We start from the raw sequence: 230686 nt of genomic DNA on the forward strand, positions 1-230686 counted from the left end.
ATTCAATATTAAAGGACGAAAATTATTTACAGCCTTATTTTTAGATAGATTAAGCGGACTATGGGCACTATGCCTAATCATTGCAGCGCTGGTTACCTATATGCCACAGCTAGGGATTCCAAACTATCTGACCATCATATTATTTATTATAGGGAGCGTTCTCTATTACTTTATCGTAACCAAGTTCTTTAAGGAATACAAGGCAACATTTCTAAGCGCACATTTAAAGGCTATTGGTGTACAATCAATGCAGGTTCTCGCAGCAATTCTCATTCTTTATGCCTTAGGTTTTAGCGGCAAGTTCTCTCCGTACCTATTTTTATTCCTTGCATCTTCTTTGGTTTCAATCATTCCGTTTTCTGTTGGGGGATTGGGCATGCGTGAACTTGTGATTATGTGGGGAGCTGGCATATTCCAGGTAGACTCTCACAATGCGGTTTTGATCACCTTATTATTTTATATTATTTCCGCTTTCGTTGCTCTTTCGGGAATTTATTTTATCTTTCATCCGCAGGCAATTGGAGAGGACAAATTACCTTCCGCAGAAGAAGTTGAACAAAGTCAAAAACTAGAAGAATAAACATGGCAAATATTATTATTACAGGCGCAAGCAGTGGTGTTGGATTTGAAGCGGTACTGGATTTGACCTCTAAAAAGGACAATAAAGTAATTGCATTGGCTAGATCAGCGGACAAACTGAGAAAACTCCATGAAATTGCCGGTCAGCTCAATTATGATGGTGGCACTTTATATCCGGCCCAATTTGATATTGTTTACGATGACTATGCTACTCTTGTTCCATTCATCCAATCAAAATTTGATAAGGTTGATATCTTGATTAACAATGCTGGAGCACTCATCAATAAGCCATTTATGGAAACTGATGGAAAGGATTTTGCTGAAATGCTACAAACCAATCTGATGGGACACGTCAATATGATACAACACATTGTTCCCATGATGCAATCAGGCTCACATATTGTCAATATTAGCAGTATGGGCGGATTTCAGGGATCCATGAAGTTTCCCGGACTTTCGGCATATTCAACCAGCAAAGCTGCATTAGCAGTGCTTACAGAATGCTTAGCGGAGGAATTTAAGGAAAAAGGAATCAAAGTGAACTGTCTAGCCTTAGGATCTGCACAGACTGAAATGTTCGAAGCTGCTTTTCCAGGCGTTGAAGCGGGTACTTTAGCCTTTGAAATGGGACGCTATATTGCAGATTTCGCTCAAAATGGGCATCACTATTTCAATGGGAAAATACTTCCTGTCGCCAATACAACACCCTAATTGGAATAGCGCACTTCAAAGAGATATCCCTTGTTCTAATACACTCAGGTTGATCTAATATAGTCAGGACCATTTAATGTACTATTAAATGGTCCCGATTTTTTTAAACCTATTTGATCCGGAAAAAATATTAAAATTCGCGGCCTTTAGTTGATTAAATCACTTTGTCTTCAGTTTAAGCCATTTCGTAAGGTCATCCATCAATTGTTCATTAAAGCTCTCTGAGTTTTCAAAATATTCTTCAATTTTTCCTGTTTGCGCATTTTGAAAAAGGTGATTCAAATTAGGATAATCCTCAATGATGACGTCGGTGGTGTTTAAATGCAGGTGTTGCAGACAATAGATGTTTTCATTCGCCGGGACTTGAACATCCTTTCCGCCGAAGGAAGCGAAAATCGGTACTTTCACCTGCTTCAGATAATAAGCTGGATCGATGCGAAGAAACGTTCTAAACCAGGGGCTCATCATTGGACTAAGTTTAATCTTCATATCAGGAGTCAGTGGATTCCCGTTATTTTGCTGAATAAGTTCTTTTTCCAACGATTCCGCCAACGCCTTTGGTGGCTCGTCTTCCAATAGAATATTATACAATTTTCGATTATTTGCTTTATTGGTCTGCAATGCAGCTTCAGATAATCCGCCCGCTTTTCCTAAAGCATAGCTTTGTAAAATCAGCAAAGAATCTCCTTTGATCACAGGCCCAGACAGGAGTGCAATATAGCTTACTTTACTATTCTCGGATGCCACGATTTCGGCAATTAGCGCTCCCTCACTATGGCCAATCATCCCGATTTTATCCACATCAACTACAGCTTTTTTGCTTAGAAAATCAACTGCAGCGTTAGCATCAGAAGCGAAGTCAATCGTTGTCGCTAAATTAACTTCTCCTTTGGAGCCACCTACTCCCCTGTCATCGTAACGTAATACGGCAAAACCGTTTTTCGTAAGATGATCAGCAAGCACCTTAAATGGCCTGTGACCAAACACCTCAGAATCTCTATTTTGTTGACCACTACCATTGACTAATACCACCGCAGGAAATGGCCCTCCATTTTTAGGATAAGTCAGAGAGCCCGTCAGAAATGCATTGCCTGCACTATTTCTAAACGAAACTTCCTCTTCCATATAGCTATAAGGGGGGAAAACATCCTGCTTACGAGAAAGCCCACTCTGTTCGTTCTCGCTTCGTACCAAAATCATAGCAGATTCAAAAGGACCTTGTTTCATCACTCCTTTCATCACATCTTTATCCCGGTCTAAAAAGCCAGCATACAGAAGACCTATATTCCTAACGTCCATCCAAATGGAATCGTGCTCTATACGTATTTGAGTGATTGCAAATTTCTGCGCTGTTTGCATCGGACTCTCAAAGGTTCCATTCCACTTCCCTGTGCTATCTTTTTGAATGTTGAACACCAGCAGCAACTTCTGCCCCGAAACCTCAACCTCGCCCTTCCATGAGCCATCAAATGTCTGCGCGTGGGTACATGAAAAATGAAAACAAATGATAAATAGATATAAAAATTTTCTCATTGTCGTTTTTTACTAGAAATTAAACTGTATGCATAAATCCAATATAAAATATAATGCCACAAATACTATACTGATTTCAATCTTCTTATTATTAACGGCTACATTCATACCCTTAACCAATAAATAGAATTGGTAGAATAGCAATAACAAACTGATTATTCCAAACAGACCAAATAAAAATAGCTCAGTTTTATCAACTCCGGCCAATGTATGATCGCCGTTTTGCACTGCTTTTAATACTTGATCCCTGAATTTATCCTGGTTTAACAATTTCCCTAAAAATAAGGCAAGATAGAGCGGAAATGGTATAATCAAAACGACATTCATGACATCAATGATTCTGGTCTTTCTGTTTAATAACATCCCTGCACCGTAAAGAAGTGTAAAAGGAGCCAAAACCATACAGGCATGAACGCCCAAGACAGCCCATATGGAAACCCCTATATCTGGTTGATAGAAATGCATAAATCCATTAAACTGCTGGCCCGATAAATAAATAATATAGCTTGATAACAAAAATCCGATAACACCAGCAAAGAATAGTTTCCACTCCGGCAATTCCGCAAATGGATTCTGAAAAATCTGTTTAACTTTCATTTTTTAAGAATTGAGATAAGCGCAGCTGTTCGATTTCTACTGGATTTTGGGTTCCAATAAGTAATATCTTACCAGTTTCCAAGGTAAGTTGTAAGCCCATATTACCACGAGCTGAAAAAGCCAGCCCTTTCTGCCCTCTCCGAAAACCCCATCCACCAAACTCACCAATCGGGTTATATTTTCGTACTTCAACAGCACGAATATCTGTCCAACGTGCTCTTTTACGATAGAAATTAAATGGAAAAAAATAGACTTCAATTCCATCTTCACGAATAGTAGTTCTTAATCGTAGAACGCCAAACAATCCCCATAATACCACATTGATCCAAAACCCCGGTAATTGAAATAATGGAGCAAAATTCAACCGCAAGAGCTCATGCCAGTGCGCAGAAAAACTGGCCACGCTGACAGATAAAAGGATCAGACAGAGCCACCAGCTAAAAAAAGATTGGCTTTCGGTATAAAGCGTATTATTTTTCATCTTGATATAATTCTTTGTTTATCAATCATTCGATTGCCCAGACTGCTAAATACTTCTATTTCTGCCATTATTGTTTGTATGATCAAGCGATTTCAATTTGCGAATCAGATCATCGAGAATATTACGGACCGTCGGATAGGATTTGCCCATCTGATTTGCCATTTCTTTTAAACTCCCTGAGTGCATCAAAAAATTCAAAACAAATTCTTGCTCCTCTACAGTAAGCTGCATCAACACAGGTAAAGAAAACTTACCTACAACTTCGGTTTCACAGGAGTCACACACCAATTTAGCGACTTTTAACTTCGCTTCACAACAAGGGCAATCAACCGGTATTTTTTTCATTAAATAATAACATCATTAACATTATTAAAGATAATATTAATAATGTTAAAACAAAAGATTATAAAATCAATATTTTTCAAAAATCATTGCTTAATGATATATTTGTATCATTAAATAACGTTTATGAAGAAGTTTTTAGGCTATTTCCTATCTATTATATTTTGGTTTTGTTTTGGTTTATCCCTAATTATTTTCCACCCCATACAGTGGTTATGTTTAAAGCTGGGTGGATACAATGCACATAAAAAGAGTGTAGATATATTAAATGCCTGCCTCGTTGCCTGCTATTACACGCTATTTAATCGGGTGACATTTATCGACAATAAAAATATTCCAACAGGACAACCCATTGTCTTTGTAGCAAATCATCAAAGTACTTTTGATATTCCTCCAATGATCTATTTCTTGCGTAGATTTCATGGGAAATTTATTTCTAAAATAGAACTTGCCAGTGGCATACCTAGCATCTCCTTCAACTTAAAACATGGTGGTGCCGCAAATATAGATCGCAATGATCCCAAACAATCTATTGCTGAAATATTGAAACTTGCCAATAATATGAAAACCAAAAACTGGTCCGCGTTTATTTTTCCAGAGGGAACAAGATCGAAAACCGGAAAAATGAAGGCCTTTCATGTTGGTGGAATTGCCACTTTACTAAAGAAAAATCCGAATGCACTCGTTGTTCCTATTGCCATTAGAGGGTCATATGAAATGGTACAATATGGCATGTATCCATTAACCCCATTTCTTCATATGACCTGGGAAGTGCTAGATCCTTTGGATACGGAGGGTAAGAATATTGAGGAGATCGTTAAATTAGCTGAGGAAGCAATAAAACTAAAGGTCGAAAAATAGGAATAAGCTACTTGACCTGCCTTCCTTTCCAGTCGTACTTCCCTACATTGCCCAATATGCCTATATAAGCCAGATAAAGGATATGAGCCAAGCTCAATAAAGGAAGATACCATAAGAGTTCCTTTCTGCTTGCGAACCTTGTCAAAGGTTCAATAAAAATAAATTCGACGACCATCTTTAATAGCAATGCAAAAAGTACAACCCAAGCAACGAATTTTACACCGAAAAGAGCAAGAACCGAAGCTACCAAAATCAATAAATTAAAGAACCAAATGGAAATCCCTAATGCGATGACACCTTTATTTTTATATTTGGTACTTTTTGAAGCCCAGCGTCTGCGCTGACTAATGAATGACTTCAAATCCGGTTTGGCATCCGTATAAACAACAGCATCTTTTGATTTACAAAACGTTATTCGCTCGGGATATTGTTCTGCTACCTTATGTAAAAAAAGTTCATCATCACCGGATGCAAGCTCGTCGATCCCTTTAAATCCGCCCATTTGTTTAAAAATATCCTTTCGATAGGCCAAATTAGCGCCATTACAGGTCGTTGGTTTTTTGTTACCAATACCTGCAGCGCCCAGACCTATCAAATACAAAAATTCCAGGGTCTGCAGTCGTTCAAAAAAACTCTTTTCTTCTGAATACACCACTGGAGAAGATTGTAGATAAGCACCTTCTTTCTCAAATGTGCTGATAACCGTTGCTAACCAGTTCGACCCCATGCGGCAATCTGCATCAGTGGTAATAATAATTTCACCTTGACAGCATTCTATCGCCCTTGAAATTGCTAGTTTCTTATACGAATTCAAACGCCCGTTTTCATTCAATTGAATAAGCTTAACACCTTTCTCTTCATATTCTTTCACAATCAAAGACGTATTGTCGTCTGAATGGTCATCGATAATAATGAGCTCCAGGAGCTCATTAGGATAATTCTGCCCGAGTATGGATTCAATGGTGCGTCTAATATTTAACTCCTCATTCCGCGCAGCAATAATCACAGATACGGTCATTGTTGGCCTAATAGAACGGTTAGGTTCTGAAATCAAGGACCAGCCTCTGCGCATCCATAAAACTAGAATTGCATATACGCAGGCAAAAATGATCAATAAATAGTTAAGAATTTGTATCACCGAAAAAATTAATCTTAAAAACAAAAATAGAACCAAATATAGCTGGAAGAATCAAATTAACGAACCAAATACAGGAAACAATAGCCATTACAGCAATCTCTTGTGTGGTAATATAGCTATATAGATTGCTAGCAACAAAACTTCTCACACTGAAATCAAAAATATCCAATGTAGGTAGCGCTGCCTGAACAAAAAACAGAATAAAAATCATCAGAATCATGGATAAAAGTGGTAGCTCAGGCAAAGTTAGCTTCATCAAGATGATATACTGCGAAGTAAAAATAACAAATCGCGCCAAAGAATTTAAAAGAACAATACTGAGCTCACGCATTGAATAGTGCTCCAATACTTCAAAGAAGGGCTTAATTCGCGTCAAAAACTTAATTTTCCCGACCAATAAATCGATCCATTTTACATTGAAATATAAGATGACAAATCCTCCAGCATAGATAATAGCAAGTAGCCATACCCCAAATTGTACTGTTAAAGGAGTAGAAAGAAATTTACAGATAAACCAAGCGATACTTAGTGACCCCGCAACGCTTGTGAGCACCAATTGCGCAAATAATCCAACGCCCATCGCTACGGCTCCCTTTGCTCGATGTTGGGGCTGTAGAAAAAGTACCCGCCCGCCATATTCGCCAATCCTATTAGGTGTAAAAATAGCCCAGGTAAGCCCGCAGAAAACGGATTGGAAAGCCTTCCAAAATGAAATATGCTCCAGTTTAGATGCAAGATACCGCCATTTCACAACTTCAAGCAACCAATTGATAAGCATTAAAACCACAATTAAAATAAGGGTCCAAACAACCGAATGCTGCTCCAAACCAGCAATTAGGGTTTTGAATTTCTCAATATTGCTTCTATCGGATACCTTCACAACGATATACCAGGTCGCTAGGGCGAAAACCAGTATCTTCAATAAAAGACTGATGTATTTTTTTTGTCTTCCAGTCAACTTTCGATAATTAGAGAGCAATGTTACTAAATTTTAGCCAAATGATTAAGTTTTGTCGAATGCAATCCGCGAATAAAACGCAAAATTTGTAATATTGTATATGCAGAAGGAAAAGGCGAAAGAAAGAATAATTTTAGGAATCGACCCCGGTACCGTTGTACTGGGATATGGCATCATCAAAGAAGTCGGCAATAACATATCCTTGATCTCAATGGGGGTCATCAAAATGGGACATTTAGACGATCATGCTCTAAAACTACAACGTATTTTCAAAAAAACTTCGGCTTTAATGCAGGAATATAATCCCGACTGTGTAGCCCTTGAATCACCATTTTATGGCAAAAACATACAGGTCATGCTCAAACTAGGGCGAGCTCAAGGTGTTGCTATGGCGGCGGCGCTGGCGCAAGATATTCCGATCTTTGAATATTCTCCAAGAAAGATAAAACAATCCGTTACAGGAAATGGAAATGCGACAAAGGAGCAGGTTTCCGCTATGCTAAAAAATCTATTAAAATTTGAGGAAACACCACAATTTTTAGATGCCACCGACGGATTGGCAATTGCTGTCTGCCACTCGTTTCAGAAAAATGCAGTATCAGGCAACAGTAAGTCGTACACGGGATGGTCCGCCTTTATCAAAGATAACAAGGATCGAATCAAGTAATTACATTTGCACCTGACGAATCACATTCTTCACATTCAATTCCACAATATCCGTCATCGTTTTACACTTGAGGTAGGAGTTGTTCTGATAAAATTCAGCATAGCCCTCACGTAACTGTTTGATATTCTCCTGGGTCGAGAGCACCTGCGTTTGCGAGGCATCCCTCAGATCAGCGATCCGATGTCTTTCGCTTCGAACTCTATGCACAATAGAGGAACGCTCCTCTTGTTGGTATTGCAGTACTGTTTTTTCATTGAGATGTTCCATCGCCAGTTTGACATAGGGAAGATTCTCCTTAAAAAATTGCGGCATATATACCTTCGGATTTCCTTCATAAAACTGCTGGTCAAAATCTATTGCCCGAATTCGAAACTGGAAATCATCAAAATCTGGTGTAATCTGCATCACGAAATTGTATGCCCGCATATCCCCCAACAACGTAATAATACATCGCTCATTAAACTTGACAAATTCTTTGGAAATCCGGGTCAGATTATAATCAGGCGAGAACATACGTGTTTTCGAAAAAGTGTCTCCCGGAATTCCAACAATATGTTCCTCAACCAAGGTATCATGGTCTACCATATAATTCACCTGATTGGGCGACAATATTTCTTCCAACTCCAGTCCATATATTCTTGATGCATCGGCCTGCTTGATGTAAAAATAATCATACACATCATTTAAACGGTTCACGATACGAATACGAAAGGGTTTCGTATTGCCAAAGCCGCAGTACTCGACACGATCAATATATTTATGCTGGACGATTCGCGTATTACCTGATGCTTTCAGTTTAGCATAAATCACCTTCAACCCGTCATATAATTGGTCAATGAGATATTGTGGATACAGTGGAGTCTCCCAAAAAGTATCGTTGCCAAATTTATCCATAACAGGTACTGTCTCCGTAAAATTCAGTAGATCCTTATATCCTATAGGCAATTTTTCATCTCGCTGATACAGCTTAAGGTATTTATGAAGTCCTTCCCCTACTTCAAAAATCGGCTTCTTTTTCGAAATCTTTACATCTTGAACTTCTTCCATCGCTATTCCGTATTTGATTTTTCGTTTATTCAAACATCACACGGTTGGCTACATTTTTAACCTAACAACCGCTAAATACGAACTGATTAGATTGTTAATAGGCCAACTGCATTTCCTACTTCTTAAAAAGGCAATACTAAATTAATTTATCATAATCCTGATATCAAACATGAAAACAATCACTTAACCTATAATAAGATCACCATGAAACAATTATAATCACTTTCAATCAAAAACATATAACATTATCAATATGAATAAGTATTTTTTATTAAATTTACATCTATAAACCGAAAATTCTTAGTAATTTTGAAATAAATTTAATTATTTTAGCTATTGGTCAGATCTTGATGCAACGACCAATTAATGAACACAAAAACCATTGTTAATGGAAAATCAATATGCAAACTATGATCTAGACAATTTGGATATCCAAATCTTGTCTATTCTAATGAACGATGCCTCTATTCCTTATACAGAAATAGCAAAAAAGCTAATTGTATCAGGTGGTACAATTCACGTTAGAATGAAGAAGATGGAAGAACTAGGTATCATTAGAGGGTCAAATCTAATTATCAATCCTCAAAAAGTCGGATTTGATATCACGGCCTTTTTGGGTATCTATCTTGAAAAAGGTTCACAATATGCAGATGCGGTAGATAAATTGAAAGAAATCAAAGAAGTGGTCGAATTACACTATTGTACTGGCCAATACAGTATTTTTGCAAAAATCATCTGTAGAGATACAGTTCACCTGAGAAAAGTATTGAATGAAGATATTCAATCCGTACCAGGGATTCAACGTACCGAGACGATCATCTCTCTCGAGGAGAGTATCAAACGTCAAATCAGCTTAGTCTAGTATAAAAAAAGCTTCCATAAAAATGGAAGCTTTTTTTATACTATCTTTTCTAACATTGCGATATAGAGATCGATCCCTGCTCTAATTTCATCGATATAGATAAACTCATCTGCCATATGCGACCGCGCGCTATCGCCAGGTCCCAGCTTCAGAGAAGGGACAGGAATAAGAGCCTGATCGCTCATCGTCGGTGAACCATATACTTTACGTCCCAGTAGAATGCCTGCTTTGACAATTGGATGCGTTTCAGGAATAGAAGAAGACTTCAGGCGCGTCGATCTCGCTGTGACCTCTGATTTGACATGAGACTTGATAATATCCAACGTCTCTTCATTCGAATAAGCATCTGTGGTTCTGACATCGACAACAAAGTTACAAGTAGCCGGTACCACATTGTGCTGTGATCCCGCCTGAATCACGGTTACCGACATCTTAATTGGGCCTAAAGTTGAAGAAGTCCTTTCAAATGTATAATTTTGAAACCATTCAATATCCCTAATCGCTTTGTAGATAGCATTATCGCCCTCATTACGTGCGGCATGTCCAGCAGTTCCTAAAGCGGTACAATCCAACACCATCAGCCCCTTTTCTGCAATTGCCAAATCCAATAAGGTAGGTTCACCCACAATTGCAAAATCAATTGGACCGATATCATCCAAAACAGATTCTACACCGTTCTTACCTGAGATCTCTTCTTCAGCACTGGCGACCAGACAGAAGTTATACTTCAACTCCGTCTGCTGGTAAAAATACAAAAATGTAGCTATCAATGATACCAAACAGCCCCCAGCATCATTGCTTCCCAATCCGAACAATTTACCTTCCTCTACAGTTGCTGCCAAAGGATCTCTCGTATAACCCGTATTTGGTTTAACTGTATCGTGATGCGAATTAAGCAATATCGTAGGTTTAGTGATATCATAATGGGCGTTATACACCCAGACATTATTGCCTTTCCGATGTGTTTTTATATCACGCTCCTGAAAGAAGCGATCAATTAAATCTGCCGTGAACTCTTCCTCTTTACTTAAAGACGACAGTCCAATTAATTGTTTTAAAAGGGCCAGCGCATCTTCAAATAGACGCTGTTTATCCTTCATGGTATAGTCCTCCTGCTTTATCCGCAGACAGTTTAATTCCCTTTATAAAAGCAGAACTAAAACCGTTATGTTCCATTTCGTTCAATCCCGCTATTGTACATCCCTTGGGTGACGTCACCTTATCAATCTCTCCTTCTGGATGAGCATTGGTATGCAATAGCAAATCAGCAGCGCCTTTTGCAGTTTGAACTGCCATTTTTAATGCATCATGCGCATGAAATCCGATTTCAACTCCACCTTGTGAAGCCGCGCGAATAGCACGCAGGAAGAACGCAATACCGCAGGCACACAATGCCGTTGCCGATGTCATCAGGTCTTCATTAATGACAACCACTGAACCAACAGTTTCAAACATCTTCTCAACCTCCTTCAAACTATCGTCCGAAGCATTGTCGCTGGCGATACACGTCATTGATTGAGCTATTGCTATTGCTGTGTTGGGCATTGCCCGTATAACTGTGGCATCTGCACCCAACTCTGCTTTCAAATCAGCACAAGAGACTCCTGACACAATAGAGACAAAAATCTGATTTGTCTTGTCAATGACTGGAGCGACTTCCACCAATACCTTTTTTAGTTGTTGAGGTAGTATTGCGAAAACAACAATATCAGCCCCCTTTACAGCGAGCCTATTATCATTACTTACTGAGAAGCCCTGGCTCGCTTCTTCGGCCAGTGCATTCAAATTTCTCCTCGTCAATGTAATATCGGCAGCATTGGCAAATTCACTTTTTACAAGTCCTTTTGCCAAAGAAAGACCGATATTACCGCTTCCGATAATGGTGACCTTTTTCATAGCGATCGTTGGGTTTAGGTTAGATTTTTATTTTAATGTCAAGCAAGTGCCAAATTGTCCTTGTTGAAACAAATGCAAATTATTAGCATTTCCAATATAGACCTCTTGAACACCTTTATTTATAGCATTGAATGCATTTTGCAACTTAGGAATCATCCCGTCATTCACCACGCCGGATTCCTTAAGATGTTCAAACTCTTCTGACTTAATCGTTGGGATTACTGAATTCTCATCTGTTACATCGCGTAAAACGCCGTTCTTCTCAAAACAATAAACCAGAGAAGTTTCATATAATGAAGCCAAAGACACCGCCAATGAAGAAGCTATAGTATCCGCGTTGGTATTGAGCAATTGTCCAAGGCCATTGTGTGTAATAGCTGAAAACACAGGAACAAACCCTGCTTCCAAAAACTTCTTGATGGCCAGGGTATTTACAGAGTCATGCAACAAATCACCTACAAAGCCATAATCGATATCTTTTACAGGACGCTTTATCGCTTTTATGACATCCCCATCAGCTCCGGTTAATCCGACGGCATCGCATTTCAAATTTTGCAACTTAGCAACGATTGTCTTGTTTGTCAATCCGGCGTATACCATTGTTACAATGCGTAACATTTCCTCATTTGTCACACGACGCCCTTCTATCATTTGGGCTTCAATTCCAAGTTCACTAGCCAGGCGAGTCGCTATTTTACCACCGCCATGTACAAGAATCTTTTTCCCTGACAATGCAGAGAACTTTTCCAAAAAAGAATCCAATTGGCGTTCATCATCAATAATATTCCCGCCAATTTTAATTATATTTAATACACTATTAGCCATTACGCAACTTTTCCCAATAAAAATAGTTTTTCAATAATCTATAGGATTGGACTATGCCAAATCCTCTAACATACGTTTCAAAACAACCTGAGCAGCCCATACACGGTTGCTAGCCTCTTTAATCACGAGTGAATTTGGTCCATCTAAAATCTCAGAAGACAATTCAAGATCTCTTCTTACTGGCAAACAATGCATTACTTTGGCATCATTCGTCAAATTGAGCTTCTTGTTATCCATCATCCAATCTTCATCAACACCATATACCTCGCCATATTCTTGATAAGAAGACCAGTTTTTCACATAGACAAAATCAGCATTCTTTAAACTTTCTTCAAGATTATTAGATATGGTTGCTCCAGCGGTAAATTCTTCACTTAACTCATAGCCCATAGGTTGAGCTATCGTAAAATCGACCAATCCCTCTTCTTGTGCTTTGCACATCCATTCTGCGAAAGAATTAGGTACCGCTTGAGGTAATGCCTTAACATGCGGAGCCCAAGCCAATACCACTTTCGGCTTTTCAGTCTTCTTGTACTCAGTGATGGTAATCATATCTGTCAAACTCTGCAGTGGATGGCGTGTTGCACTCTCTAAGGAAACAACTGGAACACCACAGTACTTAATGAATTTGTTAAACAGGTCTTCACTATAATCCTCTTCACGATCTTTCAATTTTGGAAAGGAACGAAGTCCCAAAATATCACAATACTCACCCATAACAGCAGCGGCCTCGCGAATATGTTCAACAGTTGTCCCGTTCATCACAACACCATCCTGTGTTTCAAGCGCCCAACCATCTTTATCCATATTCATGACCATCACATTCATGCCCAAATTCATTGCCGCTTTTTGTGTGCTCAGACGCGTACGCAAACTCGGATTCAAAAATACAAGTCCCAACGTTTTATGTTGACCAAGGTCCTGATTGTCATATGGTGCCGCTTTCAAAGCTAACGCTTCTTGAACAACGTCCGCTACACTAGACACATCCTTAACAGAGAAAAACTTTTTCATCTATATTTATTTATTCGAGTGCATTTTCAACGAGCAATCAATAGGCCCGTCACACTCAGTATATATTCTAACTACTACAGCGCAATCAAATTTAAATGAGCCAATGTGTGGCTATTGGATAATTTGATCGACAGCTTTAAGGTTCTATGCAACCGTTACTGCTTTGATATGTGCTTTCAATGCCGATAAAAACTGATCAGCATGATCTTTCGTAATATTCAAAGCAGGCAACAAGCGAATCACAAAAGGCTTAGCCTCCCCTGTAAAGATACGGTTCTTTACCAAGAGATCTTTCTTCACATGGGCCAAAGATTCAGGTAGTTCTATACCGATCATTAATCCTCGGCCTCTCACTTCGACAATTTCCTCGATTTGCTTAAGCTCATCAATAAGATATTGTCCGACTTGAGCCGCATTCTCCATCAGTTTATCTTGTTGGATAATCTCCAATACAGCCAGTGCGGCAGCACATGCGAGATGATTGCCACCAAATGTCGTCCCCAAACTCCCGTAAGTCGCTTTAAATTTGGGCGATATACTGATTGCACCGATTGGAAAACCATTGCCCATACCTTTTGCCATCGTGTAAATATCGGCTTCGACGCCCGAATAGTCCTGTGCATAGAATAAGCCTGTTCTTCCATATCCACATTGCACTTCGTCTGCAATAAACACGGCATTATATTGATCGCAAAGAGAGCGAATCAACTGAAGAAACGATACTGACGCTTCTCTGATTCCACCTACGCCCTGGATACTTTCTACGATAACAGATGAAATTTCATTACCATATGATGCGAAAGCTTCAGTCAAAGCCGCTTCATCATTAAAAGGAAGAAAAACAATATTGTCCGTCTCGTTTACAGGAGCCACGATACTCGGGTTATCTGTTGCCGCTACGGCCAATGAGGTTCTTCCATGAAACGCTTTTGAAAACGCTATGACTTTTTTTCGCTTATTGTAAAAAGATGCCAGCTTCAATGCGTTTTCATTTGCTTCCGCGCCAGAATTGCAAAGAAATAAATCATAATCAACCTTTCCCGAAACTTCCCCTAACAATCGGGCAAGTTCACGCTGAATTGGAATCTCGACAGAGTTGGAATAGAACCCAATACGGTTCAATTGTTCTGTGATGCGTTGTACATAATGTGGGTGCGTGTGTCCGATCGATATCACAGCATGGCCACCATACAAGTCCAAGTAAGCATTTCCTTCGGCATCCCACACCGTTGATCCATTAGCCTTTACTATGTTAATGGGATTAATGGGATAAACATCAAATGGTTTCATCTTAATGAATTATAGATTGATAAACGAAATAGCTTGTATTAGAAAAAGCTATCAGATTTTAGCATTACAAATATATCAGTTATAACGGTAGGAATGGTCATAAAATAAAAAAAGTCCCCTTAAAAAGAGGACTTTTTCTATGATAACGGGAACAATATTATTCTCCGTCAACTTTTTCTTCACCTTCTACTTCAGCTTTTACTTCCGAAGGAGCGTCAGTTTCAGCCGGAGCAGCAGCTTTTTTAGCACCGCCACGACGACGAGTCGCTTTTTTCTCAGCTGCAGCAGCTTTTTTACCGTAGATTTCGTTGTAATCAACTAGCTCGATGAAAGCCATTTCTGCGTTATCACCTAAACGGTTTTCCATTTTGATGATACGAGTGTAACCACCTGGACGGTTAGCTACTTTTTCAGAAATTTCGCGGAACAAGATAGAAACTGCGTCTTTATCTTTCAAATAAGCGAATACTGTACGACGAGAGTGTGTTGTGTCGTTTTTAGATTTAGTAATCAAAGGCTCAACGTATGTACGCAATGCTTTAGCTTTAGCCAAAGTTGTAGTAATACGTTTGTGTAGGATTAATGATGTTGCCATGTTAGCCAACATTGCTTTTCTATGGCTATCCGTACGGCCTAAGTGATTTACTTTTTTTCCGTGTCTCATTTTGATTTTATTATACTATATATACCGTTCTTGTTTTACCTAAATTGTTAAACTTTTCAAAGGCAATATGCCCATCTTCTTCAGCAATCGATTTCAAGAGGAATTACATATAGTGGTCGCTTAATAAATTATTATTCTTCGTCTAATTTATATTTTGCTAAGTTCATTCCGAATGATAAACCTTTCGATTTAACCAATTCTTGGATTTCACTTAACGATTTTTTACCGAAGTTTCTGAATTTCAACATATCAGCTACGTCATAAGTTACTAACTCAGCCAATGTGCGAATATCCGCAGCTTTCAAACAGTTCAATGCACGAACTGAAAGATCAAGATCTACTAATTCTGTTTTCAAGATCTTACGCATATGTAAGATTTCTTCATCAACAACTTTAGTTTCTTCTTTCGTTTGAGACTCAAGAAGCATATTCTCATCAGAGAATAAAATAAAGTGTTGAATTAAGATCTTAGCAGCTTCTTTCAAAGCTTCTTCGGGGTGAATTGAGCCATCAGTAGAGATATCCAACAACAATTTCTCGTAGTCAGTCTTTTGCTCTACACGGTAATTCTCAATGGTATATTTAACATTCTTGATCGGAGTAAAGATCGAATCGATTGCGATAACACCTACTGGCGCATCAACAACTTTATTCTCATCAGCATTTACGTATCCACGACCTTTGGCAATACTCAATTCCAATTCAATTGTCACTGAATTATCCATGTTACAGATTACCATGTCTGGGTTTAAGACCGTAAAGTTATTAGAGAACTTTGTGATATCACCAGCTAAGAATTGTTCTTGACCATTGATTACTACAAATACCTTTTCGTTGTCGCCAATCTCACCTGTTTTTTTGAAACGAACTTGTTTCAAGTTCAAGATAATTTCAGTTACGTCTTCAACAACACCTTTGATCGTTGAAAATTCGTGCGAAACGCCAGAAAACCTTATCGACGTAATTGCATATCCTTCTAAAGAGGACAATAGAATACGGCGCAAAGCATTACCAATGGTTACACCAAAACCAGGCTCCAATGGACGAAATTCAAACGTACCATCAAAATCCGTAGATTTTTGCATGATAACTTTATCCGGTCTTTGAAATGCTAAAATTGCCATTTATTTTCTTTTAATGTTTTATTTGTAATAATAATTGTAATACAATAGAAGATGCATACCCCAAAAATTGGACTATGCATTCTTCTATTTTATTTATTATTTAGAGTATAACTCAACGATTAAGTTCTCTTTGATGTTTTCAGGAATGTCAGCTCTTTCTGGATAGCTTAAGAAAGTACCTGTCAATTCTTTCGCATTCCACTCTAACCAAGAAAATTTGTTTACAGTACGACCTGCAACTGAATTTGTGATGGCTTCAAGTGTTTGAGAACGTTCACGAACTGCTACAACGTCACCTGGACGCAAGCTATATGATGGAATGTTAACAACTTCGCCGTTAACAGTAACGTGTTTATGGGATACCAACTGACGAGCAGCGGCACGAGAAGTAGCGATACCTAAACGGTAAACTACGTTATCCAAGCGAGCTTCTAACAATTTTAAGAAGATCTCACCTGTAATACCTTGTTTAGAGGCAGCTTTAACAAATAAGTTTGCAAACTGGCGCTCCAATACACCATAAGTGTATTTTGCTTTTTGTTTTTCTAACAACTGAATAGCATATTCAGATTGCTTACCTCTGCGTTTAGAAGCTCCATGTTGTCCAGGAGGGTAGTTTTTCTTTTCTAACGCTTTATCTGGGCCGAAGATCGGCTCTCTAAATTTACGGGCAATTTTGGACTTAGGTCCTGTATATCTAGCCATTTTCTTTTACAATTAAAGTATCTATCAGCCTATTGCCGATGAATCTTATCTTTAAATTAATTAAACTCTTCTGCGTTTTGGAGGACGACAACCGTTGTGAGGAAGTGGAGTGATATCTTTGATAGTAGTCACATCGATTCCTACTGTTTGCAATGTTCTGATTGCTGATTCACGACCAGCACCAGGTCCTTTAACAAACACTTCAACTTTACGTAAACCCAAGTCGTGAGCAACTTTTCCACAGTCTTGTGCAGCTTGACCAGCAGCATATGGAGTGTTCTTTTTAGAACCACGGAAACCCATTTTACCAGCACTAGACCAAGAAATAGTTTGACCTTGATTATTTGTCAAAGTTACAATGATATTGTTAAACGTTGCGTTAATGTGAGCCTGACCTACAGGTTCGATAACAACGATACGCTTTTTTGCAGCTTTTTTAGTTTTAGCCATTTCTTATTTATTATTTAGTAGCTTTTTTCTTGTTTGCAACTGTCTTACGTTTACCTTTACGAGTACGTGAGTTGTTTTTAGTACGTTGACCACGAACTGGTAAGTGTTTACGGTGACGCAATCCACGGTAACAACCGATATCCATTAAACGTTTGATGTTTAATTGAATTTCTGAACGCAATGCACCTTCAACTTTCAATTCGTCGTTAATGATGGTACGAATTGCTGCCAATTGGTCATCATTCCACTCTTGTACCTTCACATCTTCGCTGATACCAGCTTTTTCCAAGATATATTCAGCTCTTGTACGACCGATACCAAAAATATAGGTAAGGCCGATCACACCTCTTTTGTTTTTAGGTAAATCAATACCTGCTATCCTTGCCATATAATATTAAGCTATTATTTTTTAATGAATTAACCCTGACGTTGTTTAAACTTTGGGTTCTTTTTGTTGATTACAAAAACTTTACCTTTACGACGGATGATCTTACAGTCCGCGCTACGTTTTTTTATTGATGCTCTTACTTTCATGATATTTATTTTTTCAAAAGCTTGCACTAATACAAGGACTTACGGCTATTTATAGCGATAAGTAATCCTTCCTTTAGTCAAATCATACGGAGACATTTCCAATTTAACTTTATCACCAGGTAAAATTTTGATATAGTGCATACGCATTTTACCAGAAATATGGGCAATGATTTCATGTCCATTTTCCAACTCTACCCTAAACATAGCATTAGAAAGTGCCTCTCTAATTATACCGTCTTGTTCTATTGAGGCTTGTTTAGCCATATATTCTCGATTAAATTTAATTTAAAAGCCTGCGAACAGGAGTGCAAAGATAAATAAAAATAATTGAAAACCAATTACTTTTTGTTCAAAACTTTCTCTACATGTTCGAATGTCAGCAACACATCTGGTTCTCCTTTTCGGATTGCAACCATCTGTTCGAAGTGCGCCGATAATTTCCCATCCACTGTACTTACTGTCCAACCATCATCCCAAAAACGAACACCCGCACGCCCCGCATTGATCATCGGTTCGATACAAATAACCAAACCTTCTTCCAATTTAGGACCAGCACCTCGTTTCCCATAATTAGGAACCTCAGGTTTCTCATGTAAATGATAACCAACTCCGTGTCCAACCAGCTCGCGAACAATTCCGAATCCGAATTTGCTCACATACTCCTGAACAGCTGAAGAAATATCCCCAACACGTTTACCAGCCACCGCCTGTTCAACACCTTTGTACAATGATTCCTTTGTTACATCCAATAACAACTGTGCTTCTTCAGATATTTCACCTACACCAAAAGTATATGCTGAATCACTGATAAAGCCGTTCAGATTGACACCACCATCGACCGAAACAAGATCTCCATCTTTAATTTCATAATCACTTGGAAAGCCGTGTACAATTTGATCGTTGACAGATATACACAAAGAATATGGAAATCCCTGATAATTTAAGAACGCAGGCGTCCCGCCGTTATCATGAATATACTCATAAGCTAATTTATCAAGAGATATAGTCTTTACCCCAGGTTTAATCACTTTTGCGATTTCACCAAGCAATTGCGAAAGCACATCTGCTGACTTCCGCAATTGCTCTATATCTTCTGCTGACTTATAAAATACTTTAGACATCTAAAGAAATTAAATTGCCGAATGATCCATTCCCTCAACAGACGCGGCCGAACGACCTTTAATGCGACCTGTTTTCATTAATCCATCGTAATGACGCATCAATAAATGAGATTCGATCTGTTGCAAAGTATCCAACACCACACCTACTAAAATCAATAATGACGTACCACCGTAGAAGTGCGCAAATTGATTATTAATACCAAACAAACTTGCAATAGCAGGTAGAATAGCAATGATCGCTAAGAAAATTGCACCTGGAAATGTAATATTTGATATTACGCGGTCTATAAAATTACTAGTTTCCAATCCCGGTTTAATACCCGGTACAAAACCTCCGTTCTTCTTCATGTCGTCCGACATCTGTTGTGGGTTCACCATGATCGCTGTATAGAAAAACGTAAATGCGATAATTAACACCGCAAATGTCACGTTGTATGCTACAGAAGTATAGTTACTCAACGAAGTCAAAAATTCCGACTGAAGATTTGGGAAGAACTGTCCTAAACTCATTGGCACAAACATGATTGCCTGCGCAAAAATGATAGGCATTACACCTGCAGCATTTACCTTTAAAGGTATATACTGACGTACTCCACCGACTTGCTTGTTTCCAACGATTTTCTTCGCGTATTGTACAGGGATCTTACGAACACCTTGTACGATCAAGATCGTAAAGATCACAACAAAGAACAAAGCTACAAATTCAAGCAACAATGGAATTGGACCACCACCACCTTTCGCCATTCTAGAAACCCATTCCGCAGTGATACCACTTGGCAATTGAGCGATAATACCAGTCATGATGATCAAAGAAATACCATTACCGATACCTTTATCAGTAATTTTTTCCCCTAACCACATCACAAATAAAGTACCGCCTGTCAAAACTATTGCAGTTAGAATAGTGAATAATGGGTCAGCTATTGTCTTAGCACTTGGCTCGATTTGAGTACGTACATAAGCAAAAGCCTGAAGCAAAGTAATCCCTAAAGTTAAATAGCGAGTAATTTGATTCATTTTTTGACGACCACTTTCCCCTTCCTTCTGCATCTTTTGGAAGTAAGGAACCGCGATGCCCAGCAATTGAACAACAATGGATGCCGAGATATATGGCATTACCCCTAAAGCAAAGATAGCCGAACGAGAGAAAGATCCCCCCGCAAACATATCCAATAAGCCCAATAAACCCTCTTTTTGACCAGAAGCCAAAGCATGAGGATTTACACCTGGTAATACCACGTGACATCCAATACGGTAAATCAAAAGAAAAAGTAAGGTATTTAGAATACGCGTACGTAAATCATCGATTTTCCAAATATTGGTTAAGGTTGTGATTAGTTTCTTCATTTATTAAATTTTAACGATAGAACCGCCTGCAGCTTCAATAGCTTTTTGAGCAGAAGCAGTAAACGCGTGCGCTGTTACTTCAACTTTAGCTTTCAATTCACCGCGACCCAAGATTTTAACTTTGTCATTTTTAGACACTAAACCATGAGCTTTCAATGCGTCGAAATCTACAGCTGTTAAATTGTATTTCTCGATCAACGCTTGTAAAGTATCTAGGTTTACACCATTGTACTCAACACGGTTGATGTTTTTGAAACCAAATTTAGGCACACGACGTTGCAAAGGCATTTGACCACCTTCGAAACCGATTTTCGTAGAGTGACCTGAACGAGAACCAGCACCTTTGTGACCACGCGTTGAAGTACCACCACGACCAGAACCAGTACCACGGCCAATACGTTTGCTACTTTTTACTGCACCTTTTGCAGGTTTTAAATTACTTAAGTTCATTTTTAAACTAAATTGTGCTAGCCCTTCGCTCTCACTAAACAGGTACTAGCGATTAAAAAATAATTATTATTAATAACAAGTAATGGAAGAAGCCCAAAGACCTCTTCCATATGCTAATATTAAATAGTTTCGATAGCTACTAAATGGTTTACTTTACGTACCATTCCAATAATTGATGGAGTAGCTTCAACTTCTACTGAGTGGTTGATTCTTTTCAAACCCAATGCCTCAATAGTTTTCTTTTGGCGCTCGCTTCTGTCGATAACGCTCTTTATCTGGGTGATTTTGATTTTTGCCATGATAATTAACCGTTAAATACTTTATTCAAATCGACACCGCGGTGTTGTGCTACTGTATACGCATCACGCATTTCTGCTAAAGCAGTTACAGTTGCTTTTACCACGTTGTGTGGGTTAGAAGAACCTAATGATTTAGCCAATACATCTTTGATACCAGCAGACTCCAATACTGCACGCATTGCACCACCTGCTAAAACTCCTGTACCACCTACAGCTGGTTTAATCAAAACTGAACCACCAGAATATTTACCATATTGCGCGTGAGGAACAGTACCTTTGATAATAGGAACTTTTACCAAATTTTTCTTTGCGTCATCGATACCTTTCGTGATTGCTTCAGTTACCTCTTTAGCTTTGCCTAAACCGTAACCTACGATACCGTTTTCATCACCTACTACAACAATTGCAGAGAAGCTGAAAGTACGACCACCTTTAGTAACTTTAGCTACACGTTGGATACTTACTAAGCGATCTTTTAATTCAATTTCGCTTGATTTTACTCTTTTTATATTGCTTAATGCCATTTCTTTCTATGATTAAAAGTCTAAACCGCCTTCGCGAGCACCTTCAGCCAAAGATTTGATACGGCCATGGTATAAGTACCCATTACGGTCAAAAACTACTTTATTAATACCTGCTGCTACTGCTTTTTCAGCCACCAATTTACCTACAGCTTTAGATTGATCAACCTTGTTACCAGATGCAACAAACTCTTTTGACAAGCTAGATGCAGCAACTAATGTTTTACCTGCATTGTCATCAATGATTTGCGCATAGATACCTTTGTTACTTCTAAAAACCGATAAACGTGGACGTTCAGACGTTCCAGCAAGGTTTTTTCTGATTCCTTTTTTGATTCTCTCTCTACGAGATGCTTTTTGTCCTGCCATGATTATTATTTTTTAGCTGATTTACCTGCTTTTCTTCTCAATACTTCACCTGCAAACTTAACACCTTTTCCTTTGTAAGGTTCTGGTTTACGGAAGCCACGGATTTTAGCCGCTATCTGACCGATTAATTGTTTGTCAGCACACTCTAAAGTGATTGTAGGGTTTTTACCTTTGTCAGCAGTAGTTGATACTTTAACCTCGTTTGGCAATACAAAAACAATCTGGTGAGAGAAACCTAAAGTTAACTCTAATACATTACCAGTACTTGAAGCACGGTAACCTACACCGACTAACTCTTGCGTAGTTTTGTAACCTTCAGTCACACCGTGAACCATGTTAGCCAACAGGGAACGATATAGACCGTGTAATGCTTTGTGTTTCTTTTGATCAGTTGGACGTGTTACAACGATATTGCCTTCTTCTTGAGCAATCGTGATGTCACGGTCAACTTGTTGTGTTAATTCGCCTTTAGGACCTTTTACTGAAACTAAGTTTTTGTCCGAAATAGTAACAGTTACCCCAGCAGGGATAGCGATAGGCGCTTTTCCAATTCTTGACATTTCTTTGTGCTTTTACCTAGATTAATAAACGTAACATAAAACTTCACCACCAACATTTTGAAGTCTAGCTTCTTTATCTGTCATTACACCTTTAGATGTTGACAAGATAGCAATACCTAAACCATTCAAAACACGAGGCATAGTATCAACGCTTGCATACTTTCTTAAACCAGGTTTACTCACACGTGTCAACGTACGAATAGCCGGAATTTTGCTAATTGGGTTATATTTCAATGCGATTTTGATCGTACCCTGTACGCCATTCTCATCGAATTTGTAATTAGCAATGTAACCTTTATCAAAAAGAACTTTAGTAATCTCTTTTTTTAGGTTCGATGCAGGAATTTCAACAACCCTGTGGTTGGCCTTGATGGCATTCCTTACTCGTGTAAGGTAATCCGCAATTGGATCTGTAGTCATTATATATGAAAATTTGTGACAGCGGTTTCCCTCCCAACCGTTGGTATGGGACCTTCTATCTGTTAAACAATTTTAAAATGCAAAAACCCCGGCAATCCTCAGTTGAATTGCCCGGGCAAAATTAAGTATTTTTTTTTAATTACCAAGAAGCTTTTTTCACCCCTGGGATTTTGCCATCTAAAGCCATCTCGCGGAATGTTACACGAGAGATACCGAATTGACGCATATATCCTTTAGGACGGCCAGTCAATTTACAACGATTGTGTAAACGTACTGGAGAAGCATTTTTAGGCAATTTATCTAATGCAACGTAATCGCCAGCAGCTTTTAATTCTGCACGTTTTGCCGCATATTTAGCTACCAATTTAGCGCGTTTTACTTCGCGTGCTTTTAATCCTTCTTTAGCCATTGTTATTAGTATTTTGATTTTTAAATGGTAAACCGAATTGTTTCAACAATTCTAAAGCCTCAACATCATTTTGAGCAGAAGTCACGAAAGTGATATCCATACCTTGGATCTTGTTGATTTTGTCAATGTTGATCTCAGGGAAAATGATTTGCTCAGTGATACCTAAGTTATAGTTACCACGTCCGTCAAAGCCTTTATCGTTGATACCGCGGAAGTCACGAATACGTGGAAGCGATACTGCTACCAAACGGTCCAAGAATTCAAACATATTGTTGTCACGTAAAGTAACACGTGCCCCTACAGGCATACCTTTACGTAATTTAAAGTTTGAAATATCTTTTTTCGATTTTGTAGCAACGGCTTGTTGACCTGTGATTAAAGTCAACTCAGCAATAGCGTTATCGATTAATTTTTTGTCAGCTGTTGCAGCTCCTACACCTTGTGAAACAACAATTTTCTCCAGTTTAGGAACCTGCATAATACTTTTATACTGAAATTTTTCTTGAAGTGCTTTACGGATTTCCTCCGCATATTTCACTTTTAATCTTGGTACGTAAGTCATTATTTAATTTCCTCCCCTGATTTTTTAGCGTAACGAACTAATTTACCATCTGCATTTAACTTACGACCTACACGTGTAGTTGCACCTGTTTTAGGATCGATAACAGCTAAATTAGAGATGTTAATACCAGCTTCTTTCTCAATGATACCACCATTAGGATTAGCTGCACTTGGTTTAGTGTGTTTTTTCACGATGTTAGCGCCCTCAACGATAGCTCTATTTTTATCCACTAAAACAGTTAATACTTTTCCTTGAACACCTTTAGAGTTACCAGCGATAACTTTCACTAAATCACCTTTTTTAATTTTGATTTTGTGCGTAGTTGTTTTTGTTTTCTGTGCCATAATTATAAAACCTCCGGTGCTAATGATACAATTTTCATGAACTGTTTCTCACGCAACTCTCTGGCAACAGGGCCAAAGATACGTGTACCACGTGGTTCATCATTATTATTTAATAATACAGCGGCGTTATCATCGAAACGGATGTATGAACCATCTTTACGACGGATTTCCTTTTTCGTTCTAACCACTACTGCTTTAGAAACGGAACCTTTTTTCACGTTTCCTGAAGGCATAGCGCTTTTCACCGATACAACAATCTTATCTCCGATTGATGCATAACGCTTGCGCGTACCGCCCAATACACGGATTACTAAAACTTGTTTAGCACCGCTATTGTCAGCTACATTAAGTCTTGATTCTTGTTGTACCATGTTATTTAGCTCTTTCTATAATTTCTACTAATCTCCAGTTTTTTGTTTTACTCAGCGGACGAGTTTCCATAATTAATACCGTATCGCCGATACCGCAGGTATTAGTTTCGTCATGAGCTTTAAATTTAGTAGTTTTTTTAACGAACTTACCATAGATCGGGTGTTTCACTTTACGTTCCACCGTTACCACAATAGATTTGTCCATCTTGTTGCTAACTACTAAGCCGATTCTTGTTTTTCTTAAATTTCTTTCCATTTCGACTTTAAATTTTACGCCTCAGAGGCTGTTTCATTTTTAGCTGCAGCTTTGCGTGCACTGATCTCTGTACTGATACGAGCGATAGTTTTGCGTGCTGCTTTGATCACGTTAGGGTTCTCAATAGCTGAAACAGCATGTGCAAATTTCAATTTTGTAAGGGCTGTTTTCTCTTCTACAAGACGAGCTTTTAAGTCCTCATTAGATAATTCTAAAATTTCTGAATTTTTCATGTTTTTTCAGTTGTTATTTGGGTTATCATCGCTTTATATATAGCGTTAGGGGTAACGGCCCTAACGCTTAAATGATGACATTACCAAGATTTTTATGCTTCAACGTAGTCTCTACGAATCACAAACTTAGTTTGAACCGGAAGTTTTTGAGCTGCAAGGCGTAAAGCTTCTTTGGCAATTTCCAAAGGCACACCTTCTGCTTCAAATAACATACGGCCTGGGCGTACTACTGCTACCCAGTATTCTGGAGCACCCTTACCTTTACCCATACGTACCTCTGCAGGTTTTTTCGTAACAGGTTTGTCAGGGAAAATACGAATCCAAACTTGACCTTCACGTTTCATATAACGTGTAACCGCAATACGAGCTGCCTCGATTTGACGACTAGTGATCCATGCTTGCTCCATTGTTTTGATACCGAAAGAACCGAAAGCTAACTCCGCTCCACGAGAAGCGTTACCTTTCATGCGGCCTTTCTGCATCTTTCTGAACTTCGTTCTTTTTGGCTGTAACATGTTCGTATACTTTTTAAATCTGCTTTTTCAGCAGGTTTTTGTTGTAATCTAAATAACTATTAATCTTTTTTCGGACCACGGTTGCTTCCACCACGGTTGTTTCCACCACGGTTGTTTCCACCACGGTTGTTTCCACCGCGACCACCTTTGTTGTTACGGTTGTCACGACGTTCGCCACCACCTTCGTGGTTGCCACGTGATTTTACACCAGATGCTTGACCAATGTTTGGAGATAAGTCACGTTTACCGTAAACCTCACCTTTACAGATCCAAACTTTGATACCAATTTTACCGTATGTAGTCAATGCTTCAGCTAAAGCGTAGTCGATATCAGCACGCAATGTGTGTAAAGGAGTTCTTCCTTCTTTGTATTGTTCAGTACGCGCCATTTCAGCACCACCTAAACGACCAGAACACATGATTTTGATACCTTCTGCACCCATACGCATGGTAGAAGCGATTGAAGTTTTCATTGCACGACGGAATGAAATACGTGCCTCTAATTGTTTAGCGACACCTTCAGCTACTAACTTAGCATCTAACTCAGGGCGTTTGATCTCGAAAATGTTGATTTGAACATCCTTTTTAGTCAGTTTTTTCAACTCTTCTTTGATCTTGTCAACTTCTTGACCACCTTTACCGATAACGATACCTGGACGAGCAGTGTGAATTGTAACAGTGATACGTTTTAAAGTTCTTTCGATAACAACTTTAGCTACACCACCTTTTGCAATACGAACAGAAAGATATTTTCTGATTTTTTCGTCTTCAACTAATTTATCGGAATAGTTTTTACCTCCGAACCAGTTAGAATCCCAACCTTTGATGATTCCTAATCTGCTACCTATTGGATTTGCTTTTTGTCCCATTTCTCAATAAATTAGTTTTGTTCAACGTTTAATTTGCTATCAACTACCAACGTAACGTGATTTGAACGTTTACGAACTCTGTATCCGCGACCTTGAGGAGCCGGACGCAATCTTTTCAATTGACGACCACCACCTACTGATACTTCTTTTACAATTAGTTCGCTTTCTTCCACTGATTTACCTTCGTTTTTGGCTTCCCAGTTTTTGATTGCAGATAATAATAATTTTTCTACACGAGCAGCAGCTTCTTTACTTGAGTGTTTCAAAATGTATAATGCATTTTCAACACGTTGACCGCGAATTAAGTCTACCACCAAACGCATCTTACGAGGCGAAGTCGGGCAGTTCAATAATTTGGCATCCGAAGCTCCTCCTTGTTGAGCTTTCTCTTGCTCTTTACGTTGTCTAATTAAGACAGACTTTTTAAGTTTTTTTGTTGCTTCCATTACCTATTATTTTTTCTTTTCTGCGTGGCCTCTGAATGTACGCGTAGGCGCGAATTCACCAAGCTTGTGACCTACCATATTCTCTGTTACATAAACAGGGATAAATTTATTCCCGTTGTGCACTGCGAAGGTATGGCCAACAAAATCAGGTGAAATCATTGATCTACGAGACCATGTTTTGATAACTGACTTTTTGTTAGTTTCATTCATAGAAAGAACTTTTCTTTCTAAGTTGTGATCGATATAAGGACCTTTTTTAATTGAACGAGCCATTATTTTTTCCTTCTCTCAATGATGTAACGATTCGATGTTTTCTTCTTGTAACGTGTTTTGAAGCCTTTAGCTAATACACCTGTACGTGAGCGTGGGTGACCTCCTGAAGTACGGCCTTCACCACCACCCATAGGGTGATCTACTGGGTTCATCGCAACACCACGAACTCTTGGACGACGACCTAACCAACGTTTGCGACCTGCTTTACCTAACACTTGGTTAGATCTTTCATGGTTCGATACTGAACCAATTGTAGCAACACAAGTCAATAAGATCATACGTGTTTCGCTCGAAGGCAATTTGATGATGGCATATTTACCATCACGAGCAGACAATTGAGCATAAGTACCAGCCGAACGAGCAATTGAACCACCTTGACCAGGATTTAATTCAATGTTGTGGATGATAGAACCCAATGGAATGTTTGCTAATGGTAATGTATTACCAACTTCTGGGGCAACTTTATCACCTGCGATTACAGTTTGACCAACTACTAAACCAGCTGGAGCAAGGATGTAACGTTTTTCACCATCAGCGTAATGCAACAAGGCAATACGAGCAGTACGATTTGGATCGTACTCGATAGTAGCTACTTTTGCAGGGATATCTTTTTTATCGCGTTTGAAATCAATTAATCGGTATACTTTTTTATGTCCCCCACCGAGATAACGCATAGTCATTTTACCGGAGTTATTACGACCGCCTGATTTCTTGTTGATTTTTACTACTAACGATTTTTCAGGAACGTTTGTAGTAACATCAGAGTAGTCAGCGCCTACTCTAAAACGAGTACCAGGGGTTACCGGTTTGAATCTTTTAACTGCCATTTTGTATTATATAGTACTGTAAAAGTCAATAGTTTCGCCGTCTTTAATCGTAATGACAGCCTTTTTATACTTAGGAGCTCTACCAGATACGAAACCTGCTTTTGTGTAACGGCTTTTTGCTTTACCAGCTACTACTGCAGTGTTTACAGCAAGAACTGTAACACCAAACATAGCCTCAACAGCTGCTTTAATCTGGATTTTGTTTGCTCTGTGATCTACTTTGAAAGCGTAACGGTTTAATTTTTCCGTTAACAAAGAAGCTTTCTCAGTCAAGATAGGTTTTTTAATAATTTCCATATTACTTAGCTAATGCTTCCTCCAAAGTTTTAACAGAATCTGTAGTCAACAATAATTTTGTTGCGTTCAATACATCATATGTATTTAAATCAGCTGCAACAATAACTTTTGCTTTTTTCAAGTTTCTGCTTGATTTATAAACAATCTCATCGTAAGCTGGTAATACCAACAATGTTTTCTCATCAGCTACGTTCAACGCATTTATTAAAGCAACATAGTTTTTAGTTTTGATAGCATCGAATTTTACTTCATCCAATACCACAATGTTATTATCTTTTGCTTTGTAAGATAACGCTGATTTACGTGCTACTTGTTTCAATTTTTTGTTCAATTTGAACGAGTAGTCACGAGGTTGAGGACCGAATACACGACCACCACCATTAAACAATGGAGATTTGATAGAACCCGCACGAGCACCACCAGTACCTTTTTGTTTGTGTAATTTACGAGTAGAACCCGCGATTTCGTTACGTTGTTTAGATTTGTGAGTTCCTTGGCGTTGGTTCGCTAAGTATTGTTTCACATCCAAATAGATCGCATGATCGTTAGGCTCTAACCCAAATACCGACTCAGGAAGTTGCACCTTGGCACCTGTTTCTTTACCTGATAAATTTAAAACTTTAACTTCCATCTCTACTATTTGTCTACGATTACATAAGAACCTTTAGCTCCTGGAATGGAACCACTAACAACGATAAGGTTTTGCTCAGCGTAAACTTTCAACACCTGTAAGTTTTGAACTTTAACTCTGTCACCACCTGTACGACCAGCCATGCGCGTACCTTTGAATACGCGTGAAGGCCATGATGAAGCACCTAATGAACCTGGAGCACGTAATCTGTTGTGCTGACCGTGAGTCGCACCACCTACACCACCAAATCCATGACGTTTCATTACACCTTGGAAACCTTTACCTTTTGAAGTACCAACTACATCTACGAATTCGCCTTCCTCGAAAAGTGTAACGTCAACTACGTCACCAAGTTGTTTTGCATCTGGGAAAGTTTTAAACTCTACCAACTTACGCTTAGGCGTTGTGTTTGCTTTCGCAAAGTGCCCTTTCAAAGGAGCTGTCGTGTTTTTCTCCTTAGCTTCGTCGAAACCAAGTTGAATTGCCGAGTAGCCATCCTTTTCTTCCGTACGTATCTGCGTAACCACGCACGGCCCGGCCTGAATCACTGTACAAGGAATATTTTTCCCATCAGCGTTAAACAGGCTCGTCATTCCTACTTTTTTTCCAATAATACCTGACATGTTGTAAATTAATTAATTAAAAGTCCTTCGAAGCAGTAGGGCTTCGCTCAAGACATACTATTCCCATTAAGGGACTGCAAAGTTACAAACATTTTTATAACTGTCAAATAATTAGTGAATTATTTTTTTTTATTTTCTACTTCTTTTAAAACCACTCCCCTATTTTTACGATTTGTCCTTTCAAGATTCCTTACATCGAATAATGCCCCAAAAAAAATAAAATTAGCACCCAAATCCATACTGCCATACAGCTGTCATAAGTTGCGCTAATTTTGAACTATCGTACAACGCAGAAGGCGATGTATTGCTTACTATAAAAACTTTAAAATACGAGAATCATGAAAACAGAAATCATTTCCAAAAACGAGCTACTTCAGCATTGGTTAGGCCACAGAAACCTGACAAGACAGACTATTGAAAAATTTCCAGAAGAAGGATTGTTCAATTACAAAGTAGAAGGCATGCGCACTTTTGCAGATATGATTAAGGAGCTATTAGGTATTGCTGCGCCAGGTCTCCAAGAAATTGTCACCAACAAGAGCGGCGAACTCAATGAGAATCTCAGTTATTCGACCAAAGCACAATTGCTTCAGGCCTGGGATGAAGCTACTCCTCAGATCAGTGAATTGTTCAATCAAATTCCAGAAGAACGCTTTGCCGAAGAATTCAACCTATTCGGCCAGTACAAATCGCCAGTCATTCACAGCATCCTTTATTTTATCGATAATGAAATCCACCACCGTGGCCAAGGATTTGTTTATCTAAGATTACTTGGTATAGAACCTCCATTTTTTTGGGAAAGAGGGTAGTTAGTCACCTCCTCAAAAACTCATACTCGCACCGATTATCCATTGCGCCGATCTTGAGTCCGTGTTATTCCCACGATTTGAGCATCCTTCGATTTCTATTCGCCCCTCTTTCTGGTCTGATTCGTGCCCTATCGCACATAAATGCGGGGTGAGAAAGAAGTACAACCGTGGTGACTCCGAGTTTAACTCGGAGTCACCACGGACTAATGTCAGACTCACCACGGATACAAGCTGACTCTGACACGAAGCAGGCTCGAACAGATACCGAAGGCATATCGAATCTCTGCATCCGCAGTTGCTCAAAAAACTACTGTAAATTAGGTTATGAATAGTATCTTTTAGATTTGTTCCAAAGCCGATGAAAGCAGACGCTTTACGACCTCTTTTAACGATTCGGGTTCAATAATTGTTCCTTTATCAGCAAACATCAGATACCAGCGCGCAAAGCCGTTCTCCATATTAATGCATTCGAAATGCATCTCTACATAATTATCGGTGACAGTTTCCTTTTGGAAACCAAAATAGTGACGATCCCATTCCATATAGCGGGCCATATCCTTATCTACTTGCACAACGACTTTTGTCGTGGGAACGTCATGACGTTTATTCAGAAAGAAAGATAACTCGGGATGCTCTTTTCCAAAATCTTCGGCAAGTATTCTAATATTGTTTATTCTGTCCAAACGGAATTGCCTGTAATCTTGTCGTAATCTACAAAAAGCGAGGACATACCAAAACTTGCTCTCCACAAAAATACCCACAGCTTCGATTTCACGCCTTTCTGGAGTTTTATCCGAAGGTTTGGAATAATAGATTTCCACACATTTTTTAGCAGCGATGCTTTCGATCAGTATATTGGTGCCATGGGTTAGCTTCTCATTGAATTGATGACGCCCACCGCGCACCAGAAAGTTATCCCCAACTAAGGCTACCTGTTCTTTTTCGTTACCCCGTAATATGGCTTTCATTTTTAGCAATGCTGTTGTAAAATGATGCGCAAGATTCCGATCTGTATACTTTTCCACCAGTTTCTCCGCTGCCACAAAACTCAATGCCTCCTCTCGGGTAAATTGCAGAGGTGGCATTTTATATCCCTCCACCAAAGAATAACCGCTTCCCGCTTCACCGTAAATCGGAATCCCTGCTTGCATCAGGGATCTGATATCACGATAAATCGTACGCGGACTTACTTCATAGCGTTCTGCCAAAGCAGCAGCAGTGACCACAGGTTTAGCCTGTAGATGCATATAAATAGCAAGTATGCGGTCGAATCTCTTTTGAATATCGGTCATTGGGATAAAAGTACAACAAAAAATACACCGATTTAAGCTTTAAAGTGCAAAGTTAGCGCTCAAACATAATGATAATTCGCTATTCGAAAACTACAATTACAACTATCATATTCTAAATTCATATCCATAGTCCAATCTTAATTTAACCAGGTATTTTTTTCCGATCGTGTAACTTCCAGTAACCATGAGCTCTTCTTAAGGTTCCAACTAGCTTCTGTTTAAATTTGGGTGTACCTGAGAAGTCTAATTTCTCTAAAAAGCTAATAAAAATTGTATTCTGTACCTTCTTATCAACCAAAGGCAAATTTTCGTTAAGAAAAGCTACCACAGCATCAAATAGATCTGAGTTGTCATCATCTATAGCTTTCTGAATATACCGTTTAAGACTTCCCATTTTTAAAGTAATAGAAAAACTATAATCTTCATCCAGAATTTCTTCTTCTAAATTTGGAAATATCCTAATCAAATCGGCGATAAATAAATCTTTATTTTTCATAGCACAATATCAAAACATATTATTCATATCTCTTCTAGCTCTATTTAAGTTGAATAATCTCAAAAATGGCAAAGCTTTAAATTATAAAGCCTTGCCACTAATCTTATCTTTGCACATAACATCTTTCTAAGCCAGCTTATGGATTCCGTCGAAAACAACTATATAACCCCACAATAGATGGAATTCGAGAAGTCTCCCTCCAGTGTATCCCACACACCAACGTAAACATGGAGATCACCTGTTTTTCTGCTTATCTCCTCAAATTGCAACGAGCAGGTGCCCTGATTGACATTGGCAATAGAGGTTCTTAGATGCGACTCGGCATCTAAGCTTATCAATCCCAGATTGATTTTATATATGCTACTTTTATACTGATCATCTACAGTCCAGCTAAGATCAATCCGATCGCCATCCAATCTTACTTGACAGTTGGCTAATGGGGTAAGCGGACCCGAAAACAGCAATAGCTTTTCAAGGTTAACAAAAGGCTTATTCTCTTCATCTAATTCAAGAGTTTCTTTAAAAATGTGGCGCTGTGCCAATTGGAAAGCACCTACACGACTTCCCTTTTTCGCTAGAGACTGATAGCCAAACTCAAGAATTCTTTTATTCCATGCGGCAAACTTACCTGCAATTTTCTGTTTTTCTCTATTTAATAGCTCGGCCTCGCTAGGCGGAGACGTTCGTTTTCTTTTACCGCCGCGTATGATATTTTGGCCATTCAATAGGTAAGCATTCACCGAACCAAATTTCCCAACAATAGGGCCGTTCGGACCATTTTGTAAAATTGCCATAAAGTTTCTCTCCTTTTGTTTATAATTAATTGGTATATAAATTATTACCAAGATAACACCAAATTCCCTATTAAAAGAGGAGTAACACTATTTTTACTAGGGGTTAGCAGGGGGTTAACAGGGGTAATACCCCTATTAACCCCCTGCTAACCCCCTGTTATACCCCTATAAAAGCCCTGTTAATATAGAAATTGATATAAGCTAGATATTGTTATGTGCACTAGACGAAAGAGCCTGTATTTGACAGAGAATAGGATCAAATACGACATGAAGAAACATGTCGTAAGATAGAGCGGGTTCAATCCTATAAAACAAAAAAAGTGAAGTACCTTACATACTTCACTTTTCCACATCGTGTTAATAACTTTGTTGAAAACTCAAAAAAATAGCTCTTATTGCTTGATTACCTTTTCTCCAAGGGGCAACCGGTCATATCGCACCAATGTTTCTACATAGAAGAAATGGACATAGGTCAAGCACACACTATAATTACAAAAAACACCTTTTCATTTAGATAAATTGACTAAAGATATTCAATCAACAGCGAAGATGTCTTATCGTTAAAGTTTAAGATTGACAAATCAATGGTATGTCCAGTTAATAGCGCAGAATCTCCTGTAAAATCTCCATTTTCATAGAGTGTAACCTTAAAACCTTTTGGAATACTAATACTGCTCAGTTGGTCGTTCGTAACACCCAGTCCTTGCAAATCAGTAAGACTGTAACTTCCAATGCCAAGCTGTTTATACCAGCCACGGAAAGGAGTATCACCATACAATGTCACATTGGTCATAGGCGAAGTACTTAAAGATGGCCCATAAGAGTTAATATAGTAACGCAAATCAGTATATCTGTTGAAACTAGGATTTAACTTTTTCAGGAAACCGAACATCTCGCCCTTCATAATGGATGCCATCTGGACAAAAGCATAGCTGGATCCTGCCGCATTAAACGGTTTATTATAATCAGCTCTAGTTTTGTCAGGAGCCCATTCGGTGTTGACAAATTCAAGATGAATATTATTGTCAGGATCCAAGACATAAGGGGCCATAAAAGAGACCGCATCCCTAATAGATCCACCCAAGACTGGCGTATCATTGGGATTAATTCTTAAATTAACCCATTTTGTAGCACGGTGATTTACCAAACTATCAAGCATATGCCGGCCTCGTTTGATATAAAAAGTGCGACCAATCTGTCCGATAAACTCTAGATCATACACATGATAGGCAAAGGCATCCCTGCCAAGAAAATCTACGCTAGCCCCATCCGCACGATAATTTTTATTATGATGAGTACTAAAATCTGACGTCGCTTGGTTGATAAGCGCTCCATCATTCAGTATATAAGCGATATCAATCATCAACAGATTACGGATAGTTTCCCAATTATTGGTTCTGACCGATTGAGTTTTGTAAAAGTTATATCTTGTCCGTAACCAATTGTCGATCGTCATCCTGCTGTTAGCATCAATTTTTGCACGAATAAGTGAATATCCTGTAAGAAATGGAAGATATATACTTTCATCGGGAGTTTGGCTTGTTGCTGTGTTAACGGCGGCCCAAGAAAGAAGAAATTCCTTCGCCTTATCAACATATTGCCCTGCATTTGCCTGCTCCTGAAACAAAAAATATTGTAGCGCCAACGAATACACCTTAGCTGCATCAGTCTGCACTTTATTCTTGCCATCGGGATCTGAAATTTTTGCAACCGGAACAGGAACTGTATTCAATGCATCATTTGCTTTAACAGTAACTTGATTGTTTATTAGCGTTTGGGCGGCGGATAATGTTGCTAGATCAAGCTGAATGGAGTCAAAGGTTACTTTATCCATGACTAGGTTGCTATAAAAGTTTGGTCCCGATGCTGTATAATCAATTTTCAATTTTGGTCGAAGTCCCACATCCTGCGCTTCTTTAGACTGAAAGTCGGAATAAAATGAAGTAGAACCGGAGGTTTTTCGCTGTGCGACAATCTTAATAGACAATTTTCTGTCCGAATCCAAAGCTTCTTGAATCACTGAGGAGGGAATATCGAGATAGACAATTCCATTTGTAACTTTTAGTTTTCCATTGACTTCTCCAAGCTTTGTCCCTGTCGCTGGCGCATTATTCCAATTGATCGTTTTCTCACCCCAATCTTTTTCAAGCGTTGTGTAGTACAGCCACTTGGCATTTGCTGTATCCGCAGCACTGGAAACCCCACCAGCCAATTCAACACGTGCTGACTGTACACTAGCAACATTGCTGGGCAATGCGGTCAGATCAAAACGCAGATAGATATCCCTTCGATAACCTGGAGCATCATCTTTGGCAATCAGCCAACTATTATCACCATAATTGGTACTGGCGTTAGTCCCATCCTGAACATACGCATCTGCGACGGGCAAAAGGCTGACCTCATTTGCGGAATCAAAAGTAGCTGCTTTTTTTTGCAGCTGAGCAATAGAGCTTTCGGGCTTCAGCATATCCTTATGACAGGCCATCATTGCCGAAAGTGTGCTCATCAGTGCGACTGCAATGAATCTGAGTTTACTGTTTGTTGTTCTCATTCTTTGTTAGATTTATGATATTGGTAGTTTATAATTGGAACAATATGCCTCTAATACATCCGGGAGATGTAGATCATATTGTTTATGGAGTTGCTACTAATGGAACAGCCCTGAACAAGAGATCCTCCCAATGAAAATTTCTCTTGGCTATTTACCTCTTTTTAGCTCGCTCTGAAATGGATAGTTCTTTCCACGGCTACGTCCTTTAAAAACGATAAGAACTGAACCATCTTTCCATATCAAAGGAGCAGGATTTGATATATGTTTATGGTTCATGATCTATTGTGACCTAATAAAAAATTCGCTCTAAAAATTGTAGTATTCAATAGAATTATTATCATGTCTTTGAAACAATAAATCAAACATTGTTTCAAAGACTAGGCACTTATGATAGTTTCTATGGCTTGATTACCTTTTCTCCTTGGAGCAACCGATCATACCGAACCAATGCCTCCACATAATAGTAATCAGCATAGGTTAAAGGAACATCAACCTCTGTTTTATGTGGAATCGAACCAACACTATGTTTTAAAATATAGCCACCGGCTTCTTTATAATCTGCTTTGTAGGGTTTAGATGATAAAGACCGCAACATCTGCTCAGCCTTTGAGATATACAGCTGGCTTTCACCACCTGTTGTGTATTGCGCCAGTTCCAGCAAAGCCGAAGCGGTCACCGAAGCGGTCGACACATCACGAAGATCTTTCTGGCTATAATATTTACTATCCGGAGTAAGCTTGTTCTGGTCCATATCCCAATAAGGTATCAGATCTTTTGGAAGATTGGGATGATTCAGATAAAACTGTGCAATATGTCGAGCTTGCTCCAAATATTTCTTGTCGCCGGTCTCGCGGTACATCATCGTATAACCATACAGTCCCCAAGACTGTCCCCTAGCCCATGCAGACTCATCAAAAGCACCTTGAGCAGTCTTTCTCGAAATAATGCTTCCATCCTTTGGATTGTAATCCACGACATGGTAGGAACTGTAATCTTTTCGGTAGTGATTGACCATCGTTGTATTGGCATGTTGCACCGCAATATCACGATAACGCTTATCACCTGTCATTTTGGAAACTTCCGTCAGAAACTCCAGGTTCATCATGTTGTCAATAATCACTGGGTAAGTCCAAGGCTGGCCATCCCAGTTTTTGCCCCCATCCCATGAACGGATAGTTTTGGGTGCTTCGTGGAAACGGGTCGCCAATGAGGCTGCTCCGGTACTTAAAATTTCCTTATAAGCAGCCGAATCTCCCGTCAAGCGTAATGCATTACCAAAGCTGCAGTACAACATAAAACCCAAATCATGTGTTCCCTTGTTGTTCTTTTCCTTCTCGAGTTCCTTCAACTTACTTTTGGCTTCCGTTAATAGCTTCTCATCTTTGGTATATTCATAGAGATAGAGCACTGTACCGGGATAAAATCCAGAACACCACCAGCTTGAACCCCAATTCACATATTTACCATCTTTATAGGTTGTAGGCATATCCGATTCATCGATCGATGCTGCGAGGTAGGCGATCTGCTTGTGTGCATTTTCTAAATTGGTACGGACAAATTCTTTGTCAAGCCCCAATTTCACTGTCCCTAAGTTTCGCTGACTGGAACAGGAAATTCCCTGCATTCCTAGTCCGATCATTAAAGCCCCCGTAATATAGTGTTGTATCTTCATTTTATCCAGTCCTTAATCTTTGCTTTTTTATTCTTTTTTCGTTTAATAACTTACATAATAGTCCTTGGGAAATTGCTCAGCATTCCAGCATTTTTGGGAAGTCCAGGGTTGTGGAGCACAGGTCCAGAACTCATCATCTGCCGGTAACCCCAATGGCAAGAATGACAGAGAGGCCACATACATCGAGCCTGCGTTTGTATAGTAATCTGCGAGATTGGATTGTTTATCACCCACTACGCCCATACGCAGCCATCCTGAGGGTGCAAAGGTTTTGTCAATATAAATATGGCGGAGTATCGTGGTCAATGCGGCTCTGACCTGACCCTTCGAAATATCTTCGGGCAGCTTATTTTCTAGAGCAACAGTCGCTAGAGGCTGGAATGCGGCATTTTTATAAGTTGAGGAGCGTCCAACAACGACATAATGCCCTTCCGGAGAGATCATGCGTTCCAGGTGATGCACATAACGCTGCATTCGTTTATAGGCTCGCTCATACATTTCCTTGTATTTTCCTCCCGCTGAAATGTTATGACGCAGTGACTCCACCTGCATACAATGGATTACATAACCATTGTAGTGGTCAAAACTAAAATGGGCACCATCACTATACCAGCCATCCCCCACATACCATTCCTGATCAAATTTATTGACCGCATAATCGATCTTTTCCCGTGCACATTCCTCTCCTATGCTGTAAAGAAATGTTTCTGTCATTGCCGCAAAAAGCAGCCAATTGCTCTCATTCGGTTTAATTTTGCGCAATAGTTTAAACTCTTCGACGACTCTTTCCTTAGTGGCCTGGTCCAAAGGCTGCCATAAAGCTTTTGGGGCTCTCAGAAAAGCCAGTGCAAGATGCGCTGCATCCACAAGGGTCTGAGATGAAGGTCCTCGCCAAGTAAAATAATCCGAAGATTTTGGATCTACACCATATTGTATACCCAATAATGCTTGGTCACGTAATTTTTTACGCAATTTACCTTCCTCCGTTGCGTCATCCGCTAATTCCAGCCAAGGTGCCATTCCAGCCAACAAACGCCCAAAGGCTTCCAGGTATCCAACGCCGGGATCCCTACTATCAAAAGTCGGGCTCACCTCCATCGGCATATTTTTACGCCATTGTTCCTTACTGATATTGCTCAATATGGGAGCTGCCATCTTGTGTAAGATAGATACCCAATAGGCACGATCGTTCTCGCGGTAATTATTTCTTTCCGACGCGGTAACATTGGCTTTCGCTTCACCAGCAAAAGATGTCGCCAGGGCTCCCATCCCGGCACCGCCCAATAGTTTTAATAAGAGTCTTCTTTTCATTGACATTGGTTTATAACGAACACAATCGAAGTGTTACACAAAACATTAAAAATCTTTATTTTAACTAAAAAAACAAACAAAAAGAAATCAATCGCTCGAGCAAACGATTGCATGAGCGATTGATAACAACTTCTTTACAGGAGACAGAAAAATCTTCTCCTATTTCTTAATCGTCCCAGCCACTATTTTGTGTCAAGGCTGTGTTTCGTTCCCGTTCCACTTGTGGAATTGGCCATGTATAGAGCTGATCACCTCTCCAGTCATACGGAGAAACGACTCCTCCCCATGCTTGCTTAATGCCGTTTCCTGTGTAAAAGGATGTTTCTTTCAATGTATTCCAACGCAACTCATCAAAATAGATAACACCTTCACACATCAACTCACGACGGCGTTCTTCACGAATTTCTTTCCGAAGATCCTGCTCACCAATTCCTAACGATAACTCTCCAACTCCTGCACGCTTTCTGACCTCATTTACCTTAAGCACAGCTTCGCCTGGTTTTTTCGACTCATTCAATGCCTCCGCCCATAACAAAAGGATATCCGCATAACGCATGACGATATAATCATATGCGCCAGCTTCTCTGTTTGGGATACCTGGATTAGCACCTTCGTAAACAAACTTACGTGGGTAGTAGTAAAAATCAGTGACGATATGCGTCCTCAAATCAAACACGCCACCAAACTCCTGTCTATATGGCCATCTAGAAGTAAAGGTTTGATCTGTTGCACCATTGGCTCCCACAAATGTAGAATATGGTAGAATGACATTGCTAGCTAATCTAGGATCACGATCTTCATAGGCTTTCTTCAGGCGTTCTTCATTACCGGTAGGCAAATACAAAGACATATCAAGCTTGTTTGTCGTCCGTTTTTCTATATTCGATATTTCAGTAGCAGTCAAATTATTCCGAAGGAAAAACACCTCCCTTTGGCCCGGTGCCATCTGATTATAGCCTGGCAAGTAATCGTCCCAATTAAACTTAGATCCATCTTTGCGTTGATAGCGGTCTGCCGCATCAGGGTGTACTAAATAAGTATTCCAATTGGATCCAAATGCTGAGCGCGACCCAAATCTGAACTGATAATCCGAACCGTATCCTGCCAATGCGATATTCTGAATACTAAATATAATCTCCGGACTTTGTTCATTATCTCCTTTAAATAGAGATGCATAATCGCTAAATAAACTGTGTCCCAAGCTTTTGACTTGTTCGAAATCAGCGATTGCTTTTGCCCACTCTTTTGTATACATATAAGCCTTGCCACGGAGCGCATAAGCGGCAGATTTTGTCACCCTACCAAAGTTTGCATTTCCTTTATCATAGCGATTTGGTAACTGAGCTTCGTTGATACAATCCGTGAGATCTTTAATGATAAAGCTCCAAACTTCCTGTTCAGTATTCCTTGGTTTATCAACTTTGTCCCATTCGATTGGATCGGTATAAATAGGCACTCCTTTATACAACTGATTCAATCGATAATAGTAATAGGCGCGTAAGAATTTTACTTCTGCAGTTAATTTAGCCTTTTTCTCTGCTCCCACTGGTGACACATTGGCTATCCCATAGATCGCATTATTGCTCCGATGAACACCTTCATATAAATTTTGCCAAGTGGATGAAAAAATCCCCGATGAACTTGTTGCCGTTGCATTCATCAAGGTGAATTATCCCGGCCATGGAGAGTAACATAGGAATCATATACATAAAGCATCTGACCGAGGCGCAAACCTTGATATACACCATTTACACCTTGGTCCGTAAGGTTTTCAGTTAGCCACATATTATTGGTCAATACCTGTGTTTTAGGTACTGTATCCAATAAATCCTTCTGACAAGCAGAAAACAATGTTGCTGAACCGAGAGTCACGCTAAGCAATATTTTTTTACTCCACAAATTATATTTTTTTATATTATTTTTCATAATCTTTCTCTTTTTAGAATCCAATATTCAAACCAAAAGCAAACTGTTTCATTGTTGGATATTCTGCTCCTGCACCAACTTCTGGATCTAACCCCGGAAAATCAGTAAACATCAATAGGTTCTCTCCAGAGAAAAATACCCTTAAACTACGTACTTTAACTTTTTCAGTTAGTTTCTTATCAAACGTATAACCTATTTGCAAATTTCTAAGCTTTAAAAAATTTGCATTATACAACCAATAATCGCTTGCCTGATTATTGATATTTTCTGCAGAAGTTCCGTATTTCAATCTAGGGAAATATCCATTTTGATTGGTACGTGGATCATTTGGTGCCGCCGGGTTATAGAAATAATGGTCATCTGCAATACGAGTGGTTACCTGGTTACCAAGGATCAACACATTGTTATTATAACCAGCATCTGTCCAATAATACTGTCCTCCAGCCTCTCCTGCCCAAATCATAGACATATCAAGACCTTTATAAGAGAATCCGAGATTAAATCCATAGATATATTTAGGACTTGTCGACGTTCCGGTAAAGTACTGGTCGGCATTATTTCCATAAATACCATCTCCGTTCAGATCGGCATAGATCAAGTCTCCATAATACATCCGTGCATTCGAACCATAGCTATCCGCAATGGCTTGGGATGAGGTTACAAAAGAATAACCAGCAGCTTTCATCGCTTTTGCCCACTCGTAATCCTGATCCGTACGGATCATCCCTGTAGTAGGTCCACCGTTAACATTGACGGATCCGTCGGAATTAAAATAACTACCATTTCCTCTATATACTTGACGTAAATAGAATTCATCCAACTGGTATCCCTCAAGTCTTCGGTTTACACCACCTGTAGATACATCACCTAAATTAGTCTGCCATACCATTTTTCCCGTTCCGTCATCAACCATACCTTGAACCAGCTTACCCTCGTATTCCATAACTTTATTTTTATTATACGAGAAATTACCACCAATGTTATAACTGAAATCCCCGATCTTATCCCGCCAGTTCAGGTTAAGCTCAATTCCTTTATTACGCATAGCGGCCTGGTTATAAAAGGGAGCACTAGCAGTACCCGCAGTAATTGGCATCTGCGCTGTACGAATAATATTTGAAGTTTTACGATCGTATAAACTTAGTTCCACGGATGCGCGTCGGTTTAATGTTGCAAATTCCAATCCAAGCTCCTTATTTTCGGAATCTTCCCATTGCAACAAGTTATTGCCAAAACGTGACAATCTAAGACCATTAGCCTGCGCGCCGTTGAAAGAATAACCTACCTGGCCATACACACCATGCCATCCATATACGTTCAGATCGTCTCCGCCATCATTCCCTAATTTACCCCACGATCCACGAATTTTAATATCTTGCAAATAAGGATCTACCGCCTTCATAAATGATTCCTTAGACAATATATATCCTAACGAAACAGAAGGGAAAGTACCATATTTCTTGCCAAGACCAAATTTTGATGAACCATCTCGGCGTAAACTAAATTCGGCTAAATATTTCCCATCATAATCGTAGCTAAAGCGACCGAAAAAAGAACGCATGGAGTTATCAGATTCTGCGCCGGAGATGCTATTCATCTCGGTTCCTGTACCGATATTAGTAATGGTAGCATCTATCAATCCTTTTGTAGAAGCACTAAATCCAGAATCGTTGTAATAAAATTCATTATGACCAACTAATGCACCAATCGTATGTTTACCAATCGTCGTGTTATAACGCAATACGTTATCAAAAGATTTTCTGTAAATTTTATTATAGGACTGTCCAGTCGTCGAGGTCGCAAGGTTAACAGGAGTCGACGTAATCGTCATGGTTGAAAAGTCATACCGTGGTGACGGATCAGACCAGGTTTTCACTTCATCAAATCGGCTCTGGTAATTAAATTTCGTTTCAAATGTCAAACCCTTCCAAAGTTTAACATTTGCAAATAAGGTTGCGTTGAGCCGTGTACGTTCATTACTTCCTTTATTATCGTAAAGGTAGGTCAATAAATTGTTCAGCTGAGATGATTCTCCGGAGCTGAGCACAGCGCTTCCAAACTTACTGTCATACATTGGGTAAATACCTGGTGTAGTTTGCCGCAAAAAATTATACAGATTGGCATCTGAAGCCATAGAACGTTCTTCTTTAACAACAAATGTCTGTGTACCCACGGTCAGGAAGTTGGTAACATCTGTCTCCAGATTCACCCGCCCTTCATAGCGTTTCATCCCTGTATTGTGCATAATGCCAGGGTTATCCTGTATTCTTCTAGATAGATTGTAGCGGATATTTTCACTCCCCCCCAAAACACTGACATTATGACTTTTTAACCAGGCATTCTCATAAATCCAATCGCCCCAGTTTGTATTGGGATATGCGACATAATTTGGTATGCCCTGAGCAGTCAAACCATTTGGATCAGCATTTGCCGCCGTCCAGGTATCAATAGCACTTTGCGTATATGGGCCTTTCTCGCCGATATTTTCTGCGGCCTCTTGAAACAAGCTCATATGTCTCAAATAATCGCTTACAAATTCAGGCTTTGCGCTTGGCGTTGTTCTCGAAAACAAACCTGAATATTTTATTTGCGGCGCTTGTCCGCCTTTTCCTTTCTTTGTTGTAATGACAATAACTCCATTCGCGGCCCGCGCACCATAGATAGCTGCCGAAGACGCGTCTTTTAATACTGATATTGTTTCAATATCTTCCGGATTTACTGCATCCATTACCCCCTGAATACCGTCAATAATGACAAGAGCATCATTATTGTTCATGGTACCTGTACCGCGTACGCGAATGGTTGCTCCATCACTACCAGGCTTACCATTACCGACTTTGACTTGGACACCGGCTGCAAGCCCCGAAAGTGCCGAAGATACGTTCGTTACCGCTCTACTTTCAAGCTTCTTGCCATCAATCGTCGCAACCGACCCTAACAATTTCGCCTTCTTCTGTTGTCCGTACCCCACGACTACAACTTCATCAATGGCAGCACTTGTACCATCCATAGTTACATTGACGACATTACGTCCATTGACAACAACTTCCTGATTTTGATAACCGATATAGGAAACGACAATTGTTGCATTGGAGCCAACTGACAATGAATAGGTACCGTTTGCATTTGTAGAAGTAGAAACACTTCCACCCTTTTCTCGAATCGTTACACCCGATAAAGGTGCTCCTTGACAGTCTGTAATCCGCCCCGTAATTGAAATTTTCTGTTGTGCCATACTCGCACCCACAGTAAACATCATCATAGCAGACAGTCCAACTTTGTAAAACTTTGCCATACTTTAGGAAATTAGTTTTATAATAAAAATTGGTTGTTTAATAGGTCAAAGATGAGTCTATAAGCAAATTAAGAGGGGTGAAATTCATAAATATTTGGGGGTAAAATCTTAAATTTGACACAAATACCCCATAACCATGAGCATACTACCTATTTTATCGAGACATTTTTTACTGCTGATATCCATCATTTCCATTGGTCATGCCCAGAATCTGAAATTTGAGACACTGAGCCAGGAGAACGTATTGGATAAACAGGCGGTATTAACAATTGCTCAAGATAAACAAGGTAAACTGTGGTTCGGTGGCGGAGCCAACCTTTTTGTCTATGACTCCCAAAATATCACCAATATCCTCGTACAGGATACGGTATTTAAAAAGGTAGATTACATTAACAAGATTGCCATCAACGCAAATAATGCCCTTTTTATTGCTACAGCAACGCAGTTATTTATTTTCGACATCGACAAACGTAAAGCCGTATTTAAACAGGGAAAACCTTTTCAGGAAAAAATTGCTGTTACCGACATTCAGTTTCTTTCAGACCAGATATTTTTGTGCACTGACAAAGGACTCTATCAGGCTGTCCCGACAGCTGGCACCTACAATCTCAAGAAAATTCTTGACCGTCCGCGGGTGCAATCCATTATTCAAACTAGCCCCAACAACTATATAATAGCCAGTTACAATGGCATAGAATCTTTTTCATTGCAAAATAATCAGGTCCTCCATATCCAGAATCTGATACTGCCTGCGCTCCCTTTAAAAGAACGTATTTTCTGTGCCCTATATCTCCATAAAAACATCCTGTGGGTTGGCACAAAATTGCATGGAATATTCCAATATAACTTCGCTGATAAAAAATGGAATAACTTAACAGAAACAAATAGCAATCTGCTCAGCAATAACATCCGGAAAATTGTCCCAACTAAACAGGGAGACCTGCTGATCGGTACATTAAAAGGACTCTCCATCTTTAATGGGGCACCACATTTCTTAAACTATAAACATAATACCTCCGTCAAAAACTCATTGAGTCAAAATTCAATCTATGATATTTTTATTGATCGACAACAGATCACCTGGATAGGAACTTATTTCGGCGGAATCAATGCCATCTACCCCGAACTGATCCCCATACAGCATTACTCAACACGTTCGCGTCCTGGTCTCAGCCTCAATAGTGATATCACCGGTAGCTTCGCCGAATCAGACAATGCCTATTGGATAGGAACGGAGGAAGAGGGAATCAACAAAATTGACAAAAGAACAGAAACGACCTCTCCTTTGTCAAAATTGACCCGGTCAAACCTGATCAAGGATCTATATGTTAGAGATAACAAAATTTATGCGGCACAGTATGGCGGGGGCTACTCCATTATCGATGCACAATCTGGAAACACACAACACTTTTACCTGGAAAAAGATGTCTTGAATCTCAAAAACAATATTTATAGCATTTACGTCGATCCCGTACATCGCATTTACCTCGGAACCAATAAAGGGCTTTACATCGTCGATCCTGGAAAACCTGCAGCGTATAACGCTGCATTAAAAACAGGTACAATTGATGATATCCAAGCGGACAATAAACAGCAGACTTATTTTCTCAGAGGAGGTACACTTTTTCGCAAAAAACCGAATGAATCAAACATAAACCCAATAAAACAGCTGGATACATTAACGCTAGGTGGGTTTTATGTTCATCCGAACGGGGACATCTGGCTGACATCCAAAGAATACTTATATCATTTTGATCAGCATGATCAATTAACCAAGGTCTCTCGCTTTCCGAACAATTCGCTAGGCTGGCCCATCTTTGTGAACAATCAGGTATGGCTTACCAGTAAAAATGGATTAATATGCTATAATCCCAAAACAAAACATAGCTACCTCCTGAGTCAATATGACGGTTTACCGGTCAAAAATCTACTTGGAGCCAAAGTCTTTGCCAGCAAAACAGGAACACTATTCGTCACAACACTCAATGGTGTAGTTGCCATGGATACCCGAACAATAACTTTCAATCAGACTATCCCCGAGGTACTTTTCCGAAATATCTTTCTCGAAGAGACACCCTTGAACTACGGACGGCTTCAGAAAACGACCGATCACAACAGCTATCAGCTCAAACTCCGACATGATGAAAACTTTGTTACGATTAATTTCTCAGGTTCTAATTTCATCAAACCACAAAAGAATAGATACCGATATAAGCTTGATGGCTTTGACAAGGATTGGGTTGAAACAAGTACTCCGTCAATACGATATACCAATATTCCAGTCGGAATGCATACTTTGACCATATTCGCCAGTAACAACGATGGCATTTGGAGCAGTATACCCCTACGGATCAATATCGATATTAAACCTCCCTTTTGGAGAACCTGGTGGGCCTATCTGTTGTATGCCGGCTTGTTTACCTTGGGTGTACATTTTGTCATCAAGTTTGTTGTCGAACGTGAGATGTTGATCAATTCAGAACGGGAACAGGAAAAGAAAATAAAATTCTTTACACAGATATCGCACGAAATTCGCACACCGTTGACTTTGATTACAGCTCCATTAGACGAAATTATTTCCGAAACGGCCAATCTGACTTCTACACAAAACAAAGTAAAACGGATAAAAAAGAATGCCAGTAAGCTCCTTGGTGTTATCAACGAGCTGCTGGACTTTAAAAAATTCGATGACAAACACTTTGTACTGAAGAAAACCGACATCTCTTTTAGAGAATACATAGAAGACACGTTCTACCTACTGAATGACCTTGCCAAAACAAAACATCTCAACTATTATATACGTCAGTTGGACGCAGTAGGATTACAATCCATTGATACCCTGCAGTTTGATAAAGTGATGTTTAATCTACTATCCAATGCCATCAAATATACACCCGAATATGGTACGGTTTACCTTGAGCTGATCGAAAGCGATGACTCATTTTCCATAAACATAGTTGATAATGGCATTGGTATTGCCACAGGCAATCAGTTCAAAATATTTGAAGAATACTATCGTGAAGAACAAGCTAATGATGCAATCGGCACAGGCATTGGATTGGCACTTACCAAACAAATTGTGCAGCAACACAACGGAGACATTCGTTGTTTTTCGAAGGAGGATGAAAAAGGAAAATGGACAATATTTACCATAAACCTACCGAAACAAGCTGGCGAGAAAATAGAGCCGCAAGCGGTAGATATCCTTGCAAAAGAAACAGAAGACATTAGCATACACAGACTAGGCACATTCGACACTTCCTTGCAACAAACGATTTTAATTGTAGAAGACAATAAAGAATTGTTAGCAACAGTTGTCAATCTATTTCAGGATACCTACACAGTCATTACAGCAGGTAATGGTGAAGAGGCTCTTCCCAAGGCATTGGAATATATCCCTGATCTGATTATTTCGGATCTAATGATGCCTTATATGGATGGTGCTTAACTCTGCCGAGCTATTAAAACAAATATGGCGACAAGCCATATTCCGTTCATTTTGTTGACTGCCGTAACAGACACCCATTCACAAACCTTAGCCCTGGAACACGGTGCAAATATCTATTTAACAAAACCCTTCGACAATAAACAGCTATTCCTTTCTGCTCAAAATCTCCTGGCTATCAGCCAGAAAAAGAGTAGAGAATTTCAGGTCAAAACAGCTTCATTCGACAATGAGCTTGATGCACAATTCATCTTATCCCTAAATGAATTGATCGAAGCTAATATCCAGTCAGCTGGCTTTGATGTTAATTATATATCGCGTACAATGGGAATGAGCGCACCAATTCTCTATCGCAAGTTGAAGGCCATATCCAATTTGTCACTCAACAATTATGTCAAAACGTATAGGTTAAACAAAGCGAGAGAATTACTGACATCGACCATGAATATCAGTGAAGTGGCTTATACCGTGGGCTTTTCCGACAGAAAATACTTCAGCAAGGAATTTAAAAAACAGTTTGGATACAATCCATCGGAACAGACCGCGACGTCTAACCAAAGTAGCTAAACCCTGCTATATCGAATTGTGGTCTCTATAAAATCCAATAAACTCCGTAAGAGCCAATAAAAAGACAGAGGTGGCGTAGCCACCTCTGTCTTTTAGCTTTAACTGCGCTTTTAATCAAGTTCGAATCTTACTTAAAACAAATCATTTTTTAAACGATCTGATCCCACTAAAATAAGCTTTTAGCTGTTGACAGCCTTATTTAGCAATCTCTTTGATCATTGGTTCGCCCGCCAATAAGCGTTGATATCGGACCAGGGCCTCCACATAATAGTAATCGGCATAGGTCAAAGGCACATCGATTTCCGAATTCAACGGTAGCGCTCCAACGCTATGTTGTAATATATAACCTCCATTTTGACCATAAGGTGCCATATAAGGTGCTTTCGACAGATTTTTAAGAATAGTTTCTGCTTTTTCAAAATAATTCAAAGCTTCGCTCCCTTTTGTATATTGTGAGAGTTCTAACAAAGCAGATGCATATAATGCCGCCGCAGACACATCCCGCAGATCCTTATTCGGATACATTTTATCTGACTGTGCAATTTTGTCTTTATCAAAATCCCAGTAAGGAACCAAATCAGCAGGCAAATTCGGATTGCTTAAGATATACTTTGCGATTTGCTGGGCCTGCTTCAAAAATTCTTTCTTCTTTGTCTCGCGATACATCATGGTATAACCATACAGCGCCCATCCCTGCCCTCTTGACCACGCCGATTCATCAAATGCGCCCTGATGGGTCTTTTTACCAATGGCCTTGCCTGTGTTTTTATCATAATCGATCACATGGTATGAACTATAATCTTTTCTAAAGTGATTTTTCAAAGTTGTTTCAGCATGAGATACCGCAATATCATAGAATTTTTTATCTCCAGTCATTTTAGACACCTGTGTCAAAAACTCCAGATTCATCATATTATCGATTATAACCGGATACTGCCATGATCCGTGATCCCAAGAACGGATCGTTTTGGTAATGGGACTATAGCGAGATGCTAAGGAATTCGCACCGGTGCTGAGTACTGGTCCATACTTTTGCGTATCGCCCGTGAGACGAAGTGCATTTCCGAAACTACAGAATAACATAAACCCTAAATCATGTGTGCCCTTGTTGTTCTTTTCTTTTTCTAGATAGGTCAATTTCTCGGTTGCTTTCTTTAATAACCCTTCATCTTTGGTGCCTTCATATAAATACAACAATGTCCCTGGATAAAACCCCGAACACCACCAGCTCGACGAAGAAAATACCTCTTTGCCATTTTCGAAAGTTTTTGGAAACTTCTCTGTCGGAGTTTCGTTCACCAGGACTTTTATTTGCTTCGCTGCAGCATCTAGCTGCTGCTGAATAAACGCTTTGGATAGATTCGGTTTTGCCGTTTGCGCCTGAACGACAGTCGAAGTACCCAAAATGGCCAATAATAACACGGAAAGTTGTTTTAATTTCATTATTTTCTATTCTTTTATTTTTATTTGGTCAGCGCATTAGCGCTTTAATTCTATACCTAAATAATCCGCTCTTTTTCTTTATTTCAATTGATCGAGGAATATTAAGCAATTGGCTCAAGGAGCTTGAATATTCAGTTTCAACGTAATTTCTTTAACTTACTTTTATCAATGTACATTAATCAAAGCGATTGCTCCCTTATCAAGCTTCAGATCAATTGTTCCATCTCTCCTTATATCAAACGTACCTTTTCCCTGTATCTTTACCTCTGGTATTCCGATATCGGATTTTAAACGTAGACGACCTCCATATTGACTTTTGATCCGGATGTTGGCCGTTTTTCCATTTTTCCGCTCTGCTGATACGAGATTTCCACCATCTGTCAAAAAATTGGTAAAGGAAACATCCTTCCATTTATGAGGAATAGCAGGAAACACGCGTAATACACCATTCCAATACTGCATACACAATTCTTGAATACTGGCCATCGCTGCCAGTGGGGTTTCTATCACCGGACCGCTTTCAGCATATAGTGTATTGGCTTTAATATATTTCTGCAATAGCACATCCAGCGAAGCCAAAGCCGAGTCTCCTCTTCCCATCATGGCATACATAGAGGCAGCCCCCGTAAATGAATAGCCCTGCAACCATTGCTTTTTGCTCTGCCAATGTGCAATAGAGCGCTCAATAAGAGCTTGATTATTTACCTGATCCCAGTTTATATCGTAAAAAGGATAAATCATCATTAGATGCGAATAGTGACGATGCGATTCGTCATAGGGTAGATCTTTTGCGATCATAAAGCCATCGACATCTTGTGGATAATCAATCAAGTTGGCCAATACGTCTTTCCAGACAGCATGAAGTTTATCCTTGCCGCCTCTTTCTTGATCCAGCTCAATAAGCGTCTTGAGCCCCCATTTGAAAATAGAAAGATCATAATTTGTATCATAAGCATACCCTTTTGAATATTCTGGTGAATAGGTTTTCACACCGATATGGTATTTTCCTGCTTGATTCTTTTCCAATAAGTGCAAATGATAATTTATCGCTTCCTTCAGTAGCGGAAATAAGCGATCATATACTTCCTGCGACAGGGTCGCTCGATAATATTGATAATAACTATGCAACAGCCATACGAGATTACCTAGCTCCTTTTCACCATCGGAAGCCGCATCCAATGAAAATTTTTTTGCCAGAAGAACAGGACTCCATAAGCTTGGCCCCGAGGAGCGACCTACAGCCAAACTGTTATAGCGATAAGGCTCGGGAACATTTTGTCTTAAATTATCTTTATTCCGATCAATCATCTGGATCAACGAGTTTGCAATACCGAGCTGGTTCGCTTTGAAAACAGGGGAATAAGCAAGTTGCATATTAAGATTAAGCCAGTACGCTGGCCACGGAGTTGGACTTGTCCAGGGCCCCTGTAAATCCATAGCGGGTTTATCTGACCTTGTTGCACTGGCAAGCTTATACAGTTGCATATCATAAAACTGCTGGTAAACCGTATCTGGCAGCTCCAGTGTAGATGCTGTAAAATAGTCTGTCCACCACTTGCGATGGGACGCCAGTCCCTTCGTTAACTTTTGTTCTTTAAAATTCTGAACATAATTGATCGCCTTTTTGACATAAGCGGTTCCCTGCTGGTTATAATCTACGGTAATTAAATAGGTATCCACTTCTTTGCCGGATCTGCCACAATAAGCCGTCACATACCCTCCCCCGGCTAGAAGAGGCTGATCAAAATATTTTATTTCGCCTTGGGTGCCAAAACTTCCTTTTGGATTTGTCGGATAGTTTTTCGGTTTTTGCGTATAGCTGAATCCCATCCTTGGGCTGATGGCTTCGTCGGGTTTCCATGTAAGATGGTAATTCCCGTTAAAATCTTTTTTAAATACCTCTAGCAAAATAATGTTGTCATTTGATAAGGTGGTCGTCCGAATTCTCACCATCCCTTGGTCTGTGCCGACTTTCACCTCAGCATAGGCATCTTTTAAATGAATTTCTCCTTGTGCCTGCACAATCGGGCGTTCAAATTCTATTTCAAAATGACCTAACGACATACGCGCCTGATCAAACAATTTATCGGCCGAATTCGCTCGATGATCATAAATATCAGTTCTTCCAATATCCACACGCATCGAATTCTTACCGGCTAAGTAAGTCATCGTTCCCAGGAGACCATTTCCAGTAAACACACCTTCATAAATGGTATACCCCAGTGCGGGAATTCTAAATTGTGCTGCCCCCAAAAATGGCTGGCATAGGATGCAAACGAATAAAAACAGTATTCTTAGATTCATCATTAGGATTTAATGCTATCAGAGCGACCATAAAGATGCTGGATTATTCTCCTGAAATCAAGCCTCTTTTACGAAAACGATTGAGGAAAACCTAGATTCAAGCTCTTCTCTGTCCATCACATCGAATAGCTACCTCTCTGAAATGTAACAATTTAGTAGATAAAACAACACAGCATAGGCAATAATGAGGTAGCTATATATGAAAGAAATGAATTCAACAGTATTCTTTTGTTATTTTTTAACAAAACACAAATAAACAATACGTAAAATTTTAGTTATCAGTTTACATTTATCAGTTTTTTATCTATTTTTAAGATTAAATATCCAATGCCGTTATTTTTAACAGCCTAATAGTGGATCAATTATAAAACAACTAATCCAACCAAAATGAAAGAACAGAATTCATCAAGGCGTGATTTCATAAAAAAATCCGTGGTCGGTGCTGCGGCATTTTCTATTGTACCACGCTTTGTACTCGGAGGACAGGGCTATCTTGCTCCGAGCGACCATCTAACCAAAGGTGTAATTGGTGTCGGCAATATGGGCCGTGGGCACTTTGGCTACGCCGGAACTAAAACAGTAGCCATTTGTGATGTGGACAAAACCCATCTAGCGGCAGCACAAGCAGACTTAGGCGGTGGTGTGAAGGAATACTATGACTTTAGGGAGTTGATTAAATCTCCGGAAGTAGATATTGTGCATATTGCTACTCCGCCACATTGGCATGGACTAATGTCCATTGAAGCGGCAAAAGCAGGAAAAGATATCTGGTGTGAAAAACCAATGACACGTACTATCGGTGAGGGTAAAAAAGTGAAAGAAGCCATTGCACAACATGGCAATATCTTCCGTTTAAATACCTGGTTTCGTTTCAAGGATGATTTTTATGGAATGAATGTTCCAGTAAGCAAAATCAAAAAATTAGTTGATACTGGCATGTTAGGTTGGCCTTTGAAAGTTACAATAAGCAAACATACCGGCTTTGACTGGAAGTTCTATTGGGTAGGAAAGGAAAATTTACCAGAGGAGAAAGTACCGGCTGAACTTGACTACGATTTTTGGTTAGGTCCGGCGCCATTTAAGCCTTACAATAAACACCGCGTGCATACCACTTTTAGAGGATATTGGGATTATGATGGTGGCGGTCTAGGAGATATGGGGCAACATTATATGGATCCTGTTCAATACTTCTTAGGTAAAGACAACGAAAGTCCGATTACCGTCGACGTTGATGCTCCGCAGCAACATCCGGATGCCGTGGGCACATGGAGACGAATTACATTTACCTATGCCGATGGTTGTCAGATCATTTTAGACGGTGAAGCAAAAGATGAAAAGGCAGCCTATATTGAAGGTCCAAAAGGTAAATTATATCGAGGATTCCAATCAGATATACCAGATTTGGAAAGAAAACTTGCACAGTACCCTGAACCTGCACCACAGATTACTGACTTCTTGGAATCCGTTCGCACAAGAGAAAAGTTTGCACTGAATGAGATCAATGGACACCGTTCTTGTACCTTGGTCAATATGGGATTAGCAGCATTGCGACTGAACAGATCACTAAAATATGACTCCCAAAATGAGCTATTTATTAATGACGACGCCGCAAATAGATTAATTCACCAACCAATGAGAGGCCCTTGGTCTATTTAAAAAGATATCCCAATGAAAAGAATATTCAATTCGCTGACCGTATTGCTTCTTATATCTAGTGCAACCTACGCTCAGCAACCACAAAATAGAACGACTGCAACTAAAATAGCAGACGTATTGGCACAACAGCCGGCTGAAGAAAAAGAAAAGTTTTTACTTGCCATGCATGAGCTGGGAGGTTTTTCTTCTGATGACGTCGTTACGTTCCTCAAAGGACTTAAAGCACCAGGTAGCAACAATGCTCCGATAGAATTTGCGGCAAACAGCTATTCGTTCTATGTAAATCAGCCTGGTAAAGAACAACAAAAAAGAGTTTTCGTTGAAGGATTGGCAAAATCCATAGCGCAATTGAGTGAACCAACAAATCAGGTCTTTGCCCTACGCCTGTTACGTCAATGCGCCGATAATACAGCTATACCAGCTGTCGCTAATTGTTTGACAAACGATTATCTCGCCGATGCAGCAGCGAGAACCCTAGTATCTATTCGTACCCCTGAATCGACAGCAGCCTTAGAAAAAGCTTTAGCAGCATCCACAACAGAGAAAACTGCCATTGCCCTGGTTACAGCACTCGGAGATCTAAAAGATAAAAATGCTGAAAGTGCCATTTTAGGATTAACGCAAAAATATAATTCGGATGGTTTCCAACGAACAGCATTGATCGCGCTGAGCAAAATCGGGGGCACAGCTTCTGAATCGCTATTCCAGGAAAAACTAAATGCCGCCGGCTATAGCTATGACAAATTGGATGCAGTAGGACTTGGTATCGACTATGCTCAAGCATTGATCGACAATAAACACGACCAAGATGCGGTTAAGTTCCTAAACAAGTTTTTCCAGGAATCACAAAAAGCAAAATCGATCAACGGCCAAATTGCATCGCTTAAATTATTGACAACCATCGACCCAGCGAAACAACAAAAGAATTTGTTAGCAGCTGTTAAGAGCGATAATGGTGCTTACCGTAACATTGCATTACAATTACTCGGAAAATATGGAAAAGGCGCCGACGCAAAAAGCTTGCTTGCTAAAGCAAGCAAGGGTACTCCTGAAGTGCAAGAAAGTGTATTGAACTACTTAGCCCACAATGGTTCGGCAAGCAGCTTAAAACTAATCCAGGCATTAGTAAATAAAACACAGTCTCCCGTAACTAAATTAGCTGGATTAAGTGCACTAAATACACTATCTCAGGGTAAAGAAACCAATACCTTAATCCAGGCGCTCAACGCTGATCAACAATTTAACAATTCGGTAAAAGCATTGATCCTTTCATCGAAAGATGCAAATGTCGTTACTGATGTCAACAATGCACTTGCCACTGTAGACGACGACAAAAAGATTCAATTGCTGGATATTTTAAGTAAACGTTCCAACAATGCATCATCCAAAGCTGTACTAGCCATAAAGAGTGCAAACCCTGCTGTCGAAGAAGCGATCAACAAAGCACTCCCAAATGTCGCTCAGGAATCGGACTTAGAAGAACTATTCGGTAGGTTAAACAATACAACAGACAATAAATCTGCCGTGCTATTGCAACGTGCCATTGTCAATGTGGTTCAGTCAAGCACAAATTCAAAGGGATTAACAGAACAACTAGCAGCTAATATAGCGAAGTCTGCAGCGCCTAATACCGCTAAGTATTTCCCTATTTTTGCTGGGCTTGGTGACGCCCAGTCATTGAAAGCTGTAAATGCATACCTTAACAACAATAATACAGGTCTACGGTCCGCAGCAATTGAGTCTTTGGCTAGCTGGTCTACCTCCAACGCACTGCCAGAATTGGTATCGCTGTCCCGAACAGAAAAAGACGATAATCTTTTCAATACGGTATACAGAGGATTAATTAAATCAATTTCTTCTTCTTCGAATACGCCTGAACAGAAAACTTTGTTATTAAGAGATGCATTCAACGTTGCCAAAACCACAGATCAGAAAAAAGCAGCATTATCTGCGTTACAACCTACAGGAACATACCAGTCTTTAGTTTTTGCCGCTGATTTAATGAGCGACGCGCAACTTGGCGGAACTGCGGCCAATGTAGCGATGAACATTGCAATGGACAACAAGTTCTATGGCAAAAAGGTTAGAGAGGTTCTTGAACAGGTAATCGGTAAATTGTCGGGTAGTGAAAGTGGATACCTTAAGGAAGCTGTTGTTCGCTATCTCGCTGAAATGCCGATCAAAGAAGGTTATGTTTCGATGTTCAATGGTAAAGACCTAAGTGGCTGGAAAGGTTTGGTAGCAGATCCGATCAAACGCAGTAAAATGAACGAGAAAACTTTAGCAGCAGAACAAGCTAAAGCCGACGATATCATGCGCAAAGGTTGGACAGCATCCAATGGTGAAATTGCCTTCAGTGGTAAAGGCGATAATCTGGCGACCGTAAAGAAATATGGCGATTTTGAAATGCTGGTAGACTGGAAATTGGAAAACTATGGCGGTATAGAAGGTGATGCCGGTATCTACTTGAGAGGTACTCCCCAAGTACAAATTTGGGATATTGCGAATACAAGAGTCGGCGCCCAAGTTGGCTCTGGCGGATTATATAACAACCAGAAAAATGAAAGCAAACCGTTGAAGGTTGCCGACAATGCTACTGGCGAATGGAATACATTTAAAATCAAAATGGTAGACGATAAAGTCACAGTTTGGTTAAATGGACAGTTAGTAACCGATAATATTCCTCTTGAAAACTATTGGGATAGAAACCAATCAATTTTCCCTACCGAACAAATTGAGTTACAAGCGCATGGTTCAGTTGTTTATTATAGAGATCTTTTTATCAAGGAATTCCCAAGAAAACAAATCTTTAAATTGAGCGATCAAGAGAAAAAAGAAGGTTTTGAAGTACTTTTTGATGGAACAAACCTCGACAAGTGGACAGAAAACCAAGCTTATGTTGTCAACGATGAAGGTTATATCTGGGTGTATCCAAATGCAAAATTTGGTGGAAACCTTTACACAAAAGAAGAATATGCAGACTTCATTTATCGCTTCGACTTCAAATTAACGCCTGGTGCCAACAATGGTGTGGGAATACGCGCTCCTCTGGAGGGAGATGCCGCATATGAGGCCATGGAAATCCAGGTACTTGATGATGGTGCAGATGTTTATAAAGACTTAAAGCAATACCAATATCACGGTTCAATTTATGGAGTTGTTCCTGCCAAAAAAGGTCATTTAAAACCCGTAGGTGAATGGAACTCCGAGGAAATCGTGGTGAAAGGAAATCGCATCAAAGTTACACTGAATGGCGCGGTTATCGTGGATGCGGATATCGCCGAGGCAAGCAAAAATGGAACCCTGGATGGCAAACAACATCCTGGGCTTAAACGAACCTCTGGTCATATCGGGTTTCTAGGACACGGTACCGAAGTATTCTTTAAAGATATTCGAGTAAAAAAACTCAAATAGTCTAAACTTATACGTAGAGAGGGGATAAGGAATCTTATCCCCTTTTTGCTAATTAGCCCACTTGCTTGTCAAGTGAGAAAAATAACCAAATGATTCCAAAACTTTTGCTAAATTAAAGCCCTGAGGATTCTATTTCAAAATTTGACGTTTTATGACTAAAGCCGTAAACTTACTGATTAACAAAAAATTGGAGAGTAAACCTGAAAAGAAAAATCTGTTCAACAAAATCTCCATTATAAAATTAATAGCCGAATTAGGATCTGTATCGGTAAATGACATTGTAAAAAACCTCTATTTAAGCCTGCCTACGGTAAATAGCCTTATTGCAGAATTGCTGGAAGATGATTTTATCCGTCAATTTGACAAAGGAGAATCTATTGGTGGACGTAAACCCAATTTATATAAGCTATGTGATGGATTGTTTCAGGTGCTATCGATTGAACTCCAACGTTTCTCCATCACACTGAGCATAATGGACAACAACCAGAACATTATTGCTGAAACTGTTGAGCTGGATAATGAATTATCTCGAAATGGAGAAAATCTAGCCGCTATCACACAAATCGTTGATCAATATCTTATCGATAAATCAGTTGATACTGAGAACCTAACAGGGATTATTATTGGCATGCCAGGACTAATCAATGCTGAAGAAGGTACTAACGAGACTTTTTTACATGACGACAATCAATCCATAACAAACTATTTTGAGCGCATATATAAAAAACCGGTCTTCATTCTGAATGACGTCAAAGGCGCAGCTTATGCTGAATTGAAATTTGGATTGGCAAAAAACACAAAAAACAGTTTAATTATCCTAATGGATTGGGGGATAGGTTTAGGAATCGTGTCCAATGGCGAAGTCTACCTAGGCCGTGATGGCTACTCCGGCGAAGTAGGACATATGCCCTTTATCGACAACGGCGAACTTTGCTATTGTGGGAAAAGAGGCTGTTTGGAAACCGTAGCTTCCGGGATTGCTTTGGTCAACAATGCTAAACAGGAAATCCAAAAAGGAGAGCTGACTAAATTAAATGAATTACAACCCGATGAATTACAACATTTAACACCGACACATATTATTGAAGCGGCAAACAAGGGTGATCAATTTGCAATAAATCAGATTTCAAAACTAGGAACAAACCTAGGAAAAGCATTTGCATCTTTAATACAGCTACTCAATCCCGAATTGATCGTGTTGGGTGGAAAAATTGCAAAAGCAAATGAATTGATCACGATTCCGATACAACAAGCCATAAATTCCTATACCATGGCCATTTTGAAGGAACATTGTGACATAAAAGTGTCAAGTCTAAATCTCGACAGCAATACCGTGGGTCTGACAAATTATTTTATCACGAAGTACCTATCGGTTGAATTGCTTCATAAATCCAAAATCTAAAACTGCCCTGTACTCAACAAGACAAGAGTACAGGCTCTTTCTGTCTTAATACCGTGCTCCATAGCGAGCTGTTCCAATTCTGCATTCTCCGCACCAGGATTAAATATTATTCGTTTTGGCTTCGTCGCTAATATATAATCGTAATATTCTTTCTGATTAGGCTCACTAAGATACATTGTCACAGTATCAATATCTGTATGGATATCACCTTTCTTTTCAATAGGAACTCCGGCGGCTTCCCCTCCACTCAAGCCAATATTAACGATAGCATGCCCATGTTTATGCAACATATTTGCAGCTTTATTCGAATAACGTGAAGGATTGGCACTAGCACCTAAAATCAATGTTTTTTTCATCCCTTTTTATATCTTTTGTGTTTACCTGTTGCATGCATACTCAGGGCATGTAGATTATCTTCTTTGCCTTCTCGTTACAATAGGATAAAGAAGATAATCTAAATTCTCAAAGTAGCATCGCTCAAAAATTACTCATCGATGATAAAATCACCATGGTTGCTATACGCATTTTTACGCAATACTGGCATTCCCATGATTTTATAAAGCTCGTCCAATTTGACCAAGCTTCCATTTGTCATATTAGAAAGTAAAACAATAACTATGTTTCTCTTTAAATCTCTTACATAAATATGTCTAAAACCGTGCCACCAACCTGTATGGTATACGATATGATCATTACCATGCTCAAACGTACGCCAACCATAACCATAGCTAAAAATTCCCTTTTTGGCATCCGGATATCCTCGGTATGCCGAATCCAATGTTGACTGCTTTAACAATCGTCCATCTCTCAAAGCAAGATCAAAACGATAAAGGTCACGCACCGTACTATAAATTCCTTTGTCACCAAGCGGTCCATCCTGAAAATTTTGCACGACCGATCTTCGCCATACCTTGTCATGTCCAATAACGTTAGTCGGAATTTTATCATACACTGCCTTAGAAAGTGCAGCTGTATTTGTCATTCCTGCAACATTAAATACGCTGTCTTTCATATACGTAGCGTAATCTTGCTTTGATATCTTTTCAATAATGGCCCCTAAGACCATAAAGTTGGAGTTATTGTAAAAGAAACGCCCTCCTGGCGCACCATAGCGATTGGGTTTAAATTCAGTCAGCATTTTCATCACATCCTGATTCGTCATTCCTTTCTTACGATCAGGCCAATGTTCCTCGGAAAAATAAACATAATTAGGTAATCCCGAACGGTGTGTCAATAACATTTTTATGGTAATACCAGGATAAGGAAAATCCGGATAGAAGTCATTGATCGTTTGATCGAGACGTAACTTTCCTGCCTCTACTAACTTTAAAATTCCGACAGCTGTAAGCGGTTTAGAAACGGAAGCGAGTTCAAATTTGTCATCAATTTTTAGACTATCCCGTTTTAAGTAATTGGCCCAGCCGAATGTATTCTGATATAAGATTTTACCATCTTTCGCAACAAGAACATTCCCATTGAATGCAGCTTTTGAATGAAGATTCTTCATAAAAGCATCGATCTTCTGATCTGCATTATTTGGATTATAGACGAGCCTTGTGCTATCCACTTTTGCCTGCGCTATCGCTGCTTCCTTCTGTTTTTTCTCTTTTGAACTACAAGCCACTGTAGATACAAACAAAAGAGCGACCATTCCCTTTAAAAAAAATAATTTCACTATACTAAGTCTCCCGGATTTTTGTGTTTTCTGTATTGTATATCAATAAATACCCCCTATTTCCTGTGTCCTAAATAATATCAAATTATTGAAGCTCGTAATAGAAGGACCAGCATACTGATAATAATGCTAAAATGAAGATTTTAGTATAAAAAAACTAATTTTTCCCTACAATAATTGTTATTCATCGTATATGTTACCTTTTTTACGCACAGCGTCTCTTTCACTATAGCGTTGAACAACCTGTGCTTCCTTCAACCAAACGGATAACGATAGAAATTATCGGTAAAAAAAGCTTTCCTGTGGAATGAGCTTAATCAATTAAGGCCATAAAAAAAGCCACTTTATTACTAAAGTGGCTTTTAATTCCTCTATTAAAGGATTATGCTAATAATCTTACTGGATTTTCAACCAAAGATTTCAATGTTTGCAAAAATGCAGCTCCAGTTGCACCATCAACCACACGGTGATCACAACCCAAAGTCACTTTCATTACATTACCAGGAACTACAGCTCCGTTTTTAACTACAGGAACTGCTTGAATAGCACCAACAGAAAGAATAGCTCCATCTGGCGAGTTGATAATGGATGTAAATTCATCAATTCCAAACATACCTAAGTTGGAAACTGTAAATGTAGATCCTTCCCAATCCGCAGGCTGTAATTTTTTAGCTTTCGCCTTTTGGGCGAAGTCTTTCACCTCTGCAGAGATATGTGACAATGATTTACCATCTGCAAAACGCACAACAGGAACTAATAAACCATCTTCAACAGCCATTGCAACACCAATGTTGGTATGCTCATTGAAACGGATTTTATCGCCTTGCCATGAAGAGTTTACAGCAGGATGTTTTTTCAAAGCAACAGCAACAGCTTTTACAACGATATCATTGAAAGAAACTTTTACTGGAGCAACCTCATTGATCTGCGCACGAGCAGCCATTGCATTGTCCATGTCAATTGATACAGTCAAATAGAAGTGTGGAGCTGTAAACAATGACTCTGCTAGACGACGCGCAATAGTTTTACGCATTTGGTTAACTGGTTTTTCAGTATAGCGCTCTTCACCAACAAATGTAGGCAAAGTGATTGCTTTTGCTTCTGTTGCAGGAGCAGCTGCAGCTTTTGTCTCCGCAGGTTGTGCAGAAACAGGAACAAACGATTCAACATCTTTCTTCACAATACGGCCACCATCTGCAGAACCTTTGATATCACTTAAATTGATACCTTTTTCTTGTGCAATTTTACGTGCTAAAGGAGAAGCTTTCACACGAGAATCATCACTTGAAGACGATGCTACCGGTGCAGCAGTTACAGCAGCAGCTGAATCAGCTTTAGGAGCTTCAGCAGTTTCCGCCTTTGCAGGTGCAGATTTTTGATTTAACAAAGGTGTGATATCAGTTCCAGCAGGACCAACAATCGCGATGATGTCGTTTACCTTTGCAGCTTGTCCAGCTTCGAGACCAACATATAACAAGGTGCCATCAGCATAAGCTGTAACCTCCATAGTCGCTTTATCAGTTTCTACATCAGCAATAGCATCGTCAGATTTTATCGTATCACCAACTTTGAAGTTCCATTGCGCAATGACCCCCTCTTTCATGGTATCACTTAACAAAGGCATTGTAATAACAGTACATCCCAATTCTTCAGGAGTTACAGTACTAGCCGAAGATTCTGGACCAGAAACTTCTTCTGCCTTTTTTTCTTCGGTTTTTTCTGGTGCTTTTTCAGCAGCAGGTGCATCACCACTCAACAATGCTTGAAAATCTTCACCCGGTTCTCCTAAAACAGCAATAACAGCATCAATAGCTACTGCTTCGCCTTCTTTGGGACCAATATATAAAAGAGTTCCTTCTTGGTAAGACTCAAAGTCCATCGTAGCTTTATCTGTTTCAATCTCAGCTACTAAATCACCAGAATTTACTTTATCACCAACTTTTTTGTGCCATTTCGCGATGACCCCTTCGGTCATTGTATCGCTCATTTTCGGCATTCTTACTACTTCAGCCATTCTTTATTATATTATCAAGTTAAAGAGTATTAATCTAAAATAAATGGATAGTCTTGTTGTACATATACATCTTTGTACAATTCATCTGCAGTTGGATAAGGAGATTCCTCTGCAAATTTCACCGACTCCTCAACGACCTTTTTCACATCAGCCTCAACTTCTGCAAACCAAGCGTCATCTGCATAGTTGTTTTCTAAAATAGCATGTTTAGTCGACAACAATGGGTCACGGTCTTTATACGCTTCTAGTTCTTCTTTCGTACGATATTTAGCTGGATCAGACATGGAGTGTCCTTTGTAACGGTACGTACGAATTTCTAGGAATGTCGGACCTTCACCTGCACGAGCACGTTGAACAGCTTCGTCCATCGCATTGTGTACAGCAACAACATCCATTCCATCAACCGGAGCAGAAGGCATATCGAAACCTAAGCCCATTTTGTAAATATCTTGCATGTTCGTCGTACGTTGTACAGAAGTACCCATAGCGTAACCATTGTTTTCGCAAACGAAAATAACGGGAAGTTTCCATAACATAGCCATGTTAAGGGTCTCGTTGAAAGCACCTTGACGTACAGCTCCATCGCCCATATAACAGATATTCACATTATCTGTACCTAAATATTTTTCAGCAAATGCAATACCAGCGCCCAAAGGAATCTGACCACCAACAATACCATGGCCACCCATGAATTTATGCTCTTTCGAGAAGAAGTGCATAGATCCGCCTTTACCTTTAGAACAACCTGTAATTTTGCCAAACATCTCAGCCATACAAGCATTAGCGGAAACGCCTTTTGCCAAAGCATGAGCATGATCACGGTAGGCTGTGATTAAAGAATCCTCAGGTTTTATTACTGACATCGTACCCGCAACTACCGCCTCTTGTCCTATGTACAAGTGACAAAAACCACGAATCTTTTGTTGTCCATAAAGTTGGCCTGTTTTTTCTTCAAACTTACGCATAAGTAACATCGACTTATACCACTCCAAATATGTCTCTTTTGTTATAGGTGTTGAACTCATTTCAAAGTTTTGATTTTCTTACTATTCTAGACTACAAATCTAATCATTTTGGACGAATTTCCTTGGCCAAAAATCAATTTTATTTATACTTTAAGACACTTCTAAGACATTTGATTTAAAGTAAATAGCATTTATCAACAAATAAATGAAAGGCACAATCAAATAAATCAAAAACTTATGAAAATAAAAAAGCCAAAGCACTTAATAATCATTTGGCTTAATCTATTTTACACAAACTGTTTTCTACTTAAGTTTTTGGATAAGCTCAGTTTCAGTCACCTTCACCTGCTCCCCGCTTTCCATGTTCTTTAACGACAACTGACCGGAAGCTGCTTCTTCATCACCCACCAACAGGACATAAGGAATCCCTTTACTATCCGCATATCCCATTTGCTTTTTCAGTTTAACGGGAGCAGCATACAGTTCCGAAGCTATATTTTCCTTGCGAAGCTTATGGAGCAATCCCAGGGTATAACTTTCAAGTTCCTTTGCGAAATTTACAATTAAAAGTTTAGTAGAATCAGCTTTGCCTACCGGAAATAAGTTCAATTCTTCCAAGACATCATAAATACGGTCAGCACCAAAGGAAACACCAACGCCAGTCAGTCCTTTCAAACCAAACATCCCTGTAAGATCGTCATAACGACCTCCACCACCAATACTTCCCATCGCTACTTCATTGGTTTTGACTTCAAAAATACAGCCCGTATAATAATTCAGCCCCCGGGCCAATGTGATATCCAAATCAACAATACGTGTCAATAGCGCAGTATCCCCAGTCAATTTGGCTATATAATCGAAGACCTCTTCAATTTCCGTAATACCACTCAGACCAATGGACGATTCTGCGAGAATAGATTTAAGCGAAGATAGTTTCTCTGCATTCGTACCTTCTAATAGAATAATGGGCTTCAATAGATTAAGATCGGCCGCAGTAAATCCTCTTTCCAAAAGCTCTTTATTGACACCATCCAAACCAATTTTATCAAGTTTATCTATGGCGACAGTCATATCGACAATAAGCTCAGGCTTGCCGATAATCTCCGCAATTCCGGAGAGAATTTTCCGGTTATTGATTTTTATGTTGAAATCCTTCAATCCAAAACGTTCAAATGCCTCCTGATAGATCAAGACAAATTCGGCTTCGTTCAGTAAGCTTTCCGAGCCCACAACATCGACATCACATTGATAAAACTCACGATATCTTCCCCGCTGTGGACGATCTGCACGCCATACGGGTTGCACTTGAAAACGCTTAAATGGTAAAGCAATATCATTTTGGTGCATCACAACGTAACGTGCAAAAGGCACAGTAAGGTCATATCGTAATGCTTTCTCTGATATATGAGGAATGAGCTTATTGGAATTTTTATCGTGAAGCAGGTTATCTGGCGCTTTCGCCAAGTAATCACCCGAATTAAGAATCTTAAAGATCAATTTATCACCCTCGTCACCGTATTTACCGGTAAGGGTTGTCAAATTTTCAAATGAAGGGGTCTGTATTTCATTATAGCCATATTTTCTGAATACCGTTTTCAGTGTATCGAAAATATAGTTACGTTTGATCATTTCGGAAGGTGAAAAATCACGCGTTCCTTTTGCCAAAGAAGGTTTTACTACTGCCATATTTGGCAAAGTTAATAAAATCCTTTATTCTACTTCCAGAATTTTAAGGAATTCACAGGCTTTTTCGGCTGCAGATTTCTCTGCAGATTTCTTATTAAAATCACGGCCAAGTCCACAAACAACGCCGTCAACGACCGCTTCAATGCTAAACATTTTTGAGGACTCCCCTTCCGGGTTGTCTGTTTGCTGAAATATGATTTCTTTACCTGTATGCTGACACCATTCTATCAACCGGCTTTTGAAGTTTGTTTCCGTCTGTTCCAATAGATGAATATCGACGTGCGGTTTAATAATTCGATTCAACAAAAAGCTCTTGGTAAAAACATAGCCCCTATCTAGATAAACTGCCCCAATCAATGCCTCAAAAGCATCTCCCAATAAGGATCCCTGTTTATTCGGAAAACTGATCATTCGCGCATCAAACTGGATAAGCTCATTAAAACCCAACTTTCTGGAAAGTTGATTTAGGTTTGCTCTACTGACAATTTTTGAACGCATTTCAGTTAGGAACCCTTCATCTTTATAAGGATACTTCTTAAATAACAGTTCAGCCACAACCGAACCCAAAACAGCATCACCCAAGAATTCTAAACGTTCGTTGCTATTCTTTGCGCCCTCTTTAATTGTAACGGCAACAGACTTGTGTCTAAAAGCCATCTTGTACAGATGTACATTTCCGGGGACAAATCCAAGCAGGTTTTTTAGTTTTCTAACGTATTCCCGATCTGGCGAAAAATATAATTTATATATCCTTGCAAAAGGCATCTCTTCTAAAAATAAGGCGACAAGTCCTAGTTAAAGAACCTGTCGCTAGCTCATATTATCAAACCATGTTTGAAGGATCAAACATTAAGCTTTATATTTTTTCACAATAACGGTAGCATTATGCCCACCGAAACCGAAAGTGTTGCTCAACGCCGCATTAACTGTACGTTTTTGCGCCTTGTTGAATGTAAAATTCAAGTTGTTATCAATTTCCGGATCGTCTGTAAAGTGATTGATTGTCGGAGGGACAATATCATTTTGAACAGCCAATATAGAAGCGATAGTTTCTATAGCTCCTGCAGCACCCAAAAGGTGACCTGTCATTGATTTAGTTGAACTGATATTCAGTTTATAGGCATGTTCACCAAACAGGTCAACAATAGCCTTAGTTTCACTAATATCACCCACCGGTGTAGAAGTCCCATGAACATTGATATAATCAATATCTGAAAAATCCATCTCTGCATCATTTACAGCCATTGTCATAGCCAATTTTGCGCCCAATCCTTCAGGATGCGATGCTGTGATATGATGTGCATCAGCACTCATTCCACCCCCTGCAATCTCTGCATAGATTTTTGCTCCACGTGCTAAGGCATGCTCCAAACTTTCTAAGATCAAGGCACCTGAACCCTCTCCCGAAACAAAACCATCTCTATCTTTATCAAAAGGACGTGAGGCTGTTTTAGGGTCGTCATTTCTAGTTGACAAAGCATGCATAGCATTGAACCCACCAATTCCGGCCTCATTGACTGTAGCTTCTGATCCACCCGTAACAATCACATCAGCTTTGCCCATACGGATATAGTTAAAAGCATCTATCATTGCATTGGTAGCCGAGGCACAAGCCGATACGGCAGAAAAGTTAGGCCCACGAAGACCATGACGCATTGAAATATGTCCTGGAGCAATATCAACGAGCATCTTAGGAATGAAGAAAGGATTGAAACGAGGTGTTCCATCTCCCTTTGCAAAGTTTGCAACTTCTTCAGTGAAAGTTGTTAACCCCCCTATTCCTGAGCCCCAAATTACTCCGATACGATTTGTATCTAATTTTTCAAAATCTAAGCCAGCATCTTTAATTGCCTCATCTGTTGACGCAATTGCATACTGGACAAAAGGATCGACTTTACGAGCTTCCTTACGATCCATAAATTCATGCGGATCAAACCCCTTTACCTCACATGCAAACTGAGTCTTGAATTTTGACGCATCAAAATGCGTAATAGGAGCAGCTCCGCTTACACCATTTATTAACGCCTCCCAGTAAGCTGAGACGGTATTTCCAATTGGTGTAAGGGCGCCTAATCCTGTTACTACTACTCTTTTAAGCTCCATTTATTACGATTAGCCTAATTAAATTAGTTAGTTAACGTTTTTTTCTAAATAAGCGATTGCTTGACCAACAGTACCAATAGTCTCTGCTTGATCATCAGGAATAGCAACGTTGAATTCTTTTTCAAACTCCATGATCAACTCAACAGTGTCAAGTGAATCAGCACCTAAATCATTAGTGAATGAAGCTTCTGGTGTTACTTCGTTTTCGTCAACACCTAATTTTTCAACGATAATTGCTTTTACTCTTGAAGCGATATCTGACATGATTTTATAGTTTAATTGTTTAATAAATCTGTGCAAAGAAAAATAAATTTCATCAAAATTCAAACCTAAATTGATATTTAGATGAAAGTCACCACGTTAGGCGACCGAACTTATTCGCGTCTTATACTAGCTAACCCACTCTATATTAACTTAGTTCAAGTATAACAAAAAATATTTTGTATTCCAAACGCTCAGCTAATTAACTCAAATTTTACACAAAAAGTATATTCCAGCCTTAAATTTATTAGTACCTTCGTTAGCAGAGGAGCATATATTTAAGCATTAAAGTGGTCAATAAGTTAGTAGCAAGATTAGATATGGATATGGACGAAGAGTTGGATTTTACCCTACTCGCCATTACCTGTTCTCTGAAAGATTACCGACTCTGCCATTTCATCAACAAGGAGACTAATCTGAATTTTTCCAGAGGAAAAGAAAGTAAATACGACCATGATGGCCGACAAAAAAACAAACCCGAAGAAGAACTTGAATATCATATTATCTTTGACACAAAGAAAAAAATAAGCTACCACTTCACTGCTTTTCATTACCTTATCCCCGATGCCGATACGGAATATTTTCTTATCAACAATAAGAGCATCGAAGGAACTTATTTAATTCCCGAAAACCCCCACTTTGATTTTTTTATCATTATCAAAAACTACATCTGTGAGGATGACGTGGAACATATTATCAAAAGGATCAGCAAATTACCCGAAGTCGTCATTGCAAAAGAAATATCACCAAAAATATTGAAATCTAAAGAAAATCTCATATTTTAGCAAACTGTAGGTTAGTGTAGCAAATACACCCCAGTTTAGATCTAAATTAATTCGATTTAGTTTTGACAAAACACAACAATATAGTGAGCTATTTGTTGTGATTAATGAAGAACATTTAAAATACAAAATAACAGATGGAAAAAGTTCAAAAAAGGACTAAAATTGTCGCAACATTAGGCCCTGCCTCGGCAGACAAACAAGTTTTGACCAACATGATTGCCAAAGGGGTTGATGTGTGCCGGTTGAATTTCTCTCATGGCAGCCAGGAAGATCACCTTAAGGTAATCGAAACTATAAATGCAATAAATAATGAAACAGGATTCAATGTTGCCATCTTAGCCGATTTACAAGGTCCAAAAATTAGGATCGGAAAAATGAAAGAAGGTGGCGCTGTTCTCGTGAATGGTTCAAAAGTTGAAATCACAACACACGAACTTATCGGAGACGAAAACAGAATCTACATTACATACGAAAACTTTCCAAACGATGTTGAAGCCAACGAAATCATTTTACTTGATGACGGAAAACTTCAACTTCGTGTTTTAGAGACCAATCATAAAGACACTGTTACCTGTGAAGTTGTACACGGAGGTGTCCTTACTTCACGTAAAGGCGTTAACTTACCAAACACCAAAGTATCGATCCCTTCGTTGACCGAAGAAGATTTAGACAACTTGAATTTTGCCTTGGATCATGGTGCAGACTGGATCGCTATGTCTTTCGTCCGTTCGGCAGAAGATATTTTTCAATGTAAAAAAATCATTGAAGCAAAAGGAAGCCATGCACGTGTAATCGCAAAAGTTGAAAAACCAGAAGCGATTGAAAATATTGATGCAATTATCGAAGCTACAGATGCTGTTATGGTTGCTCGTGGAGATTTGGGTGTTGAGCTTCCAATGGAAGAGGTACCAGGACTTCAAAAGATCATCGTACAGAAATGTAGAGATCTTTCAAAACCAGTGATCATTGCGACACAGATGTTGGAAAGTATGATCACTACACCACGTCCTACACGTGCTGAAGTAAATGACGTAGCCAACTCCGTATTGGATGGAGCGGATGCTGTGATGTTAAGTGGCGAGACTTCAGTCGGTGAATTCCCTGAAATCGTTATCGAAACAATGAGCAAAATCATTATCCACGTGGAACAAACTTCTTATCCTTATTATAATGAGAAAGTTAGTGAAATCCACGACGGAACACTTATTCCGGATGCGATTTGCGCTTCTTCGGTTTACCTTGCTCAAAAAACAAATGCATCTGCAATTGCGGTATTGACATCATCTGGTGCAACAGCGTTTGAAATTACAAGTTATAGACCAAATGTAGATATCTTAGTTTTCACAGGAACACAAAAATTGCTGAAACAACTCAGCCTACTTTGGGGAGTAAAAACATTTATCTACGACAAGTTCGAAAGCACGGATGGATCTATCCATGATGTTAACAAATTTATTATAAAAAATAACTACGTTAAACCTGGATCTATCATTATCAATACAGCTTCAACACCGTTAATCGAAAAAGGCAAAACAAATACAATCCGTGTTTCCCAGCTATAATGGACAATAAGGATTAAAGCAATTGACCTATCCTTTTGCTAAATAATTTAGTTTTCTTATCTTTAGGTGATTAAATTTAGGTATGGTAGGCAATAAAGAAAAAGAGTTGAGTTTGTTCGATTTTCAGTCGCAATTTAGCAGTGATGCTGATTGTTTAGCTTATTTATCGGCTTTGAAATGGCAAGATGGTTACAAATGTAAGAAATGTGGTTACGGGAGTTTTTGCAAGGGAATAAAAGAGCATGACCGTCAGTGCAATCGCTGCCGTTATTTGGAATCTCCTACAGCAGGCACCCTATTCCATAAGGTTAAGTTTCCTTTAGTTAAAGCCTTTTACGCAGTATACTTCATAAGTACAAACAAAAAGGGTATTGCCAGTACCGAGCTTGGCAGGAAGTTAGGGATCAAGCAAAAAGTAGCATGGTTATTCAAACGCAAAGTGATGAAAGCGATGGAGAGCAGCGGTAAATTTCCTTTGCGTGGAGTTGTGGAAGTTGACGAAACATTTGTTGGCGGTCAGGATGAAAATTCCAAAGGACGTAAAAAAGGAAAGAAGAAGCTTGTGGTGGTTGCTATAGAAAAGAAAGGCAACGGAGTTTCGCGCTTTTACGCCAAGGTGATAGACAAAGCCGATGCGATCAACTTAGGTAGCTTCATGAAGCAAAACATAGAGCCACAGGCTAAGGTGACCACCGACAAATGGACAGGTTATAAGCCGATATTGAAAGATTTCGAAAATATGGAGCGTGTCAAATCTGGTAAGAAAGGTGAGAACTTCCCAGAACTACACAGGGTTATCATGACCTTTAAAAGCTGGTTGAGAGGAATGTACCATCACGTTGGAGATCTACAGGAATATATTAATGAATATACCTATCGATTCAACAGAAGTTTTATGAAAGGGAATATTTTTGACAACCTAGTATATCGGATGATCTGCCATAAACCAGAACAATATAATATGATTATTGCTTAAAGGAATAGGTCAATAAAGCAAAAAAAATAGCGTTCTATCTAGAACGCTATTTTTTTTGCTTGTTTGGATACAAGGAGTCGATTTTTAATTTAAAGTCCTTCACCTTTAGCGAATCATTCAAGCGCCTAAACGGGAGATTGTTTTCTTTCTCATCACCTTTGGGCATTTTTTCCGTTCCTGGCATCGGAGCTAGACCGTCCACACGATTTGGCTTCTTAATGGGCATATGATACTTTTCATCTGAAGAATCCAATTTTAGGACGGGCATCTTTGCTTCCTTTTCTTCCATCAAAGGAATCTGCGGCTTTACCTTTACCTGCCCCAAAGCAATCGTGCCTAGCGAAGATAATACCAATAATAATAAGTAGCTTTTCATTTTTATATAGTTGTTAAAGAGTATTTGCACTCATTTTCACCAATGAACACGTTATACTCGGCTTATTCACTTCTACAGCAGCAGACTCAACTGCGTAGATTTAATTTATCAATAGGCCAATTCAGCATATAATTTATTTCTATTCACTAATTTACAAACAACAGCACCTATATTTAAACAGATTGCTGTTAAACATTGTTAAAACAGCTTCAAAACACATTAGCATCTTTATATTTGTAACAATTTAAGAAAATATGAGCTACCGGACCTTAAATGGCCACTCACATGGTATAAGGGATGGGTACGCAAAAGGTAAATAAACTGAGTGCTATAAACTTTGTGATATATTCAAAATACATTTATTTAACACCCAACCCTAATGAAGAAAAATAGCATTGTATTAATCATTGGACTGATGTCTCTAGCTCTAATTGGGGTATTGGCGATGCAATTCTATTTTCTGAGAGATTCATATCGTCAAAAATCCCAATTATTTGATGAGTCCGTCAATGCTGCGATTACAGCTGTTGCCGGAAAACTTGAACGACGGGAGGTGGTCGACTTTGCTAAAGTTCAACAGGAACGTAACATTGAAAAATCCAAGCAGGAACAGGCCAAACAACGTCTGTTGGCCGAGCAACTTGAAATCCAATATAGAATTGAAGAATTAAAAAACAAACAACATGTTGTTTTCTCAAACTTCAAAGAGCAAGAAGACCAATTACGTGCTTTGTATCCAAATGTAATTGAAATCAAAAATTCCTTTTACGAAACATACATCAAAAGACCGGAGTACCAGAAATTTATCAAATTTTCTGTTTCAAATGAGCTTACCGACGATAATCTGGTGCAAGCTTTTATCATGTTAAATGCATCGAAGGTAGATGATCAGATTAGTGGAAAAGACGATAGCACACGGTTTGTTATCCCCCTAATGGACCCATTGGTCAATCAACAGACAAAATTCAGAGTAGCCACCTTACCACCAAGAGAGAATGCAAAACTTGCAAAAACCATCTCTGATTTGGAAAAAAGGCTCGATGTGCTAAACAGAAAGAATTCTTGGTCCGGTTTCAACGTTTACGACTCCGTTGCTATGCTCGGTGGTAAAAAGGCAGATTACATCGAAGATGTTGCTATTGGAATGGAGCTAGCAAAGCGTCCGTTAAAGGATCGGTTGAATGTTATCATCGTCCAAGAACTTATCAAAGAAGAGTTGGCTCAACGCGATATTAAAGCTCCTTTTAATATTGAAATATGGAGTACAAACAATATATTACTAAATAATATTTTAAACGAAGCCGCTCTAAATAACCCGACAAATACAACAAAATACTCGACCGCACTTTTTAAAGGTGATATCGGTGCTGCGCCAGGGAAATTAACAATCTATTTTCCCAATAAAAAGGCGATAATCGCAGATAATATGGGCTATCTGTTACTACCTATGCTGGCACTACTTTTCTTGTTGGTGGGTTGTTTTGCTTATACACTGATTATCATCTTCAGACAAAAGAAAGTTTCGGAAATGAAAACAGATTTCATCAACAACATGACGCATGAGTTTAAAACACCTGTTGCAACAATTATGATTGCCAGCGAGTCACTTAAAGATCCAGACATCAATGCCGACCATAAGCGCGTTCAGAAATTGGCTAATATCATCTACGACGAAAATGTTAGACTCGGAAATCACATCGAACGTGTGCTTGACCTAGCCCGATTGGAAAAGGAAACATTAAAGTTAGACCAGGTGGATGTGCATATTAATGATCTTGTTTCTGCAGTAACGGACAGCATGCAGCTACGCATGCAGAATATTGGTGGGAAATTCAGTATAGATCTCGCAGCGACCAAGGATATTGTCGTCGGTGATGAGTTACATTTTTCGAATGTATTTTACAATTTATTGGATAATGCCATCAAGTACAGCAAAGGAGATTTACATGTCAACATCAATTCAAAAAATGTTGGTGATACCATTGTTATCACCATTGCCGACAACGGTATTGGGATGAGTCGGGATCACCTGCAAAAGATTTTCGACCAGTTCTACCGTATTCCAACTGGAAATGTTCATAATGTCAAAGGATTTGGTCTTGGCTTAAGTTATGTACAGGACATCCTGAGAAGGCTGAACGGAAAAATTACAGTTAAAAGTGAAAAAGATAAGGGCACGACCTTTGAAGTAATTTTGCCTATTAAAAAATAAAACGTTCCTTTTTTGTATATTTCCTCTTTAAAAAATTTCAAAGGTTGAGGAAAGCTGATTTATCAGCATCAAGGGACATTGGTGAAAATTAATATAATCATTATGCAAAAGATATTATTAGCAGAAGATGATCCTAATTTGGGGGATCTTTTAAAAGACTATCTCGAATTAAAGGGAAAATTTGACGTCACATTATGCACGGATGGAGATGAAGCGATTTCTCAATTCAAAAAAAATAACTACGACCTCTGTATTTTCGATGTCATGATGCCAAAAAAGGACGGATTTACAGTGGGGCGTGAAATCAGAAAAACAAACAATACTGTTCCTATTATCTTTGCCACAGCAAAGGGGATGATGGAAGATAAAACCGAAGCCTTTGAATTAGGGGGAGATGATTATATCACAAAACCTTTTCGAGTAGAGGAATTATTGCTCCGCATCAATGCTTTGCTGAAACGCAGTGTTCGAGACAAAGAAGAGGAAGTGGTTGCCGATAAATTTGAAATTGGCGATTATTTCTTTGATTATACAAGTCAGCAAATTTCTTACAAAGGACAGATGCAAAAACTATCCACTAAAGAAGCGGAACTACTGCGCTTGCTTTGTTTAAAGAAAAATGATGTGCTGACCCGGGAAGAAGCTTTATTAAAAATTTGGCATGATGACAACTACTTTACGGGTAGAAGTATGGATGTATTTCTCAGTAAACTTCGTAAATATCTAAAAGAAGATAGTAAAGTTGAAATTGTCAATGTGCACGGAAAAGGTTACAAACTTTTGGTGAGCTAAAAGAATGGGGAATGAGAAACAGTCATTCCCCATTTTTTATGCTACACAGCGTATTGAAACATGACATACACTAAATCACGGATGAAAAGAAAAGAACAAAACAATTTTATCCTTAGTAGAATATAAAAAATTGACGCACTTTTATAAAAAATTTGCATTTCAAAAAGAAATGTTCTAACTTAGCGTCGCTTATAGAGAAAGGCAGAGGGAATAGACCCGATGAAGCCTTAGCAACCTGTCCCTTGACAAGGTGCTAAATTCTACCCTACTTGATATGGGAATGATAAGCCGAAGTCACCGAATTCTAGTGTGTCCTTCTCTCTCTAGCAAGAAATATAGTTGAAAAAGAAATATTAAAAACATTCATTATGTTATTGACTAACAATTTAGGTTACCCTCGTGTGGGCGCGTTCCGCGAATTGAAAAAAGCCAATGAGGCCTATTGGGCTAAAAAATCTTCTGTTGAGGAATTATTGGACACAGCAAAAAAAATTCGTGAAGGCAATTGGAAAACACAAAAAGATGCTGGAATAGATTTGATCCCTTCCAATGATTTCTCTTTTTACGATCAAGTATTGGATTTAACCCTTACTGTTGGTGCAATTCCTGCTCGTTACCATTCTTTATTGAATAAAGTAGACAACAATTACAGCTTAGATCTATATTTTGCCATGGCGCGTGGTTTCCAACAAGAAGGAATCGACGTGACTGCAATGGAAATGACCAAGTGGTTGGATACCAACTACCACTATATGGTGCCAGAATTCACAAAAGATCAAGAATTCAAATTGACGTCCGAAAAATTCTTAAATGAATATAACGAAGCAAAATCATTGGGCATCGATACTAAACCAGTTCTATTAGGTCCTATCACTTACCTTTTGATCGGTAAAGAAAAAGAAGCTGGCTTCGACCGCATCGATTTATTGGATAAACTTGTTCCAGTATATGAGCAAATATTAGCTAAACTAGCTGAGGCCGGTGCGCAATATGTTCAGATTGACGAGCCTTTCTTAGCATTGGATTTAGATGCTAAAGTAAAAGCTTTATATCAACCTACTTTCGAAAAATTAGCTGCAGCAGCAAAAAATATCAAATTAATCGCGACGACTTACTTCGAAGCTTTAAAAGACAACGAAGATATCGCAGTTAACCTACCTATCCATGCTTTACATTTGGATTTGGTACGCGGTGAAAACCAATTGGATACGGTACTAGCTAAAGTTCCTGCTTCATTAACATTATCTTTGGGTATTGTTGAAGGCCGTAACATCTGGAAAAATGATTACGAAAAATCATTGGTTAAAATCAAACAAGCTGTTGATGCATTAGGAAAAGACCGTGTATGGGTAGCTCCTTCTTCATCATTGTTGCACGTTCCTTTCGACTTAGACAATGAACACAATGAGCAATCGCTACCAGCTGAAGTAAAAAACTGGTTAGCATTTGCTAAACAAAAATTAGCTGAGGTAAAAGACTTAGCCGTATTAGCAGAAGGTGAAGTTGATGCTGAAACAGCAAAACGCTTCGAAGCGAACAAAGCTGCCGCTGAAAGCCGTCGTACTTCTCCACTGATCCACAAACCAGAGGTTAAAACACGTACAAGCAATATCACTGATGACGATGCGAAACGTACTTCAGCATTTGCTGACCGTAAAGCAGCGCAACAAGCGAAGTTCAACTTGCCGGCATTCCCTACCACAACTATTGGTTCATTCCCGCAAACGAAAGATGTTCGTAAATGGAGAGCAGACCTGAAAAAAGGTGCTATCACGCAGGCAGAGTACGATAAAGCAATCGCAGAAGAAACTGAAAACACAATCCGTCTTCAAGAGCAATTGGATATCGACGTATTAGTACATGGCGAATTCGAACGTAACGACATGGTTGAATACTTCGGTGAACAATTGGCTGGTTACGCTTTCACACAAAACGGCTGGGTACAATCTTACGGTTCACGTTGTGTAAAACCTCCGATTATCTATGGTGATGTATACCGTCCTGAAGATATGACTGTCCGTTGGTCTTCATACGCTCAATCATTGACTAACCGTCCGGTTAAAGGTATGTTGACTGGTCCAGTTACCATCTTACAATGGTCTTTTGTACGTAATGATCAACCGCGTTCAACAACGACTTACCAAATTGCATTGGCGATCTTGGATGAAGTACAAGCGCTGGAAAAAGCAGGTATCAAAATCATACAAATCGATGAACCAGCAATCCGCGAAGGATTGCCGCTACGTAAAGCTGATCAAAAAGATTACTTGAACTGGGCAGTACGTGCTTTCCGTGTTTCTTCATCAAATGTAGAAGACGATACACAGATTCACACACACATGTGTTACTCTGAGTTCAATAATGTAATCGAAGACATCGCTGCAATGGATGCTGACGTCATCACGATTGAGACTTCACGTTCTCAAATGAAATTGTTGAATGCTTTCGCCGGTGATTTCAAATATCCAAACGATATTGGTCCAGGTGTTTATGACATTCACTCACCACGTGTTCCAAGCAAAGATGAGATGGTAGATCTATTGCGTAAAGCAAAAGCAGTAGTTCCAGCAGAACAACTTTGGGTTAACCCTGACTGTGGTTTAAAAACTCGTGCTTGGCCAGAAACCAAAGCGGCTTTAGAGTCGATGGTTGAGGCTGCGAAAATCTTAAGAGCAGAATAATTCTTAAACTATATTGATAAAGCCCTAGATGAAATTTCATCTAGGGCTTCTTTATTGGACCTTGGTTCGAAACAAAAACCGTCATCCGGATAATGTAAGACTATTTTCGGGTGTTCTTCTTTTCTTTCTTGTTTTCCTTTTCTTTCCCGTTCTTAATTTCCTGTTTCCCCTTAATCCGATCTTCAATCGACTTCAGGCTTGACGAAAAATCAAGATCAACATTTTCAAGTTTTGCCATCTTTAACGCCTTCAATGCCTTTTTGTATTTTCTCAATTTTTCAAATAGAAGTGCTTTCTTGATCCATATCCCTGTCAAGGGCATCGCCGGAAGTGTCAAAGCAAATTTAATCGTCTTTTTTGCAGCTTCATACTCCCCCATATCAATCAGCGTCTGAATGAAATAAGGATATACTTCCAATGCCTGCACATTATGCACCAAAGCTTCCTGGAAATATCTTTTTGCCTGCTCATAATCCAATAGCTGTTCGGCATGAACTCTTCCCATCAAACACAGCGCCATTGTATTGGACTCATCATAAGACAGCGCATAAGATAAGGATTCCATGGTCTCCTCCAAATACATAGGATAGTTATCCAGTGCCTGAAGGACATATTTATTTACTGAATTCATAAAATTTTCTAAAACATAACATTCATATCCAGCTTTCACAATACCCTCGAAGGCAGCTGGATTTTTAAAACTCCATCATAAGCTAAGCATATTGGAACAGTGGGCCACCATTTAGAGAGCCAATTTTTAGCCAATATCAACGTAGGTTACTTAACGTATTAAGAAAGAAGATTAGGAAAGGGCCGTATTCCGAAGAATATTCCCGAGAATCTTCTCTGTGGACGAAGCGGGATTTTCTAATATTGCACACATATTCTTCCGTTTTTATTAATTACTCTGTTAAATTGCAAAGATTCAAAATATTTACCAAATTCCCAAAAACTTTTGATTATTAACCCGTTATATCTTAAAGCACGATATTGGCATATTATTGTCGCATCAATTTTGCTAAAATTCAACGACTATTTCCCCATCTTTAGACTATGGAAAGTCAATCAGCTAATCAATTAATCAAACTATCAAGAAAACGTAAGGGACTAACGCAGCAGGAACTCGCCGATCAGGCGGGTGTATCGCTAAGAACAGTGCAACGCATCGAAAAAGGCACTGAAGAAATCAGTGGATTTAGTCTCAAACAGATCAGTCAAATCTTGGAAATACCTTTAGAACAACTCATTATGCCAAATGTAAATCAAATCAGTATCGACAACAATCAAACAGGAAGTATTAAAGCGCTATATTTAGCATCGCTCACCTTTCTGGTCAATCCATTATTAGGATTATTGGTCCCAGCGATTATGGGCTATACGAAGCAAAATAAAGACGCCTTATACAGTAAGCACCTAAAAAAAATAATTGTAATACATGCTGTTGGACTATTTTTTCTCGGAAGTTTTATAGGCTATATTATTATTGCAGATTTTTTTAAGATTTCACTACCGTCTTTTTTAAGCGATATATTCAATAGCGCCTATTTTTTACTCATCCCAGTATGCTACTACATATTGATTCTAACCTTCACTATTTTTAATTATATCGCAATAAGGAAGGCCAAGCTCAGTGCTGCAAACTAAACCAATACAAATGAATTTGTCGCGTTCAAAATCATAGCGGTTTCTTTTGAACGATCAATACCCAATCATTCTCCAGCAACAGATAGCCCATTTCATAAATAAAGTTATAGGTCTGTCCCTTGTTATTGGAAAAAGTATGTGTATGGAACTTAAAATCAAATCCCAACCGCTTTAACTTTTCCCGCTGTATCTTGATCATACCCTCCCCACTCAACGCTTCCAATAAAATACGGCGGTTTTTTCGCAGAATATTATTCACATTGCGCACCATATTGGTCTGGTCGCTATTTAATTTATTGTTATAGGCGTTCCGGCAAGCATCATCACAAAATCGCTTGTCCGAACGGCCATATATTACTTTGCCACATTCAAGGCAGACTTTTTCGACAGCACTCATAACGGAAGATTAAACGACAACAAACGGTTACAATCGACTATAGTCGAATACAAATGGTAAATAGACGACTATAATTATTTCCCCGCCCCACCTTTGCTTAAGATCATTCGGCGTTCATAGCCAATGACCATCAACTAAAATAAGAATTATTAAAAACTTTTAAAAATTAGACACATGAGCACATTACGCAACAAAGTACAATTGGTTGGGCATTTAGGAAACGACCCGTTAATCAAAACAACTTCCACTGGCACCAATTACTCCATATTACGTCTCGCCACCAATGATCTTTTCAAGAACAAAGCCGGTGAATGGGTTGAAGAAGTTCAATGGCATACACTCGTGGTTTGGGGTAAGCAAAACAATACCATTGAAAAGAAATGCCAACGTGGGACCAAACTCATGGTTGAAGGCAAACTCACCTATCGTAACTATGAGAACGCAGATGGGGTAAAACAATATGTCACAGAAATTAAAGTAGATAATTTTATGATTTTATCTGATTCGAACGGTGCCAAAGATGACATCCCAACACCTCCAGATGAAAATGAAGACGATCTGCCTTTCTAGTATGATCAACGAGGTAGGTTTTCAAGCCCCTACCTCGTCGATTGTTTCCAACTTATTTTGTCAGGCTTGCAGTCAACGCTCTTCCTAGGTTCTCTGCATAAGCCTTCCATAATTTAGCATCTTCTGGCGTAAACTTAGCAACAGCTTCAGTTTCTTTGGCTGCCCATTCCTGTCGCTTCGCTGCAAGCTCCTTGAGTTTAACAACATCGCCGCTTTTAGCAACAGCGATAAATTCTTTGATATATTTTGTATAATCCTCCGCCAATTTTTGTGTCTCAGCAGAACTAAATTTCGGTATTGGCACTTCGCCACCGCTATTTTCTACCGACGTTTCGGCCGTATCTTTTTTTAAGTCAATAGCGGCAGTTGTATCTTTTACTTCGACTTTTTTAGTCGTGGAATTATTGCAGGAAATAACAAAAAATCCAGCAATTAATGCTGATAAGGCTACTTTCTTCATTTATTTAAATTTAGTTTTTTAAGTCTGGTCATTTATTCGTTTATGCGTGTTGTTCTAAAGCTAAATAAATCACTCTAGTTTTATCGGATCGACAAGTTCACCATCATCTTAATCACAACCCTACCTTTTTGTAACGTTACTTTATTATCGAACTAATTTAATTACAATGCCCGACTCTACGAAATTTTTTGTGGACACTCACATTCTGCAGGCCTGAGTTAGGAGTCTTCTTTTCTTGTAGGCAAGTCAACATCAGATCAACTCCAAGGCCGTACATATTAGGGGTATTACAAGGGTAAGCCCCTGCAAATCCCTTGTTAATACCTTGTAAATGGACTGCAATTACATAATTAACCACGGATATGATAACAACATGGAAATACGCCCGATACCGGCAAAACCGAATAAACAATAGGAAAAAGTTCCTCGCAATTAGATTCGCTCAAACCTGCCATACAATTTCCAGAAATATGCTTTCTCCCCCATAGTGAGATCAATCTTCTTCCAGGCATTTAAGGCTAAACTAATCTCCTTTTCCTGCAAACTGTATTTTCCAATAAAGAACTCTTCTTCGGAAAAATACAAACCAAATGCTTTATCCAACGTATGTAGGCTCTGAACATCTACCTCTTCAAAAAATAAAATGGATTGAGGGCCAGCCAAAAAATCACTCGGCACCGGAATAGCGTCAGCGTATTCGATTGCGATGAGGCGGTTCCTACTTTGCAAAGGAAATTCAATTATTGGAAGCTCTTCTAATTTCGAAAAATAACTACCCGCCTCAAAAATACCATCTCGTTCCAGCAGCGGGATTTGTAACAATCTTTTACGTCCAATAAGAGAAACATTTGGATCAAAATAATCATTGAAATTAAGAATTTCATTGACAGATAGATTTTTTTCAATAAGATGCTGCACAGGAATGCCAAAATAATTTGCAATCTTTAGAACAATCTCAATTTTTGGCTCTGCACGCATTTCTTCGTAAGACGAAATATTACCTCTAGTAAGATTAAAAATATCCCCAAATGCCTGTTGACTCATTCCTTTCACTTTTCTTAATTTCTTAATATTGTTGCCTACGTTGCTCATTTTAAAAAAAATTGAATATTTATTGCAAAATATTTTTGCATTTTTATTACCTTTATGCAAAGAATATGTGCAATATATAAAAAACTTGATTATGTACTTCTCAAAAATTGAAAATTATATCGCCAATATCGGTTACACCATCACCCATAAGGATACAAAAGAAGGAATCTTTGTCATCGAAAATGAAGATGACGGAATTCGCAACCTCATCGTAGGCATTGCCCAACCCATCCTGATTTTTGAGCAATACCTTTTTACAATCAGCAATGACACCATGGATATGTTCAAATCACTATTGATAAAAAATAGAGATATTATCCACGGCGGATTTGCGTTAACGGAAGATGGTACCAAAGTTATATTTCGGTATACGTTACAAATACATAATCTCGACCAGAACGAATTCGATGCAGCCATCAATTCGCTGAGTCTGTTGATGAGTGAATATTATAATCAGTTAATAAGTTTTTCAAAATTATAGAATAATGAATATTTTTAAGAGAATTTTCAGAATCGGTCAAGCAGAGATCCACGCAGTCGTGGACAAAATGGAAGACCCCATCAAAATGACGGAACAGGGTATCCGTGAGATGAAAGAGGACCTGGAACAATCGTTGGAAGCCTATGCTAAAGTGAAGGCCTTAGCCATACGTACCCAAAACAATTGTGAAAAGAAAAAAGAAGAAGCCAATGAATTTGATAACAAAGCTATTCTATTACTCCAAAAGGCACAAAAGGGAGAGCTAACGGCAGAAAAGGCCGAAGGTCTGGCAAAAGAAGCGCTGTTGCTGAAAAAACAGTTATTAATCGAAGCTAGTGAATTGGAGAAACAAGCCGTGATTCATCAAAGTTCAGCCGATGAGCTACACAAAAATGTAGACATTCTCAAATTCAATATATCGAAATGGGAAGGTGAACTCTCCACATTAAAGGCACGTGTAAAGGTCTCTAACGCAGCTAAAATGGTCAATCGGCAGCTCGCGAATATCGATTCAAATAGTACGATTTCCATGTTAGAACGTATGAAAGAGAAAGTCGAGGAAGACGAGGCCCTAGCGAAGGCCTATGGCGAGATTGCACTAGGCAACAAAAGTAAAGTTGATGAGATTAACGAGACCATCGGCGGGTCTGAAGCCGTCAACAACGAATTAGAAGAACTAAAAAGAAAATTAAATAGTGATGAAAAGATTTGAGTATAAAACGCTAAAAATTGAACCTAAGGGTTTCTGGGGAACAAAGTTGGATCCCGAAAAAATTGATGAAATCTTAAATGATCTTGGAAATCAAGGCTGGGAATTGGTAACCATGCAGGACCTTGAGGTCAATGGCAGTTCCTGGTCGTTCCATTACACATTCAAAAGGGAGAAAATTTAAACAATAACACGATGACAGAACTAATCAATATCTTATTTAATCCATTATCCAATGGAATTATGACAGTCTTAACGGGCATGTCTGTAGTGTATTGGTTATTTATGTTTCTGATGGGTGATGGAGTACATCTCTTTGATGCCGATGCAGATATAGACCTCCATCCCACACCTGATGTCACGGACGTTGATGGATCACATGATATCGCAACTGAGGGGGCCGACCATGCTCACCATCATCATACGGATACGGACGCTAATACAGAACCTGGTTTCTTTGCAAAAGCAATGGATTACATCAATGTTGGCAAAGTACCCATCATGCTTATTGTAACACTATTCAAATTTATAGGCTGGATAATTACCATTGTTTCCTCGCTCTTTATCGACGTTGCTTCATGGGGAATAAAGTCTGTATTAATCCTAATCCCCGTTTTCATTGTTACATTTATATTAATGCATTTTCTGACCAAACCCTTAGCTAAAATGTTTAAAACTATAGGTTACAATGGCGAAGAAAGTCACGATTTTCTTGGTCGCATGGGTAAAATGAGAGCCAGTATTGAAGGCAAGAAAATAGGTTCTGCCGAATTTATCATCCAACAGGACCCGATTCGCCTCAATGTTGTCAGCCACAATGGGGAGAAAATAGGCTACGGAGACGATGTCATTATTGTTGACGAATCCAAGGACAAGAAATATTATTATGTGACCAAAGAAATCACGATAGACAATATTTAATGAAAAAAGAAGAAAAGACTCGACACCTAAACAACTGTCCGAAAAGAACGGGTCTTTATTCCTTTAAATCCTAATCGTAAACCCAACTATTAAAATCTAAATAAATACAAATCATATGCTATATCAACCTCTTTTATTTCTAAGTGGCTTAAACGGAATTATACTTTTAATTGTCGGATTGGCTGTCTTTTTAATTTTTGCATTCTTTGTTGTATTGAGTGCATTCTATAAGAAAATTCCACAAGGGAAAGCAATTGTCCGTACTGGTGTTGGTGGTACAAAGGTAGCATTCAACAAAGGAATGTATGTTGTACCTGTATTTCACAAGATGGAGATCATGGACATCTCAATCAAAAAAATTGAGATTGCCCGTATGCAAGGTGAAGGTTTGATCTGCAAGGATAATATTCGTGCAGATATCAAAGTTGCTTTCTTCGTTCGCGTTAATAAAAGTGTGGATGATGTGATCAATGTTGCCCAAAATTTAGGTTGTGATCGTGCAAGTGAGCCGGAAACATTAAAAAGCATTTTTGAATCTAAATTCTCCGAGGCCCTAAAAACAGTCGGTAAGAAATTTGATTTCATCGAATTGTATGAAGCCCGTCGGGAATTTCGCGACGAAATTTTGGATATCATCGGAACTGACCTGAACGGTTATATTCTAGATGACCGTGCAATCGACTATCTTGAGCAGACCGATATTGAGCATCTCAACCCAAACAATATCTTAGACAGTGAGGGCATTAAAAAAATAACGGAGCTAACGGCAAAACAAAATATCAATGCCAATTTTATCCGTCGTGATGAGGAGAAATTAATCAAAAAACAAAACGTGGAAGCACGGGAAGCTATTCTAGAACTAGACCGTCAGCTTGCCGAAAAAGAAGAAAAGCAAAAACGGGAAATTGATAACATCAAAGCACGTGAAGAAGCAGAAATAGCAAAGGTACGTGAAGAAGAGCGCTTAAAATATGAAAGTGTCCGTATTTCTACCGAAGAGCAACTGGCAGTACAGGAAGAAAATAAGCTGCGCCAGATCATCATTGCTGAGAAAAACAAGCAGCGCACGGATGCTGTTGAAGCAGAGCGCGTAGAGAAAGACCGTGCCTTGGAACAAACAGAACGTGAGCGCATTGTTACCTTGGCTCAGATCGACAAAGAACGCTCTATCGAGACGGAGAAGAAAAGTATCCAAGGGGTTATCAAGGAACGCGTACAATTGGAGAAAGGGGTTATTGAAGAGCAACAAGGCGTCCGAGACATCGAAGTATTCCGTGAAGTAGAACGAAAGAAACAAGCGGGTGTTATCGCGGCATCACAAGAAGCAGAAGAAAAATTAATATCCACTGTTAAGGCGGCCGAAGCTGCAAAAATCGCAGCCGAGCAGGAAGCGGAGAAAAAGGTAATCGATGCAGAGGCGGCTCGTAAAATTGCCGAAAAACGTGCTCAGGAATTATTGATAGATGCTGAAGCGAAAAAAGAAGCATCGCTGAAGGAAGCCGAAAGTCGTAAGATTATTGCTGAAGCACAAGCCAAAGAAGAAGCCGCGCTTGGCTTATCCGAAGCTGAAGTAATGGTTGCAAAAGCCGAAGCCGAAGAAAAACAAGGTACCGTTGAAGCTAATGTGATCGAGAAGAAAGCTGAAGCAATGCGTAAAGAGGGCTTAGCACAGGCAGAAGTTGTTCGTGAGAAAGCACTTGCTGAAGCAAAAGGTATCGAAGAGAAAGCTGAGGCGATGAAGAAATTGGATGGTGTGGGCAGAGATCACGAAGAGTTCAAATTGCAATTGCAAAAAGAACGTGATATTGAACTCGCACACATCAATATCCAAAAAGACATTGCTCAAGCACAAGCTGGCGTATTGTCGGAAGCACTTAAAACGGCAAAAATAGATATCGTTGGTGGCGAAACCATGTTCTTTGAGAATATCGTCCGTCAAGTTTCCAATTCCAAAGGTTTTGATCACTTGATTGACAACTCTAAACATGCCACAGCTATTAAGAATTCACTGATAGGTCCAGATGGACAAGGAGACCTTGCAGAGAAGGTGCGTGGATTAGCCGATAAATATGGAATTTCCACAAACGATATAAAGAACCTCACAGTTTCAGCAGCATTGATTAAACTCCAACAAGCGGCGACTGACGCTGAAAATGGCGAAGACAAAAGCTTTATCAATTCTTTGTTCGGATTGGCGAAAAACTTGGGCATATCCAATAAAAAGTTGTCGTAATTAATACCCATTATTACCTGCAGATAATGTTCATAATCACTGCAGGTAATAAATAATGATTCTACCACATATACAAAGTCGATAAAGCTCAGTTTTATGCCAGAAGAAAACGTAATAAATCAGAACGACTCCCTTGATCAAGGTGCATACGAGATTATTCGGAAGCGGCTTCTTACACAAAAAGAAGAGCTATCTATCAAACTCCAGCAACTAAATAATGCCCGCAAGGAAGTCTTTAATGCAACAAGTTTTATACTCAAGGCCAATCAACGGATCACCACAGAAAATAATTGTGTTGCTCGCGGTATTTTAGCCCTGGACAATCTATGTATATTCGGTTATAACGTCCATTTTGGGCTACGTACCGAAATTAAACTCGAAGATGTTTTCAGTGTATATACGTTCGAAAACAATCAATTTATCCCACAATCACTCGATCTGATCAATGATCCTAATTTCATTGGCGATTACCAAAATTTATATAAATACTATCGCGACTCGATCTTTTCCAAGTTTCGACGTACGGAAAACTATCTTTATATGATCTTTCAGACCAGCAAAAATCCTGCTGACCTGAAGGCATTCAAGTGGTTGATTAAAGACGGAACGCTCCAATATCAGGACGACCGCAGCATTCATGAGGTTAAATTGCCTAATCAGTTTGAGTTTGATTGGACGAAAACAACCTTAGAAGACCGTCGCCTCGGAAAACACCCGCACATTTCCATTAAGGACAAGATCTTTATAGAAGCAATCAATGGCGATATTACTTTCAAAATTGAAAACAATACCGATACGGGGAAAGGGATCTTCTCCGAAAAAGTGTCAAACGCCGACCAACAACTGGATGATGCGGATTACTACTATGCAGACCTTGGCAATTTGATTGCCGTTCGCATTAAACCGTATCAAGAAGATTTCCGAGCATTTGTCTTTAACCAACGGACAAAAGAAGTTGTGAACCTTAAATCACTTAATGAATCAGCCATTCTACTACCCGATAGTCAAGGAATCATTTTTTCTAACGGATACTACCTGCAGAATGGCACCCATAAAATCTTTGACGTCCAGTTTGACCAGGTTAGTTTCCTTAGACGCATAGCATCACCAAATGGCGAAGACTTTCTCTATATCTTTTGTCAGGAGGAAACGAATACCTACATCTTACTGTCTTATAACATCATTCAGCAGCATGTCGAAACTCCGATCATCTGCAATGGCTTCACACTTTTCAAAGACGGTAGTTTAATTTACTTTCACACAGAGGCTGAAGCAACAAGGCATCATCAGGTTCAGATTTGGGAAACCCCTTACATGGCCGTACTCAAAGAAAATGAGCTAAAAAAAGACGATCCGCTTTATAAGGTCGGTAATAAACAGATCGTACAAGCCATGGCCGAGGCACAAGAAGTCATACAGCTCATCAAAAAAGAAGACAGTTATGAAGGTCTTTACGAGGATATACTCAAAAAATCGACGGTTCTGCTTGACTCTTATTTTTGGATAAAGGATGAAGCCTTGTCAAATCTTGGGCAGCCTCTGGCACAGATCAAAGAGGTCGCCAATACGGCAATTGACGAATTTGTTAAGGTCCAAGCCCAACGTAAATACGCCACAGAGCTCAATAGCAGTGCCGAGAAAAAAATGGAAGAGCTTACCTTTTCCATCAATAGTACAGTAGTCGAAAAGCTTGATCAACTTGTTCATCAACTGGCAGATTCACGTCGTTTACAGGGCGAAATCATTGACCTCAAAAATGTCAAATATATTGATGTAGTCCGCATCGATGCTTTACTCGATAAACTACAGTCAATCACCACCGAACTCGCCGAAAAGACAATTGCCTTCTTGCTTCGCGACGAGGCTTTACACCCCTATGAGCAGAAAGTGGAGCAACAGAAAAACAATGTTGCTGCAATTATCAAAGTCTATGACGCCAAGGCGATCGAGGAAGCCAATTCGGCTATATCGAGTGAGCTGGAGCTCTTGATCGATATTCTAAACAGTTTAAAAATCGACGACTCCACTCAAACCACCAAAATCATCGAAAAGATAGCTGTTATTTTCTCGTCCCTGAATGAAGTCCGTGCGCAGCTTACACGCAAACTCAATTCATTAAAAAGTACGGAAGCCATTGCAGAATTTTCAGCCCAGCTTACGCTACTGGAGCAGTCTGTCACCAACTACCTTGAACTCTCTACGACAACAGAAAAAGTAGACGAGTATTATACCAAGGTCATTGTTCAACTGGAAGAACTTGAAAGTAAGTTCTCAGAATTTGAGGACTTCGCCCTGAAAATAGCAGATAAACGCGATGAGATCATCAAAGCATTTAATTCCCGCAGAGAGCAAATCGTTGAACAGATCAACAAACGAAGCTCTTCACTCGAACAAATTGGCCTTCGTGTATTAAAGAATATCGAAAACAAGTCAAAGACATTTGCAACGCGTGAGGAAATCCTAAGTTTCTTTGCTTCAGATTTGATGATTGACAAAATCAGACAACTTGTACAAGAACTGCAAACGCTCAGTGATGTTTCAAAAGCTGAAAATCTTGAAAACCTACTCAAAAAATCTCAAGAGGATGCATTGCGCATTTTACGTGACAAGAATGATCTATTTGTAGATGGAGAGAACATTATTGCGCTTGGCAAGCATAAATTTGCCGTCAATAGTCAGTCACTCAGTTTAACGCTCGTACGCAAAAATGACGAAATATACTTCCATCTTACCGGAACGAGCTTCTATCAAAAAGTCAAGGGATCCGAGATTGAAAACTTTAGAGATATTTGGGATCAGGAACTGATTTCCGAAAACAAAGACGTATACCGGGCTGAATATCTCGCCTATAAAACATTTCTTGCTTCTAAAGGACAGCAAGATTTTGATGCCAACCTGTTTATCAATCAGACTGTCGAGCAAAGTTATTCGGAAGGTTATGTCAAAGGAGTGCATAATTTTGACGCCCTGGTAATCTATGATACCATAAAACAGCTTGACAGCAAGCTTGATCTTTTACGTTACGATGCTCATTTGCGTGCTATGGCGCAGTTGTTTTGGCATTCACTGGCCCAAGACCAACAGGAAAAACAAAAGGCGTTGATCCAATCTACACACTCGGTATTAAAAGCATTTCCAAATTCCACACGCTATCAATCTGTCGTTGACGAACTCACAACATTATTCAACAATTGGGACACTCATTTGGATCGCTCGACAATTGATGGAGAGGAGATCGCGAGCTATCTTTTCCAGACTTTCACAAGCTACAGCAAGTTTGTCGTCAGTGAGCAATCGGATGAACTGAAGAAGGCTTTCATCAGGTTATTGGAAAACAAAAAGAGTTTCAAACTCTTTGAAGCAGATATTCAGCATACACAATTTAGTCTCGTAGACCGTTTCTATTTGACTTTAAATTGGCTAAATTCTTTTATCGACGAGAACAGTAATTACCAGGCTTTCCACAAGTACATTGAGGAAACTGCAGTCACACTTCTTTATCCAAAAGATGAATACCAATTGATCATCGCCAAAGACAATGCGCTCATCCAGGGATTAAAGGGAAATCATCCGATCTTGAACAATGGAGAAGAACAGATTCAATACCATCAATTTCTGAGTAGGTTGAAGACATTTGCAGAATGGAATGCCCCTCGTTTTCAAGAATTCGCTTCTTTGAAGGAGCAGCTTGGAAAAACATATGCCAAGGAGCTGAAAATCGGAGAATTTGAACCAAAAGTCTTAACATCTTTTGTCCGAAATAAGTTGATCAACGAAGTTTACTTTCCATTGATCGGAAATAACCTGGCCAAACAACTTGGAGCAGCTGGCGACAATAAACGTACCGCCAGAATGGGTATGCTTCTTCTCATTTCTCCTCCAGGTTACGGAAAGACAACATTAATGGAATATCTCGCGAAAACCATGGGTTTACATTTTGTAAAAATCAACGGACCTACAATTGGGCATTCCATTACTTCAATTGATCCTGTGGAGGCGAAAACTTCTGGTGAACGTGAGGAACTTAAGAAGATTAATCTTGCCTTCGAAATGGCCGACAATGTGATGCTCTACCTCGATGATATCCAACATTTGAATCCGGAATTCCTACAGAAATTTATTTCATTGGCAGACGGACAACGTAAGATCGACGGTATTTTTGAAGGCGAGAGTAAAACATATGATTTGCGTGGGAAAAGATTCTGCATCGTAATGGCTGGAAACCCCTATACAGAAAGCGGGTCTAAATTTCAGATTCCAGATATGCTTGCCAACCGTGCCGACGTCTACAATCTGGGGGATGTGATCGGTGATACCGAAGCACTATTCAATCTAAGCTTGATCGAAAATGCGGCAATTGAAAACAGCTACCTTGAAAAAATAGCAAGCAAATCCTTCAACGATTTTTATGCTTTAGTGAACTACGCGCAATCAGTGGTAGACCAACTTCCCGATTTAGAAGGCAATTACCTGAAGCAAGATATCGATGATTTTATAACGGTATTAAAACATGTATTAAAGATCAGAAATGTTGTCATCAAGGTCAATCAAAATTATATTCAAAGTGCGGCCATGCAAGACAATTATCGAACAGAACCGCCGTTCAAAATGCAAGGATCTTACCGGAATATGAGCAAGCTCATTGCGCAGATCGTGCCCATGATGAACGATGAGGAGATTGATCAGGTTCTCCTCGCACATTATGAAAGCGAGTCACAAACCCTTACTGCCGATACAGAAAGTAATCTTCTAAAATTGAAAGAACTCGCCGGATTGATAAACAATGTGGAACAAGAACGCTGGGAACACATCAAACAAATCTTCCGCAAGAACAATAAACATGGTGGTTTGGCCAAAGATGATAAGGTGTTTGCACAAATGCAGGACTTTAATGAAAACCTAGAGGGTATCATACAGGCCATTCGTGCTTATAAGAACTAATATTTAACATTGCTATTCCAGTGGACTTTACCTATGTATTCAGCTGGAATAGCAGTATTTCTGATACGAGTACTGTCAAATATTTTTTAAGCATTAGCTATTTTTAGGTTGATCAATGATTATCTTTGATAGTATCAAATGATAGTATCATCATAATGAAACCACCGTATATTATTACAAGTGAAACTTTAAAATTAGTTAGTTCTATTTCAGAAAGAATAGGAGAAATTAATGCTGCTCATTTATATAAACCCAGTACGGAGCTACGAAAAAAGAACCTATAAAATCGATTCAATCGTCTTTAGAAATCGAAGGTAACACGTTAACTGAGGAACATATAATGAAAACAGCAAATCTATATTTAACATTCCGCTATACATTTAGTTCTTCTTGCTGACATTCGATGATATGATCACCCTTCTCAGGATATTTAGTATGATATTTCGTTTCCATAATTGTTTTGCACTCTATTGTACTATTTCATTAGAACCAAATAATACGACCATCTTCTGCGCGAAGGCTATTTTAGTAATGTCCAATAAACGTTCAAGTTCCACCATATCTGGAATGTGACGTTTCATACGTAATGTATCTTCATTTAAATCTTCAAAATCGGCTACACGCCAATTTATATAAGCATCAATATCTTTCTTGATCTGCCCCCGTAATTGTGGTAGTACTCTCGCTGCCATTTCTTCAAGTTCCTTACATGGGCGATTTAAATTCGGAACATTTAATGAAAAAGTATCGATTACCAAACGGTAAATCTGTTTTAAACAAGACGATAAAAGGGTATGGGCAAGATCCGCAACCATTTTTTCATCACAAAGCAGGGTGTTACATTTTTCTAAAAAATGCTCGATTATCTTAACCCTGTTATTGAACTTAGACCAGAAATTATCTTTAAAATTTTCCAGAGCCCCCCCCATCGGGTTCTACCAAACGATAGGGACTTCCCGAAAACACCAAAAATTTAGATCGACAATGGGCAATATTGTAAAAGCACCCGTCTTCCATTTCAGCTTCCCATCGGTCTCCCGAAAAGATATTAAACACGAGGGTACTCTGCTTCAAGCACACCAACTCAAGAATACTTTTTACGATTATCCGCCCTTCACAGCCCCCGAAGAGACTGTAAATATGCCAAAGTCGTCGATTAGCATACGTTCCTTAACGACTCCATTGTAGGCCATCAGACGGTCTAATTCTTTCTGCGAACGACGGCGCATCACCCAGTCTTTTTTCTGATGACTGTTTAACACGTAAGCAATCATCTTTAACTGTGGATGCCATGGCTGTCCAGTATAAACCAAATGACTGCTTTCTTCACAAATCGAAGTTGCACCTTTTACAGCCCTACTTGCCATTTCATTGTCACCAAAAAGTTCAAAGATACCTGAGATAATAACAATATTAGGCTCAAATTCCAGCTTGGGATAGGTAGCCGGATCAAAACAATCGTAGTTGGTAAATCGTATTCCCTGCAATCCATTTCTACGGATAATCTTCTCTCCTACCGCAATATTTGACAACAGGAATTCATTAATCACGATTTCGGCCTCGGGATATTTTTCTTTAATATCAAATAAGTAATTTCCGGTCCCACCCGCAATGTCCAATATCTTAACGGTTTTTCCAGCAGCTTTAACTTTTGTTATATGCTCTTCCAGCAACTGTAACAAGTGTTGTTTTCGAATGCGAATTCCTTTCCAGCCGATGGCCTCCAGATAACCACGGTCGAGGATACGCCCAAAGCGATTTTTACCCTGCGATTCATTGCGATAGACGTAGTCCAGCGATATCCCAGAATCAAATCCAAACTGCAGGCCTAAATTCATTCCTTTACTTAAGGAACCTATTTTACCCAATGCCCATTTTTGGACCGCATAATTCAATTTTTCACCCGCAGGAAGTAACTTATGGTATAATTGTTCATACTCTTTCACCGAAAACTCATCGGGTTCAAGCGTCAACTCAGGGCTTTGTCGGGCATAGGCCTTGTCGATAAAGTTTCGCAGATACTGGTAAACTTTCTGCCGGTTTGTTTCAAATAGAACCCCATGGTAGAAATTACGTAATGTAATAAAGGTCTTCAACTTTGAAGCAATTGTCACAAAGAATTTTTTCTGTACCGAATTTTTGACCACATAATCTTTTTCAGCAGAAAGGACAATCACAGGAATATCAATCGCCGCAGCGTCTTCAACGATACGCTCGCCAGCTTTTAATAGATCAACCAACAAAGCTCCATTGATAGATTTGGAAATCAAAGGATCGGCATCGTAAGCCTTCTGCTGATCGATATCGTGAGTCAACACTTTAGATTTGACATAACTCTGGATAATCAGATCTTTTTTTAGCTTTGTTCCCAAAGCAATCATCTGATTTGCCAAGGGCACATATAATTTAATTTCAAATGCAGGTGCCAACAATGCAATACCAGCGACTTTAGGAGCAAAATCATGTACCCAGGCACTGACAACAACTCCTGCAATACTATTGGCGATAACGAAAATGTCTTTCGAATCAACCAAATATTCTCGGCCTATATAATGAACGAAACTATCTAGATCCCGTACATAATCCATAAAGATCGGTGAAACTGGTTCTTTCGTATAACCATGTCCGCGCAAATCAAATGCAAAGATTGAATGATCGGCAAACTGTGGATCCGTAGCCATCTCCTGCAGACGTTCCGAATGCTCATGCCCACGGTGCAACACGATCAATGCCGGCTGTCCGGCCTGATAATTCCAAACGCGATATAATAACTCCCCTTGATCAAAACTCTTGAAGTAACCTGATTTCATGTATAATTTTACTGACTAATATCAAATAGTATATTTAACAACAAAGATCATGCAAATGACCGTCTAGCTATTTCTCTCGACTAGCACCTCCATCAACTTAAGTGCATGTTTATGCAATACAAAATGCTTATTATGAGATTTAACCAAATCTATAGCATCTATTGAATCTAAAGATAATATTTTTTGTGACAATAGAACAGCAAAAATCATACTCCTGTTGTAGCCCATTGTACAATGTATAATCATATTTTCACCTCGCTTCAATTGCTGATAACTGATGACGAGTGCAGCCAATATCCTTTCGGCATCAGCCAGCGTAATTGCCGCTATATCCAACAATGGAAATGAATGATAGTTTTCCTGCACATGTAGGATCGCTATTTCTTCCAATTCTGCAGCCAGGTCAAAAACAACCAGATGCTTATTCAGACCAAGCACACGGAGATCTTCTGCTGTCGTCCTCGGGCCTACATAACAACGCGGTAAAATCTCAAGCAATGGCGGATTATTACGACGTCTTACGAATCGCCACAACAACCAATAAATCCATTGGTATGGGCTATAAAACAATTTCTTAAAGCCGGGTATCCAACCTTTTTCATTTTTCAGAAACGTTGGATTATTGATAACATAATTTCTTCCTACCGCAATACAGACTAAGGATGGCCAACACAAAAGATATAATCCAAATGCATGAGTCCCGCCCCACAATGCCAGTAAAAGTAAACACCAGCCGATGGCGTAGTAAACGTTGCCAATTCCCTGGTTTCTACGACAAACCTCGGCCTCCAAGTCTAATTTCGTCTTTTCGTCTAATTTCATCTTTTCGGTTCCGGGCAAAAAGGGCAACCCCGCCGCCTTTAGTGTAGATGATGCGCTGTCATGAAGCAATCCCGATGGAGATGGGAATAGGACAAATCCAACATGAGCCAGAATCAACGCGGTCAACACATCCACCAGATGGTGCTGATAAACAGTGAGTGTAGCAATCCCCATGAATAGCAACCAAATCCCCACTACCCAGTGTGTCCAGCCTTTTAGCTGCCTACCGAGCACAGACCAAAACAGACATGCATACGCCACATGCAGCGAAGGTGCTTGATTAAATGGAGAGTCATGCTTACTTAAAAAGGTGAAGAAGAATTTAAAAACAGGATGCTCAACGCTAGGCCTATCAAAAGAAAATCGCAAGGGAAAAATAAAAAAACAACAAATAGAGACGATGGTAATGAAACTGAAACGCTTCGTATAGACCCAAAGCTCTTCTCGACTTCGACAACAGAAAGGAACCAAAGCGAAGAACAGACCGCTACTCATGTAGGGGATAATCATCCAAGAAACGAACGGCATAAAGTGTTCAAAAGGAAACGTAAACGAAGATACAGTAGCCTGATTTGCAGCATAGACCGCAGCAGCAGAATAAGTCAACTGGAAAAATAGCGTACAATAAAGGAAAACAGCAAATTGCAGCCCCCTATTTTTCAGTCGTTTTTCATCCATTTGGCCTTCCTTGACATAATTTTATTCAACACTATATTTGGAAGCAGTCCCAGAGATGCCATCAGCCACTTCATACGCTTCGGAAAAACGACTTGCTTCTTCTTCTGTTTGATAGCTGTCATTATACGCTGTGCTGCATTGTCTACAGGGATTAAGAACGGCTTTTTAGACAAATCTTGCTTATTGAGGGCTCTCAGTTTATCTGTATCAACATAGCCCGGAGCAATAACAGTAACCGCAATTCCATATGGATAGAGTGCCCTACGATACGCATCAGCCACTTGGATTGCAGCACGCTTTGTCTTACTATATAGGCTTGAATTGGGAAAATGGAGCGTTCCCGAAACTGATGCAACGATTGCAATTTGTCCTTCCGACTGACCTTGCATAGCAGTTCTTGCCGCTTCAAAACAATTTAAAGTGCCCACCATATTGACCTGGAGCATAGCCACCGCCTCCTGATAGCTTATTTGTTGAGCAACGTCATCCGCGTAACTCCCTGTACAATTGATAAAGAGGTCTAAAGGCATATGCGCACAAAATGAACTGACTGCATTTTGCAGGCTGCTCAATTGACATACATCGACTTCAAAACTTCTGATGCTATGTCCCCAGGAATATGCTGACATTTTCGTCAGATCGCGCCCACATACCGCTACCTCTGCTCCTTGATCAAGATAACGCTTGGCCAAAGCAAGGCCTATTCCACTTGTACCACCGGCAATAAATACTTTCATTTCAATGAATTTAATGTCGCCTCATAACCATAGTTCCATTGCGCTTCCATCGCTTCCGCAAATTCTTGTTGATCAATCGGGAAAGACAGCGTAACTTCAAATTTAGACCAATCAATTCCTTTTTTACAGTATTTCCCAGCTAATTGTTCCGCGGCATCCTGTGTATCAATCCAATGTGCATACGGAAACTGCTGTTCCAAATCTGTTAATCGTTTATTTCCGCTAAAGCCTAATACTGCCCGAACCAACGCTTCTTCTTGCGGTTTATAAGGTTGTTTTCGCTCACATATGATGTTTTGAGCAAGCGACTTTGCTAGCTCCATTGGTACAAGATCAATTGCTCCACCCGTATAATAGGTTTTATTGGAGCATACAGGTTCAATATAAAACATATCGGACATCGAAATACGGGCCGCCTGTAGCATAGAAAACTCAGCACTCAAATGAACCGCTTTAGCCACTGCACTATGCTCGTAATTACTAGCCGAAATTCCTATTGCCTCAACGGGCACGTTTGCCAATACATCCTGAGTTCCCATCAATATCTTTTGATAGAGTTTTCGGTCCCCACGCCGCTGCCCAACTTCAGACGGACTGAACAGCACTTTAGCGCCGACCACAAGTGCTGGAATTGCTGTTGAAAATGGTCTATCCAATGTAGGCAATAGTAAGGAAAGATCCTGTTCCATATGGACGAGATAGCGATTAAAAACGTCTTCAATAAAGGGTGCCCGTTTCTTATTAAACTGTTTTTTCAAAACATACACGCCCAGCCTCCCCAAACGACGCTGTTCTGTAAGCCGATGATGCAGGAAAAACTGATAAAACTCGTCTGATTGCAGATAGGACTTGCGAGCTTCATGTGTAGCAAAGGCCTGTATAACAGCCACTGCCATTGAACCACCGCAGCTCGCGATAAGCAGATCTGGCTTTAAGCCCAGCTCATCCAGCGCAGCGTACATACCAAGATATAGACTGAACCGAGTTCCACCCCCCGAAAATAAAACAGCACGTTGATAAGCCATCAGATTGAAATTTTAGTTAGCCTTCTCACTACCACATTCATCAAATCCTATTAATTCCCCAACAACAGGATAATCAAAGCATAAAACAGGGGCGCATTGAAGATCAGACTATCGATACGATCCAATAATCCACCATGCCCAGGAATTAATGCCCCAGTATCTTTCACTCCTGTCTTTCTTTTCAGATAGGAAAAAAGGACATCTCCCCAGAATCCCAAAATACCGAAAAACAAACCGAACAACGAAAAGTATAGAAAATTCTGAAATGGCAGTAAGAAATAGCCCAATAAATTACTCAGTATAATTGTTAAGCTGATACCGCCCACACATCCCGCAATTGTCTTATTTGGACTAATACGCGGAACGATTTTACGTTTGCCAAAAAACTTACCCATCAGGTATTGAAAGACATCATTCAGTTCCGTTAGCACAACAATATATCCGATTAATTTTAGTCCTAGGAACGTGTTGCCATCCATTTTAATGGATCGGATAAAAGCTAAATGACTAAATGCAAGCAAACAAGCTACCGTGCCCAAAAACAGCCCGAATACAGCTATCTTCTTAACCTTTAAACCATACTTGAAAAACAAAGCAGTCCCCAAACACAAGAAGCTAGCCAACAATAGATATGCTCGATAGGAACAAAAGTATAGGAGCAACACTTGCAACAATGCCATGCAAAGAAACACCAATGGATGCGTCTTACATTCAGGAATAAACATACGAGCAAACTCGCGCATCCCTTGAAAGGTTATCCAGGCCACAAACAAGGGTGATAGTGTCGCTGGAACGAAGGCAACCGCCAGTACCAAGACAATATACCCCCAGCTTCTAACTCGAACAGGAACATCTGCGAATTTGCCGTTGGCATCAGCCATGTGCCAAAGCCTTTCTCAATCGAGTTACCGAACTCAAAAGTAAGAGTAAGCATAAAACACCAAAAATATAACCTGAAACAGTAACCATTGAAATATGCAATAATGCTAAAATTCCATATACCCCCAACAGCAAAGCACGATCACTTTTACCCATCGGCCCATCGTAACGACGATCATTGGCAATCACCTTCCCGATCAATCCACAAAATTCATTCACAACACTTAATACGATAAAAGCGACGATCAGATATATGCTTTCCGGATGAAACTTCAGCAAAGGAAAAAATAGCACGACATCCGAAACAATATCTCCCACTTCGTTCAAGACTTCGCCCGTCTTGCTAGTCTGATTAAAAAGTCGTGCCATCATGCCATCCAAGGCATTCAAAGCCATTCGTAATAACAATCCGATTGGCAGGGCCAAAAAGAAAATCGGGAAACGATCAGCATACCAAAACAGTAAAGCAATGATCAAAGACAATACAATAGATCCGATCGTGATCTGGTTTGCCGTTACCTTTTTTCGATGTAAAAAGTTCAAGATCGGCATCAGCAACTGCTGAAATTTTGGTTTTAATTTATAAACAGAAATCATCTCGCGCTAGCTGTAATTTATTTTTTCATTTTTTTTTTTTAAAAATTTGCATAGTGTAATATATACACTATATTTGTGTCATCATAATTTAGGTTTATAATTGGTTATTTAAGGTTTTCATTCTCCCCGTTTGGAAACCTTTTTTTTTGCCCTAAATTACCGATTACCATCTTCCACCGGCACCACCCCCACCAGAAGATCCGCCACCAAAGCTTCCTCCGCCACCACTACTACTAGATCCTCCGCCAGAGCTACTCGATGTTGAGCGCACTTTAACTGGAATCGAGTGTTCACCATGAGATACCCGATGTCCACAATTCTTACATAAGTCAAAGCGTTCCTCCAATCCCTGCGAACTATAAGTTGCTGCACGTATCGTCTTGGTACGCCCTTTCTCAAAAGTTCTATAATGACATGCAGGACATTCACTGAACCCAACATTCTCATCCCAGGGAACCAGCTTTGTTTCATTGTTCGCCTGATCTATCCAGATTTCGTACGAACGGCTACCGATTTTTTCCTCCAAAAGCTGCCCCTTATCCAGGTACGCACTTTCACGGGTAGATACATCATCCTTATTCATGCGCAACCAGCGACCAGATTGATCTGGCGGCATCAATCGAAGTTGATTCTTCCGAATGCGCTTGTTTAATCCAATGAGATCAAATAGTGCCAATGGACTCAGTAATAGCGGAACCAAACCCCAGACGCGAAATTTACGTAGGGCCTTTTGAATATTTTCCTCATCCTGATAGGAATTAACAATTTGCGTGCGGCTTGCATTGTATTTCATCGCCAGGGTAATACTACCAAAAACAACTATAAAATAAGGTAGATTTTTCCACTGATAGACCTTCTCAAAATTATTGAGGGCAAATGCACAGATAAACACCGAGATAAACATTAATATCCCCATACAGCCACATCCACTGACTAAAGGCGGAAAATATTTACTTTTTTTGGTCAACTTTCCTTTGATCGCTCGCGTCACCTCGCCCAACCAGATATAACAGATCGCAAATAAACCTAAAACCAACAGTGAATTTCGCAGAATAGGACTTTTAAAGCTCCAGACCGGCGTTGCCTCTGGCATCAAGCGTTCCAGCTCGGCCTTACTATCCGGTGAGGTAAGTATTGTCTTAATAAATTCTGCGGCCTCCTTAACACCGCGGTCGTAATCTTCATTCCTAAAATTGGGTACGAGATATTTTTCGCCAATACGTTTTAAATAGGCATCGGGCAAAATACTTTCCATACCATACCCTGTAATAAAACGGTATTCATGTCGGTCTTTAGCAATAAACAACAAAAGCCCATTGTTACTTTCCTTCTTACCGATACCCCAGGTATTGAATAATTTTAAGGCAAATTCGAAATCACTGTCGCCAACATAATCATTCACAACAACGATTGCAAATTCACCTTTTGTAGCAGCCTCAATCTGCGTCGATAAGCCATCTAATTCGGCCACTGTACCCGAGGATAGAATCCAATCAGGATTGGAGACAAAATAATCCTGTCCCTGTAATTTGGGGCTTGGCAAATTGTCGACGGTATAGGCGATAATTTGCCCGAAAGCTGACAGCCCGGGGAGGCAGCTTCCTACCCAAATCAATAAAAAAATATAAAAACGATGTAATCTCTGCATAGTTTTAGAACAACAAAATTTGGCTCATTGTCACGATATTAAGAAAAAAAAACCAAACAAAGGTTTTCATCAAAAAAAAGCCCATAATCAACCGATTATGGGCCTATATAATTCAATATTCGTTTAAGACGCTCTGTCCTATTAATGTATCCTAGCAATATGAAACTTTCCCATTCGCTGTCAATGACCAAGCCAGTGTAAAATCAAGACACCGATCAACCCAATAACAGAAACGAGCGTTTCCATCACCGTCCATGAGCGAAACGTATCCTTCATGCTCACTCCAAAATAAGATTTAAACATCCAAAACCCCGGATCGTTGACGTGTGAGAACATGAGACTACCCGCTCCCGTCGCTAGCACCATTAATTCAGGAGTAACCTCTCCTCCCTGCACAATGGGAAGCATAATGCCCGCTGCCGTGAGCCCAGCAACACTAGCCGAACCGATAACTAGGCGAATGATACCGGCTATTAACCATGCAAGCACAAGAGGCGACAAGCTCAGGTCTGCGGTTAGGTCAGCGATGTAATTCGCTACACCACTATCTACCAAAATTTGCTTGAAAGCGCCTGATGCTGCAATGATAAAAAGGATCATCATTATCCCGCGGATTGCTTCTTCCACACTTGCTGACTGCTCCCGCAAACTTTTGCCTTGGCGGATACCCATTGTGTACATCGCCATTAGCGATGCAATCATTAAAGCCACCACCGGGTCACCCAAGAAACGTAGTGCCTTCAGCCAAGAGGAGCCTTCTGGAAATATTAGATGGGAAAATGAACCAAAAGCAATTAAAATTATTGGAAAAAGCCCCGTAAATATACTAATTGCAAATCCGGGAAGCTCTTTTCGATCTGCTTGATTGTGTTCAGGAAAAAACTCCGTGGGTGGGTTGGTCGGAATGCGCTTAAGCATCCTGCCAAAGAGCGGTCCACCGATAATTATGGCAGGAATTGCCACAACAATGCCGTACGCCATTGTTAAACCTATATCCGCTTTGTAGGTAAGCGCTATGGCCGTAGCTCCCGGATGTGGAGGCAAATAACCGTGTGTCACGGACAGCGCTGCCAGCAACGGAATAGCGACGTAAAGCAAGGGCATTTTATTGGAAGCACATACCATGAAAACGAATGGTACTAAGACGATAAAACCGACATTGTAGAATAAGGGAATTCCTACTAAAAAGCCCGTGAGAACCATTGCCCAAGGTAAGTTCTTTTTGCCAAATACAGCAGTTAGCACCGTTGTAATCTTTTCTGCAGCACCACCCTCCGCCATCAATTTCCCCAGTAGAGACCCGAAAGCCAACAATAGTGCCAACTGGCCCATAGTTGTACTCACTCCAGTTTCAACAGATTTAAGGATATCGACGGCACTCATATTCATCGCAAAACCGACCGCAACAGAGGTTATCAGTAATGAAAAGATCGTGTTTAACCTAACGACAGTGACTAAAAGAAGTAGTAAAGCTACTCCCAAAATAACGATGATTAGAGGCATAATAATTTATATCTAGTTAAAACTCATCTTCCAATAAATGGTACAGGCGTTCAAATTTTTGGAAGTTTCTAATATATACAGCGTGATTCTCCACACTCGGTTTATAACAGTTCTCGGTATCTTGCTTTCCTTCCGTTTGTTTGTTTTTTATAGTAGGACCACCTCCATGTATGCCCAAGGCTTCCAAGCCTATCAATGCTGCTCCCCATGCAGAACTTTCTACTGTATTTTTGGTAAATACAGGTTTATTGAAGATGTCTGCAAGCATCTGCACCAACAACGATGAACGCGCTAAGCCGCCGCTTGCAAAGATCGTATGAATGGGACCGGTGTTCTCCTCTAATGCGAGTCCTACACTGTAAATTGCAAACAACATCCCTTCCATCATGGCACGTGCAAAGTGCGCCCTGCCGTGATGCAACTGTATTCCAAAATAAACGCCTTTTGCATTGGAATTCCAATGTGGTGCCCGTTCACCAGTTAGATAGGGCAAGAATATCAAGCCTTCCGCCCCGGGAACGACGGAGTCGACCAAAGCATTTAACGACGCAGAAGGATCTCCATCTGCTTCCATTTGGGTAATTTCGCACAAAAAGTTGTCTCGAAACCAGTTGCGTAATACACCGCCATTGTTAACCGCACCACCAATTATATATTCATTTGGTCTCAGTAGATATGTAAATAGTCTTTGTTTTTTCTCTTGATTTGCCTGCGAACTTGCTACGCGAATAGCCCCACTGGTACCGATTGTTACCGAAGCCACTCCGGGACTTACAGCCCCTACCCCGAGATTAGCCAAACAACCATCGCTACCACCTATAACAAAAGGGGTATCTTCAGCGATCTGCATCAAGGCCGCAATTTTTGGGCTAGGCATATTTAAAATATAATCGACCGGAACTGGAGATGCTAGCTGTTCTTCCGATATGCCCGCCAAGCTTAACGCCTGATCAGACCATCTTAGGTGATGTATGTCGAAAAGCCCTGTTGCAGATGCAATGGAATGATCGACCACGTAAACTCCAAAGAGCCGGTAAAAAAGAAATTCTTTGATACCGATAAACTTGTGCGACTGCGCAAATAATTTTTGATCTTTGGACTTTATCCACATTAATTTGCAAAGCAAAGACATGGGATGTATTGGTGTACCCGTCTGCTGATAAAGCAGCCTGCCTACCTCACTTGCCTCCAAGGCAACCGCAATATGCTCACTTCTTCGATCTGCCCATATAATGCAGTTGCTAAGTGGCTGTCCCGCCGAGTCAACAGCGATCAGTCCGTGCATAGCACTGCTCACCGAAATACATACGGGTTTCGGTATCTCAGTACGAGATTGCCTTAAGCTAATCATTACATACCGAATAGACTCAATACATGCTGCATAAACAATCTCCGGATCTTGCTCGTACCAGCCTTCCGACGGGTTTAATATAGGATAAGATATACTATGCTGGGACAAGATGTTACCTTCGTAGTCAAATGCAACAGCTTTCGCAGATGATGTCCCAATGTCTAATCCAATGATCATAAATAAAATTGATGTTTAGGAGAACTCAATATACGGATTATCTGTTAGTTTACAACTAAAGGCTCAATACCAGCGAAGTAATTCGAGCGAGAGAAGCGCCACATACCGATCTGCTGATAATTGTCTTTCATAGTATCAACATAAACGGTAAATATCAACTTAGAAAAACGGTATTAAACGATAAGCATAGATAAAAAGAATAACTAAGATTTTGGAATAGTTGGACTCGGCGTAGTGGTATTGATCGGGAAAGTATCTGTCACACGCTTTGGGATTAAGGGAAAAAAGCTTGAAGATTCAATTCATCTTAATTTAAAACGCGAAAAAGCGGCTTTTATATCAAAAAGCCGCTTTTTATAACTGAGCCCCTATCGGGTTTTATACTACGTTTATTTAGATGCTAACGTTCAATATCCTTTAAGCTACTCATCTTCTTGTATTCCAAGAAACCTTTAATATCTTCAAAATGCTCCCGTACGCGTTTATTTCCGAATTCAAAGACTTTCTCTGCCAAACCATCCAAAAAGTCACGGTCGTGTGAAACAAGGATCAGCGTACCATCGAAATCTTTCAAAGCATCTTTGATAATGTCCTTTGTCTTCATGTCCAAATGGTTTGTCGGCTCATCGAGAATCAATACATTTACCGGTTCCAACAACAATTTTATCATTGCCAGACGTGTTCTTTCTCCTCCGGACAGCACTTTCACCTTTTTAGTTGTATCATCACCACTAAACATAAAGGCTCCTAAAAGATCTTTCATTTTAACACGCACTTCACCTACAGCAATTTGATCAATGGTATCAAAAACGGTCATCTCTCCATCAAGCAATGCGGCCTGATTTTGTGCAAAGTAACCAATTTTTGCATTGTGCCCTACTTTCAGCGTGCCTTCGAAATCGATTTCCCCCATAATTGCTTTGATCATGGTCGATTTACCCTCACCGTTTTTCCCGACAAAAGCGACCTTTTCACCACGTTCGATGACCATATTTGCTTTTTGAAATACGACGTGTTCATCATAAACCTTGGTTAGATCCTCAACGATAACAGGATATTGACCTGAGCGCGGGGATGGTGGGAATTTAAGACGCAGTGCGGAAGTATCTACCTCGTCGATCTCAATGATTTCCAATTTCTCCAACATCTTTACACGCGATTGCACCTGCAATGTTTTAGAATAGGTACCTCTGAAACGATCGATAAACTCCTGATTGTCCGCAATAAAGCGTTGCTGCTCTTCGTACGCTTTTAGCTGATGCTGGCGACGCTCCTGACGTAATTCCAAGTAATGACTATACTTGGCACGATAATCATAAATCCTTCCCATCGTCACCTCGATGGTCCGATTGGTGATATTGTCGACAAATGCTCTGTCGTGCGAAATAACGATAACTGCTTTAGCCGAATTGACCAAGAAATCTTCCAGCCATTGGATACTCTCGATATCCATGTGGTTGGTTGGCTCATCCAATAGAATCAAATCCGGCTTTTTCAATAATATTTTAGCTAATTCGATACGCATCCGCCAACCACCGGAAAACTCAGAAGTCTGTCTTGTAAAATCCGAACGCTCAAAACCGAGCCCCTTCAGGACCTTTTCAACCTCTGCATCATAGTTAACTTCCTCAATCGAATAGAACTTTTCACTTAATTCGGATACGCGTTCGATCAATTGCATATAATCGTCAGACTCATAGTCTGTTCGGATATTTAATTGCTCATTCAGGTTTTCCAACTCATCACGCATACCATAGACTTCTTCGAAAGCCTTTGATGTTTCTTCAAAAACAGTCACGTTATCCTCTGTTAACAAATGTTGCGGTAAATAGGCTATAATGGCATCTTTCGGACCAGCAACATTACCTGTAGTAGGTTTACCCACTCCAGCGATAATTTTCAGTAAGGTGGATTTACCGGCACCATTTTTACCCATCAATGCGATCTTATCATTCTCATTGATGGAGAAAGATACATCTGAAAAAAGAGTTGTTCCCCCAAAGGAAACAGAAATATTATTTACGTCAATCACTGTATATACACTTAATTTTGGCACAAAGATAAGCGAATCAATCTTATAAATAGACAATGGTGCATTTTTGTGTATCTTTGCCCCATGCGTTTTGATATTATTACGGTCTTACCTGACCTCTTGGAAAGTCCATTTGCACACTCTATTTTGCAACGAGCAAAGAACAAAGGCTTGGCTGAAATATATGTCCATAATTTAAGAGACTATTCAACAAATAAACACAAAAGTGTCGATGATTATCCGTACGGGGGCGGATCGGGCATGGTCCTTCAAATAGAACCCTTTGCCAAGTGTATTGAGGAATTGCAGTCTGAACGGGAATACGATGAGATCATTTACATGACTCCCGATGGTGAAACATTCAATCAGGATATTGCGAACGGATTATCGACAAAAGGAAATATGATGATTCTCTGTGGGCATTACAAGGGAATAGATCAACGTATCCGTGATATTTATGTAACAAAGGAGATTTCTGTAGGTGATTATGTATTGTCTGGAGGTGAACTTCCAGCGGCGATTGTTACAGATGCTGTGATCCGTCTGATTCCCGGAGTTTTGTCGGATGAAACATCCGCGCTTTCAGATTCTTTTCAGGATGGATTACTTGATGCACCTATCTATACACGCCCTGCAGACTGGAAAGGCCACAAAGTGCCTGATATTCTCCTTAGTGGTCATGAGGCAAAAATCGCTGCATGGAAAGATGAACAACAGTTAAAAAGAACACAAGAAAGACGTCCTGATTTATTAAATGATTAAGAAATAAGGTGAATTTTTGTTTTTTTGTCACAAAAAGTTTGCTTATTTATTTTTTTTTATAAATTTGTGTAATAATGACACGAAGATATACAAATACAAATTGGTGGTGGCCTGAAGCAATAAGCATCGGGAACTAATTGGTATTGTCATAATATTTCATAATCAACCAAAACCATTTATGGAAATTCCAACCCCGATGCTGACCAGTATCGGGGTTTTTTTATGCATAGTTTACAACAAGAAGATAAGACACAAAAAATGAAGTATACATTCAAAACAAAAACCAGAAAGTTGCTCGCGGATACAACTACACCAGTGAGCATCTATCTTCGCCTAAGAGATATCTTTCCAAACTCATTGTTACTGGAAAGCTCCGACTACCATAGTCGCGACAACAACATAAGTTACATCTGTTGTCAACCAATTGCCGGAATCCAGCTCGATGAGAAAGAGCTGACGCTCACTTATCCGGGTAGAGAACGTATCGTAAAAAATGCGCACGAAATCGAATTACGTCAAGAAGTTTCCGATTTTAGAAATTCCTTCGAAGATCATACAATTGCTGAACTTAACTTGATCTCCAATGGCCTATTTGGTTACTTCACCTTCGATTGTATTGAACACTTTGAGGACATCAAACTAACAACAACGGTAGATCCGGCACGGAAAATACCGTTTATGCAATATCATGTTTACAAATATGTCATTGCCATCGACCACTTCCGTAATCAACTCTATATTTTTGAACATCTGCTGGATGACGAAGAATCAGAACTTGAAAGAATGCAGTTCCTTATTCAGAACAAAAACTTCCCTGAATATACCTTCAAACTAGCTGGCGAGGAAAGCTCCAATCGTACCGACGAAGAACACCGTCAGTTGGTTAAGAAGATGAAAGAGCATATCCAACGTGGTGATGTATTCCAGATCGTTCCATCCAGAGGCTTTAAGACACCGTTCTCCGGGGATGAATTCAATGTCTATCGTGCGCTCCGCTCCATCAACCCTTCGCCCTATCTTTTCTATTTTGATTTTGGTGACTTTAAACTTTTCGGATCATCGCCTGAGGCTCAACTGCGTATCCACGGGAAACAAGCGACGATTTTCCCTATTGCAGGAACATTCAAACGGACAGGCAACATGGAGGAAGATCAAAAAATAGCCACCAAGCTCAAAGAAGACCCTAAAGAAACTTCCGAACATGTTATGCTCGTCGATCTTGCCCGCAATGACTTAAGTAGACATTGCACCCAAGTTAAAGTTGAGTCCTACATGGAACCACAATATTACTCGCATATTATCCACTTGGTCTCCAAAGTAACGGGCACATTAAAAGATAATATCAACCCATTTGACATCGTAGGTGATACATATCCTGCGGGTACGCTTTCAGGTGCTCCAAAACATATGGCGTTGACATTGATTGATCGTTATGAAGGATTACAACGCTCATTTTATTCGGGTGCAATTGGATTCATGGGTTTTAACGGAGACTTTAATCATGCCATTATGATCCGGTCCTTCCTAAGTAAGCAAAACACCTTACATTATCAGGCCGGTGGCGGTATCGTACTAGATTCAGACCCCGAAATGGAGCTACAAGAAGTAAATAACAAAATTGCTGCGCTACGAAAAGCATTACAATTAGCAGAAACATTATGATCAGACCATTGGAATACTGTGTCAACAAGCAACATATCCATGATTCGGTAGACACCATTGACAACCGCATCGTTGAGCTATTGGCATTACGAAAAACCTATATCGGCAAAGGCAAGTCCTTCGAGGATGAGCAAAACGAAGAGCAGAATATCATTCGGAACCTGGACAGTAATTATGTCCTACTGGCAAAAAGATTTCATTTGCCAATCGAATTTATTCAGTCTATATTCCAGGAAATTGAAAATTATATTAATCAAGATTTTATAGCAAAAGGTTATGAGCAACAATAAAATAGTCGTTATAGACAACTACGATTCGTTCACCTACAACTTGGTCCATTTGTTACAGGAATTAGATCAAGAGTATGTTGTATGGAGAAATGATAAATTTAAACTGGAAGATATTGATGCTTTCGATAAAATACTTCTTTCGCCGGGCCCAGGTATTCCAGAAGAAGCTGGATTATTACTTGATGTTATCCGTACCTACGCTCCACATAAAAGTATATTGGGTATTTGCTTAGGCCAACAGGCTATTGCAGAAGTCTTTGGTGGTACACTATTCAATATGGAAAAACCTTTGCATGGCGTAGCAACAAATATTACTGTTGTTGATGAGTCAGAGAAACTGTTTCGGGATTTCCCAAAAGATTCCAAAATTGGACGCTACCATTCTTGGGCTGTAAACAAAGACACCCTACCAGCTAGCCTCAAGGTAACGGCGATCGACGAGAATGGCATCATTATGGCCTTAACCCATACCGAATACGATGTAAGGGGAGTGCAGTTCCACCCAGAGTCGGTATTGACCACAAATGGTAAAAAATTAATTGAAAACTGGTTGGGAATCTAACAGCTAAAAAAATGACTATACTTGATAAAATCATTGAACGAAAAAAAATAGAAGTAGAAAAAGCAAAAGCTTTAGTTCCTTTTGAGGAACTATTAAACTATCCCTATTTCAGTGTGGCTTGTCTATCGTTGAGAGAATCTATTCTTGATCCTGAAAAAACAGGAATTATAGCGGAATACAAAAGAGCATCGCCATCAAAAGGAGACATCAATAGTACTTCAGCAGTGGAAGATGTTGTAAAGGCATACGAGGAGGCAGGTGCTTCGGCAGTCTCGGTTCTTACTGATAGCGAATTTTTCAAAGGCAATTTAGAAGATCTATCGAAAGCACGCGAGGCTATTAGCATTCCTATCTTAAGAAAAGAATTCATCGTGGATAAATATCAGATCACCGAAGCGAAAGCTTATGGAGCAGATATCATCCTTTTAATTGCAGCATGTCTGAAAAAGGAGGAAATACAGGAATTTGCAGCCTATGCACACCAATTGGGTTTAAATGTTTTACTTGAGGTGCACAACGAACAGGAACTGTTGGATAATCTTTTCGATGACATTGACGCAATTGGTGTCAATAATAGAAACCTTAAAGATTTTTCTGTCGACATTCAGCATTCTTATGATCTCCTGAACAAAATACCAACAGAATATATTAAAGTGTCTGAGAGCGGTATATCTGATCCTTCGACAATTAAAGCTCTAAAAAGAGCTGGATTCCAAGGATTTTTAATTGGTGAAAATTTCATGAAGACAGCCGATCCTGGACAAGCTATCAAAGAATTTGTAAAAGAAATATAAGGAAATCAAACCCTGACGTTAGGAAGACTATACTTTCACTTAACTCTGAATTTGGCGGGGTTAGCGATTCGAACGGTCAACGTTCGACAGGATCTGAAGAGATCAAAAATCGGCTCTAAACTCGTGACAGTTAGCTAACTTTATACTAATGCCAAATTTTGTACCTTTGTAAAAAATTATCGAAGATGTCGGTCAAGATTGGTGAAAATATTGATTTGGGTAAATTCCCATTGTTATTAGCTCCGATGGAGGATGTAAGTGATCCTCCGTTTCGCTATGTGTGCAAACAGAATGGTGTTGATTTAATGTATACTGAATTTATTTCCTCGGAAGGCTTAATTCGGGATGCTGCAAAGTCAATTCAAAAACTTGATATTTTTGAATATGAACGTCCTATTGGCATTCAGATCTTTGGTGGAGATATTGAAAGTATGCGTCAATCTGCTGAGATCTGCACAAAAGCAGGGCCTAATTTAATCGACATCAATTACGGCTGTCCAGTTAAAAAAGTAGTCTGTAAAGGAGCTGGTTCATCCCTGCTACAGGACATCGATAAAATGGTTGCAATGACAAAAGCTGTCGTTGAGGCTACGGATCTACCCGTAACGGTGAAAACACGTCTTGGCTGGGATGACAACACAAAAAATGTATACGAAGTTGCCGAAAGGTTACAAGATGTGGGGATCAAAGCACTTGCGATTCATGGACGTACGCGCGCGCAGCTGTATAAAGGTCAGGCGGACTGGTCTATGATTCGTGATATCAAACGCAATCCGCGCATCAAGATTCCAATTTTTGGCAATGGCGATGTAGACTCTGTCGAAAAAGCTGCGGCATGGCGGCAGGAGTTTGAAGTGGATGGCATTATGATTGGCCGTGCAGCAATCGGATACCCCTGGATCTTTAGAGAAATAAAACATTTTTTCAATACTGGTGAGCGTTTAGAAGGACCAACTATTGCCGAACGTGTCGAGGTTTGCAGAACACATCTGAACAAATCCATTGAATGGAAAGGTGACAAATTGGGTATTTTTGAAATGCGCAGGCATTATGCGAATTACTTCAAAGGAATCCCCAACTTTAAAGAACACCGAATGAAATTGGTTAGCCTTCAAAGCCAGGCAGAGATTCTTGAGGTACTTCATGAAATTGAACACAATTTCTCGGCAGAAATGGTATAATCCTGAAGTCTACGATTTATAAAGAAAAAGGTCGTGCTAAGTTAACATTAGCACGACCTTTTTTCGTTTAAGCGTCTTTCTTTATGAATCGCTTGAGCTGATTTCTTTCCATCAGAAATACACCTCCAATGTAAGCAATCAAAAGCCCATTACCAACGAAGGTATTATGATTAAATACAAAATAGGATAGATAGGAGAAACATATTCCTACAACTATATACATCAGGATCTTGCCCAATTTATAAGGTATAGGATAATGTTTTTGTCCCCATACATAAGATAGCACCACCATAGAAAAGTAGGCTAAAAATGTGACTATTGATGCTCCAACATAACTGTATCTAGGAATCAGATAATAATTCGCAACGATGGTTATTCCTGCGCCTACCAATGAAATATACAAAGCGTAACGTGTTTGGTCAGAAAGCTTATACCATACCGAAAGATTCATATAGATGCCCAACAGCACATAATTGAATAGTAATAGCGGAACGATGAAAAGTCCAGACCAATATAAGTCACGAGTTTCCACATTTCCTTTAATAAAATACTTCAGCCAGTCAATATTCGCTGTAATCCCCAGCATAACTAACATCATGGCAATTACGAAATATTCCATAATCAATGCATAGGTCTTCTTTGCATTAGCATTTTTTGCATAAGAAAAGAAAAATGGTTCGGCGCCCAATCGAAAAGCCTGAACAAAAATGCTCAGAAACATTGCTAATTTTCCAACGGCTCCATAGATCCCCAAATCGCGATCCCCAATATCCTTAGGCAGGTAGATTGGCAACACAATTTTATCTAAATTTTCGTTGATGATATAAGAAATATTGGCAATTAAAATCGGAAAGCTATACGATAGCATCTTTAAGATTAGCTGCTTTTCCGGTTTAAAATAGAAACCCCTCATTTCAGGAAGGAGTAATAGAAAGGTTGCTGCACTTGCCACAATATTAGAAATAAATACATAACCTATCCATTCATTTCTATACCAACCGGAACACCAAGTGCCCAAAGCACCACCATCTTTTATCAGATAGGGAACTAGCGCAATAAAGAATAGGTTAAGCATAACCATAATACCGATGTTGGCCAATTTAATAGCACCAAATCGAATAGGCCTTCCCTCCGATCTCAATTTCGCAAAAGGAACAATAGCTAAAGCATCCAATGCCAATATGAGGGCGAAATACTTCACATAGCTCTCGTAATCGGCATTGTAAGTTCCCTTATTCAACCAGCTACCAATAGTGCCAGCAAAGACTATGGCCGTAATAAAAAATAATGTTGCCAAAGAGGCAATGACGATAAAACTGTTATTGAAAACCTGCTTTTTATCCTTTTCTTCGACTTTTTGGAGAAACCTAAAAAAAGTTGTTTCCATACCAAATGCCAAAACGGCATTGATCATGGATGCCCAGGCGTACATATGAGTAAATATTCCGTAGGACGCAGGTGGATATTTGAGGACATACAATGGCGTCATGACGAAATACAGCATACGGGCTATAATCGTACTCAGGCCATAAATCATGGTCTGTCCGGCGAATTTTTTAAGTACTGACAAGGCGAAAAGACTTAAGATTGAACTCTTTTAACTACTTCAAAATAGGAGAAGCCCTTCATTTCGCCTTCCTTTACCTCAACACTTTCAACGATTGCACCCTCGGGTCCTTCTTGGCAGAACTCCAATAGTGAATCTAGCGCAAAATCGTCGCCCTCGCCCTCTATATAGACAGAACCATCTTTTAAATTGACAACAAAGCCTCTAACACCGACTTGATCTGCAACCGCCTTGGTTGTCAATCTAAAAAAGACACCCTGTACTTTACCTCTTATTGAAATATTCAAATGTTTCATCTGTAACTTATTTTTTCTTCCATCGGTTAGATGGAACTTACCATGACTATAGTTTCGTTATTATAGTCATGGACGGTTCAATAAGAGCAAAAGTACAGAAGTTTTGGGGAATTAAATACTACGCTAAACGTTTTACCTTAACATCTTCATTTAGGCGCATGTGTTCCATACCTTGCAACAACACAATCCCAGGTTTTTTACCCACTTCAAGGGAGCCAAATTCATCCTCAATGTTCAACGCGATAGCACCATTGATTGTAGCCCATTGAATAGTCTGCAAGAAATCCAGATCCTCAAAGTGCGCATGCAATACCTTTAGCTCCTCCAAAATGGACAATGTATCGTTTGAAGCTAAACTGTCCGTTCCGATTACTAAACGCTGTCCGGCATTCATAAAATTCTGAACCTTTGGCAATGTTCCCTCAATATAAAGGTTGGCCTTTGGACAGAGACACCACATCACATCACGATCCATACGTTCTACGAAATCCAAATCTTTAAGAGAGGTATAGGTGTTATGAACCAACAATAATTTATTTGGATAAGGCAAATAAGGAAGATAAGACTGAATCGAATTTCTTGCCTGCGCCTTAATCGCATCAGCATTTTTTCCTATACTTTTATAAAAGTCCAAGAACTCACCCATTTTATAACGGAACAGTTTATTCTCCTCTTCACTTTCTTGATTGTGAATACTGATAATATTTGTTTCCGGAACCATCTTCTTGAATTTTTTAAAAAGGACCTTCGAACAAGAATAGGGAGCGTGCGGAGTAATGGATACATGCCCATTCCTAAACTCTTGGGTCAACGATTTAGCCTCCTTTAACTTAAAGTCAGCTTCTTCAGGTTCAATTCCGAGCACCTCCACAAATGTGTGATATAATATCTGTGAATCTTCCTTCAATTTTGAAGAATTATCAGTGTTGGCGTGATCTCCGACTGCGACAATACCATTTTCGTACATATCTCGATCGGCTTTGGCCATAGCGTCATCTATTTTTTTCATCGATGCCGACCGCGTTGTCATCACCTTACTGAGAAAGCTCGGAAGCCCCGTACCTTTAGGAACAATACCTTTCATATGCGACAATTCAATGTGGCAATGTGCATTGATAAAACCTGGAATTATCACTCCTTCATATCTCTCAACCTTCGTTTTATCTGAAGGTGTAAATGAAGTTGGGTCATAGATACCTTGAATTACCCCCTCCTCATCTACCGAAACAATACCGTCTTTTATTGGCATTGAAGTAATCGGCAGAATATAATTAGCGCTTAAATATTTTAACATTTTATCTCCTCACTATCAATTTAGTAACTAAAATTTTTTGACCTGTATGAATACATACCTTTAGTAGAAAAATTCATGCCAAGGTACCTAAAAAGAACAATAAATACCAAAAACAACAATTTGCACAAATTTTTAACCAAAAAGAAATAATACCGCAAATCCGCTCTTTTTCATTTGTCATAAATTACTTCTTTATACTTCATTTCAATTTTAAATTTATATATTCGCAGCATCGAATAGGGGTGCCTTGTTTTGTCAGGAACACAAATAAAGGCTGAGATTATACCCAACAGATTAAATTCTGTACACCTGATCCAGATAATGCTGGCGTAGGGAGAGGTTAGTTAAATAGTGCGGTCATAGTAACCCCTTGCTATGATTTGTTTAACTCAAACAAAATACATTACCATGATCAAATTTTTGATTTGTAGCTCCTTAGCTACTATTTCAAGCCAAATTGCCATTGCGCAACACAATCTGACAATTAAAGCTGTAGACAATACCAATCAGACCCCCTTACAGTATGTTTCCATATCCATAGATGGACAAGCATCCTTTGCTGGCCAATCGGACAAAAATGGGCTGATTAAACTATATCGTATCAATACAGGTAAGCACCAGATCCAGGTATCTTCTCTTGGATATAAAACATGGAGCCAAAATGTGGATGTTAAAGACAATTTGGAGCTTACGGTAGCGTTAGAACCTAGTACAATTCAAATGGAAGAGGTGCTTGTTCAATCTACCCGTGCCAAAAGAAATGCTCCTACAACCTTTAAAAACATCTCCAAAGAAGAAATAACGCGTAGCAACCTCGGCCAGGATATCCCATTCCTTTTAAATCAGACTCCATCCGTGCAGGTCAATTCCGATGCCGGTGCAGGCATAGGTTATACCGGAATGACAATCAGGGGATCGGATAATCAACGAATCAACGTAACATTAAATGGAATCCCTTTAAATGATGCGGAGAGTATGGGTTCATTTTTTGTAAACCTTCCCGACTTTGCCTCTTCTACTGAGAGCATCCAAGTTCAGCGTGGTATTGGGACTTCGACGAATGGTGCCGGATCATTTGGAGCCTCATTAAATATTCAGTCCAATACGTTAGTCGAAACCCCTTACGCAGAACTCAACAATTCATTTGGCTCCTACAATACCTGGAAAAATACAGTCAAGGTAGGTACCGGACTAATTAACGACAAATTTGCCTTCAATGCCAGATTATCTCGAATCAGTAGCGATGGTTATATCGAGAGAGGTAGTTCAGACTTACAGTCTTTCTATGTGGATGGAGGCTATTATGGCAAGAAACATATTTTAAAAGGAATTGTATTCTGGGGAAAAGAAAAGACATATCAAGCCTGGAATGGCGTTCCTGAACCATTGATTACTGGCGATCGATCGCGCATGGATGACTATGCAGATAATGCACTCGAAATCTCGGGCGCAGAGAAGGATCGTTTCATGAACGCTGGCCGGAATTATAATCTATATACGTATCAAAATCAAACAGATAATTATACGCAGAAACATCATCAACTTCATTATACCAATATCCTGAACGACAAATTGACACTCAATACAGCCCTACACTATACAAGAGGTTATGGTTACTATGAAGAAATGAGACCGGGAGATAAACTAAGTAAATACGGTTTGCCTAACGTCATCATTGGTAAAGATACCATACAAAAAACAGATCTCGTCCGTAGGAGATGGCTTGATAATTATTTTTATGGCGTGACCTATGCCCTAAATTACAGACCGAATGATCAGCTTGAAATTACTTGGGGTGGAGCTTATAATCAATACAAAGGAAAACATTATGGCCAGGTGATTTGGGCACAATATGCATCAACCGGTTTTCTTGACGACAAATATTACTTCGGGAAATCACAAAAAAATGATTTCAGTAATTTCTTAAAGGTCGATTACAAACTAGACAAGTGGATATTAATGGCCGATATTCAATATCGGAATGTAGATTACCACATGTATGGTGATGATGATAAGGTGAAAAATTATAATTATCATCCTAAGTTTAATTTCTTGAACCCTAAAGCTGGTGCAACTTATTTGCTAAATGACCATTCAAATGTATACGCTTCTTATGCCTTTGCACAAAAAGAACCTGTTCGCAAGGATTTTATAGAGAAAAATAGCGCCTTACCAGACCCTACCCCGGAAAAAATGCAGGACATCGAATTTGGCTATCGTTTTACAAATGAAAAATTCAACATCGGATTGAATGGATATGGCATGTTTTACAAAGATCAGTTGATCCCAACAGGCGAAATCAGTGATACTGGCTCTCCAATTCGACAAAATGTCAAAGATAGCTATAGAATGGGGCTTGAATTCGATGGATCATGGAACATCAGCAAACAGTTCAACTGGAAAGCAACAGCTAGTTTCAGCCAAAATAAAATTAAAGACTTTGAAGAGGTAATCGGTGATACAAGGATATTTTATTCAAAAACAAACATTGCTTTATCTCCGGGAACGATTTTGTCAAGTAATTTTTCTTATAGTCCGATAACGTCACTTACATTCTCTCTTCTATCCAAATTTGTAGGAACACAATATCTAGATAATTCATCGGCGAAAGAGAGGAGCATTTCTTCTTATTTTGTCAACAATCTGTTAGCAAACTATAGCTTTACAGCATTAGGTATCAAAAACATCAGTGCAACTTTACAGGTCAACAACATCTTAAACGAAAAGTACGAAGCCAATGGCTACACCTTCGGTTGGATGGAAGGTGATACCAGAAAATATTATAATTTCTATTTCCCACAAGCACCAACAAATTTCCTATTGGGCTTGAATTTCAAATTTTAGAAACAATTTATTTAAATAAAAAAACGTCTCTTTTTTCCTGAGGAAGCAAGAGACGTTTTTTATTTAATATGGCGGATAAATTGCACATTACATCGTGTTTAACAATCGGAATTTTTACCTTTGGTTTTATACTTTTCATTATGCGCGCAGTTATACAACGAGTGAAAAACGCCTCTTGTACGGTAGATAATCAGATTACAGGCAAGATCCAGAAGGGTTTAATGATTTTATTAGGAGTTGAAGAAGCTGACACAACAGAAGATCTGAAATGGTTAGGACAGAAATTCATCAACTTACGCATCTTCGAGGATGAACAGGGCCTGATGAATAAATCGATACAGGACATAGACGGAAATATCTTACTCATCTCACAATTCACCCTCTTTGCTCAAACAAAAAAAGGAAACAGACCTTCTTTTATCAGAGCAGCAAGACCGGATAAAGCCAAACCAATGTATGAAGAGATGGCTTTATTGTTAAGTCAATTGCTCCAAAAAGAGGTTCAACTTGGCATATTCGGAGCAGATATGAAAATCGACCTACTGAATGATGGTCCAGTTACCATCGTCATGGATACAAAAGATAAGGACAACTTTTAATTTTTTATTGAAAAAGATGACAATTAAAGAAGCACAAGAGGTTATTGACAAATGGATCAATAGTACCGGAGTACGTTATTTCAACGAACTGACAAACACCGCCATACTCATGGAAGAAGTCGGTGAGGTTGCTCGAATAATGGCTCGACAATACGGAGAGCAATCTTTCAAAAAATCAGACAAAGAAGTCAATTTAGCAGATGAAATGGCCGATGTATTATTCGTTTTGATGTGTCTTGCCAATCAAACGGGAATTGATCTAACAGAAGCTCTGGAACAAAATCTTCAAAAGAAATCAATTCGGGATGCCGACCGCCATAAAAACAACGAAAAACTTAAATAATTGGAGATAGTATTGTTTGTACAACTCTTTGAGATAATATTTAAAGTTTTAAATCGAATACGATGTATAAATTCATAACCTATTCGCTCATAGCGAGCATATGCCTTGCCTCTTGTGCGACAAAACAACAGCTAAATTCTAAGGTCGAGCAGGCCAGTACTTTTAATAAGGCTGCCGTAGTCACAGCGCATCCTTTGGCTTCAGAAGTCGGCGTAAAGATTTTAAAACAAGGTGGAAATGCAATAGATGCTGCAGTTGCCGTGCAATTTGCTTTGGCAGTTGTTTATCCAAATGCAGGAAATATTGGCGGCGGCGGCTTTATGCTCTATCGCGATCATCGGGGTAATTTAGATGCCCTAGATTTTCGTGAGAAAGCTCCTCAAAAAGCATCCCGGGATATGTATCTCGATGCCCAAGGTAATGTTATTCCTGAGTTGAGTCTTTACAGTCAATTGGCCTCAGGCATCCCTGGGTCTGTTGCCGGTATGTGGGAAGCACACAGAAAGTACGGCAAGTTGCAATGGAAAGATCTCGTACTCCCAGCAATACAGCTCGCCAGAACAGGTTTTAAAATCAGTCAACGACAAGCCAATGAGTTTGAAAGCCATAAAGATCGTTTTGTCAAGCTGAATCCCTCTGGTGCTGCAATTATCAAAACCACAGCTTGGAAAACAGCTGACCCATTTATCCAGGAGGAACTCGCGAAAACGCTGGAAAGAATCGCAATAGAAGGGCGAGACGGCTTCTATAAAGGTAAAACGGCCGACTTAATTGTTGCCGAAATGGACAAAGGGAAAGGCATTATCAATCATCAAGATTTACTGGATTATCAGGCAATTTGGCGTACCCCAATTTCCACAAATTACAGGGGGCACAAAGTTATTTCCATGCCGCCGCCTTCGAGTGGGGGAACATCTCTTTTGGCCTTGCTCAAATCAGTCGAACAGTTTCCACTTCAACGCTGGGGCTTTCAAACCGATTCAACCATTCGTGTCATGGTCGAAGCTGAACGCTATGTATATGCCAATCGGGCCAAATATTTAGGAGATCCTGATTTTATTAGGGTACCCGTCCAACAGCTTATTGACTCCAGCTCAAATGCACATAAACTCAATTCATTCAATTTCCGTAAAGCGACATTAAGCAAAGATGTCAATGCAGATGTCATTCCTGGCTATGAAAGTGAACAAACGACACATTTCAATATCGTAGACGAGCAAGGGAATGCAGTATCCATTACAACAACACTCAATGATTCTTATGGCTCGGGAATATTTGTGGCCGGCGCAGGTTTTCTCCTAAACAATGAAATGGATGATTTCTCTGTGAAGACCGGTGTCGCAAACATGTATGGGCTTACAGGGGAAAAAGCGAACGAGATTCAGCCCGGCAAAAGAATGCTAAGCTCTATGACACCCACTATTGTAGAAAAAGATGGCAAACTATTCATGGTTGTGGGAACCCCCGGGGGATCAACCATCATTACCTCTGTTTTTCAGACTATCCTCAACGTTATTGACTTCCGACAAAATGCACAATCGGCAGTGAGCCTGCCAAGATTTCATCATCAATGGCTTCCTGATCGCATTGATGTCGAAAATAACGCTATCAATGCCAATTTACGTGGCCAATTGACAAAAGATGGCTATACGATAAATCCGAGAGGGGCAATCGGCCGTGTGGAGAATATACTTGTCTTACCAAATGGTAAATTACAGACAGGAGCCGATCCACGTGGAGACGATACAGCGAAAGGTTATTAGATTAAAAATGATTAAACTATTTGATGCAATCCCTATCTTACAAGAAATAACATATTATGATTCAAAGGAACTACAACAGGATTTTCAGAGCAACATTAGCGACTATATTTACGTTGATTTTATTTTCAAACTGCAAAATACTTCAAGGGCCTGATCTTACAAAGATACAAGTTGGTATGACCAAAGCACAAGTTATTCAAAAGCTTGGAAAACCAGATGCTATTGTGGCTGCTAAGAAGTATCAGGAAGGCATCTTAGAAATATACGAATATAATACTCATCAACTTGAAAATCCAGTAGATTCAGCCTCAGGATTTCGTCAATATTGGTTACATTTTTTTAATGACGAGCTGCAGGAATGGGGTACTAAACATAATTATTCACCTCGAGAGTACGATCATTATTACGAGAAATATAGAAGGCGTCATTAAGTACAAGGCATAAAAAAAACCTGTTATCTAAGATAACAGGTTTTTTTTATAAGGATGAATCTTACATCATTCCACCCATACCGCCACCCATTGGAGGAGCACCAGCACCTACAGGGTTTTCTTCAGCTTCGTCAGCTAATACACACTCCGTAGTTAATAACATTGAAGCAACTGAAGCTGCATTTTCCAATGCTACACGAGATACTTTAGTTGGATCAATTACACCAGCAGCGATTAAGTTTTCGTAACGGTCTGTACGCGCGTTGTAACCGAAATCTGCAGTTCCTTCTTTCACTTTTTGAACGATTACTGCACCTTCGATACCAGCGTTATTACAGATTTGACGTAATGGCTCTTCGATAGCGCGTTTAATAATGTCAATACCGATTTGCTCATCTTCGTTGTCACCTTTAAGGTTTACCAAAGCTTCAGTTGAGCGAATGAACGCAACACCACCACCAGCGATAATACCTTCTTCAACAGCTGCACGAGTTGCATGTAAAGCATCATCAACACGGTCTTTTTTCTCTTTCATTTCAACCTCAGTAGTCGCTCCTACATATAACACAGCTACACCACCTGACAGTTTTGCCAAACGTTCTTGTAGTTTTTCACGATCGTAATCAGAAGTTGTTGTTTCGATCTGTGAACGGATTTGAGCAACGCGTGCTTTGATATCCTCTACATTACCAGAACCATTGATAATAGTTGTGTTATCTTTGTCAACTTGAACTTTTTCAGCTTGACCCAAGTAAGATAATTCAGCATTCTCTAATTTGAAACCTCTTTCTTCAGAGATAACAGTACCACCAGTTAAGATCGCGATATCTTCTAACATTGCTTTACGACGGTCACCGAATCCTGGAGCTTTAACAGCAGCAACTTTCAATGAACCACGGATTTTATTAACCACTAATGTCGCCAATGCCTCACCATCTAAATCTTCAGCTATGATCAATAATGGTTTACCAGTTTGAACTTGTTTCTCTAAGATAGGCAACAATTCTTTCATGTTGCTGATTTTCTTGTCGTAGATCAAGATGTATGGGTTATCTAATTCCGCTTCCATTTTGTCAGAATTTGTCACAAAATATGGAGATAAATAACCACGGTCAAATTGCATACCTTCCACAGTTTTTACTTCTGTTTCAGTACCTTTTGCCTCTTCAACAGTGATAACACCGTCGTTACCTACTTTTTCCATTGCCTGAGCGATCAAAGCACCAATTACTTCGTCATTGTTCGCTGAAATAGTAGCAACTTGTTTGATTTTATTATTGTCTTGACCAACTTCTTGAGATTGAGATTTCAAGTTAGCAACCACAGTTGCAACAGCTTTGTCAATACCACGTTTTAGATCCATTGGATTAGCTCCTGCAGCCACAGATTTGATACCTGGAGCAACGATTGCTTGTGCTAATACCGTAGCAGTTGTAGTACCATCACCAGCTTGATCAGCCGTTTTGGAAGCTACTTCTTTTACCATTTGTGCACCCATATTTTCTAAAGCGTCTTTCAATTCGATTTCTTTCGCTACCGAAACACCATCTTTAGTAATTACTGGAGCACCAAATTTTTTCTCAATAATTACGTTACGTCCTTTAGGACCCAATGTTACTTTAACTGCATTCGCTAAAGTATCTACACCTTTTTTAAGGGCCTCGCGAGCCTCAACGTTATATTTTACTTGTTTTGCCATTTTTTTATGAGTATTTAGTATTTCCAAGAAGCATCATCAGACGTTAGTATTGAACTGTAAATAAATTCTATCTTTAATACGTCTAATTTTAAAGCTTCATTAAAATAACCTATTGAATTCTTAATTGAGCCAGTAAGCTCTTTTTAAATAACCTCTTCTTATTAATTAGATAACCGCGTAAATATCAGACTCACGCATTATTAAGTACTCTTTTCCTTCGTAAGTAATTTCAGTACCTGCGTATTTTCCGTATAATACTTTGTCACCAACTTTCACAGTTAACGGTTCGTCAACTTTACCTGTACCTACAGCAACTACTGTACCTTGAGATGGTTTTTCTTTTGCTGTATCGGGGATATACAACCCTGAAGCTGTTTTTTCTTCTGCTGGAGCAGCTTCTACTACTACTCTGTCTCCGATAGGTTTGATACTTAATGCCATAATTAATTTACTTTTTATCTGTTATTGAATTTATTTTTATGTTATAATCGTTATAAACCCATCATCTTTTATGCCAATTGTAAATAAAGCAGCTTATAAGACAATTTTTCACAGAAAAGTTAATATCTCCATCGACAAAAATTCATTTTGCTGTCACACTGTCATTCGCGGTCTGCCAGTCTTACTTCCGTCGACAGACATCCCAATAAAATTAACGGTACAGGTCGGCCTTAGACAAAATACCCGACATAAAAAAGCCCCGTCTGTGAAACAAACGGGGCTCATAATTCTTTATTGATAACTATTTCTTAGCTTCTTCTGCTGGTTTTGTTGCCGGTGTAGTCACTGGGGCCTTTTCTTGCGATTGAGCCGGAGCAGCTTGCCCTTGTCCCGCAGGAGTACCAGCAGGTTGTTGTCCAGTACCCAAATTCAATGGACCTTGTTGTTTAGGCGCTTCAATTTGACCGCCCAATCCACCTTTAGATGTACTTGGTGATGTGCCAATAATATTTACACCTAAGCTAAATACCATAATGGCAATAACCATGATCCAAGTACCTTTTTCCAAAAAGTCACCTGTACGTTTTACTCCCATAAGATTCGTTCCACCTGAAAAACCAGATGACAAACCACCTCCTTTTGGATTTTGGATTAAAACCAAAAACGCTAAAATAATACTAGCTAATATGATTAGACCGATTAATAATCCTTGCATCTCTTTATGTTATTAATTTAATTTCTTTTCTAATTCTGTTATGCGTGCCGCAAAGTAAGCATTTTTTTCTGGATATTTCAAAACTAATTTTTTGTAAACCTCTATTGCTTTTGGATATAAGCCTTGTTCCACATAGATCTTTGCGAGCGTTTCGGTAACAAGTGTATGTTGATCTTCCGAACTTTTCCTAGCTTTATTCTCCAAGTCTAATTTTTCCGCTTGTAAAGGCTGAATCATAGGCTCCTCACGAATAAACTTTTCGATCACCTCATCAGTTTTACGCGGTATTTGAAAAGAGATTGTCGTTTTAACCTCATCACTCAACTTTGCTTCAGGCGATTGTAAATGAAAAATATTCTCCCGGATCTGTTGATCGAGTAGCTGAGTATCTAGTTTTTCATGAATTTTAGCAATATCGTCATTGGAGGGCTTCATTGGCCCTAATGGGGATTTAACATAGGGCTGATAGGTATCAGCATATTCTAATCTCGTCTTATGCAACCACCATAAGAAACTGTATGGCATGGTATCATCATCATAGACCGAAACACGTTCTTGACCATCATCCATTATTTCGGCAACAGATTCCGATAGAACAGGTGCTACTAGTGCAGACTCCTCTGAATCGGCAATAATTTCTTGCTGCTGATCGCTTGACCGAAAATAATCTTTTGCAACCCCCGCTTGAATCAAACGATCCAATTCATCAACTTCCACCTTGGATAAAACTGGTTCAACAACAATTTCGCTTTCAGCTTTAATTTCGACAATCCCATCATCGTCGCGAAGTGCTCCATCCACTAGAAATTCATCTGAAGGCATTATTGCATCAGGCTCTGCCACCGATTTACAATGCATAAATTCATACAACCAACTCGGAGAAGATGCATAGAGCAAAGTAGACGATAAATTCTGAACTGAACTATGCTTGCCAAAAACTTTACGTTCATAAACAAATCGCAGGCTTTGGGCATACGGATATTTTTCAATCAATGCTAAAACAACATCTTCCGCCACAGTGTCCGGATGATTGATTGCTTGAAAAAAAAGCTCGTTATTGGATAATGATATATTAAGATTCATCTTGGAAATAGAATTACCAATTAGCAAACGCTTTATTGTATATATCCTCAGTTAACATTTGAATAATTTCTTTACCCAAGGTCTCTTCTTGTGCACTTTGAAGATTTCCTGCAAACTCTTTAAATCGCGTAAATGGCTGTTCAAAATCATCCTTCGGATTAATTTTATTATGATAGGCAACCTTGATTGTAATAGTCAATCTATTCATAGCTGCACGATCTGTCCCGGCTTCAACAGCTGCCGGACTTATCGAATACTCTGTAATAAATCCTTCAAAGGTAGCATCACCGTCTTGATTCACCTGACTCAATCGAGATTGGTTACGGATACGCTCTTTCAGTGCCTCCGTAAAATTCTGACTTAACGTCGGATAAACCAAAGGAGCTATATTTTCGAAATATTGAATATTGACTGTTTTCATTCCCTCAGGAATGGATCCACCCGTAAATCCATATTTTACCCCACAACTATTCATTACAAACAAAAAGATTGTGGTGAGGAAAGCATATAAAATTTTTCTTGACAACATCTGTAAACCTTAATCTAAATTTAAGTCTTTAATTTTTCTGTACAAAGTTCTTTCAGAAATTCCCAACTCCTGCGCAGCAGCTTTACGTTTACCACGGTGCTTTTTCAGTGCTTTCTTGATCAGATCAGACTCTTTATCGACAAGCGATAAAGATTCCTCAACTTCTTGAGCATCCTGAAGATATTCATCCTGTGCAACAGGATTTTTTAATACATTGGTCGGATTTGCCGGAGAATGTATCGTTAGCGTTGGGGTTGTATTATAATTTTCTGGATCTGCTTTCAATTGTGGTTCAATCTCCTGATACAATTGATTAATGTAGGGAGAATTTTGATCAAATGTGTTAGAATCGACACCTTTCTGAATTAATTCAACCACCAGTTTTTTCAGATCAACCATATCCTTCTTCATATCAAATAAGACTTTATACAGCAAATCTCTTTCTGAAAAATCCTCTTTTCCACCATTATTTGAAGGAACGACCGCTGGCAAACTCGTTCTAGATTCATTGGGCAGATAATTTTGAAGTGTATATGCATCAACAATGCGTTCTTTCTCCAAAACAGCGATTTGTTCCGCAACATTTTTCAGTTGACGCACGTTTCCGGGCCAGCTATAGTTGCGTAGCATATTCTGTGCATCTTCTGTCAATTGAACGCCAGGTGTACGGTATTTCTCAGAAAAGTCCACAATAAACTTGCGAAATAATAAGTTGATATCTTCAGGTCTTTCACGTAAAGACGGCACACGCAAGGGTACAGTATTTAAGCGATAATAAAGATCTTCACGAAATTTACCTTTTTGTACGGCTTCAAACACATTCACATTTGTCGCAGCAACCACCCGCACATTTGTCTTCTGTACCTTGGATGACCCTACCCGGATATACTCCCCTGATTCCAATACGCGTAATAATCTCGCTTGTGTCCCCAAAGGCAACTCACCCACTTCATCCAGAAAGATTGTTCCACCATCAACAACTTCAAAATATCCCTTCCTGGCTTCATGGGCACCCGTAAAAGAGCCTTTTTCGTGACCAAACAACTCGGAGTCAATGGTCCCCTCTGGTATAGCTCCACAATTGACCGCAATAAAAGGGCCATGCTTACGGGAGCTCAATTGATGGATAATATGCGAAAAAACTTCTTTACCACTCCCACTTTCACCCTGTATTAATACGGAGATATCAGTTGGAGCCACTTGTCGTGCAATATCGATAGCACGGTTTAACAAAGGCGAATTACCGATAATTCCAAATCTATTCTTTATATCTTGGTTATCCATAAATTTCCAGTTGGAAATAAAACAATCTAAGTTTTCTTAATCAACAATCTTTCCTAATAATGTCGCAGAAGTACATGACTCGACAAGTACATTCACATAATCACCTTGTTTAAATCGAGGATCTATTGGGAAGACCACCAATGCATTTTGATCATTACGACCGCAAAAATCGAACTCAGACCTTTTTGAAAATCCCTCAACAAGCACTTTACATACTTTGCCAACAAAATGTTGATAACGATATAAGCTATGATCGCGCTGTTTATTGATAACTTCTGTTAAACGACGTTTTTTTACATCCTCTGGAATATCATCTGCGTATCTTTTTGCAGCCAAAGTACCTGGCCTTTCCGAGTAAGCAAACATATAGGCGAAATCGTATTTGACATAATCCATCATAGATAATGTTTCCTGATGCTCCTCTTCTGTTTCAGTACAGAAACCTGTAATAACATCTGTAGAAATAGCACATTCAGGAATAATACGACGGATGGCATCCACACGTTCCATATACCATTCACGGTCATAGGTACGATTCATCAATTCCAATACACGGGAATTTCCAGATTGAACTGGCAAATGAATATAATTACAAATGTTTTCATGCGAAGCTATTGCATATAAAACTTCATCTGTAATATCTTTTGGATGGGAAGTAGAGAAGCGAATACGTAAAAGCGGGCTGATTTCAGCAACCATCGTAAGCAAACGAGCAAATGTGATCGTTTCACCCGGTTCCTCCCCTTCAGCTACTGGAGCAGTATATTTGTAGGAATCCACATTTTGTCCCAACAACGTAACCTCCTTATAGCCTGCATTGAAGAGATCTTGAGCCTCCTTCACGATAGATTGTGGATCACGGCTACGTTCACGTCCACGTGTAAAAGGAACAACACAGAAAGAACACATATTGTCGCAGCCACGCATAATCGAAATAAAAGCTGTTACACCATTTGAATTCAAACGGACTGGATTAATATCAGCATACGTTTCCTCTCTAGATAACAAAACGTTTACAGCTTTAGCTCCATCGTCAACCTTATCAATCAAATTTGGTAGATCGCGATAAGCATCTGGCCCTACAACGACATCAACCAACTTCTCTTCCTCTAAGAATTTCGATTTCAAACGCTCCGCCATACACCCCAGCACACCAACGATCATTCCAGGATTTTTTGCTTTAGCAGCTTCAAATTCCTTTAGACGATTGCGCACACGCTGTTCTGCATTTTCGCGAATTGAACAGGTATTAATAAAAACCACATCAGCTTCCTGATAATTCTTGGTTGTTTCAAATCCCTTATCCAACAAAATAGAAGCAACAATCTCACTATCCGAAAAATTCATCTGGCAACCGTAACTTTCAATATACAGTTTGCGTCCATTACTTAACGTCGGATCCTGTTCTAATAATAATGCCTCACCCTGACGAGATTCGTCGTGTTCCTTAGTGGTATGTGTTAAATCTAGCATAGCTCGATATTCAATAGAATATAATTTTTATTATTTTCGATGGCATAACCAATGCAATGACCGATCTTTTGCTGATCTGATTTTATGCCCTTAGTTATTTCAAAGACTACAAAGTTAGAAATTTAAATCCATATAATGACAGTTTGTCAGACAGAAATATGGTTTATCCTTTGTCAAATTTTAGGAGCAAATGGACTATATAAAATTCTGACACGCTGTATTTCACAAAAAAAGCGTTGATTAAATCAACGCTTCCTTATAATTCAAGATCAATAGATTTGTTTCAGGAGAATATTCCTGAGAATGCTTACTGACCTGCTTGTTGTTTCGCTTCTTTCTTCATTTGATCACCTGCCACAATAACGATTTCAACACGACGATTTTGAGCACGTCCTGCTTCCGTATCGTTACTTGCAATTGGTTCAGAGAAGTTTCTACCTTCAGTTCTAATACGCGAAGACGCTAAGCCTTTAGATACCGCAAATGCACGTACAGAATTTGCGCGGTCCAAAGATACTTTTTCATTCGCAGCCAACGTACCTACATTATCCGTATGTCCGATAACTAAGATTTCAGTACCTTGTTCTTTGTTCAAGGTTGTTACCAAATTTGCAATATTATCTTTAGCTGACGCTTTTAAATCTGATTTATTGAAATCAAATAAAATACCTGAATCAAACTTAACCACGATACCTTCCGCAGATTGCGTAACTTCAGCTCCTTCAACAGTTTTAGAAATCTCAGCAGCTTGCTTATCCATTTTTTTACCAATCAATACACCGGCAGCTCCACCAATTGCAGCACCTGCTAATGTACCGATAGCCGTATTACCAGCTTTACCACCGATCAAAGCGCCTAAAGCACCTCCGGCAACACCACCGATTACGCCACCTTTAGTCGTATTATTTGTATTTTGGATGGTAGAACAACTTCCAAATAACATAGCTGAGGTTGCAACTGTCAAACCTAATACAGCCAATTTTCTATTCATTTTCATATGTATGCTATCTAAGACTTTTAATATTCAAATTAAATACTGTTCTACTAAAATCAAACAAAGTGCCAAAAGATATTTTTATCAACTTTTTTGTTACAAAACACCGAAAAAGGCCTCTAAAACTTCCAAAAATGACGTCGATACGCTACATAATTTTAAATCACCTTTTCCTACTCGTACAAACAGCTAACAGTAACAAAAGCAAAATGTTTTTATTTTTCTTGGGTCTTTACTTCAATATCAGGTAAAAGAGCTCCTTTAGGCCTTCCCTTTGCATTAAAGTCGTCCATAGATTGTTGTACGTAATGCATTAAATCATACTGTCCCCAATGCTCAGCCAGATCAAAAGATGGACGGTAACGTATCATAAAGGCGTCTAATTCTGTACTATCCAGCTTCGTCAGATTTTTAACGGCTTCACGAGAGAAAATACGATCAACTTGTAACTCTTCCTTCTCCCTATCCATAAATCGCCCAAAGCGTTTCGCATTTTTGGCTTCCCTTCCAAAAAGATTATAAAGAGCGGTGGCAGGACTACCTAAATAGGTTCCGAACTTATTTTTACCCCCATTATAAACACCTTTTTTAGCGTAATTATTCATGGCATCATTTAATTCGGCCTCCTTCGTTTTTCGTTCAACGATGACGGTCTCCAATCGTATCCCTTCTTGCAATTCCACATAAAACTCATTCAGGTTGGTCAGCACGGTTTTAACAGGTGAATACCCGACTTTGGTAAAAGACAGGGAATCTCCTACCGATGCATCAATCGTAAAAACACCAAAAGAGTTGCTCAACGTTGATCTGTGCGTGCGCATATTAAGCACCACAGCATCTCCAATACGATTACCGTTCCCTTTTTGCAGCACCATTCCCGAAACCTTCTGCTGTTGTTGCGCAGTAGCTCCGAAATAGGTGAATAACAACAAAAAAAGCCCAAATATATGTATATGTATTATTTTCATCCTATTATCTCTTTTCAATTACCCCAATTGGTTTCAGTGCGATTGTAATTCTCACCATTTTCATTGGGCCAAACATTCACTTCCGTAAGGAACAGTTTATAATTTATTTCGATCTTATTAATTCCCTGTTGCACCTAACCTACTTTGCTAAAAGTAGTAATAGTTTGACACTTGTACTGTTAAAAAAGTTTAAATATTCTTTGTTTATCACTTGTATGGATAAAAAACAAAATTAGCGCCTTCAGTCACTACAACAAACAAACACATATAGTCTTTCGCAGGCTTGTAGTTCTGAATAAAAGACGCTTTACGATCTTCTTGAATAATATCCATTTCTACAAACTCTTCCAGTGTCGAGGCGTTTATGCTCCATTTCGTCTCCAGTTCCTTACGATCTAATATCACTTCGCCAACAGAAACTTCATGCTGATGTGCAACAAAAATTGGATAGTCAGAATAACCTTCTTCAACAATCTCCAGCGCTACTTCGCGGATTGATTCACTATAAAAATCGAGATCTACCTGCAGACTTTTTAATGGACTTTGCTCTGTAGACGGTGTATTTTCTTCTCTTGCAGATCCTGCAAATAAATCTTCTACTTCCATACTGTATGCTATTACTTCTTTAATTCCAATAAAACCACATTCTCAACGTGTTGGGTATGCGGAAACATATCTACTGGCTTGATCCGCTTCACCTCATATTTTTCGCCCAACAACACCAAATCGCGTGCTTGTGTAGCAGCATTACAACTGACATATACAATACGCGGTGATTCCATTTCTAACAAACGAGCTACAACGTCAGCGTGCATTCCTGCACGTGGTGGATCTGTAATCACCACATCTGGTTTTCCGTGTTCAGCTATGAAGGAAGGGGTCAACACATCTTTCATATCTCCAGCGTAGAACTTTGTATTCGTAATATCATTGATCGACGAATTGACTTTAGCGTCCTCAATGGCAGTAGGAACATACTCTACACCAACAACTTCTTTCGCCCTCTTAGCGACAAAGTTTGCAATTGTACCCGCTCCTGTATACAAGTCATACACCAACTCATCCCCCTTTAAATCGGCAAAGTCACGTGTGATTTTATACAGCTCATACGCTTGTGCAGAGTTTGTTTGATAGAACGACTTAGGCCCAACTTTGTAACGCAAGCCCTCCATCTCCTCATAGATAAAATCACGACCGGCATATACATGAATATCCTGATCGAAGATTGTATCATTGCGTTTCTGGTTTACAATATATAACAGGGAAGCGACTTGAGGAAACTTTTCTTTAACAAATTCCATCAACAACTCAACCTGTCCTTCTTCCGGATATGCAAACACAACGATCACCATCATCTCCCCGGTTGAAGAAATACGGATAATCAAATTACGCAATACACCTGTGTGTTCACGCAAATCGTAGAACGTCATATCTTGACTAAGAGCAAAATCACGGATACTATTACGAACTTCATTTGACGGATCTTCTTGCAAAAAACAATGATCGATATCTAAAATCTTATCAAAACGTCCAGGCACGTGAAAACCCAGTGCATTCATTTCTAATTGGGACGAATCTTCATCAACAGAAGTCAACCATTTTTTGTTTGAAAAAGTATATTCTAATTTATTTCTGTAATATTCTGTTTGCGCAGAGCCTAAAATACTTTCCATCGCCGAAGTATCTACTTTCCCAATACGCGAAAGGGCATTATCGACAGATTGTTGCTTAAATTTTAGCTGAGCATCATAGGTCATATGCTGCCACTTACATCCGCCACACACTCCGAAATGTTCACAAAACGGATCTACACGATAAGATGAAGCCTCTTTTAAACTGGTCACCCGAGCCTCCGCAAAATTCTTTTTCTTGCGCATAAGCTCCACGTCAACAACATCACCAGGAACAGCTTTTTCTACAAACAAAACCAAATCTTCGGTTTTTCCAACACCTCTACCCTCTTCGGCAATATCAATGATGGCAATATCTTTCAAGAACTTTTTCTCTTGCGGAATTCTTCTACTCATAGGGTGCAAAAATACAAATTTATACCGATTTTTCATCTGCATAAATTATTTATAGGCATTGATTATCACTGGTATAAACGGGTTCTTAACAGGCTCGTAACTTCCTAAAGGAAACAATGGAACAACGGAGTATGGGCAAAAGTAACTCCCGTACAAGAGAATCATAAGAAAAGAGAGCTATACTCAAAAGATGGCGCCGCGATTTGGACAGAGACGAAAGGCTTAGGATAATTTTACTGAACTGTTGCCTGAACAAGATAAGGAAGGATTTCTTTCTGAAACGAAATAAAGTTTTTCCGCACATCGGCATCTGAGACAGCCGTAAAAGCAAAAGAAAACACAATACTTTTACTGGACTTGATCAAAAAGGTCAGCTTCTCTTCGCTAATCGCTTCATTTATCTTTTCATTCTGAATGAATGTACTTAAGAGCAGAAACTCCAAATCTTCAGACAGCGTTTTTAAATATTCTTGGGCGTTTGCAGATTCCCGGATAAATTCCCAGCCGATCAATTCATTGCAAGCCGTATAGGTCAGTCGGCTTACCCGCAATATTGTAGACGCCAAAAACGAAGCCATATCATCTTCATATTTGGTTGTTTTCAAAATATCCTGCAGACTCGCACGAAGATAATCCATGAGAATGGCATGCAGGATCATTTCTTTACTATCAAAATACTTGTACACTGTCGCCTTCGCAATCTTAGCTTTTTTTGCCAATGTGTTCACACTGGTTTTATGATAGCCATTTTGACGAAAGAGCTCACGTGCTGTTCTTTTTATGGATTCAATAATATAATCTGGTTCCATATACGTTAGATCGTACGAATGTTGAAAGTCATCTACAAAGCCTAAAGACCAAAAAGCATCACATTGTTCTCTTTCCTAGTTATCGTAGAGAATAATGTGATGCCACAATCTTTACAATGATTAATTTATATTAATTCAGTCTCAAATTGAGACAAGAAACGTGTGTCATTTTCTGAGAAAAGACGTAAGTCTTTAATCACATATTTAAGGTTTGTGATACGTTCTATTCCCATACCAAAAGCAAAACCAGAATACTTTTTACTATCGATACCACAGTTATCAAGCACGTTAGGATCGACCATACCGCAACCTAAAATTTCTACCCAGCCAGAGTACTTACACAAGTTACACCCTGCCCCCTTGCAGATTGTACAGGAGATATCCATTTCGGCCGAAGGTTCAGTGAAAGGAAAATAGGACGGACGGAAACGCACTTTGGTACCTTCACCATACATCTCTTGAACAAAATGATATAACGTTTGTTTCAAATCGGCAAAAGAAACATTTTCGTCTACATATAAACCTTCTACCTGATGAAAGAAACAGTGCGCACGGGCTGATATAGCTTCATTTCTATAAACACGTCCAGGCATTATCGCACGAAATGGCGGTTTCCCGGCTTCCATTAAACGCACCTGAACCGAAGAGGTGTGCGTTCTCAATGTAATGTCATTACCTTCTTGTTTTTTGATAAAGAAAGTATCTTGCATATCACGCGCAGGATGTTCCGGCGGAAAATTTAGTGCGGAGAAATTATGCCAATCATCTTCAATTTCCGGTCCTTCTGATACAATAAAGCCTAATTTCTTGAAAATTTCAACAATTTCTTTACGAACTAAAGAGATGGGATGTCTAGACCCCAGCTGAAAACCTTGACCAGGCAATGTTAAATCACCCGCTAGTTCCTGGGATTTTTGCTTCTCACCAGACCCGAACTTTTCTTGTGCTTCTTTGAATGTATTTTCTGCTAACTGCTTAAATTCATTCAACACTTTTCCCAAAGTACGCTTCTCTTCAGGCGTAACTGTTTTGAATTCATCAAAAAGATTTTTCACAATCCCTTTGGAAACCAAAAACTTCAATCTGAAATTTTCTACATCGGCTGAAGAAGCTGGCGCAAATGCCTTAATCTCTTCAGTATACTGCGTAATTCTATCTTGCAACATAATTAGAGCAAACATAGCCAAAATTTCCACCAAAAAGAAATTTTGAACTTCGACCGGGCATTAAAAACATCACAACAGAAACAGCATGCTCGCTTGGGAGAAAGGAATCAGATTATACGGCTAAAACGCTGATAAAACAAAAGAGCGGGCTTAGTTGCCTGCTCTTTTGTTTTATCGATGATTTTACAATAGTTATTATACATGTAAAGTTTTTACATAATCTCAAATTCTTCAGCTTAAAATGGTAATGGATTATCCTCCTGATCATTCTCCGTAAAATCGACCTCCACTTCCTTATCTTCGACTTTTTGCGCCTGCGTGTTTGCTGTATTACCAGCACTTACACCAGCATTCGGTTCAAAATCCGATTTACGACCTAAAAGCGTGAAGGTTTCAGCGACAACCTCTGTAGCATATCGTCTAATACCCTCCTTATCCTCATAAGTACGCGTCCGCAGTCGACCTTCAATATAAACTAACTTCCCCTTTGTTAGATATTTTACAGCCACGTCAGCCAGACCTCGCCACATTACAATATTGTGCCATTCGGTTTGTTCTACTCTTTTCCCGTCTTTGTTATACGTTTCTGATGTTGCCAATGGAAAACTGGCGACAGAGACATTACCTTCTAAATAGCGAATTTCGGGATCTTTTCCAAGATGTCCCACTAAAATGACTTTGTTAACTCCTGACATAATTTAAAAGCATAAATGGTTAAAAATTTGACCTTTCCAAAAAGGTAAAGATCAACTTGTGTTTAGCTAATTTATCTAAATCTTTTAGAAATACATAATCCCAATTGGATTTTTTTTGAATTAGATCGCCTTTTAACCGCACCTCAAAAAATGTCGCGTAGATATTCTGATGACTCAGGATATGTTTTGTCTGCTGCTGTAAAACATAAAGTTGTGCATCGGGGCCGAAACAGGAAATAAACCACTCATCGCTAAGAACATCCGGAATAGACAAGCTGTAGTTAGACTCCAAAAGCGGAAACTCATATAGGTTCTGCCAAACGTCACTTGCACCGCGTTTGGACATCAGTATCCGATCGTTGTCCTTCAAGATAAAATAATTAAAGTATCTATCTTTACTTGCCTTGGCTTTAAGCTTTACAGGCAACTGCTCTACCTGCCCCTGACTCAGCGCATAACAGGAAGGACGAAACATACAGAATTCACATAAAGGCAGCTTGGGCTTACAATGGGTAGCCCCAAAATCCATAATTGCCTGATTATACAATGTCGGGTGTTTACGATCAAGATTTTCTTTAGCGATAGCTGTAAAAATCTTCTTTCCTTCTGTAGAATTGATAGGTGTTTCTATGCCATAGTATCGCGCTAGTACACGAAACACATTTCCATCCAATACCGCCTGGGCTTCATCGTTCGCAAAAGAAGATATCGCCGCAGCAGTATACTCACCTATTCCCGGAAGCGTTATTAATGTTTGATAATCTACCGGAAAGACACCCTGATACTGATCGCGAACAATTCGGGCAGCCTTATGCATGTTCCGTCCTCGAGAATAATAACCCAGACCTTGCCAAAGATGGAGAATATCATCTTCTTCTGCATTCGCAAATTCCACAACATTCTTAAATCGCTCGACAAAACGTACATAATAGGGTAAGCCCTGTTCGACACGAGTCTGTTGCAGAATAATTTCAGAAAGCCATATTTTGTAGGCATCTTTTGTTTCTCGCCACGGCAGATCTCGTTTATGCTGTCGATACCATGCTTGCAATTCCTCGCCAAATTTCATAGCGACAAAAATGCGCAATTTTTCGCTAAAACCAGCATTTCATCATTCGAGGATAGGCCTACGAATGTAGGTAATCTGCTCATCAGGTTCCAAAATCGTATTTTCCAACGTGATAAAGCCCTTGTATTTTTCTTTTAGCGCCTGATAGAGACGTCCGTCATAGGAAACAGCAAATCGCCCATCTGCTTTGAGATAAACTGGCAGATGCCGATTGCCCACGTCGAAGCAGAACTCGCCCACAACTGATAGATTCTGACAATCCAACAATACACAAAGACAAGGTAAAATGTTGACCTGGATAAATAAATCACCGCGATGATAAATACACTGTCCTGAACGCAGTGCGCTGCTATCATCGCGCTGTATGCGCACCAGATTACCCTTTCTTGTTTTTCGCTGGATAACGCGCTTATTTACTTCATAATAGGAAAGATCCAAAATATCTGAATCGCGGCCCAGCTTCAATTGGTCAAAATCAGGGATAACATCAATCCATATCTCCTCGTGCAGGCTCTCCTTATGCATAATTAGTTCCTTCCACCACGACAGCTTCCATCAACTCGGGCTTACTTTTTCGACGGGGTTTGCGCTGTTCAATGACGCTGATTTCCTCGGCCTTCGATTTCTCATCTTCCGCTATCGCTTCAACTGTTGTCTCTTCCTTCTTTTCAGAAAGCTTATATTGTGTAAAATCCCAACACAATTGCCCCAACATGTGTAAGAAGTCGTACAATAACTCTCCATCAGTACCCAAAGCACGCAGGATAACCACATCTTTTGAAGCCTGTGTAAAACCATAAGAAATATCGTTGTATTCGACAGTTAAGATTTCATCCAATTCATATTTTAATTCTTGCGCAAAAAGAGCCGAGAACACAAAAGTGGCCTGATGGGTGTATCCCTCAAAAAACAATATCTTCTGTATCGGCTGACTTTTGGGCCGCAAAACCTGATTGTCAATAAAAGACAGTTTACCATTTCTAAAAATCTTGGTTTGCGTATGCAGACTATCGAACTCAAATGCCTCTTTCATGTGGATTCTACCCACACTAATAATATCCCCCCACATCAAAACCGCATCTTCAGCCAAGTGAATATGATTGCTTGCCTTAAAAATAGAATCCTTAAACGGCGTTACCGGATGTGGAATGTAATGAAACAAGCCGCCGGCCCCCACATGCACGTCTGTATGTTGTCTTGCGCCCGTTTTCATGGGGTGAAGCTTATTGAAGGACTGTGTAAAAAGCTTCAATTGTGCATCTTTTTTCACACGAACATCAATATGCAAATAATCCGTATCCATAATACCAGGCGATGCACTCATGATGATCATTTCCAAATGGTTGGTCAATCCTGCCGCGCCATAATGCGTTAGTTTATAAGGTGCATTATGATAACTCTCCTTCAATCTGCTTCTGCCGTCCTCTTTGGCAACATTTAATACGATTTTGCTATCCATATACGATAAAATTTAGCCTACAGGCTCCAACAAAGCATACTTTTTGATCCATGATTTTACATCTTCCAAACCTTCTAAAGTCATTAAGTTTGTAAAAATAAATGGTCGTTCACCGCGCATGCGGACGGTGTCCTGACGCATCACTTCCAAGTCCGCATTTACATAAGGGGCAAGGTCTATTTTATTGATCAACAACAGATCCGAGCGCGTAATACCTGGCCCGCCTTTACGTGGCATTTTTTCGCCTTCAGCAACATCAAGAACGAATATGGTCAAATCGGCTAGATCCGGACTAAACGTGGCTGTCAGATTATCACCCCCACTTTCAACAAATATCAGTTCCACATCCTCAAAACGATGCGCTAATTCTTCTACAGCTTCAATATTCATCGAAGCATCTTCACGGATTGCCGTATGCGGGCAACCTCCTGTTTCAACACCAATAATACGTTCAGCGGGCAGTGCCGAATTCTGCTGTAGATACATCGCGTCCTCACGCGTATAAATATCATTCGTTACAACACAAATACTATAATCTGCCGACATCGAACGTGTCAACCGTTCAATAAGTGCCGTCTTGCCAGAGCCCACAGGACCAGCAACACCAATTTTCACGTAATTTCTCTTAGACATCTTTATTTCAATTTTTTTACGAAATGTAAATTCTCGTGTATAATTTTTCATGTTGCATGCATCGAATATCCTGAGCGATACAACAATTTCCGATCAGATCATCATCCAGTTCGGGCTGTAATCCGACCAATTTATTAATCAAGGGCTGTAGTTTAAACAAAATCTGCTGTGCATCCATTTGGCTAATTGGAACCAGTTTGGCACAATTCGTCATAATACCATTCAAAGAATTATAATAAAAAGCACTCAGTGCGTCTGCATAACTAATTTCCTGCGCATGGGCAAACATGGCAAATGCCATTGCATAGTGACCATGCTGTTCTTGCGCATTTATCGCCTTTAGATAAGCCGAACAACGCTTGACCGGTTTTAATTTTTCTGTCAATTTTAAAAACCGTATTCCCAATTTCTTACTGGCATCCCGAATCTCATAAGGAGCTTTGAAAGCGGTTATCAATGCATCCAGTTCAGCGATCTTTTTCCTGGTTGCCCTTGATTCACATAATTGCCAAGCTTTATGAAAAAAAGCGGCATCGTTGTAATAGAAACTATGCTCCAATAAAGTTTGGGCATATTCTTTTGCAGTTTTAGCATCATGTACAATATCTTTATTGATATAAGTTTCCAAGCCATAGGAATGTGTGAAGCCTCCAATCGGAAATACAGAGTCGTTAATCTGCATTAATGTCAACAATGGATTCATATGTAATCGTTATTAATTAAGTATTAGAGCCCATTGGCCAAGGTAATTTTGTGCTGGACTACGGCATACTGATGTATGCGTAACGTATGGGTTCTTTCAATCACCCGTAGTTCTTTCGTCGGTGTAAAACCCGCCCTTTCTAAGGTTTCCCAAAGGGGATTTTCATAGGCTGCAATAATTTCATGTGCAGCGTTGATGAAAACAGGGATATGTTTGTTGCCAATTTCGAGACATATCCGAGCCATATCCAAGCGGTTTTTAGGACGTACGACAAGGCAAGGACAGGGTAATATTCGAACAACAATGCGCAGTTCCTTTGTTTCGAACAAAATATCACCGTCAAACAAGGATTCCGTTCCTAAATTTTTAAAGCCTATTTCTCGGCCTTCAACAGTGAACCCTCGGATAATACGTCTTTCCGTATCAAACCATTCGAGTTCCAAAAAATCAAGTTCAACACTGTTCTGATCTGTGCTATCGGCCCAAATATTCCCCTTAATGTCTCTTGCTAACAACATAAATAACCAATTAGAATAAGAAGTACCGTTGGGCCATTGGAAGTTCCTTCAATGGTTCACAGGTCGCCAACACACCATCGACTGTTACTTCATAGGTTTCTGGATTAACGACGATATTTGGTGTTGCATGATTATGGACCATATCTTTTTTCATCACCGTACGACATCCCTCCACAGGCAGACATTTACGCGACAAATTCAATTTTTGAATATTTCCGTTCTCCAAAGAAATTTTCGAAACGAAATTGAAGCATAGTTTTGAAACCGCTTTACCATAATTCCCAAACATTGGCCTATAAATGATTGGTTGTGGTGTCGGAATTGACGCATTGGCATCCCCCATTTTAGCGCCCAAAATCATACCGCCTTTGATGATCAACTCGGGTTTTACACCAAATAATTCTGGTTTCCAAAGGATCAAATCGGCATACTTTCCTTTTTCAATCGAACCAATATATTGGTCAATACCATGTGCTTTAGCAGGGTTGATTGTAAATTTAGACACGTAACGTTTGACACGGAAGTTATCATTTTCTTTGCCTTGATCTTCAGCTAAAGGGCCGCGTTGGATTTTCATCTTATGGGCCGTTTGGAATGTACGGGAAATGACCTCTCCGACACGCCCCATCGCTTGGCTATCCGAACTCATAATTGAAAATACGCCCATGTCTTGCAAAATATCCTCGGCAGCGATTGTCTGTGGACGGATACGTGAATCAGCAAATGCCACATCTTCTTTCACATTTTTATCCAAGTGATGGCAGACCATCAGCATGTCCAAGTGTTCTTCAGCAGTATTTACCGTAAAAGGTTTTGTTGGATTGGTAGATGCAGGGAGGATATTGGGATACATGGCGATCTTAATAATATCCGGAGCGTGTCCACCTCCGGCTCCTTCCGTGTGAAAAGTATGGATTACACGACCATCTATCGCAGCAACAGTATCTTCCAAGAAACCGGCCTCATTCAGTGTGTCGGTATGGATCGCAACTTGTACATCGTATTTATCAGCAACTTTCAATGCCGCATCAATTGTTGCCGGAGTCGCTCCCCAATCTTCATGGATTTTCACGCCCAGTGCACCCGCTTCAATTTGTTCTTCGATAGGTTTAGTGGTCGACACGTTACCTTTTCCGAAAAAACCAACATTAATAGGAAGGTTTTCAAAAGCTTCAAACATACGCTCGATATACCACTTTCCTGAGGTCACTGTCGTTGCCAGTGTTCCATCTGCTGGTCCCGCACCGCCACCAATAAAAGTAGTTACACCAGAATATAGCGCTGTTTCAACCTGTTGCGGCGAGATAAAGTGAATGTGCGTATCAATACCGCCTGCAGTTAGGATATAGCCCGCTCCCCCATGCACTTCCGTAGAAGCACCGATGATCATGCCCTCGGTTACACCATCCTGTACATCTGGGTTTCCAGCTTTACCAATACCTACAATTTTACCATCCTTAATACCGATATCGCCTTTTACAATACCCCAGTGGTCAATGATAATGACATTAGTGATGCAAAAATCCAACACCCCCTCATCACGCAAGGCACGAGCCGATTGCCCCATACCATCGCGAATAGTTTTACCGCCACCAAATTTGTTCTCTTCTCCGTAAACATTGAAATCTTTTTCAATTTCAATAAAAAGCTCTGTATCTGCCAGACGAACCTTATCTCCAGTGGTCGGTCCAAAAAGAGCCGCATATTTGTCTCTCGGGATATAAAGTTCCCCATCAACATATTTTACAGATGATTTATCTAAACCTAGTTTATCTAAACCAAGCGCATGTAGACCAACAGTAGTTCCCAACGTGGTGAGTCCTACAACTTTAATCCATTCGCGTCTATTCCATCCTCCCATAGTTACTTCGATTGTCTGAATTTTAATTTTTTCATTTTATCAATGGCTTTGCTTTTCACCGATTGATCTGTATACTTACCATTTGTCAATCCATTAAAACCGTGGATTTCCTTACTTCCGCCAAACTCAACCAGAACAACTGATTTTTGTTCCCCTGGTTCAAAACGAACAGCGGTACTGGCTGGAATATTCAAGCGCATCCCAAACGCTTTCTCTCTGTCGAAGGAAAGCAACTTGTTGGCTTCAAAGAAATGATAGTGTGAACCCACCTGAATAGGTCGGTCACCTTCATTTTTCACAACGATGCTTGTGGTTCTGTGCCCAACATTAGCTTTGATTTCCTCTTTTTTTAAAATGTATTCTCCTGGAATCATATCATTCAATATTTATTAACGAATAGGATCATGGACAGTCACCAATTTAGTACCGTCCGGAAAAGTAACTTCGATCTGAACATCATGGATCATTTCGGGCACTCCTTCCATGACTTGGCTCCTTTTCAATAAAGTAGTACCATAAGACATTAAGTCCGCCACAGACCTTCCGTCCCTAGCCTCCTCCATGATCTGGGCACTGATGTAAGCGATACACTCTGGATAATTTAATTTTACCCCGCGTTTCAATCGCTTAGCCGCCAATTCGCCGGCCAAATGCAACAGCAGCTTTTCTGTTTCTCTCGGTGTTAAACGCATAAAAAAATAGTTATTTGTTAATTTGTTAAAGGAATTATTATAAAACTGGAATGGTAAAATATGCCCCAAAGGCTAAGCGGTTGTACTGACTCTTGGCCATATCCATATAGCCCTTATAGTTTACGGTGTTACCGACGTAACCTAGATAGAACCGAAGATCCTGGTTATGAAACGGCTTATGTTGCAAAGCTGCAAAATAGGTCCAGTTTTGGCGAAAATTCTTGCCGAGTTGCTTATCATCCCGCGATCCCGCAATCTCATAGCCCCCTTTCAACGCCAGCTCCCATTTTTTACTCAAAAATTGATCATAGCGCAGTATGGCAGAGCTGTAGTTTACATCTTTGGCCAATACACGGTTCTCGCCAGTTCGACCATAAAATTCGTTGATCGCAGAAGATGCAATCATTGCATGATCGACAGCAAGATAAGAGTACTGTAAATCAAGATATAGCATCTGCTTTGCTGTTTTGAATTTATTCGCTAATGAAATGGCATGATTGGTATGTCCCTTTGCGAACTGAGCGATGTTGTAAGACCATTTCGTATTAAAACGTTTGTCCATAAATGCACCCACCCATGTGAAATAGGCTCCCATAGGCACAGTAGAGCGTTCCAAATCACCTACAGCAAAACCATTTTTTGTATGAAGCTCCATAAAACTATCATTGGTTGTGTTGTAAACTTGGGCATGCAACGAATGATTCGGGTTGACTTCATAGGATAACATTCCTCCGACGACGAAGAGATTCAATATACGGTCTACATAGTCTGTGAACTTATATTCGTAAATTGGGTTATTTTCGAACTCATAACTCCCGACCATTGCACTTTGTTTACCGGCCGTAACAGACCATTTGAGATCCTTGCCAAACTTGTACTTAATATAAGCCATATCCAAGGCACGCGATCCATTATCCTGACTCGTTGGAGCAAATGACCTATTGAGGCGAAAACGTACTTTATAGGATAATCGATCATTGTATTCCCCGCTCATCAGAATACGGGCGTCATCAAGGTTTGCTTTTGCTTGAGAAGCACCCTCGCCATTGTCCGTTTGCAGACCTGCTCTTAACAGGACATCCAATTGAAATGATTTTGCTCTCGCGGGTTCTTTCAGTAGCAAGCTGCTTCTCTGTGCCTGAACAGAGTCCGTTTGGACCTGCTCCTGCGCATGCAATGATGCTACGCCAATCCCAAGTGTTGTAAAAAGTAAACGTGTTTTTTTCATCCTTATAGTGTATTCCTCTAGGGTAAAGAAGCCATCCCGCGGTTTCAAAACAGAATTCGATTCAAAACAACAAGATAGATCCATGCTTTATACTTATCTCCGGTACAAGTATATCACAGCCACCTAAAAATGGAATAAGGATGAGATTAAAATGAAATTAGAAAGGAGTTTTTGGAATTGTAACAACGACCAAAGTGCCTTGACCTTCCGTTGAATGGAGGAGCAATTCAGCACCATGGAGGTCAAAGATATTTTTGGCTAAAACAAGCCCCAAACCATTGCCATAGATATCACCGACATTAGAAGCGCGGTAAAAAGAGGTAAAAATATGTGGCTGGTCTTTTTTAGGAATACCGATCCCTTGATCAAACACTTTTATCGTAATATTTTTGCTATCGCTACTTATTGCTACGCCAACCTGCAGTCCATTGCCGTACTTAAATGCGTTTGAAATAATATTGCTAAAGGCAATAAAAAACAGATCCGGATTCGCCAAAACCGTAAGTTCATCACTATCTTCCGGGATTTCCGTTAGATCAAAAGAAAGCTTGAGGTCCTTATGAATACTTTTTTCAGCTTTATAAATTTCATAGAGTAACTCGTCAATTCGAATAATTTCTTTATTGTCCACCTCCCCCTTGAAACCCATGCGAGATAGCTGCAAAAGATTATTGATAATCAACTCCATTTTATCCGCATATTTTGCGATAGTCTCCAGGGAATAATAGGCTTCATGCTCTTTCGACAAGAGCTGTTGCGCCAATTCGGCTTCTCCCCCAATAATTGTAAGTGGGGTTTTTAGCGAATGTGAGGCATTTCCGATAAAACTCTGTTGCGATTGAACCGAAATATCCAATCGGTTAAGCATTGAATTTAGGTTTGCAATCAAAACACCCAATTCATCTTTGCTATTACTGAATTTACTGAACAGGCGATGGTCTAAATGGGCGATATCAACTTTATCTAAATCATTGTTGATATCTTTAATAGGTTTCAATAATCGGTCAGCAAAGTAAAAAGACATGAGTACGATTAAAAAAATCGCCAAAATCCCACCTGTGATCAGTGTCCGATCCAATTGACGCTGTTCCTCATGACCGTAATCATCGATCCCTTCCGATACAACAATCAAATTCTCGTGGTGAAGATGATCTTGAAAGAATACCGCTACAAAAGCAGTCTTACCATGCATGTATCTTCCCTTTCCATGGCGAATTACGTCGGTATAGAATGTTTCGGGCATGGGCAACTCAGGCCGCATTTGAACACGATCACTTCCTTTAACAACACGAATAAGATGGTCTGTTCCCTCAGATAACTGTTTCAGGTATTTACGTTTTACCTGAATATAGAGCGCTCTATTTTCATCCTTCTGATGGACGATGTGATCTCCAACAATCACGGCATTCTCTTCTAGCCGATGAAAAAATTTAGTTTGCAGACTGTCGTACGTGAAATAAGACACATAAATGGCAAAAACAACAAGCAGCAGGGTACTGATGATCGAAAATAGAAGAACTATTTTGGTCCTAATTTTCATGACGGATTACATAGCCCATACCAATCACTGTATGGATAAGTTTACGCGAAAATTGTTTATCGATCTTTTTCCGCAGGTAATTCACATATACGTCAACAACATTGGTACTTAAGTCAACATCCATACCCCATACTTCCTCCAGGATATCGATCCGGCTCAATACCTTATTTCGATTGAGCATTAAAAATTCAAGTAGACGAAATTCAGTAGCGGTAAGAATAATAGGAGAATTGGCACGTTGAACCGATTTGCTGTCTCTATCCAATTGAACATCGTCAAATACCAATATATTTTTCTGCTCGGTCACTGTTTTGGATTTGCGGCTGTAGCGGCTGATTCGAGCCTTTAATTCCTCTAAACGGAAGGGCTTCGTCAAGTAATCATCCGCATCCCTGTCAAATGCCTCGACGATGTCCTCTGTTTGATTTAATGCCGTCAAGATAATAATAGGGACTTCGTTGTTTGACATCCGAATGTTTTTACAGACATCCAAACCATTCATACCAGGCAACATTACATCCAACAGGATGAGGTCATAATGATTCAATCCCGCCATTTTTAGACCAGTATAACCGTCCATAGCAATACTAATATGATAGCCTTCTTCTTTTAAGCCTCTTTCGATCAATGATATGACGGATGGTTCATCCTCTATTAGTAATAGTTCCACAGGTATCTTTTTTAAACAGTAAAAAATTCGAGGTTTGTAAAATACAAAATTAACATGTCACCTTTTTTCAAAAAGCTACATTCTTAAATTATTTTCGCTTTTTCTTGACGATTATATGATAATAACACATAAAATAAGTATAAAAACACATCCACCCTCAAGATCCCTTAACCACCGCCATGACATCAATTTACTTCAAGTGGTATAGCGATATACCGCAACTCAAAACCTCTACTTAAAAGAATCAGACTATTCTTAACACTTGAAACTTAGTACAGACCAAAAATCGGTTTTAAACAACCAAATACAATAATATCTATTTTTGAAAGAATTTCCACAAACAACGAAAGATTATTTCAAAAATCAATCGAATTTCAATATTTTTGCAGCTTAAAATCACACAATGAAACAATTTATCCTTTGTTTACAGTTGGCGTTTTTACTCCTTATCGGACAAGGACACGCTCAGCAAAAGCTATATAAAATTTCATATCAATTTGCTGATCCTGAAACGGGAACCGATACCGCATCTTCAGAATTCATCAAAATATTGGCTGGAAATAATGAAGCATTAATGCAGGCCTTCATCACCAAAGACCAGATGCGCATTGAAAGTTTATTATTTGGAAAATCGATACAGATCAGCAATATCCACGAAGGCAGCTCTTTTCTACTAGATGAAATAAATAAAACCTATACTGCAACAGAGCTGGCCACGGGCAAACTCATTGAGACTTTCGCAAACGAAGGCGATAATTATGCCTATTCAGGGGATTTTGAGATCAGCTTAATTCCTAATCAAAAGAAAATAATTGCAGGAATCACCTGCGAAAAAGCAACATTCAATCTAACAGGTAGTCAAGATCCACAAACGGAAATTACCGTTTGGTATGCACCCAAATTACCAAAGTTATACTGGGGCACTTACGATTATCTCGAAAAAGTACCTGGGGCAGCGCTCTATATCGGATCGGCGGGTTTAGGAATTCAGGCCACTAAAGTCGAAGAGATACCATTCGACCAATCGCTCTTTGAAGTCCCAGCAGATTACGAAGAAGGTGAAGTTACAGACGAAGCTGTAGATTCCACGTTAAACGACCATCTATCTTGGTATCAAGATTCCAGCACATCATATTTTGGTGTACAGGACAGCTTAGGAAACAAATTAACACCAGCAAAATATACGGCAATATATAGCTATGTAGGAGACTATGCCATCGTAAACGATGCAGCGCAAATGTTTGGCTTGATAGATCTCCATGGCAAAGAAGTTATTCCATGTCAATACGAATCGCTCAGTTTAGAAACCGAAGGCGGTCCTGTGGTTTATATGAGCGATCTTAAGTATGGACTTCTGGATACAAACGGTAAAATATTGCTGAAGGAGAAGTATGAATTTATTTCAGTACCTAGCCCAGCATACGCACTTTTTACGGAAGGAGAATACACGGGTATTATTGATCAAAAAGGCACCGTTTTACTTCCTGCCAAATATGAGACTATTTCAGATTATCGCGATAATCTCGCGTTAGTTATAGTAAACCAATCCTACCAGCTTATTAATAAAACGGGGCACAATCAACTTAAGACGGACTATGAATTTCTGTCTTTTGCAGGAGAGAAACTTCTTCTGGCCTTTAAAGACGACAAGTACGGATACATTGATTACACAGGAAAAGTCGTGGTCCCAATTAAATTTCAGAATGCCCAAGCTTTTGAAAACGGGCTAGCGCTTGTAACGGAGGATCTAGAGAATTTTTACTATATTGACGCAAAAGGGAAGTTTATCAAGAAATATGAAGAGTAATCCACAGACATTCCACTTGTCGACATTGCATCGTGGAAAATACATGTTAATCTTGCTGGTTTCAATCTTTTTGATCGGAATGGTCATGTCTAAAGTTCCCATACAAGAAATTCTCAAGATTATTGTTGCTCTTTTAATGATCCCTTTAGCACTGTATTTGGCCATAAAGTGTTCGACTTTATCATCGACTTGGGTCTTGGACGAAAATACACTGCAGATAAGCAATGCTAAAAAAACAATCGTTTTCCCTCTGAATAATATTTCTCATATCAGGAATCTTAAACGTTCTGGCGGAAACCTGATCATTATCAACCAAAACAAAGGACCGGCTTTTCGTACTTGGCGCAACAAATTGTTTCAAAAAGAAGATGATCTTCCTCTGCTAACCGAAGCCTTAAAGACCGCAGACATCGAATATTACGACCTATAAATTCTTTCTTCCTTCGGTAACATTTGTTACAGGCTTTTGCAAAGGCAGTATGTACCTTTGTAACATCACTTAAGAACATTGTTATGCTATTGGAATACATTAAACAACCGTGGCCCTGGTATATTTCAGGACCTTTAATTGCGCTGGTCATGTACCTGTTGCTCAAACAGGGGAAGGATTTTGGCATGTCCAATAATCTACGCACCATGTGTACTGTATTAGGTGCCGGAAAAACTTCCTCTTTTTTCAGATTCGATTGGAAGACCCAATCATGGAATTTATTGGTGGTACTCGGGACAGCCATTGGCGGTTTTATTGCACATCATTTTCTGAGCGATGGCGCTGCAAGCCAGATTAATCCCAAAAGTATTGCCGACCTAAAAGAGCTGGGTATTATCGACCAGCTACAAGGCTACCTTCCTGAATCCATTTTCGTTTTCGACGGATCTTTGTTTCAGTTTCTAATTTTAAGTATTGGCGGTGTATTGATTGGATTTGGAACACGCTATGCTGGTGGATGTTCATCAGGCCATGCTATTTCTGGGCTTAGCAATTTTCAGCTTCCTTCTTTGATTGCCGTTATAGGTTTCTTCCTAGGCGGGATCATCATGGTTCATTTTTTATTCCCACTAATTTTCGCATAAATGAAAGCACTAAAATTTATTTTCATCGGTATATTGTTTGGAATCATCTTATACAAATCGGAGGCCGCGTCATGGTATAGAATCTACGAAATGTTTCAATTTCGTTCCTTTCATATGTATGGCATCATCGGTACAGCACTGACCACAGCAATTATAATCGTACAGATCATCAAGAGAAAGCGAATCAAAGATAGTAACGGGATGCAAATAGCATTCTATGACAAAGACAAAAGTATTACACGATACCTGGTCGGAGGAACAATCTTTGGTTTAGGATGGGCATTGACAGGTGCGTGTCCGGGCCCCATGTTTGCCCTAATCGGTGCCGGTTATTGGACTATTGGAATCGTCCTTCTTTTTGCTTTGTTAGGTACTTGGCTTTATGGGCTGTTGCGCAATAAGTTGCCGCATTAAGTTGAACAGACTTTGTTATGAAACTAACTCATATATCCGAAATCTGAGGCCTGTACCTGGAGTTTAAATTTTAGAAAGAGAACATGGAATTAATATTTATAGCTGGTTTTATATTAGCTGTTCTGGTCGGGCTATCAATGGGCTTGATGGGTAGCGGCGGAAGTATTCTAACATTGCCAATATTTGTTTATATTTTTCATATAGAACCTCAATATGCATTGGACTATTCGTTGTTTTCTATTGGAATATTAGCCTTGGTCGGATCAATTTCTCCGTTGAAAAAAAGAGAAATTGACCTGAAAACTACGGCCATTTTTCTCTTTCCATCGCTAATTTCGGTCTATTTGACCAAGCGTTATCTCCTTGTAGCCATACCAGAGTCATTCCACCTTGGCGAGATAGCGATCTCCAGAAACCATATCATCATGCTCCTTTTCTCGATTGTGATTCTGATTTCTGCGACAGCAATGGTACGAAGACGTAAACAGGTTCAGCACGATCGATTCAGAGGTGGAATTGGACAGATTTTCAACGTTGTCCTCGTCGGATTGCTCGTCGGTATCATGACTGGCCTGGTCGGTGCAGGAGGAGGCTTTATCATAGTACCGGCCCTCGTATTACTCTTAGGAATTCCACTTAAGCAGGCCATTGCTACCTCGTTGTTTATCATCGGGTTAAACGCCTCATTCGGTTTGATCGCGAATTATCAGTTCCTGGAACATATGAATTGGTTTATATTGGTTACCTTTACGTTAATCACTTTAATAGGCCTCCAAATTGGTTCCAAATGGAAAGACAAATTAGATGCAGCAAAATTGAAAGGTATTTTTAGGTACTTTTTAATTAGTATTGGCATCCTAATCTTTGCTTTCGAATTCATTCAATTTGTAAATCATTAAAATCACACGTTATGTTTTTTCAACACATTTTTGAGTCATCTTTAGCACATTCAAGTTATATCATTGGTTGTCAAGCCAAGGGTGTCGCTATTGTCATTGACCCTAAAAGAGATGTAGACAGCTATCTTGAGATTGCACAAAAGAATAATCTGACCATAACGCATATTGCGGAAACACATATCCATGCCGACTACCTTTCAGGTACGCTAGAGTTAGCCGCATTGACAGGCGCCCAACCTTATCTATCCGATGAAGGTGGAGAAGATTGGCACTATGAATTCCCACATATTGGATTAAAACATGGAGATCAATTTCAAGTTGGAAATCTGATTTTCCAAGTTATCCATACCCCCGGACATACGCCCGAGAGTATTAGTTTTATATTGATTGATACACCTGCAACCATGGAGCCAGTCATGATATTTACAGGTGATTTTGTATTTGTTGGCGATATCGGACGCCCAGATTTGTTAGAAAATGCAGCCGGAATGATCGGAACTAAGGAAATTGGAGCCCACCAAATGTACCGATCGTTGCAACATTTCTTGGCTCTACCTGATCATATTCAAGTATGGCCCGCACATGGGGCCGGATCCGCTTGTGGAAAGGCGCTAGGCGCCGTTCCGAGTTCAACAGTTGGTTATGAAAAAATACGAAACTGGGCGCTTCAATACCAAAACAACGAAACAGCCTTTGTGAAAGAGCTATTATCAGGACAGCCCGAACCGCCACGCTATTTTGCCATGATGAAAAAACTCAACAAAATAGTACGGCCTTTGCAAACAGCAGTTCCTCAGTACAACAAGTTAACGAACGAAACTTTTCTGGATTTATACCACAAAGGAACAACTATCATTGATACACGCCATAAGTTTGAGTTTGCCAAAGGATATCTCCCCAATAGCGTCAATATTCAGAACAACAAAACGTTTAATACCTGGGCTGGTTGGATACTTAATTACATGGATCCTTTTATACTCATTGTAGAGGAAAGCCAATTGGACGACATTGCCCGCAAGCTTATGCGCATTGGATTGGATCATGTTGCTGGATATGTTACGCCTGATACGATTCCTCATTTGGGGATTCCATTGGAACATCAGCAACTCATCGGTTTTGAAGAGATGAATAGTGTATTAGGCAAATCCGATATCCAAATACTTGATGTGCGCAATGCCAGTGAGTTTTCAGAGGGCCATTTACCGCATGCGACTCATATCTTTGTTGGTACAATTGCAGACAATCTTAACCAAATTGACCGAAATAAACAGCTATACCTGCATTGTCAGTCCGGAGACCGAGCAACCATAGCGGCATCCATATTGGCAAAAAATGGTATTAAGGACGTCAAAATTTATAGTCCTTCCATCAATGAATGGAAATTAAAGGGTGGAACATTGGTACAGTAACCTATATAAAAAGATCCCAGAATATTTATCCTGGGATCTTTTTTTAAAGAACCAAACGATAGAATTTGAGCTGCCATTGCATACAATAAAGAGCAATTCAACTCGTCAGTATGCGTTTATAGACTATTTCTATTGATCCGCAGAAATTCGATAACCTCGTCCTTCTTCTCTTCCAACTTGCCTTTCTTTTCAGTAAATTGGTGATTATAGATGGTCAGGTACTGATGGTCGTCCGTTTCAGATTCATATAATTCGGCCGTGGCAAAAGAGAAATGCTCTTCTTCATCTGAAAGATGATCATACACATAGGCAAAATCATGATTCCCCAAGGAGCTTACGACGGCATCTTTATCCGCCACGAATTTCAACCTTCCGGGCAATGTCCGCTTATTCATCCATACTTCGTCTTTTTCAGAAAAAGGGTAAATAGTAATACCCCGGAATGCCATAATAATTGGGGTAATCAGAATAATACCCATTTCAATGGCCCACACGGCCCACAACATACCACCCGAAACCGGGCTCTTTTTCAAGGTAAAGGTACCGACTTAGTTTAAACCTTGCATCGCTTCCCAAATAAATGAAGGGTGTAAGAAAAAGGCTTTGAACCCTTCCAGATTGAAAGATGATTTTATCCAGGTATCTCCGCCCATGGTTCCCTCCGCATTGTACATCAGCGAAACGAAAAGAGCCCATTGCGCATAAAAGGCTAAAAGCGCGACTAGCAAAGTAATCAATAGTGCAATGCCCTTATTTCTTAATTTCCATTTTTTGAAACAGAAATTCAGCACATAGAATATCCCAGCACCAAATCCCAATGTAATAAATACATTAAAATAAATAATAGGGATAAACCACTGCAAAGCGATGTAAACAATTGCCAATACAACGGCACTAATTGTGCCTAGCACAAGAGATCCGATAAATGCCAAAGCAGGAGCCTTTCCCGAGGGCTTATAATATAGATTTTCCATAAAAACAGTAAAATTGATTTTTAACTTAACAGTTAAATTCCCTAACCAAAACCACGCCAATTCCCAAAGAACAGTCAACTTTCGTCAAGAATTGATGACATTAACTTCGTTACATTCGTTTAAGTACCATTTATTGAGACAATTTTGTAAGTTTGGGGCATGAAAATCAAAATAATATCCTTTTTTACACTTGCATGTGTATTGAATATTTGGGGGGCAGTAGCGAAGGCCCAAAGAAAAGGATTCTGGCAACAGAAAGTTGACTATACCATGGATGTCAACGTAGATGAAAAAGCATATCAGTACGATGGAAAAATGACCTTGAAGTACAGCAATAATTCAGGGCAGTCACTAAACAAAGTATATTTTCATTTATATTTCAATGCTTTTCAACCAGGATCGATGATGGATTACCGCTTAAAAAACATCAGTGATCCAGACAAGCGCATGGTGACCAACCTTGGTACAAAAGAAAAACCGGTATATCAAAGCCGCATCGGAGAGCTTAAGACCAATCAAATTGGTTATCAAAAAATCAAAAGCTTAACAATGAATGGGGCTAACGCATCATTTAAAATTGACGGAACGATCTTGGAAGTCGCTTTACCAACTCCTATCCAAGATGGCGAAACAGCACGTTTTGATATGGAGTGGACCGCACAAGTTCCGGAACAAATCAGAAGAACTGGCCGGAATTCTGCCGAAGGTGTAGCATTATCTATGGCGCAATGGTATCCGAAGATGGCCCAATTCGATGAATTCGGCTGGCATTTGGATGAATATACAGGTCGTGAATTTATTGCTCCTTTTGGCAATTTTGACGTCACCATACACCTCAATAAAAATTATGTTGTTGGTGCCTCAGGTGTTCTTCAAAACCCATCAGAGGTCAAAGGTTATCAACAGAAAGCGAAAGTAAAAGCCATCGACAATAAAGCGACCTGGCATTATAAAGCCCAAAATATCCACGATTTTGTCTGGGCTGCAGACCCCAAATTTGTTGTGGATTCCGCTTCAAGTAAAAATGGTATAAAAGTATATACCGTATTCTTGCCAACAGACAAAGAAGTTATTTCAAATTGGAAAACGGCAATAGGCCTTTCTACCGAATTCTTTGACTTCTGTAGTGCGAAGTTTGGTAAATATCCATGGCCAACTTATACCATCATTCAGGGTGGCGATGGTGGTATGGAGTATGGCACAGCTACTCTGATCACAGGCGGCCGCAATCTAAAAAGTCTTGTTGGTGTCATATTCCATGAATCGGCACACTCCTGGTACCAACAATTGTTTGGGATCAATGAAACCGTAGATGAATGGTTTGATGAAGGCTTCACCTCCTATGTCGAAGAGTTGGCCATGCAACATATCTTTGAAAAAAGAGGCGCCATTGCATCCAACCCACAAATTGCGGCTTACCGGGGTTATTATAAATTGGCCCTTTCTGGTAAAGAAGAACCGATGAGCTTACTGGCAGATTATTATAACACGAACTATGGCTATAGCAACGAAGCATACAACAAAGGCGCCGTGCTTGCAGAACAGTTGGGGTATATTATTGGTCAGGAAAATTTAGAAAAAACCTTCTTGAAATTTTATGACATCTGGAAATTTAAACATCCGACACCAAATGATTTCAAACGCGTTGCTGAAGAAGTTTCCGGTATAAACTTAAAATGGTATTTCAATCTGTTTATCAATACAACACGTCAAATCGATTACGCTATTGAAAAAGTAACAGACACCGACATTTTATTGGCTAATAAGTCAAATTTTGCCATGCCACTGGATGTGCTGGTAGAATACACAGATGGAAGCAAAGAGTTATTTTATATCCCTTTGCGTGAAATGCGCGGCGAAAAACCGGAAGAGCATTTTGACATATACAAAGGTGTTAAAAGAACCGTGCTTGAGGATTGGTTCTGGACCAAACCCGACTATACTATCCATGTGTCGAAAACACCAAAAACGGTAACAATTGATCCTTCACTACGCTTAGCGGATGTAGAATCGGCAAACAACAGTTTTAGCAAATAACTCGTAGATTCCCATTATCTGAACAGATATGGACATAAAGAAGCTTCCAAACCATTTCACATTTACCTGGTTTGGAAGCTTTTTTGCTAATCACCTCACCTGAATCAAGTACTCTTCAGGGGAATAACCATATTCCATGTACGTTCAAATTGATAGGGCGCCGAACCATCTCCCGTAGCAGCAAACAAATGCGTAGGCTTCCCATCTTCAAATAGCAAAAACGGTCGTTCAAAATTAGCCTGATGACTCGTTGTGCCGTCATCCCATTGAATTGTTTTAGAATAAGCTTTTACAGACTTCGAAAGACGCCAATCTATACCATCTTTAGAATAAGCATGTATCCCATCCCCCTCTTCACCGCAGATCTTTCCGTAACGGTCCTTCATAATAAGTTCAAACTGCTGACCATTATGCCACACAAATGGATCCTCAACATCGTTTTCATGGTTTTGGTCCGTATGGAATGAAAAAATGGGCTTGTCCGATAAACGGCGATAAGGTCCCCGGAAAGAATCTGCTTGTGCAGCTCCCAATAGAAGTGGCGGATTATAATTTAAGGGGGAAGATTTATACACTAAATAAACCTTTCCGTTCGGTAAGACAACTGGCGAAGGGTTTGATGTAATGGAGGCATCCCATTCTCCTTTCCGCGGATTCAGAATCGGTTGATCAACTCGTTTCCATGGCCCTGCAATTGACCTGGAATAGGCCATCCCAATACGTTTATGCATCCAGGCTTTCTGGCCTAGGCCCGACTCCCATACATTTTCTGTAAAAGCAGGATTTGGTTCATCATAATTATTGCCAAAGTAATAAAGTACATAATAGTCACCGCTTTTTACAATGCGAGGATTGTGTGTTGTACAACCATCAAAATATTGCTTCCCCCGAGCGGGCAGTACAACTTCAACAAATTCGTATGGCCCTTCAGGGGTATCTGAAATAGCCCTGACGACTTCTGAGTTTGTCACCCAATTACCAAAACCATATTGTTTGCTCCAACGCGAAGCAAACATATGATATCGTCCATCCTCTCCTTTTATAACCGAAGGATCCCAAATCCAATAATCTTTCAACGCAAATCCGCCGCCTTTTGGTGCCGGTAACAACCGATCAATAAAAGAGTCCTGATTATTAAAAGAGTCTTTAGGAATAGCCCCAAATGCATATCCATGGTTTGAAAACAGGAAGAGGCCGGAAACACCGGCAACGTTTTTTAGAAAGTCTCGACGGGAGGTTTTCATACATTTTACTTTTATTAGAAGAAAATAATTCGTTTTCTAATCTATTTGATCGGCTCCCATGAAATAATTTACATGAGGCTGATACCCACAAATTTTTAAAAAGAAACTCTTGAATTCACTTTCCTTCATCAGACATGAGGTGTTATATTGGTACTTCTACAAAAATATCGACAACAAGATAACGAATAACCAGCTCGTTGTCAACCTTCTTGTGGATGATTCTTCCATCCTATTGCACTTTCTTTTTAAATCCTATAATGAACTGTGGAAAAGTCCAACAGCTATCTTACCCGGAATTTATTCGGCTAGTGGCTACCGGAAATAGTTAAACCTATAAATTCCTCATGCATCTAGGCATAAGTCTAGAAAAGATTTCAGGTATGCATACTCGAAAGAAGAAAAAATAAAGGGCGGTTTGGTCAGGTCTTGGTATATTTGTCCCCATGATTTATGTCCATATTCCCTTCTGTAAACAGGCTTGTCATTATTGTGACTTCCATTTTAGCACTTCACTACAATACAAAAGTGAGATGATCAATGTCATACGACGGGAAATTGAGCTCAGGGCAGCCTATCTGGAAGACAAAAAGGTCGAATCGATCTATTTTGGCGGCGGTACCCCTTCCTTACTGGAAGCGGATGAGATCGCCCAGATCATCGATACGATAGGGAAGCATTTTGACATCGCAAATCATGCTGAAATTACACTGGAAGCTAATCCCGACGATTTAAATGCCGCCAAAGTAAACAGTCTACGGAATACAGCAATCAATCGATTCAGCATAGGCATACAGTCTTTCTTTGAAGAGGATCTCAAATGGATGAACAGAGCACATAATCAACAGGAAGCACTGGCTTCAATTATGCGGGTGCAAGATGCGGGCTTTGAAAATATTACCTGTGATCTTATTTATGGCTATCCGTTACTGACTGACGAGAAATGGCTCCACAATATGCAACAGCTGATTGACTTTGAAATTCCCCATATTTCTTCGTATTCCATGACTGTAGAAAATAAGACAGCATTGGATCACTTCATTAAAAAAGGCTTAAGTCCAGCAATTGATTCGGATCAGGCCGCAGATCAGATGAGTCTCCTTATCCATACATTGAAAGCTGCGGGATATGAACAATATGAAATTTCCAATTTTGCAAAAAATGGCCTTTATGCGCGTCACAATACAAATTATTGGAAAGGTAAACATTATCTTGGTATAGGCCCTTCGGCACATTCGTTCAATGGAATTTCCAGAGCTTGGAATATTTCCAACAACGCGAAATATATGACCTCAATCAATTCAAACCAACTTCCCCTAGAAATTGAGGAGCTTTCTACGCTGGACCAGATCAACGAAAGTATCATGACTTCGCTGAGAACCATGTGGGGACTGGATTTGATTGCGCTGGAAAGCAAATTCGGGCAATCTATCAAAAACCGCGTATTGAAGGATGCAGAGCCATTTCTGGAAGAGGGCAATCTTGTTTTGGAAGAAAGTAAATTACGTTTAACGGATGCAGGTAAATTAATGGCCGATCATATCATGTCCGACCTATTTGTTATAGAAGATTAATAAATAAAATAGATAAAAATTACAAAAACAATAATAACAACCGTGTTTACGTTTTAAATATTATGAAAATAAAAATATAGGTTAATTTTTTTGGCTCTTTGTGCTATGTTTGCAACATAATCTATTATAACATTATTATGTCACACAAGCCATCTTTTGACTTAGAGATCAAAAGTTACAGAGAGCAACAAAACGCTGCCGTAAGCTTAATTCAAATTGTCAGTAACCTGTGGTATAACCGCGCTATTGAACTTGTATTTTTTCGAAATCAATTCATTGATGTAAAATCGAGTTCAATTCTTAACCTGGTCAAGGAAAGCGTCCTCCTTACCGAAGAGCCATTCGATATTTTTGACACCCTTCAGGTGGCACAGGAATTGGAAAAGCTCACCCTATCTCCTGCACGTATCGATATCGGAAAACTTACCTTACAGGTCAAGAAACAGGCAATTGACAACAACGACCTGCCGAGTTTTATAACAAATGAATTAAAGGACATCAATCAACAAGCGGAATTAAAACCACGCGATGTTGTTCTTTATGGATTTGGCCGTATCGGCCGTTTACTCGCCCGAGAGCTTATGCATAAAGCCGGTGCCGGACAGCAGCTTCGCCTTCGTGCCATTGTAACACGGGACGCCAATGACAGCAAGTCCATATTGAAAAGAGCGACACTATTAAAAACAGATTCCATACACGGTGCATTCGAAGGCGACATACAGGCCGACATTCCTAATCAGGCACTTATTATCAATGGTATCACTGTCCACCTTATCTCTGCCAAACAGCCAGAGGATATCGATTATACCGAGTATGGAATACAGCATGCTTTGGTCGTCGACAATACGGGCGCTTTTCGAGATGAGCAAGAACTAAGTCGTCACCTGCAATCCAAGGGTGTCGCCCAAGTTTTATTAACAGCACCGGGGAAAGGTGTACCAAATATCGTATATGCAGTCAATGAAAATAATATTGACTTGCAAAAGCATGCGATCTTTTCCGCTGCTTCCTGTACGACGAATGCAATATCCCCTATTTTGGCGGTGCTTGAAAATAAAATAGGCATTGAAAAAGGACATATCGAAACCATACATTCCTATACCAACGACCAGAATCTTGTCGACAATATGCACAAAAAGTCCAGACGGGGTCGTGCTGCGGCGCTCAATATGGTGATCACAGAAACTGGAGCGGGCGCTGCTGTTTCAAAAGTATTGCCATCGCTAAAGGGCAAACTGACCTCCAATGCCATTCGCATTCCCGTGCCAAACGGATCATTGGCAATTTTAAATCTCGAAATTAAAGCCAAAACTACGGTCGACGAAATCAATGCACTTTTAAAAGAGGCATCTCTGCAGGGTGACCTGGTCGAACAGATTAAATTTTCTAAAGATCATGAACTCGTTTCTTCGGATATTATTGGTTCCACTGCCACCGCAATCGTGGATGCTCCAGCGACGATCGTTTCGGGAGATGGCAGGAATGTTATTTTATATGTCTGGTACGACAATGAATACGGATATTCCCATCAGGTGATGCGCTTATCGCGTCACATTACCGGTGTAAGAAGATATACCTATTATTAGGAGGCAGTCAAGCATCAAGAATAAGAAACCACGCGTAACCTGCAGAATATAGGCGGCGGCAGTACAGCTACCGCTTATATTTTCACGGAATTGCTTTTGAGGTATTTCATTATAATTGCTGTTGCTCCGGCCTTCTGCAGCACATACGCACGGGCCAGTTTTCCCGCCTCTTGACGGACAGCCTGATCTTGTAGAACAGCAAAGACTTTCTTTAGTTCTTTAGCACTACCAATGGCGAAACCGGATCCATTTTGCACGAGCTCTTTCGCCTCCTGAAACTTCTTGAAATTTGGACCAAATAGCACCGGTATGCCATACGTTGCAGCCTCGAGTGTGTTATGTATCCCTACGCCAAAACCACCACCAATATAAGCCAGTTGGCCATAGCCATACAAAGACGAAAGCATACCAATGTTATCGATAACCAGCACCTTTGAATCGGCAACTAATGCGGCATCGTAGCTAGCCATCTCCGAAAAGCGGAGCGCCTTCGGCCAAAGGTTAAAAATGCTCGCCAAATGTGATTCATTGATTTCATGTGGCGCCAAGATCAGCTTATAGTCTGAATAACCCTGAAGCAATTCCTGTAGAGCCTGTTCATCTTCCGGCCAGGTGCTTCCTGCGACAAGCGTCGGACTTTCACCAACAAATTGGCTGATCTCGGAAATCATTTTTCTATTTTTAGGAATGTCTACCACGCGGTCAAAACGTGTATCTCCGGCTAACCCAGCATTCCGTATCCCAAATTCTTTCAAAAGACGTACACTTTCTTCATTTTGCACAAAGAAGTAAGTCACATAACTTAAAATTTTCAGAAAAAAAGTACCATAGGCCTGAAAGAAAATCTGATCGGGTCTAAATATTGCTGAGATCAAAAACAAGGGAATGCCCCGTCTATGCAGGCCTTCAAAAAAATAATACCAATATTCATATTTCGTAAACACAGCAAAACTTGGATTGATCAAGTCGAGAAAAAGCCGTGCGTGCTGAGCAGTATCGTAGGGGAGATAAAAAACATAATCGGCCAAAGCAGTGTTTTTTCTGATTTCATAGCCAGAGGGAGAATAAAATGTTACAATTATTTTATGATCCAAATAATTATTTTTCACTGCTTCCAGGACAGGTCTTCCTTGCTCAAATTCCCCCAATGAAGCAAAGTGAAACCAAATATGTTTTTGGGAAGAATCAACCGTTTGTTTCATCCTCGAATACCAGTCTTTTCGTCCCGCTACCATGAGCTTGGCTTTGGCATGAAAAGGAGCCAAAATACGCAGTAAGAGTCCGTAAAGAAAGATTCCAATTGAATAAAGCAAACGCATGTTTTTAAAATAATGTTTATCTTAGTCAAAGATATTAAACCCATTTCATTAAACGGAACCATTGAGTGGAAAATAAACATCGCAAACGGATTTTGATAACAGGAGCAGCTGGCTTCCTCGGTTCTCACCTTTGCGATCGCTTTATTGCCGAAGATTACGATGTCATTGGAATGGACAACCTAATTACCGGAGATCTACAGAATATAGCCCATTTATTTAAGTTGGAAAATTTTGACTTCTATCATCACGATGTCTCAAAATTTGTCCACGTTCCCGGGCATTTGGATTATATCCTGCATTTCGCTTCGCCAGCCAGTCCCGTTGATTACCTTAAAATTCCGATACAAACATTGAAGGTAGGATCTTTGGGCACACATAATCTCTTGGGCCTAGCGCGTGCTAAACAAGCACGCATTTTGGTAGCCTCCACCTCTGAGGTTTATGGCGACCCACTCGTTTCACCACAATCCGAGGACTACTGGGGCAATGTAAATCCCGTGGGACCTCGCGGTGTATACGATGAAGCGAAGCGCTTCCAAGAGGCGATAACGATGGCCTATCACAATGCACATGGTCTGGAGACCCGTATTGTCAGGATATTTAACACCTTTGGTTCCAGAATGCGTCTCAATGACGGCCGAGCTATTCCCACCTTTATCGCACAAGCGATACGAGGCGAAGATATCACGATTTTTGGGGATGGTTCACAAACACGATCATTCTGTTATATTGACGACCAGGTCGAAGGCATCTTTCGCTTGTTGCATTCGGCATGTGCAACACCTATAAATATTGGTAATCCAGACGAAATCAGCTTGCTACAATTGGCCCATGAAATTGTCGAATTGACAGACAGCTCGAGTAAAATCGTCTACGAACCATTGCCGGTTGATGATCCCAAACAACGGAAACCCGATATTGGCTTGGCCAAATCAAAATTAGCCTGGGAACCTCAAATAGACCGAAAAACAGGATTGAAAAAAACCATAGAATTTTACAAAAAGATCCCTTTGGATACCTTATCACATAAAGACTTTACTTACTATAATCAACAATAATGAACAAAAAAATACTAGTCACAGGAGGAACAGGTTATATCGGTTCGCACACAGTAGTCGAACTACATCAAGCAGGATATGTACCTGTCATCGTGGATGATCTGTCCAATTCAAACATCAAAATTTTGGATCAGATTGAGAAGATCATCGGCGTTAGACCTGAATTTCACCAATTTGACCTTTGTGACACAGAACGCGTGAACGAATTTGTAAAAAACAATACCGATATCTCAGGAATTATCCATTTTGCGGCCTCTAAAGCTGTAGGTGAATCTGTACAGAAGCCTTTGAAATATTACCACAACAATTTCTTCTCGTTAATTAACTTATTAGAGGCATATCAAAATAAGCCTATTAATTTTGTCTTTTCTTCAAGCTGTACCGTATATGGTGAACCAGACTACTTACCTGTAGACGAGAGTGCTCCCGTAAAAAAGGCAACCTCTCCTTATGGAAATACAAAACAAATTGCTGAAGAAATTCTACAGGAAACTGCTGCTGCATATGACAACTACAATATTATTGCGCTCCGTTATTTCAACCCTGTAGGTGCACATGAGTCGGCATTGATCGGTGAATTACCAAACGGTGTTCCTCAGAACCTGCTTCCTTTTATCACACAAACAGCCATTGGAAAAAGAGAAAAATTAACGGTATTTGGCTCTGATTACGACACACCGGACGGATCTTGTATCCGCGACTATATTCACGTTGTTGATTTAGCAAAAGCTCACGTTGCAGCAATTAGATTATTGGAAAAAGGCAACCCGAACGGAAAATACGATGTCTTTAATGTGGGAACAGGAAATGGATATTCTGTCCTTGAAGCGATCAAGGCTTTTGAGAAAGCTTCAGGACAAAAACTAAATTACGAATTTGGTCCACGTCGTGACGGAGATATCATCAAGGTTTACGGGGACGTCACTAAATCGGCCAATCAGTTGCATTGGAAAGCAGCACTTGGTATTGATGAAATGATGGCTTCTGCCTGGGCATGGGAAAAAAATCTGAAGGAAAATCCATTGGATTAAACAGTAGCCTCTGCGACTACAGCAAAGCATTATACTCAGCTTAACTTTATATGACCGTCTTAAAACTGAGGCGGTCATCTTTTTAGCTGTACGAATCCTTCCACATCCTTTCTTTCCAATAATTCCCATCAGATCACTTCCCACTTATCGTTTAAGCTGAAAAGCCGTTAGAATCGAAGCTGGATTAAAATCCTTTTCGTTGGATATATTTAGTTAGAACTAGCCGCCCAAAGGGTCGCTCTGCCATAAGAAGGTCGACATTAAACAAACTCCTTGTCGGAAATATATTCCATAAGCATCCCGGCCTGATCTCCAAGCTTCTTTTTCAAGCGCTGCATAGATTTTTTTATCGCGTCTGGAGTAACACCCAATACGTTGGCTACTTCCTTATTATTTAACCCCAGTTTCATAAGCACAATAACCCTCAGGTTAGATTCCGTTATATCGGGAAATCTAGATTGTATATCCTGGAGTAAATTGGGAAATTCTTTTACAATCAACAATTTAAATTCCTGCCATTTCTCTTCAGTGATGAGATGTGACTGCAACAATGTTTTTAGCTCCTCGCGATCTTTTTCAACAACATTCCCTTTTTCTTCAAGCATCGCAGAAAGTACATTTATCTGTTCATTATTCCGCTTAAGATAAGCGACGTATTCCTCAACTTGGCTTTTAGAACTCACCAGTTCCCTGTCTAATTCTGCTTTTGTATACTTTAAATTAAGAAGCTGATATTCATAGTCACGTATCCGTTTTCTAGCACGGGATCGAACAGCATTATAAATAAAAAAGAATAACACCAATACCAATAAACTTAATATTAGCCATAATCGCCTCTCAGCTTGCTTTTTCTTAATAACAGCTTGTGCCAGCGATAATTTATCGGCATACTTTTGCTTGTCGGCCATAAACTTCAACTGGGACAATACCGGATCACCATCTAAAAAGCGTAGTGAGTCTTGGAGACGTTCTATTCTTCTTCGTGCATTCAGCTCACGACCTATATCGTTACTTTGCATCGCCAAATTCAGCTTGTGAATCTCAAGTTCAAGTATTGTCTTCTTATCATCCGAGCCCAACAAAAGGGATTCAGCTTCCGCAATCATATGACGAACATCCTTCGTTTCCTTATTCGCAATATTTAATCGAATACGCATCACTAAGGCAAAGATTGTATTTCGGTCATTCCCAAGAGATCTGGAAATCTCAAGATCTTTATCTAGGAGCAATAAAGCCTTATGGTAATCCTTCATACCTTCAAACACAGCCGCCTGATTACCTAAAATCTTCGCGTAGCGTAATGAGTCATTTTCTGAAAGTGCTAAAGTTTGAGCCAATTCAAAAATTTTCATTGCCTGCAAGGTATCACCACCACTTTTCAATGTCAGTAAACCTAAATTGTCCAAGATTTCAGCTTTCAATTTCGGTGAAATTTGTTCTTGTCGTTGCCCTAAATCCAGATATTTAATTCCAGAAGTATAATCACCTAAAGTTCCAAAAAAATAGCCAAGCTTTTTGTAAGTTTGCGTTAGGTCCAAAACAAGTTCTTTCGGTATATCTTCGAGCCCTTTCTCTCCTTCCAAGATAAAAGGTAATGCCTCAGAGGCTTTCAGGCACCGATATAGATAAAAGCCATACATTACCTTTACCCAAATGCGTACATTTTGATAGCTATAGCCTTCTTCAAGGTCCAGCGCTTTTAAATAGTATTTATCACTAAAGTTATTTCTTGCGCCTTCGGCATTAAACGACTGATCCGCCAGTAAACAATAATAGATTGCCAAAAGTGCCTTATCATTTTTTCGTACCGCTTGGCTAAAATACGGTGCAAGATATTTGCTTAACGACAGGCTAGAGGATTGATACTGCGCTGATTCTTTTATAATTGTTTCGTAAAAGTTCTTCTCTTCTATCGAGGAATTGGAATCCATTAAATCCATCCCATAGACAACATGACAAGGTATGATTGTCAGGAAAAGAAAAAATAGAAGATATCGAAACATATCGGCACAGGCATTGAATTTCGCAATAAAAATAAAAAATAATTTTAATTAAATCATCATGAGACAAAATCAACCAACTACAAACACAGTTAAGATTTAGATCGTAATTAGGCCTTACATTCTTTTATTAAAAATGAGAATAGTACATTAAATAATACGCTACCATTGTTCGCGAATTAAACAAAGAAGCCATTTATTGGAAAACCTTGTGACTATTCACTAAACGCGGTGAGATTATTTTTTTGACCAATAGTATTACTTCTTATCAAAAAAACGATAAATATGATCTGGCGTAATGGCCTGCGTCAATTGGACATCGTATTCATTTTTATCTGCAATCACATCAATTGGATGAAAAAAAGATAGTCCAACACGCTGCACATCAACTTTACAGTACGAGAAAAAACGGTCGTAAAACCCTTTTCCGTAACCTACCCTGTAGCCCAAAAGATCAAAAATTAACAAAGGAACTATAATCATATCAATAAGCGATGAATTCACCTTAATGCCGGATACTGGCTCAGGAATACCCCAGTTGTTCGTCTCAAATAGGGTATGCTCATCCAATATGAAATGTTGCATCGAATAGTCCTCAAAATTAGATCGCGAAACGACGATCTTTATCTGTGGAAAAGATTCTTGAATATAGTTGATTATTAAATATGTATTGGGTTCGTGATATTTCCCTATGGGAATGAAAATATGCAAAAATTCGACCTCCGACAGATCAAGCTTTGTAAACTGCGAAAGTAGTCGCTCATTGAGCGTAGTTTCTGTCTCTACAGACAATTGACAACGCTTAGTTTTATACTCAAGTCGTAATTCTTGTTTTGATTTCATTTGTAAAATAGTTATTTCTAAAATTTATTTCCCGTCCCTACCAAACTCTCCTTTAAAGTGTATTACGTATGCCAAGATTAGTCAAAAATAGCATTCCTCCCAATTCAATTTTTATTTGATCTTCAAAAGCCATTAGAAATTCTTATTCAGAATCGAAAACCATATGCTCAACTCAGTTGAAACTTTTGTAAAAAAAAACGGCCTTGTAGCGAGCGCTAACAAGACCGAATAATCAACCTAAACCTAAAATCTTTGTATTATTTTACGCGTTCGATATAATTACCTGTTTGCGTATCAACTCTTACTTTCTCACCTTGATTAATGAACAAAGGCACCATAATTTCAACACCAGTCTCTACAGTTGCTTTTTTCAATGCATTTGTAGAAGTATCTCCTTTTACAGCCGGTTCAGTATATGTAATTTCCAACTCAACACTTTTTGGAGCTTCTGCCATGATAGGCTCATCACTTTCAAAAGCAATAATTACAGTCATTCCCTCTTTCAAGAAACGAGCTGAATCACCGAACAAAAATTTAGGAATATTGAATTGCTCGTAGGTATTGTTATCCATTACCACGAAGAAATCTCCATCCTCATACAAATACTGATAATCGCTAGTTTCTACACGCGCTATTTCTACAGATTCGTCAACTCTAAAACGGTATTCAACTAACTTACCAGTTTTAACATTACGCATTCTCGCTTGATAAAACGCGCGTAAATTACCTGGTGTGCGGTGTATATATTCTTCTACGGATACTAATTCTCCGTTAAATCTTAAGATATTTCCTGATTTTACCTCTGATGCCTTAGCCATTCTTTGAATTGAACTTTAAACGGTTATCTCATTATTGAGTCGTCAAAAGTACAAAAACTAATTGTGTTATTAAAATTTCATTCGCTACTTTTTTTCTGAACCTGTTTGTTTTTTATGGCCGGAGGGAACCTTCAGTTCACTTTCGTAGCTGCTCATGATGATACAGTCTTGACGGTTTTATTGAAAGTAGCTATTTTTAATACAGGACAAGAACTTTTCGCCTATTTTCGATGTGATAGCAACAAATTGTCGATCTCCCTAAGACTTAAAATCGACTATAGAAATACTTTCATCGCAGAATTCATACTCTTTTTTTTGGTTCGAACAGACGATAAACAATCTAGACTCCAATTTTGTACGCTCAATTAAACGAAGATACCATTGTTCACCCGCACTATCCAAATTACTTGTAGGCTCATCCAACAAAACCAAGGCAGATGCAGAACAACAAGCTAGCGCTAGCTTGACACGTTGACGCATACCTGATGAAAAAAAACGGATCTCTCTGTCAAGCGCATGTTCCAATCCCAATAGCTTTACAACCGTTGCTTTATCAAAAGAAGGAAGATAATTTTTAAATTTAAAATGAAAATCAATCAGCTCGTTTAAGGTAAATTCCTCGATCAGTTCAACATAAGGAGCTGCGAGAGACAGCTGCTGATATATCGTATCCACACCCAGGACTTGGTCTCCATCGGTGTAGATCAGTTCACCCGCTGAGGGTGTCAAACTACTTGAAAGCACTTTTAAGAAAGTGGACTTTCCGGAACCATTATGGCCAAGGATGGCATAACTCTTGCCGGACTCGAAGGTATAGTTTATATGCCTAAAAATCCATTCATTGTTATACCTCCTACCAATATCTTTTAATGTAATTTTCAAATTCACTAGAATCGACAAAGCGACTACATCGCTCTATTATTGAATCCTTTCATGATACCCCGGCCTGAGTTTCGAATAAAATCCAAAATTTCATCACGGATTTCCGTTGCCTGATATTCAGCTTCTATAATTTCTATTGCTTTAGCCAGATTTCTGTTTTGAACAAAAAGAATGCGATAAAGATTCTGAATCTCGGCAATTTGCTCTTCCGAAAATCCTCTTCTTCTCAATCCAACAGAATTAATACCAGCATAAGAAATCGGTTCACGTGCGGCCTTAACAAAAGGAGGAATATCCTTACGCACCAATGAGCCACCGGTAACAAATGCATGCGAACCAATTTTGACAAATTGGTGAACAGCAACCATTCCAGCAAGTACAACATAATCGCCTACTGTAATATGTCCAGCAAGTGTACTGTTGTTCGAAAAAACACAATTATCACCTACTTCACAATCGTGTGCAACATGACTATATGCTTGGATCAAACAATTTTTTCCAATGACCGTTTTATACCTATCCTTTGTTCCTCTATTGATTGTTACACACTCACGAATGGTTGTATTGTCTCCAATTTCAGCTGTAGTAATCTCACCATCAAATTTTAAATCTTGAGGTTCACCAGAGATTACTGCACCGGGATATATTTTACAGTTTTTTCCAATTCGAGCTCCATCCATGATCGTCACATTTGATCCTATCCAAGTGCCTTCACCAATGACGACATCTTTATAAATGGTTACAAATGGCTCGATGACCACATTTTTAGCAATTTTTGCCTCCGGATGAATATAAGCTAATGGCTGTATCATCTATACTACTTTAGTTGTTATTTACTCTTACGATCTGTGCCATAAGCTCCGCTTCACACACAATTTTCTCTCCTACCATAGCCACACCTTTCATTTTTGCGATACCTCTTCGAATCGGCTCCATCAAGTCACATCTAAAAATAACAGAATCTCCTGGAGTTACCTGCGCTTTAAAACGTGCATTTTCAATTTTAAGGAATAAGGTCAACCAATTCTCTGGATCAGGGACCGTCTTCAGCACTAAAATTCCCCCTGTTTGTGCCATAGCCTCTACTTGCAAAACACCAGGAAATAATGGTGCACCAGGAAAATGTCCCATAAATAAATCTTCGTTCATGGTAACATTCTTCAAACCTACAACATGTGTTTCTGTCAACTCAAGAATTTTATCGACCATAAGCATGGGTTGACGATGCGGTAAAATCTTCATGATTTCAACCGTATCGTATAGTGCCGGCATATTGGGATCGTAAACTTTAATTTTTTTACGTGTTTTATCTTTTTTGATCTGCTCCTTTATCTTTTTTGCAAAAGCCACATTCGCTGCATGACCTGGTCGTGCAGCCATAATATGCCCTTTCAAAGGTCTTCCGACAAGTGCTAAATCTCCAACCATGTCCAACAATTTATGTCGAGCAGGTTCATTTTGGTAACGCAATTGATTATTGTTTAATATTCCTTCCTTAGCAACTGCAACGGTTTCTTTATGAAAAAGATGCGCTAATTTCTGCAATTCCTCAGGAGAAGTCTCCTTGTCCACAATAACGATTGCATTACTCAAATCACCACCTTTAATTAGGCCATGATCAACCAACATTTCCAATTCGTGTAAAAAACAAAACGTACGTGAAGAGGCTATTTCTGATTTAAAGTCCTCAATCGATGTTATTGCGGCATGTTGGCTTCCCAACACCGGCGAGTTAAAATCGATCATACAAGTCAAACGATACCCGTCCATCGGCATACCCAGTATTTCAACTTTGCGATCTGGCTCTGCGTAATGGATATTATTGGATATCTCATAATAATCCCGGTCAGCATCTTGTTCTTCAAATCCCGCTTCCTCCAGCAACTTCACAAAAATAGCTGAGCTACCATCGAGTATGGGTATTTCAGGGCCATCAATATCAATCAGCACATTATCGATTTGTAAACCAATTAACGATGCCATCAAATGTTCAATTGTACTCACACTTGCTCCATTCTGCGTTATTGTCGTCCCTCTGGAGGTATCCGTCACATTATCCGCATCAACCAAAATTTCTGGTTGTCCCGCTAAATCTACACGTCTGAACTTAAACCAGTGATTTTCCGGAGCTGGCTTGATCGTCATCGATACAATTTTCCCTGTATGAAGACCTACCCCCGAAATTTCAACCTCGTTTTTGATGGTTCGCTGTTTTACATTCATTTCTAATAACATATTTTTAAATCAAAACTTCTTTTGACAAAACATTTATCCCTTAAGCTACATCGATGTTGCCATAGCCGTGCCTGGAATGCTTATTTCATCACCATTAAAGAACAGTTTATTTTCAATGAAAAATAATTATTTCAATTTTTTTTCTACTAACTTTTCTAACTCTTGGATTCGTTTTTCCAACTCAGGGAGGCGTGCAAAAATCACATTAGAACGCAATTGGGGCTGATAAGGCATCACCGGTGTACCGCCCCACTTTTTACCTTCTTCTTTAATCGATCTATTCACTCCTGATTGCGCCTGGATTTGAGAGCCCTTTGCAACAACAATATGACCAACAACCCCAACCTGGCCTCCTAAAACCACATGTTCTCCAATTTTTGAGCTACCAGAAATACCTGTTTGTGCTGCGATTACAGTATTCTTTCCAATATCAACATTATGTGCAATTTGAATCAAATTATCCAACTTAACACCATCACGCACGATTGTAGCACCCATTGTTGCTCTATCGATTACTGTATTGGCGCCGATCTCAACATTATCCTCCACTTGCACATAACCAATCTGAGGTACTTTTTTATATGTTCCGTCTTCTTGTGGTGCAAATCCAAATCCATCCGATCCGATCACAACACCAGAATGTACGACGACATTTTTCCCAATCTTACAATCATGATAAATCTTCACCCCTGGATAGAGTGTTGTATTATCTCCAATCGTTACTTTATCGCCAATATAGACCTGTGGGTAAATTTTCACGTTATCTCCAATGGAAGCTCCGCGTCCAATATATACAAATGCACCGATATAACCTCCTTGGCCGATCTCCGCTTCAGTATGTATAAAATGAGGCTCCTCACGTCCGCTTTTGTCAAGACGGAACTCATTATACATATTCAGAATGGTAGAGAAAGCAGCATATGCATTCTTCACCCGTATGATCGTTAAAGTCGGCTTAGTTGCTTGGGTCAATTGTAAATCTTCATTCACAATTACAATCGAGGCGTCAGTAGTATAAATAAAATGCTCATATTTTGGATTTGACAAAAAAGAAAGATCGCCTTTTTTACCTTCCTCAATTTTGGCAAGGTTACCTACAGTAACTTCTGGATTTCCTTCAATCCGTCCTTCTAATAATGTCCCTATTTGTTGAGCAGTAAATTGCATGGTACAAATCTATGTTTTTTTATTAAAAAATAACTACTTGATGGAAGTAATTGCAACATATCCCACCTCTTTTGGATAACATAAGGCGTATTTAGCCACATTTTTCGATAGTGCTTCTAAATTCCCTAGATCAGAAGCCTCTGTTATATCCAAGAGCTCGCCCGATTTCAATAATATTTTTATTTGATCCTTGGAAGAATTATAGGCACGGTTTTGAATTTCCTGCATAAATACATAATAATGAATATCCTCCTGAGCCACACCCAGCTCAGCTTGTACTTTCGATTTCACTAAATCTACATATGCTGGCGAGAATGGTTTATTGCTCATGACAGAGCGATATAGATTACGTTTCATAACGCGCTGGCACATTGTACTTAAAATAGAATCCTCATGATGTTCCCATATTTTTATCGCAGACATAATATCCGTATCATCTAAACGAGTAAACCAATCCAAATGTAACGGGTCATCCAAAAAATTAGTTTTGTTGACCTGCTGGCTTAAAAACCAATGAAAAGCCGGGGTAGAAAAGAGCTTATGACCAGTAGCCGTTAAATATTTTGCCCGCTGCAGAATTTTAATCAATAATTGTTCAGCACCGATAACGGTCTTATGTAAATAGACTTGCCAATACATGAGCCGTCGTGCAATCAGGAATTTCTCCACAGAATACAGCCCTTTATATTCCACCACGATTTCATCCGCCACGACATTGAGCATTTTTATGATACGATCAAATGAGATCACGCCTTCCGATACACCGGTAAAAAAACTATCTCTATTGAGGTAATCCATTCGATCAACGTCCAATTGACTCGACACCAATTGATGCAGAAATTTACGTTCGTATTTATTATTAAAGATTGTAATTGCAAGACTTAGTCTTCCACCCAGATCATTGTTGATTCGATCCATTAAAAGAGAAGACAATAGCTCATGAGAAACACCTTCAATCAAACTATGCTCCAAAGAATGTGAAAAAGGGCCGTGACCTATATCATGCAGCAATATTGCCGAAAGAACAGCCTCCTCTTCATCCGCAGAAATGATGACACCTTTACTCCGCAAAGTTTCCAAGGCCATTGACATCAAATGCATCGCCCCTATGGCGTGCTGAAAACGAGTATGTAAAGCTCCGGGATAGACAAGATGCGTCATGCTCACCTGCTTAATATAGCGGAGCCTTTGAAAATAAGGATGTTGCACTAAGTCGAAGACCAATCCTGTAGGAATAGCGACAAATCCATATACCGGATCATTAATAATTTTATTTTTGTTCAACGTGGCGACAAATTAATACGATCATCAACACTATAAATTATGAAACCGAGCGCTTTAATTACGAAGCCTTGGGTAACACTAGTATAAACTTAAAACAAAGATAGTTAGTTCACCGTTAAGAAATGTTAAAAATAAAATCTGAAGCACGATATTTGCTTATGTTAGTATGAGATCGAAAATCCGACCCTCCCCTCTACTAATAGACATATAATAACAAGATGCAAAAAACACATATCCTTTGGGCTGACGATGAGATTGACTTTCTAAAACCACACATATTATTTTTAGAAAGCAAAGGTTACAAAGTTGACACGGTCAACAATGGAAATGATGCCGTTGAAGCCTTTAAGAATGGTTTTTTCCACCTCGTTTTCCTAGACGAAAATATGCCTGGGCTAACCGGGCTCGAAACACTTGCCATACTCAAATCGATCAACCCTACTGTCCCTGTTGTTCTGGTTACAAAAAACGAAGAAGAACATGTCATGGAAGATGCCATCGGCTCCAAAATAGATGATTATCTGATCAAGCCGGTCAACCCCAAGCAGATCTTGATGACAATTAAAAAATTAACGGAGAACAAGCGTCTTGTCAATGAGAAAACATCCATGGCCTATCAACAAGACTTCCGCAATTTAGGGATGATCCTAAATGACAATTTGGATTTCAATCAATGGTCAGAAGTCTACAAAAAATTGGTCTACTGGGAATTGTCTCTCGAAAAGCTTGAAGATAACAATATGCATGAAATTCTGACGATGCAAAAATCCGAAGCAAACATGCAATTCTCAAAATTTATTGAAAACAACTATATACAATGGATTAATCGTCCCGAAAACGCGCCCATTCTATCCCACCAGCTATTTAAGAAGAAGGTATTTCCGACCATAGAAGATCATATACCGACATTTTTCTTTCTAATAGACAATTTGCGTTTCGATCAATGGAAAATTATCAATGAGGTCATTACCGATTATTTTAGACTTGAGGAGGAGATAACCTATTACAGTATTTTACCAACAGCAACACAATATGCTAGAAATGCCATCTTTAGTGGCTTAACTCCACTGGAAATGGAAAAACGCTTTCCGAAATTATGGCAAAACGATGAAGATGAAGGCGGCAAGAATTTATATGAGGATAAATTTTTGGAAGATCAGATCAAACGACTTTACCGCAAGTCCATAAAACACTCCTACACGAAAATTTTGACCCTGGAACAAGGAAAGGATGTGTTAGACAATCTTGGTAATTTGATGCACAATCAACTGAATGTATTGGTGTATAACTTTGTTGACATGCTTTCTCACGCACGTACAGACAGCTCTATGATTCGTGAATTAGCAAACGACGAAGCGGCATATCGCTCGATTACATTGTCATGGTTTGAACACTCACCTTTATTAGAGGTTATAAAATGGCTCTCTCAAAAGAAAGTTCGTGTGATCATTACAACCGACCACGGCACGATCCGGGTAAAAAAACCAAGTAAAATAGTTGGTGACCGCAACACAAATACAAATTTGAGATATAAGCAAGGGAAAAACCTGAACTATATTGACAAAGATGTTTTTGCTATCAAAAATCCCCACGAGGCACAGCTGCCTAAACTTCATGTAAGTTCAACATACGTTTTTGCCAAAGAAGATTCGTATTTTGTTTACCCCAACAACTACAATCAATTTGTCAATTACTTTAATGGAACATTCCAACATGGTGGAATATCGCTGGAAGAAATGATTATCCCCTTTGCGACATACCTACCGAAATAGTAATTTTGCAACATGGAAATTATTGTAAATACCACAGCAAATCTATCTCAAGCGGCTCAGACACTTTTAAATAGTTTTCCAAAGGACCGGATTTTTCTATTATATGGTTCCATGGGAGCAGGAAAGACAACTTTTGTAAAACACCTGTGTAAACAATTGAATGTACAAGATAGTACATCTAGTCCAACATTCTCCATTGTTAATGAATATGAGTCTCCAGCTGGCCCCGTATATCACTTTGATTTTTACCGCATTAAAGATGAACAGGAGGCATTCGATTTTGGTTATGAGGAATATTTCTATTCAGGTGCTTATTGCTTTGTTGAGTGGCCGGAGAAAATCCCCAACTTACTTCCTGAAGAAGCAAAAGAGATACATATTAGCATCCTAGATGCAACAACACGTCAAATTTCTATTCGTTAACTACCTTTTTTTCGACTCCCTACTATGGCTCATTCATCCTCTTGTCAATATATTCCAACTGATATCCATGTGCCCGGATTAGCGGCTATACATGCCGAACACTTGAGCTTTTCCTTTCATGAGAACAATATGCAGTTTGCTGTTGAAAATAGTTCTTTCGATATCGACGAAGGAAAAATAACAGCGATCATTGGTGAATCTGGTAGTGGAAAAAGTACCTTGCTTAGACTTATATACGGTCTTTTGGAACCAACTGGTGGCATTGTGCGCTATAAAGGTTGGCAGGTCCCGACGCGCAAGGACAAGCTGATCCCCGGACATGATGCCATGAAATTAGTCTCGCAAGGCTTTGACGATTTGAATACGTATGCCAATGTTTGGGATAATGTTGCTTCCCAATTGCCAAACACAGATATCAAACGCAAGCAGGACAAAACTGCGGAAATATTACAACGTCTACGGATCGATCACCTCGCTAAAAAAAGAGTAGCTGACATCAGTGGCGGAGAAAAACAACGCGTAGCAATCTGTCGTGCATTGATCAACGAGCCTGAAGTCTTACTCATGGACGAACCATTCAATCAGGTCGACGCCTCTTTTAGGGATACCTTACAACAGGACATCAAGGATATTGTTAAAGAAACCGGGCTAACCGTCATTTTAGTTTCACACGATCCGACAGAAGTACTTGCCCTGGCAGATAATCTTATTGTGATGAAATCTGGCAAAATCCTGGATCAAAACAACCCACATGTGTTGTACAGCAATCCATCGCACCCTTATACTGCCCAATTATTGGCAAAAAGCAATATATTACAGGTTGAGCAAGCTCAAAATTTAGGCATAGCAAGCGAAAAACCAATCGCGATACATCAAGAATGGATCTCAATCAGTCCATCTGAGCAGTCTACTTTTTTTGTGAAAGATGTCCGATTCAGAGGTTTTTATTATGAAATCGTCGTCAGCAATAATGAGATTAACTTACATGCGATTATTACATCGCAAATAATTCCACAAAAACAACAGGCTGTTGACCTAACAATATCCCACTGGATCTCTTTTGACCATTAATTGCATAGCTTAGTCCTGTGTATCAAGCCAAGATAAAAATGCGTCAAACCATAACTTATCCGAAGTTTTGTTAATTAATCCAAAACCGTGTCCCCCTTGCTCAAAGGTATAAAGCTTGTTGGGTACTTTTGACTTGTCCAGAGCAGCAATCATTCTATAACTGTTTTCTATCGGTACAGCTGTATCGTCTTTGGCATGTACAAAGAAAACCGGACAAACTTCAGGAGATACCTGCAAATTGGAAGAAAAAAGGTTAATTTGGTCTTCTGAAGGGTTTTCTCCGATGAGATTTATACGCGAACCTTTGTGTGTGATATCATTTTGCATAGAGATTACAGGATAAATTAATCCAGCAAAATCAGGTCTTAGGGATACATGTGAAGGATTCACTATATAGTCTTTCTTAAACTTCGTTATTAAGGTGGAAGCCAAATGTCCGCCTGCGGAAAATCCGATAACCCCCACCTTTCGAAGTCCGGGGTGCAGGGTTCTGATCAATTGCATTGCCCGCTGCGCGTCCTGAAGAGGCCCTATAGATTTGTCACGCATGATATTCAGCGAAGGCAATCGATATTGCAAAACATATGCCGAATACCCATTTTTCACCAACTCTTTAGCAACGGCATGTCCCTCATGATCCATTGCGATATGAGCATACCCGCCCCCAGGAATAACCAGTACGGCGATATTTTTATCGACACTTTTATCTGCTGTATAGGCAAATAGCTTGGGGACGTTCTTTTCTAAATTTACCTGCTCTTTATCAGTCGCATTTGGAATAGAATCTGCATAAAGGTTGATTGCCTCCTGCGCTTTAACAAGCGAGATCAAGGAACATAAAATCATAAAAACTTTTTTCATTTAAATAACATTTAAAAAAGATCGCAAAATTATATTTACTAGAAATATCCTTCCATTTTACATGCAACATCTGCATGGAGTAGATCAAGAAGCAGCTGGATACGCTTAGAATTTATAACGAAGAGACGACTAATAAATCTAAATCCTTTGCTGTCATATTAAACCTGGAGGCCATATCTATATTCGTCAGATTACCTTGATACAAATAAATGGAACTTCGAATACCAGGGTTCTTCCAAATGGCATTTTTCAATCCCCCGAGTTCAGCGAAATCGAGCAAAATCGAAGTGAAGATATTGCTCATGGCATAGGTGGCTGTTCGCGCTACCCGAGACGCTATATTAGGAACACAATAGTGAATAACATCAAATTTCCGAAAGATAGGTTTATCGTGAGAGGTCACCTCCGAAGTTTCAAAATTGCCCCCTTGATCAATGCTTACATCTATAATAACGGAATTGGGTTTCATTTTAGAAACGGTCTCTTCCGAAATCACGCAAGCGGAACGTCCATTAAGCGCTCGTAAAGCACCGATAACAACGTCTGAACTGATCACGGCTTTGTTTAAAATAATAGGTTGTATAACAGATGTAAACACACGACTACCCAGGTTATTTTGTAGGCGTCTAAGTTTATAAATCGAATTATCAAATACTTTTACCTCTGCTCCTAGCGCCAAAGCCGTCCGAGCAGCTTGTTCACCAACGGTCCCTGCGCCGATAATAACAACTTCGGTCGAGGCTACCCCGGTAACACCGCCGAGCATCAGTCCCTTGCCTCCAAATGCATTGCTCAGATACTCTCCAGCAATTAAAGTTGCCGTCGCCCCTACGATTTCACTCATAGCACGAACCACAGTTAGGCAACCGCCCTCATCTCTTAAATATTCGTAAGAAATTGCGGTAATTTTTTTATGCATTAATGCCTTTAAGACATCCAAGTTCATAAGTGAAGGTTGCTGAGAAGATAATAAAAGCTGTCTTTCTTTCATCAGCTTGACTTCACTAATTACAGGGCTGCCAACCTTGATGATCAGATCCGCTTGGTACACTTCTTCTCTTGAAGATACAATACGGGCTCCCTGCTCACTATAATGGTGATCCAAAAAATTGGCTCCTGCTCCTGCTCCCGTCTCAACGATTACTTCGTGCCCATTTTCTACCAATAATGCAACCGCTAATGGTGTCAGGCAAATTCGCTTTTCCTGAAGCGAAATTTCTTTTGGAATGCCAATAAATAAACTCTTTGCATTCTTTTTCTTCTCAAACAGCATCTCTTTTGGAGAAATCATAGCCTGACTCGCAAGCTTTCCTAACTCATTCATCTTGTAAAATTGATCGTTAGCTAAAATTACAATAAAAAATCAATCTTATCAAACGAAGATAAATTTGGTTTGGCACAGCTTTGGAATGAAACAAATTTATCTACATTTGTCTAAATTAATCAGATATAATACCATGCTCAGCAAAGTTAATATAGTGCCACGGTGGATCATTTTTTTATTGGACATCTTTAGTATATCCATCGCTTATCTCCTCGCAAATGTCATTTACTATGATTTTAACTTCGATTTTCTGCTTGACATTGATTTTGCCATTCGTTACATTTTATTTATAGGTATATGTTCCTTATCATTCTACCTCTTTAAGATGTATACTGGTATAGTTCGTTACACAAGCGCTATCGATTCAATACGGATATTATCAACGATAACATTTAGTGTTTTTGTTCTCCTGGTTATAAAATTAGTCATTCAGGCAAACGAGATAGAACGAAACATTCCAACTGCACTCATTATTTTCTTTGCACTCTTCTCCTTTCTTATTTTAACCGTATATAGAACGATTATCAAAATTTTCTTTCTATACACCAAAAAAGTCAGTGGCTCCAGAAAAAAGACACTGATCTATGGCGCCGGTGATTTGGGGATTGCTGTAAAAAGAACCTTAGACCATGATGTACGCTCCAAAAATGCTATTGTTGGATTCTTGGACGATAATGAACAAAAAATCAACAAGGTAATTGATGGTACCAAAATATATTCCTCACAGAAGTTCAGCCATCTGATCAATACATTGAATGTTGAGGAGGTTATCATCGCTTCGCACAACATCCCTTCAGACCGTAAAAATGAAATTACAGATGTCGCGCTCGAAAAAAACATCAATATTTTAACACTTCCGCCCGTTAAAAAGATCATGAATGGCGACCTTAACCCCAATCAGATTCAGAAAATAAAAATTGAAGATTTGTTGGAAAGGGAGCCGATCAAGATTAACGACGACCACATCTTAAGCCAGACGAAGGGCAAAAGAATCCTTGTTACTGGAGCAGCCGGTTCTATCGGAAGTGAAATTGCAACCCAATTGGGAAGATACGAGCCCCAGATGATTATTCTTTGTGACCAAGCAGAGTCCCCCTTACATAACCTCCAACTTGACCTTCAGGATGAATTTCCCAATCAGGTATATCATACTTATATCGCAGACGTCCGAAGTACAAAAAGGATGCAATTACTTTTTGAGACTTTCAAACCACACTATGTATATCACGCTGCAGCATACAAACATGTCCCAATGATGGAAAACCACCCTTTGGAAGCAGTACAGACCAATGTCATGGGTACTAAGAATCTAGCTGATTTGGCCGTAGCATATCAAGTGGAAAAATTTGTTTTTGTCTCTACCGATAAAGCTGTCAATCCCACGAATATCATGGGAGCGACAAAGCGTATTGCAGAAATCTATGTACAATCGTTAAACAATCATTTGGAAAACTCGTTAGGGGCAACTGTGCACACCAAATTTATCACAACCCGCTTTGGCAATGTCTTAGGCTCCAATGGATCTGTTATCCCACGATTCAGAGACCAGATTCAAAAAGGTGGCCCTGTAACCGTTACGCATCCAGAAATTACGCGGTATTTTATGACCATTCCCGAAGCCTGTCGATTGGTTCTTGAAGCTGGTACGATGGGACAAGGTGGCGAAATTTTTGTATTTGATATGGGAAAATCTGTAAAAATAGTCGAGTTAGCAAAAAAAATGATTCGCCTTTCAGGATTTAAACCGAATGAAGATATTGAAATAAAATTCACGGGATTAAGACCCGGGGAAAAACTATATGAGGAGTTATTAAATGATTTGGAGAATACGTTGCCGACACACCACGAAATGATCATGATCGCCAAAGTCAGAGAAAATAATTATGATATTGTAAGTATAAAAATCGAAGAATTGCAACAGCGTTTAGCGACACAGAACAAAAACGAAGTTGTCTATCAAATGAAAATTATTGTACCTGAATTCAAAAGCAAAAATTCGATCTACGAGCAACTGGATCGGGAAATCGAGTTATCGAATAAGTCGGAAAACTAAAGTTAATTCACTTTAAAATTTGCAAAACACTTGCAAATTTGCTCGAAAAGTGTATTTTTGCAATCCATATTTTACTGATTAGTAATGTCTAAAAACACAAATAATACAAATCAAGGTTTCAAACCTTCAAAAGGATCTTTTTTTCAAGATAACCAAAAAAGTGTCGTGTTCATTTTAGGTGGTATCGTTGTATTGATCTTACTTTATTTTGGATATCAAAAGCTTTATCTAGATCCAAGAGCAGAAGAAGCTTCGAACCGTATGTACAAAGCAGAACAGCTGGCCACAATTGATTCTTTACAAAATAAAGCAATCACGGGCGACGGTGCTTTTCTTGGATTTAAACAAATTGCGGATGAATATTCCAATACAAAATCGGCAAATATTGCAAACGCCTATTTAGGCGGTTTATATTTACGTCAAGGTAAATTCGAAGATGCTGTGAAAGCGCTTGAAAAATATGCTCCAACAGGAAGCCAAATTCTAGACCCACTCGTAATTGGTTTAACAGGTGATGCTTTTTCAGAGCTAAAAGACTACAAAAAAGCCGCTGATTATTACAAGCAAGCTTCTGAAAAATCAAGCAACTCGTATACAACTCCGCTCTTTTTGAAAAAACTAGGGCTTGTATATGAAGCACAAAATGACTATAAAAGTGCAGAGACTGCTTACAAGAAGATTAAAACAGATTTTCCAGAGAGCCAAGAAGCTTCAACAATTGATGGTTTATTGGGGCGTGTACAAGCACATTTATAAGAGAATAATTATAAAAATATAATAAAAAGAGGCTATTTGATAGCCTCTTTTTTTGTGACCATCTAAAATCACTATCTTTGTTACTATTATGGCAAGTAGCATTAAAAATTTATCCGACTTTTCGCACATCCAGGTTGCGGATGCAAGTCCATTCAAATTTGCAATCGTTGTTGCACAATGGAATGCAGAAATTACAGGTGCATTATTGAATGGTGCAATAAAGGGCTTGGAAGAGCATGGCGCTAAGGAAAACAATATCCAAGTCATAGAGGTTCCTGGAAGTTTCGAGTTAATTTCAGGAGCAGACCTCGCATTCAGAAATCAGGGTTTTGACGCTGTTATCTGTTTAGGTTGCGTCATTCAGGGTGAGACCAGACACTTCGATTTTATCTGCGATGCAGTTGCAAATGGCATTGCCAATGTAGGGCTCAAATATAATAAACCAGCTGTTTTTGGCGTATTAACAACTGACAACCTTCAGCAAGCATTGGATCGTGCCGGAGGGAAACATGGTAATAAAGGTGAAGAAGCTGCTATTACAGCAATACAAATGGCTCATATTGCCAAAAAATTCTAGTTTGGTATTAATTTTGCCTACCATTCAATGATGAAAAGTATTACTGAGCACGACTTATTACTCAGGTACTTATATTTTAAACAAATCGATTAATAAAATATTCAGTTATCTTATTAATCGATTTTTATTTTTTCACTAGAATAAACTGTTATTGAATTGTCTTGATTGTAGTGTAAATCGGTTATACAACAGTCGGTAGTTTTATAGACAATGACGCAATGATGAAGTTTCATGGGATCAATTTTGATACGAATTACTTGATGATTGTTTCTTTAAAAAATAGGATTATGAAAACATTATCGAATGTACTCTTGGTCGTTATACTGACGTTATTTTGTCAGTTGGATCTAGTGGCACAAGACGATAGTCTAAACAAGCAGATTTGGCAAAGTATCGGTGGCCAGGAAAAATGGGATTCTTTGCAGTTTTTGGCTTTCTCAGCAAAGGGAAATACCATCTCAGACCAGTTGTCAAACGACGAACGAAAGTTCCTGTTCAATAGAACAACTGGAGCATGTCGATTTGATGGCTATAAGGGAACGGATCAGGTGACCTACCTGTTTAATTTTAAAAACCCAGGGTCAGACAAACTCTTTATTGGAGGGAATTTATCTACAGATGGGCCAGAGCTCAAGAAATCAATTAAAAATCAGCTATTTTCGGATCTCAATCTACTACTTTTGCCTACTTTGATCGGACAGAAGAATGTGCAGCTGAAAAGCCAGAAGGAAAGTTTCAGTGCTGGACAGAAATTAACGATAGCAAATATCAGCTCGTCAGGCCCTATCTTTGGTTCAAAGATTGATGGTTTGCTTTATATTGATCAAAATACTGGTGAGATTGTGCGTTACGAATACACAGATAAAGGCGAAAAAAACACTTATGAAGTGAGCAAATATAAGGAGATTGGCGACGGGATACGTTTACCCAGTTTCTTCAATTCCACAAGCAATGACCAAAAGAGTTGTATATTCTCCTCTATTTCATCTTTTGTACAGGTAGAACAGAAAAAATTTACAGAACTATAATATGATTAATTGGATAGAATTAAATACAGAAGAACAGCTACAGAATCTTTATCAATCCGATAAAGTTGTAGCCATCTTTAAACATAGCACGACTTGTGGTATTAGCAATATGGCTAAGCGTAGTCTTGAGCGTATGTCTGCTACTTCAGACCATGATTATGCGATTTATCTTTTAGACCTTTTGCGTTACCGCCCACTATCGAATGAGATTGCCCAACGTTGGAATGTAACACATCAATCCCCTCAGATACTGATTGTTGAAGGAAAAGACAGTTTATATGACGCTTCACATGGTGATATCCAATTTGATGAGATAGAACAATACCTAACAGCAATTTGACATAATAGGCCATAACTGCTGTTCAATAAAAATAGTTAGCATAAAATATCCCAAGCGATCTTCAACATGTATTGTATTGATCACTTGGGATATTTTATGAAGCTGAAAACAGCTGAATTGGCTATTTATAAATTTCCACTGTTATTTTACCGTCTTTAGTCACCGTACCCCGATACATGCCGGCGGTATTAAAAGGCATAGCAACATGTCCATTTTTATCCAATGCGATCATGCCGCCATTACCGCCCATTTCACCAATCCGGTCGATTACTTGCCTGCTCGCTTGATCAACACGTTCCCCTTTATATTCCATTAAAGCGGACACCGAATATGCGGCCACGGTGCGAATATAATATTCACCCCATCCAGTACAGGAAACAGCACAGGTATTATTGTTCGCATACGTTCCAGCTCCGATAATTGGCGAATCTCCGACCCGCCCAAACTTCTTGTTTGTCATCCCTCCTGTAGATGTACCCGCTGCCAAGTTACCTGCTTTATCCAAAGCAACACATCCTACTGTACCGAATTTAGCATCTTTATTGATGACACCTAAACGTGAGCTTTGTTTTTGATCGTGATCTAGTTGTGTTCGTGTACTGTCATCCTTGCTCACTTTCTGCAAAGCTTCCCAACGTGCTTCCGTCCAAAAATAAGAAGGATCTAGGATCGTCAATCCCACTTGCTTCGCAAACTCTTCGGCACCTTTACCCACCATCATAACATGCTCAGATTTTTCCATCACCGCCTTGGCTGCCGAGATTGGATTTTTGATCGTCGTCACTCCTGCAACGGCGCCTGCGGCTAAGGATTTACCATCCATGATGGAAGCATCCAGTTCGTTGCGTCCGTCATGTGTAAAAACCGCTCCTTTCCCTGCATTAAACAAGGGTGAGTCTTCCATAACATGGATAGCAGATTCGACGGCTTCCAAGCTGGATTTACCTTCTTGCAACTTTTGATAGCCCATACGAAGCGCTTGCTCCAAGACGATCCTATAAGCTTGCTCCATCGAATCTGTCATATTCTTTTTCAAGATCGTCCCCGCTCCACCATGGATCGCCAAAACAAATTTTTCCTCCGTCATGGCCACAGGTTTTTTATACGATTTACAGGAAATTGCCAACAGGCTTCCCACAATTATCATGGCGCATATCTTGAGGTTATTCATCTTCCTTCTCCCACCATTCTGAAGATTGTAAATCATCTATCTCACGACGGTCTTTTTTCGTAGGGCGCCCTGTACCGCGGTCGCGTTTTAGGACAGGAGCATGAAATACGGATTTAAACCCTACAGTTTCTTCAACAGGTGTTTGATCCTCGTAGAATTGAACAGCAGTCTTGGCGTCAACACGACGTTCCAAAAGACCTGTCACCATCACCACTTTTTTCTCAATTCCCTTTTGGACATGGTATACATCTCCGATCTTAACTTCATAAGAGGGTTTTATATTTTGGCCTTTTAGTTTCACCCGACCTGCCTTACAGGCCTCTGTTGCCAAAGTTCTTGTCTTAAATAAGCGAATTGACCACAAATATTTATCAATTCTCAATTTTTCTGATGTTCCAGCCATAATACAAAAATAATTATATTTTTAGAACCATTATAACCAAAAGCAATTATGGAAAATTCCTATTAAACTGAGTACAATTATTAAAACGTCTTTCATCCGTTCGCCGGAAGAGTCTAATAGCTAATTGCGGACAAGTTGTCATCAAATCCATACCAACTCCTGACTGCAAGCGGGTTGTTAAAACAATGTCTGTAGCATGAGTGCACCTTAAAAAGGTGGACTCAACGTGGACTCACTGTGCACACACTGTGGTTGGAGTCAGAAGTTGATCATAATTTGGTAGGCTGTTATTATCAGGAAAGTCTATTGCAAGGAACAATGGATAAAGTTGTTTTTAAGTCCAACTTTATCTAAGTTTGTACATCAAAATAAACTAATTCAAATAAGAAAATAAATAATATGGTAGAGCCACTTAAAAAACTGATTGAGGAAGCTTGGGAAGATAGGCAATTATTAGAATATAAAGAATATACAGAAGCCATCCGCGCTGTTATCATGAAATTAGATAGCGGTGAAATCCGCGTCGCTGAAATGATCGGTACAAGATGGCACGTCAATGACTGGATTAAGAAAGCTGTTATTTTATATTTTCCAATCAATGATATGCGCGAAATGACTGCAGGTCCTTTTGTGTTTCATGATAAAATGAAATTAAAGACAGACTACAAGCACACTGGAGTACGTGTTGTACCAGGGGCTTCTGCTCGTTTAGGTGCATATTTGGCTAAAGGAGTGATTATGATGCCTTCTTACGTTAATATCGGTGCTTATGTAGACGAAGGTACCATGGTGGATACCTGGGCAACTGTTGGCTCTTGTGCGCAAATTGGGAAACATGTACACTTAAGTGGCGGCGTCGGAATTGGAGGTGTATTGGAGCCGGTACAAGCAGCCCCGGTTATTATTGAGGACAATGTTTTTATCGGTTCAAGAGCGATCGTAGTAGAAGGCATTCGTGTAGAAAAAGAGGCTGTATTAGGTGCTAATGTGGTATTGACAGCGTCAACAAAAATTATCGACGTTACGGGACCTCAACCAGTAGAATATAAAGGTTATGTACCTGCCCGCTCTGTTGTTATCCCGGGTTCTTACACCAAAAAATTTGCGGCAGGGGAATATCAAGTTCCTTGCGCTTTGATCATTGGTCAACGTAAAGAGTCTACAGACAAAAAGACTTCATTAAATGATGCACTACGTGATCATAATGTAGCTGTATAAAGTTAAAACTAGTATAAAGATAAGATGAGTGCATTCGTAGATCGTGAGGATTTGAATAAGGCCTTGGAGACGTTAAAAAACGGCGGATTAATTCTATACCCCACCGACACCATTTGGGGGATCGGTTGTGATGCCACCAATCCTGATGCCGTGGAGAAAGTTTTCCAGCTGAAAGGAAGAGATAAATCCAAAAGTCTGATCGTCCTTTTACACAACGACAATCAATTGGCGAGTTATGTAAATGAAATCCCGGATGTGGCTTATCAACTTATTGAATACACCGAAAAACCCTTGACAATTGTCTATTCGAATGCCAAAAATCTTGCGCCCAATGCGATTGCTGAGGACGGTTCAATTGGCATTCGAATTGTCAAGCACCCTTTTTGTGAACAACTTTTACAACGGTTTCGCAAACCGATAATTTCAACTTCAGCAAATATCAGTGGTGAACCAACGGCGAAAGATTTTGATGAAATATCTGATGCCATCAAAGATGGGGTAGACTATATTGTCGCCTATGACAGAGACGTAACAACAGATGGAAAATCATCTACTGTCATGAAGCTGGACCCAAGTGGTAAATTTGAATTTATTAGAAAATAGCATGAAAAAGATCGTTTTATTTTTTGCATTAGCATTTGCTGTTACCAATTTATCTTTTGCGCAGCAAAAGGATATTCCCGCCGCCAAACCAGGCGTAAAATATGGCAAAGAAATCTCTGCGACCAATGCGATTTCAGTAGCAAAGCTTGAAAAAGAACTTACGCAAAAGAACGCATTCAACGGAAAGGTAGCCGGTAAGGTCGTTGAGGTATGTAAGAAAAAAGGCTATTTCATGACGTTGCAACGGGAAGGTGAAGAGCCTATTACCGTTCGTTTTAAGGACTATGGTTTCTTCATGCCAGCAGACATTGTCGGTAAAACGGTTGTTGTCGAGGGTATTGCGAAGAAAAAAGAAGTTTCTGTAGCGTCGTTACAACATGCGGCAAAGGATCTGGGTAAATCACAGGCTGAAATAGATCAGATTACTCAACCTAAAAAAGATATTAGCATTATTGCCGACGGCGTTTTGGTTGTCAAATAAGCCCTTCTCACCAAGCCTAGCATTGTTCTGATGAAAATATTCCAGCCTTCACCCTGTCATTCCATACTGGTCGATGGTACCTTAATGGCTTTCGAAAAGCCCATTATTATGGGGATACTCAATGTGACTCCAGATTCATTTTATGATGGTGGCGACAATACAACCGTCGAACTTGCGGTAGAGAAAGCAAAGAAGCTATTGCTTGAAGGTGCTCAAATTCTTGATATTGGCGCCTATTCCTCACGTCCAGGTGCTCCATTGATCTCATCACAGGAGGAAATGGATCGAGCTCTTCCCGCTATCCGAGCTATTAAAGCAGCGTTTCCTGATGCTATTTTGTCGATCGATACGTTTAGAGCTGATGTTGCTGCTGCTGCCATCGATGCGGGAGTGCACATCATAAATGATGTGTCGGGAGGTACGCTCGACGATAACATGTTCGCCACGGTAGCAAAATATCAAGTTCCGTATATTCTCATGCATATGCGCGGTATTCCCGAAAATATGCAGGAAAAAACCGATTACAACGATATTGTAACTGACGTCGCCACCTTTTTAGGTGACCGCATTGCAACGCTAAGAAGTATGGGGGTGAAAGACATTATTCTTGATCCGGGATTTGGTTTTGCAAAGACAGTGGAACAAAACTATGAGTTACTCTATCGTGTCAATGAACTTCATTACTTTGAATTACCAATTTTGGGCGGAATATCCCGTAAATCCATGATTTATAAAAAAATCGGAATCACTGCCCAGGAAGCTTTAAACGGCACCACTGCTTTAAATACGCTACTTCTCGAAAGAGGTGTACAAATTCTCCGCGTACATGATGTAAAGGAAGCGAAGCAATTGGTTGATCTCTTCTATTCGTAAATCAGCATTATTTGCCTACAAATTTCGGATCACTTAATGTTTTAATAAAAGCGATGATCGCTTCCTTTTCTTCTTCTGTCATAGGAATTCTTTTTCCATTTTCTTTAAGAATCGGATCAAGGTTAGCTGCATCCAAAACACCTTTGTCAAAATAATCCAGGACAGATTTTAACGTTGGGAACTGCCCAAAACTTCCATAAGGCGCTGTATATTCCGCATTTCTTAAAGAAGGTACCCGAAAAGCCATATAGTCCATTTCAATACCTGTGATACGTGCTCGCCCGGCCTCGTCTGGATGTTTATTTAAAGGAAACCCTACATTTCTAAAACTCTGATCGGTAAATAATTCTGTTGCATGGCAGCTTTCACATTTCAACTTAAACAGCTGATATCCCCGTTCTTCATCGATCGTGAATTGCTCCCCTTCACCTCGTTTTACCTGATCATATTTACTGTCGGCCGAAATTAAGGTATACTCATATTGCGCAATACTTTTATAAATTCGTTCAGGTGTAATATTCTCGTCGCCAAAAGCCTTCTTGAACAATACTTTGTAGTCAAAATCCCCATTAATTTTACCGATAACCTCCAGAATAGAAGAGTTCATCTCCTCATGCGTGATAATTGGCACTAAAGGTTGCTTTTCCAGTTCAAGTATATTGCCATCCCAATTATAAAATTTCATAAAAGCCAAATTCTGCAAAGGTGGCGTGTTCCGAAATCCGATGCGATCATCTATACCCACTGCCTGCATTTTTCCATCGGAAAAAGCCAATGAGGGATTATGGCAACTGGCACATGATATCGTATTATTTCCACTGAATCTTTTCTCATGAAATAGTTTTTCACCCAATTCAACACCAAAATTTGTTGGCTTATTGCTATTAAATGCATTATTCAGACTCGGAAAATCCGTAGGAATACTGAACGTGACTGTGGGGTTGTCTTCCTGCGTAGATTCAACGATATCATCCCTACTACAGGATAAAGCAATTACTATAACTGTCAGGATTAAGATGACTTTTTTCATCCTTTTATTTTTATCAATGGCTGATGAATATTCAAAATGCATTCGAAAGTGATGATACAATCAGACTGCGTTCTTTTGTTTATGCATAACGTATTTTCAGCAAATGGCTACAATCCCATTCAAGATCATAGCCATTTACGTAATATTTAATTAGAAACGCTCTCAACAGTGAACATTCCAGCTGTATCACTGCTACCGTTACCGCCAAGATTATCAACAAATTTGACCATTTCGACTGCCGAATGAATACTAGGCACAGCATTGTTGGCACCCAGTGTGATGGTATTCGTTTTTCCGCTTAAGAGCTTATCGAAATCCGCCCTGATATTGATCTGTGGTACACTTTTTCCAACAGTAACTAAGGAAGGTAAATTCAACGTAATATCCCGATAAGCATCGACCCCCTGTTTATAAGTGGATTCATCACCATTTGTTCCGTTGATCGTACTTCCAGTGTGAATAGATAACTCTTTATGATCTGCATCATAAAAGCCTTCCAATTTCGTAAATCGGTAACCTGTCCCCCATTCCCAATGCATTTTAGTATCGTTGGCCCCAGCTGTTGCATAAAACACTGGGAATCTTAACTGATCCAATGTATTTATTTCCTGTTTTACCCCCAAGCCGAATTTGATCTGTTTATACTCGCCAACAGGTATATTACTCAGTACATAATTTAAAGTTGCCGCTTTCGCCTGATCAATTACTGTAGCCCCTTTATCCAGATCATTTACATTATAAGGGATTTCAGATCCATCGGCTTTAATCAGTCTGATATTGCTAATTACATACTTCAGCTCAGAAAACTGATGCAGTTGCCCACTGGCTGATGTATTTGTTGAGGCAGCTGGTGAATCTGCACTACCCAGCACAATTGTTGTATTTTTAAATGTATTGTTGAAATGTAAGTTAACACTGTTGGCGACATCTTCACTTTTGCTACAAGAAACCATAACCAAAGAAATCATCAGGAGCTTAATTGCATTGTTTATCATTTTATTCTAAGTTTTAAGGTATTTAAAAATTGATTTTTAAGGATGTAAAAATATTCCTACCCATGCGTGGTATATTTCCCCAATCTGCATAGGTACTATAGTATTCATTGAAGAGGTTCTCCGCACCAACCTGAAACATTGCATTCAATTTTCCAATAGTGAAGTTATAGTCTGCCGAAACATTCCATATCTTATAGGATGCAGTTTGGTCCTCTCCGTATTCAGGGCTAAAATTGACCTGGCTAAAGTCCCCGTTCATTGAAGTTTGCACACCGATCATTTTGTATCGGTAATGCAGTGATGTTTGATAACTTAAGGGACGTATAAAAGGCAGGTTTCCGCCCATATTGTCTTGCCCTCTGGCATAGGTAAGTACGACTTTCCAATCTAGACCTGGCAAAACTTGATATTGCGCATTGAGTGCCAGATTAAACAGAGTCGCATGATCTAAAGAGGTATAGCCTTTCACGCCTACCGATTGATAGTTCATCGGGCTACCCAAACTCAAAATCCGGCCAATAATGTAGTCTTGGATAAAGAAATAATTGGCCTTGGCCCCAATGCTTAACTTTTCGGTCTTAAATCCGGCACTGGCATTGGCTTCATAAGAGACTTCATTTTTTAAATCCGGATTTCCGATATAGTCATACCGATCGAAACTGTTATAAATGTAATAACCATACGCTTCCGAAACAGAAGGAGCACGATGCCCAAACCCTGTTCCTAGGGAAAAGTCAAACTGACCAATATTTAACTGATAGCTAGCATGTAGGCTCGGCAGAATTCTATTTTTCTTCTGAGGAGAACCAGGATGGAAAATCCAGTTGAATTCAACGTATTTCGAATAGTTATAGTTCAAACCCAAAGAACCTCCAAAGACAAGTCTACTGATATCAGAAAGATCCAACGCGTTATTCATGGCTACACTCGCAAAACGGGTGGTCACCCATGGCCAGCTATAGGCAAACATAGTCTGTTTGGATCGATCCTGCGGGTACATGCGCATCTCAGCTATCGATAGATTATCATAAGCATTTACCTGTATTTCCGAAGAATAGCGGTCTTTCTGCAGATTAATTTTAGATAAAAGACCGTAGGTCGTACTCCAGCCTGGCATATCCATATGGACCAAATTTTCCGGACGGGTCGTATCATCCATATAGTGCTCAACTGCATTAAAATAAACTTTGGTGTCCCATACCTTTACCAAACCCTCTTCAAACAACTGTTTGTATGCCGCGGAAGTGATAATCGCTCTGGATAAGGATAAGTCCATTGGCAAAGCAGGAAATCCCACATTTTTTGCACGATCAAAAATAGCATCTACCCGAACAGCAGAAAGCGGACTTGTTTTATAGGCCAAGCCCAACGACGCATTGAATTTATTATATTGCGAATGCCGTACTTCATCGTCATTTCCATCATAATAATTTCCCGCCTTCCGGAAGGCAATACTTCCATCTGCCACAAATTTGTCACTTGAGTAATATAAATTCCCAAGATTGAAAGTCTGCTTATTATTGAATTCAAAACCTGTCTGATAGGCTCCGCCAATTTTTTTCTGCAGACCAAACGCGGTATTCCTTCTTTTTAGATCTATACTGCCAGCGACCGTAGCACCATGCAGATTACCTTCCTGCCCAGATTTAATATCTATTGCAGCAAGGTTATTACTTTCTACATACGAGGTTATCGGGTCCATTTTATCCGTACATGCTCCAAAGACATGCATCCCATCGATCGTAATTGTCGAACGCTCACTACTCATATTATTGAGCAGGGGTTCCCAAGCATAGGCACCGCGTTTTATGAAGCTGATATTACTTGCAGAAGCCAAATATTCATCCACAGAAACTGTCATCTTCAGATCGTTTTCAATCCTCTTTTTGGCAGCTGCATTGACTGTAACCTCGGCTAGACGCCTCGTTGTATCACGGGTAATAGGATTGTTTTGTCCGTGTACGTTCCATCCCAAAGACAACATAAAGAGAATAATACTTATCTTCCTCATAGCCTCTAGAATAGGATATCAATGTATAACTCACTTTTACGACCTTCTACCCCCGGTGTAAAGTCCTTGGGCACTTCTGTCCCTGCTATTACCCTTCCATTTTGGTTGACCAAAATAAAATTCAATGTCCAGTTACCTGTCATGGTGTAATTCACAACGCCATGGTACAATCCGTCGGCCTGTTGTACCAAGTCCTTATTATTGGGCGATGAATGGTTGCCCATCGAAGGTTCAGGCATACGCGGATCCAATTGTAAGGTATATCCATTGACTGTCGTATAAGACAATTGTGCATCGTCCAACTTATAAATCCCGGCGACCAGTTTATTTTCAGCAACAGTTGGTTTCCAAGGAGCAATCAAGGCGATTAAATACTGTTCGCCATCTTTCCCGGTGAAAGTGGCTATGTTACGGTTTTTATTTACCTGCGGCTTCACAGTTACATGCTGTGTAGCGGTGAAGGTCTGTCCGCCAATTGTAAAATCGATTTCCAAACTCCAGTTTGCTGCCGCAGAGCTTTCATCTGTAAACACACTGTAACCCGAAAAGTGGCGACCATCCAACGTGTAGTCCATTTCGGACTGGTGCGGACAACCAATTTTCATTCCTTCCAAATTGGTTTGAACTGGCAGCAATTTGACTGAGGAAACCGCTACGGGTTCGTTATTTTGCTGCTTATTGATTATCACGCGGATATCATTATAACCGCGATACAATACCCCACCTAAGGCCTCAACACGAATACTATAGCCTGACAAAACAAGGCTTGTAACCGCTTTAAACTCTGTATTCTCTGCCACAGTATTTCCCCGCTCTGCCTCATAGTCTGTTTTCTCCTTTGTACAAGCAATTAGGAGAAAGGATATAATCGCGCTATAAAAAACCACTTTTTTTATAAATAAATCTCTCATCTATAATTTTCATTTGTTAGGAAGCTATCCGATTTATTGCGTGAGCTCAGGAACTCACGCAATAAATCAAAATGATATCCTATTGTGACGAACGGATATATTTCATCGTATAGATGCGCTCCATTCAACTTCTAGCGAAATGAAACCATCATACTGATCTTAAACAGTATTAGCTATTATCAATATTCAAATGATTCGGATCCACACCGCGATGTAGCCCAAATAATTAGGAAGGTTTCATTGAAATAAATCGTTATTGAATAAATAGCTTAACCGAAAGATCGATTTTATGGACAAAGCATCACTAAAAGCAGTTTCACAGCGCAATTATAACGCGAAGGAAATCTTAGCATACCTTATAATCCATCTTAAGTGATCGACTACTTAATCAAATAAATTATTAACTGGATTTAAACCAAAGGGGGGTGAAATATTGTAAAAATGGGATTATAGGAATAATCTTCTTTATATACTGGAAGCAGGCGCTCCACAGTGTCTTCATAAAGAGCCGTGTTTTTAAAAGTAAAATCTTGTGTATTATTTATAAAAACAACATCAATAATACGTAATTCAAGATTTTTTTGTTCCTTTTCCTCATGCTCGCGCATTTTCTTCATCAAAATACACTGGCCTCGACAGGCAAGCGCATTATCGTTAAAACGATTGATACATTCGTAACGTGCGATATAATCTCGATTCAACTCGAAGACGGTCCATAGCCATACCGTTGAGAAGCTCTGCAGGAGCATCAAGGGTAATAGAATCCATATAAACAGTCTAATTTTCATTCGAATATTTTATCCTCAATAGCAGCTTACCTCGTTAAGATTACTTCTTGATCTTGTAAACTTACCAAATCGAGCTCATGCTAATTCGTTTTGAGTTTGGGCAAATATAACAAATGAATCTTGGAATAAACAAATGCTATTTAAAAGAAAAAGTCCTAGGCAGACTACTACCTAGGACTTATAAAACTCAATTTTAATTATTTTGACGCAACCGTCAAAACCGCTTTCTTATTGCCGGCAGTTAAATCCAATGTAAAAACATAGGTTTTACCTGCCTCTAAAACTTTGCCGGTTTTGATACCCAGATTGCCTGAATCACGACCATTATTGCCATCACCCACAAAGACGATATCACTTGAGGTTGTCACATCTGTACCACCAAATTCACCGCCCCATCCTTTTTGATGGAAAAATTTGAAGTTGATGTTATCGGATTTTATAGACTCTCCTGCCTTAACAGTTATCTGGTATTTCTTGTTACCTAGCGGCACCAGACAAAGTGCTTTATCCGTGTTCCAGCCCACCTGGTTACTGGATACTTTAGGCTTTCCAATTCCCTCACCGATAATCCAGACAGCCCCAGATCCATCATCTTGGAGTTTTGCCAAATCATTGCCTGTCATCGCCTCAACTACAAAGTATTTTAAGTTAAAGTCTGCGGTAACACGGTATTTTCCAGTTGATCCTTTAAACGATAGAGTTCCATCGGCCGCTTTGGTAAAGAAATCTGGATCGATCCACCAATCTTGCAGATCCGCAATCCCTTCAAAAGTCGTCGTTTTCCCTTGGGCCAGTTCGAGTTCAACTTTAGCATGTTTATCATCCAGTCGACTGAACTGCGATCCATTTAGCAGTACAACAATAAATGGAGATGCCTGAAATGTTAATGTATTAAATTGAATCGGGTATACACCAGAAGTCGAATTTGAAAAAGGAATTTCAGCGGTAGACCCCAAGTTAATAACATTATTGACCCAACCAAAATTCATCGCATTACCTTGTGTACCTACTTTTGGCGCTTGAATATAGCCTTTTACCTCAGCTGCAAAATTTTCTTTTGCCGCATATTGATTACGTCCTACCTTTTCCATGCGATAGGATTTGGATTCTGTGACTAAAGTTAAATATGGAAAGTCGGGTCTGCTCAGATTAATATCAAAAGATTGTTCCGTTATTTTTTGGCTAATATTCTGTAAGACAAACTTAAGGGTTGCTTTTCCATCGGGAATATCTTTCAGAAACGGAACATAAATCTTTCCAGCATAGTCTCCATTTTGTTTGGTACGGATAACGGTTTCTGTTACCTTGTCGTCTGTAAAATACAATTGTGCTTTAACAGTAGACAGCGCAACTTCACTATCCGACACATGGACCTGAAACTCGAGACTATCCCCAAAATTTGCAGCCGAGATAGGCGATTTCAATTCGATTTTAGGATCCCCTATTTGATAGGTATATTTTTCATCCTTTTTACAGGAATTAACTGCAGTAATAGCAGCAGTTCCCAATAGTATATTGATGAGATATCTTTTCATTTGTTCATAATTTATGCGCTATCAACGCGATAGCGCTTAGGGTTTATCATCCTCCAGTTAATAGGTCCAACGGTAAGAAACAACCGACTTAGCTGGCACATCATAGCTGAAATGATGTTTACCGTCTGCGACAGTGATTTTACGACTATCGCCTGATTCGTTTAACAGAACAACAGCATAGGTCCCATCTGTATTTTGAAAGGCTGTATAAACTAGCCCTTCTGCTGTATACCCAGAAGTACCAATCCTAGTAGCCCCTGATTTGACCACCGAGGAAAGATGACCAACAATATAGTAGTGTGAATTACGTGTTATATTTTTATAATTTGCCTTACTAATGTCCACGGCGCCATAACATGTCTGGCAGCCACCTTCGCGATTTGGCCCTTTGTCAGTATCAAGCATCAGGTTCCATACTATGACACCCTTACTCCAATTGTTCACTGTACCGAGAGCCACTTCACGCATATCCTCCATCAAACGTTTTTCAAGATTGCGTCCATCATTCCATTCCCCAATGGATGTTTCCGTAAATACCAATTCCTTGTCTGGGCGTTGATTATGAATATCGATAAGTTCAGCTTTATCCCCACCATAATTATGGTACGCCGCTCCGGCGAAGAATGACGCTGCTCCGGCATCGTTATAAATCTTTACTGGGTAATCAGACTGATCGGCAATATTATCATAATTATAATTATGATCAAATGCATAAATCTTTGTTGATAAGTTAGCCGCTTTTAATTGCGGGCCCAAAGCTTGTTTTACAAAAGCCTGTTGTTCCTGCCATGACATATAAAGCGAAGCGGAATTTTTTCTATTCAATGGTTCATTTTGAACAGTAATCGAATAAACATTAATGCCTTCTTTCTTCAGTGCCTGGATCCATTGAACGAAATACCAACCATAGTCCTGATAATATTTTGGATTTAACTGACCACTGGTCCATGAATCAAAGGGCTTTAAATCAGTTAGGTTGTTAACCTTCATCCATTTCGGTGGAGTCCATGGGGAGCCCATGATTTTTATGGATGGATTGATAGCAAGTATTTCTTTAAGCACCGGAATGATATATTGGGTCTCTTCAGACTGCAATCCAAAATTTTCCTTTCCTTCTTTGTCCCAACAGGTATATTCACTCAAAGAGAAGTCGGAACATCCAATAGCAATACGGATATAGTTCATTCCCATTCCATCTTTATCTGAAAAAGTCTCTGTAAGGAATTTTGTCCGATCTTCCTTACTCATTTTCATTAAATTATAACATGTTGAGCCTGTGATGGCTGCACCGAAGCCGTCCATCGTCTGGAATTTCTTAGTAGGATCTAGCGTAATTGTATTGGGCGACATATTAAATTTGGAGCTGAAATCAACAAAGCGCTTTCCAAAATCCAAAGACCGACTGCCTGTCGTCGTATAAATGGTAACATCACCACTTTTTTTAATTTCATCACCTTGCGAAGGTGTATAGCTGTCACGGTTACAAGATGTTGCCGTCACTAGACAGGACAACAAGAATGTATATATCATAGTTTTTTTATTAGTACGTTTCATCTGTTAATATATTTGTCTCCATCCATCAGATGGGGGATTCCACTTGTTAAATCAATTAATACCCCGGATTCTGAACTAGATTAGGATTCTGATCAATTTTTGGTTGCGGAATCGGTAAACGGTAAGAGTTCTTCGTGAAGGGATACACCTGTGCCTTTCTTCCAGCGTCTTTTGCATAGACCGCATTCATGACAGATTCCACCTTGTCCAAGCGCACAAGATCGAACCAGCGTTGTCCTTCGAAGGCTAATTCCAGACGACGTTCTTTCAAATAAGCATCTAATAAAGCATCCTTATTTGAACGTATCGCAGTTGACAATTTTGGTAATTTAACACGTGTGCGAATTTTGTCAATAATGTCTGCTGCGCCGGACAAATCTGATCCCTGTTGAATTAAAGCTTCTGCCTTAAGCAATAAAAGATCTGCGTAACGAAGCTTGACAATACTATTAAATGCAGACCGCAGTTTAAACATGAATGGATAATGATTGGAAGGATAATAGTTGCTCCAAGTAGTGGAATAATAGACAATAGATTGCCCCAAACGAATCTGATCCCCTTCATTCGTATATGCTTGTATCAAATCCCGTGATGGGGTTATCCATTTTGCCCATGTGAAGTTATTATCATAATTGGACAAATCCCGTCCAAACATCCAAGTCGCCCAGTTACCTCCACCTGAAGTAAACTGTGCCTCCAAAATCGATTCTTTCGTATTCCGTTGCGCAAGATCGGTGTTGCTTGCATTCATTGCATATAAATCCGAGTAATTGGTATTCAGATCAAAACCATCCGCAGTCAATGCGTCAACAAATTGAATAACCTTAGCATAATCGCGAATTGGTTTTTCGGCATAGATCTTTGCCAGCATAGCTCGTGCTACGGATTTGGTAAATAAAGTTTTATTCCCATTATTGTTGGCTGGTGCATCAGCCAATCCATCCATCAAATCTTTTTCGATCTGCTTATAAGCTTCTTCTTCGGTAGCTTGTTTTGGAAAATATTGCGGATAAACTTCATTGACATTATCACCGGTAATATCGGGTGCAATTGTGGTGATGACAGGGATAGATCCGAATATACGGACCATATCAAACATCGCCAATGCTCTGAATAGTTTAGCTTGTGCTTTATAAGTCCTAATTTCTGTATCGCTCACCGATTTATCGGCGACACTATCCACATAAATGATCAATCGATTTGCACGTCCAACATCTTCCAGATATCTTCCCCAATCCCGGTCAACCACAGAATTAGACCCTTCAATAGAATTATTTTCAAAAGGTACAACTTCCGCTCCGGTTGTTCCAGCATAGGAATTATCGGCGTGCGAATCGCCAATCAAGAGGAGGTCGAGATACCAATGTTCCTGCCGATCTTTCATCTGCTGGTAAATTCCGGCCAAATAAGTTTCAACTTCGGCTTTGTTCTTGAAAACAATCTGCGTTCCTGTCTCTGTCTTTCCTTGACTAACATCCGAATAATCTGAAAGTGGATCACGGTTCAAAGAGCAAGAAAATAAAAACAAAGAGCCGGTTAGCAAAGAAAGAGCGTTACTTATATATTTTTTCATGATACAGACAATTAAAACTCAATATTAAGACCTAAAACAAATGAACGATTCTGTGGATAGGTTCCCCAATCAATACCCTGGATTCTGGAATCAGATCCGCCGGAATACTGGTTCACTTCGGGATCCATACCGGAATATTTAGTCAAGGTAAATAGATTACTTACAGATAAATAAGGCTGAATTTTATGGATACCAATACGTTTCAGTCTCTCCGGAGAAATGGAATAGCCTAGGGAAACATTTTTCATCCGCAAATAACTACCATCCTCAACAAAATAGGTTGAATTCTTCATGTCAAACCCAGCTTTCGGAACGTTGGTAATCTGTCCCGGTACCCGCCAACGATCCAATACAACAGTAGTTTGATTTCGACCATCATACATGCCCTCTGTTTCCATGCGGCTCGCATTGAAGATGTCATTTCCGTAAGTTCCCTGAATAAATATACTGAGGTCGAAATTTTTCCAGGAGAAGCTGTTTGTCATACCATAGACAAACTTTGGAAGAGGATTACCGATATATGTGCGGTCGCTCGATGAAATCTTTCCATCGCCATTCAAGTCGCGGTAAATGAGCTCGCCAGTTTCAGGGTTTACACCATCAGAGATATAACCGAAGAATCCTGCAAGTGATCTTCCTGGCTCATTCTTCACGACAAAATCATTGACATAATCGTTTGTCTTTACATCGTAGTACACTTGTTGTAGATCCAGTTGTTTCAGTTTATTTCTGTTAAAAGAAATATTAAAATCGGTATTCCAAGTCAAGTTTCCGGTCAGATTTTTTGAATTTACCGCAAATTCAAAACCATGGTTATTCAACCTGCCACCATTTCTTTGGATTGTGGTTGCTTGCTGTCCTGCGGGCAAACTTGCATTCATTAAAAGATCTTTCGTATCCTTGTTGTAATAATCTGCACTGATGCTGAGTCGATTATTCAACATCGTGATATCAAAACCAATACTGGTTGTACTTGTCGTTTCCCAAGTCAAGTCTTTCGCCCTTAAGATTGTTGGCTTATTGATATTTGGCAATGAATTGTCTTTTCCCTCAACGAACCACTGTTGACGTTGGATCCCACTCAATTGCAGGTACGCATAATCACCTAATCCATATTGATTACCTGTCTGTCCCCATCCGCCACGGATTTTAAAGTCGTTTATCCAGGTTACATCTTTCATAAAGTCTTCAGAAGAGATTCTCCATGCAGCTGAAACCGATGGGAAATACCCCCAGCGACGTTCCGGACTCAGCTTCGAAGAACCATCGGCACGCATATTTGCGGTCAATAAATACTTGCCATCGTAGTTATACATTGCGCGGGCGAAATAGGACATAATCCCCCAGTTGGATGCTGTAGATCCTGTTCTATCCCAAGAGATTTTGTTTGCCGCATTAAGTGTCTCAATGATTCCATTTGCATAGTTTGAACCATAGATATAGCTTCTGGAGTACTTGGAATCTGTCCATGACGAACCGCCCATTACTTCCAAATTATGCTTTCCAAAGCTCTTCGTGTACGTCAAGAAATTGTCCCAAGTCAACACGGTATTTGTATTACGAATATCTGAAGCCTCCCCGAATTGGTTTCTTCCCCAAGCTGTTGTCCAAGGGTCCAAAAAGGTGGTCATCACACCTGATCTTCTATCCAATGAAAACGCAGTCTTCCAAGTTAAATTAGGCATAAAAGAAATCAGTGCACTTCCTGTGGCAACAAGTCGGTTTTCGCGGTTATTATTATTTCTTGTCCGGGCTAGGTTTTCCAAAGGACTGGTGATGTTGTTGATCCCATAGAAATTATTATAGAATCGATCCGGATTGGTTGGATCCCATACAGGCGCGTAGGTTGGTGTTGTAATCACCGATGTAACTACGCCCCCACGATTAGAACCCAATCCTGAGGTAATTCCATTATCATTGTTATCGGAATAATTGATATTCGCATTTACCTTTAGCCATTTTCGGACTTGATTATCAATATTAGCACGAAAATTATATCGTCTAAAGAAGGATCCCTGTAGTGTTCCTTTTTCGTTCAAATATCCCCCTCCTAAATAATAACGGAGCTTCTCATTGCCATCCGAAACGGATATTTGATGATTTTGTTGGATCCCCGTCTTATAGGTTTCTTTAAACCAATCTGTTTGATCCAACAATCCCTCTGGCAGATTTATCATGCCTATTTCATCCTGTAAATCTTTGTATTGACTGGTATTTAAAACTTTAACCGTGTTATTGACAACATTGGCTGTCCATTGTGTTCCCAGTGTAATTTTTGCTTCCCCGGCTTTTCCTGATTTTGTCGTAACCAAGATAACACCGTTCGAACCACGCGAGCCGTAAATCGCTGCCGATGACGCGTCCTTTAGAATTTGAATATCCGTGATATCATTAGGAGACAAGAACTTAATATCTTCCACAGGAACTCCATCAACAACATACAAAGGAGTGGTATTACTATTAAAAGACGTTATTCCGCGAATTTGTATCTGAGGTGCTGCACCTGGCTGACCACTCGGCTGAATAACAGTGACCCCGGCAGCTTTACCCTGAATGGCTTGCCCAAAATTAGTAACGGGTCTCTTTTCTAAGTCTTTGGTGGAAACTGAAGAGATTGCAGTCGTGACATCTTTTCTTTTCACGCTACCATAACCGATTACAATAACATCCTCCAGCATATTGGTTGATGAATTTAATTGGACAATCATGGTACTGTTGGCAGGTAGTTCTTTACTGTCGTAGCCAACAAAAGTAAATTGGAGTATACTGCCCGTGCTAGCTGAAATTTGAAAACGTCCATCTCCGTTACTGGAGACTGCGTTATTACTTCCTTTTTGTGTAATGGTTACTCCTGAGAGTGGTTTCTGATCTTGGGCATCCAAGACACGTCCACTAACTTGAATCCGGTCTTGGGCAAACACCAAATTCACCAAAGTAAACAAGAAAGCTAACCCCATTGAAAAGGCAACTTTTCGTGTAAAGTAAATCATATGAAATAAAAAAATTGGTTATTGTTTAATCTTTTGGTTATTCCAAAATGGCAATGAGTTTCCCCTGCTTCATTGCTCAAAACAAAACTAAGATCACCAAGACGGAGAAAAAAGAGCTAGTACTTAAAAAGTACTGAAGAAAAAACATAAATAACTAAAAACAAGATCACTATAAAAAAAACACACCCTTAAAAAGTACCTAAAGGAGCGTAAAATTGTCTTTAATATAGCTAATTTTCGGGTATTATAGCACATTTTATGCCCGGTCGATCACCGCAATCTGACATACAGCCGCCTCGAAAGCATCACGATTTCCCGCGGCTTTATTACGTACTTTTGTTCTGTAATTATAAACCGTCCGAAGCGAGTATCGCAGGAAACTTGCAATCTTCACGGAATCATCGATCCCTAATCGAATCAATGCGAAAATCCGAAGTTCGGTATTTAACAACTCTGTCTTTTTGGGATAGATCTTCTCCTCTTCCTGAAGGAGTGCATTGAATTCATCAACAAAGGTTGGATATAGATTTAAGAAGATACGATCAAAATTAACATAAAGTTGCTGCACTTCCCTTTCTTCCATTTGCGTTGACTTTAACTGTTCCCGCAGCGCATCCCATTGCTGATTCGTCGCTTTCTTCAGTAATGCCTTTCTGATATCTTCCATTTTATCGATGTAACTCGAACACATGTCAAAGAATTGGGCGATATATTCTTCTTTAATATGATTGGATTCCGACAATTTAAGGTTAGTCTGGTTAATTTCGTTATTCAATGAGCGAAGCTGCTGATTTGTGGCAGATAATTCCGACCGTATCCTTCTCAAATGTTGCACCTGTCTATAGATAATGACAAGTCCAATAATGACACCGATCAATAAAATACTGACGATAATGACCAGTCCAACCAATTGTCGATTTTGACTACTGATTTTCTGCTGATAGGCGGCATTGATTATAGGATAAGAAGAGGTACCTTCAATAATGCGATACCGCACTTTACATAACATCGCATCGTCTATGGCTTTTTCAATAAACTGAAAAGCGCGATCGAAATCCTGTTGGTCGTAATACGTTAGCGCCAGATCATGAAAAGATGCGTTGTCGCGATTAGCCATTTCAATATCTGCACTGGCTGATATGGAAAGATAGTAAATTTGACTTTTTGTATCCTTTTCATATTTATAAATGAGCCCCATAAAATAGGCGATCAGCGCGCGCTGCTCAATATCCTTTTTGTTCTCATTCCAGAGGACCAACAATTGCTTTTTAGCATCCTCACGGTTACCATTAAAAAGTGTTTTTATAGCGATGGTTGTACGATACTCCAAGGAAGACTTTGGTAGTACCGTTAACAGAGAATCACGATACTTTTCACTTGCCTGGTAATATTCTGACCGATTATTGCTCTGACCGTAATGACTATAAAAGGAGCTGTAGGTATCGTAATATTTTGCCAGGAGATCCCGGCCAAGATGAGCGGGCTCAACTTGCTTTAACAATTGTGAAGCTTCTATATACCGTCCGACGGTGGAATACACCCAGGCCAAATCGAGATGAATAACCGCCTGTAAGGAGTCATTATTCGGTGGAGCGAGCTTTTGACACAGTAAAATATAAGTAAGCGCTGCGTCAGAATCAAACTTCTTATAATTTTCAAAGATTTCGTAGTTCTTCTTCAAAAATTGAACGGGATTACTTTCTAATGCTTTGGCCTCCTGTTTTAATTTCTCCAATTTATCTTCACGGTTCTTGATGTAAATTTTCTGATTTTCCATCAAATATTCCAATCGTTGCAAAACCCGGGTACTATCGGAATCTACTTGCGCAGATAGGTAAAGACTAAAATGAGCAAAAAGAATAAAAAGAAAAATGCGCTGCAACATAATAAACTCGGTTCAACATCGTGTAGACTAAACTACATAAAAATAACAACAAAAAAGAGGACGTCTCCCGACGGCCTCTTCCCCCGACCCAGTTAAGGGTCCAAGAATTAACAAATTAATTCTTTATCGCATGAAAAATAGTTTTCTTTTTAATGTATGGCAACCTATTGCCAACCTCCTCCCAAGGCTTTGTATAGTAGAATCTGGTTTAACGTGTTTTCTTTCTCCAATTCTACTTTTCCGATTTGGGCTTCCAGCGACTCCTTCTGGGCTGTAACGACGTCCAAAGAGGTCACCCGTCCAGCAATAAATAGTTCCTGTGCGGCCTCGATAGAGAGCTTTAATGCTTGAACATGCTCATCGACAAAACCACGTCGTCTGCCTATTGCCTCTTGCGTCATAATCACATTAGAAACCTCATTATAAGCATTCAGAACCATTTTTTCATAATCCAAAAAAGCAATCCCATAGTCCGCTTTTGCAATCTCGTACTGCGTTTTCAGTTGCCTTTGGTTAAATATCGGAAGCGTAATACCGCCAAATAAGTTATAAGCAATAGATTTATCCAAATTAAATAACTTGTTAAAGCTAAAGCTCTGCAATCCGATAAATGGACTTATTGCTACAGAAGGCAGAAAAGCCAAACGTGATGCTTCCTGATTATTCGAAGAGGCAATCACTTTCAAATAAGCAGCCTTGATATCGGGACGTTGGTTCACGAGATCATCCGGTGTACCAAAATGCATTGCATGATATAAATCCGCATTTTCAGCATATGTACTTCGTACAATAGGTTGATAAAAACGTCCTAATAAACCGTTTATATGGTGTTCCCAAAGTGCTATCTCTTGGATCAATTGTTCTTTAGCAGCTTTAGAATTGGCCAAAAGCGCTTTAAACTGTTGTACAGAAAGCTCAGTCGCATAACCAGCATCTTTTTTTACTTCAACAACTTCCAGTGCATTCTTATGCAATTCAATATTCCGATTATATACTTTTATCTTTTGATCCAAAGCAATTAGTTCATAATAAGCTGTCGCAATATTGGATACCAATTCCGTTTCTAATAGACGCTTGCCTTCCTGCTCAGCTAAAAAGCTAAAATAAGCGGCCTGCTTTTGACTCTTCAACTTTCCCCAAAGATCAATCTCCCAGGACGAACGAAGTCCTATAAAATAATCTGGGATAAATGGTTCGGGCAATTTTTCATCACTTTTCAAGTTCTCCGAAAAATTTGAATCATAATTACCTATTCCTGATTCTGTATAATGCCCATATTTCCGAATTCCTCCTTCTACTGCAGCCTCTACAGTTGGCCCCAAGGCCGCCTTCCGTTGTTTAAAATACGCTTGTGCAGATTCCAACCGCAAAATGGATTGACGTATATCTAAATTGTTCTGCAGCGCAGAATCAATTAGAGAAACCAACTTCGGATCTTTAAAAATTTCCTTCCAAGACCGGCTTCCTACATTTAAACTATCTGGCGAAAGATGTTTGGAAAAAGAAGTCGGTACATTTAATTTCTCCGGTTGAAGCGTTTTTTTGGGAACCGAGCAACTACCAAATAAAATAAGTGCAGCTATGACTAAAGAAGCTTTTTTAACGACCTGTTTCTTGTTGTCTTTTTTTGAAAATAAGATCACTAATCCCGGGATGACAATTACCCCGAGTATGGTTCCGATAAGCATTCCTCCCACCGCAGCGGTACCGATACTTCGGTTACCCAATGCTCCTGCTCCACTGGCCATCATCAAGGGAATTAGACCTGCAATAAATGCAAAGGAAGTCATTAATATCGGACGCAAACGGGCAACAGCTCCTTCGATTGAAGCGGTCACGATATCCATTCCCTGCTTATATTTCAAATTGGCATATTCCACAATCAGGATCGCATTCTTACCGAGCAAACCAATTAGCATGACCAATGCGACCTGCGCATAGATATTGTTTTCCAATCCAAAGACTTTCAAGAAGATAAATGCACCAAAGATCCCTGCCGGAAGACAGAGCAAAACAGGTAAAGGCAACAGAAAGCTTTCATACTGTGCACATAACAACAGATAAACAAACAGAAGACAGAGTGCAAAAATATACAAGGCCTGATTTCCGGAGATTTTCTGTTCACGAGTCATCCCCGACCATTCGATACTATACCCTTGCGGCAAAGATGATGCAATTTTCTCGACTTCTTCGATAGCTTGCCCGGAGCTGAAACCAGCTGAAGACTGTCCAGTAATCATGGCTGAACTAAACATATTGTAACGGGTAATTTGTTCAGGACCATAAATTCTTTCCATCGAAATAAAGGCATTGTATGGTACCATCTCACCCGTCTCATTCTTCACATATAAGCGTAATACATCTTCTGGTCTTTGGCGATATTCGGGACCAGCCTGTACCATGACCTTATACATCTGTCCGTAACGGATGAAATTTGTCGCGTAAAGACTTCCCATTAAGGTCTGCAGCGTATTCATGGCATTCTCCACCGATATTCCTTTTTTTGCAGCCATATCGTAGTCCACCTTCAGCATATACTGTGGAAAGTTCACATCAAAACTGGAGTTGATGTCCTGAAGAACATCACTTTTTTCCATATCGTCCATAAACTTCTGTAATACCTCGGCCGTCTTGTTGAGATCCTCATTACCGCTACGGTCCAATAAACGTAATTCAAAACCCGAAGAGTTACCAAAACCGGGGACTGTTGGCGGCGGAAAGAATTCAATCTCTGCATCCGCAAAATCCTTAGTCTTATCACGTAATTCTTTAATGACATCTGCTACGTTCTGATCACGTTCTTTCCAAGGCTTAAGGTTAATCATTCCCATCCCATAAGAAGCACCGGATACTTCTGTAATGATACTATAACCGGACAACGTAGATACTGTTTCAACAACATCGAGTTTCCGTGATACGGAGTCAATTTTATCCAAAACGCGTTCTGTACGGTCTACGGTTGCTCCCGGTGGGGTTGTTACAGCGACATAGATCATTCCTTGATCCTCGGTTGGAATAAAACCTGAGGGTAAGATGGCACTACTTCCCCAGGTCGCTAGAAAGAATCCTCCAAGTAGAAGGAGAGTCAGTCCACGTCGCGCACTGGTTTTTACCAAAATTCCCTTATAGCCGAAGGCAGTCTTGTCATAAATGGCATTGAATTTTTTAAAGAAACGGTCCAACCAGTTATTCGAAGGTTTACGGTCATGGGGCGATTTTAGGAAAAGCGCACATAAAGCGGGCGTCAATGTCAACGCGTTGATACCTGAAATAACAATGGCAGCCGCGAGCGTCAACGAAAATTGACGATAAAATATCCCTACCGGCCCTGAAAGAAAGGCAACAGGAACAAACACAGCAGACATCACCAACGTAATGGCCACAACAGCGCCACCGACTTCTTTCATTGCCTCCAATGTCGCTTCCATAGGTTGAAGATGTTCTTCTTCCATCTTTGCATATACAGCCTCGACGACGACAATTCCATTGTCTACCACAATACCTATGGCCAGTACCAAGGCAAACAAGGTCAGCAGGTTGATTGAGAAACCTAACATCTGCATAAAAAATAATGCCCCAATCAAACATACTGGTACAGCCAAAATTGGTATAATAGTCGCCCTAAAATCCTGTAAAAAGATAAATACAACGATAAAAACCAAAAGAAATGCCTCCAATAAGGTTTTGATGACAGAAGAAATTGAAGCATCCAAAAACCGCGACACATCATAACCCATGGTATAGGTCATGCCGGTCGGGAATTGTGTTTGTTTCAATTCTGCCATGCGGTCTTTTACACGCTGAATAACCTCTTGTGCATTTGATCCCGGCAATTGCTTTAGCATGATGGATGCGGATGGACGTCCATCAGTTTTGGATACCATTTCATAATCCAATGAACCAAATTCAACATCTGCTACGTCTTTTATACGGATAATAGAACCAGTTGAAGTCGCTCGAATAGGTATATTGGCATATTCCTCAATTTCAGTGAATTTACCGGGATAACGCAATACATATTGCTGCATGTTACGCATTTTATCGGAACTGATACCGGTTTGTCCTGGGGCAGCCTCGATATTCTGTTTTCGTAATGCGGCCACCACATCCTCCGTAGAGATATTATAAGCTGCCATACGGTCAGGTTTAACCCATACACGCATTGCATAATCACGCATTCCCATAATCTGAGCGAGACCGACACCTTCGATCCGTTTCAGTTCCTTTAGAATGTTGATATCTGCGAAATTGTAAATGAATCTTTCATCCGCGGTTTCATCATCGGTAAAAACATTCAGATACATCAGCATGGAGTTGACCTCTTTTTCGGTGGTTACCCCTGCTTTGATGACCTCTTCAGGGAGTTCATCCAATACAGTAGTTACCCTATTCTGTACGTTTACAGCTGCAATATCTGGATCTGTACCAACTTCAAAAAAGATTTGAATAACCGTGCTGCCGTTATTGGTAGATACTGAATTCATGTAGGTCATCCCAGCTACACCGTTGATTGCTTTCTCTAAGGGAATAGCTACCGCATTTGTACTTACTTCAGCATTGGCACCCGTATAGTTGGCATTGACGACTACCGAAGGTGGTACGATATCCGGGAATTGTGTTATAGGCAATGTAAACAAAGCCAAAAGTCCTAAAAGTGTAATAAACACCGAAATAACCAACGACAATATGGGTCGTTTTATAAATGTTTCAAACATAATTTATCCTCCCCTACAGTTTCCTCATTTTTGGATTAATCTTCATTCCACTCCGCAGTCCCTGTACTCCCTCATAGACAATCTTGGCGTTGGGATCTAAACCTCCATCCACAATGTAATAATGCCCCACACGCGGGCCCGCTGTAAAAGGTGTCATTTTTACGGTACTATCTGCCTGTACTGTATAAACGTATGTCTTGTCCTGAATTTCAAATACTGATTTTTGGTGTACAAAGGTATGTTCCCCTGTCTGCATTGGCACCGCAATCTTACCTGTTGCGCCATGCTTTAAGATATGCTCGGCATTGGGAAATTGAACCCGAAGGGCAATGGATCCAGTATTAGCTTCAAATTCACTTTCTACCAAATGGGCAATTCCCTCGTGTGGATACAGCTCACCATTGGCCAAAATTAACTTGACCGATTTTTGCGTTTCCTTACCGTCCAGCTTATCACGCATAAGTGTCAGATACTCCCTTTCAGAAATATCAAAATAAACATTCACTTTGCTTAAATCGGAGATCGTCGTAATTAAGCTACCCTCTGTCAATAAAGAGCCCTCTCTCAATAAGATACGGTCTATACGGCCGTCAAAAGGAGCCTGTATAACAGTATAGTCCAATCTTGTCTGTGCCTGATTAACCAAAGCTCGGGCTTCTTCTATCTTAGAATTGGCCGCTTTTAATTGAATTTTCAATAAATTATATTCGGAAGAGCTTACAATATTCTTGTCAACCAGTTTTTGAGTTCGTTCCATTTCCAGCTTGATCTTTTGCGCTTCGGCAATGGCATTATCATACTGTGCTTTGGCCTTGGCTAATTCCGAACGATATTCCTCATTATTATACTTAAACAGCATTTGGCCTTTCTTTACCCAAGCGCCCTCGTCTACATAAATTTTATCCAAAAATCCATTCAATTTGGAACGAATTTCGACGTTTTTTAAGGCTTGAACATCCGCAATATATTCTTGATAAACAGTCGTATCCATTACCATTAAAGGTACTACAGGAATATTTTTGAGTTCTTCTTTCGGATCAGCGTTAGCGTTGGATGAATGGCATGAAGCCAGCATCCCAACCATACCCACAAAAAGGCACAGTAAAAGTAATTTCTTCATAAACGATAAAAAATGTAAAATGTTAAACCCTCCTACGGTATTTTAAAATCAGTCGCTAGGAGAATGTGTTAGATGGGAGCTACAGCAATTCTATAGCGTAAAGAGCGGCCCAAAGCCTTCCATACCATATATAGAAATAAAAGTAAACTGTTGCAGCCTCCGCTAGAAAATTAGAGGAACGTAACTAGAATGGCCTAAAACGGGATAGGAAGCGATAATACCCTGGTAAGCATAGGGTTTTAGATCGGTAAAAAGGATGTTCATCATCTTTTGCAAAACATAATGCCGTAAAGACGATTCCAAAGACAAAAATAAAAATTGGTAGTACTTGACTATTGAGCGAAAATATACGATAATCATCTTGCAATAGTACTTTTTCTTTTTGGGAAGAATGAATGGGTTCCAAATCCAATACGTCATCCAGAAAATACTCCACAATGGTCTCACCTGCATGCAACACCTGTCCAGTTGCCGAGGAGAAAGACTCATAGGTCAACAGATTAAGGTATGCAAAGAGTGTTAAAAAATGAAATATTTTGCCTAACATATCGAAATTTCGAATCACAAAGGTATGACTTTAAATAGCTAAGATTATTTTATTCGTGTAAAAAAACCATGACAGCCTAAAAAATTAGCAGTCATGTCCTTAAATATCTCTAATTTATTAGATTAAAGTCGATAAATTTCAAATGTTACAGTTTGATTTTCACCACTAATGGAAAATGATCCGATGGTAATCTTGTCTCGTACTGTTTAAAAGAAAGTTCTTTAGGAAAATCACCCTTTTTAACCTCTTCACTATTTTCTTTTGCACTACGATAAGATTCTGTTAAAACAGCATAATGCTTTACTTTGATCCGAGGAGTTACGAATACATGATCTATACGGCTGTCTGTCCAAAGATTATTATCGAAAGCATTAAATGTACCGTTCCATGTAAATTTAGTCGGAGCAAGCTCAAAACTATCTTCTATAAAATCGGATTCTTGTAGGATGTTATAAATTTCATTATTTTGATCGACATTGAAATCACCGGTCAATATAGCTAGTTCCCCTTTTACAAACTCTTTCATTTTTTTGACAACCAACCGACTACTATTTTCCCGGGCTTTGACACCAACATGATCCATATGCAAATTAAAGTACCAAAATTTCTTCCCAGAATTAATTTCCTGCAACTGCACCCAAGTACAAATACGAGGTAAGGCAGCATCCCAACCTTTTGAAGGGCGATCTGGCGTCTCAGAAAGCCAGAAGACGCCACTTTTTAATTTCTTAAATTTCTTCTTTTTGAAAAATATAGGCGCAAACTCTCCCGCAACTTTACCGTCATCCCGACCAACACCAACATAATCATAATCAGTAAGACGTTTTTTCAAATCTACCAATTGATTTACCAATACCTCCTGTGCTCCAAAAACATCGTAATCCACAAAATCAATTAAAGAAGTGATTACTGGAAATCGCTGATCCCAACCGTTACCATTTTTACGATCTCCGTCATTGTCATAACGGATGTTGTAGCTTCCTACTGTAAGACCTATTGAATTTTGTGAAAAGGCATTTAAAACAAATAAATTGATTACAAAAATAAGACTTAGCGATATAATACGTAATTGCTTCATAATATATTATTTTATTTTTTCGTTACTAAAGGAATATGGAGCATCTTCTTTTTTTGTACCTCTATTTTTATTCGGTGCTTCGCTCATTTTGAAATCAAGTTTGGCACCCTGCAATAAATCTTTATAACGGATATAATTATGATTATAAGGCTTTCCATTCCAAGTTAGTTGATCTACGTAGACCTGATTTGCTCCCTGTTGTTTAGCTTGGATATTCACTTTTTTCCCATTTTCGAGATTTAGAGTCACCTTATCGAATTGTGGTGAACCAATCACATATTCGCCCGAGGCAGGAGAAACTGGATAAAATCCCAGCGAAGAGAAGACATACCAGGCTGAAGTCTGCCCGTTATCTTCATCACCACAATAGCCATCTGGTGTAGGCAAATAAAGTTTATCCATTATTTTGCGTACCCAATATTGTGCTTTCCAAGGCTCTGCAGCATAATTATACAGATAGGGCATATGTTGGATAGGCTGATTTCCATGCGCATACTGCCCCATATTCATCACTTGCATTTCACGCATTTCATGGATCATTCCGCGACTTTTCATACCCTCATAACTCGGAATAATAAACACTGTATCCAACATGGAAACAAAAGATTTATTACCACCCATCAAATTAATTAAACCCTGAGGGTCATGGAACACACAAAAACTCCAATGCCAAGCATTTCCTTCCGTATATTCTCTTGACCAGGCACTTGGATCAAAATCTGAGACGAACGATCCGTCTGCTTTTTTTCCACGCATAAGTTTTGTACTTGGGTCAAACAGATTTTTATAGTTCATCGCGCGTGTTGCATAAATAGCTGTTTCAGCTTCCGGTTTGCTCAGTGCTTTGCCAAATTCATAAATACACCAGTCATTGTATGCATATTCCAGTGAACGTGCTACATTTTGGTCTACTTTTACATCAGCAGGTATATAGCCCAATTTATTATAATATTCATAACCGAAGCGTCCCGTCGAAGAGTGTTTCGGATAGGCACTATTGGCCCCATGCTTGAGCGCTTCCCATAACAGGTCTTTATCATAGCCTTTCCGATCAGTCATCAAGGCATCTGCGACAATAGAGGCGGAATTGTTTCCAATCATCGATGCACGATGTCCTGGCGAAGCCCACTCCGGCAGGTAACCACTCTCTTTATACGCATTCACCAAACCTTCTTGCATGCGATCGTTCATGGATGGATATAATAAATTCAACAGCGGAAACAAACTTCTAAAGGTGTCCCAAAAACCTGTATCTGTAAACATTTCACCAGGTAGGACCTGCCCATTGTAGGGACTATAATGCATACGCTTGCCTGTTCCATCAATTTCAGAAAAATCCCTTGGAAAAAGTGTTGAACGATAGAGGCTGGAATAAAATGTACGTAGTCGGTCAATATTGTGGTCTTCAACCTGGACACGTCCGAGGATTTCGTTCCACTGTGCCTTACCTTCGTCAACAACCTGTTGAAATGTTTTGGACTTCACTTCTTTTAAATTAAGTTCTGCCTGCTCAAAACTTATAAAGGAAGAAGCAATACGGGCGGTGACCTTTTCCCCTCTTTTCAAGGAAGAGAAACCAACGACTGCTCCGGCGTGATTGTCCTGAATTTCCAATTCGTCTTTACTTATCGCTCCACTTTTAACAGCAGCTTTGTAAGAAAATGGTCTATCGAAAGTAATGACGAAGTAATTCTTGAAATTCTCTGGAACACCACCGCTATTTTTTGTTGAATACCCGATAATCTTATTTTCCTGCGGAATTACTTTAATATAAGACCCTTTATCAAATGCATCAATAATAACATAAGCACTGTCTGTTTTGGGGAATGTGAACTGAAAGATTGCTGCCCGTTGTGATGGAGACAATTCTGTTGTCACATCGTGATCCGCAAGGTAGACGCTATAATAATAAGGTTTTGCAATTTCCGCTTTATGCGAAAACCAGCTCGCCCGCTTTTCCTGATCAAATTGCGGTGTGCCTGTTATTGGCATGATTGAAAACTGACCATAATCATTGTTCCAGGGGCTTGGCTGGTGGGTTTGCTTAAATCCTTTAATTTTATCTGCCGTGTAAGTATATACCCAGCCATCGCCCATATTTCCAGTCTGTGGGGTCCAAAAATTCATACCCCAAGGCCGAGCGATCGCAGGATAAGTATTGCCATTAGACAATTCATACTTCGATTCAGTACCGATCAAAGGGTTAACGAAATCAACAGGCGAGGTTTGTTGCGCCATTCCAGCATGCGCCGCGAACAGAAAAAGAATACTACCTGTTAGTTTTTTAATATTAAACATAAATGAAGCGTTTGGTTAAGCTTAAAATTATTAGCAAAAAAGCTAAAACGTATTAGTAAATATAAGTAAGAAATTTAAATATAGTCGATTGCCTAGGTCTTTTTCACAAGATGGTTACAAAAAAACCGCAATCAAATGATTGCGGTTTTTAATATCACGCAAAAACTACCACCCAGGATTCTGCCCTAACGAGGGAGATTTTTGGATCTCTGAGTTTAAAATAGGAAATAGGTAATGAGTTGGAGCAGTAAAAACTCTACTTTCAACAAAGAAACGTTCCATTTTATAACGTTTATCACCAATTTGGATTTTACCATTTACGTCTTCAACGGCTCTCATGCCATTAATCATATTCTGAAGTTTCGGATAAGCTGTATTACTATTCTTCCAGTAATTTATACTTCGCTCGTTATTTGTACTACCTGATGCAGTAAAGTTCTGATATTTAGTTTTCTCCACCGAACTACTAGGTTCTAGATACAGGCGACTATCAAAAGCTCTCTTATTCTCATAAAAGAATTCGACCCTTCGTTCACGATAAATGTACTCACGCATCAAATTTTTATCAGCAAGTGTTGTCAAAGGCATGGGCGCCATAAAAGACCTCGCTCTTACCTGATTAATTAAATCATAGATCTCTTGCGTCGGTCCATCAACTTCATTAACTGCCTCTGCATAAATGTAAATAAAGTCTGGTAAGCGCCATACTGGAGGGGCACTGATGATAACACTGCCATTCTTATTCCAAGCTTCCTGCAAAAATTTCCTCAGATAATATCCCGTGCGTGTTGCATTATTAGCGCCAATCTGATCTGCTCCGCTCGCAATATTTGTCTGGGATGGATTATTGTTTCCGCCGCGGAATGCTGCACCATGAAATATAATGTCGCGATAGAAACGTGGATCCCTTTTTACTGAAACGTAAGGATTCCCGTCATCATACCCGTCCTGTTTAGCCTTGGCACTATAAATCGGATAACCAAAACCATCTGGTGAAAGGTATTCATACTCATCGACTTGCTCCTGAACAGGCATCTGACGAGCTCCACCGCCTCTACTTGGCGGATATACATCACCAAACCACCCCTCTCCCTTATAGCGCGTAAAAAACAAAACATACTCATTTTTGAACGCCTCCATATCATAAAACATCTGCCAGAGACGTGTATAAACTGTTGAGTTGCTCGTGTTTTGCCCCCCGCTATCTCCAAAATCGGTATTTGAATATTTCTGATACAGGCTATAACGTTTTCCACCTGCAACCTTACTTTCAAGAACTGCCTTAGCAGCCTCTTTAGCTTTCACCCAACGCTGAGGATCATATGTAGCGTATTCGGACTCAAACTTACGTGTCCCATTATAACCTTTTGCGGCAGCTCCATTCCAAAGTGGTGTAGCGGCCATCCACCGTGCTTCTGCAATCAGCCCAAGGCATGCCCCTTTATCGATACGTCCAAAATTCTGCCCCTCCCATTTTTCCGGGACAGCATTATATGCTGTTGTTGCATCAGCAACAATTTTGTCAATAACTTTATGAACTGACTCACGTTCGAAGTTCATATTTTCCGTCGCCGTAATTACATGGTCTATATAAGGAATCTCACCATATATACGAACAGCCATTAAATGAAAGTAAGCTCTAAGAAAGTAGACCTCTCCAACGCGCATAGGAAGTGAGCCTGGCTCCAGGATATCATCTGGTGTACTATATTTTTTAATTCCTTCCAAAATAACATTGGTTCTACGGATCCCGTCAAACATACTACTCCAAAATTGCCCGTTGTCTCCTGGTAGTCCATTGATATTCCAATCGCCGGTATTATATCTATTCGTAATATTTCCCTCTACTGTAGAACCTTCGGCCTCATCGGTTATTGCAGCACTCGAAAAATGATAGAACCACGAGATAGGCTGATTGACACCCTTCGCTTTAGCATACACATCCGTAACGAGCTGATTTACTTTTTCATAACGAGTAAAAACCTCATCTTCCCGGATCTGATCGTCGGGTAATTTGTCCAAATATTTGTTGCAACTTGCGATCATAAAAGCAACCACACCTGCCATAAAAAAAAGTATTTTTTTCATCTTCAATACATTCATAAGGTTAGAAATTAAGATTTATTCCAAAGTTGTAGACTTTGAGAATCGGGTACCAATAACCGCTCGTATTTCCCATCTCAGGATCTATACTTAAATCCTTTAAACCTGACCAGGTAAACAGGTTCATCCCTTGCGCATAAACGCGTAATTGGTTCAAACCAATTTTTTTAATAAGATCTTTCGGTAAATTATAACCAATCTCTATATTTTTGAGCCTTAAATATTTAGCATCATATAAAAACAAACTACTGTTGCTATTTTTATTATTCTCGGAATTGCCAATATGTAGAGCGGGGTAAGTAGCAGTTTCGGCCGTTTCCGGTGTCCAACGTCCCATATGAATTGGTCGAACGGAGCCGAGTTTATCTTGATCAAAAGTCGGGAAATCCCACACAGCCGCATCTTTCAATAAAATTGAAGAATTTAACGCTCCTTGAAACAAAAGACTAAAATCAAAACCCTTGTATTGCAGAGATATTGGTAGACCAAATTGAATCTCCGGGCTCCTAGGATTTCCCATCACTGTGCGATCCCCTAAATCTGTAATTTTACCATCACCGTTCAAATCCTTATATACGACATCGCCTGGTCCTACTGTTCCCCAAGGTTGAAAATTACTCTGATTTAATTTGTCCGCCTCGGCCTGATCTCTAACGAAGTGATCGAAAACATAGACAAAATTTTCATAAAGTCGTTTACCTGTTGCTTGCCTGTATTCATATAGTCGCGGAACCTCTTGTCGGTAGATCAACTTATTTCTGGAAAAGGTGAAATTAGGTTTCAGAGAGAATCTGAAATTATCCCCAATCATATCTGAATAACTCATCTCAATATCAATACCACGGTTGCGGACCTTTCCAATATTGATCAGCGGAGAGCCTTTACCAACTACGCCAGGAAAACCAATGTCATCCGCCCCCAGTTCAGTAATAATATCATAACGATAATCTTCAAAAACATCAATACTAAAGTTCATCTTATTCTTTAAAAAGCCCATATCAAGACCGATATTGGTTTTTCTAGATTTCTCCCATGTTATATTTTCGTTTGCCAGGCGTCCTTCACGAAGGCCACTTAGTCCATTGTTAAAATTCTGTTCCCCAAAACTATAACCATCTCCTCCCTGAAAAAATGCGAGATATCCGAATCGAGCGTCACCTGGCATTTTATCATTACCCACAAGCCCCATCGAGGCCCTCAGCTTTAAAAAGCTAAGCCAGTCTTTGGTATTCGACATAAATTTCTCCTTGCTAACCACCCAACCCAATGCTCCAGCCGGGAAAAATCCATAACGTTTTCCCTCTATAAAATTTTCGGATCCATTGTAACCAAAGTTAAATTCCGCCAAATATTTTTCTAGATAATTATAGGTAAACTGTCCTGTCATACCTTGATAACGGATATCAACACTGGCTCTTGAATTCTCCGCATCATAGACAGACTGGCTCGAGCGATTGAAAAGCAACATTCCAGTAACATTGTGTTTATCTTTAAATAGACGGTTATAGTTTATTTTTCCTTGAATGAAAGTTCTATTAAAAGGACTACTTTGTGTAAATGAATTTCCAACAGTTTGATCTACCCTATATTTGTTCCCATTTTTATAAGTACCCTCATAGTATTGCGGATTCATAAAAAGATCGATACCATCTGTAGGCTGAAAAGTCGCATAATTGGGATATACCCTATATCCTTCACTATAGGTACCCAGCTCGCGTCTGACCCATTGTTGCTCTCTAGCATCATAGGAAAATATTCCGTCAACAGAAAGTCCCTTGGTAATAAAATCCATATTCCAGCCGGCAGCGAAACTTCCTTCCAAATAGGTGTTTTTTTCTGTATGATATCCTGACCTAGTCAACTCCCCAAGAACATTAAATCGGTAAATTTGATTACCAAACAACAAGCCCGAGGGATTATTCAGCAGATATCCCTGTGTAGAAGGTTGGCTATTGGGTTCGAGAATGATGGGCAAATACGGGGGCTGTGTCATTGCTAGAGTCATCAATCTACTTGCGGAAGTTCCAGGTGAAGTTCGATTGGTAATACGAGCACCTAAATTGAGTTTTACCCACAAGTTTTTAGTAATGTTGACATCAATATTGGACCTAAAATTATAGCGCTGAAATTTAGGAGAAACATTATATTTAGATAAGTCAACATGGTCATAATTATTATCTTGTCCCATATAACCGCCCATCACAAAATATTTCGCAATATCATTACCACCCCTTATTGATAGATTATATTCGTGCTGAGGTGCAGTTCTAAAAATATAATCGAAATAGTCCCAGTTATAACCTAACCCGTCCGAATTATCACCCTTTGCCCTTCGAAAATTGTCTATAGCATCCTGACTAAATAATTTCAAGTTATCGATATTTCCACCAGACAGCTTCGCATCATTCATTAACGCTTCATTGTAGAGAGTCGCGTAATCTGCAGATCCCAAAAGCTTCGGCAATTGTGCAGGCGTATTTAGTCCATAAGACGCTTTGAAGTCTACGGTTGCTTTATCGGCGGATTGTCCTCGTTTTGTGGTAACAACGATAACCCCATTCGCTCCACGAATTCCGTAGGGTGCCGTAGCTGCTGCATCCTTCAAAATGGAAACAGTCTCAATTTCGTCTGGAGCCAAATAGCTCATATCGCGTTCAATTCCATCCACAATTACAATGGGGGATTGATTACCATAAGTTGACTTACCACGAATAAACAATTCTGAACGATCTACTCCTGGCTCTCCTCCAGCATATTGGTTGACAACCAGTCCTGGTAATCTTCCTGCAAGCATGTTATTAATATTTGCTGCAGGACTCTGTACAAGATCCTTAGTCGTAATCGTTGCGACGGCGCCAACAACATTTCTTTTCTTCTGTGTTGTGTATCCAACAACCACAACATCCTCTAGTGCTTTTACATCTTCTACTAGGCTAACCTGTAACGTTGACCTTCCGCCCGCCACAATTTGTTGAGGCTGAAAACCAATATACGAGAAGGTCAATACCGCATCCTTATAGGGAATTTCTATTCGATATCGACCTGATGCATCTGTTTTCGTTGATTTGCCACTCGCCTTAACCACAATGGTGACACCTTGCAAAACTTTCCCTGTCGAACTGTTTAAAACTGTTCCCTCTACAATAATACCCTCTTGTTGGAAACTGAAGTGGCTAGACGCAGCTTTCAATTCGGTCCACAAATTGAACGTGCTACACACCGAAAGCGTAAAAAATAATGGAATTACCTTTCTTTTCATAAATAATAATTAATGATTGGTTTACTAATACAAAAATTGGTCATCAATTAGTTATTCCTTTGGAATGAACATCTCCAAAGAAATCAACCTTAAGCTGATAAACTAATTCGTTTTAGTAAAATTAAAAAGAAAGAAAAGAGAAAGTTGTTAATCGATTGTTAATGACAATTATTGAAATCGACCTCTAAAATAAATCCCACCTTATAAACAGTTTTAATAGCAACATACCGCGATCTTTTCAGCATTTTTCTAATCTTACATATAAAAACATCAAGACTTCGTCCCAAAAAATAATCGTTATCTCCCCAAAGAGCAAGTAAGATCTCTTCTCTTTTCAAAACAATATTCGGTTTGCTTGCTAAGAAAGTCCAAAGTTCAAATTCACGTGGTGATACAACCTGCCGAGATTTATCATTAAATTCTATTGCAAGTAAATTACGGTCAAGTTTAATGTCACCAATATTGAGTTGTAATTGACAAACAACAGGCTGCTTAACCATATAATTTTGAAGTTTCAGAGACAATTCTTCAACATCAAACGGTTTTGTTATGTAATCATTGCCCCCTAGACGGAGGCCCTTTAATCGATCTGGTTTAGACAGTCTTGCTGTAAGAAAAAGCACAAACTGGTTTTTATTTAACTGAGAAATATATTCAACGAATTGAAACCCATCCCAGTTGGGAAGTTGTATATCTACTACAAGGATATCATATTTATTAATCTTATAATAAGATATTCCCTCTTCAGCAGACATTGCATGACAAACATCAAATCCGAAATTTGACAGATAATCTATGAGCATTGTCGCTAAATCAAGATCATCTTCAATCAGCAATATATGTCCATATTTTGGTATCATCTATTTTATTATTGGTATTGAAATAGAAAATATTGTTCCAGGTTGGCTATCTGATTTAACGTCAATTTTCCATCTATGAATCCGCATGACTTCCTTTACGAAAAAAAGCCCCAGGCCCAGCCCATTTGAAGAAGCTTCTTGTTTACCCCGATATCCCTTCGTGAAAATATACGGCAATTGGTTATGTGAAATACCTATTCCATTGTCTTGTACAGTCATCACCACCGTATCTCTAGCGCCAATACTCAAACGAATATGAATATGCTTTATTCGCTCTTTATTATACTTCAGGCCATTATCGACCAAATTGTTTACCGCGGTAACAAACATAAATGGGTTGACAAGCACCCTAGCCTCTTTAACGTTTTGATCCACTAAGATTTGAATCGTCGCACTTTCTGATACTAAAATCGCAAGATCTTGTTCTAATTGATCCAAAAGTTCTGCCAAAAAGTGTTCTTCGAGAACCACCTCTTCCTGATTAAACACGCTCAAATCAATAGCCTTGTTAACTAATCGATCCAAACGGTTTACCTGACGCATCAACGTATCCAAAGTTGTTGCCATTTTTAGTCTATCTTCTTTAGAAACCTTTACCACCAAGTTAGTTAAACCAATTCGTATGGTTGTCAATGGTGTATTGAATTCATGGGTGACATTGTTAATAAAGTCAGAAGCCATTTCCGCCATTCTTTTTTGCTTTATCCAGCTACTATATGTCATCAAATACAACCAAACAATACCAGTTATACAGCAGCCCGATAGTAATAATAATGGTAAAATGGCTTTTAATACAGAAAAATTTGTATCAATATTCCCAACATACAACGTAAAAGCCACACGGTTCGACATCTTACTATTTGCGGTTATTGCAATCGACGATACGATATTGTCTTTGTCAATAAACCGAAATTCCCCTCCAATAGGAATATGCTGATCTTTGCCAAAGTCCAGGATTGGTATAAAGGTCTTCGCATCAAAAGTCACCGAAATATCTCTCAACACAATGGCATAACCAAAGCCTTCACCCAAATTGACTTCGGATCTGATGACCTGGAATAGGCTATCCATCGCAGGATGATTTCGAAGCCTCATTATCAAGGTCTTCGCGATACTATCTTTCAGACTATTGAAAGCATTTCTATCGTCTTGATAATAAGATCTCAGACGAACTAAATGAGGCATTAAGGTTGAATCGACAAGTTTCTGTCCGCCCGGGAATATCTTATCGTTGGAAATATGCTTATCGTAAACAACCTTAATTTCCTTTTTTTCTTTTTGAAATAGTTCGCCTCTTTTGATCTCATATGATCTTGCAATCATGAGATACTGTAATATCAAAAACAAAACTAAGCAACAGATAGCTATCCATTTATATACACCTGACCGTCTCATTTTTGCAAACAGACTATTATTTGTTCGGTTTATTGCTCATCTCAAAGATTAATTCACCGCCATTTATAATGCTACTATAGGGCAATAGAAAATCAGCCAATTTCCGTCCATTTAAAGAAACGGATTTAACGTAAACATTCTTCTCAGACTGGTTACGGGCAACTATAGAAAGACTGCGCCCATTTTCAAGATTAATCTTTGCCGATTTTACCAAAGGACTGCCAATCCAATAATTATCTTCCCCAGGTGCCACTGGGTAGAAGCCTAATGCAGTAAATAAATACCAAGCAGACATTTGTCCACAGTCATCATTTCCCCCTAAACCCGCATGACCATTATGATACTGATTCCGTATGATTTGTCTTACACGTGCCTGGGTTTTCCAGGGACTATTGGTTATATTGTACAAGTATGCCACATGATGTGAAGGCTCATTTCCATGCACGTAATTTCCGATAATGCCATCGCGGGTAATATCCTCCGTATGTTCAAAATATTTATCCGGTAATTCCATGGTAAACAGGGAATCCAAATAAGACTCTAAACGTTTTTTGCCTCCCATTAATGTCATCATTTCAGTAGGTTGATGCGGTACATACAGGCTGTAATTCCATGAATTCCCTTCAATAAATCCTTGTCCATGTGTATCCAAAACATCAAATTTCTCCTGAAATTTACCCACCGAATTCTTCGGACGCATAAATCCAATGGAGGAATCATAGAGTGATTTCCAGCTTTCAGCTCTTTTGGAAAAAGTCGTGTAAATATCCTCTTTTCCCAATTTTTTCGCCAATTGCGCTATGCACCAATCGTCATACGCATATTCCAATGTATTAGAAACTGATGTTCCCGATAAATCTGCAGGAACATATCCCTTATCTATGTAAGCCCCAATCCCCTCATACTGACGTGTATTTGCCGTTTGTACGCAAGCCGCTAGAGCAGCTTCCGCATCACCTTTGTAAACGCCCTTAAGTATTGCGTCAACAATAACAGACACCGAATGATAGCCACTCATACACCAATTATCATTCGCATAATGCGACCAAATCGGCAACATTTTCAATACACTCTGATCATAATGAGCCATCATGGATGCCACAATATCTGCATTACGAGAGGGGTTTATTAGATTCAACAGCGGATGAAAGGCCCTAAAGGTATCCCATAAAGAAAATGAGGTATAATTCGTAAAGCCTTCAGCACGGTGCACCTCCTGGTCCAACCCTTTATACTCACCATTGCTGTCCATATACACCGTCGGCATTAAGCTTGCATGGTACATAGCTGTATAAAAATTAACAAGGTCTTCCTTGTTCAACATTTCAGCTTCTATCTTATGCAGCTCCTTTTCCCAAGCTTCTTGGCCTTTCTTAACGTAGCCATCAAAATTCCAGTCCGGAGCCTCAGCCTCCATATTGGCCAATGCATTCTTCATGCTTACTGGACTTAAAGCTACTTTCAGAAGGATGGCTTCTTGTGCTTTTGTATCAAAATCCAAGTGTAGCTTAATATTGTGCGCTGCAAGGTCGGGGAAATTATTTTGTTGATCAAACTTACGCCAGAAACCATTATACACAGATTTTCCATCTTCATATTTGGCGCCATAATTCTTAAAAGCTTTTGAGGTCTTTATTGCAAAGTATACGGTGCGCGTTCTCGACCAACCGTTTGTCTGACGGTAGCCTACCAGGGTTGAATCGTTCAAGACCTTGACAACGGTCCAAACATTCTTGCCATCATAATTATAAATCCCAGCAGTTAGATCTACGATAAGATGTGAAGCGTCAGACTCTTTGAATGTATAACGGTGGAGCCCTACACGTGTTGTAGTCGTTAATTCAGCCTTAATCTGATGTTTATCCAGTAGAACACTGTAATAATTGGCCTCAGCTCGCTCATTGGCATGTGAGTAGGATGATCGATAACCGTCTTGCGGTCGATCAGCTGTACCCGGATTCAATTGAACTTTTCCTTGTGTCGGCATGATCTGTATATCACCAAGATCGGAGTGACCAGTGCCACTAAAATGTGTATGACTAAACCCGACAATCGTCGGATCATCATACTGATAACCAGCACAATATTTATAAACATCACCGTTGTACCGTCCATTGACAGCATAAGATAATGTATCCGTATCAGGACTTAATTGTACAGCACCGAATGGAACTGTCGCCCCCGGAAAAGTATGTCCCATTTTCGCCGTTCCGATGAGTGGTTTGACATACTGAACTAATTTAGTTTCTTGTGCCTTTAATAGATATGGGACACTAATTAATCCCAAAAAGACTAAACTTCTGATATTCATCGCTTATGAATTATAGTGTGGGATTTTGGCTATAATCGGCCCATAGCTCATCAATAGTTTTACCCGTCTCCACTTTCCAAAAAGCATCACTATAGCTTTTGCTACGCATCGCCGCATCCAATTTTTTGACAAAATCCTTCTTTATATGTAGATTGATCCAGTACAAAAAGCGCGCTGTAATACGATAAGAATCTGTGTATTTCTGCTTTTCGTTATATTCTGGCAGCTTCCAATTTGCTCCCGCATTATCTATTCCATCATCAAATCGCACAAAATCGGCTATCCCCTCGGTAATCCACCAAGGGCCCGCCCCGTCGGGGTATGCTTGGACAATATGCATTACCTCATGGGTAACCACATCAATATCGCCCGGATTTTTGGCAAACCAAGCTGGACTGTAACGGACAATCCCACCCGCTGTCGCTGCCACACCTTTATAGTCAGGATCAATAACGAAAGACACCTTTTTTATGGTCTTTTTATTATATTTCTTGGCTAGTTTAGGGTAGTTTGTAAAATATGCTCCCACCAATCTTTCTTTTAAAGGAGCACTAAAATCTTTGTCTTTATTTATCCAAATCAGGGTGTATCCACCTTTACTGATACTATCAACATCCACAGCCACTTTGCGGTCGTTTTCTGTATGTTTCCAGTTGTCCTGCGCGAAAAGTGAACATGAGTATGCCAGGCCAAATACGGTAACAACTACTTTTAAGTTTTTAAAGTTTATCATAACCCAATGATTATTTCTTTTTGTTCGATTTCAACTTGATATTTGTTTGCAAATCCGTTGTCATTGAATAAGGCACTGAATTTTTGGACGATCCCCTCGTATAATTGGGTTTTGCCGCCATGTCAAAATTAAGTGTACCGCCTTCATGCAATGCTTTGTGACTTAACCAGTTTTTACCATAATCCTTACCATTCATTTGCAATGTGTTTACATATACATTTTCAGCTGAGTTCTTCGGTGCATCAATGGTCAATGTCTTACCATTTTCAAATGTTAGGGTCGCTTTTTTAAATAATGGAGCTCCCAGCACATATTCATCCGTCGCCGGACAAACCGGATAGAATCCAAGCGCTGAAAAAACATACCATGCAGAGGTTTGACCATTATCTTCATCGCCACAATAGCCATCAGGTGTAGGCTTATACATTCGGTCCATCACTTGACGCACCCAATATTGTGTTTTCCAAGGTTGGCCAGCGTAATTGTACAAATATGGCATATGCTGAATTGGCTGATTACCATGTGCATATTGCCCCATATTCGCAACCTGCATTTCACGTATTTCATGGATAATACCACCATAATAGCTATCGTCGAAATCTGGGGACTGAACAAACACCGAATCCAACATGCTCACAAAAGTCTTCTCTCCGCCCATCAGATCGATCAGCCCCTGAACATCGTGAAATACGCTCCACGAATAATGCCAGCTATTTCCTTCTGTGAATGCGTCACCCCATTTCAATGGATTAAAAGGAGCCTGGAATTTTCCATCTTTATTCTTTCCACGCATAAGATTGGTCGATGGATCAAATAAATTCTTATAGTTTTGTGCACGCTTAGCATACAAATCAATTTCAGCCTTCGGACGGTTCAATGCTTTTGCCAATTGGTAGATCGTGAAATCGTCATAGGCATATTCCAATGTACGTGCTGCATTTTCATTGATTTTAACATCATATGGTACATAACCCAAACTATTGTAATATTCAACGCCTTTTCTTCCAACAGCACTCATCGGTCCTTCATTATTAGCACCGTGTTGTAAAGCCTCGTATAACTTATTGATATCATAACCGCGCAATCCCTTCATATAAGCATCCGAAACCACCGAAGCAGAGTTATTACCCACCATGATATCAGCATACCCCGGACTGCTCCATTCAGGAAGAAAGCCTCCTTCTAAATAGGCATTGAGAAGACCTTCCTGCATTTCCTTATTAATGGAAGGATACATAAAATTTAAGAATGGGTACAACGCCCTAAAAGTGTCCCAAAAACCTGTTCCTCCAAATAAATAACCAGGAAGTGTTTTTCCATTATATGGACTGTAATGTACAGCCTTTCCTTGCGCATCAATTTCATATAACTTGTTCGGGAAAAATAAAGTCCGATACATGGTCGAATAAAACGTGCGCAACTGATCGATATCATCACCTTCTACTTTAATTTTCCCTAAGGTCGAATTCCAGATCTGACGTCCGTCTTCTTTTATTTGATCAAAAGATTTGTTACCTAACTCATTTAAGTTTAATAAGGCTTGTTCGGCACTGATAAAGGAAGACGCTACTTTCACCTGCACTGGTTTCGTTTTGTCTTTTACCTTAAACCCGACGATTGCACCAGTGTGATCACCTTTGATCTGAAGTTGCCCATCCTTCTTCTCTTTGCCTTCCCAAGTAGCGACACTTGCAAAAGGTTGATCAAAAACCAAAACAAAATAATTCTTGAAATTAGCTGGCAGTGGGCCGCGTGCATATTTCGAAGAATAGCCAATGATCATATTTTTTTCTGGAATAATCTGAACTTCAGACCCCTTTTCATAAGCATCCAAAACAATATAAGCATCGTCTGTTTTATTAAACGAGATCCTAAACATGGCTGCGCGTTCTGTTGGTGTCATCTCTGCAGTCACATCGTGATCCGCTAGATAAACCGAATAATAATACGGTTTTACAATCTCCGCTTTATGCGAAAACCAGCTCGCACGCTCGTCTTGATCAAATACAGGCTTTCCAGTTACAGGCATGATAGAAAAAACACCGTAATCATTCATCCAGGGTGATGGCTGGTGAGTCTGTTTTAATCCACGAATCTTATCAGCGGTATATTGATACTGCCATCCGTCGCCATTTTTTCCTGTTTGTGGTGTCCACATATTCATTCCCCAAGGTCTCGCAATCGAGGGATAGGTGTTACCATTGGACAACTCAAATTTGGATTCGGTACCCATTAATGGATTAACAAGATCGACAGCTTCTAGCTGCTGTCCTCTAAATTTCTGAGCCAAAACCGGTTTTGCGTAAAACAAACCCAAAGACAATAACGACCCTAGAAAAACACTTAAAGATTTCTTCATTATTTAGGATATATAAAAATATTTCTACTAAAACGTATTAGTAAAGATATAAAAAAGAATATTAAATCAAAATAAAGACCTGGAATTGGACAAACACGTCTTATGATTTTTACAATTCAATTTCTATATATTCATTTGCTGTCCCATTTTAGCGTCGCATCAATTTCGTTGAGATGATATATTCTTTCGGTGTGGATATCCCCTGATCTATTTCCTTTAACAAAACTTTTACACAAGTTTTAGCCAGAGCTTCCAATGGTTGTTGAATACAGGAAATCTTAGGATTCAAAATATCAAATAATTCATGGTCATCAAAAGAAAACATCGGAAAATTATAGCTATTCTCAGGTGCCGACCGTAATACCTTCAATCCGAGAATACAAAGATAATTTGTGGTAAAAAATAGACCATCTAAGCCTATCTGCTTAGCTGCCCAATTTTTCAACATACGTGAACCGTTCTGCTTCAGGTGCTGATAAGGCAATTGCAGTATGCGAGGTTCCATTCCGTATGTGTCACAAAAATCCAAATAAGCACGCTTACGCGCCAGCATTTGTGGTTGATCCGAATCGATGGTTACCAACCCAAAATTTCTACAACCAATAGATTTCAAATAGTCACATGCATTCTTCCCACTAACTTCATTGTCAATATGTACATAATGGGTTTCCACTGTTGGAGAATTTCTATCAAAAACGACCAACGGAACCTTATGTTCCAATATTTTGCGCTGATATTCTTCCAGATCTACTGTCGGAGCCAAAATAATACCTTCCACTTTCTTTTCCAACATCGAATCGATGATATCGCGTGCATTTTGCGAATCTCCAAGCGTACTACTGTAGAGGACGTGATAATCTTTCTTTCGGAACAATTCCTCTACATACAATGCAAATGGACCAAAAAAAGAATCCCCAATATTTTCTACAATTAGACCAATGGTATTTGACCGCCCCGTTGCTAAACTCTTAGCGAGAGCATTGGGCTTATAGCCAACTTTTTCAACGTATGCAAGTACGCGGCTTTCCAATTCCTTGCTAATGCGTGCTCGCTCGGCTTTGTGATTGATGACTAACGAAACAGTTGATTTAGACACATTGAGTTCCTGTGCTATTTCTTTAATTGATTTGGCCATAAGAGCATTTTCATAAAATTAGGGTGAAATTAGAAAATAAATATGAACATATCGGAGATTACAATTGATAGCACACACTAAATTATTACACAATCGTATGCGTAGGCAGCAAAAACGAACAGATTATCCTATTAAGGCTCTTTCATTACCGTTGTTATCCCTCCACGAGTGCGAGCCAATACAATCAAAAAGATATTTTTGACTAAATTTAACGCTCATTCTTTTTAGAGTAATACTTCTTTAAAATAGAAGTATTACTCTAAAGAACAAACGAACCATTATAAATAAATTTAAATAGGTCCATACAATTAAATAGGACCACCTGACTGTTTTAATGGATTAAGTTGAACTGCGATATAAACTAGTGGACAATCTTAGCGAAGAAAAAAATTAATTTAAAGAAATAACCGAATGCAAATGAAAACATCTTTTATGTTATCTCTTCTTTTGACTCTAGCCTCTCTTGCTATAGCTCAAAAGAAAGACCAGAGACCGAATATTGTACTTATTATGGCAGATGATCTTGGTTATGGAGACCTTGGTGTTTACGGTCAGCAAAAAATTGCAACGAGGCATATCGATTCATTGGCTGCCAAAGGGATGAAATTTGACAACTTCTACGCTGGTACATCGGTGTGCGCTCCCTCGCGATCATCTTTAATGACAGGACAGCATACTGGTCACACCTATGTAAGGGGTAACAAAGAAATTGAGCCCGAAGGACAACAACCGCTAGCCGACTCTGTACAAACTTTTGCTATGCTTCTACAACAGGCAGGATATACAACCGGTGCGTTTGGAAAATGGGGACTTGGCATGGTCCATACAACAGGTGCTCCTGATCAAAAAGGATTCGATGAATTCTATGGCTATAACTGCCAACGTCAATCCCATCGCTACTACCCAACTCACCTCTGGCATAATAACGAAAGGATAGAACTCCACGGCAATGGTTTAATGGCCCAAGGACAGTATGCACCAGCATTAATCCAAGAGAAGACCTTAGAATTTATTGATAAAAATAGTGAGAAACCTTTTTTCCTATATGTACCTACCGTGCTTCCTCACGCCGAGTTGTCTGGTCCGGACGACAAATATTACCAACTATATGCCAACAGGTTTGACGAAAAGCCACATAAAGGCAATGACTATGGACCGCAAGCTACGGTTACTGGCTACGCTTCGGTAAAAAAACATCATGCCATGTATGCGAGTATGGTAAGCCGTATGGATGCTTATGTCGGTCAAATTGTTGATCGGTTACGCGAAAACAAGCTATTGGATAATACAATTATCATTTTTACAAGCGACAACGGATCGCACAAAGAAGGCGGAGCCGATCCCAATTTTTTCAATAGCTCTGGCGGGTTACGCGGCAACAAACGCGACCTCTATGAAGGTGGCATCAAGACCCCTTTCATTGTTTATTGGCATGGTAAAGTTGCCGAAGGGAAAACCTCAAACTACCTGGGCGCTTTTTGGGATATTATGCCGACGATGGTCGAGCTTGCCGGGACAAAAAAACCGCATTATACAGACGGAATTTCATTTTTACCAACGCTGCTAGGTAAAAACAAGCAACAAAAACAGCACCAATACCTGTACTGGGAATTTCATGAAGATGGGGGGGCGTCAAGCCCTGCGCCAAGGAGATTGGAAACTTATCTTACAAAAAGTGACAAGTAGCCAACCTACAGCCGAACTATATAATCTCAAACAAGATCCAAAAGAACAACACAATATTGCCCAGGAAAACCCAACGAAAGTAAAAGAATTACGTCAGCTGATTGAAAAAGCGCATGTCGAAAGTGATATTTTCCCATTAACAAGTGTAAATATGCACATAAAATAAGGTTTGGGGAGTAGCAAACTGAGCGTTATTTTCCCCAAAAAACATTAAAATTCCGGAAAGTATAGCAACAGGAAAAAGATACCAAGAAATAGAAATGATTGACTTCCTATACAGGCACAAAAAAAGATCCTAGCCCACTGTAGAACTAGGATCGTATAGATAAAGAAGTACCGCCAACAGATACCATTTATCAATGAATCGTTAGCTTATTATCCCAACTGAGGGTCAGTTTTCGAATGATTACCCGTTTCCACACGCCCCGCAAACTGGCGTTCAAATTTGGTTCCCCCCACGTGCAAAGTAACATCATACCAACCATGGGTTTTATGAGATTCCACAATCCACTTCGTAGATTTCCCTGCCGCAAGTACAATAGATTTCTTCCAGGTGCTGTAAGCATTATCTTCTACATGTACATGAAATGATTTTTCCCCTTTGTTATGGATCTCCAGTACAAGATTACCCGTCAAAAGACCTTTCTTCCCGATTTGATAGGTCGCTCCAACAGATAAGGGTTCCTCCTGTCCTTTAAATCCGCGCATAAAACCATTAGGTCCGTACACAGTCAAATCGTAAAGGTGATCTTTAAAGTCCGCCAAGTTCCAGTCAAAGCTTAGTTCCTGACCAGCAACAACTGCAAATGGCCAAAATTTCACTCCGTCTTTATAACTCGGGCCACTATAGACATTAAATGGGCTATTTAGCGATTTACTACCAAATACCTTATTGCCAACTTCTAGTGTCAGATGAATCTGATTGTGTTCCTTAGCAAAAGAGTCTTTGACATAAAGCTCGTAAGCCAACGCGCTGGAGTTTTTCTGACCTTTCTCCTGTCTTGCCAGTAAAGTGGAATGACCTTTAGACCGCAATCCTGCGGCATCCTCTTTCGACCAAACATGAAAATTATTAGGTAGCGGTTTCGATTTCGCTTCATCAATCGCATAAATCTGCTGATTCCGATCAAGGAAAGGCAAATCAACAGCATTCGCTCCCTCAGCTTTCCGAAATATCGATGTCAAATCACCTGTAATGGCCCGGCGCCAAGAGCTGATATTCTCCTCTTTTACCTGCTTGCGCAACTTTTTCTCAAAGAAATGCTCCATAAACTGAATCGTCGATGTGATATCGCAAATCTCCGAATTGACCCAACCGCCTTTTGACCAAGGTGACGCCACAATCAAAGGTACGCGGTAACCGAGCCCCACTGGGCCTTCCGTTGCATTATCTTTTTCTTCACCGTCGGCAAGCTCCTGTGCTAAACTCACATATTCACCGCTATAATCCAATTCCGGAGAGGTCTTTCCTGAATGGCTATCTGCTGGATTAGGTGCTACAAAAGGAGGAATATGGTCAAAATAACCATCATTCTCATCATAGTTCAGAATAAAAATGGTTTTCTTCCAGACTTCTGGATTCTCTGTCAGAATATTCAAAAGCTCTGATACATACCAAGCTCCATACATAGGGGCGCTCGGGTGATCTGAGAAGCTTTGTGGTGCTACAAGCCAAGACACTGCCGGTAACTTTCCAGATTTCACATCATGTCTAAATTGGTGTAAAACATCTCCCTTAGGAACAGTAATCTTTTCACCTTCATGTGTCACCACGCTTGTCTCGCGATAGAAAGAATCACCCTCGTTCGTCTGAAAAGCGCGTTCATGCAAGGCACGCTGTTCTTTAGGAAGCTGCTGAAAAGCATGATCCGTAAGACGTGCCAAATGTTTTTGATAGCTATTCAGCTGCTCCTGCTTCTGCTTGAGTTTATTCTGTGTTTTTTGTACACTCTCGGTATTATTATTCGCTAGTGCTTTTTCAAGTTCTTGAATCTCCGCTGGTAATTCAGCAACACGTTTACGCATAAAATCAAGATGGCTTTTCTTGAATTCAATATGATATTGTGCAAACCATTCCAAATTGTTGTCTGTAAAATTTCCCAACAGATCCTCACCGTTTAAGCCACTTTCTATGCTGACTTCATTTTGGTAGACTTTCCAGGAGATCCCTGCTTCTTCCAAGCGTTCCGGAAAAGTCTTCCAATGTGCCCAACGGTTAAAATAGATATCTGAATTCCGCACCAATGGCTTCGCCCCTTTATGCGGCACACAGGTTCCCGTCCAAAAGAAATGCCTATTGGTTGTTGTACCTGTAATAGACGAACAGAAGTGCTGGTCACAGATTGTAAAGGCATCAGCCAATGCATAATAAAAAGGGATATCCTCCCGTGTATAATAACCCATTGTCAACGGAATCTCTCTCAAGACCTTTCCTCCTGGTCTTTTCGCTTCAATCCAGTTGTCGTGTTTTCCCTGATTACGGGCTGCCATTTGGTTTTCCCAGGAATGTGGTAAATTTCCGGTCCAGGCAGCGTTTGAGTTTTTGATATCCAGTCGGAACGGCGAATAAGTCTTACCTGCAGCCGACGACTGCAACCATACGGGATTACCGCTAGGCAATTTAATCGCCCGTGGATCATTAAATCCCCTAACCCCGCGAAGGGTTCCAAAACTATGATCAAAAGAACGATTCTCTTGCATTAATAAGACAATATGTTCGGCATCTAAAAAGGTACTTCCTGTTATAGGTTCAATCGCCAATGCACGCTGTATGGCATCTGGCATAGCACTCTGTAAGCCAAAAACACCAGCTAACAATGAAGCTTTCTTGATAAAATCTCTTCTGCTATCCATAAATAAATTTGTTATCTCTCTACTAAATTCAATGGTCTGAGTCGAATATATCCATTCGCTGTCGTTTTTAATGTAACGTTTTTAATAAAAATCCCCGCAAACGATTGAACTCATGTACGGGGATTGTTTTTTTTCGAAGGACTTATTTCAAAAGCCACATCAATTGGTTGATCTCATCATTGCCTTTATATTGGCGTTGCATTGCCTCGTCCAAATTTGCAGAATTATAATTGTTCTCTAATGATGGGTAACGCCACCGCATCGGTATTTTATCCGGAGCATTCTTCATCACATATAATTGATCATACAAGTTTAGTGAGAATTTTTTAAAATATGCCCATGAAATACGTAGGATGTGTGGCATGTAAGCTCAAGCAATATAAGTGGTAACAATTTAATTATAATGAATTTATATTAAATTAACACTAGTATCATGGGGTTTTCGATCAACAAAATAATAGCCAGAAGACCGCGCAATCTTATACAACAAAGAATAGCCTGACTTAAATACATAAAAAAGTTCCATTGCAGGTAGACAATGGAACTTTTTATGTATTCCTATAGTTCTTTAGTCGACTACACAAGTTATTTTAACAACGGAAATGGTCCCAAAAAATAAGTTCCTCGCTTATAGAAACGGAGAAAGAAATCAAGCACCGCATCGTTCACTGGAAAGAAGAACTGCTTATCCACCTCCGCCTTAAATAGATTAACATAGTACTTCGGCAACTCACTTGGGAAGAAATCTTCAACCAAAAGATTCAAAAAATACCGTGCATAAGGTACCTCACTTTGATCATCTTTCTGTACAAAGTTGTTATTCTTTAATGGAAAAAATTCCGCTATACCGCCAAAAACTTCTAAACCCGTTTTTGGATTAAAGAATACCGTAACTTGGGCATCTTCCGTAAGATCCAAATTTGATTCTGGAAGTGGAGATTCTTCTTTGCTCGGGTATTTTTGTTGATACTTCTTAAAGAAATCTGTTGCAAACTCCTTCACTTCTTTTCCTTCCATAAACGCAACAGCCGCCTTATGTTCTGACTGGAACAATTTGCCCATATCTTTCAGCTGCTTTTCCGTTTTCTTCAAACTCTTATCCTTACCATTCAAGGCCTCAATGCGATAAGTCATCTCATACTGCTCCGGTAAATCAAAATTTACCTCATCGGTATTCACAACGGTCATGATTCCAGAGAGATTCCAAGCATCTTTCCATGGCACAATTTCCATATAGAAAGATAAGGTTTCCGTAGGTTCAACAAATTGCTGTATAGAGTCCTTAAAGATTTTAAATGCTGTCTTTGTACCGATATGTTTTACATGCACATAAAGCTCGTCCGCTTTTACATATTCAAAAAAACTATTAATACGATTACCTAAAGTTTTGACAATACCATATAGCGCATGTTCTTTGCCAACCACCTCAGCTACAAATTCAGATGCCTTCAATGCAAACAGATGCAGTCTGTAATTATTGAAATGGTTATCTCGAACGCGATAGATCATCTGTTGTAACTGATTCTGATCGTGTTGATATCGCCCTATCTCCGCAACTTGCATCAAATGATTGAGATTGGTGTTATATTCACCCGCTGTCAGGTAATTTGTGGCAACAAGCTTTTCAATAAAATTACGGACTTCAAAATAGTTCGCCCCTTCGTCCAAAACATATTCTAGTTTTAACTTTTCATTTTCAGGAGCAACTTCATAATGTTCTTCCAAGATTGAATAGGCCAAATCTGTAACCAATTGGATCAAACGACCACGGGGATCAATAAATAAATGTGGATTACGTTCACTGAAAAATAACCAGGTCAATACAGCTATATCTTCACTATTAATATCCTCAGCATAATAATCCGTTAGGTCATTATCATTATAAAAAGGCAAAAGTTGATTGTATAGTTCTGTATGGATCGTTCTAAAAGCAGCAAAAATTCCTGTTTTCGCAATAACGTCTTCTAAGTAACACGTTAGATAGATACTCAATGTCTTTAAAGCATCGGTATGGATGAGATCATTTGTCTCTTGCTCCTCAAACCATAGTGTAGATAAACTATCATTGATTTCATTTGCAACGCGTAAGTAATAACTATCTATTTCGTTTGTTTTTTGATAAGTATGGTGTGCTATCCAGTCTTGAATAAAAATTCTGTTTCCTCTCATATGAAAAATGCTAAAACCAAAAGTAGCCAAATTTTCGAAATATCCATACGGGCAAAACACAAGATAGCAGAAATAGGACTCACTATTCGCCACTTTTCTTAACAACAAAATATATTAAGACGAATTAGACTAATTATTTTAGGAATAATAACTTCAAAACTACTAACCAGCAACGTTCACACTATCAAGTGTTAAGTGATCTTGAAGCGACGAGTTAATTATATTACAAGTTTTAAGTAAATCTCTAACAGGATATTTTGCAACGACCTCTTCCAATGCAACTAGATGGCGTTGGTGATGAGTATCTGTTCCGACAAAATCATACATACCCGATTTGATCATGGTTAATGCAGCAGATTTAACTTCAACACCGTAATAACGACTTATCGATAACAAATTTAATTGTAGCATACATCCTGCATCCTTAATCTGCTTATACATATTAAAATTATAATGATAATAGTTATAACGCTCCGGGTGAGCTAAAATTGGTTTATATCCCAAATTCTGAATATCAAGGATAGTTTTAAATAACGCTCTAGACTCTTGAAGATATGACATTTCAATAAGCACATAACCGCCCGGCATTACACACAACTCATTTGAACCGATTAATTTCTCAATCCCATCATCTACCATATGTTCAGCAGCATGAAATATCTCTGGAGAATTTGGTATCTTTTTCAATTCTTTGACCAACAAATCCTTTGATTTTTCAATTGTACTCAAAGTGTTAGGATGAACACCTTCTATTATATGCGGCGTACAGATAAATTTATCAAATCCCATTCTGTTTAAGCCTTTAATTAACTCTATCGACTGATCAACAGATTGACTTCCATCATCAATTCCTGGTAAAATATGGTTATGCATATCGACCTCTAGAAAGGCTAATTTTCCTACAACCTTTATCTTTGAATCCTTTTTCTTGCCCGTAAACAATTTTGACAATATCCCCATATACTAATCAAATAATTTTAAAGTAATTTAATAGAAACTACAAATATAACGGAAAACATAAACAAAACGCTACAGTTAAACATAATTTATTTAAAAAACCAATTCCTTTCTATAGAAAAAACTAAATTAATAGTTGTAACTAATTTTTGTAAAAGCTCAAAATATTACATTATAACCTTTTATTTACAGTTTATGCAGAAATGCTTTGAAACTGCTTTTCAAAAAAACTCCAAATTAATACAGCAAAAAGAGTACCAACAAAAAAGCACCAATACTAAATATTGATGCCTTTTAATAATTGATATAATATCTGATAACTAGCTACTTTTTAGCAGATTTAAATAAATTTCGAAGAAAGTCGAATCTTCTACTACTCTTATCTTCTCTCTC

The 230686-nt window shown here is 39.5% G+C and carries 210 protein-coding genes, 1 pseudogene and 2 riboswitches (2 of these 213 only partly in view); of the genes and pseudogenes, 62 read left to right on the forward strand and 149 right to left on the reverse strand.

Annotation, left to right across the window (positions count from 1 at the left end):
- Together AACH28_RS13245 and AACH28_RS13250 are read left to right on the forward strand one after the other, a co-directional pair.
- A protein-coding gene (locus AACH28_RS13245; RefSeq protein WP_341830705.1) for a lysylphosphatidylglycerol synthase transmembrane domain-containing protein crosses the window boundary here: on the forward strand, positions 1-580 show its 3' portion. 335 nt of this gene lie to the left of the window's left edge; the window shows 580 of its 915 coding nt (coding positions 336-915); its start codon lies beyond the left edge, outside the window; it ends in the stop codon at positions 578-580.
- Between the two features lie 2 nt (positions 581-582).
- The gene (locus AACH28_RS13250) at positions 583-1290 is read left to right on the forward strand and encodes an SDR family oxidoreductase (RefSeq protein WP_341830706.1); all 708 of its coding nucleotides are present in this window, start codon (positions 583-585) and stop codon (positions 1288-1290) included.
- Positions 1291-1449: 159 nt separating this feature from the next.
- Here AACH28_RS13250 and AACH28_RS13255 read toward each other — a convergent pair whose 3' ends face one another.
- The 4 genes from AACH28_RS13255 to AACH28_RS13270 are packed head-to-tail and all read right to left on the reverse strand — an operon-like array spanning position 1450 to position 4246.
- On the reverse strand, positions 1450-2823 hold the full coding sequence (locus AACH28_RS13255) for an alpha/beta fold hydrolase (RefSeq protein WP_341830707.1): 1374 nt from the start codon (positions 2821-2823) through the stop codon (positions 1450-1452).
- Positions 2824-2835: 12 nt separating this feature from the next.
- The gene (locus AACH28_RS13260; protein ID WP_341830708.1) at positions 2836-3420 is read right to left on the reverse strand and encodes a YIP1 family protein; all 585 of its coding nucleotides are present in this window, start codon (positions 3418-3420) and stop codon (positions 2836-2838) included.
- Positions 3410-3901 (reverse strand): hypothetical protein, encoded by a 492-nt coding sequence (locus AACH28_RS13265; RefSeq protein ID WP_341830709.1) that lies wholly within the window; start codon positions 3899-3901, stop codon positions 3410-3412. Before AACH28_RS13265 ends, AACH28_RS13260 begins: the two co-directional genes overlap by 11 nt.
- Before the next feature lie 45 nt (positions 3902-3946).
- On the reverse strand, positions 3947-4246 hold the full coding sequence (locus AACH28_RS13270; RefSeq protein ID WP_088160098.1) for a DUF2089 family protein: 300 nt from the start codon (positions 4244-4246) through the stop codon (positions 3947-3949).
- Positions 4247-4369: 123 nt separating this feature from the next.
- Here AACH28_RS13270 and AACH28_RS13275 point away from each other — a divergent pair, with 123 nt between their 5' ends.
- Entirely contained in the window at positions 4370-5104 is a 735-nt protein-coding gene (locus AACH28_RS13275) for a lysophospholipid acyltransferase family protein (RefSeq protein ID WP_075990885.1), read from the forward strand.
- Positions 5105-5111: 7 nt separating this feature from the next.
- On the opposite strand, the gene AACH28_RS13280 is transcribed toward AACH28_RS13275, so the two are convergent.
- Positions 5112-6242, reverse strand: a complete 1131-nt coding sequence (locus tag AACH28_RS13280) for a glycosyltransferase (protein WP_232475666.1) — start codon at positions 6240-6242, stop codon at positions 5112-5114.
- Positions 6226-7200 (reverse strand): lysylphosphatidylglycerol synthase domain-containing protein, encoded by a 975-nt coding sequence (locus AACH28_RS13285; RefSeq protein WP_341830710.1) that lies wholly within the window; start codon positions 7198-7200, stop codon positions 6226-6228. The genes AACH28_RS13280 and AACH28_RS13285 overlap by 17 nt, the downstream gene beginning before the upstream one ends.
- 100 nt (positions 7201-7300) lie before the next feature.
- On the opposite strand from AACH28_RS13285, the gene ruvC reads away from it, so the two are divergent.
- Positions 7301-7867 carry a crossover junction endodeoxyribonuclease RuvC gene (ruvC, locus tag AACH28_RS13290; RefSeq protein ID WP_046674896.1) on the forward strand — a complete coding sequence of 189 codons (567 nt, stop codon included), beginning with the start codon at positions 7301-7303 and terminating at the stop codon, positions 7865-7867.
- Here ruvC and AACH28_RS13295 read toward each other — a convergent pair whose 3' ends face one another.
- Complete coding sequence (locus AACH28_RS13295) at positions 7868-8914, reverse strand: hypothetical protein (RefSeq protein ID WP_046674895.1); 1047 nt, start codon at positions 8912-8914, stop codon at positions 7868-7870. It abuts the gene before it with no gap.
- Between the two features lie 388 nt (positions 8915-9302).
- Between AACH28_RS13295 and AACH28_RS13300 the strand changes: the two genes are divergently transcribed.
- Positions 9303-9776 (forward strand): Lrp/AsnC ligand binding domain-containing protein, encoded by a 474-nt coding sequence (locus tag AACH28_RS13300; protein ID WP_046674894.1) that lies wholly within the window; start codon positions 9303-9305, stop codon positions 9774-9776.
- Between the two features lie 35 nt (positions 9777-9811).
- On the opposite strand, the gene AACH28_RS13305 is transcribed toward AACH28_RS13300, so the two are convergent.
- The 34 genes from AACH28_RS13305 to rplC form a co-directional block, all read right to left on the reverse strand.
- Positions 9812-10876 (reverse strand): M20 family metallo-hydrolase, encoded by a 1065-nt coding sequence (locus AACH28_RS13305; protein WP_341830711.1) that lies wholly within the window; start codon positions 10874-10876, stop codon positions 9812-9814.
- Positions 10866-11672 (reverse strand): pyrroline-5-carboxylate reductase, encoded by an 807-nt coding sequence (gene proC / locus AACH28_RS13310; RefSeq protein ID WP_075990881.1) that lies wholly within the window; start codon positions 11670-11672, stop codon positions 10866-10868. The genes AACH28_RS13305 and proC overlap by 11 nt, the downstream gene beginning before the upstream one ends.
- 27 nt (positions 11673-11699) lie before the next feature.
- Positions 11700-12497, reverse strand: a complete 798-nt coding sequence (argB, locus tag AACH28_RS13315; protein ID WP_075990880.1) for an acetylglutamate kinase — start codon at positions 12495-12497, stop codon at positions 11700-11702.
- A gap of 51 nt (positions 12498-12548) precedes the next feature.
- Positions 12549-13511, reverse strand: coding sequence for an acetylornithine carbamoyltransferase (locus AACH28_RS13320; protein ID WP_075990879.1), 963 nt, complete (start codon positions 13509-13511; stop codon positions 12549-12551).
- 144 nt (positions 13512-13655) lie between these two features.
- A complete protein-coding gene (locus AACH28_RS13325) occupies positions 13656-14801 on the reverse strand; it encodes an aspartate aminotransferase family protein (RefSeq protein WP_088160093.1) in 1146 nt (381 codons plus the stop codon).
- Between the two features lie 157 nt (positions 14802-14958).
- Complete coding sequence (gene rplQ, locus AACH28_RS13330) at positions 14959-15465, reverse strand: 50S ribosomal protein L17 (protein ID WP_341830712.1); 507 nt, start codon at positions 15463-15465, stop codon at positions 14959-14961.
- 131 nt (positions 15466-15596) lie between these two features.
- Positions 15597-16589 carry a DNA-directed RNA polymerase subunit alpha gene (locus AACH28_RS13335; RefSeq protein WP_153844940.1) on the reverse strand — a complete coding sequence of 331 codons (993 nt, stop codon included), beginning with the start codon at positions 16587-16589 and terminating at the stop codon, positions 15597-15599.
- Between the two features lie 96 nt (positions 16590-16685).
- Positions 16686-17294 (reverse strand): 30S ribosomal protein S4, encoded by a 609-nt coding sequence (gene rpsD, locus AACH28_RS13340; RefSeq protein WP_293905585.1) that lies wholly within the window; start codon positions 17292-17294, stop codon positions 16686-16688.
- Positions 17295-17354: 60 nt separating this feature from the next.
- Positions 17355-17744 (reverse strand): 30S ribosomal protein S11, encoded by a 390-nt coding sequence (rpsK, locus tag AACH28_RS13345; RefSeq protein WP_046674885.1) that lies wholly within the window; start codon positions 17742-17744, stop codon positions 17355-17357.
- 10 nt (positions 17745-17754) lie between these two features.
- Positions 17755-18132 (reverse strand): 30S ribosomal protein S13, encoded by a 378-nt coding sequence (gene rpsM, locus AACH28_RS13350; RefSeq protein WP_112373918.1) that lies wholly within the window; start codon positions 18130-18132, stop codon positions 17755-17757.
- Between the two features lie 29 nt (positions 18133-18161).
- On the reverse strand, positions 18162-18278 hold the full coding sequence (gene ykgO, locus AACH28_RS13355; RefSeq protein WP_013665024.1) for a type B 50S ribosomal protein L36: 117 nt from the start codon (positions 18276-18278) through the stop codon (positions 18162-18164).
- Positions 18279-18323: 45 nt separating this feature from the next.
- Positions 18324-18542, reverse strand: coding sequence for a translation initiation factor IF-1 (gene infA / locus AACH28_RS13360; protein WP_002997456.1), 219 nt, complete (start codon positions 18540-18542; stop codon positions 18324-18326).
- A 74-nt stretch (positions 18543-18616) separates the two neighbouring features.
- A complete protein-coding gene (gene map, locus AACH28_RS13365; RefSeq protein ID WP_046674883.1) occupies positions 18617-19399 on the reverse strand; it encodes a type I methionyl aminopeptidase in 783 nt (260 codons plus the stop codon).
- A gap of 9 nt (positions 19400-19408) precedes the next feature.
- On the reverse strand, positions 19409-20746 hold the full coding sequence (gene secY, locus AACH28_RS13370) for a preprotein translocase subunit SecY (RefSeq protein ID WP_046674882.1): 1338 nt from the start codon (positions 20744-20746) through the stop codon (positions 19409-19411).
- Between the two features lie 3 nt (positions 20747-20749).
- Positions 20750-21196 (reverse strand): 50S ribosomal protein L15, encoded by a 447-nt coding sequence (gene rplO, locus AACH28_RS13375; protein WP_046674881.1) that lies wholly within the window; start codon positions 21194-21196, stop codon positions 20750-20752.
- A gap of 119 nt (positions 21197-21315) precedes the next feature.
- Positions 21316-21495 carry a 50S ribosomal protein L30 gene (gene rpmD, locus AACH28_RS13380; protein ID WP_046674880.1) on the reverse strand — a complete coding sequence of 60 codons (180 nt, stop codon included), beginning with the start codon at positions 21493-21495 and terminating at the stop codon, positions 21316-21318.
- 5 nt (positions 21496-21500) lie between these two features.
- Positions 21501-22019, reverse strand: a complete 519-nt coding sequence (gene rpsE / locus AACH28_RS13385; RefSeq protein ID WP_075990876.1) for a 30S ribosomal protein S5 — start codon at positions 22017-22019, stop codon at positions 21501-21503.
- 12 nt (positions 22020-22031) lie between these two features.
- Positions 22032-22394, reverse strand: a complete 363-nt coding sequence (rplR, locus tag AACH28_RS13390; RefSeq protein ID WP_172392455.1) for a 50S ribosomal protein L18 — start codon at positions 22392-22394, stop codon at positions 22032-22034.
- A complete protein-coding gene (gene rplF / locus AACH28_RS13395; protein WP_153844938.1) occupies positions 22391-22945 on the reverse strand; it encodes a 50S ribosomal protein L6 in 555 nt (184 codons plus the stop codon). Before rplF ends, rplR begins: the two co-directional genes overlap by 4 nt.
- Positions 22946-22966: 21 nt before the next feature.
- Positions 22967-23368 carry a 30S ribosomal protein S8 gene (gene rpsH / locus AACH28_RS13400; protein WP_223584601.1) on the reverse strand — a complete coding sequence of 134 codons (402 nt, stop codon included), beginning with the start codon at positions 23366-23368 and terminating at the stop codon, positions 22967-22969.
- Between the two features lie 136 nt (positions 23369-23504).
- Positions 23505-23774, reverse strand: a complete 270-nt coding sequence (rpsN, locus tag AACH28_RS13405) for a 30S ribosomal protein S14 (RefSeq protein ID WP_028071569.1) — start codon at positions 23772-23774, stop codon at positions 23505-23507.
- Complete coding sequence (rplE, locus tag AACH28_RS13410) at positions 23767-24336, reverse strand: 50S ribosomal protein L5 (RefSeq protein WP_046674875.1); 570 nt, start codon at positions 24334-24336, stop codon at positions 23767-23769. Before rplE ends, rpsN begins: the two co-directional genes overlap by 8 nt.
- Positions 24336-24680, reverse strand: a complete 345-nt coding sequence (gene rplX, locus AACH28_RS13415; protein WP_407073617.1) for a 50S ribosomal protein L24 — start codon at positions 24678-24680, stop codon at positions 24336-24338. Before rplX ends, rplE begins: the two co-directional genes overlap by 1 nt.
- A 2-nt stretch (positions 24681-24682) precedes the next feature.
- Positions 24683-25051, reverse strand: coding sequence for a 50S ribosomal protein L14 (gene rplN / locus AACH28_RS13420; RefSeq protein ID WP_046674873.1), 369 nt, complete (start codon positions 25049-25051; stop codon positions 24683-24685).
- Position 25052: 1 nt separating this feature from the next.
- The gene (rpsQ, locus tag AACH28_RS13425) at positions 25053-25307 is read right to left on the reverse strand and encodes a 30S ribosomal protein S17 (protein ID WP_153844936.1); all 255 of its coding nucleotides are present in this window, start codon (positions 25305-25307) and stop codon (positions 25053-25055) included.
- A gap of 14 nt (positions 25308-25321) precedes the next feature.
- Positions 25322-25540 carry a 50S ribosomal protein L29 gene (gene rpmC, locus AACH28_RS13430; RefSeq protein ID WP_046674871.1) on the reverse strand — a complete coding sequence of 73 codons (219 nt, stop codon included), beginning with the start codon at positions 25538-25540 and terminating at the stop codon, positions 25322-25324.
- Between the two features lie 92 nt (positions 25541-25632).
- On the reverse strand, positions 25633-26055 hold the full coding sequence (gene rplP, locus AACH28_RS13435; RefSeq protein ID WP_046674870.1) for a 50S ribosomal protein L16: 423 nt from the start codon (positions 26053-26055) through the stop codon (positions 25633-25635).
- A gap of 59 nt (positions 26056-26114) precedes the next feature.
- Entirely contained in the window at positions 26115-26924 is an 810-nt protein-coding gene (gene rpsC, locus AACH28_RS13440) for a 30S ribosomal protein S3 (protein WP_341830713.1), read from the reverse strand.
- An 11-nt stretch (positions 26925-26935) separates the two neighbouring features.
- A complete protein-coding gene (gene rplV, locus AACH28_RS13445) occupies positions 26936-27370 on the reverse strand; it encodes a 50S ribosomal protein L22 (protein ID WP_077438121.1) in 435 nt (144 codons plus the stop codon).
- A gap of 6 nt (positions 27371-27376) precedes the next feature.
- A complete protein-coding gene (gene rpsS / locus AACH28_RS13450; RefSeq protein WP_002997495.1) occupies positions 27377-27643 on the reverse strand; it encodes a 30S ribosomal protein S19 in 267 nt (88 codons plus the stop codon).
- A complete protein-coding gene (rplB, locus tag AACH28_RS13455; RefSeq protein WP_046674867.1) occupies positions 27643-28470 on the reverse strand; it encodes a 50S ribosomal protein L2 in 828 nt (275 codons plus the stop codon). The genes rpsS and rplB overlap by 1 nt, the downstream gene beginning before the upstream one ends.
- A gap of 6 nt (positions 28471-28476) precedes the next feature.
- Positions 28477-28767 carry a 50S ribosomal protein L23 gene (gene rplW, locus AACH28_RS13460; RefSeq protein ID WP_046674866.1) on the reverse strand — a complete coding sequence of 97 codons (291 nt, stop codon included), beginning with the start codon at positions 28765-28767 and terminating at the stop codon, positions 28477-28479.
- A gap of 1 nt (position 28768) precedes the next feature.
- Positions 28769-29398, reverse strand: a complete 630-nt coding sequence (gene rplD, locus AACH28_RS13465) for a 50S ribosomal protein L4 (protein WP_046674865.1) — start codon at positions 29396-29398, stop codon at positions 28769-28771.
- A gap of 5 nt (positions 29399-29403) precedes the next feature.
- Positions 29404-30021: a 50S ribosomal protein L3 gene (gene rplC / locus AACH28_RS13470; protein WP_341830714.1), complete on the reverse strand. Its 618-nt coding sequence runs from the start codon at positions 30019-30021 to the stop codon at positions 29404-29406.
- 338 nt (positions 30022-30359) lie between these two features.
- On the opposite strand from rplC, the gene AACH28_RS13475 reads away from it, so the two are divergent.
- On the forward strand, positions 30360-30830 hold the full coding sequence (locus AACH28_RS13475; RefSeq protein ID WP_075990872.1) for a DinB family protein: 471 nt from the start codon (positions 30360-30362) through the stop codon (positions 30828-30830).
- Positions 30831-31168: 338 nt separating this feature from the next.
- Here AACH28_RS13475 and AACH28_RS13480 read toward each other — a convergent pair whose 3' ends face one another.
- The 9 genes from AACH28_RS13480 to AACH28_RS13520 all read right to left on the reverse strand — a co-directional run bounded on the left by AACH28_RS13480 (position 31169) and on the right by AACH28_RS13520 (position 44167).
- Positions 31169-32122 carry a YafY family protein gene (locus AACH28_RS13480; RefSeq protein WP_075990871.1) on the reverse strand — a complete coding sequence of 318 codons (954 nt, stop codon included), beginning with the start codon at positions 32120-32122 and terminating at the stop codon, positions 31169-31171.
- A 142-nt stretch (positions 32123-32264) separates the two neighbouring features.
- On the reverse strand, positions 32265-32618 hold the full coding sequence (locus tag AACH28_RS13485) for a hypothetical protein (protein ID WP_341830715.1): 354 nt from the start codon (positions 32616-32618) through the stop codon (positions 32265-32267).
- Positions 32619-32776: 158 nt separating this feature from the next.
- Positions 32777-33412, reverse strand: a complete 636-nt coding sequence (locus AACH28_RS13490; RefSeq protein ID WP_341830716.1) for a hypothetical protein — start codon at positions 33410-33412, stop codon at positions 32777-32779.
- Between the two features lie 523 nt (positions 33413-33935).
- The gene (locus AACH28_RS13495) at positions 33936-35963 is read right to left on the reverse strand and encodes a DNRLRE domain-containing protein (RefSeq protein WP_341830717.1); all 2028 of its coding nucleotides are present in this window, start codon (positions 35961-35963) and stop codon (positions 33936-33938) included.
- Positions 35964-36360: 397 nt separating this feature from the next.
- Positions 36361-37635 (reverse strand): glycoside hydrolase family 88 protein, encoded by a 1275-nt coding sequence (locus AACH28_RS13500; protein WP_088160085.1) that lies wholly within the window; start codon positions 37633-37635, stop codon positions 36361-36363.
- A gap of 42 nt (positions 37636-37677) precedes the next feature.
- Complete coding sequence (locus tag AACH28_RS13505; RefSeq protein WP_341830718.1) at positions 37678-38946, reverse strand: DUF2264 domain-containing protein; 1269 nt, start codon at positions 38944-38946, stop codon at positions 37678-37680.
- A gap of 166 nt (positions 38947-39112) precedes the next feature.
- A complete protein-coding gene (locus AACH28_RS13510; RefSeq protein WP_341830719.1) occupies positions 39113-40606 on the reverse strand; it encodes a RagB/SusD family nutrient uptake outer membrane protein in 1494 nt (497 codons plus the stop codon).
- Complete coding sequence (locus AACH28_RS13515) at positions 40606-40872, reverse strand: hypothetical protein (protein ID WP_341830720.1); 267 nt, start codon at positions 40870-40872, stop codon at positions 40606-40608. Before AACH28_RS13515 ends, AACH28_RS13510 begins: the two co-directional genes overlap by 1 nt.
- Before the next feature lie 13 nt (positions 40873-40885).
- On the reverse strand, positions 40886-44167 hold the full coding sequence (locus AACH28_RS13520) for a TonB-dependent receptor (RefSeq protein WP_341830721.1): 3282 nt from the start codon (positions 44165-44167) through the stop codon (positions 40886-40888).
- Positions 44168-44303: 136 nt separating this feature from the next.
- Here AACH28_RS13520 and AACH28_RS13525 point away from each other — a divergent pair, with 136 nt between their 5' ends.
- Both AACH28_RS13525 and AACH28_RS13530 read left to right on the forward strand, forming a co-directional pair.
- On the forward strand, positions 44304-47615 hold the full coding sequence (locus AACH28_RS13525; RefSeq protein WP_341830722.1) for an ATP-binding protein: 3312 nt from the start codon (positions 44304-44306) through the stop codon (positions 47613-47615).
- 24 nt (positions 47616-47639) lie between these two features.
- On the forward strand, positions 47640-48179 hold the full coding sequence (locus AACH28_RS13530; RefSeq protein ID WP_341830723.1) for a helix-turn-helix domain-containing protein: 540 nt from the start codon (positions 47640-47642) through the stop codon (positions 48177-48179).
- A gap of 195 nt (positions 48180-48374) precedes the next feature.
- Here the strand turns inward: AACH28_RS13530 and AACH28_RS13535 are convergent, their stop codons facing one another.
- Entirely contained in the window at positions 48375-49622 is a 1248-nt protein-coding gene (locus tag AACH28_RS13535) for a glycoside hydrolase family 88 protein (RefSeq protein ID WP_341830724.1), read from the reverse strand.
- 165 nt (positions 49623-49787) lie between these two features.
- Complete coding sequence (locus tag AACH28_RS13540; RefSeq protein ID WP_341830725.1) at positions 49788-51929, reverse strand: glycosyl hydrolase family 95 catalytic domain-containing protein; 2142 nt, start codon at positions 51927-51929, stop codon at positions 49788-49790.
- A gap of 384 nt (positions 51930-52313) precedes the next feature.
- Between AACH28_RS13540 and AACH28_RS13545 the strand changes: the two genes are divergently transcribed.
- From AACH28_RS13545 to AACH28_RS13555, 3 genes are all read left to right on the forward strand, one after another.
- Positions 52314-53582: a Gfo/Idh/MocA family oxidoreductase gene (locus AACH28_RS13545; RefSeq protein WP_341830726.1), complete on the forward strand. Its 1269-nt coding sequence runs from the start codon at positions 52314-52316 to the stop codon at positions 53580-53582.
- 12 nt (positions 53583-53594) lie between these two features.
- Entirely contained in the window at positions 53595-56996 is a 3402-nt protein-coding gene (locus AACH28_RS13550) for a family 16 glycoside hydrolase (protein WP_341830727.1), read from the forward strand.
- 151 nt (positions 56997-57147) lie between these two features.
- Positions 57148-58398: an ROK family transcriptional regulator gene (locus AACH28_RS13555; protein WP_075990861.1), complete on the forward strand. Its 1251-nt coding sequence runs from the start codon at positions 57148-57150 to the stop codon at positions 58396-58398.
- Here the strand turns inward: AACH28_RS13555 and AACH28_RS13560 are convergent.
- From AACH28_RS13560 to AACH28_RS13595, 8 genes are all read right to left on the reverse strand, one after another.
- The gene (locus AACH28_RS13560; protein ID WP_341830728.1) at positions 58395-58754 is read right to left on the reverse strand and encodes a CoA-binding protein; all 360 of its coding nucleotides are present in this window, start codon (positions 58752-58754) and stop codon (positions 58395-58397) included. The two genes, AACH28_RS13555 and AACH28_RS13560, sit on opposite strands and share 4 nt — an antisense overlap.
- A 128-nt stretch (positions 58755-58882) precedes the next feature.
- A complete protein-coding gene (locus AACH28_RS13565; RefSeq protein ID WP_075990859.1) occupies positions 58883-60073 on the reverse strand; it encodes a serine hydrolase in 1191 nt (396 codons plus the stop codon).
- Between the two features lie 382 nt (positions 60074-60455).
- Positions 60456-62087, reverse strand: coding sequence for a 2-oxo acid dehydrogenase subunit E2 (locus AACH28_RS13570; RefSeq protein ID WP_341830729.1), 1632 nt, complete (start codon positions 62085-62087; stop codon positions 60456-60458).
- A 29-nt stretch (positions 62088-62116) separates the two neighbouring features.
- Positions 62117-63112 (reverse strand): pyruvate dehydrogenase (acetyl-transferring) E1 component subunit alpha, encoded by a 996-nt coding sequence (gene pdhA / locus AACH28_RS13575; protein ID WP_341830730.1) that lies wholly within the window; start codon positions 63110-63112, stop codon positions 62117-62119.
- Positions 63113-63355: 243 nt separating this feature from the next.
- Complete coding sequence (gene hisS, locus AACH28_RS13580; RefSeq protein WP_341830731.1) at positions 63356-64738, reverse strand: histidine--tRNA ligase; 1383 nt, start codon at positions 64736-64738, stop codon at positions 63356-63358.
- 24 nt (positions 64739-64762) lie between these two features.
- Positions 64763-65503, reverse strand: coding sequence for a ribonuclease III (rnc, locus tag AACH28_RS13585; RefSeq protein ID WP_341830732.1), 741 nt, complete (start codon positions 65501-65503; stop codon positions 64763-64765).
- Between the two features lie 84 nt (positions 65504-65587).
- Positions 65588-66841: a beta-ketoacyl-ACP synthase II gene (fabF, locus tag AACH28_RS13590; protein WP_120333106.1), complete on the reverse strand. Its 1254-nt coding sequence runs from the start codon at positions 66839-66841 to the stop codon at positions 65588-65590.
- Positions 66842-66868: 27 nt separating this feature from the next.
- Positions 66869-67105 carry an acyl carrier protein gene (locus AACH28_RS13595; protein WP_028070665.1) on the reverse strand — a complete coding sequence of 79 codons (237 nt, stop codon included), beginning with the start codon at positions 67103-67105 and terminating at the stop codon, positions 66869-66871.
- 287 nt (positions 67106-67392) lie between these two features.
- Here AACH28_RS13595 and AACH28_RS13600 point away from each other — a divergent pair, with 287 nt between their 5' ends.
- The 3 genes from AACH28_RS13600 (at position 67393) to AACH28_RS13610 (ending at position 70425) form a co-directional block, all read left to right on the forward strand.
- On the forward strand, positions 67393-67887 hold the full coding sequence (locus AACH28_RS13600) for an IPExxxVDY family protein (RefSeq protein WP_232475665.1): 495 nt from the start codon (positions 67393-67395) through the stop codon (positions 67885-67887).
- Positions 67888-68021: 134 nt separating this feature from the next.
- Positions 68022-69449 (forward strand): pyruvate kinase, encoded by a 1428-nt coding sequence (pyk, locus tag AACH28_RS13605; RefSeq protein ID WP_088160071.1) that lies wholly within the window; start codon positions 68022-68024, stop codon positions 69447-69449.
- A gap of 82 nt (positions 69450-69531) precedes the next feature.
- A complete protein-coding gene (locus AACH28_RS13610) occupies positions 69532-70425 on the forward strand; it encodes an IS1595 family transposase (protein WP_286736520.1) in 894 nt (297 codons plus the stop codon).
- Between the two features lie 46 nt (positions 70426-70471).
- Here the strand turns inward: AACH28_RS13610 and AACH28_RS13615 are convergent, their stop codons facing one another.
- Entirely contained in the window at positions 70472-70801 is a 330-nt protein-coding gene (locus tag AACH28_RS13615) for a hypothetical protein (protein WP_341830733.1), read from the reverse strand.
- 379 nt (positions 70802-71180) lie between these two features.
- On the opposite strand from AACH28_RS13615, the gene AACH28_RS13620 reads away from it, so the two are divergent.
- The 3 genes from AACH28_RS13620 (at position 71181) to metE (ending at position 76486) form a co-directional block, all read left to right on the forward strand.
- Complete coding sequence (locus AACH28_RS13620; protein ID WP_341830734.1) at positions 71181-73013, forward strand: HAMP domain-containing sensor histidine kinase; 1833 nt, start codon at positions 71181-71183, stop codon at positions 73011-73013.
- 102 nt (positions 73014-73115) lie between these two features.
- Positions 73116-73805: a response regulator transcription factor gene (locus AACH28_RS13625; protein WP_172840643.1), complete on the forward strand. Its 690-nt coding sequence runs from the start codon at positions 73116-73118 to the stop codon at positions 73803-73805.
- Between the two features lie 186 nt (positions 73806-73991).
- Positions 73992-74095: riboswitch (SAM riboswitch) on the forward strand.
- A gap of 78 nt (positions 74096-74173) precedes the next feature.
- Positions 74174-76486: a 5-methyltetrahydropteroyltriglutamate--homocysteine S-methyltransferase gene (gene metE, locus AACH28_RS13630; RefSeq protein ID WP_120333103.1), complete on the forward strand. Its 2313-nt coding sequence runs from the start codon at positions 74174-74176 to the stop codon at positions 76484-76486.
- 100 nt (positions 76487-76586) lie between these two features.
- Here metE and AACH28_RS13635 read toward each other — a convergent pair whose 3' ends face one another.
- Positions 76587-77117, reverse strand: coding sequence for a hypothetical protein (locus tag AACH28_RS13635; RefSeq protein WP_341830735.1), 531 nt, complete (start codon positions 77115-77117; stop codon positions 76587-76589).
- A gap of 422 nt (positions 77118-77539) precedes the next feature.
- On the opposite strand from AACH28_RS13635, the gene AACH28_RS13640 reads away from it, so the two are divergent.
- Positions 77540-78130: a helix-turn-helix transcriptional regulator gene (locus AACH28_RS13640; protein WP_341830736.1), complete on the forward strand. Its 591-nt coding sequence runs from the start codon at positions 77540-77542 to the stop codon at positions 78128-78130.
- A gap of 31 nt (positions 78131-78161) precedes the next feature.
- Here AACH28_RS13640 and AACH28_RS13645 read toward each other — a convergent pair whose 3' ends face one another.
- On the reverse strand, positions 78162-78527 hold the full coding sequence (locus tag AACH28_RS13645; protein WP_341830737.1) for a hypothetical protein: 366 nt from the start codon (positions 78525-78527) through the stop codon (positions 78162-78164).
- A 174-nt stretch (positions 78528-78701) separates the two neighbouring features.
- On the opposite strand from AACH28_RS13645, the gene AACH28_RS13650 reads away from it, so the two are divergent.
- Complete coding sequence (locus AACH28_RS13650; protein ID WP_070561582.1) at positions 78702-79097, forward strand: single-stranded DNA-binding protein; 396 nt, start codon at positions 78702-78704, stop codon at positions 79095-79097.
- A gap of 52 nt (positions 79098-79149) precedes the next feature.
- Here AACH28_RS13650 and AACH28_RS13655 read toward each other — a convergent pair whose 3' ends face one another.
- Together AACH28_RS13655 and AACH28_RS13660 are read right to left on the reverse strand one after the other, a co-directional pair.
- A complete protein-coding gene (locus AACH28_RS13655; protein ID WP_115047011.1) occupies positions 79150-79557 on the reverse strand; it encodes a hypothetical protein in 408 nt (135 codons plus the stop codon).
- 432 nt (positions 79558-79989) lie between these two features.
- Positions 79990-80649, reverse strand: coding sequence for a helix-turn-helix domain-containing protein (locus AACH28_RS13660; protein ID WP_070561585.1), 660 nt, complete (start codon positions 80647-80649; stop codon positions 79990-79992).
- 91 nt (positions 80650-80740) lie between these two features.
- Here AACH28_RS13660 and AACH28_RS13665 point away from each other — a divergent pair, with 91 nt between their 5' ends.
- The 6 genes from AACH28_RS13665 to AACH28_RS13690 all read left to right on the forward strand — a co-directional run bounded on the left by AACH28_RS13665 (position 80741) and on the right by AACH28_RS13690 (position 89934).
- Complete coding sequence (locus AACH28_RS13665; RefSeq protein WP_046674974.1) at positions 80741-81130, forward strand: YbjN domain-containing protein; 390 nt, start codon at positions 80741-80743, stop codon at positions 81128-81130.
- Between the two features lie 4 nt (positions 81131-81134).
- Positions 81135-81842 (forward strand): PspA/IM30 family protein, encoded by a 708-nt coding sequence (locus AACH28_RS13670; protein WP_341830738.1) that lies wholly within the window; start codon positions 81135-81137, stop codon positions 81840-81842.
- Positions 81829-82023: a DUF4177 domain-containing protein gene (locus AACH28_RS13675; protein ID WP_088160062.1), complete on the forward strand. Its 195-nt coding sequence runs from the start codon at positions 81829-81831 to the stop codon at positions 82021-82023. The genes AACH28_RS13670 and AACH28_RS13675 overlap by 14 nt, the downstream gene beginning before the upstream one ends.
- An 11-nt stretch (positions 82024-82034) precedes the next feature.
- Positions 82035-82760, forward strand: coding sequence for an OB-fold-containig protein (locus AACH28_RS13680; RefSeq protein ID WP_313188298.1), 726 nt, complete (start codon positions 82035-82037; stop codon positions 82758-82760).
- Positions 82761-82875: 115 nt separating this feature from the next.
- Complete coding sequence (locus AACH28_RS13685) at positions 82876-84993, forward strand: flotillin family protein (protein ID WP_341830739.1); 2118 nt, start codon at positions 82876-82878, stop codon at positions 84991-84993.
- Between the two features lie 96 nt (positions 84994-85089).
- Entirely contained in the window at positions 85090-89934 is a 4845-nt protein-coding gene (locus AACH28_RS13690; RefSeq protein WP_341830740.1) for a DNA repair ATPase, read from the forward strand.
- 467 nt (positions 89935-90401) lie between these two features.
- Here the strand turns inward: AACH28_RS13690 and AACH28_RS13695 are convergent, their stop codons facing one another.
- The 11 genes from AACH28_RS13695 to AACH28_RS13745 all read right to left on the reverse strand — a co-directional run bounded on the left by AACH28_RS13695 (position 90402) and on the right by AACH28_RS13745 (position 104193).
- Positions 90402-90863: a hypothetical protein gene (locus AACH28_RS13695; RefSeq protein ID WP_341830741.1), complete on the reverse strand. Its 462-nt coding sequence runs from the start codon at positions 90861-90863 to the stop codon at positions 90402-90404.
- Positions 90864-91037: 174 nt separating this feature from the next.
- Positions 91038-92744 (reverse strand): bifunctional alpha/beta hydrolase/class I SAM-dependent methyltransferase, encoded by a 1707-nt coding sequence (locus tag AACH28_RS13700; protein WP_341830742.1) that lies wholly within the window; start codon positions 92742-92744, stop codon positions 91038-91040.
- Positions 92745-92807: 63 nt separating this feature from the next.
- A complete protein-coding gene (locus AACH28_RS13705) occupies positions 92808-94244 on the reverse strand; it encodes a phosphatase PAP2 family protein (RefSeq protein ID WP_341830743.1) in 1437 nt (478 codons plus the stop codon).
- A complete protein-coding gene (locus tag AACH28_RS13710) occupies positions 94226-94981 on the reverse strand; it encodes an SDR family NAD(P)-dependent oxidoreductase (protein WP_341830744.1) in 756 nt (251 codons plus the stop codon). Before AACH28_RS13710 ends, AACH28_RS13705 begins: the two co-directional genes overlap by 19 nt.
- Positions 94978-96006 carry a patatin-like phospholipase family protein gene (locus AACH28_RS13715; protein ID WP_341830745.1) on the reverse strand — a complete coding sequence of 343 codons (1029 nt, stop codon included), beginning with the start codon at positions 96004-96006 and terminating at the stop codon, positions 94978-94980. The genes AACH28_RS13710 and AACH28_RS13715 overlap by 4 nt, the downstream gene beginning before the upstream one ends.
- A 50-nt stretch (positions 96007-96056) precedes the next feature.
- On the reverse strand, positions 96057-96887 hold the full coding sequence (locus tag AACH28_RS13720) for a phosphatidate cytidylyltransferase (protein WP_341830746.1): 831 nt from the start codon (positions 96885-96887) through the stop codon (positions 96057-96059).
- Positions 96880-97482, reverse strand: a complete 603-nt coding sequence (locus tag AACH28_RS13725; protein ID WP_075990835.1) for a CDP-alcohol phosphatidyltransferase family protein — start codon at positions 97480-97482, stop codon at positions 96880-96882. The genes AACH28_RS13720 and AACH28_RS13725 overlap by 8 nt, the downstream gene beginning before the upstream one ends.
- Positions 97483-97645: 163 nt before the next feature.
- Positions 97646-99130 (reverse strand): TPM domain-containing protein, encoded by a 1485-nt coding sequence (locus AACH28_RS13730; protein ID WP_341830747.1) that lies wholly within the window; start codon positions 99128-99130, stop codon positions 97646-97648.
- A 180-nt stretch (positions 99131-99310) separates the two neighbouring features.
- Entirely contained in the window at positions 99311-100633 is a 1323-nt protein-coding gene (locus tag AACH28_RS13735) for a gluconate:H+ symporter (protein WP_341830748.1), read from the reverse strand.
- 16 nt (positions 100634-100649) lie between these two features.
- On the reverse strand, positions 100650-102161 hold the full coding sequence (locus AACH28_RS13740) for a gluconokinase (RefSeq protein WP_341830749.1): 1512 nt from the start codon (positions 102159-102161) through the stop codon (positions 100650-100652).
- A 400-nt stretch (positions 102162-102561) separates the two neighbouring features.
- A complete protein-coding gene (locus AACH28_RS13745) occupies positions 102562-104193 on the reverse strand; it encodes an ABC-F family ATP-binding cassette domain-containing protein (protein ID WP_075994613.1) in 1632 nt (543 codons plus the stop codon).
- 84 nt (positions 104194-104277) lie between these two features.
- Between AACH28_RS13745 and trmD the strand changes: the two genes are divergently transcribed.
- The 6 genes from trmD to dusB all read left to right on the forward strand — a co-directional run bounded on the left by trmD (position 104278) and on the right by dusB (position 109444).
- Positions 104278-104955 carry a tRNA (guanosine(37)-N1)-methyltransferase TrmD gene (gene trmD, locus AACH28_RS13750; protein ID WP_070561607.1) on the forward strand — a complete coding sequence of 226 codons (678 nt, stop codon included), beginning with the start codon at positions 104278-104280 and terminating at the stop codon, positions 104953-104955.
- A 258-nt stretch (positions 104956-105213) separates the two neighbouring features.
- Positions 105214-106617: an anthranilate synthase component I family protein gene (locus AACH28_RS13755; protein ID WP_341830750.1), complete on the forward strand. Its 1404-nt coding sequence runs from the start codon at positions 105214-105216 to the stop codon at positions 106615-106617.
- Positions 106614-106907: a chorismate mutase gene (locus AACH28_RS13760; protein WP_075990830.1), complete on the forward strand. Its 294-nt coding sequence runs from the start codon at positions 106614-106616 to the stop codon at positions 106905-106907. Before AACH28_RS13755 ends, AACH28_RS13760 begins: the two co-directional genes overlap by 4 nt.
- Positions 106894-107469 carry an aminodeoxychorismate/anthranilate synthase component II gene (locus AACH28_RS13765; protein WP_341830751.1) on the forward strand — a complete coding sequence of 192 codons (576 nt, stop codon included), beginning with the start codon at positions 106894-106896 and terminating at the stop codon, positions 107467-107469. Before AACH28_RS13760 ends, AACH28_RS13765 begins: the two co-directional genes overlap by 14 nt.
- An 11-nt stretch (positions 107470-107480) precedes the next feature.
- A complete protein-coding gene (gene trpC / locus AACH28_RS13770; protein WP_075990828.1) occupies positions 107481-108263 on the forward strand; it encodes an indole-3-glycerol phosphate synthase TrpC in 783 nt (260 codons plus the stop codon).
- A gap of 185 nt (positions 108264-108448) precedes the next feature.
- On the forward strand, positions 108449-109444 hold the full coding sequence (gene dusB / locus AACH28_RS13775) for a tRNA dihydrouridine synthase DusB (RefSeq protein WP_046674816.1): 996 nt from the start codon (positions 108449-108451) through the stop codon (positions 109442-109444).
- A gap of 67 nt (positions 109445-109511) precedes the next feature.
- Here dusB and AACH28_RS13780 read toward each other — a convergent pair whose 3' ends face one another.
- The 3 genes from AACH28_RS13780 to AACH28_RS13790 form a co-directional block, all read right to left on the reverse strand.
- On the reverse strand, positions 109512-110981 hold the full coding sequence (locus AACH28_RS13780; protein WP_341833118.1) for a polysaccharide biosynthesis C-terminal domain-containing protein: 1470 nt from the start codon (positions 110979-110981) through the stop codon (positions 109512-109514).
- Between the two features lie 44 nt (positions 110982-111025).
- Positions 111026-111307: an acylphosphatase gene (locus AACH28_RS13785; RefSeq protein WP_341830752.1), complete on the reverse strand. Its 282-nt coding sequence runs from the start codon at positions 111305-111307 to the stop codon at positions 111026-111028.
- Positions 111308-111425: 118 nt separating this feature from the next.
- A complete protein-coding gene (locus tag AACH28_RS13790) occupies positions 111426-112601 on the reverse strand; it encodes an amidohydrolase family protein (RefSeq protein WP_075990826.1) in 1176 nt (391 codons plus the stop codon).
- 228 nt (positions 112602-112829) lie between these two features.
- Positions 112830-112955: riboswitch (TPP riboswitch) on the forward strand.
- Between the two features lie 54 nt (positions 112956-113009).
- On the opposite strand from AACH28_RS13790, the gene AACH28_RS13795 reads away from it, so the two are divergent.
- From AACH28_RS13795 to AACH28_RS13815, 5 genes are all read left to right on the forward strand, one after another.
- Positions 113010-115445, forward strand: a complete 2436-nt coding sequence (locus tag AACH28_RS13795; protein WP_341830753.1) for a TonB-dependent receptor domain-containing protein — start codon at positions 113010-113012, stop codon at positions 115443-115445.
- Positions 115446-115585: 140 nt separating this feature from the next.
- Entirely contained in the window at positions 115586-116044 is a 459-nt protein-coding gene (gene dtd / locus AACH28_RS13800) for a D-aminoacyl-tRNA deacylase (protein ID WP_075994611.1), read from the forward strand.
- A 16-nt stretch (positions 116045-116060) separates the two neighbouring features.
- Positions 116061-116387, forward strand: coding sequence for a nucleotide pyrophosphohydrolase (locus AACH28_RS13805; protein ID WP_075990824.1), 327 nt, complete (start codon positions 116061-116063; stop codon positions 116385-116387).
- A 62-nt stretch (positions 116388-116449) separates the two neighbouring features.
- A complete protein-coding gene (gene ggt / locus AACH28_RS13810; protein ID WP_341830754.1) occupies positions 116450-118150 on the forward strand; it encodes a gamma-glutamyltransferase in 1701 nt (566 codons plus the stop codon).
- Between the two features lie 56 nt (positions 118151-118206).
- Positions 118207-118581 (forward strand): hypothetical protein, encoded by a 375-nt coding sequence (locus AACH28_RS13815; RefSeq protein WP_341830755.1) that lies wholly within the window; start codon positions 118207-118209, stop codon positions 118579-118581.
- Positions 118582-118642: 61 nt separating this feature from the next.
- Here AACH28_RS13815 and groL read toward each other — a convergent pair whose 3' ends face one another.
- The 26 genes and pseudogenes from groL to AACH28_RS13945 form a co-directional block, all read right to left on the reverse strand.
- A complete protein-coding gene (gene groL / locus AACH28_RS13820) occupies positions 118643-120280 on the reverse strand; it encodes a chaperonin GroEL (protein ID WP_070561631.1) in 1638 nt (545 codons plus the stop codon).
- 165 nt (positions 120281-120445) lie between these two features.
- On the reverse strand, positions 120446-120721 hold the full coding sequence (gene groES / locus AACH28_RS13825; RefSeq protein WP_028070710.1) for a co-chaperone GroES: 276 nt from the start codon (positions 120719-120721) through the stop codon (positions 120446-120448).
- 301 nt (positions 120722-121022) lie between these two features.
- Entirely contained in the window at positions 121023-121436 is a 414-nt protein-coding gene (secG, locus tag AACH28_RS13830) for a preprotein translocase subunit SecG (protein WP_120333071.1), read from the reverse strand.
- 12 nt (positions 121437-121448) lie between these two features.
- On the reverse strand, positions 121449-122519 hold the full coding sequence (locus tag AACH28_RS13835) for a hypothetical protein (RefSeq protein ID WP_336835469.1): 1071 nt from the start codon (positions 122517-122519) through the stop codon (positions 121449-121451).
- Positions 122520-122532: 13 nt separating this feature from the next.
- Positions 122533-123048 (reverse strand): LptE family protein, encoded by a 516-nt coding sequence (locus AACH28_RS13840; RefSeq protein ID WP_075990818.1) that lies wholly within the window; start codon positions 123046-123048, stop codon positions 122533-122535.
- A gap of 9 nt (positions 123049-123057) precedes the next feature.
- Entirely contained in the window at positions 123058-124332 is a 1275-nt protein-coding gene (locus AACH28_RS13845) for a sigma-54-dependent Fis family transcriptional regulator (RefSeq protein ID WP_075990817.1), read from the reverse strand.
- Between the two features lie 36 nt (positions 124333-124368).
- Positions 124369-125805: a tRNA (N6-isopentenyl adenosine(37)-C2)-methylthiotransferase MiaB gene (miaB, locus tag AACH28_RS13850; protein ID WP_341830756.1), complete on the reverse strand. Its 1437-nt coding sequence runs from the start codon at positions 125803-125805 to the stop codon at positions 124369-124371.
- Positions 125806-126112: 307 nt separating this feature from the next.
- On the reverse strand, positions 126113-126802 hold the full coding sequence (locus AACH28_RS13855) for an OmpA family protein (RefSeq protein ID WP_172462318.1): 690 nt from the start codon (positions 126800-126802) through the stop codon (positions 126113-126115).
- A gap of 212 nt (positions 126803-127014) precedes the next feature.
- Entirely contained in the window at positions 127015-127767 is a 753-nt protein-coding gene (locus tag AACH28_RS13860) for a hypothetical protein (RefSeq protein WP_336835467.1), read from the reverse strand.
- A gap of 207 nt (positions 127768-127974) precedes the next feature.
- A complete protein-coding gene (locus tag AACH28_RS13865; RefSeq protein WP_075990814.1) occupies positions 127975-128373 on the reverse strand; it encodes a hypothetical protein in 399 nt (132 codons plus the stop codon).
- Positions 128374-128384: 11 nt separating this feature from the next.
- Positions 128385-129794: a 23S rRNA (uracil(1939)-C(5))-methyltransferase RlmD gene (gene rlmD, locus AACH28_RS13870; protein ID WP_341830757.1), complete on the reverse strand. Its 1410-nt coding sequence runs from the start codon at positions 129792-129794 to the stop codon at positions 128385-128387.
- Between the two features lie 233 nt (positions 129795-130027).
- On the reverse strand, positions 130028-130603 hold the full coding sequence (locus AACH28_RS13875; RefSeq protein WP_046674798.1) for a TetR/AcrR family transcriptional regulator: 576 nt from the start codon (positions 130601-130603) through the stop codon (positions 130028-130030).
- Between the two features lie 125 nt (positions 130604-130728).
- Entirely contained in the window at positions 130729-131769 is a 1041-nt protein-coding gene (gene pheS, locus AACH28_RS13880; RefSeq protein ID WP_046674797.1) for a phenylalanine--tRNA ligase subunit alpha, read from the reverse strand.
- A 236-nt stretch (positions 131770-132005) separates the two neighbouring features.
- Positions 132006-132464: a single-stranded DNA-binding protein gene (locus tag AACH28_RS13885; RefSeq protein WP_046674796.1), complete on the reverse strand. Its 459-nt coding sequence runs from the start codon at positions 132462-132464 to the stop codon at positions 132006-132008.
- 19 nt (positions 132465-132483) lie between these two features.
- A complete protein-coding gene (gene mutY, locus AACH28_RS13890; protein WP_341830758.1) occupies positions 132484-133533 on the reverse strand; it encodes an A/G-specific adenine glycosylase in 1050 nt (349 codons plus the stop codon).
- Between the two features lie 42 nt (positions 133534-133575).
- Positions 133576-134058 carry a hypothetical protein gene (locus tag AACH28_RS13895; protein ID WP_053003768.1) on the reverse strand — a complete coding sequence of 161 codons (483 nt, stop codon included), beginning with the start codon at positions 134056-134058 and terminating at the stop codon, positions 133576-133578.
- A complete protein-coding gene (locus AACH28_RS13900) occupies positions 134051-134992 on the reverse strand; it encodes an urease accessory protein UreD (RefSeq protein WP_341830759.1) in 942 nt (313 codons plus the stop codon). The genes AACH28_RS13895 and AACH28_RS13900 overlap by 8 nt, the downstream gene beginning before the upstream one ends.
- A 12-nt stretch (positions 134993-135004) precedes the next feature.
- On the reverse strand, positions 135005-135625 hold the full coding sequence (gene ureG, locus AACH28_RS13905) for an urease accessory protein UreG (RefSeq protein ID WP_341830760.1): 621 nt from the start codon (positions 135623-135625) through the stop codon (positions 135005-135007).
- Positions 135626-135641: 16 nt separating this feature from the next.
- Positions 135642-136328, reverse strand: a complete 687-nt coding sequence (locus tag AACH28_RS13910; protein ID WP_341830761.1) for an urease accessory protein UreF — start codon at positions 136326-136328, stop codon at positions 135642-135644.
- 23 nt (positions 136329-136351) lie between these two features.
- Positions 136352-136846, reverse strand: coding sequence for an urease accessory protein UreE (locus AACH28_RS13915; protein WP_075990806.1), 495 nt, complete (start codon positions 136844-136846; stop codon positions 136352-136354).
- A gap of 10 nt (positions 136847-136856) precedes the next feature.
- Positions 136857-138707, reverse strand: a complete 1851-nt coding sequence (gene ureC / locus AACH28_RS13920) for an urease subunit alpha (protein ID WP_341830762.1) — start codon at positions 138705-138707, stop codon at positions 136857-136859.
- 77 nt (positions 138708-138784) lie between these two features.
- Positions 138785-139081: pseudogene (gene ureB, locus AACH28_RS13925) on the reverse strand (urease subunit beta); the annotation flags it as partial.
- A gap of 15 nt (positions 139082-139096) precedes the next feature.
- Positions 139097-139399 carry an urease subunit gamma gene (ureA, locus tag AACH28_RS13930; RefSeq protein WP_046674789.1) on the reverse strand — a complete coding sequence of 101 codons (303 nt, stop codon included), beginning with the start codon at positions 139397-139399 and terminating at the stop codon, positions 139097-139099.
- A 37-nt stretch (positions 139400-139436) separates the two neighbouring features.
- Positions 139437-140627, reverse strand: a complete 1191-nt coding sequence (locus AACH28_RS13935; RefSeq protein ID WP_115046979.1) for a porin — start codon at positions 140625-140627, stop codon at positions 139437-139439.
- 157 nt (positions 140628-140784) lie between these two features.
- Positions 140785-142167: a HAMP domain-containing sensor histidine kinase gene (locus AACH28_RS13940; RefSeq protein WP_336830137.1), complete on the reverse strand. Its 1383-nt coding sequence runs from the start codon at positions 142165-142167 to the stop codon at positions 140785-140787.
- Positions 142157-142837, reverse strand: coding sequence for a response regulator transcription factor (locus AACH28_RS13945; RefSeq protein WP_341830763.1), 681 nt, complete (start codon positions 142835-142837; stop codon positions 142157-142159). The genes AACH28_RS13940 and AACH28_RS13945 overlap by 11 nt, the downstream gene beginning before the upstream one ends.
- 403 nt (positions 142838-143240) lie before the next feature.
- On the opposite strand from AACH28_RS13945, the gene AACH28_RS13950 reads away from it, so the two are divergent.
- From AACH28_RS13950 to AACH28_RS13975, 6 genes are all read left to right on the forward strand, one after another.
- A complete protein-coding gene (locus tag AACH28_RS13950; protein ID WP_341830764.1) occupies positions 143241-144644 on the forward strand; it encodes a WG repeat-containing protein in 1404 nt (467 codons plus the stop codon).
- Positions 144634-145074, forward strand: a complete 441-nt coding sequence (locus AACH28_RS13955; protein WP_053003767.1) for a hypothetical protein — start codon at positions 144634-144636, stop codon at positions 145072-145074. Before AACH28_RS13950 ends, AACH28_RS13955 begins: the two co-directional genes overlap by 11 nt.
- Before the next feature lie 83 nt (positions 145075-145157).
- Positions 145158-145718 (forward strand): YeeE/YedE family protein, encoded by a 561-nt coding sequence (locus AACH28_RS13960; RefSeq protein WP_254667645.1) that lies wholly within the window; start codon positions 145158-145160, stop codon positions 145716-145718.
- The gene (locus AACH28_RS13965; protein WP_070561666.1) at positions 145719-146132 is read left to right on the forward strand and encodes a DUF6691 family protein; all 414 of its coding nucleotides are present in this window, start codon (positions 145719-145721) and stop codon (positions 146130-146132) included. It begins immediately after the preceding gene.
- Positions 146133-146215: 83 nt separating this feature from the next.
- Entirely contained in the window at positions 146216-147031 is an 816-nt protein-coding gene (locus AACH28_RS13970) for a sulfite exporter TauE/SafE family protein (RefSeq protein ID WP_341830765.1), read from the forward strand.
- Positions 147032-147042: 11 nt separating this feature from the next.
- The gene (locus AACH28_RS13975) at positions 147043-148440 is read left to right on the forward strand and encodes an MBL fold metallo-hydrolase (protein WP_341830766.1); all 1398 of its coding nucleotides are present in this window, start codon (positions 147043-147045) and stop codon (positions 148438-148440) included.
- Between the two features lie 116 nt (positions 148441-148556).
- Here the strand turns inward: AACH28_RS13975 and AACH28_RS13980 are convergent, their stop codons facing one another.
- Together AACH28_RS13980 and AACH28_RS13985 are read right to left on the reverse strand one after the other, a co-directional pair.
- The gene (locus AACH28_RS13980) at positions 148557-148973 is read right to left on the reverse strand and encodes a hypothetical protein (protein WP_341830767.1); all 417 of its coding nucleotides are present in this window, start codon (positions 148971-148973) and stop codon (positions 148557-148559) included.
- Positions 148974-148988: 15 nt separating this feature from the next.
- Positions 148989-149414 (reverse strand): hypothetical protein, encoded by a 426-nt coding sequence (locus tag AACH28_RS13985; protein ID WP_341830768.1) that lies wholly within the window; start codon positions 149412-149414, stop codon positions 148989-148991.
- A gap of 159 nt (positions 149415-149573) precedes the next feature.
- Here AACH28_RS13985 and AACH28_RS13990 point away from each other — a divergent pair, with 159 nt between their 5' ends.
- The gene (locus tag AACH28_RS13990) at positions 149574-151451 is read left to right on the forward strand and encodes a M1 family metallopeptidase (RefSeq protein ID WP_341830769.1); all 1878 of its coding nucleotides are present in this window, start codon (positions 149574-149576) and stop codon (positions 151449-151451) included.
- 104 nt (positions 151452-151555) lie between these two features.
- Here the strand turns inward: AACH28_RS13990 and AACH28_RS13995 are convergent, their stop codons facing one another.
- Positions 151556-152695: a glycoside hydrolase family protein gene (locus tag AACH28_RS13995; RefSeq protein WP_341830770.1), complete on the reverse strand. Its 1140-nt coding sequence runs from the start codon at positions 152693-152695 to the stop codon at positions 151556-151558.
- Positions 152696-152804: 109 nt separating this feature from the next.
- Between AACH28_RS13995 and AACH28_RS14000 the strand changes: the two genes are divergently transcribed.
- The 3 genes from AACH28_RS14000 to AACH28_RS14010 all read left to right on the forward strand — a co-directional run bounded on the left by AACH28_RS14000 (position 152805) and on the right by AACH28_RS14010 (position 155852).
- Complete coding sequence (locus tag AACH28_RS14000; protein ID WP_156167681.1) at positions 152805-153020, forward strand: hypothetical protein; 216 nt, start codon at positions 152805-152807, stop codon at positions 153018-153020.
- A gap of 118 nt (positions 153021-153138) precedes the next feature.
- Entirely contained in the window at positions 153139-154266 is a 1128-nt protein-coding gene (gene hemW / locus AACH28_RS14005) for a radical SAM family heme chaperone HemW (protein WP_341830771.1), read from the forward strand.
- Positions 154267-154403: 137 nt separating this feature from the next.
- Positions 154404-155852: a glyceraldehyde-3-phosphate dehydrogenase gene (locus AACH28_RS14010; protein WP_341830772.1), complete on the forward strand. Its 1449-nt coding sequence runs from the start codon at positions 154404-154406 to the stop codon at positions 155850-155852.
- Positions 155853-155926: 74 nt separating this feature from the next.
- On the opposite strand, the gene AACH28_RS14015 is transcribed toward AACH28_RS14010, so the two are convergent.
- Entirely contained in the window at positions 155927-157171 is a 1245-nt protein-coding gene (locus AACH28_RS14015) for a glycosyltransferase N-terminal domain-containing protein (protein WP_341830773.1), read from the reverse strand.
- A 65-nt stretch (positions 157172-157236) separates the two neighbouring features.
- Here AACH28_RS14015 and AACH28_RS14020 point away from each other — a divergent pair, with 65 nt between their 5' ends.
- Together AACH28_RS14020 and galE are read left to right on the forward strand one after the other, a co-directional pair.
- Positions 157237-158229, forward strand: a complete 993-nt coding sequence (locus AACH28_RS14020; protein WP_120333049.1) for a UDP-glucuronic acid decarboxylase family protein — start codon at positions 157237-157239, stop codon at positions 158227-158229.
- On the forward strand, positions 158229-159260 hold the full coding sequence (gene galE / locus AACH28_RS14025; protein WP_205400013.1) for a UDP-glucose 4-epimerase GalE: 1032 nt from the start codon (positions 158229-158231) through the stop codon (positions 159258-159260). The genes AACH28_RS14020 and galE overlap by 1 nt, the downstream gene beginning before the upstream one ends.
- A gap of 260 nt (positions 159261-159520) precedes the next feature.
- On the opposite strand, the gene AACH28_RS14030 is transcribed toward galE, so the two are convergent.
- From AACH28_RS14030 to AACH28_RS14065, 8 genes are all read right to left on the reverse strand, one after another.
- Positions 159521-161263 (reverse strand): hypothetical protein, encoded by a 1743-nt coding sequence (locus AACH28_RS14030; protein ID WP_341830774.1) that lies wholly within the window; start codon positions 161261-161263, stop codon positions 159521-159523.
- 255 nt (positions 161264-161518) lie between these two features.
- Positions 161519-162103 (reverse strand): 5-formyltetrahydrofolate cyclo-ligase, encoded by a 585-nt coding sequence (locus tag AACH28_RS14035; protein WP_341830775.1) that lies wholly within the window; start codon positions 162101-162103, stop codon positions 161519-161521.
- Between the two features lie 257 nt (positions 162104-162360).
- Positions 162361-162921, reverse strand: a complete 561-nt coding sequence (efp, locus tag AACH28_RS14040; protein WP_046674772.1) for an elongation factor P — start codon at positions 162919-162921, stop codon at positions 162361-162363.
- A gap of 258 nt (positions 162922-163179) precedes the next feature.
- The gene (locus AACH28_RS14045; protein ID WP_312524535.1) at positions 163180-163809 is read right to left on the reverse strand and encodes an ATP-binding cassette domain-containing protein; all 630 of its coding nucleotides are present in this window, start codon (positions 163807-163809) and stop codon (positions 163180-163182) included.
- 17 nt (positions 163810-163826) lie between these two features.
- Positions 163827-164615, reverse strand: coding sequence for an acyl-ACP--UDP-N-acetylglucosamine O-acyltransferase (lpxA, locus tag AACH28_RS14050; protein WP_075990789.1), 789 nt, complete (start codon positions 164613-164615; stop codon positions 163827-163829).
- 10 nt (positions 164616-164625) lie between these two features.
- Positions 164626-166026 (reverse strand): bifunctional UDP-3-O-[3-hydroxymyristoyl] N-acetylglucosamine deacetylase/3-hydroxyacyl-ACP dehydratase, encoded by a 1401-nt coding sequence (locus AACH28_RS14055; protein WP_175441947.1) that lies wholly within the window; start codon positions 166024-166026, stop codon positions 164626-164628.
- A gap of 138 nt (positions 166027-166164) precedes the next feature.
- Positions 166165-167205 (reverse strand): UDP-3-O-(3-hydroxymyristoyl)glucosamine N-acyltransferase, encoded by a 1041-nt coding sequence (lpxD, locus tag AACH28_RS14060; RefSeq protein ID WP_046674769.1) that lies wholly within the window; start codon positions 167203-167205, stop codon positions 166165-166167.
- A 33-nt stretch (positions 167206-167238) separates the two neighbouring features.
- A complete protein-coding gene (locus AACH28_RS14065; protein ID WP_341830776.1) occupies positions 167239-168489 on the reverse strand; it encodes an HD domain-containing protein in 1251 nt (416 codons plus the stop codon).
- A 218-nt stretch (positions 168490-168707) separates the two neighbouring features.
- Between AACH28_RS14065 and AACH28_RS14070 the strand changes: the two genes are divergently transcribed.
- The 3 genes from AACH28_RS14070 to AACH28_RS14080 are packed head-to-tail and all read left to right on the forward strand — an operon-like array spanning position 168708 to position 171755.
- Complete coding sequence (locus AACH28_RS14070; RefSeq protein WP_341830777.1) at positions 168708-170261, forward strand: PglZ domain-containing protein; 1554 nt, start codon at positions 168708-168710, stop codon at positions 170259-170261.
- 12 nt (positions 170262-170273) lie between these two features.
- Complete coding sequence (gene tsaE / locus AACH28_RS14075) at positions 170274-170684, forward strand: tRNA (adenosine(37)-N6)-threonylcarbamoyltransferase complex ATPase subunit type 1 TsaE (protein WP_341830778.1); 411 nt, start codon at positions 170274-170276, stop codon at positions 170682-170684.
- Between the two features lie 24 nt (positions 170685-170708).
- Positions 170709-171755, forward strand: a complete 1047-nt coding sequence (locus AACH28_RS14080) for an ABC transporter ATP-binding protein (RefSeq protein ID WP_286770591.1) — start codon at positions 170709-170711, stop codon at positions 171753-171755.
- 9 nt (positions 171756-171764) lie between these two features.
- Here the strand turns inward: AACH28_RS14080 and AACH28_RS14085 are convergent, their stop codons facing one another.
- Both AACH28_RS14085 and AACH28_RS14090 read right to left on the reverse strand, forming a co-directional pair.
- Positions 171765-172616 (reverse strand): alpha/beta hydrolase, encoded by an 852-nt coding sequence (locus AACH28_RS14085; protein WP_341830779.1) that lies wholly within the window; start codon positions 172614-172616, stop codon positions 171765-171767.
- A gap of 112 nt (positions 172617-172728) precedes the next feature.
- On the reverse strand, positions 172729-173940 hold the full coding sequence (locus AACH28_RS14090) for an alanine dehydrogenase (RefSeq protein ID WP_341830780.1): 1212 nt from the start codon (positions 173938-173940) through the stop codon (positions 172729-172731).
- 133 nt (positions 173941-174073) lie between these two features.
- Here AACH28_RS14090 and AACH28_RS14095 point away from each other — a divergent pair, with 133 nt between their 5' ends.
- From AACH28_RS14095 to ytxJ, 5 genes are all read left to right on the forward strand, one after another.
- Positions 174074-175993, forward strand: a complete 1920-nt coding sequence (locus tag AACH28_RS14095; protein WP_341830781.1) for a nucleoside-diphosphate sugar epimerase/dehydratase — start codon at positions 174074-174076, stop codon at positions 175991-175993.
- An 84-nt stretch (positions 175994-176077) separates the two neighbouring features.
- The gene (locus AACH28_RS14100; protein ID WP_341830782.1) at positions 176078-176749 is read left to right on the forward strand and encodes a tetratricopeptide repeat protein; all 672 of its coding nucleotides are present in this window, start codon (positions 176078-176080) and stop codon (positions 176747-176749) included.
- An 88-nt stretch (positions 176750-176837) separates the two neighbouring features.
- Positions 176838-177326: a 6,7-dimethyl-8-ribityllumazine synthase gene (gene ribH / locus AACH28_RS14105; protein ID WP_075990779.1), complete on the forward strand. Its 489-nt coding sequence runs from the start codon at positions 176838-176840 to the stop codon at positions 177324-177326.
- A 287-nt stretch (positions 177327-177613) separates the two neighbouring features.
- Positions 177614-178354 carry a hypothetical protein gene (locus AACH28_RS14110; RefSeq protein WP_201666682.1) on the forward strand — a complete coding sequence of 247 codons (741 nt, stop codon included), beginning with the start codon at positions 177614-177616 and terminating at the stop codon, positions 178352-178354.
- A gap of 1 nt (position 178355) precedes the next feature.
- Positions 178356-178694 carry a bacillithiol system redox-active protein YtxJ gene (ytxJ, locus tag AACH28_RS14115; RefSeq protein WP_341830783.1) on the forward strand — a complete coding sequence of 113 codons (339 nt, stop codon included), beginning with the start codon at positions 178356-178358 and terminating at the stop codon, positions 178692-178694.
- A gap of 121 nt (positions 178695-178815) precedes the next feature.
- Here the strand turns inward: ytxJ and AACH28_RS14120 are convergent, their stop codons facing one another.
- Entirely contained in the window at positions 178816-179901 is a 1086-nt protein-coding gene (locus AACH28_RS14120) for an isoaspartyl peptidase/L-asparaginase (protein ID WP_341830784.1), read from the reverse strand.
- Positions 179858-180268, reverse strand: a complete 411-nt coding sequence (locus AACH28_RS14125) for an RNA-binding S4 domain-containing protein (protein WP_088159990.1) — start codon at positions 180266-180268, stop codon at positions 179858-179860. Before AACH28_RS14125 ends, AACH28_RS14120 begins: the two co-directional genes overlap by 44 nt.
- A 399-nt stretch (positions 180269-180667) precedes the next feature.
- Between AACH28_RS14125 and AACH28_RS14130 the strand changes: the two genes are divergently transcribed.
- Genes AACH28_RS14130 through folP form a run of 4 tightly spaced genes read left to right on the forward strand, consistent with a single transcriptional unit; the run spans position 180668 to position 183443 of the window.
- A complete protein-coding gene (locus AACH28_RS14130; RefSeq protein WP_075990775.1) occupies positions 180668-181486 on the forward strand; it encodes a 2,3,4,5-tetrahydropyridine-2,6-dicarboxylate N-succinyltransferase in 819 nt (272 codons plus the stop codon).
- Positions 181487-181510: 24 nt separating this feature from the next.
- Positions 181511-182089 (forward strand): L-threonylcarbamoyladenylate synthase, encoded by a 579-nt coding sequence (locus AACH28_RS14135; RefSeq protein ID WP_088159989.1) that lies wholly within the window; start codon positions 181511-181513, stop codon positions 182087-182089.
- A 1-nt stretch (position 182090) separates the two neighbouring features.
- A complete protein-coding gene (locus AACH28_RS14140) occupies positions 182091-182570 on the forward strand; it encodes a DUF4920 domain-containing protein (protein WP_341830785.1) in 480 nt (159 codons plus the stop codon).
- A 30-nt stretch (positions 182571-182600) separates the two neighbouring features.
- Positions 182601-183443 (forward strand): dihydropteroate synthase, encoded by an 843-nt coding sequence (gene folP, locus AACH28_RS14145; protein ID WP_341830786.1) that lies wholly within the window; start codon positions 182601-182603, stop codon positions 183441-183443.
- Between the two features lie 7 nt (positions 183444-183450).
- Here the strand turns inward: folP and AACH28_RS14150 are convergent, their stop codons facing one another.
- From AACH28_RS14150 to AACH28_RS14260, 23 genes are all read right to left on the reverse strand, one after another.
- Complete coding sequence (locus tag AACH28_RS14150) at positions 183451-184473, reverse strand: cytochrome c peroxidase (RefSeq protein ID WP_341830787.1); 1023 nt, start codon at positions 184471-184473, stop codon at positions 183451-183453.
- Between the two features lie 146 nt (positions 184474-184619).
- Positions 184620-185468, reverse strand: a complete 849-nt coding sequence (locus AACH28_RS14155; protein WP_333886343.1) for an MbnP family protein — start codon at positions 185466-185468, stop codon at positions 184620-184622.
- A 22-nt stretch (positions 185469-185490) separates the two neighbouring features.
- A complete protein-coding gene (locus AACH28_RS14160) occupies positions 185491-187479 on the reverse strand; it encodes a TonB-dependent receptor (RefSeq protein ID WP_341830788.1) in 1989 nt (662 codons plus the stop codon).
- Between the two features lie 5 nt (positions 187480-187484).
- Complete coding sequence (locus AACH28_RS14165; protein ID WP_341830789.1) at positions 187485-188390, reverse strand: hypothetical protein; 906 nt, start codon at positions 188388-188390, stop codon at positions 187485-187487.
- Between the two features lie 410 nt (positions 188391-188800).
- Positions 188801-189178 carry a hypothetical protein gene (locus tag AACH28_RS14170; protein WP_075990767.1) on the reverse strand — a complete coding sequence of 126 codons (378 nt, stop codon included), beginning with the start codon at positions 189176-189178 and terminating at the stop codon, positions 188801-188803.
- Between the two features lie 197 nt (positions 189179-189375).
- Entirely contained in the window at positions 189376-190713 is a 1338-nt protein-coding gene (locus AACH28_RS14175; RefSeq protein WP_341830790.1) for a DUF5125 domain-containing protein, read from the reverse strand.
- 57 nt (positions 190714-190770) lie between these two features.
- Entirely contained in the window at positions 190771-192243 is a 1473-nt protein-coding gene (locus AACH28_RS14180; RefSeq protein ID WP_341830791.1) for a glycoside hydrolase family 30 beta sandwich domain-containing protein, read from the reverse strand.
- 79 nt (positions 192244-192322) lie between these two features.
- On the reverse strand, positions 192323-193840 hold the full coding sequence (locus AACH28_RS14185) for a RagB/SusD family nutrient uptake outer membrane protein (RefSeq protein ID WP_248932966.1): 1518 nt from the start codon (positions 193838-193840) through the stop codon (positions 192323-192325).
- Between the two features lie 11 nt (positions 193841-193851).
- On the reverse strand, positions 193852-196797 hold the full coding sequence (locus tag AACH28_RS14190; RefSeq protein ID WP_341830792.1) for a TonB-dependent receptor: 2946 nt from the start codon (positions 196795-196797) through the stop codon (positions 193852-193854).
- Positions 196798-197086: 289 nt separating this feature from the next.
- Positions 197087-198715 carry a DUF6377 domain-containing protein gene (locus tag AACH28_RS14195; RefSeq protein WP_341830793.1) on the reverse strand — a complete coding sequence of 543 codons (1629 nt, stop codon included), beginning with the start codon at positions 198713-198715 and terminating at the stop codon, positions 197087-197089.
- 164 nt (positions 198716-198879) lie between these two features.
- Positions 198880-203430, reverse strand: coding sequence for an efflux RND transporter permease subunit (locus tag AACH28_RS14200; RefSeq protein ID WP_341830794.1), 4551 nt, complete (start codon positions 203428-203430; stop codon positions 198880-198882).
- A gap of 13 nt (positions 203431-203443) precedes the next feature.
- Entirely contained in the window at positions 203444-204550 is a 1107-nt protein-coding gene (locus AACH28_RS14205; protein WP_317668680.1) for an efflux RND transporter periplasmic adaptor subunit, read from the reverse strand.
- A gap of 184 nt (positions 204551-204734) precedes the next feature.
- Complete coding sequence (locus tag AACH28_RS14210) at positions 204735-205097, reverse strand: hypothetical protein (protein WP_341830795.1); 363 nt, start codon at positions 205095-205097, stop codon at positions 204735-204737.
- A 145-nt stretch (positions 205098-205242) separates the two neighbouring features.
- Complete coding sequence (locus AACH28_RS14215; RefSeq protein ID WP_333576882.1) at positions 205243-206175, reverse strand: endonuclease/exonuclease/phosphatase family protein; 933 nt, start codon at positions 206173-206175, stop codon at positions 205243-205245.
- A 6-nt stretch (positions 206176-206181) separates the two neighbouring features.
- Positions 206182-208473 (reverse strand): GH92 family glycosyl hydrolase, encoded by a 2292-nt coding sequence (locus AACH28_RS14220; RefSeq protein WP_341830796.1) that lies wholly within the window; start codon positions 208471-208473, stop codon positions 206182-206184.
- A gap of 165 nt (positions 208474-208638) precedes the next feature.
- On the reverse strand, positions 208639-210561 hold the full coding sequence (locus tag AACH28_RS14225; protein WP_088163421.1) for a RagB/SusD family nutrient uptake outer membrane protein: 1923 nt from the start codon (positions 210559-210561) through the stop codon (positions 208639-208641).
- Between the two features lie 19 nt (positions 210562-210580).
- Positions 210581-213835: a TonB-dependent receptor gene (locus AACH28_RS14230; RefSeq protein ID WP_341830797.1), complete on the reverse strand. Its 3255-nt coding sequence runs from the start codon at positions 213833-213835 to the stop codon at positions 210581-210583.
- 158 nt (positions 213836-213993) lie between these two features.
- Positions 213994-214695 (reverse strand): response regulator transcription factor, encoded by a 702-nt coding sequence (locus AACH28_RS14235; RefSeq protein ID WP_341830798.1) that lies wholly within the window; start codon positions 214693-214695, stop codon positions 213994-213996.
- A complete protein-coding gene (locus tag AACH28_RS14240) occupies positions 214696-216018 on the reverse strand; it encodes a HAMP domain-containing sensor histidine kinase (protein ID WP_341830799.1) in 1323 nt (440 codons plus the stop codon). It abuts the gene before it with no gap.
- Between the two features lie 88 nt (positions 216019-216106).
- Positions 216107-218401, reverse strand: a complete 2295-nt coding sequence (locus tag AACH28_RS14245; protein WP_341830800.1) for a GH92 family glycosyl hydrolase — start codon at positions 218399-218401, stop codon at positions 216107-216109.
- Positions 218402-218411: 10 nt separating this feature from the next.
- Positions 218412-219134, reverse strand: coding sequence for a basic secretory protein-like protein (locus tag AACH28_RS14250; RefSeq protein WP_341830801.1), 723 nt, complete (start codon positions 219132-219134; stop codon positions 218412-218414).
- Between the two features lie 10 nt (positions 219135-219144).
- Positions 219145-221493 (reverse strand): GH92 family glycosyl hydrolase, encoded by a 2349-nt coding sequence (locus AACH28_RS14255; RefSeq protein ID WP_075990749.1) that lies wholly within the window; start codon positions 221491-221493, stop codon positions 219145-219147.
- A gap of 148 nt (positions 221494-221641) precedes the next feature.
- Positions 221642-222628, reverse strand: coding sequence for a LacI family DNA-binding transcriptional regulator (locus AACH28_RS14260; protein WP_341830802.1), 987 nt, complete (start codon positions 222626-222628; stop codon positions 221642-221644).
- 417 nt (positions 222629-223045) lie between these two features.
- Here AACH28_RS14260 and AACH28_RS14265 point away from each other — a divergent pair, with 417 nt between their 5' ends.
- Positions 223046-224314: an arylsulfatase gene (locus AACH28_RS14265; protein WP_341830803.1), complete on the forward strand. Its 1269-nt coding sequence runs from the start codon at positions 223046-223048 to the stop codon at positions 224312-224314.
- A complete protein-coding gene (locus tag AACH28_RS14270; RefSeq protein ID WP_341830804.1) occupies positions 224304-224480 on the forward strand; it encodes a hypothetical protein in 177 nt (58 codons plus the stop codon). The genes AACH28_RS14265 and AACH28_RS14270 overlap by 11 nt, the downstream gene beginning before the upstream one ends.
- 209 nt (positions 224481-224689) lie before the next feature.
- Here AACH28_RS14270 and AACH28_RS14275 read toward each other — a convergent pair whose 3' ends face one another.
- The 5 genes from AACH28_RS14275 to AACH28_RS14295 all read right to left on the reverse strand — a co-directional run.
- Positions 224690-227167: a phosphocholine-specific phospholipase C gene (locus tag AACH28_RS14275; RefSeq protein ID WP_341830805.1), complete on the reverse strand. Its 2478-nt coding sequence runs from the start codon at positions 227165-227167 to the stop codon at positions 224690-224692.
- A 142-nt stretch (positions 227168-227309) separates the two neighbouring features.
- Positions 227310-227477, reverse strand: a complete 168-nt coding sequence (locus tag AACH28_RS14280; RefSeq protein ID WP_341830806.1) for a hypothetical protein — start codon at positions 227475-227477, stop codon at positions 227310-227312.
- Between the two features lie 275 nt (positions 227478-227752).
- Entirely contained in the window at positions 227753-229336 is a 1584-nt protein-coding gene (locus AACH28_RS14285; protein WP_201639788.1) for a DUF3843 family protein, read from the reverse strand.
- Between the two features lie 162 nt (positions 229337-229498).
- Entirely contained in the window at positions 229499-230296 is a 798-nt protein-coding gene (locus tag AACH28_RS14290; RefSeq protein WP_112374014.1) for a tyrosine-protein phosphatase, read from the reverse strand.
- Positions 230297-230617: 321 nt separating this feature from the next.
- A protein-coding gene (locus AACH28_RS14295; protein ID WP_312357092.1) for a polysaccharide biosynthesis tyrosine autokinase crosses the window boundary here: on the reverse strand, positions 230618-230686 show its end. 2334 nt of this gene lie beyond the right edge of the window; only the last 69 of its 2403 coding nucleotides appear in the window; the start codon falls outside the window, past its right edge; the stop codon is at positions 230618-230620.

The sequence above is a fragment of the Sphingobacterium thalpophilum genome (assembly GCF_038396785.1).
In the GTDB taxonomy this organism is placed as follows: Bacteria; Bacteroidota; Bacteroidia; order Sphingobacteriales; family Sphingobacteriaceae; genus Sphingobacterium; species Sphingobacterium thalpophilum_A.

What these genes read in the sequence shown, in the direction of transcription:
- AACH28_RS13935 (WP_115046979.1), bottom strand. Translation starts at nt 140,627, where the DNA reads ATGAAAAAAACACGTTTACTTTTTACAACACTTGGGATTGGCGTAGCA.
- ureG (WP_341830760.1), bottom strand. Translation starts at nt 135,625, where the DNA reads ATGTCTAAGAGAAATTACGTGAAAATTGGTGTTGCTGGTCCTGTGGGC.
- AACH28_RS13325 (WP_088160093.1), bottom strand. Translation starts at nt 14,801, where the DNA reads ATGAAACCATTTGATGTTTATCCCATTAATCCCATTAACATAGTAAAG.
- AACH28_RS13595 (WP_028070665.1), bottom strand. Translation starts at nt 67,105, where the DNA reads ATGTCAGATATCGCTTCAAGAGTAAAAGCAATTATCGTTGAAAAATTA.
- AACH28_RS13955 (WP_053003767.1), top strand. Translation starts at nt 144,634, where the DNA reads ATGAAGAGTAATCCACAGACATTCCACTTGTCGACATTGCATCGTGGA.
- AACH28_RS13510 (WP_341830719.1), bottom strand. Translation starts at nt 40,606, where the DNA reads ATGAATGCAACGGCAACAAGTTCATCGGGGATTTTTTCATCCACTTGG.
- AACH28_RS13615 (WP_341830733.1), bottom strand. Translation starts at nt 70,801, where the DNA reads ATGAAAAGCTACTTATTATTATTGGTATTATCTTCGCTAGGCACGATT.
- rnc (WP_341830732.1), bottom strand. Translation starts at nt 65,503, where the DNA reads ATGCCTTTTGCAAGGATATATAAATTATATTTTTCGCCAGATCGGGAA.
- AACH28_RS13915 (WP_075990806.1), bottom strand. Translation starts at nt 136,846, where the DNA reads ATGTTGTTAGCAAGAGACATTAAGGGGAATATTTGGGCCGATAGCACA.
- AACH28_RS13625 (WP_172840643.1), top strand. Translation starts at nt 73,116, where the DNA reads ATGCAAAAGATATTATTAGCAGAAGATGATCCTAATTTGGGGGATCTT.
- AACH28_RS13700 (WP_341830742.1), bottom strand. Translation starts at nt 92,744, where the DNA reads ATGAAATCAGGTTACTTCAAGAGTTTTGATCAAGGGGAGTTATTATAT.
- tsaE (WP_341830778.1), top strand. Translation starts at nt 170,274, where the DNA reads ATGGAAATTATTGTAAATACCACAGCAAATCTATCTCAAGCGGCTCAG.
- AACH28_RS13675 (WP_088160062.1), top strand. Translation starts at nt 81,829, where the DNA reads ATGAAAAGATTTGAGTATAAAACGCTAAAAATTGAACCTAAGGGTTTC.
- AACH28_RS13265 (WP_341830709.1), bottom strand. Translation starts at nt 3,901, where the DNA reads ATGAAAAATAATACGCTTTATACCGAAAGCCAATCTTTTTTTAGCTGG.
- AACH28_RS13255 (WP_341830707.1), bottom strand. Translation starts at nt 2,823, where the DNA reads ATGAGAAAATTTTTATATCTATTTATCATTTGTTTTCATTTTTCATGT.
- AACH28_RS13660 (WP_070561585.1), bottom strand. Translation starts at nt 80,649, where the DNA reads ATGAGCAACGTAGGCAACAATATTAAGAAATTAAGAAAAGTGAAAGGA.
- rpsS (WP_002997495.1), bottom strand. Translation starts at nt 27,643, where the DNA reads ATGGCTCGTTCAATTAAAAAAGGTCCTTATATCGATCACAACTTAGAA.
- AACH28_RS13965 (WP_070561666.1), top strand. Translation starts at nt 145,719, where the DNA reads ATGAAAGCACTAAAATTTATTTTCATCGGTATATTGTTTGGAATCATC.
- AACH28_RS13860 (WP_336835467.1), bottom strand. Translation starts at nt 127,767, where the DNA reads ATGAAAATAATACATATACATATATTTGGGCTTTTTTTGTTGTTATTC.
- AACH28_RS13760 (WP_075990830.1), top strand. Translation starts at nt 106,614, where the DNA reads ATGATCAGACCATTGGAATACTGTGTCAACAAGCAACATATCCATGAT.
- lpxA (WP_075990789.1), bottom strand. Translation starts at nt 164,615, where the DNA reads ATGATACAGCCATTAGCTTATATTCATCCGGAGGCAAAAATTGCTAAA.
- AACH28_RS14110 (WP_201666682.1), top strand. Translation starts at nt 177,614, where the DNA reads ATGAAAACATTATCGAATGTACTCTTGGTCGTTATACTGACGTTATTT.
- AACH28_RS13540 (WP_341830725.1), bottom strand. Translation starts at nt 51,929, where the DNA reads ATGATGAATCTAAGAATACTGTTTTTATTCGTTTGCATCCTATGCCAG.
- AACH28_RS14010 (WP_341830772.1), top strand. Translation starts at nt 154,404, where the DNA reads ATGTCACACAAGCCATCTTTTGACTTAGAGATCAAAAGTTACAGAGAG.
- AACH28_RS13530 (WP_341830723.1), top strand. Translation starts at nt 47,640, where the DNA reads ATGGCGACAAGCCATATTCCGTTCATTTTGTTGACTGCCGTAACAGAC.
- rpsM (WP_112373918.1), bottom strand. Translation starts at nt 18,132, where the DNA reads ATGGCAAGGATAGCAGGTATTGATTTACCTAAAAACAAAAGAGGTGTG.
- AACH28_RS13845 (WP_075990817.1), bottom strand. Translation starts at nt 124,332, where the DNA reads ATGGATAACCAAGATATAAAGAATAGATTTGGAATTATCGGTAATTCG.
- rpsK (WP_046674885.1), bottom strand. Translation starts at nt 17,744, where the DNA reads ATGGCTAAAACTAAAAAAGCTGCAAAAAAGCGTATCGTTGTTATCGAA.
- hisS (WP_341830731.1), bottom strand. Translation starts at nt 64,738, where the DNA reads ATGGCAGTAGTAAAACCTTCTTTGGCAAAAGGAACGCGTGATTTTTCA.
- folP (WP_341830786.1), top strand. Translation starts at nt 182,601, where the DNA reads ATGAAAATATTCCAGCCTTCACCCTGTCATTCCATACTGGTCGATGGT.
- AACH28_RS14120 (WP_341830784.1), bottom strand. Translation starts at nt 179,901, where the DNA reads ATGATTTACAATCTTCAGAATGGTGGGAGAAGGAAGATGAATAACCTC.
- AACH28_RS14035 (WP_341830775.1), bottom strand. Translation starts at nt 162,103, where the DNA reads ATGAAATCAAAACAAGAATTACGACTTGAGTATAAAACTAAGCGTTGT.
- AACH28_RS13720 (WP_341830746.1), bottom strand. Translation starts at nt 96,887, where the DNA reads ATGGCTGATGCCAACGGCAAATTCGCAGATGTTCCTGTTCGAGTTAGA.
- ykgO (WP_013665024.1), bottom strand. Translation starts at nt 18,278, where the DNA reads ATGAAAGTAAGAGCATCAATAAAAAAACGTAGCGCGGACTGTAAGATC.
- AACH28_RS13665 (WP_046674974.1), top strand. Translation starts at nt 80,741, where the DNA reads ATGTACTTCTCAAAAATTGAAAATTATATCGCCAATATCGGTTACACC.
- rpmC (WP_046674871.1), bottom strand. Translation starts at nt 25,540, where the DNA reads ATGAAAAATTCAGAAATTTTAGAATTATCTAATGAGGACTTAAAAGCT.
- AACH28_RS13335 (WP_153844940.1), bottom strand. Translation starts at nt 16,589, where the DNA reads ATGGCAATTTTAGCATTTCAAAGACCGGATAAAGTTATCATGCAAAAA.
- AACH28_RS13655 (WP_115047011.1), bottom strand. Translation starts at nt 79,557, where the DNA reads ATGAAGAAAGTAGCCTTATCAGCATTAATTGCTGGATTTTTTGTTATT.
- rplQ (WP_341830712.1), bottom strand. Translation starts at nt 15,465, where the DNA reads ATGAGACACGGAAAAAAAGTAAATCACTTAGGCCGTACGGATAGCCAT.
- AACH28_RS14100 (WP_341830782.1), top strand. Translation starts at nt 176,078, where the DNA reads ATGTCTAAAAACACAAATAATACAAATCAAGGTTTCAAACCTTCAAAA.
- groL (WP_070561631.1), bottom strand. Translation starts at nt 120,280, where the DNA reads ATGGCAAAACAAGTAAAATATAACGTTGAGGCTCGCGAGGCCCTTAAA.
- AACH28_RS13545 (WP_341830726.1), top strand. Translation starts at nt 52,314, where the DNA reads ATGAAAGAACAGAATTCATCAAGGCGTGATTTCATAAAAAAATCCGTG.
- pdhA (WP_341830730.1), bottom strand. Translation starts at nt 63,112, where the DNA reads ATGAGTTCAACACCTATAACAAAAGAGACATATTTGGAGTGGTATAAG.
- AACH28_RS14125 (WP_088159990.1), bottom strand. Translation starts at nt 180,268, where the DNA reads ATGGCTGGAACATCAGAAAAATTGAGAATTGATAAATATTTGTGGTCA.
- AACH28_RS13950 (WP_341830764.1), top strand. Translation starts at nt 143,241, where the DNA reads ATGAAACAATTTATCCTTTGTTTACAGTTGGCGTTTTTACTCCTTATC.
- AACH28_RS13785 (WP_341830752.1), bottom strand. Translation starts at nt 111,307, where the DNA reads ATGAAACATTTGAATATTTCAATAAGAGGTAAAGTACAGGGTGTCTTT.
- rlmD (WP_341830757.1), bottom strand. Translation starts at nt 129,794, where the DNA reads ATGAGTAGAAGAATTCCGCAAGAGAAAAAGTTCTTGAAAGATATTGCC.
- AACH28_RS13725 (WP_075990835.1), bottom strand. Translation starts at nt 97,482, where the DNA reads ATGATTTCTGTTTATAAATTAAAACCAAAATTTCAGCAGTTGCTGATG.
- rpsN (WP_028071569.1), bottom strand. Translation starts at nt 23,774, where the DNA reads ATGGCTAAAGAAGGATTAAAAGCACGCGAAGTAAAACGCGCTAAATTG.
- AACH28_RS13495 (WP_341830717.1), bottom strand. Translation starts at nt 35,963, where the DNA reads ATGAGAACAACAAACAGTAAACTCAGATTCATTGCAGTCGCACTGATG.
- AACH28_RS14085 (WP_341830779.1), bottom strand. Translation starts at nt 172,616, where the DNA reads ATGAAAAAAGTTTTTATGATTTTATGTTCCTTGATCTCGCTTGTTAAA.
- AACH28_RS14055 (WP_175441947.1), bottom strand. Translation starts at nt 166,026, where the DNA reads ATGAATGTAAAACAGCGAACCATCAAAAACGAGGTTGAAATTTCGGGG.
- AACH28_RS14275 (WP_341830805.1), bottom strand. Translation starts at nt 227,167, where the DNA reads ATGGATAGCAGAAGAGATTTTATCAAGAAAGCTTCATTGTTAGCTGGT.
- AACH28_RS13670 (WP_341830738.1), top strand. Translation starts at nt 81,135, where the DNA reads ATGAATATTTTTAAGAGAATTTTCAGAATCGGTCAAGCAGAGATCCAC.
- AACH28_RS13755 (WP_341830750.1), top strand. Translation starts at nt 105,214, where the DNA reads ATGAAGTATACATTCAAAACAAAAACCAGAAAGTTGCTCGCGGATACA.
- AACH28_RS14185 (WP_248932966.1), bottom strand. Translation starts at nt 193,840, where the DNA reads ATGAAAAAATATATAAGTAACGCTCTTTCTTTGCTAACCGGCTCTTTG.
- galE (WP_205400013.1), top strand. Translation starts at nt 158,229, where the DNA reads ATGAACAAAAAAATACTAGTCACAGGAGGAACAGGTTATATCGGTTCG.
- AACH28_RS14165 (WP_341830789.1), bottom strand. Translation starts at nt 188,390, where the DNA reads ATGAGAGATTTATTTATAAAAAAAGTGGTTTTTTATAGCGCGATTATA.
- AACH28_RS14210 (WP_341830795.1), bottom strand. Translation starts at nt 205,097, where the DNA reads ATGTTAGGCAAAATATTTCATTTTTTAACACTCTTTGCATACCTTAAT.
- rpsQ (WP_153844936.1), bottom strand. Translation starts at nt 25,307, where the DNA reads ATGGAAAGAAATTTAAGAAAAACAAGAATCGGCTTAGTAGTTAGCAAC.
- AACH28_RS13885 (WP_046674796.1), bottom strand. Translation starts at nt 132,464, where the DNA reads ATGTCAGGAGTTAACAAAGTCATTTTAGTGGGACATCTTGGAAAAGAT.
- AACH28_RS14150 (WP_341830787.1), bottom strand. Translation starts at nt 184,473, where the DNA reads ATGAAAAAAGTCATCTTAATCCTGACAGTTATAGTAATTGCTTTATCC.
- AACH28_RS13620 (WP_341830734.1), top strand. Translation starts at nt 71,181, where the DNA reads ATGAAGAAAAATAGCATTGTATTAATCATTGGACTGATGTCTCTAGCT.
- AACH28_RS14090 (WP_341830780.1), bottom strand. Translation starts at nt 173,940, where the DNA reads ATGAATGAGTTAGGAAAGCTTGCGAGTCAGGCTATGATTTCTCCAAAA.
- AACH28_RS14255 (WP_075990749.1), bottom strand. Translation starts at nt 221,493, where the DNA reads ATGAAGAAATCTTTAAGTGTTTTTCTAGGGTCGTTATTGTCTTTGGGT.
- rpmD (WP_046674880.1), bottom strand. Translation starts at nt 21,495, where the DNA reads ATGGCAAAAATCAAAATCACCCAGATAAAGAGCGTTATCGACAGAAGC.
- AACH28_RS14215 (WP_333576882.1), bottom strand. Translation starts at nt 206,175, where the DNA reads ATGAAGCAATTACGTATTATATCGCTAAGTCTTATTTTTGTAATCAAT.
- AACH28_RS14080 (WP_286770591.1), top strand. Translation starts at nt 170,709, where the DNA reads ATGGCTCATTCATCCTCTTGTCAATATATTCCAACTGATATCCATGTG.
- trpC (WP_075990828.1), top strand. Translation starts at nt 107,481, where the DNA reads ATGACTATACTTGATAAAATCATTGAACGAAAAAAAATAGAAGTAGAA.
- rplE (WP_046674875.1), bottom strand. Translation starts at nt 24,336, where the DNA reads ATGACTTACGTACCAAGATTAAAAGTGAAATATGCGGAGGAAATCCGT.
- miaB (WP_341830756.1), bottom strand. Translation starts at nt 125,805, where the DNA reads ATGCTAGATTTAACACATACCACTAAGGAACACGACGAATCTCGTCAG.
- rpsC (WP_341830713.1), bottom strand. Translation starts at nt 26,924, where the DNA reads ATGGGACAAAAAGCAAATCCAATAGGTAGCAGATTAGGAATCATCAAA.
- AACH28_RS13990 (WP_341830769.1), top strand. Translation starts at nt 149,574, where the DNA reads ATGAAAATCAAAATAATATCCTTTTTTACACTTGCATGTGTATTGAAT.
- AACH28_RS13520 (WP_341830721.1), bottom strand. Translation starts at nt 44,167, where the DNA reads ATGGCAAAGTTTTACAAAGTTGGACTGTCTGCTATGATGATGTTTACT.
- AACH28_RS13895 (WP_053003768.1), bottom strand. Translation starts at nt 134,058, where the DNA reads ATGCATAAGGAGAGCCTGCACGAGGAGATATGGATTGATGTTATCCCT.
- AACH28_RS13735 (WP_341830748.1), bottom strand. Translation starts at nt 100,633, where the DNA reads ATGCCTCTAATCATCGTTATTTTGGGAGTAGCTTTACTACTTCTTTTA.
- rplC (WP_341830714.1), bottom strand. Translation starts at nt 30,021, where the DNA reads ATGTCAGGTATTATTGGAAAAAAAGTAGGAATGACGAGCCTGTTTAAC.
- AACH28_RS13570 (WP_341830729.1), bottom strand. Translation starts at nt 62,087, where the DNA reads ATGGCTGAAGTAGTAAGAATGCCGAAAATGAGCGATACAATGACCGAA.
- AACH28_RS13480 (WP_075990871.1), bottom strand. Translation starts at nt 32,122, where the DNA reads ATGACCGATATTCAAAAGAGATTCGACCGCATACTTGCTATTTATATG.
- AACH28_RS13910 (WP_341830761.1), bottom strand. Translation starts at nt 136,328, where the DNA reads ATGAATCCATTGTTGACATTAATGCAGATTAACGACTCTGTATTTCCG.
- rplW (WP_046674866.1), bottom strand. Translation starts at nt 28,767, where the DNA reads ATGGAAATTATTAAAAAACCTATCTTGACTGAGAAAGCTTCTTTGTTA.
- AACH28_RS14175 (WP_341830790.1), bottom strand. Translation starts at nt 190,713, where the DNA reads ATGAAAAGATATCTCATCAATATACTATTGGGAACTGCTGCTATTACT.
- hemW (WP_341830771.1), top strand. Translation starts at nt 153,139, where the DNA reads ATGATTTATGTCCATATTCCCTTCTGTAAACAGGCTTGTCATTATTGT.
- AACH28_RS13250 (WP_341830706.1), top strand. Translation starts at nt 583, where the DNA reads ATGGCAAATATTATTATTACAGGCGCAAGCAGTGGTGTTGGATTTGAA.
- rplP (WP_046674870.1), bottom strand. Translation starts at nt 26,055, where the DNA reads ATGTTACAGCCAAAAAGAACGAAGTTCAGAAAGATGCAGAAAGGCCGC.
- infA (WP_002997456.1), bottom strand. Translation starts at nt 18,542, where the DNA reads ATGGCTAAACAAGCCTCAATAGAACAAGACGGTATAATTAGAGAGGCA.
- AACH28_RS13295 (WP_046674895.1), bottom strand. Translation starts at nt 8,914, where the DNA reads ATGGAAGAAGTTCAAGATGTAAAGATTTCGAAAAAGAAGCCGATTTTT.
- AACH28_RS13490 (WP_341830716.1), bottom strand. Translation starts at nt 33,412, where the DNA reads ATGGCAATTTTACAAAATGGTCCGAACGGCCCTATTGTTGGGAAATTT.
- AACH28_RS14250 (WP_341830801.1), bottom strand. Translation starts at nt 219,134, where the DNA reads ATGATAAACTTTAAAAACTTAAAAGTAGTTGTTACCGTATTTGGCCTG.
- AACH28_RS13260 (WP_341830708.1), bottom strand. Translation starts at nt 3,420, where the DNA reads ATGAAAGTTAAACAGATTTTTCAGAATCCATTTGCGGAATTGCCGGAG.
- AACH28_RS13995 (WP_341830770.1), bottom strand. Translation starts at nt 152,695, where the DNA reads ATGAAAACCTCCCGTCGAGACTTTCTAAAAAACGTTGCCGGTGTTTCC.
- AACH28_RS13970 (WP_341830765.1), top strand. Translation starts at nt 146,216, where the DNA reads ATGGAATTAATATTTATAGCTGGTTTTATATTAGCTGTTCTGGTCGGG.
- AACH28_RS13840 (WP_075990818.1), bottom strand. Translation starts at nt 123,048, where the DNA reads ATGTTGTCAAGAAAAATTTTATATGCTTTCCTCACCACAATCTTTTTG.
- AACH28_RS14130 (WP_075990775.1), top strand. Translation starts at nt 180,668, where the DNA reads ATGGTAGAGCCACTTAAAAAACTGATTGAGGAAGCTTGGGAAGATAGG.
- AACH28_RS14220 (WP_341830796.1), bottom strand. Translation starts at nt 208,473, where the DNA reads ATGTTTAATATTAAAAAACTAACAGGTAGTATTCTTTTTCTGTTCGCG.
- AACH28_RS13715 (WP_341830745.1), bottom strand. Translation starts at nt 96,006, where the DNA reads ATGGCTTATCAACGTGCTGTTTTATTTTCGGGGGGTGGAACTCGGTTC.
- AACH28_RS14015 (WP_341830773.1), bottom strand. Translation starts at nt 157,171, where the DNA reads ATGCGTTTGCTTTATTCAATTGGAATCTTTCTTTACGGACTCTTACTG.
- rpsE (WP_075990876.1), bottom strand. Translation starts at nt 22,019, where the DNA reads ATGGCATTAAGCAATATAAAAAGAGTAAAATCAAGCGAAATTGAATTA.
- AACH28_RS13835 (WP_336835469.1), bottom strand. Translation starts at nt 122,519, where the DNA reads ATGAATCTTAATATATCATTATCCAATAACGAGCTTTTTTTTCAAGCA.
- rplD (WP_046674865.1), bottom strand. Translation starts at nt 29,398, where the DNA reads ATGGAAGTTAAAGTTTTAAATTTATCAGGTAAAGAAACAGGTGCCAAG.
- AACH28_RS14265 (WP_341830803.1), top strand. Translation starts at nt 223,046, where the DNA reads ATGAAAACATCTTTTATGTTATCTCTTCTTTTGACTCTAGCCTCTCTT.
- AACH28_RS14140 (WP_341830785.1), top strand. Translation starts at nt 182,091, where the DNA reads ATGAAAAAGATCGTTTTATTTTTTGCATTAGCATTTGCTGTTACCAAT.
- AACH28_RS14190 (WP_341830792.1), bottom strand. Translation starts at nt 196,797, where the DNA reads ATGGGGTTAGCTTTCTTGTTTACTTTGGTGAATTTGGTGTTTGCCCAA.
- AACH28_RS14290 (WP_112374014.1), bottom strand. Translation starts at nt 230,296, where the DNA reads ATGGGGATATTGTCAAAATTGTTTACGGGCAAGAAAAAGGATTCAAAG.
- AACH28_RS14225 (WP_088163421.1), bottom strand. Translation starts at nt 210,561, where the DNA reads ATGAAAAAAATACTTTTTTTTATGGCAGGTGTGGTTGCTTTTATGATC.
- AACH28_RS13875 (WP_046674798.1), bottom strand. Translation starts at nt 130,603, where the DNA reads ATGGAACCAGATTATATTATTGAATCCATAAAAAGAACAGCACGTGAG.
- AACH28_RS13855 (WP_172462318.1), bottom strand. Translation starts at nt 126,802, where the DNA reads ATGAAAATGAATAGAAAATTGGCTGTATTAGGTTTGACAGTTGCAACC.
- AACH28_RS13535 (WP_341830724.1), bottom strand. Translation starts at nt 49,622, where the DNA reads ATGAAATTAAAACAACTTTCCGTGTTATTATTGGCCATTTTGGGTACT.
- AACH28_RS13780 (WP_341833118.1), bottom strand. Translation starts at nt 110,981, where the DNA reads ATGATTTATGGCCTGAGTACGATTATAGCCCGTATGCTGTATTTCGTC.
- ruvC (WP_046674896.1), top strand. Translation starts at nt 7,301, where the DNA reads ATGCAGAAGGAAAAGGCGAAAGAAAGAATAATTTTAGGAATCGACCCC.
- AACH28_RS13300 (WP_046674894.1), top strand. Translation starts at nt 9,303, where the DNA reads ATGGAAAATCAATATGCAAACTATGATCTAGACAATTTGGATATCCAA.
- AACH28_RS13940 (WP_336830137.1), bottom strand. Translation starts at nt 142,167, where the DNA reads ATGAAAATTAGGACCAAAATAGTTCTTCTATTTTCGATCATCAGTACC.
- AACH28_RS14095 (WP_341830781.1), top strand. Translation starts at nt 174,074, where the DNA reads ATGCTCAGCAAAGTTAATATAGTGCCACGGTGGATCATTTTTTTATTG.
- AACH28_RS13270 (WP_088160098.1), bottom strand. Translation starts at nt 4,246, where the DNA reads ATGAAAAAAATACCGGTTGATTGCCCTTGTTGTGAAGCGAAGTTAAAA.
- AACH28_RS13710 (WP_341830744.1), bottom strand. Translation starts at nt 94,981, where the DNA reads ATGAAAGTATTTATTGCCGGTGGTACAAGTGGAATAGGCCTTGCTTTG.
- AACH28_RS14285 (WP_201639788.1), bottom strand. Translation starts at nt 229,336, where the DNA reads ATGAGAGGAAACAGAATTTTTATTCAAGACTGGATAGCACACCATACT.
- AACH28_RS14205 (WP_317668680.1), bottom strand. Translation starts at nt 204,550, where the DNA reads ATGAAGAAATTACTTTTACTGTGCCTTTTTGTGGGTATGGTTGGGATG.
- AACH28_RS13550 (WP_341830727.1), top strand. Translation starts at nt 53,595, where the DNA reads ATGAAAAGAATATTCAATTCGCTGACCGTATTGCTTCTTATATCTAGT.
- AACH28_RS13475 (WP_075990872.1), top strand. Translation starts at nt 30,360, where the DNA reads ATGAAAACAGAAATCATTTCCAAAAACGAGCTACTTCAGCATTGGTTA.
- AACH28_RS14260 (WP_341830802.1), bottom strand. Translation starts at nt 222,628, where the DNA reads ATGGCCAAATCAATTAAAGAAATAGCACAGGAACTCAATGTGTCTAAA.
- argB (WP_075990880.1), bottom strand. Translation starts at nt 12,497, where the DNA reads ATGGCTAATAGTGTATTAAATATAATTAAAATTGGCGGGAATATTATT.
- AACH28_RS13730 (WP_341830747.1), bottom strand. Translation starts at nt 99,130, where the DNA reads ATGCAGAGATTACATCGTTTTTATATTTTTTTATTGATTTGGGTAGGA.
- AACH28_RS13900 (WP_341830759.1), bottom strand. Translation starts at nt 134,992, where the DNA reads ATGGATAGCAAAATCGTATTAAATGTTGCCAAAGAGGACGGCAGAAGC.
- AACH28_RS13740 (WP_341830749.1), bottom strand. Translation starts at nt 102,161, where the DNA reads ATGATCATTGGATTAGACATTGGGACATCATCTGCGAAAGCTGTTGCA.
- rplV (WP_077438121.1), bottom strand. Translation starts at nt 27,370, where the DNA reads ATGGAAGCAACAAAAAAACTTAAAAAGTCTGTCTTAATTAGACAACGT.
- AACH28_RS13640 (WP_341830736.1), top strand. Translation starts at nt 77,540, where the DNA reads ATGGAAAGTCAATCAGCTAATCAATTAATCAAACTATCAAGAAAACGT.
- AACH28_RS13320 (WP_075990879.1), bottom strand. Translation starts at nt 13,511, where the DNA reads ATGAAAAAGTTTTTCTCTGTTAAGGATGTGTCTAGTGTAGCGGACGTT.
- efp (WP_046674772.1), bottom strand. Translation starts at nt 162,921, where the DNA reads ATGGCTAAGGCATCAGAGGTAAAATCAGGAAATATCTTAAGATTTAAC.
- rplF (WP_153844938.1), bottom strand. Translation starts at nt 22,945, where the DNA reads ATGTCAAGAATTGGAAAAGCGCCTATCGCTATCCCTGCTGGGGTAACT.
- AACH28_RS14070 (WP_341830777.1), top strand. Translation starts at nt 168,708, where the DNA reads ATGCAAAAAACACATATCCTTTGGGCTGACGATGAGATTGACTTTCTA.
- AACH28_RS13515 (WP_341830720.1), bottom strand. Translation starts at nt 40,872, where the DNA reads ATGAAAAATAATATAAAAAAATATAATTTGTGGAGTAAAAAAATATTG.
- AACH28_RS14230 (WP_341830797.1), bottom strand. Translation starts at nt 213,835, where the DNA reads ATGAAAAGAAAGGTAATTCCATTATTTTTTACGCTTTCGGTGTGTAGC.
- proC (WP_075990881.1), bottom strand. Translation starts at nt 11,672, where the DNA reads ATGAAAAAGGTCACCATTATCGGAAGCGGTAATATCGGTCTTTCTTTG.
- AACH28_RS14155 (WP_333886343.1), bottom strand. Translation starts at nt 185,468, where the DNA reads ATGATAAACAATGCAATTAAGCTCCTGATGATTTCTTTGGTTATGGTT.
- AACH28_RS13790 (WP_075990826.1), bottom strand. Translation starts at nt 112,601, where the DNA reads ATGTTAAAATATTTAAGCGCTAATTATATTCTGCCGATTACTTCAATG.
- AACH28_RS13650 (WP_070561582.1), top strand. Translation starts at nt 78,702, where the DNA reads ATGAGCACATTACGCAACAAAGTACAATTGGTTGGGCATTTAGGAAAC.
- pheS (WP_046674797.1), bottom strand. Translation starts at nt 131,769, where the DNA reads ATGTTGCAAGATAGAATTACGCAGTATACTGAAGAGATTAAGGCATTT.
- AACH28_RS14135 (WP_088159989.1), top strand. Translation starts at nt 181,511, where the DNA reads ATGAGTGCATTCGTAGATCGTGAGGATTTGAATAAGGCCTTGGAGACG.
- rplN (WP_046674873.1), bottom strand. Translation starts at nt 25,051, where the DNA reads ATGGTACAACAAGAATCAAGACTTAATGTAGCTGACAATAGCGGTGCT.
- secY (WP_046674882.1), bottom strand. Translation starts at nt 20,746, where the DNA reads ATGAAGAAACTAATCACAACCTTAACCAATATTTGGAAAATCGATGAT.
- AACH28_RS14180 (WP_341830791.1), bottom strand. Translation starts at nt 192,243, where the DNA reads ATGATATATACATTCTTGTTGTCCTGTCTAGTGACGGCAACATCTTGT.
- AACH28_RS13525 (WP_341830722.1), top strand. Translation starts at nt 44,304, where the DNA reads ATGAGCATACTACCTATTTTATCGAGACATTTTTTACTGCTGATATCC.
- AACH28_RS13985 (WP_341830768.1), bottom strand. Translation starts at nt 149,414, where the DNA reads ATGGAAAATCTATATTATAAGCCCTCGGGAAAGGCTCCTGCTTTGGCA.
- AACH28_RS13275 (WP_075990885.1), top strand. Translation starts at nt 4,370, where the DNA reads ATGAAGAAGTTTTTAGGCTATTTCCTATCTATTATATTTTGGTTTTGT.
- AACH28_RS14160 (WP_341830788.1), bottom strand. Translation starts at nt 187,479, where the DNA reads ATGAGGAAGATAAGTATTATTCTCTTTATGTTGTCTTTGGGATGGAAC.
- AACH28_RS13560 (WP_341830728.1), bottom strand. Translation starts at nt 58,754, where the DNA reads ATGAAAAAAACATTGATTTTAGGTGCTAGTGCCAATCCTTCACGTTAT.
- AACH28_RS13865 (WP_075990814.1), bottom strand. Translation starts at nt 128,373, where the DNA reads ATGGAAGTAGAAGATTTATTTGCAGGATCTGCAAGAGAAGAAAATACA.
- AACH28_RS13705 (WP_341830743.1), bottom strand. Translation starts at nt 94,244, where the DNA reads ATGGATGAAAAACGACTGAAAAATAGGGGGCTGCAATTTGCTGTTTTC.
- AACH28_RS13610 (WP_286736520.1), top strand. Translation starts at nt 69,532, where the DNA reads ATGGTAGGCAATAAAGAAAAAGAGTTGAGTTTGTTCGATTTTCAGTCG.
- AACH28_RS13485 (WP_341830715.1), bottom strand. Translation starts at nt 32,618, where the DNA reads ATGAAAAATAAAGATTTATTTATCGCCGATTTGATTAGGATATTTCCA.
- pyk (WP_088160071.1), top strand. Translation starts at nt 68,022, where the DNA reads ATGGAAAAAGTTCAAAAAAGGACTAAAATTGTCGCAACATTAGGCCCT.
- AACH28_RS13805 (WP_075990824.1), top strand. Translation starts at nt 116,061, where the DNA reads ATGACAATTAAAGAAGCACAAGAGGTTATTGACAAATGGATCAATAGT.
- trmD (WP_070561607.1), top strand. Translation starts at nt 104,278, where the DNA reads ATGCGTTTTGATATTATTACGGTCTTACCTGACCTCTTGGAAAGTCCA.
- AACH28_RS13555 (WP_075990861.1), top strand. Translation starts at nt 57,148, where the DNA reads ATGACTAAAGCCGTAAACTTACTGATTAACAAAAAATTGGAGAGTAAA.
- AACH28_RS13765 (WP_341830751.1), top strand. Translation starts at nt 106,894, where the DNA reads ATGAGCAACAATAAAATAGTCGTTATAGACAACTACGATTCGTTCACC.
- ggt (WP_341830754.1), top strand. Translation starts at nt 116,450, where the DNA reads ATGTATAAATTCATAACCTATTCGCTCATAGCGAGCATATGCCTTGCC.
- AACH28_RS14200 (WP_341830794.1), bottom strand. Translation starts at nt 203,430, where the DNA reads ATGTTTGAAACATTTATAAAACGACCCATATTGTCGTTGGTTATTTCG.
- AACH28_RS13795 (WP_341830753.1), top strand. Translation starts at nt 113,010, where the DNA reads ATGATCAAATTTTTGATTTGTAGCTCCTTAGCTACTATTTCAAGCCAA.
- metE (WP_120333103.1), top strand. Translation starts at nt 74,174, where the DNA reads ATGTTATTGACTAACAATTTAGGTTACCCTCGTGTGGGCGCGTTCCGC.
- AACH28_RS13975 (WP_341830766.1), top strand. Translation starts at nt 147,043, where the DNA reads ATGTTTTTTCAACACATTTTTGAGTCATCTTTAGCACATTCAAGTTAT.
- AACH28_RS13645 (WP_341830737.1), bottom strand. Translation starts at nt 78,527, where the DNA reads ATGAGTGCTGTCGAAAAAGTCTGCCTTGAATGTGGCAAAGTAATATAT.
- AACH28_RS13500 (WP_088160085.1), bottom strand. Translation starts at nt 37,635, where the DNA reads ATGAAGATACAACACTATATTACGGGGGCTTTAATGATCGGACTAGGA.
- AACH28_RS13815 (WP_341830755.1), top strand. Translation starts at nt 118,207, where the DNA reads ATGATTCAAAGGAACTACAACAGGATTTTCAGAGCAACATTAGCGACT.
- AACH28_RS14170 (WP_075990767.1), bottom strand. Translation starts at nt 189,178, where the DNA reads ATGAAAATTAGACTGTTTATATGGATTCTATTACCCTTGATGCTCCTG.
- AACH28_RS13305 (WP_341830711.1), bottom strand. Translation starts at nt 10,876, where the DNA reads ATGAAGGATAAACAGCGTCTATTTGAAGATGCGCTGGCCCTTTTAAAA.
- AACH28_RS13690 (WP_341830740.1), top strand. Translation starts at nt 85,090, where the DNA reads ATGCCAGAAGAAAACGTAATAAATCAGAACGACTCCCTTGATCAAGGT.
- fabF (WP_120333106.1), bottom strand. Translation starts at nt 66,841, where the DNA reads ATGGAGCTTAAAAGAGTAGTAGTAACAGGATTAGGCGCCCTTACACCA.
- AACH28_RS14235 (WP_341830798.1), bottom strand. Translation starts at nt 214,695, where the DNA reads ATGATACCAAAATATGGACATATATTGCTGATTGAAGATGATCTTGAT.
- AACH28_RS14245 (WP_341830800.1), bottom strand. Translation starts at nt 218,401, where the DNA reads ATGAATATCAGAAGTTTAGTCTTTTTGGGATTAATTAGTGTCCCATAT.
- AACH28_RS14030 (WP_341830774.1), bottom strand. Translation starts at nt 161,263, where the DNA reads ATGTTTCGATATCTTCTATTTTTTCTTTTCCTGACAATCATACCTTGT.
- rplB (WP_046674867.1), bottom strand. Translation starts at nt 28,470, where the DNA reads ATGGCAGTTAAAAGATTCAAACCGGTAACCCCTGGTACTCGTTTTAGA.
- AACH28_RS13960 (WP_254667645.1), top strand. Translation starts at nt 145,158, where the DNA reads ATGCTATTGGAATACATTAAACAACCGTGGCCCTGGTATATTTCAGGA.
- dtd (WP_075994611.1), top strand. Translation starts at nt 115,586, where the DNA reads ATGCGCGCAGTTATACAACGAGTGAAAAACGCCTCTTGTACGGTAGAT.
- secG (WP_120333071.1), bottom strand. Translation starts at nt 121,436, where the DNA reads ATGCAAGGATTATTAATCGGTCTAATCATATTAGCTAGTATTATTTTA.
- AACH28_RS13680 (WP_313188298.1), top strand. Translation starts at nt 82,035, where the DNA reads ATGACAGAACTAATCAATATCTTATTTAATCCATTATCCAATGGAATT.
- ribH (WP_075990779.1), top strand. Translation starts at nt 176,838, where the DNA reads ATGGCAAGTAGCATTAAAAATTTATCCGACTTTTCGCACATCCAGGTT.
- AACH28_RS13635 (WP_341830735.1), bottom strand. Translation starts at nt 77,117, where the DNA reads ATGAATTCAGTAAATAAATATGTCCTTCAGGCACTGGATAACTATCCT.
- AACH28_RS14195 (WP_341830793.1), bottom strand. Translation starts at nt 198,715, where the DNA reads ATGTTGCAGCGCATTTTTCTTTTTATTCTTTTTGCTCATTTTAGTCTT.
- mutY (WP_341830758.1), bottom strand. Translation starts at nt 133,533, where the DNA reads ATGAAATTTGGCGAGGAATTGCAAGCATGGTATCGACAGCATAAACGA.
- groES (WP_028070710.1), bottom strand. Translation starts at nt 120,721, where the DNA reads ATGGCATTAAGTATCAAACCTATCGGAGACAGAGTAGTAGTAGAAGCT.
- AACH28_RS13685 (WP_341830739.1), top strand. Translation starts at nt 82,876, where the DNA reads ATGCTATATCAACCTCTTTTATTTCTAAGTGGCTTAAACGGAATTATA.
- AACH28_RS13505 (WP_341830718.1), bottom strand. Translation starts at nt 38,946, where the DNA reads ATGAAAAGAAGACTCTTATTAAAACTATTGGGCGGTGCCGGGATGGGA.
- AACH28_RS14240 (WP_341830799.1), bottom strand. Translation starts at nt 216,018, where the DNA reads ATGATTGCAAGATCATATGAGATCAAAAGAGGCGAACTATTTCAAAAA.
- rpsD (WP_293905585.1), bottom strand. Translation starts at nt 17,294, where the DNA reads ATGGCTAGATATACAGGACCTAAGTCCAAAATTGCCCGTAAATTTAGA.
- ytxJ (WP_341830783.1), top strand. Translation starts at nt 178,356, where the DNA reads ATGATTAATTGGATAGAATTAAATACAGAAGAACAGCTACAGAATCTT.
- rplX (WP_407073617.1), bottom strand. Translation starts at nt 24,680, where the DNA reads ATGGCACAGAAAACAAAAACAACTACGCACAAAATCAAAATTAAAAAA.
- dusB (WP_046674816.1), top strand. Translation starts at nt 108,449, where the DNA reads ATGTCGGTCAAGATTGGTGAAAATATTGATTTGGGTAAATTCCCATTG.
- ureA (WP_046674789.1), bottom strand. Translation starts at nt 139,399, where the DNA reads ATGCGTTTAACACCGAGAGAAACAGAAAAGCTGCTGTTGCATTTGGCC.
- rplO (WP_046674881.1), bottom strand. Translation starts at nt 21,196, where the DNA reads ATGAACTTAAGTAATTTAAAACCTGCAAAAGGTGCAGTAAAAAGTAGC.
- ureC (WP_341830762.1), bottom strand. Translation starts at nt 138,707, where the DNA reads ATGGGAGGATGGAATAGACGCGAATGGATTAAAGTTGTAGGACTCACC.
- AACH28_RS13695 (WP_341830741.1), bottom strand. Translation starts at nt 90,863, where the DNA reads ATGGGGGGGGCTCTGGAAAATTTTAAAGATAATTTCTGGTCTAAGTTC.
- lpxD (WP_046674769.1), bottom strand. Translation starts at nt 167,205, where the DNA reads ATGCAATTTACTGCTCAACAAATAGGGACATTATTAGAAGGACGGATT.
- map (WP_046674883.1), bottom strand. Translation starts at nt 19,399, where the DNA reads ATGTCTAAAGTATTTTATAAGTCAGCAGAAGATATAGAGCAATTGCGG.